Source organism: Microbacterium sp. KRD172 (assembly GCF_017168295.1).
GTDB classification, from domain to species: Bacteria; Actinomycetota; Actinomycetes; order Actinomycetales; family Microbacteriaceae; genus Microbacterium; species Microbacterium profundi.
Window position 1 is genome coordinate 2,751,390 of the sequence record NZ_JABFAS010000002.1, and the last position, 226,895, is coordinate 2,978,284.

Annotated in this window: 215 protein-coding genes, 6 tRNA genes and 8 pseudogenes; 116 read left to right on the plus strand and 113 right to left on the minus strand. The window is 66.9% G+C overall.

Features of this window, described 5'->3' with window-relative positions; translation table 11 throughout:
* Positions 1-70 precede the first annotated feature (70 nt).
* From J1M43_RS13580 to J1M43_RS13590, 3 genes are read right to left on the minus strand one after another with little or no spacing between them, the layout of a single operon-like run.
* Complete coding sequence (locus J1M43_RS13580) at positions 71-2,107, minus strand: bifunctional aldolase/short-chain dehydrogenase (RefSeq protein ID WP_206477010.1); 2,037 nt, start codon at positions 2,105-2,107, stop codon at positions 71-73.
* A 36-nt stretch (positions 2,108-2,143) separates the two neighbouring features.
* Entirely contained in the window at positions 2,144-3,310 is a 1,167-nt protein-coding gene (gene rhaI, locus J1M43_RS13585; protein ID WP_033105223.1) for an L-rhamnose isomerase, read from the minus strand.
* Positions 3,307-3,693 carry an L-rhamnose mutarotase gene (locus J1M43_RS13590; RefSeq protein WP_206477011.1) on the minus strand — a complete coding sequence of 129 codons (387 nt, stop codon included), beginning with the start codon at positions 3,691-3,693 and terminating at the stop codon, positions 3,307-3,309. The genes rhaI and J1M43_RS13590 overlap by 4 nt, the downstream gene beginning before the upstream one ends.
* Before the next feature lie 174 nt (positions 3,694-3,867).
* On the opposite strand from J1M43_RS13590, the gene J1M43_RS13595 reads away from it, so the two are divergent.
* On the plus strand, positions 3,868-4,869 hold the full coding sequence (locus tag J1M43_RS13595; protein ID WP_206477012.1) for a LacI family DNA-binding transcriptional regulator: 1,002 nt from the start codon (positions 3,868-3,870) through the stop codon (positions 4,867-4,869).
* Positions 4,870-4,919: 50 nt separating this feature from the next.
* Here J1M43_RS13595 and J1M43_RS13600 read toward each other — a convergent pair whose 3' ends face one another.
* The 5 genes from J1M43_RS13600 to J1M43_RS13620 are packed head-to-tail and all read right to left on the minus strand — an operon-like array spanning position 4,920 to position 10,352.
* On the minus strand, positions 4,920-6,659 hold the full coding sequence (locus J1M43_RS13600; RefSeq protein WP_206477013.1) for a hypothetical protein: 1,740 nt from the start codon (positions 6,657-6,659) through the stop codon (positions 4,920-4,922).
* A gap of 13 nt (positions 6,660-6,672) precedes the next feature.
* On the minus strand, positions 6,673-7,428 hold the full coding sequence (locus tag J1M43_RS13605) for an SDR family NAD(P)-dependent oxidoreductase (protein ID WP_206477014.1): 756 nt from the start codon (positions 7,426-7,428) through the stop codon (positions 6,673-6,675).
* Position 7,429: 1 nt separating this feature from the next.
* Positions 7,430-8,284: a phosphogluconate dehydrogenase C-terminal domain-containing protein gene (locus J1M43_RS13610; RefSeq protein ID WP_206477015.1), complete on the minus strand. Its 855-nt coding sequence runs from the start codon at positions 8,282-8,284 to the stop codon at positions 7,430-7,432.
* Complete coding sequence (locus tag J1M43_RS13615) at positions 8,281-9,075, minus strand: sugar phosphate isomerase/epimerase (RefSeq protein ID WP_206477016.1); 795 nt, start codon at positions 9,073-9,075, stop codon at positions 8,281-8,283. The genes J1M43_RS13610 and J1M43_RS13615 overlap by 4 nt, the downstream gene beginning before the upstream one ends.
* Positions 9,072-10,352, minus strand: a complete 1,281-nt coding sequence (locus tag J1M43_RS13620; protein ID WP_241245483.1) for an MFS transporter — start codon at positions 10,350-10,352, stop codon at positions 9,072-9,074. Before J1M43_RS13620 ends, J1M43_RS13615 begins: the two co-directional genes overlap by 4 nt.
* 193 nt (positions 10,353-10,545) lie before the next feature.
* Here J1M43_RS13620 and J1M43_RS13625 point away from each other — a divergent pair, with 193 nt between their 5' ends.
* From J1M43_RS13625 to J1M43_RS17115, 5 genes are all read left to right on the plus strand, one after another.
* Positions 10,546-11,310, plus strand: coding sequence for a FadR/GntR family transcriptional regulator (locus J1M43_RS13625; RefSeq protein ID WP_206477018.1), 765 nt, complete (start codon positions 10,546-10,548; stop codon positions 11,308-11,310).
* 37 nt (positions 11,311-11,347) lie between these two features.
* Positions 11,348-11,439 (plus strand) — tRNA-Ser (locus tag J1M43_RS13630).
* Between the two features lie 136 nt (positions 11,440-11,575).
* Positions 11,576-11,749 (plus strand): hypothetical protein, encoded by a 174-nt coding sequence (locus J1M43_RS13635; protein ID WP_206477019.1) that lies wholly within the window; start codon positions 11,576-11,578, stop codon positions 11,747-11,749.
* A gap of 23 nt (positions 11,750-11,772) precedes the next feature.
* On the plus strand, positions 11,773-14,130 hold the full coding sequence (locus J1M43_RS13640) for a phosphoketolase (protein ID WP_206477020.1): 2,358 nt from the start codon (positions 11,773-11,775) through the stop codon (positions 14,128-14,130).
* Positions 14,131-14,316: 186 nt separating this feature from the next.
* The gene (locus J1M43_RS17115) at positions 14,317-14,496 is read left to right on the plus strand and encodes a hypothetical protein (protein WP_307823468.1); all 180 of its coding nucleotides are present in this window, start codon (positions 14,317-14,319) and stop codon (positions 14,494-14,496) included.
* A gap of 24 nt (positions 14,497-14,520) precedes the next feature.
* Here the strand turns inward: J1M43_RS17115 and J1M43_RS13650 are convergent, their stop codons facing one another.
* From J1M43_RS13650 to J1M43_RS13660, 3 genes are read right to left on the minus strand one after another with little or no spacing between them, the layout of a single operon-like run.
* Positions 14,521-16,179 (minus strand): alpha-amylase family protein, encoded by a 1,659-nt coding sequence (locus J1M43_RS13650; RefSeq protein WP_206477021.1) that lies wholly within the window; start codon positions 16,177-16,179, stop codon positions 14,521-14,523.
* Entirely contained in the window at positions 16,176-17,135 is a 960-nt protein-coding gene (locus J1M43_RS13655; protein WP_206477022.1) for a TIGR03885 family FMN-dependent LLM class oxidoreductase, read from the minus strand. The genes J1M43_RS13650 and J1M43_RS13655 overlap by 4 nt, the downstream gene beginning before the upstream one ends.
* A 30-nt stretch (positions 17,136-17,165) precedes the next feature.
* Positions 17,166-18,341 (minus strand): alcohol dehydrogenase catalytic domain-containing protein, encoded by a 1,176-nt coding sequence (locus J1M43_RS13660; protein ID WP_206477023.1) that lies wholly within the window; start codon positions 18,339-18,341, stop codon positions 17,166-17,168.
* Between the two features lie 202 nt (positions 18,342-18,543).
* Here J1M43_RS13660 and J1M43_RS13665 point away from each other — a divergent pair, with 202 nt between their 5' ends.
* The gene (locus tag J1M43_RS13665; protein ID WP_206477024.1) at positions 18,544-18,846 is read left to right on the plus strand and encodes a DUF2188 domain-containing protein; all 303 of its coding nucleotides are present in this window, start codon (positions 18,544-18,546) and stop codon (positions 18,844-18,846) included.
* An 18-nt stretch (positions 18,847-18,864) separates the two neighbouring features.
* Here the strand turns inward: J1M43_RS13665 and J1M43_RS13670 are convergent, their stop codons facing one another.
* Together J1M43_RS13670 and J1M43_RS13675 are read right to left on the minus strand one after the other, a co-directional pair.
* Positions 18,865-19,176 carry a hypothetical protein gene (locus J1M43_RS13670; protein WP_206477025.1) on the minus strand — a complete coding sequence of 104 codons (312 nt, stop codon included), beginning with the start codon at positions 19,174-19,176 and terminating at the stop codon, positions 18,865-18,867.
* Positions 19,177-19,238: 62 nt separating this feature from the next.
* Entirely contained in the window at positions 19,239-19,661 is a 423-nt protein-coding gene (locus tag J1M43_RS13675; protein WP_206477026.1) for a DUF6098 family protein, read from the minus strand.
* A 150-nt stretch (positions 19,662-19,811) separates the two neighbouring features.
* On the opposite strand from J1M43_RS13675, the gene J1M43_RS13680 reads away from it, so the two are divergent.
* Genes J1M43_RS13680 through J1M43_RS13690 form a run of 3 tightly spaced genes read left to right on the plus strand, consistent with a single transcriptional unit; the run spans position 19,812 to position 22,021 of the window.
* Positions 19,812-20,090, plus strand: coding sequence for a hypothetical protein (locus J1M43_RS13680; protein ID WP_206477027.1), 279 nt, complete (start codon positions 19,812-19,814; stop codon positions 20,088-20,090).
* Complete coding sequence (locus J1M43_RS13685) at positions 20,083-21,228, plus strand: Vms1/Ankzf1 family peptidyl-tRNA hydrolase (RefSeq protein ID WP_206477028.1); 1,146 nt, start codon at positions 20,083-20,085, stop codon at positions 21,226-21,228. The genes J1M43_RS13680 and J1M43_RS13685 overlap by 8 nt, the downstream gene beginning before the upstream one ends.
* Positions 21,218-22,021: an SDR family oxidoreductase gene (locus J1M43_RS13690; protein ID WP_206477029.1), complete on the plus strand. Its 804-nt coding sequence runs from the start codon at positions 21,218-21,220 to the stop codon at positions 22,019-22,021. Before J1M43_RS13685 ends, J1M43_RS13690 begins: the two co-directional genes overlap by 11 nt.
* Here the strand turns inward: J1M43_RS13690 and J1M43_RS13695 are convergent.
* A complete protein-coding gene (locus tag J1M43_RS13695; RefSeq protein ID WP_206477030.1) occupies positions 21,998-22,675 on the minus strand; it encodes a ThuA domain-containing protein in 678 nt (225 codons plus the stop codon). The two genes, J1M43_RS13690 and J1M43_RS13695, sit on opposite strands and share 24 nt — an antisense overlap.
* A gap of 146 nt (positions 22,676-22,821) precedes the next feature.
* Between J1M43_RS13695 and J1M43_RS13700 the strand changes: the two genes are divergently transcribed.
* From J1M43_RS13700 to J1M43_RS13740, 9 genes are all read left to right on the plus strand, one after another.
* Complete coding sequence (locus tag J1M43_RS13700) at positions 22,822-23,001, plus strand: hypothetical protein (RefSeq protein ID WP_206477031.1); 180 nt, start codon at positions 22,822-22,824, stop codon at positions 22,999-23,001.
* A gap of 31 nt (positions 23,002-23,032) precedes the next feature.
* Positions 23,033-24,112, plus strand: a complete 1,080-nt coding sequence (locus tag J1M43_RS13705) for an aromatic acid exporter family protein (RefSeq protein WP_206477032.1) — start codon at positions 23,033-23,035, stop codon at positions 24,110-24,112.
* A 117-nt stretch (positions 24,113-24,229) separates the two neighbouring features.
* On the plus strand, positions 24,230-24,685 hold the full coding sequence (locus J1M43_RS13710; RefSeq protein ID WP_206477033.1) for an SRPBCC family protein: 456 nt from the start codon (positions 24,230-24,232) through the stop codon (positions 24,683-24,685).
* Positions 24,686-24,728: 43 nt separating this feature from the next.
* On the plus strand, positions 24,729-25,040 hold the full coding sequence (locus J1M43_RS13715) for a hypothetical protein (RefSeq protein ID WP_206477034.1): 312 nt from the start codon (positions 24,729-24,731) through the stop codon (positions 25,038-25,040).
* A 68-nt stretch (positions 25,041-25,108) separates the two neighbouring features.
* Positions 25,109-26,092 carry a YihY/virulence factor BrkB family protein gene (locus tag J1M43_RS13720; RefSeq protein ID WP_206477035.1) on the plus strand — a complete coding sequence of 328 codons (984 nt, stop codon included), beginning with the start codon at positions 25,109-25,111 and terminating at the stop codon, positions 26,090-26,092.
* Between the two features lie 57 nt (positions 26,093-26,149).
* Positions 26,150-27,475, plus strand: coding sequence for an APC family permease (locus J1M43_RS13725; protein ID WP_206477036.1), 1,326 nt, complete (start codon positions 26,150-26,152; stop codon positions 27,473-27,475).
* Positions 27,465-27,947, plus strand: a complete 483-nt coding sequence (locus tag J1M43_RS13730; RefSeq protein WP_206477037.1) for a GNAT family N-acetyltransferase — start codon at positions 27,465-27,467, stop codon at positions 27,945-27,947. The genes J1M43_RS13725 and J1M43_RS13730 overlap by 11 nt, the downstream gene beginning before the upstream one ends.
* 92 nt (positions 27,948-28,039) lie before the next feature.
* A complete protein-coding gene (locus J1M43_RS13735; RefSeq protein ID WP_206477038.1) occupies positions 28,040-28,402 on the plus strand; it encodes a hypothetical protein in 363 nt (120 codons plus the stop codon).
* Positions 28,399-29,001: a flavodoxin family protein gene (locus J1M43_RS13740; RefSeq protein WP_206477039.1), complete on the plus strand. Its 603-nt coding sequence runs from the start codon at positions 28,399-28,401 to the stop codon at positions 28,999-29,001. The genes J1M43_RS13735 and J1M43_RS13740 overlap by 4 nt, the downstream gene beginning before the upstream one ends.
* 1 nt (position 29,002) lies before the next feature.
* Here the strand turns inward: J1M43_RS13740 and J1M43_RS13745 are convergent, their stop codons facing one another.
* Positions 29,003-30,049, minus strand: a complete 1,047-nt coding sequence (locus J1M43_RS13745; protein WP_241245239.1) for an NAD(P)-dependent alcohol dehydrogenase — start codon at positions 30,047-30,049, stop codon at positions 29,003-29,005.
* A gap of 164 nt (positions 30,050-30,213) precedes the next feature.
* Here J1M43_RS13745 and J1M43_RS13750 point away from each other — a divergent pair, with 164 nt between their 5' ends.
* From J1M43_RS13750 to J1M43_RS13800, 11 genes are all read left to right on the plus strand, one after another.
* Positions 30,214-31,248: a zinc-dependent alcohol dehydrogenase family protein gene (locus J1M43_RS13750; protein ID WP_206477040.1), complete on the plus strand. Its 1,035-nt coding sequence runs from the start codon at positions 30,214-30,216 to the stop codon at positions 31,246-31,248.
* Positions 31,245-31,916, plus strand: coding sequence for a DUF2291 family protein (locus tag J1M43_RS13755; RefSeq protein WP_307823470.1), 672 nt, complete (start codon positions 31,245-31,247; stop codon positions 31,914-31,916). Before J1M43_RS13750 ends, J1M43_RS13755 begins: the two co-directional genes overlap by 4 nt.
* The gene (locus J1M43_RS13760; RefSeq protein WP_033105199.1) at positions 31,913-33,436 is read left to right on the plus strand and encodes a sugar ABC transporter ATP-binding protein; all 1,524 of its coding nucleotides are present in this window, start codon (positions 31,913-31,915) and stop codon (positions 33,434-33,436) included. The genes J1M43_RS13755 and J1M43_RS13760 overlap by 4 nt, the downstream gene beginning before the upstream one ends.
* Before the next feature lie 22 nt (positions 33,437-33,458).
* On the plus strand, positions 33,459-34,574 hold the full coding sequence (locus J1M43_RS13765; RefSeq protein ID WP_033105198.1) for an ABC transporter permease: 1,116 nt from the start codon (positions 33,459-33,461) through the stop codon (positions 34,572-34,574).
* Between the two features lie 49 nt (positions 34,575-34,623).
* Positions 34,624-35,613 carry a D-ribose ABC transporter substrate-binding protein gene (locus J1M43_RS13770; RefSeq protein WP_234001463.1) on the plus strand — a complete coding sequence of 330 codons (990 nt, stop codon included), beginning with the start codon at positions 34,624-34,626 and terminating at the stop codon, positions 35,611-35,613.
* Positions 35,614-35,741: 128 nt separating this feature from the next.
* The gene (locus tag J1M43_RS13775) at positions 35,742-37,490 is read left to right on the plus strand and encodes a dihydroxyacetone kinase family protein (protein WP_206477041.1); all 1,749 of its coding nucleotides are present in this window, start codon (positions 35,742-35,744) and stop codon (positions 37,488-37,490) included.
* Positions 37,491-37,492: 2 nt separating this feature from the next.
* Entirely contained in the window at positions 37,493-37,966 is a 474-nt protein-coding gene (locus J1M43_RS13780) for a ribose-5-phosphate isomerase (protein WP_033105196.1), read from the plus strand.
* Positions 37,959-38,726 carry a triose-phosphate isomerase family protein gene (locus J1M43_RS13785; protein WP_033105195.1) on the plus strand — a complete coding sequence of 256 codons (768 nt, stop codon included), beginning with the start codon at positions 37,959-37,961 and terminating at the stop codon, positions 38,724-38,726. Before J1M43_RS13780 ends, J1M43_RS13785 begins: the two co-directional genes overlap by 8 nt.
* A 10-nt stretch (positions 38,727-38,736) precedes the next feature.
* Positions 38,737-39,552: a DeoR/GlpR family DNA-binding transcription regulator gene (locus J1M43_RS13790; protein WP_033105194.1), complete on the plus strand. Its 816-nt coding sequence runs from the start codon at positions 38,737-38,739 to the stop codon at positions 39,550-39,552.
* A gap of 55 nt (positions 39,553-39,607) precedes the next feature.
* Complete coding sequence (locus tag J1M43_RS13795) at positions 39,608-41,230, plus strand: sodium-dependent transporter (RefSeq protein WP_206477042.1); 1,623 nt, start codon at positions 39,608-39,610, stop codon at positions 41,228-41,230.
* Positions 41,227-41,364, plus strand: a complete 138-nt coding sequence (locus J1M43_RS13800) for a methionine/alanine import family NSS transporter small subunit (RefSeq protein WP_206477043.1) — start codon at positions 41,227-41,229, stop codon at positions 41,362-41,364. The genes J1M43_RS13795 and J1M43_RS13800 overlap by 4 nt, the downstream gene beginning before the upstream one ends.
* Positions 41,365-41,373: 9 nt before the next feature.
* Here J1M43_RS13800 and J1M43_RS13805 read toward each other — a convergent pair whose 3' ends face one another.
* Positions 41,374-42,060 carry a DUF6766 family protein gene (locus tag J1M43_RS13805; RefSeq protein WP_307823472.1) on the minus strand — a complete coding sequence of 229 codons (687 nt, stop codon included), beginning with the start codon at positions 42,058-42,060 and terminating at the stop codon, positions 41,374-41,376.
* A gap of 284 nt (positions 42,061-42,344) precedes the next feature.
* On the opposite strand from J1M43_RS13805, the gene J1M43_RS13810 reads away from it, so the two are divergent.
* Positions 42,345-43,811, plus strand: coding sequence for a sodium:alanine symporter family protein (locus tag J1M43_RS13810; RefSeq protein ID WP_206477044.1), 1,467 nt, complete (start codon positions 42,345-42,347; stop codon positions 43,809-43,811).
* 51 nt (positions 43,812-43,862) lie between these two features.
* On the plus strand, positions 43,863-45,161 hold the full coding sequence (locus tag J1M43_RS13815) for an FAD-binding protein (RefSeq protein ID WP_206477045.1): 1,299 nt from the start codon (positions 43,863-43,865) through the stop codon (positions 45,159-45,161).
* Here J1M43_RS13815 and J1M43_RS13820 read toward each other — a convergent pair.
* The 4 genes from J1M43_RS13820 to J1M43_RS13835 all read right to left on the minus strand — a co-directional run bounded on the left by J1M43_RS13820 (position 45,136) and on the right by J1M43_RS13835 (position 46,932).
* Positions 45,136-45,408 (minus strand): Rho termination factor N-terminal domain-containing protein, encoded by a 273-nt coding sequence (locus tag J1M43_RS13820; RefSeq protein WP_206477046.1) that lies wholly within the window; start codon positions 45,406-45,408, stop codon positions 45,136-45,138. The genes J1M43_RS13815 and J1M43_RS13820 overlap by 26 nt on opposite strands.
* Positions 45,409-45,437: 29 nt before the next feature.
* Positions 45,438-45,932, minus strand: a complete 495-nt coding sequence (locus J1M43_RS13825) for a CinA family protein (protein ID WP_307823474.1) — start codon at positions 45,930-45,932, stop codon at positions 45,438-45,440.
* Positions 45,933-45,940: 8 nt separating this feature from the next.
* On the minus strand, positions 45,941-46,354 hold the full coding sequence (locus J1M43_RS13830; protein ID WP_033106301.1) for a CBS domain-containing protein: 414 nt from the start codon (positions 46,352-46,354) through the stop codon (positions 45,941-45,943).
* An 80-nt stretch (positions 46,355-46,434) separates the two neighbouring features.
* Positions 46,435-46,932, minus strand: a complete 498-nt coding sequence (locus J1M43_RS13835; protein WP_206477047.1) for a hypothetical protein — start codon at positions 46,930-46,932, stop codon at positions 46,435-46,437.
* A gap of 186 nt (positions 46,933-47,118) precedes the next feature.
* On the opposite strand from J1M43_RS13835, the gene J1M43_RS13840 reads away from it, so the two are divergent.
* On the plus strand, positions 47,119-47,469 hold the full coding sequence (locus tag J1M43_RS13840) for a hypothetical protein (protein ID WP_033105189.1): 351 nt from the start codon (positions 47,119-47,121) through the stop codon (positions 47,467-47,469).
* Here J1M43_RS13840 and surE read toward each other — a convergent pair.
* Positions 47,391-48,209: a 5'/3'-nucleotidase SurE gene (gene surE, locus J1M43_RS13845; RefSeq protein WP_084595563.1), complete on the minus strand. Its 819-nt coding sequence runs from the start codon at positions 48,207-48,209 to the stop codon at positions 47,391-47,393. The two genes, J1M43_RS13840 and surE, sit on opposite strands and share 79 nt — an antisense overlap.
* Positions 48,206-49,207 (minus strand): PfkB family carbohydrate kinase, encoded by a 1,002-nt coding sequence (locus J1M43_RS13850; RefSeq protein WP_206477048.1) that lies wholly within the window; start codon positions 49,205-49,207, stop codon positions 48,206-48,208. Before J1M43_RS13850 ends, surE begins: the two co-directional genes overlap by 4 nt.
* Positions 49,208-49,381: 174 nt before the next feature.
* Between J1M43_RS13850 and J1M43_RS13855 the strand changes: the two genes are divergently transcribed.
* Both J1M43_RS13855 and J1M43_RS13860 read left to right on the plus strand, forming a co-directional pair.
* Positions 49,382-50,260: an SDR family oxidoreductase gene (locus tag J1M43_RS13855; RefSeq protein WP_206477049.1), complete on the plus strand. Its 879-nt coding sequence runs from the start codon at positions 49,382-49,384 to the stop codon at positions 50,258-50,260.
* Positions 50,257-50,568 (plus strand): hypothetical protein, encoded by a 312-nt coding sequence (locus J1M43_RS13860; RefSeq protein ID WP_206477050.1) that lies wholly within the window; start codon positions 50,257-50,259, stop codon positions 50,566-50,568. Before J1M43_RS13855 ends, J1M43_RS13860 begins: the two co-directional genes overlap by 4 nt.
* Positions 50,569-50,630: 62 nt before the next feature.
* Here the strand turns inward: J1M43_RS13860 and J1M43_RS13865 are convergent, their stop codons facing one another.
* Positions 50,631-52,016: an FAD-binding oxidoreductase gene (locus J1M43_RS13865; protein ID WP_033105186.1), complete on the minus strand. Its 1,386-nt coding sequence runs from the start codon at positions 52,014-52,016 to the stop codon at positions 50,631-50,633.
* Positions 52,017-52,093: 77 nt separating this feature from the next.
* On the opposite strand from J1M43_RS13865, the gene J1M43_RS13870 reads away from it, so the two are divergent.
* From J1M43_RS13870 to J1M43_RS13890, 5 genes are all read left to right on the plus strand, one after another.
* Entirely contained in the window at positions 52,094-52,270 is a 177-nt protein-coding gene (locus J1M43_RS13870) for a hypothetical protein (protein WP_160175023.1), read from the plus strand.
* Positions 52,271-52,340: 70 nt separating this feature from the next.
* Positions 52,341-53,639, plus strand: coding sequence for a cysteine desulfurase (locus J1M43_RS13875; protein ID WP_206477051.1), 1,299 nt, complete (start codon positions 52,341-52,343; stop codon positions 53,637-53,639).
* On the plus strand, positions 53,636-54,079 hold the full coding sequence (gene sufU / locus J1M43_RS13880) for a Fe-S cluster assembly sulfur transfer protein SufU (RefSeq protein WP_033105185.1): 444 nt from the start codon (positions 53,636-53,638) through the stop codon (positions 54,077-54,079). Before J1M43_RS13875 ends, sufU begins: the two co-directional genes overlap by 4 nt.
* A gap of 97 nt (positions 54,080-54,176) precedes the next feature.
* Positions 54,177-55,046 carry a sulfurtransferase gene (locus J1M43_RS13885; RefSeq protein ID WP_206477052.1) on the plus strand — a complete coding sequence of 290 codons (870 nt, stop codon included), beginning with the start codon at positions 54,177-54,179 and terminating at the stop codon, positions 55,044-55,046.
* 168 nt (positions 55,047-55,214) lie between these two features.
* Complete coding sequence (locus J1M43_RS13890; protein WP_206477053.1) at positions 55,215-55,862, plus strand: GntR family transcriptional regulator; 648 nt, start codon at positions 55,215-55,217, stop codon at positions 55,860-55,862.
* Positions 55,863-55,871: 9 nt separating this feature from the next.
* Here J1M43_RS13890 and J1M43_RS13895 read toward each other — a convergent pair whose 3' ends face one another.
* Positions 55,872-56,708 (minus strand): SDR family oxidoreductase, encoded by an 837-nt coding sequence (locus J1M43_RS13895; protein ID WP_206477054.1) that lies wholly within the window; start codon positions 56,706-56,708, stop codon positions 55,872-55,874.
* A gap of 129 nt (positions 56,709-56,837) precedes the next feature.
* Here J1M43_RS13895 and J1M43_RS13900 point away from each other — a divergent pair, with 129 nt between their 5' ends.
* From J1M43_RS13900 to J1M43_RS13920, 7 genes and pseudogenes are all read left to right on the plus strand, one after another.
* Positions 56,838-57,398: a hypothetical protein gene (locus tag J1M43_RS13900; RefSeq protein WP_033105181.1), complete on the plus strand. Its 561-nt coding sequence runs from the start codon at positions 56,838-56,840 to the stop codon at positions 57,396-57,398.
* A 75-nt stretch (positions 57,399-57,473) separates the two neighbouring features.
* A tRNA-Arg gene (locus J1M43_RS13905) sits at positions 57,474-57,546 on the plus strand.
* 715 nt (positions 57,547-58,261) lie between these two features.
* Positions 58,262-59,811 (plus strand): annotated as a pseudogene (locus J1M43_RS17205) (DEAD/DEAH box helicase family protein); the annotation flags it as partial.
* 39 nt (positions 59,812-59,850) lie between these two features.
* The gene (locus J1M43_RS17210; RefSeq protein ID WP_374058531.1) at positions 59,851-60,477 is read left to right on the plus strand and encodes a DEAD/DEAH box helicase; all 627 of its coding nucleotides are present in this window, start codon (positions 59,851-59,853) and stop codon (positions 60,475-60,477) included.
* 97 nt (positions 60,478-60,574) lie between these two features.
* On the plus strand, positions 60,575-60,922 hold the full coding sequence (locus J1M43_RS16825) for an RNA-binding domain-containing protein (RefSeq protein WP_241245240.1): 348 nt from the start codon (positions 60,575-60,577) through the stop codon (positions 60,920-60,922).
* 552 nt (positions 60,923-61,474) lie between these two features.
* A complete protein-coding gene (locus J1M43_RS16830; RefSeq protein WP_307823475.1) occupies positions 61,475-62,371 on the plus strand; it encodes a DUF5635 domain-containing protein in 897 nt (298 codons plus the stop codon).
* A 575-nt stretch (positions 62,372-62,946) separates the two neighbouring features.
* Positions 62,947-64,437 (plus strand): L-serine ammonia-lyase, iron-sulfur-dependent, subunit alpha, encoded by a 1,491-nt coding sequence (locus tag J1M43_RS13920; RefSeq protein WP_206477056.1) that lies wholly within the window; start codon positions 62,947-62,949, stop codon positions 64,435-64,437.
* A gap of 1 nt (position 64,438) precedes the next feature.
* On the opposite strand, the gene hrpB is transcribed toward J1M43_RS13920, so the two are convergent.
* Positions 64,439-67,000 (minus strand): ATP-dependent helicase HrpB, encoded by a 2,562-nt coding sequence (hrpB, locus tag J1M43_RS13925; RefSeq protein ID WP_206477057.1) that lies wholly within the window; start codon positions 66,998-67,000, stop codon positions 64,439-64,441.
* 51 nt (positions 67,001-67,051) lie between these two features.
* Here hrpB and J1M43_RS13930 point away from each other — a divergent pair, with 51 nt between their 5' ends.
* The 3 genes from J1M43_RS13930 to J1M43_RS13940 all read left to right on the plus strand — a co-directional run bounded on the left by J1M43_RS13930 (position 67,052) and on the right by J1M43_RS13940 (position 69,193).
* Positions 67,052-67,639 carry a TetR family transcriptional regulator gene (locus J1M43_RS13930; protein ID WP_206477058.1) on the plus strand — a complete coding sequence of 196 codons (588 nt, stop codon included), beginning with the start codon at positions 67,052-67,054 and terminating at the stop codon, positions 67,637-67,639.
* A 61-nt stretch (positions 67,640-67,700) separates the two neighbouring features.
* A complete protein-coding gene (locus tag J1M43_RS13935; RefSeq protein WP_206477401.1) occupies positions 67,701-68,462 on the plus strand; it encodes an ABC transporter ATP-binding protein in 762 nt (253 codons plus the stop codon).
* The gene (locus tag J1M43_RS13940) at positions 68,459-69,193 is read left to right on the plus strand and encodes an ABC transporter permease (RefSeq protein WP_033105169.1); all 735 of its coding nucleotides are present in this window, start codon (positions 68,459-68,461) and stop codon (positions 69,191-69,193) included. The genes J1M43_RS13935 and J1M43_RS13940 overlap by 4 nt, the downstream gene beginning before the upstream one ends.
* A 67-nt stretch (positions 69,194-69,260) precedes the next feature.
* On the opposite strand, the gene J1M43_RS13945 is transcribed toward J1M43_RS13940, so the two are convergent.
* Complete coding sequence (locus J1M43_RS13945; RefSeq protein ID WP_206477059.1) at positions 69,261-70,868, minus strand: SPFH domain-containing protein; 1,608 nt, start codon at positions 70,866-70,868, stop codon at positions 69,261-69,263.
* Between the two features lie 93 nt (positions 70,869-70,961).
* Positions 70,962-71,390, minus strand: a complete 429-nt coding sequence (locus tag J1M43_RS13950) for a MarR family winged helix-turn-helix transcriptional regulator (RefSeq protein ID WP_206477060.1) — start codon at positions 71,388-71,390, stop codon at positions 70,962-70,964.
* Positions 71,391-71,953: 563 nt separating this feature from the next.
* On the opposite strand from J1M43_RS13950, the gene istA reads away from it, so the two are divergent.
* Both istA and J1M43_RS13960 read left to right on the plus strand, forming a co-directional pair.
* Positions 71,954-73,549: an IS21 family transposase gene (gene istA, locus J1M43_RS13955; RefSeq protein ID WP_241245241.1), complete on the plus strand. Its 1,596-nt coding sequence runs from the start codon at positions 71,954-71,956 to the stop codon at positions 73,547-73,549.
* Positions 73,550-74,317 carry an ATP-binding protein gene (locus tag J1M43_RS13960; RefSeq protein WP_206477062.1) on the plus strand — a complete coding sequence of 256 codons (768 nt, stop codon included), beginning with the start codon at positions 73,550-73,552 and terminating at the stop codon, positions 74,315-74,317.
* Positions 74,318-74,802: 485 nt separating this feature from the next.
* On the opposite strand, the gene J1M43_RS13965 is transcribed toward J1M43_RS13960, so the two are convergent.
* The 11 genes from J1M43_RS13965 to J1M43_RS14015 all read right to left on the minus strand — a co-directional run bounded on the left by J1M43_RS13965 (position 74,803) and on the right by J1M43_RS14015 (position 88,023).
* The gene (locus J1M43_RS13965) at positions 74,803-76,893 is read right to left on the minus strand and encodes a heavy metal translocating P-type ATPase (protein ID WP_374058532.1); all 2,091 of its coding nucleotides are present in this window, start codon (positions 76,891-76,893) and stop codon (positions 74,803-74,805) included.
* Entirely contained in the window at positions 76,890-77,225 is a 336-nt protein-coding gene (locus J1M43_RS13970) for a helix-turn-helix transcriptional regulator (protein ID WP_206477063.1), read from the minus strand. Before J1M43_RS13970 ends, J1M43_RS13965 begins: the two co-directional genes overlap by 4 nt.
* Before the next feature lie 191 nt (positions 77,226-77,416).
* On the minus strand, positions 77,417-78,067 hold the full coding sequence (locus tag J1M43_RS13975) for a hypothetical protein (protein ID WP_206477064.1): 651 nt from the start codon (positions 78,065-78,067) through the stop codon (positions 77,417-77,419).
* Between the two features lie 315 nt (positions 78,068-78,382).
* Positions 78,383-78,967 carry a hypothetical protein gene (locus J1M43_RS13980; RefSeq protein ID WP_206477065.1) on the minus strand — a complete coding sequence of 195 codons (585 nt, stop codon included), beginning with the start codon at positions 78,965-78,967 and terminating at the stop codon, positions 78,383-78,385.
* A complete protein-coding gene (locus J1M43_RS13985; protein ID WP_206477066.1) occupies positions 78,967-79,542 on the minus strand; it encodes a helix-turn-helix transcriptional regulator in 576 nt (191 codons plus the stop codon). The genes J1M43_RS13980 and J1M43_RS13985 overlap by 1 nt, the downstream gene beginning before the upstream one ends.
* 504 nt (positions 79,543-80,046) lie before the next feature.
* Positions 80,047-81,642: an isocitrate lyase gene (locus J1M43_RS13990; RefSeq protein ID WP_206477067.1), complete on the minus strand. Its 1,596-nt coding sequence runs from the start codon at positions 81,640-81,642 to the stop codon at positions 80,047-80,049.
* A gap of 219 nt (positions 81,643-81,861) precedes the next feature.
* The gene (locus J1M43_RS13995) at positions 81,862-83,394 is read right to left on the minus strand and encodes a class I adenylate-forming enzyme family protein (protein WP_206477068.1); all 1,533 of its coding nucleotides are present in this window, start codon (positions 83,392-83,394) and stop codon (positions 81,862-81,864) included.
* Positions 83,395-83,565: 171 nt separating this feature from the next.
* Complete coding sequence (locus J1M43_RS14000) at positions 83,566-84,870, minus strand: hemolysin family protein (protein WP_033105156.1); 1,305 nt, start codon at positions 84,868-84,870, stop codon at positions 83,566-83,568.
* A 97-nt stretch (positions 84,871-84,967) separates the two neighbouring features.
* Positions 84,968-85,981, minus strand: a complete 1,014-nt coding sequence (locus J1M43_RS14005; protein WP_206477069.1) for a TerC family protein — start codon at positions 85,979-85,981, stop codon at positions 84,968-84,970.
* Positions 85,982-86,181: 200 nt separating this feature from the next.
* Positions 86,182-86,994 (minus strand): hypothetical protein, encoded by an 813-nt coding sequence (locus J1M43_RS14010; protein WP_033105154.1) that lies wholly within the window; start codon positions 86,992-86,994, stop codon positions 86,182-86,184.
* 147 nt (positions 86,995-87,141) lie between these two features.
* Positions 87,142-88,023, minus strand: coding sequence for a TrmH family RNA methyltransferase (locus J1M43_RS14015; RefSeq protein ID WP_206477070.1), 882 nt, complete (start codon positions 88,021-88,023; stop codon positions 87,142-87,144).
* On the opposite strand from J1M43_RS14015, the pseudogene J1M43_RS17215 reads away from it, so the two are divergent.
* The 4 pseudogenes from J1M43_RS17215 to J1M43_RS14035 form a co-directional block, all read left to right on the plus strand.
* A pseudogene (locus tag J1M43_RS17215) lies at positions 87,943-88,230 on the plus strand (PadR family transcriptional regulator); the annotation flags it as partial. The gene J1M43_RS14015 and the pseudogene J1M43_RS17215 overlap by 81 nt on opposite strands.
* Positions 88,229-88,492 (plus strand): annotated as a pseudogene (locus J1M43_RS14025) (DUF1048 domain-containing protein); the annotation flags it as partial. The pseudogenes J1M43_RS17215 and J1M43_RS14025, both read left to right, overlap by 2 nt.
* Positions 88,489-89,174, plus strand: a pseudogene (locus J1M43_RS14030) (ABC transporter ATP-binding protein). The pseudogenes J1M43_RS14025 and J1M43_RS14030, both read left to right, overlap by 4 nt.
* Positions 89,174-89,407 (plus strand): annotated as a pseudogene (locus J1M43_RS14035) (ABC transporter permease); the annotation flags it as partial. The pseudogenes J1M43_RS14030 and J1M43_RS14035, both read left to right, overlap by 1 nt.
* 7 nt (positions 89,408-89,414) lie before the next feature.
* On the opposite strand, the gene J1M43_RS14040 reads toward J1M43_RS14035, so the two are convergent.
* Entirely contained in the window at positions 89,415-89,849 is a 435-nt protein-coding gene (locus J1M43_RS14040) for a VOC family protein (RefSeq protein WP_033105152.1), read from the minus strand.
* 80 nt (positions 89,850-89,929) lie between these two features.
* Entirely contained in the window at positions 89,930-91,660 is a 1,731-nt protein-coding gene (locus tag J1M43_RS14045) for an L-aspartate oxidase (RefSeq protein ID WP_033105151.1), read from the minus strand.
* A gap of 70 nt (positions 91,661-91,730) precedes the next feature.
* Here J1M43_RS14045 and J1M43_RS14050 point away from each other — a divergent pair, with 70 nt between their 5' ends.
* On the plus strand, positions 91,731-92,687 hold the full coding sequence (locus J1M43_RS14050; RefSeq protein WP_033105150.1) for a LysR family transcriptional regulator: 957 nt from the start codon (positions 91,731-91,733) through the stop codon (positions 92,685-92,687).
* On the opposite strand, the gene J1M43_RS14055 is transcribed toward J1M43_RS14050, so the two are convergent.
* Positions 92,599-93,573: a DMT family transporter gene (locus tag J1M43_RS14055; RefSeq protein ID WP_084595559.1), complete on the minus strand. Its 975-nt coding sequence runs from the start codon at positions 93,571-93,573 to the stop codon at positions 92,599-92,601. The genes J1M43_RS14050 and J1M43_RS14055 overlap by 89 nt on opposite strands.
* Before the next feature lie 40 nt (positions 93,574-93,613).
* Here J1M43_RS14055 and J1M43_RS14060 point away from each other — a divergent pair, with 40 nt between their 5' ends.
* Entirely contained in the window at positions 93,614-94,099 is a 486-nt protein-coding gene (locus J1M43_RS14060; protein ID WP_033106289.1) for a MarR family winged helix-turn-helix transcriptional regulator, read from the plus strand.
* 11 nt (positions 94,100-94,110) lie between these two features.
* On the opposite strand, the gene J1M43_RS17120 is transcribed toward J1M43_RS14060, so the two are convergent.
* The 6 genes and pseudogenes from J1M43_RS17120 to J1M43_RS14090 form a co-directional block, all read right to left on the minus strand.
* On the minus strand, positions 94,111-95,118 hold the full coding sequence (locus J1M43_RS17120) for an FUSC family protein (protein ID WP_033105149.1): 1,008 nt from the start codon (positions 95,116-95,118) through the stop codon (positions 94,111-94,113).
* 4 nt (positions 95,119-95,122) lie between these two features.
* Positions 95,123-95,864: pseudogene (locus J1M43_RS14070) on the minus strand (rRNA adenine dimethyltransferase family protein).
* Positions 95,865-96,383: 519 nt separating this feature from the next.
* Complete coding sequence (locus tag J1M43_RS14075) at positions 96,384-96,878, minus strand: methylated-DNA--[protein]-cysteine S-methyltransferase (protein WP_033105147.1); 495 nt, start codon at positions 96,876-96,878, stop codon at positions 96,384-96,386.
* Between the two features lie 42 nt (positions 96,879-96,920).
* Complete coding sequence (locus tag J1M43_RS14080; RefSeq protein ID WP_033105146.1) at positions 96,921-97,130, minus strand: hypothetical protein; 210 nt, start codon at positions 97,128-97,130, stop codon at positions 96,921-96,923.
* Positions 97,131-97,163: 33 nt separating this feature from the next.
* Positions 97,164-98,138 (minus strand): DNA-3-methyladenine glycosylase, encoded by a 975-nt coding sequence (locus J1M43_RS14085; RefSeq protein WP_033105145.1) that lies wholly within the window; start codon positions 98,136-98,138, stop codon positions 97,164-97,166.
* 146 nt (positions 98,139-98,284) lie between these two features.
* Complete coding sequence (locus J1M43_RS14090; protein ID WP_033106288.1) at positions 98,285-99,007, minus strand: winged helix-turn-helix domain-containing protein; 723 nt, start codon at positions 99,005-99,007, stop codon at positions 98,285-98,287.
* Between the two features lie 326 nt (positions 99,008-99,333).
* Between J1M43_RS14090 and J1M43_RS14095 the strand changes: the two genes are divergently transcribed.
* The 4 genes from J1M43_RS14095 (at position 99,334) to J1M43_RS17125 (ending at position 105,809) form a co-directional block, all read left to right on the plus strand.
* Positions 99,334-99,642, plus strand: coding sequence for a GNAT family N-acetyltransferase (locus J1M43_RS14095; RefSeq protein ID WP_052166740.1), 309 nt, complete (start codon positions 99,334-99,336; stop codon positions 99,640-99,642).
* Positions 99,643-99,995: 353 nt separating this feature from the next.
* A complete protein-coding gene (locus J1M43_RS14100; RefSeq protein WP_033105144.1) occupies positions 99,996-101,447 on the plus strand; it encodes an MFS transporter in 1,452 nt (483 codons plus the stop codon).
* Positions 101,448-101,583: 136 nt separating this feature from the next.
* Positions 101,584-102,738, plus strand: a complete 1,155-nt coding sequence (locus J1M43_RS14105) for an exonuclease SbcCD subunit D (protein WP_033106286.1) — start codon at positions 101,584-101,586, stop codon at positions 102,736-102,738.
* Positions 102,738-105,809, plus strand: a complete 3,072-nt coding sequence (locus tag J1M43_RS17125; protein ID WP_206477072.1) for an AAA family ATPase — start codon at positions 102,738-102,740, stop codon at positions 105,807-105,809. The genes J1M43_RS14105 and J1M43_RS17125 overlap by 1 nt, the downstream gene beginning before the upstream one ends.
* Positions 105,810-105,978: 169 nt before the next feature.
* On the opposite strand, the gene J1M43_RS14115 is transcribed toward J1M43_RS17125, so the two are convergent.
* On the minus strand, positions 105,979-106,932 hold the full coding sequence (locus tag J1M43_RS14115; RefSeq protein ID WP_206477073.1) for an aldo/keto reductase: 954 nt from the start codon (positions 106,930-106,932) through the stop codon (positions 105,979-105,981).
* A 101-nt stretch (positions 106,933-107,033) separates the two neighbouring features.
* Between J1M43_RS14115 and nadE the strand changes: the two genes are divergently transcribed.
* The 3 genes from nadE (at position 107,034) to J1M43_RS14130 (ending at position 111,779) form a co-directional block, all read left to right on the plus strand.
* Positions 107,034-107,852, plus strand: a complete 819-nt coding sequence (nadE, locus tag J1M43_RS14120; protein ID WP_206477074.1) for an ammonia-dependent NAD(+) synthetase — start codon at positions 107,034-107,036, stop codon at positions 107,850-107,852.
* 244 nt (positions 107,853-108,096) lie between these two features.
* Positions 108,097-111,591, plus strand: a complete 3,495-nt coding sequence (locus J1M43_RS14125) for a bifunctional RecB family nuclease/DEAD/DEAH box helicase (RefSeq protein ID WP_206477075.1) — start codon at positions 108,097-108,099, stop codon at positions 111,589-111,591.
* Positions 111,588-111,779, plus strand: coding sequence for a hypothetical protein (locus J1M43_RS14130; RefSeq protein WP_241245243.1), 192 nt, complete (start codon positions 111,588-111,590; stop codon positions 111,777-111,779). The genes J1M43_RS14125 and J1M43_RS14130 overlap by 4 nt, the downstream gene beginning before the upstream one ends.
* A gap of 6 nt (positions 111,780-111,785) precedes the next feature.
* Here J1M43_RS14130 and upp read toward each other — a convergent pair whose 3' ends face one another.
* Positions 111,786-112,418, minus strand: a complete 633-nt coding sequence (gene upp / locus J1M43_RS14135; protein ID WP_033105138.1) for a uracil phosphoribosyltransferase — start codon at positions 112,416-112,418, stop codon at positions 111,786-111,788.
* A 17-nt stretch (positions 112,419-112,435) separates the two neighbouring features.
* Positions 112,436-113,182, minus strand: a complete 747-nt coding sequence (gene phnF / locus J1M43_RS14140) for a phosphonate metabolism transcriptional regulator PhnF (protein WP_307823482.1) — start codon at positions 113,180-113,182, stop codon at positions 112,436-112,438.
* A gap of 134 nt (positions 113,183-113,316) precedes the next feature.
* On the opposite strand from phnF, the gene phnG reads away from it, so the two are divergent.
* From phnG to tadA, 11 genes are all read left to right on the plus strand, one after another.
* Complete coding sequence (gene phnG, locus J1M43_RS14145; RefSeq protein WP_206477077.1) at positions 113,317-113,871, plus strand: phosphonate C-P lyase system protein PhnG; 555 nt, start codon at positions 113,317-113,319, stop codon at positions 113,869-113,871.
* Positions 113,868-114,524, plus strand: coding sequence for a phosphonate C-P lyase system protein PhnH (phnH, locus tag J1M43_RS14150; RefSeq protein ID WP_241245244.1), 657 nt, complete (start codon positions 113,868-113,870; stop codon positions 114,522-114,524). The genes phnG and phnH overlap by 4 nt, the downstream gene beginning before the upstream one ends.
* The gene (locus J1M43_RS14155) at positions 114,524-115,648 is read left to right on the plus strand and encodes a carbon-phosphorus lyase complex subunit PhnI (protein ID WP_033105137.1); all 1,125 of its coding nucleotides are present in this window, start codon (positions 114,524-114,526) and stop codon (positions 115,646-115,648) included. Before phnH ends, J1M43_RS14155 begins: the two co-directional genes overlap by 1 nt.
* Positions 115,645-116,499 carry an alpha-D-ribose 1-methylphosphonate 5-phosphate C-P-lyase PhnJ gene (locus J1M43_RS14160; protein WP_033105136.1) on the plus strand — a complete coding sequence of 285 codons (855 nt, stop codon included), beginning with the start codon at positions 115,645-115,647 and terminating at the stop codon, positions 116,497-116,499. The genes J1M43_RS14155 and J1M43_RS14160 overlap by 4 nt, the downstream gene beginning before the upstream one ends.
* Positions 116,496-117,314, plus strand: coding sequence for a phosphonate C-P lyase system protein PhnK (gene phnK, locus J1M43_RS14165; RefSeq protein ID WP_206477078.1), 819 nt, complete (start codon positions 116,496-116,498; stop codon positions 117,312-117,314). Before J1M43_RS14160 ends, phnK begins: the two co-directional genes overlap by 4 nt.
* A 1-nt stretch (position 117,315) precedes the next feature.
* Complete coding sequence (gene phnL, locus J1M43_RS14170) at positions 117,316-118,095, plus strand: phosphonate C-P lyase system protein PhnL (RefSeq protein ID WP_206477079.1); 780 nt, start codon at positions 117,316-117,318, stop codon at positions 118,093-118,095.
* Entirely contained in the window at positions 118,092-118,787 is a 696-nt protein-coding gene (locus J1M43_RS14175; RefSeq protein ID WP_033105134.1) for a DUF1045 domain-containing protein, read from the plus strand. The genes phnL and J1M43_RS14175 overlap by 4 nt, the downstream gene beginning before the upstream one ends.
* Positions 118,787-119,962 (plus strand): alpha-D-ribose 1-methylphosphonate 5-triphosphate diphosphatase, encoded by a 1,176-nt coding sequence (locus J1M43_RS14180; protein ID WP_033105133.1) that lies wholly within the window; start codon positions 118,787-118,789, stop codon positions 119,960-119,962. The genes J1M43_RS14175 and J1M43_RS14180 overlap by 1 nt, the downstream gene beginning before the upstream one ends.
* Positions 119,959-120,270, plus strand: a complete 312-nt coding sequence (locus J1M43_RS14185) for a hypothetical protein (protein WP_200880941.1) — start codon at positions 119,959-119,961, stop codon at positions 120,268-120,270. The genes J1M43_RS14180 and J1M43_RS14185 overlap by 4 nt, the downstream gene beginning before the upstream one ends.
* A complete protein-coding gene (locus tag J1M43_RS14190; RefSeq protein WP_200880940.1) occupies positions 120,243-120,566 on the plus strand; it encodes a hypothetical protein in 324 nt (107 codons plus the stop codon). Before J1M43_RS14185 ends, J1M43_RS14190 begins: the two co-directional genes overlap by 28 nt.
* 159 nt (positions 120,567-120,725) lie before the next feature.
* Positions 120,726-121,181, plus strand: coding sequence for a tRNA adenosine(34) deaminase TadA (tadA, locus tag J1M43_RS14195; RefSeq protein WP_033105132.1), 456 nt, complete (start codon positions 120,726-120,728; stop codon positions 121,179-121,181).
* Positions 121,182-121,192: 11 nt separating this feature from the next.
* On the opposite strand, the pseudogene J1M43_RS17220 reads toward tadA, so the two are convergent.
* Positions 121,193-121,294: pseudogene (locus tag J1M43_RS17220) on the minus strand (SDR family NAD(P)-dependent oxidoreductase); the annotation flags it as partial.
* Between J1M43_RS17220 and J1M43_RS14200 the strand changes: the two are divergent.
* Positions 121,269-122,651, plus strand: a complete 1,383-nt coding sequence (locus tag J1M43_RS14200; protein WP_206477404.1) for a rhamnulokinase family protein — start codon at positions 121,269-121,271, stop codon at positions 122,649-122,651. The pseudogene J1M43_RS17220 and the gene J1M43_RS14200 sit on opposite strands and share 26 nt — an antisense overlap.
* Before the next feature lie 298 nt (positions 122,652-122,949).
* Here J1M43_RS14200 and rhaS read toward each other — a convergent pair whose 3' ends face one another.
* Genes rhaS through J1M43_RS14220 form a run of 4 tightly spaced genes read right to left on the minus strand, consistent with a single transcriptional unit; the run spans position 122,950 to position 127,696 of the window.
* Positions 122,950-123,993 carry a rhamnose ABC transporter substrate-binding protein gene (rhaS, locus tag J1M43_RS14205; RefSeq protein ID WP_206477080.1) on the minus strand — a complete coding sequence of 348 codons (1,044 nt, stop codon included), beginning with the start codon at positions 123,991-123,993 and terminating at the stop codon, positions 122,950-122,952.
* A gap of 54 nt (positions 123,994-124,047) precedes the next feature.
* A complete protein-coding gene (locus J1M43_RS14210) occupies positions 124,048-125,097 on the minus strand; it encodes an ABC transporter permease (protein WP_206477081.1) in 1,050 nt (349 codons plus the stop codon).
* On the minus strand, positions 125,094-126,074 hold the full coding sequence (locus tag J1M43_RS14215) for an ABC transporter permease (protein ID WP_052166917.1): 981 nt from the start codon (positions 126,072-126,074) through the stop codon (positions 125,094-125,096). The genes J1M43_RS14210 and J1M43_RS14215 overlap by 4 nt, the downstream gene beginning before the upstream one ends.
* A gap of 38 nt (positions 126,075-126,112) precedes the next feature.
* On the minus strand, positions 126,113-127,696 hold the full coding sequence (locus J1M43_RS14220) for a sugar ABC transporter ATP-binding protein (RefSeq protein ID WP_084595769.1): 1,584 nt from the start codon (positions 127,694-127,696) through the stop codon (positions 126,113-126,115).
* Positions 127,697-127,797: 101 nt separating this feature from the next.
* Here J1M43_RS14220 and J1M43_RS14225 point away from each other — a divergent pair, with 101 nt between their 5' ends.
* On the plus strand, positions 127,798-128,805 hold the full coding sequence (locus J1M43_RS14225; RefSeq protein WP_033105228.1) for a LacI family DNA-binding transcriptional regulator: 1,008 nt from the start codon (positions 127,798-127,800) through the stop codon (positions 128,803-128,805).
* Positions 128,806-128,817: 12 nt separating this feature from the next.
* Here the strand turns inward: J1M43_RS14225 and J1M43_RS14230 are convergent, their stop codons facing one another.
* Both J1M43_RS14230 and J1M43_RS14235 read right to left on the minus strand, forming a co-directional pair.
* The gene (locus J1M43_RS14230; protein WP_206477082.1) at positions 128,818-131,247 is read right to left on the minus strand and encodes a glycoside hydrolase family 2 TIM barrel-domain containing protein; all 2,430 of its coding nucleotides are present in this window, start codon (positions 131,245-131,247) and stop codon (positions 128,818-128,820) included.
* The gene (locus J1M43_RS14235) at positions 131,244-131,900 is read right to left on the minus strand and encodes a TetR/AcrR family transcriptional regulator (protein WP_206477083.1); all 657 of its coding nucleotides are present in this window, start codon (positions 131,898-131,900) and stop codon (positions 131,244-131,246) included. Before J1M43_RS14235 ends, J1M43_RS14230 begins: the two co-directional genes overlap by 4 nt.
* Before the next feature lie 191 nt (positions 131,901-132,091).
* Between J1M43_RS14235 and J1M43_RS14240 the strand changes: the two genes are divergently transcribed.
* From J1M43_RS14240 to J1M43_RS14275, 8 genes are all read left to right on the plus strand, one after another.
* A complete protein-coding gene (locus J1M43_RS14240) occupies positions 132,092-133,618 on the plus strand; it encodes an ABC transporter substrate-binding protein (protein WP_206477084.1) in 1,527 nt (508 codons plus the stop codon).
* Between the two features lie 70 nt (positions 133,619-133,688).
* A complete protein-coding gene (locus J1M43_RS14245) occupies positions 133,689-134,630 on the plus strand; it encodes an ABC transporter permease (protein ID WP_206477085.1) in 942 nt (313 codons plus the stop codon).
* Positions 134,627-136,501: a dipeptide/oligopeptide/nickel ABC transporter permease/ATP-binding protein gene (locus J1M43_RS14250; RefSeq protein WP_206477086.1), complete on the plus strand. Its 1,875-nt coding sequence runs from the start codon at positions 134,627-134,629 to the stop codon at positions 136,499-136,501. The genes J1M43_RS14245 and J1M43_RS14250 overlap by 4 nt, the downstream gene beginning before the upstream one ends.
* The gene (locus J1M43_RS14255) at positions 136,495-137,349 is read left to right on the plus strand and encodes an ABC transporter ATP-binding protein (RefSeq protein ID WP_206477405.1); all 855 of its coding nucleotides are present in this window, start codon (positions 136,495-136,497) and stop codon (positions 137,347-137,349) included. The genes J1M43_RS14250 and J1M43_RS14255 overlap by 7 nt, the downstream gene beginning before the upstream one ends.
* Positions 137,346-139,778, plus strand: coding sequence for a glycoside hydrolase family 3 protein (locus tag J1M43_RS14260; protein WP_206477087.1), 2,433 nt, complete (start codon positions 137,346-137,348; stop codon positions 139,776-139,778). Before J1M43_RS14255 ends, J1M43_RS14260 begins: the two co-directional genes overlap by 4 nt.
* Entirely contained in the window at positions 139,775-141,301 is a 1,527-nt protein-coding gene (locus J1M43_RS14265; RefSeq protein ID WP_206477088.1) for a glycoside hydrolase family 43 protein, read from the plus strand. Before J1M43_RS14260 ends, J1M43_RS14265 begins: the two co-directional genes overlap by 4 nt.
* Positions 141,298-144,090: an alpha-L-rhamnosidase gene (locus J1M43_RS14270; protein ID WP_206477089.1), complete on the plus strand. Its 2,793-nt coding sequence runs from the start codon at positions 141,298-141,300 to the stop codon at positions 144,088-144,090. Before J1M43_RS14265 ends, J1M43_RS14270 begins: the two co-directional genes overlap by 4 nt.
* Positions 144,091-144,103: 13 nt before the next feature.
* Entirely contained in the window at positions 144,104-145,867 is a 1,764-nt protein-coding gene (locus J1M43_RS14275; RefSeq protein WP_206477090.1) for a DUF5605 domain-containing protein, read from the plus strand.
* Between the two features lie 10 nt (positions 145,868-145,877).
* On the opposite strand, the gene J1M43_RS14280 is transcribed toward J1M43_RS14275, so the two are convergent.
* From J1M43_RS14280 to serS, 4 genes are all read right to left on the minus strand, one after another.
* A complete protein-coding gene (locus tag J1M43_RS14280; RefSeq protein ID WP_206477091.1) occupies positions 145,878-147,119 on the minus strand; it encodes an LCP family protein in 1,242 nt (413 codons plus the stop codon).
* 53 nt (positions 147,120-147,172) lie between these two features.
* Positions 147,173-147,257: transfer RNA gene (locus tag J1M43_RS14285), tRNA-Ser, on the minus strand.
* 44 nt (positions 147,258-147,301) lie between these two features.
* Positions 147,302-148,132, minus strand: a complete 831-nt coding sequence (locus tag J1M43_RS14290; RefSeq protein ID WP_033105230.1) for an HAD family hydrolase — start codon at positions 148,130-148,132, stop codon at positions 147,302-147,304.
* Complete coding sequence (serS, locus tag J1M43_RS14295) at positions 148,129-149,481, minus strand: serine--tRNA ligase (RefSeq protein WP_206477092.1); 1,353 nt, start codon at positions 149,479-149,481, stop codon at positions 148,129-148,131. The genes J1M43_RS14290 and serS overlap by 4 nt, the downstream gene beginning before the upstream one ends.
* A 58-nt stretch (positions 149,482-149,539) precedes the next feature.
* On the opposite strand from serS, the gene J1M43_RS14300 reads away from it, so the two are divergent.
* Positions 149,540-150,538 (plus strand): diacylglycerol kinase family protein, encoded by a 999-nt coding sequence (locus tag J1M43_RS14300; protein WP_206477093.1) that lies wholly within the window; start codon positions 149,540-149,542, stop codon positions 150,536-150,538.
* 17 nt (positions 150,539-150,555) lie between these two features.
* Here the strand turns inward: J1M43_RS14300 and J1M43_RS14305 are convergent, their stop codons facing one another.
* The 3 genes from J1M43_RS14305 to J1M43_RS14315 all read right to left on the minus strand — a co-directional run bounded on the left by J1M43_RS14305 (position 150,556) and on the right by J1M43_RS14315 (position 153,156).
* On the minus strand, positions 150,556-151,359 hold the full coding sequence (locus tag J1M43_RS14305; RefSeq protein ID WP_206477094.1) for a hypothetical protein: 804 nt from the start codon (positions 151,357-151,359) through the stop codon (positions 150,556-150,558).
* A 63-nt stretch (positions 151,360-151,422) separates the two neighbouring features.
* The gene (gene cls, locus J1M43_RS14310; RefSeq protein WP_206477406.1) at positions 151,423-152,877 is read right to left on the minus strand and encodes a cardiolipin synthase; all 1,455 of its coding nucleotides are present in this window, start codon (positions 152,875-152,877) and stop codon (positions 151,423-151,425) included.
* 102 nt (positions 152,878-152,979) lie between these two features.
* Positions 152,980-153,156: a hypothetical protein gene (locus tag J1M43_RS14315; protein WP_200880944.1), complete on the minus strand. Its 177-nt coding sequence runs from the start codon at positions 153,154-153,156 to the stop codon at positions 152,980-152,982.
* A gap of 114 nt (positions 153,157-153,270) precedes the next feature.
* Here J1M43_RS14315 and J1M43_RS14320 point away from each other — a divergent pair, with 114 nt between their 5' ends.
* Positions 153,271-154,398: a DUF4192 family protein gene (locus J1M43_RS14320; protein WP_033105235.1), complete on the plus strand. Its 1,128-nt coding sequence runs from the start codon at positions 153,271-153,273 to the stop codon at positions 154,396-154,398.
* A gap of 3 nt (positions 154,399-154,401) precedes the next feature.
* Here the strand turns inward: J1M43_RS14320 and lysS are convergent, their stop codons facing one another.
* The 10 genes from lysS to J1M43_RS14370 all read right to left on the minus strand — a co-directional run bounded on the left by lysS (position 154,402) and on the right by J1M43_RS14370 (position 166,618).
* A complete protein-coding gene (gene lysS / locus J1M43_RS14325) occupies positions 154,402-155,922 on the minus strand; it encodes a lysine--tRNA ligase (RefSeq protein ID WP_206477095.1) in 1,521 nt (506 codons plus the stop codon).
* A 112-nt stretch (positions 155,923-156,034) separates the two neighbouring features.
* Entirely contained in the window at positions 156,035-156,847 is an 813-nt protein-coding gene (locus J1M43_RS14330) for a serine hydrolase (protein WP_206477407.1), read from the minus strand.
* Complete coding sequence (locus J1M43_RS14335; RefSeq protein WP_206477096.1) at positions 156,847-157,899, minus strand: C45 family peptidase; 1,053 nt, start codon at positions 157,897-157,899, stop codon at positions 156,847-156,849. The genes J1M43_RS14330 and J1M43_RS14335 overlap by 1 nt, the downstream gene beginning before the upstream one ends.
* Positions 157,896-158,732 (minus strand): serine hydrolase, encoded by an 837-nt coding sequence (locus J1M43_RS14340; protein WP_206477097.1) that lies wholly within the window; start codon positions 158,730-158,732, stop codon positions 157,896-157,898. Before J1M43_RS14340 ends, J1M43_RS14335 begins: the two co-directional genes overlap by 4 nt.
* Positions 158,729-159,703, minus strand: coding sequence for an LD-carboxypeptidase (locus J1M43_RS14345; RefSeq protein WP_241245245.1), 975 nt, complete (start codon positions 159,701-159,703; stop codon positions 158,729-158,731). The genes J1M43_RS14340 and J1M43_RS14345 overlap by 4 nt, the downstream gene beginning before the upstream one ends.
* Positions 159,700-161,352, minus strand: coding sequence for an ABC transporter ATP-binding protein (locus J1M43_RS14350; protein WP_206477098.1), 1,653 nt, complete (start codon positions 161,350-161,352; stop codon positions 159,700-159,702). Before J1M43_RS14350 ends, J1M43_RS14345 begins: the two co-directional genes overlap by 4 nt.
* 3 nt (positions 161,353-161,355) lie before the next feature.
* Positions 161,356-162,267, minus strand: a complete 912-nt coding sequence (locus tag J1M43_RS14355; RefSeq protein ID WP_206477099.1) for an ABC transporter permease — start codon at positions 162,265-162,267, stop codon at positions 161,356-161,358.
* Positions 162,264-163,307: an ABC transporter permease gene (locus tag J1M43_RS14360; RefSeq protein ID WP_206477100.1), complete on the minus strand. Its 1,044-nt coding sequence runs from the start codon at positions 163,305-163,307 to the stop codon at positions 162,264-162,266. The genes J1M43_RS14355 and J1M43_RS14360 overlap by 4 nt, the downstream gene beginning before the upstream one ends.
* Positions 163,308-163,366: 59 nt before the next feature.
* Positions 163,367-165,208: an ABC transporter substrate-binding protein gene (locus J1M43_RS14365; protein ID WP_206477101.1), complete on the minus strand. Its 1,842-nt coding sequence runs from the start codon at positions 165,206-165,208 to the stop codon at positions 163,367-163,369.
* Between the two features lie 297 nt (positions 165,209-165,505).
* Positions 165,506-166,618 (minus strand): M20/M25/M40 family metallo-hydrolase, encoded by a 1,113-nt coding sequence (locus J1M43_RS14370; protein ID WP_206477102.1) that lies wholly within the window; start codon positions 166,616-166,618, stop codon positions 165,506-165,508.
* A 107-nt stretch (positions 166,619-166,725) separates the two neighbouring features.
* Here J1M43_RS14370 and J1M43_RS14375 point away from each other — a divergent pair, with 107 nt between their 5' ends.
* From J1M43_RS14375 to J1M43_RS14405, 7 genes are read left to right on the plus strand one after another with little or no spacing between them, the layout of a single operon-like run.
* Entirely contained in the window at positions 166,726-167,496 is a 771-nt protein-coding gene (locus J1M43_RS14375; RefSeq protein ID WP_206477103.1) for a GNAT family N-acetyltransferase, read from the plus strand.
* Positions 167,493-168,170, plus strand: a complete 678-nt coding sequence (locus J1M43_RS14380; protein ID WP_206477104.1) for a MurR/RpiR family transcriptional regulator — start codon at positions 167,493-167,495, stop codon at positions 168,168-168,170. Before J1M43_RS14375 ends, J1M43_RS14380 begins: the two co-directional genes overlap by 4 nt.
* A complete protein-coding gene (menC, locus tag J1M43_RS14385; protein WP_307823487.1) occupies positions 168,167-169,282 on the plus strand; it encodes an o-succinylbenzoate synthase in 1,116 nt (371 codons plus the stop codon). The genes J1M43_RS14380 and menC overlap by 4 nt, the downstream gene beginning before the upstream one ends.
* A gap of 17 nt (positions 169,283-169,299) precedes the next feature.
* Positions 169,300-170,169 (plus strand): aminodeoxychorismate lyase, encoded by an 870-nt coding sequence (locus tag J1M43_RS14390; protein ID WP_206477105.1) that lies wholly within the window; start codon positions 169,300-169,302, stop codon positions 170,167-170,169.
* 3 nt (positions 170,170-170,172) lie between these two features.
* Positions 170,173-171,918: a membrane dipeptidase gene (locus J1M43_RS16850; protein WP_241245246.1), complete on the plus strand. Its 1,746-nt coding sequence runs from the start codon at positions 170,173-170,175 to the stop codon at positions 171,916-171,918.
* The gene (locus J1M43_RS14400) at positions 171,915-173,444 is read left to right on the plus strand and encodes a serine hydrolase (RefSeq protein ID WP_206477106.1); all 1,530 of its coding nucleotides are present in this window, start codon (positions 171,915-171,917) and stop codon (positions 173,442-173,444) included. Before J1M43_RS16850 ends, J1M43_RS14400 begins: the two co-directional genes overlap by 4 nt.
* A gap of 37 nt (positions 173,445-173,481) precedes the next feature.
* Positions 173,482-175,296 (plus strand): DUF2207 domain-containing protein, encoded by a 1,815-nt coding sequence (locus J1M43_RS14405; protein WP_206477107.1) that lies wholly within the window; start codon positions 173,482-173,484, stop codon positions 175,294-175,296.
* Positions 175,297-175,433: 137 nt separating this feature from the next.
* On the opposite strand, the gene J1M43_RS14410 is transcribed toward J1M43_RS14405, so the two are convergent.
* From J1M43_RS14410 to hpt, 10 genes are all read right to left on the minus strand, one after another.
* Entirely contained in the window at positions 175,434-176,123 is a 690-nt protein-coding gene (locus J1M43_RS14410; RefSeq protein ID WP_206477108.1) for a DUF2520 domain-containing protein, read from the minus strand.
* Entirely contained in the window at positions 176,120-177,820 is a 1,701-nt protein-coding gene (locus J1M43_RS14415; RefSeq protein ID WP_206477109.1) for a PH domain-containing protein, read from the minus strand. Before J1M43_RS14415 ends, J1M43_RS14410 begins: the two co-directional genes overlap by 4 nt.
* The gene (locus J1M43_RS14420) at positions 177,817-178,398 is read right to left on the minus strand and encodes a PH domain-containing protein (protein WP_206477410.1); all 582 of its coding nucleotides are present in this window, start codon (positions 178,396-178,398) and stop codon (positions 177,817-177,819) included. Before J1M43_RS14420 ends, J1M43_RS14415 begins: the two co-directional genes overlap by 4 nt.
* Before the next feature lie 145 nt (positions 178,399-178,543).
* Positions 178,544-179,032, minus strand: a complete 489-nt coding sequence (locus J1M43_RS14425) for a DUF3180 family protein (RefSeq protein ID WP_206477110.1) — start codon at positions 179,030-179,032, stop codon at positions 178,544-178,546.
* Positions 179,029-179,592: a 2-amino-4-hydroxy-6-hydroxymethyldihydropteridine diphosphokinase gene (folK, locus tag J1M43_RS14430; RefSeq protein WP_206477111.1), complete on the minus strand. Its 564-nt coding sequence runs from the start codon at positions 179,590-179,592 to the stop codon at positions 179,029-179,031. The genes J1M43_RS14425 and folK overlap by 4 nt, the downstream gene beginning before the upstream one ends.
* Positions 179,589-179,969, minus strand: a complete 381-nt coding sequence (folB, locus tag J1M43_RS14435; protein WP_206477112.1) for a dihydroneopterin aldolase — start codon at positions 179,967-179,969, stop codon at positions 179,589-179,591. The genes folK and folB overlap by 4 nt, the downstream gene beginning before the upstream one ends.
* Before the next feature lie 2 nt (positions 179,970-179,971).
* Positions 179,972-180,769, minus strand: coding sequence for a dihydropteroate synthase (gene folP, locus J1M43_RS14440; RefSeq protein ID WP_206477113.1), 798 nt, complete (start codon positions 180,767-180,769; stop codon positions 179,972-179,974).
* Complete coding sequence (gene folE, locus J1M43_RS14445) at positions 180,766-181,386, minus strand: GTP cyclohydrolase I (protein ID WP_206477114.1); 621 nt, start codon at positions 181,384-181,386, stop codon at positions 180,766-180,768. Before folE ends, folP begins: the two co-directional genes overlap by 4 nt.
* 2 nt (positions 181,387-181,388) lie before the next feature.
* A complete protein-coding gene (ftsH, locus tag J1M43_RS14450; RefSeq protein ID WP_206477115.1) occupies positions 181,389-183,404 on the minus strand; it encodes an ATP-dependent zinc metalloprotease FtsH in 2,016 nt (671 codons plus the stop codon).
* 113 nt (positions 183,405-183,517) lie between these two features.
* Entirely contained in the window at positions 183,518-184,069 is a 552-nt protein-coding gene (hpt, locus tag J1M43_RS14455; protein WP_033105244.1) for a hypoxanthine phosphoribosyltransferase, read from the minus strand.
* An 84-nt stretch (positions 184,070-184,153) separates the two neighbouring features.
* Here hpt and J1M43_RS16855 point away from each other — a divergent pair.
* Positions 184,154-184,516 (plus strand): annotated as a pseudogene (locus tag J1M43_RS16855) (DUF937 domain-containing protein); the annotation flags it as partial.
* A 73-nt stretch (positions 184,517-184,589) separates the two neighbouring features.
* Here J1M43_RS16855 and tilS read toward each other — a convergent pair.
* Entirely contained in the window at positions 184,590-185,597 is a 1,008-nt protein-coding gene (gene tilS, locus J1M43_RS14465; protein ID WP_234000379.1) for a tRNA lysidine(34) synthetase TilS, read from the minus strand.
* Between the two features lie 65 nt (positions 185,598-185,662).
* Between tilS and J1M43_RS14470 the strand changes: the two genes are divergently transcribed.
* Positions 185,663-186,271 (plus strand): TMEM175 family protein, encoded by a 609-nt coding sequence (locus tag J1M43_RS14470; protein WP_033105246.1) that lies wholly within the window; start codon positions 185,663-185,665, stop codon positions 186,269-186,271.
* A 44-nt stretch (positions 186,272-186,315) separates the two neighbouring features.
* The gene (locus tag J1M43_RS14475; RefSeq protein ID WP_033105247.1) at positions 186,316-186,807 is read left to right on the plus strand and encodes an inorganic diphosphatase; all 492 of its coding nucleotides are present in this window, start codon (positions 186,316-186,318) and stop codon (positions 186,805-186,807) included.
* A gap of 66 nt (positions 186,808-186,873) precedes the next feature.
* Here the strand turns inward: J1M43_RS14475 and J1M43_RS14480 are convergent, their stop codons facing one another.
* Positions 186,874-188,244, minus strand: coding sequence for a peptidoglycan DD-metalloendopeptidase family protein (locus tag J1M43_RS14480; RefSeq protein WP_307823491.1), 1,371 nt, complete (start codon positions 188,242-188,244; stop codon positions 186,874-186,876).
* 207 nt (positions 188,245-188,451) lie between these two features.
* Here J1M43_RS14480 and J1M43_RS14485 point away from each other — a divergent pair.
* The 5 genes from J1M43_RS14485 to J1M43_RS14505 all read left to right on the plus strand — a co-directional run bounded on the left by J1M43_RS14485 (position 188,452) and on the right by J1M43_RS14505 (position 189,854).
* Positions 188,452-188,524, plus strand: a tRNA-Glu gene (locus tag J1M43_RS14485).
* Between the two features lie 26 nt (positions 188,525-188,550).
* Positions 188,551-188,624: transfer RNA gene (locus J1M43_RS14490), tRNA-Asp, on the plus strand.
* Between the two features lie 72 nt (positions 188,625-188,696).
* Positions 188,697-188,769, plus strand: a tRNA-Phe gene (locus J1M43_RS14495).
* A gap of 180 nt (positions 188,770-188,949) precedes the next feature.
* Positions 188,950-189,522, plus strand: a complete 573-nt coding sequence (locus J1M43_RS14500) for a hypothetical protein (protein WP_033105248.1) — start codon at positions 188,950-188,952, stop codon at positions 189,520-189,522.
* The gene (locus tag J1M43_RS14505) at positions 189,501-189,854 is read left to right on the plus strand and encodes a hypothetical protein (protein WP_206477116.1); all 354 of its coding nucleotides are present in this window, start codon (positions 189,501-189,503) and stop codon (positions 189,852-189,854) included. Before J1M43_RS14500 ends, J1M43_RS14505 begins: the two co-directional genes overlap by 22 nt.
* 214 nt (positions 189,855-190,068) lie before the next feature.
* On the opposite strand, the gene J1M43_RS14510 is transcribed toward J1M43_RS14505, so the two are convergent.
* Positions 190,069-190,269 (minus strand): hypothetical protein, encoded by a 201-nt coding sequence (locus J1M43_RS14510; protein WP_206477427.1) that lies wholly within the window; start codon positions 190,267-190,269, stop codon positions 190,069-190,071.
* A gap of 153 nt (positions 190,270-190,422) precedes the next feature.
* Here J1M43_RS14510 and J1M43_RS14515 point away from each other — a divergent pair, with 153 nt between their 5' ends.
* On the plus strand, positions 190,423-191,556 hold the full coding sequence (locus tag J1M43_RS14515) for a Fic family protein (RefSeq protein WP_241245502.1): 1,134 nt from the start codon (positions 190,423-190,425) through the stop codon (positions 191,554-191,556).
* Between the two features lie 1,107 nt (positions 191,557-192,663).
* On the opposite strand, the gene J1M43_RS14520 is transcribed toward J1M43_RS14515, so the two are convergent.
* Positions 192,664-193,809, minus strand: a complete 1,146-nt coding sequence (locus J1M43_RS14520; protein ID WP_206477118.1) for a glutamate--cysteine ligase — start codon at positions 193,807-193,809, stop codon at positions 192,664-192,666.
* Between the two features lie 67 nt (positions 193,810-193,876).
* Between J1M43_RS14520 and J1M43_RS14525 the strand changes: the two genes are divergently transcribed.
* The 5 genes from J1M43_RS14525 to J1M43_RS14545 are packed head-to-tail and all read left to right on the plus strand — an operon-like array spanning position 193,877 to position 198,051.
* Positions 193,877-194,683, plus strand: a complete 807-nt coding sequence (locus tag J1M43_RS14525) for a class II glutamine amidotransferase (RefSeq protein WP_206477119.1) — start codon at positions 193,877-193,879, stop codon at positions 194,681-194,683.
* Between the two features lie 46 nt (positions 194,684-194,729).
* On the plus strand, positions 194,730-195,515 hold the full coding sequence (locus J1M43_RS14530) for a DNA/RNA non-specific endonuclease (protein WP_206477120.1): 786 nt from the start codon (positions 194,730-194,732) through the stop codon (positions 195,513-195,515).
* Entirely contained in the window at positions 195,512-195,856 is a 345-nt protein-coding gene (locus tag J1M43_RS14535) for a hypothetical protein (protein WP_307823492.1), read from the plus strand. The genes J1M43_RS14530 and J1M43_RS14535 overlap by 4 nt, the downstream gene beginning before the upstream one ends.
* 31 nt (positions 195,857-195,887) lie before the next feature.
* Positions 195,888-197,288, plus strand: a complete 1,401-nt coding sequence (locus tag J1M43_RS14540; RefSeq protein ID WP_206477121.1) for a threonine/serine exporter ThrE family protein — start codon at positions 195,888-195,890, stop codon at positions 197,286-197,288.
* 55 nt (positions 197,289-197,343) lie between these two features.
* Positions 197,344-198,051 (plus strand): hypothetical protein, encoded by a 708-nt coding sequence (locus J1M43_RS14545; RefSeq protein WP_206477122.1) that lies wholly within the window; start codon positions 197,344-197,346, stop codon positions 198,049-198,051.
* 74 nt (positions 198,052-198,125) lie between these two features.
* On the opposite strand, the gene J1M43_RS14550 is transcribed toward J1M43_RS14545, so the two are convergent.
* The 3 genes from J1M43_RS14550 to J1M43_RS14560 form a co-directional block, all read right to left on the minus strand.
* The gene (locus tag J1M43_RS14550; RefSeq protein WP_206477123.1) at positions 198,126-199,148 is read right to left on the minus strand and encodes a tripartite tricarboxylate transporter substrate binding protein; all 1,023 of its coding nucleotides are present in this window, start codon (positions 199,146-199,148) and stop codon (positions 198,126-198,128) included.
* Between the two features lie 74 nt (positions 199,149-199,222).
* Positions 199,223-199,771, minus strand: coding sequence for a tripartite tricarboxylate transporter TctB family protein (locus J1M43_RS14555; protein ID WP_206477124.1), 549 nt, complete (start codon positions 199,769-199,771; stop codon positions 199,223-199,225).
* Positions 199,768-201,279, minus strand: coding sequence for a tripartite tricarboxylate transporter permease (locus tag J1M43_RS14560; RefSeq protein ID WP_206477125.1), 1,512 nt, complete (start codon positions 201,277-201,279; stop codon positions 199,768-199,770). Before J1M43_RS14560 ends, J1M43_RS14555 begins: the two co-directional genes overlap by 4 nt.
* A 214-nt stretch (positions 201,280-201,493) precedes the next feature.
* Here J1M43_RS14560 and J1M43_RS14565 point away from each other — a divergent pair, with 214 nt between their 5' ends.
* Both J1M43_RS14565 and J1M43_RS14570 read left to right on the plus strand, forming a co-directional pair.
* Positions 201,494-202,420, plus strand: a complete 927-nt coding sequence (locus tag J1M43_RS14565) for an NAD(P)-dependent oxidoreductase (RefSeq protein ID WP_274607452.1) — start codon at positions 201,494-201,496, stop codon at positions 202,418-202,420.
* Positions 202,420-203,139 (plus strand): class II aldolase/adducin family protein, encoded by a 720-nt coding sequence (locus J1M43_RS14570; protein WP_206477127.1) that lies wholly within the window; start codon positions 202,420-202,422, stop codon positions 203,137-203,139. Before J1M43_RS14565 ends, J1M43_RS14570 begins: the two co-directional genes overlap by 1 nt.
* Positions 203,140-203,235: 96 nt before the next feature.
* On the opposite strand, the gene J1M43_RS14575 is transcribed toward J1M43_RS14570, so the two are convergent.
* The 15 genes from J1M43_RS14575 to J1M43_RS14645 form a co-directional block, all read right to left on the minus strand.
* Entirely contained in the window at positions 203,236-203,997 is a 762-nt protein-coding gene (locus J1M43_RS14575) for an IclR family transcriptional regulator (protein WP_206477128.1), read from the minus strand.
* Positions 203,998-204,080: 83 nt separating this feature from the next.
* On the minus strand, positions 204,081-204,638 hold the full coding sequence (locus J1M43_RS14580; RefSeq protein ID WP_206477129.1) for a 3-phenylpropionate/cinnamic acid dioxygenase subunit beta: 558 nt from the start codon (positions 204,636-204,638) through the stop codon (positions 204,081-204,083).
* Positions 204,638-206,173 (minus strand): aromatic ring-hydroxylating dioxygenase subunit alpha, encoded by a 1,536-nt coding sequence (locus tag J1M43_RS14585; protein WP_241245247.1) that lies wholly within the window; start codon positions 206,171-206,173, stop codon positions 204,638-204,640. The genes J1M43_RS14580 and J1M43_RS14585 overlap by 1 nt, the downstream gene beginning before the upstream one ends.
* A 45-nt stretch (positions 206,174-206,218) precedes the next feature.
* Complete coding sequence (locus J1M43_RS14590; RefSeq protein ID WP_206477130.1) at positions 206,219-207,472, minus strand: NAD(P)/FAD-dependent oxidoreductase; 1,254 nt, start codon at positions 207,470-207,472, stop codon at positions 206,219-206,221.
* A complete protein-coding gene (locus J1M43_RS14595; RefSeq protein WP_206477131.1) occupies positions 207,465-207,665 on the minus strand; it encodes a ferredoxin in 201 nt (66 codons plus the stop codon). Before J1M43_RS14595 ends, J1M43_RS14590 begins: the two co-directional genes overlap by 8 nt.
* A 138-nt stretch (positions 207,666-207,803) precedes the next feature.
* Positions 207,804-208,541, minus strand: coding sequence for a FadR/GntR family transcriptional regulator (locus J1M43_RS14600; RefSeq protein WP_206477132.1), 738 nt, complete (start codon positions 208,539-208,541; stop codon positions 207,804-207,806).
* The gene (locus tag J1M43_RS14605; protein ID WP_206477133.1) at positions 208,522-209,769 is read right to left on the minus strand and encodes an MFS transporter; all 1,248 of its coding nucleotides are present in this window, start codon (positions 209,767-209,769) and stop codon (positions 208,522-208,524) included. The genes J1M43_RS14600 and J1M43_RS14605 overlap by 20 nt, the downstream gene beginning before the upstream one ends.
* A 101-nt stretch (positions 209,770-209,870) precedes the next feature.
* Positions 209,871-210,578 (minus strand): spermidine synthase, encoded by a 708-nt coding sequence (locus J1M43_RS14610; RefSeq protein ID WP_206477134.1) that lies wholly within the window; start codon positions 210,576-210,578, stop codon positions 209,871-209,873.
* A gap of 27 nt (positions 210,579-210,605) precedes the next feature.
* A complete protein-coding gene (locus J1M43_RS14615) occupies positions 210,606-211,295 on the minus strand; it encodes a DUF2071 domain-containing protein (protein WP_206477135.1) in 690 nt (229 codons plus the stop codon).
* Positions 211,292-211,669 carry a metalloregulator ArsR/SmtB family transcription factor gene (locus tag J1M43_RS14620; RefSeq protein ID WP_206477136.1) on the minus strand — a complete coding sequence of 126 codons (378 nt, stop codon included), beginning with the start codon at positions 211,667-211,669 and terminating at the stop codon, positions 211,292-211,294. Before J1M43_RS14620 ends, J1M43_RS14615 begins: the two co-directional genes overlap by 4 nt.
* Positions 211,670-211,754: 85 nt before the next feature.
* Entirely contained in the window at positions 211,755-213,164 is a 1,410-nt protein-coding gene (locus tag J1M43_RS14625; protein ID WP_206477137.1) for an amidase, read from the minus strand.
* Between the two features lie 74 nt (positions 213,165-213,238).
* On the minus strand, positions 213,239-213,475 hold the full coding sequence (locus J1M43_RS14630) for a hypothetical protein (protein WP_152594823.1): 237 nt from the start codon (positions 213,473-213,475) through the stop codon (positions 213,239-213,241).
* Positions 213,476-213,532: 57 nt separating this feature from the next.
* Positions 213,533-214,648 carry an acyl-CoA desaturase gene (locus J1M43_RS14635; protein WP_307823541.1) on the minus strand — a complete coding sequence of 372 codons (1,116 nt, stop codon included), beginning with the start codon at positions 214,646-214,648 and terminating at the stop codon, positions 213,533-213,535.
* Positions 214,649-214,803: 155 nt separating this feature from the next.
* On the minus strand, positions 214,804-215,070 hold the full coding sequence (locus tag J1M43_RS14640) for a hypothetical protein (protein ID WP_033105256.1): 267 nt from the start codon (positions 215,068-215,070) through the stop codon (positions 214,804-214,806).
* A 180-nt stretch (positions 215,071-215,250) separates the two neighbouring features.
* Positions 215,251-216,438 (minus strand): glycosyltransferase, encoded by a 1,188-nt coding sequence (locus J1M43_RS14645; protein ID WP_241245248.1) that lies wholly within the window; start codon positions 216,436-216,438, stop codon positions 215,251-215,253.
* A gap of 146 nt (positions 216,439-216,584) precedes the next feature.
* Here J1M43_RS14645 and J1M43_RS14650 point away from each other — a divergent pair, with 146 nt between their 5' ends.
* From J1M43_RS14650 to J1M43_RS14660, 3 genes are all read left to right on the plus strand, one after another.
* Positions 216,585-216,848, plus strand: a complete 264-nt coding sequence (locus J1M43_RS14650; RefSeq protein WP_033105258.1) for a glutaredoxin family protein — start codon at positions 216,585-216,587, stop codon at positions 216,846-216,848.
* A gap of 49 nt (positions 216,849-216,897) precedes the next feature.
* On the plus strand, positions 216,898-218,289 hold the full coding sequence (locus J1M43_RS14655) for an MFS transporter (RefSeq protein ID WP_052166756.1): 1,392 nt from the start codon (positions 216,898-216,900) through the stop codon (positions 218,287-218,289).
* Between the two features lie 69 nt (positions 218,290-218,358).
* On the plus strand, positions 218,359-220,125 hold the full coding sequence (locus tag J1M43_RS14660; RefSeq protein ID WP_241245249.1) for an aldehyde dehydrogenase family protein: 1,767 nt from the start codon (positions 218,359-218,361) through the stop codon (positions 220,123-220,125).
* Positions 220,126-220,220: 95 nt separating this feature from the next.
* On the opposite strand, the gene pip is transcribed toward J1M43_RS14660, so the two are convergent.
* Together pip and J1M43_RS14670 are read right to left on the minus strand one after the other, a co-directional pair.
* Entirely contained in the window at positions 220,221-221,186 is a 966-nt protein-coding gene (gene pip / locus J1M43_RS14665) for a prolyl aminopeptidase (RefSeq protein ID WP_200880947.1), read from the minus strand.
* A 99-nt stretch (positions 221,187-221,285) separates the two neighbouring features.
* The gene (locus J1M43_RS14670) at positions 221,286-222,164 is read right to left on the minus strand and encodes a neutral zinc metallopeptidase (RefSeq protein WP_033106323.1); all 879 of its coding nucleotides are present in this window, start codon (positions 222,162-222,164) and stop codon (positions 221,286-221,288) included.
* 58 nt (positions 222,165-222,222) lie between these two features.
* Here J1M43_RS14670 and J1M43_RS14675 point away from each other — a divergent pair, with 58 nt between their 5' ends.
* Entirely contained in the window at positions 222,223-223,212 is a 990-nt protein-coding gene (locus tag J1M43_RS14675) for a malate dehydrogenase (RefSeq protein WP_033105260.1), read from the plus strand.
* A gap of 68 nt (positions 223,213-223,280) precedes the next feature.
* Positions 223,281-223,751, plus strand: a complete 471-nt coding sequence (locus J1M43_RS14680; protein ID WP_033105261.1) for a recombinase family protein — start codon at positions 223,281-223,283, stop codon at positions 223,749-223,751.
* Between the two features lie 8 nt (positions 223,752-223,759).
* Here the strand turns inward: J1M43_RS14680 and J1M43_RS14685 are convergent, their stop codons facing one another.
* The 5 genes from J1M43_RS14685 to J1M43_RS14705 all read right to left on the minus strand — a co-directional run bounded on the left by J1M43_RS14685 (position 223,760) and on the right by J1M43_RS14705 (position 226,876).
* Entirely contained in the window at positions 223,760-224,185 is a 426-nt protein-coding gene (locus J1M43_RS14685) for a hypothetical protein (protein WP_206477141.1), read from the minus strand.
* Positions 224,178-224,912, minus strand: coding sequence for a hypothetical protein (locus tag J1M43_RS14690; protein ID WP_033106324.1), 735 nt, complete (start codon positions 224,910-224,912; stop codon positions 224,178-224,180). Before J1M43_RS14690 ends, J1M43_RS14685 begins: the two co-directional genes overlap by 8 nt.
* Positions 224,913-225,045: 133 nt before the next feature.
* Positions 225,046-225,603, minus strand: a complete 558-nt coding sequence (locus tag J1M43_RS14695) for an SMI1/KNR4 family protein (protein ID WP_206477142.1) — start codon at positions 225,601-225,603, stop codon at positions 225,046-225,048.
* Positions 225,600-226,097, minus strand: coding sequence for a hypothetical protein (locus J1M43_RS14700; protein WP_206477143.1), 498 nt, complete (start codon positions 226,095-226,097; stop codon positions 225,600-225,602). The genes J1M43_RS14695 and J1M43_RS14700 overlap by 4 nt, the downstream gene beginning before the upstream one ends.
* 77 nt (positions 226,098-226,174) lie before the next feature.
* Positions 226,175-226,876: a hypothetical protein gene (locus J1M43_RS14705; RefSeq protein ID WP_206477413.1), complete on the minus strand. Its 702-nt coding sequence runs from the start codon at positions 226,874-226,876 to the stop codon at positions 226,175-226,177.
* Positions 226,877-226,895: the final 19 nt, after the last annotated feature.

The following is a 226,895-nucleotide window of genomic DNA, read 5'->3' on the forward strand; positions in this document are numbered from 1 at the left end:
CTCAACGACCCGTGGGGGGTGGGCTCGCTCAACGAACCGTGGGGGGTGGGCTCGCTCAACGACCCGTGGCTCATCGCAGGAATGCAGCCGCGACACCGGAGTCGACCGGGATGTGAAGACCGGTCGTGCGGCTGAGCTCGGGGCCGGTCAGGACGTACACGGCATCCGCGACGTTCTCGGGCACGACCTCGCGCTTGAGGATCGTGCGGTTCGCGTAGAACTGGCCGAGATCCTTCTCGTCGACGCCGTAGGTCGCGGCGCGGTTCGCGCCCCAGCCGGAGGCGAAGATACCGGAGCCGCGCACGACGCCGTCGGGGTTGATGCCGTTGACCCGGATGCCGTGCTCACCGAGTTCCACGGCGAGCAGCCGCACCTGGTGGGCCTGGTCGGCCTTGGTCGCCGAGTACGCGATGTTGTTCGGGCCGGCGAAGACGGAGTTCTTCGACGAGATGTAGATGATGTCGCCGCCGAGCTTCTGATCGATGAGCACCTTCGCCGCAGCCTTGGAGACGAGGAAGGATCCCTTCGCCATGACTTCGTGCTGCAGGTCCCAGTCCTTCTCGGTGGTCTCGAGCAGCGGCTTCGACAGCGACAGGCCGGCGTTGTTGACGACGAGATCGACCCCGCCGAAGGCGAGCACGGCGTCGTTCAGCGCGGCCTGCACGGCGTCAGCATCCGCGACGTTGGCGGCGACGCCGATCGCGACATCCGTGTTCCCGAGTTCGGCGGCCGCGGCCTGTGCCTTCTCGAGATCGAGGTCGGCGACGACAACGCACGCGCCCTCGGCGGCGAGGCGGGTGGCGATGGCCTTGCCGATGCCGGATGCTGCGCCGGTCACGAACGCGATGCGCCCCTGGTGCGACTTCGGCTTCGGCATCCGCTGCAGCTTGGCCTCCTCCAGCGCCCAGTACTCGATGTTGAACTTCTCGGCGTCCGAGATGGGGGCGTACGTCGAGAGAGACTCCGCACCGCGCATGACGTTGATCGCGTTGACGTAGAAGTCGCCGGCGACGCGGGCGGTCTGCTTGTTCGCTCCGTAGGAGAACATGCCGACGCCTGGGATCAGAACGATGAGCGGATCGACGCCGCGAATCGCGGGCGACTCGTCGGTCGCGTGCGCGTCGTAGTACGCCTGGTAGTCGGCGCGGTACTCGGCGTGTAGCTCGTGCAGGCGTGCGATCTGCTCGTCGACGGATGCCGTCGTCGGCAGATCGAGGATGAGCGGCTTGACCTTGGTGCGCAGGAAGTGGTCGGGGCAGCTGGTGCCGAGAGCCGCGAGCTCGGGTGCACGCTCGGATGCCAGGAAGTCGAGCACCACGTCGGAATCGGTGAAGTGGCCGACCATCGGCTTGTCCGTCGATGCGATGCCGCGGACCGTGCCGGCGATGGCAGCGGCGCGCTCACGACGTTCGTCCGACGGCAGTGCCGTGAACCCGTCACGCGTGCTGCCGAAGGGGTCGGCCTTGCCGTTCGCCTCGATGTAGGCGGCGGCGGTGTCGATGATCCACAGCGAGTTGGCCTCTGCCTCCTCGGACGTGTCGCCCCAGGCGGTGATGCCGTGGCCGCCGAGGATCGTGCCGATCGCGGCCGGGTTCTGCTTCTTGATCTCTGCGATGTCGAGTCCGAGCTGGAACCCGGGGCGGCGCCACGGCACCCAGACGACCTTCTCGCCGAAGATCTTCGTGGTCAGCGCCTCGCCGTCGGCGGCCGTGGCGATCGCGATGCCGGAGTCGGGATGCAGGTGGTCGACGTGCGCAGCATCCACCAGGCCGTGCATGGCGGTGTCGATCGAGGGCGCAGCCCCGCCCTTGCCGTGCAGGCAGTAGTCGAACGCGGCGACCATCTCATCTTCACGCTCGACGCCGGGGTAGACGTCGACGAGGGCACGGAAGCGGTCGAGGCGCAGCACCGCGAGGCCCTGCTCCTTCAGCGTTCCGAGGTCTCCGCCGGAGCCCTTGACCCACAGCAGTTCGACGGGCTGGCCGGTGACGGGATCTGTTTCGGTGCCCTTGGCGGAGGTGTTGCCGCCGGCGTAATTCGTGTTCTTCGGATCCGCGCCGAGGCGGTTCGACCGCGCGATGAGGGCGGCGGCAGTGGGATTCGTCATGTCAAAGTCCTTGTATCGAAGTCTTGAGGGCGGCGCTTACGCGCCCCAGCCGGCCTGGACGCCGCCGACGCGGTCGGCCGCGATCTTCTGCTGGTAACCGGATGCCGCGTATGCCGCCATCGGGTCGCCGGCGAGGCCGCGCGTCTCGCGCCATTCGGCGAGGGCCGGGCGCACGTCGGTGTAGAACGCGTCCATGAACACGGCATTGGCCGCGAGAACGTCGCCCGACTTCTGCGCGGCGGTCAGGGCATCCTTGTCGACGAGCAGCGCGCGCGCCGTCATCTCCTGCACGTTCAGCACCGAGCGGATCTGGCCGGGGATCTTGTCCTCGACGTTGTGGCACTGGTCGAGCATGAACGCCACGTCGGGGTTGTTCAGGCCGCCGCCACGGATGACCTCGAACAGGATGCGGAACAGCTGGAACGGGTCGGCCGCGCCGACGATGAGGTCGTCGTCTGCGTAGAAGCGCGAGTTGAAGTCGAAGGAGCCCAGCTTGCCGAGACGCAGCAACTGCATGACGATGAACTCGATGTTCGTGCCCGGCGCATGGTGGCCCGTGTCGAGGCACACCATGGCCTTGTCGCCGAGCGAAGCCACCTGCGCGTATGAAGTCCCCCAGTCCGGAACGTCGGTGTGGTAGAAAGCGGGCTCGAAGAACTTGTACTCCAGCACGAGGCGCTGGTCGTCGCCGAGGCGCGCGTAGATCTTCTGCAGGGATTCGTTGAGGCGGTCCTGGCGGCCGCGCAGGTCGGCCTGGCCCGGGTAGTTCGAGCCCTCGGCGAGCCAGATTTTCAGGTCGCGCGATCCGGTCGCATCCATCACGTCGATGCAAGCGAGGTGGTGATCGATCGCCTTGTTGCGGACCGCCGCGTCCTCGTGAGTGAGAGCGCCGAACTTGTAGTCGTCGTCCTGGAACGTGTTGGAGTTGACGGTGCCGAGTGAGACGCCGAGGTCTTCCGCGTGCTTGCGCAGGTCATCGTAGGAGTCGACGAGGTCCCACGGGATGTGCAGCGCGACGCTCGGCGCGAGGGCGGTGTACTTGTTGACCTGCGCGGCATCAGCAATCTTCTCCCACGGGTCACGCGGCGTGCCGGGAGTGCCGAACACCTTGAAGCGGGTGCCGGAGTTTCCGAACGCCCACGACGGCAGTTCGATCGACTGCTTCTCGAGCTCGGTGAGGACGGCGGGGTTGAGAATGCTCATGACTGTTCGCTTTCTGCGGAGGTGTCGGATGCTGTGGCGGAGAGCTGCTCCGCGAGGTTGAAGACTTCGGTGAGCGGGGTCGCGGCCTGATCGGGTCGGCCGTCGAGGTCGACGAAGAACCGTGCCATCTCGGATTCCCAGCGGGTGGCGACCTCCGACTGGGCGAGGTACGCCTGCGCGGCCGCGTCATCATCGGTCTCGTAGTAGCCGATCAGGGTGCCGCCTTCGCCGAGGAACAGCGAGTAGTTGCGGCGGCCTGCGGCGGCGATCTCGGCGAGCATCTCCGGCCGCACAGGGGAGTGGCGGCGAAGATACTCATCCAGCAGTTCCGGGCGGATCTGCAGCTGGAAGCAGACGCGGGTGGCGGCTGTCATCGGTGACATGCTCCTCGGTGAGTATGCGGTCATGAATCGTTTCAATGATAGGTCGGCCGGCGACTGTGCGCAACATCGATCACGATTCGCGTCGTCCTGGGTGCGTTCGTCGTTCCGCGTCGGCCAGGCAGGTGGCTGGTGATGCCGTACACTCGCGGTCAGCGTGAAGGATGAGGAGCAGCAGTGGCAGTGAGTGTGCGAGATGTCGCGGTCGCGGCATCCGTCTCTGTCGGAACGGTCTCGAACGTCCTCAACCGGCCGGACAAGGTCGCAGCCGAGACGGTCGCGCGCGTGCTCGCCGCGATCGAGGAGCTCGGTTTCGTGCGCAACGACGCGGCTCGTCAGCTCCGCGCCGGGCGCAGTCGCAGCATCGGCCTCGTCGTGCTCGACGCGGGTAACCCGTTCTTCGCCGATGTCGCCCGCGGCGCTGAGACACGTGCGCAGGAAGACGGTCTCTCGGTGCTGCTCGGCAACAGCGACGACGACGCCTCTCGTGAAGCCGGCTACCTCGATCTGTTCCGGGAGCAGCGTGTCAACGGGGTGCTCATCACTCCGGCATCCGGAACGACCGACAGGCTGAGCAGGATGCAGGATGCCGGCATACCCGTGGTGCTGGTCGACCATGAGATCCCGGGCAGCACGTTCTGCTCGGTGTCGGTCGACGACGTCGAGGGCGGCTACCTCGCGGTGCGGCATCTGCTGGAAATCGGTCGTCGACGCATCGCGTTCATCGGTGGCCCGGCGTCGATCGCGCAGGTCGCGAATCGTCTGCAGGGTGCGCGACGCGCGGTGGATGAGAGAGCGGATGCCTCGCTCGAGGTGATCGAGATGCCGGCGCTCACCGTTCTGAACGGGCGCGCGGCAGGGGAGGCTCTCGTCGAACGTGCGGTCCGGCCTGACGCGATCTTCGCCGCGAACGATCTTCTCGCCGTGGGGCTGCTGCAGGCGTTCTCGATGTTCAACACTCTCAGGGTGCCCGAAGACATCGCCCTGATCGGGTACGACGACATCGACTTCGCCTCGGCCACGGTGGTGCCGCTCAGCTCGATCCGCCAGCCGGCGCAGCTGATCGGTCACACCGCCGTCGAACTACTGTTGCGGTCGATCAGCGATCCCGACGGAGACTACGAGCGCAACGTGCGGTTCCGGCCCGAGCTCGTGGTGCGGCAGTCGACGTCTGGGTGAATGGTCGGCGGTCGACGACGCAACGCATTCGGGCCTGCCGCGGATTGGCGTTAGTCGGATCTGCCGGAGGTCGTGAGCCGCATCCATGAGCCGGCGGGAAGCGAGCCCGACAGTGCCGGTCGGCCGGGCACTGCGACCCTGTACGCCCTCGACGCCCGGTCGAGATTCGACACGAGCACGATGTCCTCATCAGCCGCCCTTGCCCCGATCGCCCAGAGAAGTCCATCAGGACTCGAACCCGACAAGAGTGTTCGTCCGGCCAACGATGTGAGCACTGCGATCGCTTCGGCTGCAGGATGAGGTTCGCCGCCGAGATCACGCAGTCCGCGCGGCCCCCAGGTCTCGAACCACGAGATGCTGGCGACACCGGGAATGGCGAGTGCTGCTGCACTCGCCATGGTCCACGCCGCGAGTTCCGGTGAACTCTGCCGATCATCGTCCGCGCCGGTGAACTGCGCTCCGTATCCCTCACCGAGGTCGGTCCGGGTCGGAGCGGGCCCGGGAGAGGTGGCCACATTGTTGAACCGGGGGCGCAACGTCACGGGTCCGATGTGCACGGGTCGGTGATCGGCCATCCCGACTGCCTGGCTGGCGATGAGGCGCTGCATCGGCAGAGCTTCGACGAGCTGTTCGGTGTCGAGTGAGTGGAACAGGGGCGTCGTCGTGAATGCGATGCCGTCGACCTCGTTCGGGATGCGCGTCTTCTCGCGATTGAGCTCGGTGAAGTGCGATCGCGCACCTGCTCTGAGTTCGGTGCGGATGCCGGCTTCGTCGAGCGCTGTGCGGGTTCGGGCCACGATCGATCCATCACTCACGTGCAGCACGCTGTCGAACGGTGTGACCGCGATGATCGGTAGGCGCGCGAATGCGCTCGCCGCGTCCGCGAGGGGCTGCGGGTCTTCAGCAGCGACGAGGCGGACGTCCAGCGGCAACCCATCCGCGGCCGCTCTGTGCAGCGCCGCGGACCACGTGGGTGTGGTCAGGTCCAGTTCGACGACGCGGAAGCTTCCGTCCGCGCACGGCGGCACGGGGTCCGGCGCGGTCGAGGCTTCGACGCCGGTGGCAGGGAACACGCCGCCTTCGACGAGGACGATCTCGTCCGGCACGGGGCCATCGGTGGCCCGCGACAGAGCTGCGTTCACGGTGATCGCCTGGCGCACGCGCTCACCGGCCGCCACAGAGTACGGATAGGGGAGACTCAGCGGACGGCTGTATGTCTTGAACGAGGCGTCCGACCAGTTGCGCTGATCCTCCATCTCGAAGACATCGCCATCGAAACGCAGCGTGGTCACCCCATCCGCACCTGCTCTGGGGTGAAGCTCCAATGCGCGGATGTCGACTATCGGCTGGTGCGGGCTGATGCGTGTGGGAAAGGATGTCTGTTCCGAGGCTTCGTCAGAGTGCACGACGGTGACGCCGCGGCCGGAATCTGACGCCGGATGCAGCACCACGAGACCAGTGCGGCACGTCGAGAATTCGCGGAGGTTCTCGGCATCCCACCCGACCAGGAGATCGTCTCCGCTCGCTTGTACCGTGAGCGTCGACAGCACTTCGGCGCCGAGACCTTCGTGGCGCAGAGCGAGTCGGAGTGACGTGGCATCCGAGTCCATCGCGGTGACGATCGCTGGCACGGTGTTCCAGCTGCGGTCTCGGACGACTGCACGCACCGCGCGCAGGATCACATCGCCACCACGGCGGATGTCCGCCAGCTCATCGCCGCGCAACTCCAACGACCATCCGTCGGCCTGCCACGTGGCAGCCTCGCTCCGCCACCAGGATGTCGTCGTCACGCGTCGACCCTGCTCACAGCGTCGTCATGCCCCCGTCGACCGCGAACAGCGCACCGGTGGCGAACTCGCCGTCGCTGCTCGCGAGGAACACCATGATCCCTTCGACATCGGCGGGACTGCCGGCGCGGCCGAGCGGGATGCGGCCGACGATCGCCGCGCGCGATTCAGGATCGTCAGAGATCGTGGAGACGAGCCCGGTCTCGGTGTAAGCCGGCACGACGGTGTTCACCCGGATGCCGTCACTGGCGTACGCCGCGGCGACGGTGCGCGTCAGGCCATGGATGCCGGCCTTCGAAGCGGAGTAGGCGGTGAAGTCCTGGCCTTCGCCGTTCAGGCCGGTCGGGCTCCCAGTGAGGATGATCGACCCGCCGCCCGAGGCGAGCATCGCCCGCACGGAGTGCTTGACCGTGAGGAAGGTGCCGGTCAGGTTCACGTCGATCGTGCGGCGCCACACGTCGAGATCGAGATCAGCGGCCTTGGCATCCTGCCCGAACAGCTGTACACCGGCGTTCGCCACCACCACGTCTGGACTCCAGCCGGCGGCGACGAGGTCAGCGAAGGCAGCCTCGACGGATGCCTCGTCGGCAATGTCGACGACGGCCGCACGAGCAGCATCGCCGATGTCGGCGGCGACGGATGCCGCGGCATCCGCATCTCTGTCAGCGATGATCACTCGGGCGCCCTCGCGAGCGAACCGCTCCGCGACCGCGCGTCCGATGCCGGATCCGGCGCCCGTGACGAGCGCCGTCTTGCCAGTCAGCCGGGTCATCTCAGCGCTCGATCTCGTCGAGGTGCAGCATGCGGGCGAGGTTCTTGTCGAGCTCGTCGTCGCGGAAGATCTTCTTCCAGTCGTCCTTGATGATGCTCTCCCTGCCGTAGTCCATCGCGATCAGGCACGCGTCGCTGAACGGGTTGTCGCCGCGCAGCCCGTTGGCCAGTGCCACCTGCGTGTGACCGTACAGGATGCTGCGCGCAGCCGCCTCCGGGACGCCCATCGTGTTCACGGTCTCCTGCAGAGCCTCGTTCAGAAGAGAGCCGATCATGCACGCGACCGTCTCGACAAGCGTCGGCTCGAGCTGGGCGAGCTGCTTGATCGTGACCCAGTGCACGTCGATGACGGGCGCGTAGATCGCGCGGACAGTGGCCTCGACGATGGCCTTCTTGGCGTCGTCTTCGCTTTCGATCGCCGCGATGGCATCCTGCGGGGCGGCGATGCCGCCGAAGGTGTCCGCCCACTGCTCCGGTGTCTCACGCTGCAGGAAGATCGACGGGTGGCATGGGTGCGCGACGGCCTGGATGACGTCCTCGCGGGTGGTGAGGAGTCCGGCGTAGGCGGCAGCGGGGTCGAGAGTCAGCACGATCGCGCCCGAACGCAGCTGGGGGACGAGGTCTGCCGTGACCTGTCCGAGGGCGAGGTCGGGAACGGCGAGCACGACGATGTCTGCATCGGCGACCGCGGCGGAGGCGTCGGTAAGCTCGCGGCCCGCCTCGATCGTGCGCTGCTGGCCGGCGGGGGAGTTCTCGACGTACCAGACGGTGTGCCCCGTCTTCATCAGGTTGTCGGACACTCGCATGCCCATCTTTCCACCGGCGCCGATGACGGCGATCTTGTGGGTGCTGCTCATTGTGTGCTCCTCAGGTGTTCCAGGGTGGCGCGGGTCCATTCCCGCTCGGTTCGGATGGTGGTCGTGGCGTCGTCCTGCCAGGGCAGCCAGTGCTCGACGATCTCGTTGATGTCGCGTTCTCGGGGCTTCACCGTGGCCAGCAGGTGGTCGTAGTCGTGCAGACCGGTGCCCATCTGGGCGCCGCTGTAGGTGAACCCGACCCAGCCGGGTTGGCGGGCGAAGGCGAAGTCCTTCACGTGCACGTTCTTGGTGAGGGCGGCCGTCTGCTCGACGCAGGTGCGCGGCGATTCGAGGCGCGCGACGACGTTCGCGGGGTCCAAACAGATGCCGAGTTGCGCGCTGCCCACGCGCTCGATCACGGCGAGCAGGTCAGTGGTGGCGAGCTGCTCGTAGGTCTCCAGCGCAAGCGTGACGCCGGCGGCCTCGTAAGTGGGAAGTGTGTGCCGCAACCAGGTCTCGGCCTCGGCGAGTGAGGGGCGTGAGTCAGGGCCGTAGAGCATGCTGCGCACCAGGTGCGCATCGAAGATCTTGGCCAGCTCGAGGAAGCGGGTCAGGTGTTCGGGAACGATGCCTTTGGTGCCGAGTTCGATCGTGAGACCGAGGTCGCGAGCTGCTCCCGCCGCATCGCGCAGTTCGGAGTCACTCATCTGCTCCAACGGTGCGTAGTCGCAGATCTGGAAGAGGTCGACGCCCTGGGCGCGGGTGTCCTCGAAGGCGTCGATCAGGCTCAGCGGCTCCGGTACGCGGTCGGAGTGCTGCCAGAAGTAGGCGTAGGTGCCGAGACCGATCATCCTTCGCCTGCCACCGACTCGGCGCGCTCGACGGTTACGGCATCCGGCGTCTTGCGATTCTGCCGTGCGAGGACGACCATCAGCACCGCCGACAGCAGCATGAAGCCGCCGACGATGAACATCGGCACCTCGTAACCACCGGTCCAGTCGTGCACAGCTCCGGTGATGTACGGCGCGCTGAAGCCGGCGAGGTTGCCGATCGTGTTGATCAGGGCGACGCCCGCTGCTGCGGCGACACCGGTGAGGAACTGCGTCGGCAGGGTCCAGAAGTTCGGCAGCGCCGCGAAGATCGCGCACGCCGTGACTGTGATGACGATCATCGTCGCCACCGGTGATCCCATGAACAGCGCCAGCGGGATGGAGACCGCACCCGCGAGCGCGGGGACGGCGATGTGCCATGTCTTGAGCCCGCGCTTGCCGGCATCGCGTGACCAGAAGTACATCACGATGGCTGCGGGAAGATACGGGATCGCGGTGATGAGCCCCTTCTGGAACACGTCGTATGCTCCGCCGGCCTCCGTCTGGAACCCCTCGATGATCGTGGGGAGGAAGAACGCCAGCGCGTAGAGACCGTAGATGAAGCCGAAGTAGATGAACGACAGCATCCAGACGCGTCCGCTCGAGAAGGCGAATCGTGCGGAGACGTGCTTCTCGGAGGACTCGGTCGTCTTGCGTTCCGCTTCCAGGGCGCCGGTGAGCCAGGTCTGCTCCTCCGGGGTCAACCACTTCGCGTCAGCCGGCTTGTCCTTCAGATAGAACCACGCGATGACGCCCACGATGATCGCCGGGATCGCCACGCCCATGAACATGAAGCGCCAGCCTTCGAGGCCGAAGAAGACGCCGTGCTGCTGGATGAGAGCCCCGGCGAGCGGTGCGCCGATGACTGTGGTCAGGGGCTGCGCCAGGTAGAAGAGCATCAGGATGCGGCCGCGGTAGTGGGCCGGCACCCAGAGGCTGAGGAACAGGATGGCCCCAGGGAAGAAGCCTGCTTCGGCGACCCCGAGCAGGAAGCGCAGGACGACGAGCTGCTCGAAGTTCTGGACCCAGGTGAACAGCAGCGCGACGATGCCCCAGCTGACCATGATCCGGGCCAGCCAGCGGCGGGCACCGAACCTGTGCAGGGCGAGGTTCGACGGTACCTCGAGAAGGATGTAGCCGATGAAGAAGACGCCGGACGCGAAACCGAACTGTGCGGCGCTCAGGGCGAGGTCGTCGTTCATGCCATTGGGGGAGGCGAAGCCGATGGCGGTGCGATCGAGGTAGTTGATGAAGAACATCAGGGCGACGAACGGCACGAGGCGGATGGCGACCTTGCGGATCGCAGATTTCGCGACCGGGCTCTCGGTCTGAGGGTTGTCCACAGTGACTCCTGAATCGACGATGATCACGGGCGATGCTTCGAACATTTTGGCAAACCGGTTGACCAATTGCAAGTCTCGCCTTGTGAAGTGATCCGGGTATGTTGAACCCATGCCCGCATACCCCGGCGAACCGGTTGATGACATCACCGCCGCACTGAGCGCGCTGCCCTCTGGTACACCGGTGTCAGAAGTCGCGCGCCGTCTGCTCGACCTGTTCACGAGCGGTTCGGTGGCAGCCGGCGCTCGACTGCCACCGGAGCGGCAACTCTCCGCAGCGCTCGGCGTCGGTCGTTCGGCCGTGCGCGAAGCGCTCGCCGCTCTGGAGATCCTCGGAATCGTCGATGTGCGGCCGGGGTCCGGCACGTACCTTCGCGGGCTCGCGAGTGAGCTCCTGCCGCAGACGCTGCGATGGGGCCTACTGATCGGTGAGCGCAACACGGCTCAGTTGCTGGAGCTGCGCGAAGGCCTGGAGATCTATGTCGCCCGGCTTGCTGCCGCGCGTGCGGATGCCGGCGTCCTCTCCCGCCTCGACAAGAGCGTGAAGCGGATGCGTGAGACCGTCGGCGACCTCCCTGCTTTCGCCAAGGCCGACCTCGACTTCCACCACGCGCTCGCCGAAGCCGCAGGCAACGAGACGCTGACGGACCATGTGCACGTCATCCGTTCGCTCCTGCAGGTCTACGCGGATCGGGCGGTGCATGACCGTGCCGAGGCGGAGCGGGCGGTCGCCGAGCATGAGGCCGTGCTGGCAGGGGTGCGTGCAGGCGACGGCGATGCTGCGGCGTCCGCGATGGCTGTCCATATGGCGACCGCCACTGCACGCCTGCTGTCCGACTCGGCGCCGGTTCGTCAGCCCTCGCGCGACCGGTTATGATGGACGAGCGCATCCGTGCTCTTCGAGTCGAATGCCTGGAGACGTCGCATAGTCCGGCCTAGTGCACCACCCTGCTAAGGTGGAGACCTCGCAAGGGGTCCAGGGGTTCAAATCCCCTCGTCTCCGCCATTTCGACCGCTGGTAACGCGGTCACCGTGGTTCCACGGTTCCTCCTGGCGATAACTCCGAACGGCCCTTCCGGTCAAGCCCCTGTCGCATGCTGTCGTCGTTCGCGATGGTGAGACTCCGACGGAAGGAGTCCATGATGTCCGATGCGAGGGATCCGCTGGAAGAGCAGCAGATCGCCGATGTTCCGCTCGACGAGACCCGCGACGATGATTCAGGGTTCGAGCCGATAACGCCGGACGGTGTCGACGAGGGGAAACCGGCCGTGCCGGATCCCAAACAATCTCAGAATCCGCCTCCGCGCCGGTCGTGATGGCCGGCTGACGCCGCGATCTCATGACTGCGAACCCCGAGTCCCTCGACCGGATCGACCGCTGGTGGCGAGCGGCGAACTATCTGAGCGTGGGGCAGATCTATCTGCAGGATGACGCGACTCTCGCGCGCCCGCTGACGGTAGAGGACATCAAACCCAGGTTGCTGGGCCATTTCGGAACCGTACCGGGGCTCAACCTCGTCTACGCCCATCTGAATCGCGTGATCGTCGAGCGCGACGAACCGGTGCTCTTCATCGCCGGGCCCGGTCACGGCGGTCCGGCGATGAACGCCAACGCCTGGCTCGACGGCACGTACTCCGAGCTGTATGCGGACGTGACGAGGGATGCGGCCGGCATGCGCACGCTGTTCCAGCAGTTCTCGTACCCAGGCGGCGTGCCGAGCCACACGGCGCCCGAGACTCCTGGTTCCATCCAGGAGGGCGGCGAACTGGGCTACTCGCTCTCGCATGCGTTCGGTGCGGCGCTGGACGATCCAGACCTCACGGTCGTGTGCGTGGTCGGCGACGGCGAAGCGGAGACCGGACCGCTGGCCGCGGCGTGGCACGGCAGCAGGTTCCTCGACCCGCGCCGAGACGGCATGGTGCTGCCGATCCTGCACCTGAACGGCTGGAAGATCGCGAACCCGACGATGCTGGCGCGGATCCCGCAGCAGGAGCTGGCCGCGCTCATGACCGGATACGGCTACGACCCGATCTTCGTCACGATCTCGGCGACCGAGGATGCGGCCGCCGCGCACGCGCGCTTCGCCGAGGCGCTGGATCGAGCCTTCGACGGGATCGCGCAGGTGCGCGCGGCGGCTCTCGAAGGCGAGCGGCGAGCCTGGCCCATGATCGTACTGCGCTCGCCGAAGGGATGGACCGGCCCCGTGGAAGTCGATGGCGACCCTGTCGAAGGAACCTGGCGCTCCCACCAGGTGCCGCTCGACGACGTGCGCGACGATGACGGGCACCGACGGATGCTGGAGGACTGGCTGCGCTCGTATCGACCGGCCGACCTGTTCGACGACGCGGGCTCACCGCGCGAGTCGACGTCGGGCTGGGGGCCGAAGGGCGTGCGGCGGATGAGTGCCATCCCGCAGTCCAACGGCATCCGTCGTCCGCTCGAGATCCCGGGTCCTGATCAGCACGCCGTCGCCGTCGATGCTCCAGGCGGCTCCGACGCGAGTGCCACCCGGACCCTCGGAGCGTGGCTGGCGGACGTCATCGGCCGCAACCCGGAGACGTTCCGCATCTTCAGCCCGGACGAACTCGAATCCAACCGGCTGGCGCCCGCCGTGTTCGATGCGACCGAGAAGCAGTGGAACGCAGCCACGACCCCGGTGGATGAACACCTCGCTCCGCACGGCCGCGTGCTGGAGGTGCTCAGCGAACACCTGTGCCAGGGCATGCTCGAGGGCTACACCCTCACCGGACGCCATGGCGTCTTCACTTCGTACGAGGCATTCATCCACATCGTCGATTCGATGTTCAACCAGCACGCGAAGTGGCTGGAGGCATCGGCGGGCGTCGCATGGCGCGAGCCGCTGCCCGCATTCACCTACCTGCTGTCGAGCCACGTGTGGCAACAGGATCACAACGGCTTCACCCACCAGGACCCGGGGTTCATCGATCACGTGCTGAACAAGAGCGCCGACATCGTGCGCGTGTACCTGCCGTTCGATGCGAACACTCTGCTCGTCACGATGTCGCAGTGCCTCGACGCCGCGAACCGCATCAACGTCGTCGTCGCGGGTAAGAAGCCCGCACCGCAGTGGCTGACCCTCGATGACGCCCGCACGCATGTCCTGCGCGGGATCGGAGAGCTCGGATGGGCCGGGACGACTCGACCCGCGGAGACCCCCGATGCCGTTCTCGCCGCCGCAGGCGACGTGCCGACGCAGGAGGTCATCGCCGCTGCGGAGCTGCTGCGCGACAGCATCCCTGATCTGAAGGTGCGCGTGGTCAACGTTGTCGATCTCGCCACGTTGCAGTCGCCGGACCAGCATCCGGCAGGGATGGAGGACGAGGCCTTCGACGCACTCTTCACGACGAACCGGCCCGTCGTGTTCGCGTATCACGGTTACCCATCGCTGATACATCGCCTCACGTACAAGCGCACCGGGCACGACAACCTGCACGTGCACGGCTATCGCGAGCGCGGCACCACCACCACGCCGTTCGACATGCTGATGCTCAACGACATCGATCGCTACCGCCTCGCGATCGACGTGATCGACCGCGTGCCCGGCCTCGCCGAACGAGCGGCCGAGGTCCGCGCCGGGTTCGTGACAGCGCGCGAGGATGCGCGCCGTCACACGCGGGAGCACGGCGTCGACATCCCTGTCGTCGCCGACTGGACCGTCGCAGAGAGAGGAGCCTGAGATGGCCATGAAATTGAACGAATCCGCACTGACCCACGCCCGTGGGCTGCTCCGCAGGGGTCAGTACACCGCGGACGAACGCGATGACTGGAGCGAGCACGCACCCACGACCGACCAGGAGAACGACTTCACGAGGAGAACGGGCTCCGCGAGTTCGCGAAATGGCATCTCGGTGAGGACACCGACATGGGCGAGGACACCAAGGGGCGCTACCGCTTCCCGTACGGCGACTTCCGCACTCTGCACCGGTGCGCGGTGATCTCGGGGGAGAGCCGTGCCGGTCAGTACAAGCACGGGACGATCGAGAAGGCGCTCAAGGGGCTTCTGGAAGCGATCGATCGCAAGGCGGCACGCGACGACAGCTGAACGCACGTTGTGCAGTTCGACCGCTCAGGACAGTGCAGGCGCAGCCGGTGCGACCAACCGGAACCACCGGTACGCGTAGCCTTCGAGTTCGAGACGCACCTTCCCTCGCTCCGGCGTCGTGGTCGAGTCTTCGTGGAGAAGATCGATCAGTTCGCCGTCCTCCGACGTGCTCGGCAGCGCCAGCTCGATTCCGCAGGCGTCTTCGCCGAAGTTGTGCACTGCGATGAACGTGGCCTCATCGGTGACCGCCATATGTGCGAGCACCTTCGGATCGCCGGTGTCGATGAGGGAGAACTCTCCCCACGCGATCTCGGGATTGGCGCGGTAGCGCGAGATGAGGAGCCGTATCGTGGCGAGGAGCGAGTCAGGGTCGCGCAGCTGATCATGCGCGTTCGCGTGCGCCGGACCGTAGCCGTCTTCGGGGATGCTGCGTGGCAGCTTCGACGGCCGGGCGGTCGAGAAGCCGCCGTTCTTGGTGTTCTCCCACTGCATCGGGGTGCGCACCGCGGCGCGATCGCCGAGCGCGGGGAGCTCGCCCATGCCGATCTCCTCGCCGTAGAAGAGCATGGGTGCTCCTGGGAGGGAGAAGAGCAGGCTGTACGCCATCCGCAGGCTACGCGGATCTCCGTGCAGCATCGGCGCGAGCCGGCGCACAATGCCTCTCCCGTACACGCGTTGCCTCTCATCGGGAGCGAGGGCGGTGAAGACCTCCTGGCGTTCATCCTCCTCCAGCAGCTCCAGCGTGAGCTCGTCGTGGTTGCGCAGGAACATCGCCCATCCCTGGCTCGCGTCGACGATCGGACGCGCACGGAGCACGTCGGCGAGGGGACGCGCGTCGTGGCGGACGAACGAGAGGAACACCGCCTCCGCCGTGGCGAAGTCGAACTGCAGATCGAGCTCTGTTCCCTTCGTCCCGAAATAGTCCAGCTGCGCGTCATGCGCCAATCCGACCTCGCCCAGCAGTGCAGCCTCTCCTTGGCGGCGCATCACGAATCGATGGAGTTCCCGCAGGAACGAGTGCGGGTCGGCCTCGTTCGCCGCACCAGGGGGTGCGATCAGGAACGGTACGGCATCCAGGCGGAAGCCGTCCACGCCCATCGCCATCCAGAATCCGACGATGCGCGCGATCTCCTCACGCACCTGCGGATTGGCGAGGTTGAGATCGGGTTGGTGCCGGTAGAAGCTGTGCAGGTAGTACTGCCCGGTCTTCGGGTCGTGCTCCCAGGTGCTCGTCTCCTCACCGGGGAAGACGGTGTTGCGAGAGCCCCGCGGTCGTGTGTCTCTCCAGATGTAGTAGTCGCGGTACTTCGAGTCGCGTGAGCGGCGGGCGGATCGGAACCACGGATGCCGGTCGGAGGTGTGATTAACGACCAGGTCGACGATGACGCGGATGCCGCGATCGTGTGCGACGCGCAGCAGCTCGACGAGTTCGCCGAGATTGCCCAGCCGCGGATCGACGCTGTAGAAATCCGTGATGTCGTACCCGTCGTCGAGGTCCCTGGTCGGCTGGAAGGGCATGAGCCACAGGCACGAGACGCCGAGCTCGGCGAGATAGTCGATCCGCTGGGTGAGCCCGACGATGTCGCCGACGCCGTCCCCGTCCGAGTCGAAGAACGTCTCGATGTCGAGGCAGTAGATGACCGCCGTCCGCCACCACAGGTCGCTTCTGTCGGCGGCGTTCACAACAGCCTCCGCAGTGCGGGCAGCAGCTGCTCCTCGCAGCGGCGGAGGAACGGACCTTGATCCACCCCGACGTGATGGATGTACACCGCGTCGAACCCCTCTGCTGCGGCTGCGATGCGCTCCGCCATCGCATCGGCGGATGCCTCCACGACCACGGCTTCCCTGAGCTTGTCGTCCGTCGGATCCGCCAGCGCTGCGAACTCCTCCGGCTGCGCGATGTCCCACACGCGCTCTGCTGGCGCACTCGAGTGCGCCCACTGCGCGCGCGCGACCTGAAGCGCTTCCTCGTCCGTGTCGGCGAGGCTGACATGGATCTGGAGCGCTGCGTCACCGGTTCCGCCCGCGTCGCGGAACGCGCTCAGAGCCGCGCCCGTCGCGTCGGGGTCGGATCCCACGGTGATGAGCCCGTCCGCCCACTCGGCCACCCACCCCGCCGTCCTCGCACTGACGGCGGCGCCGAACAGGGGCGGCGGCGATTCCGGACGACTCCACACCCGCGCCTCGTCCACGACGATCAGGCTGTCGAGCGTCACCTTCTCGCCGACGAGCAGCCGTCGCATGGCGTCGACGCACTCTCGCAGCCGCTGCTCTCTCTCGGCCTTCTCCGGCCATCCCGTTCCGGTGACGTGCTCATTGATCGCCTCTCCGCTGCCGAGCGCCGCCCAGAACCGTCCGGGGAACATCTGCTCGACCGTCGCGATCGCCTGGGCCAGGATCACCGGATGATAGCGCTGACCAGGGGCGGTGACGACGCCGATGGGGAAGTGCGTGGAGGCGAGCGCTGCGCCGAGCCACGTCCATGCGAACCCGGATTCACCCTGGGCAGGCGTCCACGGCGCCAGGTGGTCCGAGCACATCGCGGCGTCGAATCCCACCGATTCCGCGAAGCGCACGGCCGAGAGGAGATCTCTCGGCGGCAGCTGCTCGTGCGAGGCGTGGTAGCCGATCGTGGTCATCTTCTCGCCTCCATCATCGCTTTCAGGCCGTCACGGATTCAGCACGACTTTGATGCAGCCGTCCTCTTTGCGCTGAAAGATCCCGTAGAGCTCCGGGGCGTCGTCGAGCGGAGCGTGATGGGTCGCAAGATCGAGGACGCCGAGCGGGTCGGCGGGATCCTCGACGAGCGGAAGGATGTCGTCCACCCAGTTCTTGACGTTGCACTGGCCCATGCGCAGGCTCAGCTGCTTGTCGAACATCGTCTTCATCGGCAGCACATCGGCATCGCCGGCGTAGACGCCGCTGAGCGAGACCGTGCCGCCCCTGCGCACGAGGTCGATCGATGCGTAGAGCGCCGCGAGCCGGTCGAGACCCGCCTTGTCGAGCATCGGCCTGGCGACGGCATCCGGCAGCAGCCCCACGGCCTGCTGCACGAGGCCGATCCCTGCCGAGCCATGGGCCTCCAGCCCGACGGCATCGACGACCGCGTCTGGTCCCCGGCCATCGGTCAGATCGCGGAGCTCGTCCACCACCGTGTCGGTGAGGTCGTACGTCAGCACGCCGTGCCGCTCGGCCATCTCACGACGCTCGGCGACAGGATCGATCGCCAGCACGCGGTGGCCGCGGTGGATGCCGATGCGGGAGACGAACTGCCCCACGGGGCCGAGCCCCATCACCGCCAGCGTGCCTCCCTCCGGCAGATGCGCGTACTCGACGCCCTGCCACGCGGTGGGCAGGATGTCGCTGAGGTACAGATACCGGTCGTCGGGAAGGTCCGCACCGACGCGGATGTGGTTGTAGTCGGCGAACGGGACGCGAAGGTACTCCGCCTGCCCGCCAGGGATCTGGCCGTACAACTTGGTGTACCCGAACAACGCGGCGCCGCTGCCGTACTCGCGCACCTGCGTGGTCTCGCACTGCGACTGGAGCCCGCTCCGACACATGAAGCAGTGACCGCATGCGATGTTGAACGGGATCACGACGCGGTCGCCGACAGCCAGCTCCGCCACCTCGGACCCGACCTCCACGACGGTGCCCATCGGCTCATGACCGAGGACGTCCCCGCGGTCGATGAACGGACCCAGCAGCTCGTACAGATGCAGGTCCGAGCCGCAGATGGCGGATGACGTCACCTTGATCACGGCATCCGTCGGCTGTTCGATCGCGGGGTCCTCCACGCGCTCGACCGTCACTTTGCGCTTTCCCTGCCAGGTGAGAGCCTTCATGTCTTCCTCCGTTCAGTCACGCTCCGTTCCGTCACGCGAGATTCGCAGATGGCCGGGCCGACGCCAAACGGGTTGACAAGCACGAGAAGTTGTCGGAGTCTTCCCGGTTCCGATGTCAAGGGGATCGATGAGCGGCGCGCACCGCCCTAACGTCGTGGTCGACCGGAATTCGAATACAGCCGTCGTAACGGGAGGTGCGGATTTGTCTCATCTGGATGTCGTCACCAGAGACAAGCAGGGCCAGTGGGTGAACGAGGTGGAAGGGGCCAACGAGTGGTCCCGCAGCTTCAGCAGTCGGGAGGAGGCTGTCGTCGCGGGCGCGGAGTTCGCGAGGGAGCACGGTTCTCGGCACACCGTCGAGGAGTCGGATCCGAGCGGCGTGATCACGGACGGTGGCGCCCCGGATGACACCGTGGCCATCGTCGGGGAACGGCCTGAGCGCTCGGACGGGTTGCCGGATACGACCGACGAGGACGGTATGCCTCTGGACAACCCGTCTGGTTGACGGGGTTCTCCGACGGCCTCAGTCGGCGGGTTCTATCAGTTCCTCGACGAGGAAGATCCCACCCGTCGAGCTCACGGAGTTCATGAGGTCCTCGATCCAGCGGCCGTTCAGCGCTGGCGGTTCAGGGTCATCGAACACGAAGCGCAGCGGTATCGAGGGATGCAGCCAGATGGTCGAACGTCCTCCGGGCTCGCCGTCCGGATGCTCCCACGACAGCGTGAAGCTCTCGTGCCGACGCAGCCGGGTGGCGATGACGACCTTCAGATGCGCGAGGGCTCGATCCTCGATGTGGATCGGGCTTCCGGAGCTGTCGTAGTAGAGAATGCCCATGACTGAACGGTAGACCCCCCTGGCAGCCGTGTCAGAGGCATCTCGGCGACGACGACCGAGACTCAATCCTCGGGGCCGCGCCCGGCGTCGAAATTGGCCCTGTATCGGCTCTCCGCCTCTTCGAGAAGACTCGCGCCGAGCACGGCGACCGGTTCGACGTCGCGCAGCAGCGGCTCGCAGTCCGGTCCGCGTCCGGCCGGTGCACCGCGCAGCACCCAGGCGATGCGCTCGGGATTCTTCTCCGCGAGGTGGCGGTACTGGCACAGTTGACGCGCGAGCCAGTCCTCCAGCGGCCTGGTCCACCAGTCCTCTGGGTCGAGCGGATTCACCGAGAGCCCTGGGAGCTCGAGGCCGCTCTCGGTGTCGAGGCTGCGCTGGTCGGCATCGTGGTCGGGGCCCTTCGAATAGCGGACATGCAAGCCCGACCGCTCTCTCACCAGGTGTGCGAGATCCGCCAACGCCCGCAACCGAACCAGCTCCGTCATGAGGAGATCATGTACCCGCGCCCGTGAGAAGCGAACGGCCTCGTGCTGCGTCGACCGTCACCGTATGATCCGCCGATGTCAACCCCGATGGCGAATCCGAAGGCGCGGGTGAGACTGCACGGACGAGAGACGAGCGAGGAGGAGACGACAATGTCCGATACTCAGCGAGGCAACACCAAGCACGGTCCGCAGCTCGACGAGCAGATGGAGCAGGAGACGCGCGGGATGGTGCAGGGGCACGGCAGCCCGCACGCGGAACCCTTCCGCGAGACCGAGCCATTGCCCGACGACACCGACGACGGGTCGACCGAGCGCGCCTTCCGCAACGACGAGAGCGGTGAGCACGCCACCGAGGCGGATGCGGATGCCGCCGACGCGCAGGCCGCGGACCCTCACCGCACCGCAGACGAGGGGAGCGACGATGAGTGACCGCGGACTCGCCGACCTGCTCAGCCGACCCGGCCCTTGGGCCAGCGCATACGTCGATGGTCCCGGTGTGCTCCCCCAGGTCGAGGAGGAGGCGCTTCGCCGTTCCGTGCGCGAACGACTGGAACAGGCGGGAGCACCCGAGGAGGACGCGGCAGCGATAGAAGCGGCCCTCGCGACGCGCAACGGACTGCCGAGCCCGTCCACCCGCGTCGTCCTGGCGTCCGGCGGCCGCGTCGAACTCGACCAGGGATTCGTCGGTGCACGGGTCGGCCCCGAGCGTCTCGACCACGCGCCGGTGCCGACACTGCTCCCGCTGCTGCGCCATCTCGGCGCGGCCATCCGCTATCTCGTCGTCGAGACGAGCCGTGACGGCGCTGACATCCATCTGGAGACCGCCGGCCGCGGGCACAGCGATGCGGATGCGGAGATCGAGGGCCAGACCGACGACATCACGAAGGTGCAGGCGGGAGGATGGTCGCACGCCGCGTACCAGCGATATGCCGAGAACACGTGGAAGAGCAACCAAGAGGAGGTCGCCGCTGAGGTCAGCGAACTCATCAGGAGGCACCATCCGCAGTTCGTCGCACTCTCCGGTGATGTGCGGGCTCGACAGCTGCTCACGGACGCACTGACCGACACCGAACGCGCACTCATCGTGGACGTCGACGCGCACACGCGTGCGGACGGCGCCGATTCCGCCGAACTCGACTCGGCGATCGCTCGATCGCTCGAAGAGAGGGAGCGCTCCACTGTCGACGAGGTGCGCGACCGGGCCGCTGCCGACAGCGGCAGCGGCGGAGCGACCGGACTGGAGGAGGTCATCGCGGCGCTGCAGCAGGCGCGCGTCGAGACGCTCCTGCTGGACGGGCGCATGCTCGACGACGAACGCACGCTGCTCGCGCTCGACGCACCGCCGTGGGTCGCCGGCGACGAATCGGAGAGCCTCGGCGCCGACGTCGTCGCGCGGGTGCACGCGGCCGAGGCGCTGGCGCGTGCAGCGATCCTCACGGACGCACGGGTGCTGGTGGAGGACGATGAGCCGACGGCAGAGGATGCGCCGCGCGAGAGCCGAGCCGTGCGGGACCCCGTGGCGGTGCTGCGCTGGGCGGACGACGCCGAGGCCAGCGATGCGAGCTGATCACGAACCGCCCCGGGCGATCGTGACGGGATCGGATTCCGGCATCGGCCGCGCGACGGCCGTCGCGCTCGCCGCGGCGGGCCACGACGTCGCCGTCACGTGGCACACGGACCGCGAAGGGGCGGAGCAGACGGCGGCGGAGGTGCGCGGTCACGGCGCGAGGGCGATCGTCGCTCAGCTCGACGTGACCGAAATCCCGGCCTGCGGTGACGCCATCGATGCGATGATCGGCGAACTCGGCGGTCTCGACGTCTTCGTCAACAACGCAGGCATCGGCACCCACACGCCGTTCCTCGACATCTCGCTCGACGAATGGAACCGCGTCTTCGATACCGATCTGACTGGTGCCTTCGTGTGCCTGCAGCGGGCCGCGCGTGCGATGGTCACGGCGGGCCGCGGCGGGAGGCTGATCGCGGTGACGAGCGTTCACGCGCACCAGCCCATGGTCGGCTACAGCGCCTACGACGCCGCCAAGCACGGTCTGAGCGGGCTCATGAAGAACCTCGCGCTCGAGCTCGGCTCCCACGGCATCACTGCTGTGAATGTCGCACCGGGAGCCATCGCGACGTCCGCGTCCGGTGACAGCGGCGCCGATCCGAAGCAGATCGATCGACCGGGCATCCCGCTGGGACGCCCGGGCGATGCGCGCGAGGTCGCGGCGCTCATCGCGTTCCTGGCGTCGCCGGAGGCCGCATACATCTCCGGCACGACGCTGGTCATCGACGGCGGCATGCTTCAGATGGGGCCGCAAGCCGGAGCGGCCATCACATCACACGACTGGCGGACGGTCTGAACGTCCTCGGGCCGCCCACTCGCTGAGCCGGCGGATGAGCAGTCGATGGCCCGCGGATTCGTACGACCGCTCGTCGTGACCGAGCACGTCCACGGCGACGCGTGACACCCCGAACTCGCGCACCCACGCGGCAGGCTCCGCCGATCCGTCGCCGGAGTGGGTCGCCACGATCCGGCGGGTGCCGATGCCCTGCAGGCGGCAGTAGCGTTCATCGTCGAGCGTGAAGTCGGGAACCTCCGTGCCGTCAGGCATGGGCCCGCCGGTGACGTCCGTGCGCCCGAACGGCGGGTGGTGTGAGAGGCCCGGCAGCCAGACGGCGCCGATCGCCGCGGCCCATTCGGGATAATCCCGCAGCGATGCGACAGCGCAATGCAGCGCCAGCACGCCGATGCCGCGGTGGAGTGCCGTCGCGAGACCGAGCAGTGAATCCTCCGGCGGCGCTGCGACCGGCTGCTCCGCGCGCCACGGGTCGCCGGCGTTCACGACGAGAAGATCGCTGGCCCCCAGCGAGCGCATGGCGCGATCGACGTCGTCGTCGATGCTCACATCGAAACCAGAATCGGACAGGATCTCGGCGATGAGCGGACTCGTGCGCGTGAACGGATGCCACGGGTCGGCGTACCGTCCTGTCCCGCTCGCGATCAGTGCATGCACGGGTTCTCCTTCGACGCCTCACGTTCTGCCGTGTCCGACACTACCGGCGCGCACCGCGAGCGACTCGTACGGCGATGTCAACCCCCGGGCCGTCATCGGCGCACGACGTCCAGAATGAGGTCCCACGACGATGCACAGGAGGCGCCATGTCCGATCCCCGCGCGATTCCCGATGAGGAGCGACCGTTCATCCCCGAAGAGCGGATCCCGCCGAAGGAGACCACCGACTTCGACGCCGACAGCACCGACGCCGACAGCACCGACGCCGGCAGCACCGACCCCGACGACGTCGAGAGCGGGCCGGAACCCGCCGACGCCGACGAATGACGATCGGCGGCACGACGACAGGCGGGCGCCGATGCCTTCCGGGGCGAACCGTGAACGGTTCGCAGCCCTGAGCAACGCGTTCCGAGCCCCGCGTCTGCTGTTCGCGGCGAAGGCCGCCCTCGCGGTGGGGATCGCGTGGGCGCTCGCGCCGCACATGCCAGGCGTGACGGACGAGTATCCGTACTACGCCCCGCTCGGTGCGCTGCTGAGCATGTACCCGACGTTGATGGAGTCGGCCAGGTCGGGTCTGCAGACCCTGCTGGGTCTCGCCGTCGGCATCGGGCTCGCGCTCGCCGTGGTCGTCACCGTCGGGCCCAACTGGTGGACGATACCCCTCGTCGCAGGCGTGGGCGTGCTGCTCTCCGGCACGGGCTGGTTCGGCGTCGGGCGCGAGTACGTGCCGATAGCGGCGCTGTTCGTGCTGATCATCGGCGGTCAGAACTCCGACGATTACTCGCTGGGATATCTCACACAGATGGCCGTCGGCGTGGCCGTAGGGCTCGCGGTCAACCTGCTGATCCTTCCTCGAGTGCTCACCGGCGTCGCGGTCGCGCGCGTCGACGACTTCCGCACCCAGCTCGCGAGGCACCTGCACGAGATCGGTGAAGCGGTGTCCGAGTCGTGGCCGCCGGAGCGTGACGGGTGGGTGCGCGATGCCGCGGCCCTCGCCGACACGTCGCGTGACGTACGGCAGGCGCTGGAGGAGGCCGACGCCAGCCGGAAGGGCAATCCCCGAGCGATGCGGGGGCGGCACGACACGTCCGAGGTGCACGACCGTCTCGAGGCGCTCGAGGTGATCGCCGTGCGCATACGCGACATCTCCGACGCCCTCGCCGACGCCATCTGGGAGCGACCGGGCGGACTGGGGCTGAATCCGACGCTGGCCGAGCCTCTGAGCGAGGCCTGCAGGCGGGTCGCCGACTGCATCGAACGGGATGAGGACGACAGTGCGGACGCGCACAGGGCGCGCGAGAACGCCGCGAGAGCGGTGCGGATGCTGCTGGACGAGGTGGATCAGGTCGCCGTCAGCTCCGGCCGCACCATCGGTCCAGGCGTCCTCATCTGCATGCACCTGCGGCGCATCCTCCTGCTCCTTCGCGCGCGTGAATGATCCCGGGCAGCGGGGAGCACGCACGATCGCGCATGACGCAGCCCCCGTCAAGCCCCCTGACACGAGCGCGGCGTCACGTGCTGAATGGAACGACAACCGACAAGTGAGGAGAATCTCATGGCGCAGATCATCGAGACCATCGACGTGGATGTTCCCGTCAACGTGGCGTACTACCAGTGGACCCAGTTCGAGAGCTTCCCGGAGTTCCTCGATGAGGTGGTGTCGCTGACGCAGGTCACCGACACTCTCACCCGTTGGAGGGTCAACGTCGGGGGTGTGGAGCGCGAGTTCGACGCGGAGATCACGGAGCAGCATCCCGACGAGCGTGTGGCGTGGACGAGCACGGGCGGCGATACCGCGCACGGGGGAGCGGTGACATTCCATAAACTCACCGACACCTCGACCCGCGTGAGCGTGCAGCTCGACTGGGAGCCGAGCGGGCTCGTGGAGAGCGTGGGCGCGGCCCTCGGCGCGGGATCTCACGCGGTCAAGAAGGACCTCAAGAACTTCAAGGAGTTCATCGAGAGCCGAGGCGCGGAGACCGGTGCGTGGAGGGGCGACGTCGAGAACTGAGGAGGCGTTCGAGACAGCATCCGCCATGCGCTACGGTCAGCGTATGGGTTCGATTCAGTACGGCGGGTCAGAGGATCCGATCCACATCGAGGACCGCGCTCTGGCGCATCTCAAGGTCGTCATCGCGACCAAGCTGCGTCGCCAGGAGTCCTTCACCCTGTCGTGGAAGCATCCTGAGGGCGACGCGGCCGGACGGTCGACGATCTGGGTCCACCCGTCGATCCCGTTGCGGTTCGTGTTCGATGAACCAGAGGCCGCGCCGCTGAACCCCCGGTGGATCGAAGAACTCATGCACACGGCGAACTCGACAGGTGGCATCACCCTCGTCGATGAGGTGCTCGAGGCACAGGACTGACCTCGCAGCCGCATCAGCGCGCTGTCAAGGGGCATCGCGCCGCGGCGGTGACGGCCCAGAGTGTGGGGATGGCCACACGCTCCTGGACCTTCGCGCTCCGGCGGATCCTCCGCGCGTTCGCCGCGGACGGATGCGCTGACGTCGCCGCGAGTCTCGCGTTCTACGCCCTCCTCGCGCTTCTGCCGGCCACGATGGTCGGATTCTCGCTGCTCAGCGTGCTCGGCCGCGACGACGAGACCGCACGGCTGCTGCTCGACGTCGTGCGCGCGGTCGCTCCTGAGGAAGCTGCAGACGGAGTCGGGGACTTCCTCCGCGAGCTCGCCGATCTGCGGATGTCGGGCCTGCTGCTCGTGTTCGGCGTGCTGCTGTCGATCTGGTCGATGGGACGCTATGTCGCCGCGCTCGGGCGCGGCATGAACCGGATCTACGGCGTGCAGGAGGGGCGGCCCATCTGGACGCTCAAGCCGATCCAGCTCGCCATCGCCGTGGTCGCCATCCTGTGCGCGGCGATCGCTGTCCTGCTCATCGTCGGCTCGGGGCCCGTCGCGCAGGCGCTGGGAGACGCGTTCGGGATCGGCGAAGCCGTTCTCCTCGTCTGGCGCATCGCGAGATGGCCGCTGCTGGTGCTGCTCGTGGTGTTCGTCGTCGCGTTCCTCTACTACTTCACACCGAACATCCGGCCGCCGCGCTTCCGTTGGATGAGCCTCGGCGCCGCGGTCGCGATCGTGGTGCTGGCTGTCGCATCCGCGGGTTTCGGCATCTACATCGCCGGCTTCTCGAACTACGACCGCATCTACGGATCATTCGCCGGAGTCATCGTCTTCGCCCTGTGGATGTGGATAGCGAACATGGCACTGCTCGTCGGAGTGGAGTTCGATGCGGAGGTGGAGCGCATCCGAGAGCTCCGCGCGGGTGTGCCCGCCGAGACCCAGGTGCAGCTTCCTCTGCGCGATGCTCGTCGGATCGCGCAGACGGTGCACAGGGACAGAACAGACGAGGCCAGGGCCCGTCGGATACGCGCCGACGAGGAGGAACCGGGACATACCCCATGAGCACGGGGCGGTGTCAAGGGCCGTGATCCCATCTCGAACCGACTCTAGGTTGGGGCGATGACGAAACCGACCGAAGCGCCCTCACGACTGCGGCGTGCCATCACCGGGCCGATGCTCTTCGCCTTCATCCTGGGCGACGTGCTCGGTGCAGGGATCTACGCCCTCATGGGCGTGCTCTCGGCCGAAGTGGGCGGGATGCTGTGGGCGCCGCTGCTGCTGGCCCTGCTGCTCGCGCTGCTGACGGCGGGCTCGTACGCCGAACTCGTCACGAAGTATCCGCGTGCCGGAGGCGCGGCGGTCTTCGCCGAGCGCGCGTTCCGCAGCCGCATCGTCTCGTTCCTCGTCGGCTTCAGCATGCTCGCCGCCGGGGTGGTGAGCGCAGCCGGACTCGCGATCGCGTTCGCGGGCGACTATCTCCAGACCTTCCTCCCCGTCCCCGCGATCCCCGCCGCGATGGTGTTCCTCGTCATCGTCGGTGCGATCAACGCGCGCGGCATCCGGGAGTCGATGGGGGCGAACCTCGTGATGACGGCGATCGAGCTGAGCGGACTCGTGATCGTCATCGCGGTCGTCGGATTCTTCGTCGCTGGCGGCGGCGGAGACGCATCGCGCGTGTTGCAGGCTCCGGAGGGCACCGGCGTCGGGGTGGCGGTGCTGGGCGGTGCGATCATCGCGTACTACTCGTTCGTCGGCTTCGAGACCTCGGCGAACGTGATCGAGGAGGTAAAAGAGCCGTCGAGGTCGTATCCGAAGGCGCTGTTCGCGGCTCTTCTCACCGCCGGCGCCGTGTACGTGCTCGTGGGACTGGCCAGCGCGGTGGCGCTTCCCCCGGAGGAGCTGCAGCAGTCCAGCGGACCTCTTCTCGCCGTCGTCGAGGCGACCGGAGTGGGTGTGCCGTCCTGGCTGTTCAGCCTGATCGCGCTGATCGCCGTCGCCAACGGTGCATTGCTCACCATGATCATGGCCAGCAGGCTCACGTACGGCATGGCGCAGCAGGGGCTGCTGCCCGAAGGCCTCGGACGGGTGCTGCCGGGCAGGAGGACCCCCTGGGTGGCGATCCTGGCGACGAGCGTGGTGGCCATGCTACTGACCCTGATCGGCGATCTCGCGACGCTCGCCGAGACCGTGGTCCTGCTGCTGCTGTTCGTCTTCCTCAGCGCCAACGTCTCCGTGCTCGTGCTGCGGCGGGACAGGGTCGAGCACGATCACTTCCGCGTCTGGACGTTCATTCCCGTGCTCGGCATCGGCTCGTGCATCCTGCTGCTGACCCAGCAGCGCGCCGTCGTATGGCTCTTCGGCGCCGGACTGCTGCTGGTCGGTCTGGGGCTGTTCGCACTCGCGCAGTGGGCGCGGCGCCGAAACGGGGCGGCACATGACGCATGAGCCGGACGTCGTGCTGTCGCGGATCTCTTCGGCGGACGCCGGTGAGGTGCTCACGGTGCAGCGAGCCGCGTTCGTCTCCGAGGCACTGATCTACGGCACGCCCGATATGCCACCGCTCACGCAGACGCTCGACGAGCTGCGCGCCGAGTTGGCGGATGCGAACGGCTGGGTGGCGAGGATCGGACCACGATTGGTCGGAGCGATCCGCGTGAGGGAGACCGACGATCTGCTGCTCATCGGACGGATCGCCATCGCGCCCGACATGCAGGGCGCGGGAATCGGGAGGGCGCTGCTCGAGGCGGCCGAACACGACTCGCGAGCACCGGAGGCGGAGCTGTTCACGGGCAGCCTGAGCGAGGCCAACGTGCGCCTGTACGAGAGCTGCGGCTACCGGGTCACTGAGCGCGTCGAGCAGGACGACGGCACGGCTCAGCTCTTCATGCGCAAGCGTCTCGACCCCGGACCGGCGTGAGCTCTATACCCGCCGGGAAGTCGACGGTCAACCCGCTCGGGTGCGACCACCGGCGGGCTTAGCGTTGGCCCACCAGAGGAAAGGATGCAACCATGTCGAACCCCAACTTCACGTCGGTTCCGCTTCCCGACGACGACCGCGACGAGCAGGCGATGATGGACGTCGACGGCGACGCCGTGCTCGATCCGGACGCCGATGAGAACCTCATCGACAGCGCCGAAGCCGACCGTCTCGCCAGCGAGGAAGAGTCGTCGCTGAGTGAGCCTGCCGTCGCGGACGAGCCGGATGTGCTCGCCGCCGACGTGCCAGCGGGCGGAGCGGGAGCGGACTCCGGGTCGGTGGATGCGGTCCAGGTCGATCCCGAAGACGAGGCCTCGGTCGCGAACCGTTCACCCATGAGCGACGCTCCGGGCGTCGGCTCCAAGGGGCCGGCCGAGCACGGTGGTGCCGTATGAGAGCTCTCGTCGTCAACTGCACCCTCAAGCCGTCGCCTGCGGAGTCGAGTTCAGAGGTGCTCGGCAGCCAGATGTCGACGTTCCTCACCGAGAACGGCGTGACCTGCGAGAGAGTCCGGGCCGTCGACCACATGATCCTTCCCGGCGTCGAGAAGGACATGGGGGAGGGCGACGAGTGGCCGGCATTGCGCGAGAAAGTTCTGGATGCCGACATCCTGGTGTTCGTGACGCCGACGTGGCTCGGTCAGCACTCGAGTGTCGCTCAGCGGGTGCTGGAGCGCCTGGACGCCGAACTGAGCGAGACGGATGCCGAGGGGCGGCCGATCCTGTTCGACAAGGTCGCCGTCGCCGGCGTCCTGGGGAACGAGGACGGTGCGCATCACATCACGGCCATACTCTTCCAGGCCCTGAACGACGTCGGCTTCACGGTTCCGGCACAGGGCTCGGTGTACTGGAACGGCGAGGCGATGCACACCACCGACTACAAGGACCTGGAGCAGACACCGGAGAAGGTGAGCGCATCGATCACGACCTCGCTGACCAATGCGATCCACCTGGCAGGGCTCCTGCGCGAGACCGGATACCCGGCGTCCAGCTGATCTAGCCGCGCCGGTGAGGTTCCACGACCGACTTGATCGTGCCGGCGTCGGTCGTGGATTCGAGGGCGTCCTTGACGCGGTCGAGCTGGAACGTACCGGTGACCATCCCATCCAGATCGACCTGCCCTGAGGCCACGAGAGCGATCGCCGCCGGCCACGTGTTCGCGTAGCGGAAGACTCCTGTCAGCACGAGCTCCTTGTTCTGGATCTGCGTGATCGGCAGTGCCAGTTCCGGCAGGCCCATCCCGACGAGAACAGCCCGCCCGCCGGGGCGGAGCGCCTCGATCCCGCTGCGCACAGCGGCTGCGGCGCCCGAGGCATCCACGAACGCGTCGGCGCCGGCGTCACGGAGCGAATCGGCGTCGGCGATCGGGTCGAGGGCGGTGGTCGCGCCGAATCGCAGCGCGGCATCTCGACGCGCCTCACTGATGTCCGACACGAGCACTTCGGCGGCGCCGGATGCCCTGGCCACCTGCGCGACGGCGAGGCCGACCGGTCCCGCTCCGGTGATCAGCACGCGATCGCCCACGGAGAATGCGGCCTTGCGGCCGGTTGCCACGGCCACCGACAACGGCTCGAGAAGCGCGGCGGCCCAATCGCTCACCGAGTCGGGGATCGCGAATGCGAAATGGCTCTGGATCGTGACGTATTCCTGGAACGCGCCGTCTGTTCCCGGCACGGCGTAGAAGCGCATGTGCGGGTCGAGGTTGTAGTCGCCCCGCAGCGTCTCGGCCGAGTTCGTGGACGGATGCTGCGGCTCGATCGAGACCCGGTCCCCGATGCGATCGGGTGAGACATCAGAGCCCACCGCGACGATCACGCCGCCCGACTCATGGCCGAGCACGAGCGGTTCCTCGACGATCCAGTCTCCGAGGCGCCCTTCGTGGAAGAAGTGCACGTCCGAGCCGCAGACGCCCACCGCGGTGACCTTGACGAGAACCTCGTCCGGTGCGGGTGTCGGCACGCGACGCTCCTGCATCTCGACGTGTCCCGCCCGGATCAGCACGTTCGCGGACATGTGCTCGGGAATGTGCGTCGTTGCAGTCATGATGCGGTCTCCTCGATGCGGTTCTTCGTTGTCGCGTCAGGCCTGGCGTGGCTCTCTTGACACCCGATGTTACCGCGAAGTATGGTGAATGTAACGTGGTCATGTTATCTGATCACAGGAACGTAACACGAGAGCGTCGCGGGAGACGCAGATCGGGAGCAAAGATGCGAGCAGTTGTATTCACGGCAGAGGGGCAGCTGTCCCTCGAAGAGCGGCCGAAGCCCACGCCCGGCTACAAAGAGATCCTGATCGAGACGGCGGCGGTCGGTATCTGCGGAACCGACACGCACGTCTTCGACGGCGAGTTCGAGGGCACCGTCTTCCCGCTCGTTCCCGGTCATGAGGCGACCGGCACGATCGTCGCGCTCGGCGAAGGCGTCAACAGCGGCGTGTTCGATTTCAAGGTCGGCGACCACGTCGCGATCAACCCCAGCACGACCTGCGGCGAATGCGAATTCTGCCTCAACGGGCACCAGAACCTCTGCCGATTCTGGAACGGTCTCGGCGTCGTCGCCTCCGACGGCGCATCGCAGGAGTTCTTCACGGCCCCAGCCGGCAACGTGTACAAGCTCAAGCCGGAGACCGACCTCTACCAGGCCGCCCTCATCGAGCCGCTGGCCTGCGCGATCCGCGGCTGGGACGTGCTGCCCCGCCGCATCGGAGACCACGTGCTCGTCTACGGAGCCGGCACCATGGGACTGCTGATGGCTCAGCTGGCCACCCGCGCCGGCGCAGCATCGGTGAGCATCGTCGACCTGAACGTCGACCGCCTCGCGGTCGCGGAGGAGTGCGGCATCGAGCTGCGCTACACATCGGCGGACGACGCCGACCGCGAGAAGTGGGACGTCGTCATCGACTGCACGGGCAACCTGCGCGCGATCGAAGACGCCCTGACCCGCGTCAAGCCGGCCGGATTCTTCCAGGACTTCGGCGTCGCTCCCGCCGACGGCACCGCGAAGTTCTCTCCATTCCGCGTGTACCGCGACGAGATCTCGATCGTCGGGACGATGGCCGTGCTCAACTCCTTCGGCCGCGCGGTCGAGATGTTCGAGGCCGGCGCGATCAACGCGAAGGCCATGATCAGCCATTCCTTCATCCTCGACGACTACGAAGAGGCGTTGGAGCTGTTCCGTCGTGGTTCGGGCCGCAAGCTCCAGATCCGCCCGAACGACACCGAGTCCAGGGTGCTGATCCCGTGAGCGCGTCGACCACCGCAAGCGCACCGGTGAAGAAGCCGCGGCGATCGCTGTCGACCGGCGCCAGGCGCGGCATGTGGATCGGCGTCGTCGTACTCGTGATCCTCGGTCTGGTGCTGGGGACGCGTGTCGTTCCGGCCGATGACCCGCTCGCGCAGGGCACGCAGAAATTCGACCCCGCCACATACGGCGCTGAGGAGTTCCCGACGGTGCAGTCCGAGATCGTCGATCGTGCCGTCGAGGCTGACGTCCTCGCCGCGGCCGTCGCAGCCGACCCGGCAGCGGCTGCTGAGGAGTATGCGGTGCAGAGCTCCGGCGGCCCCGTGTACAGCACGACGTTCACCGGTGTCGTCGGTGAAGGTCAGTCCGGCATCTATGAGGTGGCGGTCGAGGGCTTGCCCGCGGACCTGCTGATCCGAGTGCAGACCGGCCCGGCCATCAACGGAACCGAGCTGCGCGACGCGACGGGCGAGATCGAGTTCGGGCAGTTCGTCAACCAGATCGACTTCCAGAACGCCGCGGCGGCACTGAACGAGGAACTGAAGACTCAGGTGCTCGCCGACATCGATCCCGCCGCGCTCACAGGCAAGACGATCGAGGTCACCGGCGCATTCACTCTGATCAATCCGAGCTCCTGGCTCGTCACCCCGGTCGAACTGAGCGTGCAATGAGCGACGACTTCGACGACGTCGTCCTCGAGGCGCGCAACGTCGTCAAGACATACGGCGGCACCAGAGCGTTGAAGGGCGTGAACTTCGAGATCCGTCGTGGGACGGTGACGACCCTCTTCGGAGAGAACGGCGCCGGCAAGTCGACGCTGATGAAGATCCTCTCCGGTGTCGAACAGCCGACCTCCGGTGAGATCGTCCTCGACGGTGAGCCGGTCGTGTTCCATTCCACTAACGACGCGCGCGAGCGCGGCATCTCGATCATTCACCAGGAGTTGAGCCTCGCCCCGAACCTCTCGGTGCGCGACAACATCTTCATGGGACGCGAGATCACCGGTCCGTTCGGGATCGACTTCGCAGAAGAGGCGCGGCAGACGCGCGAGCTTCTCGCCGACCTGCTTCCCGGCGTCGAACCCGACACGCATGTCAACGACCTACGCGTCGGCCAGCAGCAGATCATCGAGATCGCTCGCGCGCTCTCGGTGAACTCGCGCATCCTCATCATGGACGAGCCGACGTCGGCTCTGGCGGCAGCGGAAGTGGAGATCCTCTTCGGGATCGTCCACGATCTCACCGCCCGCGGTGTCGCGATCGTCTACATCTCGCACCACCTCGAGGAGGCGCTCGAGATCACCGATCACGCTGTCGTCCTGCGAGACGGAACCATGACGGCGAAGGATGAGCGGGCGAACATCGATCTCGAGTGGATCGTGCGGAACATGGTCGGTGACAACTTCGACCTCGGTTCGCCGCCCACCGGATACGATTTCGGCGACACGATCCTCAGCATCCGTGATCTGCGCGTCCTCGATCCGGAGAACTCGGAGCGATCGATCGTGAACGGCCTGAGCCTCGATGTCAGGGCGGGCGAGATCGTCTGCCTGTACGGGCTGATGGGCGCCGGGCGCACCGAGCTGCTCGAGGCGGTCGCCGGGCGCGATCGGATCGACGGCGGCGAGATCCTGCTCGACGGCACTTCCCTCGGCGACGACACGATCGCGGAGCGCATCGCTCTCGGGATCGGACTCGTGCCGGAGGATCGCCAGCGCGACGGTCTCGTGCAGACCTTCGACGTCGGCACGAACCTCACCCTCGCGAGCCTGGGCGATTCCCTGCGGAACGGGGTGCTCTCGCGCCGCACCGAGAAGAAGATCGCACAGGACCTCATCCGTTCGGTGACGGTGAAGACACCGGGACCGGAACTGCCGATCGGCTCACTCTCGGGAGGCAACCAGCAGAAGGTCGTGATCGGGAAGGTCATCGCGACCGACCCGCGCGTGATGCTCCTCGACGAACCGAGCCGAGGCATCGACATCGGCGCAAAGGGCGAGGTCTTCCGACTTCTCGCCGAGCGTGCCCGCGAGGGACTCGCCGTCGTGTATTCGACATCTGAGGTCGGCGAATGCCTCAGCATCGCCCACCGCATCATCGTCCTGCGACGCGGCCAGATCTCCGCCGAGTTCGGTCCGGACGCCACGAAGGAAATGATCATGGCCGCCTCCGGCGAGGCCGTGGCCGCGTAGAGAACTTGAGAACGGACCGACAATGACGACGACAACGACCGCCATCCTCGAGAACAAGAAGAAGTTCTCGCTCACACGAGTGCTCATCGAAGGCAGGGCCTTCCTCGCCCTGATCCTGATCATCGTGGTGTTCTCACTGATGTCACCGAACTACCTCACCTTCGACAACGTCCTGATCATGGCGTCGCACGTCGCGATCTACGCCATCCTCGGACTCGGGATGCTGCTGGTCGTGCTCAACGGCGGCATCGATCTCTCGGTCGGCTCGACGCTGGGCTTCTCCGCGGTGATCGCCGGCTTCCTCATGCAGGGCGTGCCGATCAACATCTTCGGCGTGATCCTCTACCCGAGCATCCCCGTGGTCGTGGTCATCTCCTGTGCCGTCGGCGCCGCAGTGGGACTCGTCAACGGCATCCTGGTGTCCAAGTTCAAGGTCGCGCCGTTCGTCGCGACCTTGGGCATGCTCTACGTCGTGCGCGGTCTCGCGCTCCTCATGACCAACGGCCTCACGATCAACGACCTCTCGGGTGACGAGGCGCTGGGTAACACCGGCTTCAACTGGCTCGGCTTCAACCGGGTGCTGAACATCCCGATCGGCGTCATCATCATGATCCTGATCGCGATCGTGCTCGGCTTCGTCCTCGGGCGCACGCGCTTCGGTCGCTGGCTGTACGCATCCGGAGGCAACGAGCGTGCGGCCGAGCTCTCGGGTGTGCCGGTGCGCGGCGTGAAGATCTGGGTCTACGTCATCTCCGGCATCTGCGCGGCGGTCGCGGGTCTCATCCTCGCCTCGACGCTCACCAGCGCCAGCCCCACGGCCGGCAACACCTACGAGCTGACGGCGATCGCTGCGGTCGTGATCGGTGGCGCATCGCTGATGGGCGGCCGGGGCAATGTGCGCGGCACGCTGCTCGGCGCTTTCGTGATCGGATTCCTGTCCGACGGCCTCGTCATCGTGGGCGTCTCCGCGTACTGGCAGATGATCTTCATCGGCGCCGTGATCGTCGTCGCAGTGCTGCTGAACAGCCTGCAGTACGGCCGCCGTCGTCGCCCCGCTGCGGCGACGCCGCCCGCGAAGGCGACCCCGCCGGTCGCGGAGCCGACCCCGCCGGTCCCGGAGCCGGCCGCGAAGAACTGATTCGCATTCACACGACCTGCAACACCCACCAAGAGAAAGGACGCATCAAATGATGCGCAAGAAGGCAATCGCCTCGATCATCGCCACAGGCGCGCTGATCATCTCGCTCGCCGGATGCGCCGGAGGCAGCACGGACGCTCCTCCGACGGATGCCGAAGGCGGAGATGCCGGCGGTCTCATCACCATCATCGTGAACGACCCCGCGAACCCGTACTGGAAGACAGAGGGCGACGTCGCCGCCGCAACGGCGGAAGAACTCGGCTACAAGTCCAGCGTGGGCGCGCACAAGGGCGACACGAACACCGAGAACACCCTCATCGACACGGCGATCTCGAACAAGTCCGTCGCGATCATCCTCGACCCTGCGAACGCCGACGGTTCGGTCGCTGCGGTCAAGAAGGCCGAGGCTGCGGGGATCCCTGTGTTCCTCGTGAACGCCGAGATCAACGAGGTCGGAATCGCCAAGGCGCAGCTCGTCTCGAACAACGCTCAGGGAGCCGCTCTCGGCGCCCAGGAGTGGGTGTCTCAGATGGGTGAAGCCGGTGACTACGTCGAGCTGTTCGGCGCTCCTTCCGACAACAATGCTCAGACCCGCTCCAACGGCTTCCAGACCGTGATCAGTCAGTACCCCGGCCTGGTCGAGGTCGGCGAAGAGGTCGCCGATTGGGACCGCACCAAGGGGCACGACAAGATGCAGTCGCTGCTGCAGTCGAACCCGTCGCTTACCGGTGTGATGGCGGGCAACGATGAGATGGCTCTCGGTGCCATCGCAGCCCTCAAGAAGGCCGGCAAGCTCGAGGGCGTCGTCGTGGGCGGCTTCGACGGCGCGCCGGATGCTGTCTCCGCCGTCATCGCGGGGGAGATGGCGTACACCGTCCTCCAGCCCGTCGCGGTGTTCTCGAAGAAGGCCGTCGAGCTCGCCGACGAGTACATCCGCACCGGCACCGCACCGGAGACCGAGAAGCAGTCGTTCGACTGCATCCTCATCACGAAGGACAACGCCGACAAGATGACCGAGCCCTTCACCTACACCGAGTAAGCCGCACGGCGGTGAATGCGGGGCGGATGCTGAACGGCATCCGCCCCGCCCCGATACTTCGCCCGATCTCAAAGACGGCCCGATCTCAAAGAGGGCGCGATCTCAAGAAGAGACTGACGAGAGGCAACATGAGTTACGTTCTGAACGACCCCGCTGATTTCGCGGACGAGTCCGTGATCGGCTTCGTCGCCGCGCACGGCACCCTGGTGCGGCGGGTCTCCGGTGGTGTCGCGCGCGCACAGGCCACGCCGTCCGGACAGGTCGCGATCGTCATCGGAGGCGGGTCGGGGCACTATCCGGCGTTCGCGGGGCTCGTCGGTGCCGGTCTCGCCCACGGTGCAGCGATGGGCAACGTCTTCGCCTCGCCCAGTGCGCAGCAGATCTACTCCGTTGCCAAGTCCGTCGCGACGGATGCGGGCGTGCTCCTCAGCTACGGCAACTACGCCGGCGACGTGCTCAACTTCGATCAGGCCGAGAAGCGGCTGCGCGATGAGGGCATCCCGTGCCGCACAGTGCGGGTGACCGACGACATCTACAGCGCCGCATCCGCGGAGAAGTCAAAGCGGCGTGGCATCGCCGGCGACCTCGCCGTGTTCCGTGCCGCCTCATGGGCCGCAGAGCAGGGCATATCGCTCGACGATGTCGCCGAGATCGCAGCCCGTGCCAACGACCGGACCCGGTCGATCGGCGTCGCGTTCTCCGGGTGCACGCTCCCCGGTGCGTCGGAGCCGCTCTTCACCGTTCCCGCGGGACACATGGCCGTCGGAATGGGCATCCACGGCGAACCGGGCATCTCGGTCGTGCCGCTGCCAACGGCTCGAGAGCTCGCCGCCGTCCTCGTCGGAGGGCTCCTCGGCGAGGTGCCCGACGGTGTCGCCGTCGACGGTGCGCACGCCGCTGTCATCCTGAACGGGCTCGGCGCGGTCAAATCCGAAGAGCTGTTCGTGATCTACGCCACGGTGATCGAGCTCCTGGCGGAGGCCGGAGTCACGATCGTCGAGCCGGAGGTCGGCGAATACGCGACGAGTTTCGAGATGGCGGGGGTTTCACTGACACTGTTCTGGCTGGACGATGAGCTCGCCCGGGCCTGGGCTTCGCCTGCTTACACTCCGGCGTACCGCAAGGGCGCCGTCGAGACATCCGCCGCGGATGCCGTGGCAGATGCCGTCCAGGACACGGCCGTCGATGCCGAGGTCATCCCTGCTGCATCGCCGGACTCCGTCGAGATCGGCGCGGTCACCCTCGCGATCATCGACGCCATCCGCGACATGATCGATCGCGATGTCGACGAACTCGGCCGACTGGATGCGATCGCCGGCGACGGTGATCACGGCATCGGCATGCAGCGTGGCGCGCGCGCCGGAGCCGCCGCCGCACGCGCGGCGGTCGACGCCGGTGCGGGAGCGGGAACAGTGCTCTGCCGTGCAGGAGACGCGTGGGCAGACAAGGCCGGCGGCACCTCCGGCGCACTCTGGGGTGCGGCGCTGCGAGCCGCCGGAGAGCGCCTCGGGGACGAGATCCGGCCTGAGGCGGGCGACGTCGCCGAGGCGGTGGACGCCGCACGCGCGGCGATCCAGGGATACGGTAAGGCCTCTGTCGGCGACAAGACCATGGTCGATGCGCTCGTGCCCTTTGCGGAGGGGCTGACCGCGCGCGTCGCGGCCGGCACGCCGTTGGCGCAGGCCTGGGTGGCTGCAGCCGCCGACGCCACGAGCGCGGCAGAGGCGACATCCGCTCTTCTTCCCCGAATGGGGCGCGCACGACCTCACATGGAGAAGAGCCTCGGCACTCCCGACCCCGGCGCGATCTCGCTCGCGCGGGCGATGACCGTTGCGGGCCTGGTGCTCGCAGATGACAGCAGTACAGAGAAGGACTGAACATGACACGTGAATGGCGAATCGTCGTCGGATCCGACGACGCGGGGTTCGAGTACAAGGAAGCACTCAAGAAGGACCTGTTGAACGACCCGCGGGTCGCCGAGGTCATCGATGTCGGCGTCGACGCGAGCGGGGGCACGGCGTACCCGGTCGTCGCGATCGCGGCGGCGGAGAAGGTCCGCGCGGGAGAAGCAGACCGGGCCCTGCTCGTGTGCGGCACCGGTCTGGGCGTCGCGATCGCGGCGAACAAGGTGCCGGGGATCCGTGCTGTCACGGCGCATGACAGCTATAGCGTCGAGCGCAGTGTGCTCAGTAACAACGCTCAGGTGCTGACATTCGGACAGCGAGTCGTGGGCCTGGAACTGGCACGCCGATTGGCGCGCGAATGGCTCGGATACGAGTTCGACGAGTCCTCCGCATCGGCGCAGAAGGTCGCCGTCATCGAGGGCTACGAGGCCACGGGGACCTGTGGCTGACGACGACGGACGGCCTGTTCTGCTCGGCGCGAGCCTCAAGCTCTATCTCGACATCGATACCAGCGTCGCGTGGGCCGAATCTCTCGCTGTGATCGCTCGTGCGCACCCCGCTGTCATCGCGGGGGAGGTGCGCCTGTTCATCCTGCCCTCGCTTCCCGCCCTGGATCGCGTGATCGCGGCCGTCGCGGGCTCGCCGATCGCCGTGGGCGCCCAGGACCTGTTCTGGGCCGATCGCGGCGCCTATACGGGGGCGGTCAGCGGTGCCGACCTCGCGCGGCTGGGATGCCGGTATGTCGAGGTCGGGCACGCGGAACGGCGACACGTCTTCGGTGAGGACGACGCGATCATCCGGCGCAAGCTCACGGCCGCTGTGCGCAACGGGCTCACCCCGGTGCTGTGCGTCGGCGAGGAGACACGGCAGGACGCGGACCTCGCGGCCGAGACCTGCATCGCTCAGATCGAATCGGCGATCGCCGACAGCGGAGACCTCAGCGATCTCGTCGTCGCATACGAGCCGGAATGGGCGATCGGACAGGCCGAGCCGGCCTCGCCCGACCACGTGACAGAGGTCGTCGCACGGCTGCGCGCTCATCTCGCACAGCGGGGCCTCGGTGCCGCAGCGGTGATCTACGGCGGCAGCGCGAAGCCCGGACTGCTGAGTACGCTCTCCTCAGGTGTCGACGGATTGTTCCTCGGTCGATTCGCCCACGAGCCGCAGGCATTCGCGAGCATCATCGACGAGGCCGCCAGGGCACGTTGAGAGGGAGAAGATGAGCAGCAGTTCCCCAGCAGTGCCGTCGCGGACGGACCGGCAGCAATCTCGTCAGCTGGCGATCAGCGAGGCCGTGATGGCCGCGGGATCCCTGCGTATCGAGCAGATCGCAGAGCGGTTCGGCATCAGCGTCATGACCGTCCACCGCGATCTCGACGAGTTGGAGGACCGAGGGCTGCTGCGTAAGAGCAGGGGAGTGGCGACCGCCAGTTCCACGGCGCTGGTCGAATCCAGCGATGTGTACCGGGTGGGGCGACAACAGGCCGAGAAGGAGGCCATGGCGCTCGCCGCCATGGAGTTCGTCGAGCCGGGGCAGGCGATCATCCTCGACGACTCGACCTCGACGATGCACCTGCTTCCGCACCTGCACACGAAGACGCCTCTGACGGTCATCACCAACACGCTGACGATCATGAACGACCTGCGCGGTATGCGCGGCATCGAGATGATCGGCCTCGGCGGAGAGTTCTACAACTGGTGCAGCGCCTTCATGGGGCGCATCACCGTGCGGGAGATCGCCGAGCTGCGTGCCGATCTCTTCGTGATGTCGACCTCGGCCATCGTGGACGACATCTGCTTCCACCAGACGCTGGAGACCGTCGACGTGAAGCGGGCGATGTTCGAATCGGCGAGCAAGCGCGTGCTGCTGGCGGACAGGACGAAGTTCGACAAGCGAGCGCTGCACGCGATGCTGCCGCTGGCCGACTTCGACGTGGTCGTCGTCGACGCAGCCACCGATCGTCGGCACATCGACCGGATGCGGGACGCCGGCGTCAACGTGCACATCGCACGCCGCCCGGCCGCCGCCCGCTGAGCGGATCTGGCGCGCTTCGCGACGCGGTCATCCGGTCTGAGGTAACGTCTCGGGCATGGCCACCGCAACGACGCAGACCCGCAGACGTGAGGCGTTCGGCTCACGCAATGTGTTCATCCTCTCGGCGATCGGCTCAGCCGTCGGCCTGGGGAACATCTGGCGCTTCCCCTACGTCGCGTACGAGGGCGGCGGTGGCGCGTTCCTCATCCCATACCTGTGCGCGCTGCTGACCGCAGGCATCCCGCTGCTGTTCTTCGATTACGCGATCGGGCACCGGTTCCGCGGCTCCGCTCCGCTCGCCTTCCGCCGGATCCATCGCGCGGCCGAGCCGCTCGGCTGGTGGCAGGTTCTCATCTGCGTGGTGATCGCCGTGTACTACGCGGTCATCATCGCCTGGGCGGCAATGTACACCTGGTTCTCCGCCCAGCTCACGTGGGGGCCGGGGAACGAGAACGACTTCTTCTTCACCGACTTCCTGCAGTCCGCCGACGTCGCTGAAGGCGGCGTCTCGACGGACTTCGTGCCGCAGGTCGGCATTCCGCTGGTCATCGTCTGGCTCGTCGTGATCGTGATCATGGCTCTCGGAGTCAAGCGCGGCATCGGCCGGGCGAACATGATCCTCATGCCGCTGCTCACGGTCATGTTCGCGATCCTCGTCGTGCAGTCGCTGTTCCTGCCGGGTGCCATGGAGGGCCTCAACGCCTTCTTCACCCCGAACTGGGAGGCACTGGCCGACCCTGGTGTGTGGGCATCCGCATACGGCCACATCTTCTTCTCGCTCTCGGTCGCGTTCGGGATCATGGTGACCTACTCGTCGTATCTCAAGCGCAAGACCGACCTGACCGGCTCAGGACTCGTCGTCGCATTCGCCAATTCGGGTTTCGAGATCCTCGCCGGCATCGGCGTCTTCGCCGCGCTGGGCTTCATGGCGCAGGCGCAGGGAACAGACGTCTCCGGCGTGGCGTCGTCGGGGATCGGACTCGCGTTCGTGGCCTTCCCGACCATCGTCTCGCAGGCGACCGGCGGCTCGATCATCGGCGTCCTGTTCTTCGGAGCGCTCGTGTTCGCGGGCATCACCTCGCTCATCTCCATCCTCGAGGTGATCGTCGCAGCCCTCCAGGACAAGCTCGGCTGGAGCCGCGTGCGCACCACTCTCACGGTGTCGATCCCTCTCGCGGTGATCTCGATGGCGCTGTTCTCCACGACCACGGCACTGACGGTGCTCGACACGGCCGATGCCTTCGTCAATGCCTTCGGCATCATGGCGGTCGCCCTCGTCGCGGTGATCGTCGTCGCCTGGGTGTTCCACAAGCTGCCCGTGCTGAAGGACCACCTGAACCGGCGCTCGAGCTTCCCCGTGGGACGGATCTGGATGCTGCTGGTCGGCGTGCTCGCCCCCGTCGTGCTCGGCTACCTGCTGATCAGCGAGCTCATCACGAAGATCTCCGAGCCCTACGGCGGGTACCCCGCCTGGTTCCTCGGCGTCTTCGGATGGGGCATGGTGATCGCCCTCGTCGTGATCGGGGTGCTGCTTTCGCTCATGCCGTGGAGCGGACGCTCGCACGCCAAGGATGACCCGGACTACGACGAGTTCCTCGTCGACGAGCACTACGATCCCGACCCGGAGACGGATACGATCCGGATCGCGGAGACGCACGAGAAGGGAGCGGGTGCATGACCATCACAGCCATCATCATGATGATCATCGCGATGGTCACGGTCTGGGGCGGCCTGATCGCCGCGATTGTGAACCTCGCACGCCATCCCGAGGTCGCCGAGTCCGAACCGGAGGTCCTGCGCGTCGAACTCTGAGGACTTGTCTCACTCCGAAGCCACGCTGCTCGTGTGGTGCGGCATACCGACCGGCTTCGACTCGCTGGATCCTCGCTGGCGCAGATAGATCGAGAAGGCGACCATCGCCCCGACCGCGAGGAACTCCGATTGCCAGTTCTGCAGCGTGCGGTTCCAGAACTCCGGTGAAACCAGGTAGTCGCCCCACGTCTCAGGAGGCAGCCCGTGCTGCACGTTCTGCTCGTTCACCACGATGTGTCCCGCGAGTGACTGCGCAAGCCAGGAGAGCAGGAAGACCGAACCCATCATGAGCAGGAGTGAGTTCGAGTAGATCCACAGTCGCACGCCTTGCGCCTTCGCCCAGCGCGGCGAGTCCGCTCGCGCGTAGGTCCCGACGTGCTGTTCCTCATCGCTGCCGACGCCTTCGTCGCCGTACTTCTTCGACTCGGGCGATCCGCGCTGGATCAGCCAGATCGTCGCGAAGATGAAGAGGAAGAACTGGAGGAACTCGGACTGCCAGTTCTCCGCCACATCGACGAGGAAGTCCGACGAGGTGACGAACTCGATGTACGTCACCGGCGCCTGCCCATGCTGCATGAGTTCTTCGTTGTTGTACGCGTGACCGGCGAAGGACTGGCCGAGCAGCGCGAGCACGAAGATGATCAGAAACGCCACGCTGAGACTGCTGGTCCGGAGGAAATGACGCACGACGATCACCGGCCCGTCAGCGGCAGGATGATCATGATCGCGAGCCCCACCACGATGATCACGGTCCACGACCAGAATGCGGTGCGCATCGCGCTTCTTGTCTCACCGTCACCTGACATGTCGGCTCCTCTCGGTCTCGGAGACGATCCTGTCGCACTGGTGGGCGCAGGGATGCACCCTTGACAACAGCCCTCTGGGTCGGCATCTGCAGCGAGGAGGCTTCAACCGATCGAACGGCCCGCATTCGCTACGCGCTATAGACCCCGTGGCCGCTGTCCGACATACTGACGCGCATGGATGCCATCAATGAATTCGTGTTGTCCGGCGGCAATCTGCTCTGGACCTGGATCGTCCTTCCCGTCCTCGTCCTTCTGGGCCTCTACTTCACGATCCGATCCGGTGTGGTGCAGTTCCGGCTCATCCCCGAGATGTTCCGCACGCTCACCGACAGGACTCCACGTGACGAGAACGGTGAGCCGCAGTCGGTTTCGGCGTTCCAGGCCTTCACGATCTCCGCAGCATCCAGGGTCGGCGTCGGCAACATCGCAGGCGTCGGCACGGCGATAGCCATCGGCGGCCCCGGTGCGATCTTCTGGATGTGGGCGATGGCCTTCGTCGGCGGAGCATCGAGCTTCATCGAGTCGACCCTCGGACAGCTGTACAAGGTGCGCGACAAGGACGGCTTCCGCGGCGGCCCCGCCTACTACATGCAGCACGGCCTCAAGGCTCGCTGGATGGGCATCGTCTTCGCCGTGATCCTCATCATCTGCTTCCCGTTCGCGTTCAGCTCGCTGCAGGCCAACACGATCAGCGCGACGATCTCCTCGAGCTTCGGCGGCGAGGTGGGATGGATACCGTGGGTGGTCGGCGTCGCACTGGCGATTCTGACGGCCATGGTGGTGTTCGGCGGACTTCGCCGCATCGCGAGCGTGACGCAGGCCGTCGTTCCGGCGATGGCGCTCGGCTACCTCCTGCTCGGCCTTGTCATCGTGGGCATGAACATCGAGGCGCTCCCCGGTGTTTTCGCATCCATCTACACGGAGGCCTTCGGATTCAACGAGGTCGTCGGAGCGACGATCGGCGTCATCATCATGAACGGCGTGAAGCGCGGCATGTTCTCGAACGAAGCAGGCCTCGGTTCCGCCCCGAACGCCGGCGCCAGCGCCGCCGTCACGCACCCGGTCAAGCAGGGACTCGTCCAGACCCTGGGCGTCTACTTCGACACGTTCCTGGTCTGCTCCATCACCGCGTTCATCATCCTCGTCTCCACACCGGATCTCGCGAACGCGGCACAGGGGATCGGTTTGACGCAGAACGCGATCGTCTCGAACCTCGGTGAATGGTCGAACGTGCTTCTGAGCATCATCATCTTCCTGCTGGCGTTCAGTTCGATTCTCGGCAACTACTACTACGGCGAGTCGAACATCGAGTTCATCACGACGAACCGCACGGTGCTGCAGAGCTATCGCACGCTCGTCGTCCTGGTGATCCTGTTCGGTTCGGTCGCCTCCGCCGACCTCATCTGGAACACCGCCGACGGCATCATGGGCCTCATGGCGCTGGTCAACCTGATCGCCATCGGACTGCTCTCCGGTGTCGCATTCAAGCTGCTGCGCGACTACACCCAGCAACGGCGAGAGGGCAGGGATCCGGTGTTCACCCGAGACAGACTGCCCGAGGTCACCGGCATCCAGAGCTGGATCGACGAACTCAGCGTCACCGGTCCGCTGCAGGTCGTGAAACAGCGCTCGCGGAAGTGACGCCTGGACTCTGCGTTCCTCGGGTCCGTTCGACCACGGCATGATGGACGGATGACATTCACAGGCCGGAACGCGATCAGCAACTGGGCGGGCAACGTCGTCTTCACCCCGGCGGCTGTCCTGCGACCGAGGGACGTCGCCGAGGCGCAGCAGTTCGTCGCGGATGCTCCTCGGATCAGAGCGCTCGGCACAGGCCACTCCTTCAACGACATCGCCGATGCTCCGCAACTCATCTCGCTCCGCGATGTCGCATCGCCGTTCGAACTGGATGAGCGCACACAGACGGTCACCGTGCCCGGCGCGGCGCCGTACGGGGCCGTCGCCGCCTTCCTGCACGAGCACGGCTGGGGGCTGCACAACCTCGGCTCGCTGCCCCACATCTCCGTGGCGGGCGCGACAGCGACGGCCACTCACGGTTCCGGTGACGGCAACGGCGTGCTGTCGACGGCCGTGCGCGGCATCGAGCGCATCGGCGCAGACGGCGAGCTGAACTGGATCCACGCCGGAGAGCCGGATTTCGAGGGCAGCGTGGTCGCACTCGGCGCCTTGGGCGTCATCACCAGGCTGCGGCTGGCGATAGAACCGACGTACGACGTGACGCAGCAGGTGTACACCGGTTTGGGGTGGGACACCCTCCTTGCGGAGTTCGACGAGATCATGGCGTCGGCGTACAGCGTCAGCGTGCTCGGCAAATGGGCGGAGCCGACACTCTCGACGCTGTGGCTCAAACACCGCGCTCTCACGGATCAGGGCGGATCAGCGGATGCTGCGCCGCGGGCGTTCGGCGGAGAACGAGTCGCCGCCGAAGTGCACGCCATCATCACCGGCGACGCGCCCGATGACAACATGACGCCGCTGGGTACTCGCGGTGCATGGTCGACACGGCTCGCGCATTTCCGTTTCGACCGCGACCCCAGCGCCGGTGGAGACGAGATCCAGTCCGAGTTCTTCGTGCCGCGAGCGGTGGCCGTCGATGCGCTGCGCGCCATCCGGCCGCTCGGCGATCGGATCGACCCGCTGCTGCACGTGAGCGAGTTCCGCACGTTCGCGGGGGACGACCTCTGGCTCAGCGGAGGCGAGGGAGGCGCACGGGTCGCCATCCACTTCACCTGGCGCCGGCGTCCCGCAGAGGTCGCAGCCGTCCTGCCGGACATCGAGGCGGCGCTTGGGCCCTTCACCCCGCGCGCGCACTGGGGAAAGGTGTACACGACCGGATTCGATCAGGCGGCGGGCTTCCGTCGCCTCGGCGACTTCGCTGCGCTCGCCGCGCGCGTCGACCCCGCGGGGAAGTTCCGCAACGCACACCTGGATCGCGTACTGGCGATCAGTGGTTGCGAAGCGCCTCGATGAGCTCGGACTTCCGCTTCTTCGAGTAGCCGGTGAGGCCCAATTCCTTGGCGCGCCCGCGCAGATCGTCGACCGTCCAATCGTCGTAGTCGCCAGCCTTGCCTCCGCGTCGGCCGACCTCCGAGCGTCCGCGCTTGGTCCCACCGGTGGCGTTCGATATGCGGGCCGCCTTCTCCTTGGAGGCGCCGTCGTCGCGGAGTTCCTCGTAGAGCTCCGGGTCCTTCAATCGTGAATTCGCGCCGCGTGGCATGTTCTGCTCCTTCGGGTCGAGATCGTGCGTCAGGTGGGGTGGTGGTCGCTGAAGTCCTCTGCGCGCTCACGCAGCAGGCGGACGCCGGCCTCGACGGTCGCCGACAGCACGGCATCCTGATCGCCGTCGAGCTGGAGGTGCTCGTGGCCGAGCTGATCATGCATCGCCCAGCCCAGATACACCGTGCCCGGTGGGTGACCGTCTTCAGGATCGGGTCCGCCGACGCCTGTCGTCGCAACGCAGACGTCGCCGCCGAACAGCTCGAGGCCGCCGACTGCGAGCTGTTCGGCGCACTCGGCTGAGCACGGATCGACTCCGGCCGCCACGTTGAGAAGGTGCTGTTTGACGTCGGTCATGTACGCGACGATGCCGCCGGCGAACCAGCTGCTGGCGTCGTCGCCGGCGCCGATCGCGTGTGCGAGGCCACCGGCCGTCAGTGACTCGACCACCGCGATGCGAAGCGCGTCAGCGATCGCGACCCGACTGAGCCGGTCGATGTCGTCGCTGAGCTGCACGGCAGGCACTCCAGGTCCTAGCGTGAGATGCTCTCGACGGTCTTGCCGGTCGTCTCGGGCGCCAGCGCCCGTGCCACATCGGCTTGGCTGATGATTCCCACCAGGAGGCGATCCTCGATCACGGGAAGCCGGCGGATCTGATGCTCCCGCATCTTCTCCAGCGCGATGTGGATGTCGTCCGCGGCATCGACTGTCACCGGCTTGCCCAGTGCGAGTGCGCGTGCCGGCGTGCTCTCTGGATCGAGCCCCTCGGCGACGGCCCTGACCACGATGTCGCGGTCGGTGAGCATGCCCTTCAGTTTCCTGTCCTCGCCGCAGATCGGCAGCGCTCCCACGTCGAGTTCGGACATCAGGGATGCGGCGATGCTCAGTGAGTCGTTCTCGCCGATGCACCGCGGTGCGGGGGTCATGATGTCCCGCGTCATCGTCATCGTCATTCCTCTCTCCTCCTTCGTCTTCTTCGCGTCACGATAGGGGCGCGGCACGGCGGGCGCAGAGGGGGTTGACAGCGTCAGCCGTCCTTCACCTCGAGTCCGCCCTCGGGGCCGTCGCCGTCGGACAGCGAGTAATCCGGTCGTGCGGGTTGCGGCGGCTGATCGTCCAACTCGCCGCCCTCGCGCCCTCCGAACGGACGGCCGTGATCGGCGAACTCCTCCCTGCTGAACACCAGGGTCCACGGCCCGGCGGTGAAGCGTGCACCGGTGCGCAGGATCTCCGAGCGGTCGCCGCCGTCGGTCTCGGCGGACAGCGGATTCGCGTTCATCTCGCCGGCACCGTGCAGTGTGAGCACGTACTCGTCCCGCTCGTCATGGGCGATCGTCGCGTGCACTGGATCCGTGTCGGCGAGACGGAGCTCATTGCCCTCTGCGCTGCCGACGCGCACAGTGTCGGTCGTGATGTGATGCACCGAGCGATCGTCCTCGCGCGAGATGAGCAGCCGCGGGTCGCCCGCGCCCCATCCCGCGTGGGTCGTGGTGGGCTTGTACCCCGGCGCGGTCTGATCGGTCATGTCCGGCTCCCTTCGAACTCACTGGAACCGCAAGGCTATGCGGCACCGGAACCGCAGGGGAGGGGCTTGACCCCTGGCGTGCGCGGGGCTATCGCGCAACGTCACGGCGATGACGGCTTAGGCTACTGACAGGTGCGAGAGCATGTACGCGCGCACGAACACGGAGCGGCACGGAAGCGGGGGACCATGGGCAAGTTCATCTACGAGGGCGGCGTCAAGGTCGAGATCGAAGACCGCGCCCTGCTGCACATGCAGCTCGTGATCAGCGCGAAGCTGCGGCGAGGTGAGCCGTTCGCATTCAGCTGGCGCGAAGATGCCAGCGTCGGAGGCGGCCGCACGACGGTGTGGGTGCATCCGGGCAGCGCGATCGTCTACAAGTACTACGGCGGGCGGCAGCCCTCCGTGAATCGTGCATGGGTCGATGCGCTGGCGTTCACGGCGAACTCGCCGGCCGGCCTCTACCTCGTTCCCGAGCCTGCAGACGCGGGCGCCGCAGCGGGAACAGCGGAGATGTCGACGGTCCCGCCGATCAGCTGATCCTCGTCGATGGGGCGTTCGGTGACCGAATCGACGCTCGTCATCGTGATCCACCCCTGGGCGAGGCACGCGGCGTCGCTGTCATCGGTGGGGATGTTCGGCAGCTCCTCGACGGCGAGGCGCACGTAACTCTCGTCGCTCTCCGCCACGGTCGTCTGCACGATGCCGAACGGCGCCAGCGTGCACTGGCGGATGCCGCGGGGGTCGGTGCGGTTGGGCGCGTTCACATTGAGTGCTGTGCCTCGCGGCTGCGCTGTCAGCGTGGGAAGCAACGTCATGGCCGCGCGGGCGGCGGTGTTCCAGTGGAACGCCTGCGGATTCATTCCGACGTCGAGTGACACGGCCATCGCCCAGGCCCCGTTCAGCGCTCCGGTGAGGGCGGCGCCCACGGTACCGGAATGCAGGATCGCCCGTCCGACGTTGGCTCCGTGATTCACACCGGAGAGCACGAGGTCAGGGGCGGGTCCGAACGCACCGCGTGCCGCGATCATCGCAATCAGCCCAGGGCCGCCATGCACGGCGAAAGCATGCACATCCGGCAGTGCATCCAGCGTGCGGCGGTCCACGGCTATGCGCCCATCGGACTCGCTCGCCATGATCGACGCGCTCGACCCGCTCGACTGCGCAGCGGGCGCGGCGATCGTGACCTCGATCCCGGCCTGGATCGCAGCATCCGCCAGTGCCACCAGGCCCGGTGCGTCGATACCGTCATCGTTGGTGATCAGCGCCCGGTGCGTCATGATTCCTCCGTCTCGGTCTCCGCCAGCGCGGCCAGCCCGTCGGGGCTGACTCGTCCGTGCGGCGCTTCATCCGCATCACCCTGCGGACGCTCTCGTACCTGCACGCGCTCGCGCAGCTGTGCGATCGCATCGGCGTCGCCGGTGCCGAGCCCGTGGCGCGTGACGTTCAGCGCACCGGCGGCCGCGCCGAGCGTGACGGCATCTCGCAGTCGCTCGCCGCGGGTGAGTGCGGCCACGACGCCTGCGGTGAGGGAATCGCCGGCCCCGCGCGTCTCGTTCTCCTCGAACGGCGGAAGGGACACCTCGATCAGGCCGTGATCGTCCAGGACCAGCAACGGCTCTGATGACCGCGTCACGACCACCGCGCCGGCGCCCTGCCTGCGAAGCTCATGCATCGCGTGGGTGATCTCGGGTACCGTCGTCTCGCGCACGAGACCGTCGCGGCGCAGTTCCTCATGGCTGACCTTGAGCACATCGACGCCCCCTTCCACGACGGCCTCCAGACGCTCACCGGCGAGATCCGCGATGACCAGGCGCCCGTCGCTGCGCAGATCGATCGTCAGCCGACGGTAGAGGTCGGACGGCACTGTGGCGTCGCCGGCCGGCCCGCTGAGGAGGACCGCCTTCGAGTCGGCGCTGCTGTGCAGCATCGCGCCGTAGAGATCGTCTCGCGCATGGCGGTCGATCGCATCGCCTTCCTCCTCGGCGATCACGAGTCGCTGGCCCTGACGGCGATCATGCAGATACGCGGATCCGCGGCCCTCGCGCTCGACGGCGACGACAGTGATCCCCTCATCCTCCAGCAGGTGCTTCAGGGTTCGGCCGACCTCTCCGATGAGGACGCAGCACATCGTCACCGAGACGTCGAGTCTGCGCAGCATCCGGGCCTGCCACACGCCCTGCCCGCCCGCGTGCACGTGGATCTCGGAGCCCTGGGGGTGGTCTTCGACGGTCACCGTCAGGGTCGGAGACGGGGCGAGGATCGTCACGTCGCTCACGCTGGCTCCCTTCGTTCACAGTTCACGCATCATCCCAGCAGGATCGGCACGATGCTTCCCCGTTGACATCCGCACGTGATCTCACTAGCCCGTCGAAGTGTCAACCCCCTAGGCGGGATCTCGTGAGCGAAGGAAGCTCGGATCACGCTCACCTTCCCCCAGAGAGGAGTGCCGATGCACACCGAGGATCCCCGCCACGCTCACCCCGACGATGGCTTCCCCGCACAGCAGCAGGACCAACCCGGACAGACCGAACAGATGCGACCGACGCCCGATCACGGCGAGGACAGCTACGAAGGCCACGGACGCCTGGACGGGCGGCGCGCGCTGATCACCGGAGGAGACTCCGGGATCGGACGTGCGGTCGCCATCGCGTTCGCACGCGAAGGCGCCGACGTCGCCATCGTCCACATGCCGGAGGAGCAGAAGGAGGCTGACGAGACCCTGCGCCTGGTGCGTGAGGCCGGACGAACCGGGCTCGGCCTCGCCGGCGACGTGCGCGACGAGGAGTTCGCCACCGAGTGCGTGCTGGAGGCCAGGCGGGCGCTCGGCGATCTCGACATCCTCGTCCTGAATGCGGGCTATCAGCACGATGTGCCCGGTTTCGCGCACCTGGACACCGAGGCGATGCGCCGTGTGTTCGACACGAACCTGGCCGGGATGCTGTTCTCGGCACGTGCGGCATTCCCCAACCTGCAGCCGGGCTCCAGCATCATCGTCACCGCATCCATCCAGTCGTTCGAACCCTCCTCCGGACTCATCGACTACGCCATGACCAAGGCCGCTCAGGTCGCGTTCGTCAGAGCGCTCGCCGAAGAGGCCGGCCCCCGCGGCGTTCGGGTCAACGCGGTCGCGCCCGGTCCGATCTGGACGCCGCTGATACCGGGGACCGGATGGGATGAGGACAAGATCCGCAACTTCGGCGCTGACACACCGCTGGGCAGGGCCGGACAGCCGGCGGAGCTCGCCGGTGCCTATGTGTACCTCGCTTCGGGCGAGGCATCGTACGTATCCGGCGCAGTTCTGCCGGTGACTGGAGGGAAACCATTATGACGATGACAGCCCCGGAGCCTCCGAGGCCCGAGACGACGAACTGGGAGATCATCCCGCTCGGACATGGCGCCTGGCGCATCAGCGATGGCTCCAGAAAGCAGACGGATGCGGGACGCCTCGTCGCGTACGTCGACCGCAACGACACCGGCACGCTCGAGGTCCTCTGGCTGCGGAGTCCCTGCCCGACTCGGTCGAGGTACAGGGACATCGACGAGCTGCTGGCCGACCTCGATGCCGCCGTCGCACAGGGGACGACTCCGGCCCGATCGACGCGTCCGAACGAGATCCCGCATTTTCCGCCCGCGTGACCGAGGCAGCCCGGCGTGATCCCGAGGTCGGGCGTGATCCCGATCAGTGAAGTGCGTTCCCGTCAACGACGCGCGAACACGGCCCCGGGGTTCAGGATGCCCTGCGGGTCGAGGGCGTGCTTGATCCGCTCGTTGAGTTCGAGCACGTCCGGGCCGAGGTAATCCTCCAGCCACGGCTGCTTGAGCCGGCCGACGCCGTGCTCTCCGGTGATCGTCCCGCCGAGCGCGATCGCAAGATCCATGACCTCGCCGTACGCGACGTGCGCACGCTGACGCTGTGCGTCATCGGCCGGATCGAACACCAGTAGCGGATGCGTGTTGCCGTCGCCCGCGTGGGCCAGCACCGCGATCGTGATGTCGTGCTCCGCGGAGATCGCCGCGATGCCGAGCACGAGATCGCCGAGGCGGGGGATGGGCACGCCTACGTCCTCCAGCAGGATGCTTCCCTGCTTCTCGACGGCGGGGATCGCCATGCGCCGCGCCTGCACGAACGCCTCGCCCTCGTCGGCGTCCGCGGTGAGGTAGCACTCGCTTGTGCCGTTGTCGATGCAGATCTGTTCGATGATCGCGATCTCGGCCGCGGCCACTGCCGGATCGTCGTCCGACTGGATCACCAGCATCGCGGCGGCGTCGGTGTCCAGGCCCATCCGCGTCGCGGCCTCGACGGCCCGGATCGTCGGCCGATCCATGAACTCCAGCATCGACGGACGAGTGGCGCGGGTGATGGCGAGCACCGCATCCGTCGCCCCGGTGAGCGTCGGGAAGGAGGCGACCAGTGTCGTCGGGGGCTTCTGCGGCGGCACCAGGCGCAGGATGACCTCGGTGATGACGCCGAGGGTGCCCTCGCTGCCCACGAAGAGCTTCGTGAGCGAAAGCCCTGCGACATCCTTGACGCGAGGCCCGCCCAGGTTCACGGCGCGCCCGTCGGCGAGCACGACGGTCATCCCGAGCACGTAGTCGGTCGTCACTCCGTACTTCACGCAGCACAATCCGCCCGCGTTCGTGGCGACGTTGCCGCCGATGGAGCAGAACTCGAAGGACGACGGATCCGGCGGATACCAGAGCCCCTGTGCGGCTGCCGCGGCCTTGACCTCGGCGTTGAACGCCCCCGGCTGCACGACGGCCATGCGGGTGGCGGGCTCGATGCGGATCTCTCTCATGCGATCCAGTGAGAGCACGATCGCTCCATCCATCGCCGTGCTCCCGCCCGAGAGCCCTGAGCCCGCTCCGCGTGGGATGACGGCGGTGCCGGTCGCGGCGGCGAGCCGCACCGTGGCCTGCACGTCCTCGGTGCACGTCGCCCGCACCACGGCCAGTGGAGTGCCGGCATTCGGATCGTTCGCCCGATCCCATCGGTAGGCGTCCATGGAAGCCGGATCGGTGATCACCGTGTCGGTCGGCAGCTCGGCGATGAGCCGATCGATGAGCAGAGCGCCAGTGCTGTGCATGGGTTCCTTCCCTCTCGACACACACTAACAACAGCCGCGGATGGCGCACCCGCCCCGACGCGCGTAGCGTTCCGGGTATGGACGATCACCGACCCGACCCCGCCGAAGAACGACACCCGGAGCACCCCGCCGCGCACGAAGAAGGGGGCGCACCTCTGGGTGGCGACGAGACCACCGAGCAGGAGCTCGACGCCGACAATGCGGTCGAAGAAGACGCGCTGAAGGCGCTGAACCCGGACGACTCTCCCGCCTGACCCTGCCCCACCCGCCTGACCTGGACGTCTTGGGCGCCCTCGGCGCGCGTGCGGGTGAGAAACTTGAAGCATGAGCGCTTCCCTCGATGTCACCTCGCTGGCGGATGCTGAGATCCACCGCCTCCGCGAGGACTTTCCGATCCTGCAGACGCAGGTGAACGGGCATCCGCTCGTCTACCTCGATTCCGGTGCGACCTCGCAGCGTCCTGTGGCGGTGCTGGATGCCGAACGCGAGTTCCTCACGACCCTCAACTCTGCAGTCCACCGCGGCGCGCACACCCTCGCAGCCGAGGCGACCGAGGTGTTCGAAGACGCCCGCGCCTCCGTCGCACGCTTCGTCGGCGCCGACGACGACGAGATCGTCTGGACGTCGAACGCCACCGAGGCGATCAACCTCGTCGCGTACGCGTTCTCGAACGCATCAGTGGGCCGCGGCGGATCGGCTGCCGAGAGGTTCCGGCTCGGCGAGGGCGACGAGATCGTCACGACCGAGATGGAGCACCACGCGAACCTCATCCCGTGGCAGGAACTCGCCGCCCGCACCGGCGCGACGCTGCGGGTGATCCCGCTCGACGACGACGGCGCACTGCGTCTCGACGAAACCGCAGCGCTGATCGGGCCCCGCACCAGGATCGTCGCCGTCACGCACGTCTCCAACGTGCTCGGCGTCATCAACCCCGTCGAGCAGCTGATCGCCGCAGCACACGAGGTCGGGGCGCTCGTGCTGCTCGATGCCTGCCAGTCCGCACCGCACCTGCCGCTCGATGTGAAGGCGCTCGACGTCGACTTCGCGGTGTTCTCGGGTCACAAGATGCTCGGCCCGACGGGCGTGGGTGCGCTGTACGGGCGTCGTGAACTGCTCGAGGTCATGCCGCCCTTCCTCACCGGCGGATCGATGATCACGACCGTCACCACCACCGAGGCCGAGTACCTGCCTCCGCCGCAGCGCTTCGAGGCCGGCACCCAGCGGGTGTCGCAGGCCGTCGCGCTCGCCGCCGCGGTCGATTACCTCTCCGCGGTCGGCATGACCAGGATCGCCGAGCACGAGGCCGCGCTCGGCCGCCGCCTCGTCGAGGGCCTCTCCGCGATCGAGGGCGTGCGCGTGCTCGGTGCGGGCATCGATCTGCCGCGCGTGGGACTTGCGAGCTTCGACATCCCCGGCATCCACTCGCATGACGTCGGGCAGTTCCTCGACGACCAGGGCATCGCGGTGCGGGTCGGACACCACTGCGCGCAGCCGCTGCATCGACGACTCGGAGTCACCTCGTCGACGCGGGCCAGCACCTATCTCTACTCGACAGAGGATGAGGTCGATGCGTTCCTCGAGGGCGTCGCAGCGACGATCGAGTTCTTCGGGGTGCGCTCATGACCTCCAGCGATCTGCAGAATCTGTACCAGGAGCTGATCCTCGATCACTCGCGCACCCCGCACGGTTTCGGGCTGCGCGACGAGGTGGAGGCCCAGTCGCATCAGCTGAACCCGACCTGCGGCGATGAGATCACGCTGCAGGTGCATGCGGCTCCCGACGGCACGATCGAGGCGATCGCGTGGGAAGGGCACGGCTGCGCCATCTCGCAGGCGTCGGCGTCGCTGTTCGCCGAACTGGTCGAGGGCATGACCGTGCCGGAGGTCATGACCCGCATCGATGCGTTCCGCGAGGCCATGCGCTCGCGGGGCAGGATCGAGCCCGATGAGGAGCTGCTCGGCGATGCGGCGGCCCTCGGCAGCGTCTCACGCTACGTCGCCCGAGTGAAGTGCGCCATGCTCGGCTGGGTCGCCGCAGAGGACGCCATCCGCAAACTGCGCTGATCCCCGGCGACGCGCACATGTGACGTCGTGTGTCGCTTCATGAACGAGCGTGTCGTCATCGCGTGACCTGCGGCGCCCCGGTGCGGATGCTGGGGACATGAGCCACCTCGTCAGCGTGGCGCAGCTGATCCATCTGCAGCGCGCCGAAGAGCACGGCACCGGCCCGGCCGTGCGGCTGCTCGACGTGCGCTGGAGACTCGATCGCCCTGAGGGGAGGCCGGAGTATCTGGCGGCGCATCTGCCTGGAGCCGTCTACGTCGACCTGGAGCATGAACTCGCTCGCCGCGGCGAGCCGGCGGAGGGGCGGCATCCGCTCCCGGAAACCGACGATCTGCAGCGCGCCGCACGCGGGTGGGGCCTCGATGACGGCGACACCGTCGTCGCGTATGACGACAACCGGAGCGTGCCCGCGGCACGACTGTGGTGGCTGCTGCGCCGGTTCGGCGTGGACGTGAGAGTGCTCGACGGTGGCATCCGCGCCTGGGCGGGCGAGGGAATGCCGCTCGAGCGCGGCGATGTGCTCCCCGACCCCGGCGGGATCACTTTCGCAGGCGACGCTGCCGGAGTGATCCTGCTCGACCAGGTCGAAGCGTTCCGCGATCGCGGTGTGCTTCTCGACGCGCGCACGCCAGAGCAGTACAGCGGAGCGCAGACTGCGACCGATCCGGTCGGCGGGCACATCCCCGGCGCCGTGAACCTGCCGGCGATGGCGACGGTCACCGGCGACGGCCGACTCCAGCATCCTGATGCTCTGCGCCGCATCTTCGCAACCGCAGGTGTGGATGCCGGCACCGAGGTCGCCGTGTACTGCGGTTCAGGAGTGGCGTCGATGCACACGGTGCTCGCACTCGAGCAGTCGGGCATCCGCGCGCTCGTGTACCCGGGATCGTGGAGTCAGTGGTCGAACACCCGGGGGCAGCCGGTCGCCGTCGGGATCCTTCCCGATGGCAGGCTCACGAAGGTGTGATGTGCGAACGACATCTGCCGTCATGCGGGAATAGCGCCCGGAGAGGACATGTTCCCACTGACTGACGAGACCCACCTCGAAGGTCGTCAAGGCGTTCAACCCCATCCGAGCTCGCAGATTGGGATACCAAATCTCACGCCGTTCTCAGAAGAGTGAGAGAATGCGCGAATGGGGGCGGAAAACGGAGAACTCGAATCTGCGCGCGTGGCACGGGTGCTGCGCGACGACATCATGTTGGGGCGCCGATTGCCGGGCTCGCGGTTGGTGGAGCGGGATATCGCGGCGGAGCTGAACGTCTCGCGTCTACCGGTGCGCGAGGCGATCCGCGCTCTCGTCGGCGAGGGCGTCGTCACTCCCCGGCCGCGCAGTTGGGCGGTCGTGCGCAGCTTCACCCGAAAGGACATCGAGGATCTCGCCGAGGTGCGGGCCACGGTCGAGACGCTGCTGTTCGTGTATGCGGCGCAGCGTCACGACGCCGAGGGTCTGCAGACGCTGCACGAACTGCTTGAGCGCGAAGAGCGTGCCGCGATCGCCGGCGAGGTCGATGAAGCCATGGCGCTGGCGGGCAGATTCCACGAGTACATGACGGTGCTGGCAGGCAACGAGATGTTCATGGAACTCGCTGCGGTCTTCCTCACCCGGTTGAGGTGGTTGTTCGGACGGCATGAGGATCTGATGGCCGAGGCCGTGGAGCACCGCGCGCTGTATGAGGCGATCCGGGCTCGTGACGTCGAGCTCGTGCGTGAACTCGTGACCCGCCACCTCGAGCTCGGTGCGCTCACCGCACTCGAGCGGTTCGGAGTCGGCGAGGCCTGAGGCCGGGGGTCAGCCCACCGGCGTGGTCGTATCGGTCGCCTCGCGCAGCGGACCGCGCATCACGCGCCAGTAGTTGGCCGGCATCAGCCGCGTCAGCACATCGATCAGTCGCGCCTCTCGCCCGACCATCGTACGGATGCTGCGCTGCTCGACTGCACGGATGATGCGCGCCGCGGCATCCGTCGGCTCCGTGTGATACATCGCTGCCTGCGCCGATGCGGCACGCGCGGCGACCGCCGGATCGATCGCAGCGGCGTACCGGCCGTGCAGGATGATGCCGGTGCGCACGCCGGCCGGATAGACAGCCCCCACGGTCACGGTGCTGCCCTCGAGCTCGTGGCGGAGTGCTTCGGAGAACCCTCTGACGGCGAACTTGCTCATCGAGTACGGGATGCGTCCGGCGGGTGCGGCGAGGGCGTAGACGCTGGCGAGGTGCATGATGTGCGCAGCCGGACGGGATCGCAGTGCCGGCAGCAGCGCCTTCGTGATCGAGACGGTTCCCCAGAGGTTGACGTCGACCAGCCAGCGCATCTCCTCCATCGTGAGCTGCTCGAGGCTGCCGAGCATCGACGATCCGGCGCATGTGATCAGCGCGTTGATCCTCGGGTGTGCGGCGGTCACCCCGGCGGCGGTCGCGGCGACGGCGTCGTCGTCGCGCAGGTCGACGACGTGCGTCGTCACCGTGCCTGGCAGATCCGATGCGACGGACGCCAGCGCCTGCGCGTTGTGATCGAGCAGCGCGAGGTGCACTCCGGCCGCCGCGAGCTGAACGGCGAGCTGTGCACCCATGCCGCTGGCGGCGCCGGTGATCACGGTGGTGTTCCCGGCAAGGGTCAGCCGGCTCATGCATCCTCCTCCTGACACGTTTCGGGTTCGTGCCGTTCGCTTCATCGCAGGTGGGGAGAACCTGTCGCGTTCTATTCTGGCCCCCTCTGGCGTCAGTCGGTGACGGTACGATCTCCAGAGGAGGTTGTGGTGGGACGAACTGCGGATGCTGTGGCCGAAGGCGTCGCCATCGGGACGGCTGCTGCGCGCCTGACGGTGAAGAACCGCATCCTTGTCGGCACGATCGCCCAGGGCGGCGTGTTCGACGCCGAGCGCTACCTCGCAGCCGCACGCGAGGCGCTGCTGGCGATGGCCGATGAGTCCGAGCAGGCGGCCGAACGGGTGACCACGTGGCGCAAGCGCGCTCGGGGACGTCACTCCGATCCGTCGAGCACGCACGACTACCGTGACCGCGATGTGCGCAACCTCCGCCGCCGGGCCAAGCAGTCGGCCGGCGTCGCCGAGAAGCTGCGGGCCATCGCCGAAGACCCCGAACAGCTCGGCGCTCTCGTCGAGGGCGCACGCGAGGCGGCGTGGGCGGATGTGCGCGGCAACCTCGACCGCAGGCTCCATGTCGAGGGCATGCGCCCGGATCAGGATCCCGACTACGAGGTCATGCGTGAGGCGCGGATGCAGGCGCTGCGCCTCGTCGATCTGCAGGCTCTATCGTCCGAGCAGCGTGCGCGGCGCAAGCGCGAGCAGCAGGCCTGACGCTCGGTTTCGCGTTGGGGTGCTTCGTCATGTATTCTTGCTGAGGCCCACTTCGAGAGATGTGGGCCGAGATATGCGCCCGTAGCTCAATGGATAGAGCATCTGACTACGGATCAGAAGGTTAGGGGTTCGAGTCCCTTCGGGCGCACACTGTGTTGAGACAGTAATCTACGAAAACCCGCGGATTTCCGCGGGTTTTCGTGTTTCCGGGAGGTACCGGGTTCGTTCTGATTCCGCTGACGCGCCGTCTGATCGAGAGTCAGAAAGATTCGATGGAGTGGCGCGATATTCCGCGGAATCACGCGAGTCATTGGTGGTGAGATCGCGCTCGGCGTCGACCACATGTGTGCACGCATGTGTGCACCGGGTCCGGCGCGATTCTGTGTCCTACGATCGTCTCCACGACCTGACGGCAGACGAGCCGGCTGGCGACCGCAAGGGCGGTCGAGCTCATCCGAAGCGCCCCTGTAAGGGCGCGAACTCGAAATCGCCCGACCGGGGTTGATCCAAGCGGTCGCGAGGTGTGAACAAACGGGGTTGGCCCCATTGACACCCACGGGCGGCTCGCGAAGGCGAGTTCGAGTTCGGGGCACCAGCCTGCCTTAAGCCGTCCACACGCTGCGGCGGTCTGCGTCGGCACGCCTGCCGAGGCATCGCGCAACTCGTGTGGTGGCGTACCGAGATACGGTCGAGGAGTGGATGGTAGCGGCCGGCTGGCAGAGGCGCGGGAGCGTGTTCGTCAGCTCGAACAGGAACTCGCGGTCGCGCGTCGCGCCCTCGAGGAGATCGAGCAGGAGGCCGTGCCGCGAACTGAGTCTGCAGCGCTCGGACTCCGCGACGCGGTTAACGAGCGGGTGACTGCGGTGACGGCTGCATCCTCGCCCGAGCAGAAGCTTGCCTTGTTTCGCGCCCGATTCGCCGGTCGCACCGACGCCTACGCGCTGCCGTGGGTGAGTCGTCGCACTGGTAAGAAGGGTTGGAGCCCGGCCGTGCGGGGCGGGTTCTTCACCGACGCGACGGCTGATGGTGACTTGCTCCCGTTGACGGATGCGGTTCTTGAGCAGCATCTTCGCGGCGGGCGGACAGGTGATCGTGAGTTTCACGTCGGTCTATACCGCTCCTGCCGGACGACCATTGTCGACTTCTCGTGTGCGACTTCGATGATGGCGGCTGGCGACAGGATGCCCGGGCGTATGCCGCCGCGTGCAAAAAGGCTCGGATCGGTGCCCTTGCCGAGATCTCGCGCTCGGGGGAGGGCGCGCATGTCTGGGTCTTCTTCGAAGCAGCGGTGCCCGCCGCGACCGCGCGGGCGATGGGAGCGGCGATGCTGCGCGCGGCGATGGCAGAGCAAACGTCGATGCCGATGTCGAGCTACGACCGGTTCTTTCCTTCCCAGGACACCCTTCCGGCGCGCTCTCCTGGACGCCTGCGTCTCGGAAACCTCATCGCACTTCCGCTCCAGGGCGACTCTCGCCGCCGAGGGACGACGGTGTTTGCCGACCCTGAGACCTGGGAGCCATTCGCGGATCAGTTCGCTGCGCTCGCTGCTGTCAGCCCTGTGCCGGCCGAGCGGGTGGGTGAGTTCGCGACCAACTCGAGTCGATTGTCTGCCGGGCCGCGGGAGTCGCTTGCGACGAGGCCTCGCCGGGCGGCGGTCAAGGCTGAGGCTGCCCGCATCGCGGGACGACGGATCGTGGTGCGTCGCGATGCGGTCGTGCATATTCCTGTGGAGGGTCTTCCCGGCTTGGTGATCACCGAGCTCAAGCACGCAGCATCCGTCTCGAATCCGGAGTTCTATCGTCGGCAGGCGCAGCGATTCAGCACGTTCGGCATCCCACGACTCGTCACATGCTTCGAGCATGATGAAGGCGAACTGCGCCTACCCCGCGGCCTGCTCGACGAGGTAACCAACGTGCTCGCGGATGCTGGTTTCCAGGTCGAGGTGTCGGTCGACGTGGCGGCGCGCACATCTATCGATGTGGTGTTCACGGGCGAACTGCATGATCACCAGCGGGACGCGGTTACGGCCCTGCGGCGTCACAACACAGGAGTGCTGGTCGCCCCGCCAGGTTCGGGCAAGACCGTGATCGCATGTGCGCTGATAGCCGAACGCGCGACACCGACCGCGATTCTCGTCAACCGTGCCGAGCTGCTCCAGCAATGGCGAACGCGACTGACTCAGTTTCTCTCCATCACCGACAAGGAGATCGGGCAATTGGGTAACGGGCGCCGTAAGCGTCGGGGGATCGTCGACGTCATCATGATGCAGTCGATCGCCCACCGTAGCGGGGACCCGACGGTGCTCGAAGAGTATGGGCAGGTCATCGTCGACGAGTGCCATGCGGTCGCCGCGCCTGCCGTCGAGGCTGCCATCCGTGCGGTGAGTGTGCGGCAGTGGGTTGGTCTCACGGCGACTCCCTATCGTGCCGACCAGATGGACGGGCTCATCACGATGCAGTGCGGACCGATCCGGCACACCATAACGGCAGCACCCGCTGAGGCGCGCAGTTTCATCGTGCACGAGACCGCGTTCACCACCGAAGAAGTTGGAGCAGATGGACCCTCGATTCAGGCGATCTATTCCGAACTTGCGCTCGACGAGGTCCGCAATGCGCTTATCGTCGAGCACGTCGTCCGTGCAGCGGAGGAAGGCCGTCGGTCGTTGGTGCTGACGAACCGGCTCGACCACCTCGATGTGCTTGCTGAAGGGATCGCTTCGCGCACCGAGGTCCCGGTGCTGTCCGGTCGGCTGAGTGCCGCGGAGCGGCGGACACTGCGTGACCGGCTCGCATCCTTGGACGCGGCGCGTGAGCCGTTCGTACTCGTCGCGATCGACAAGATCGCCGGCGAGGGGATCGACCTGCCATCTCTGAATGCCTTGTTCCTCGCGGTGCCGGTCTCATTCAAGGGTCGCATCATCCAGCAGGTCGGTCGGGTTACGCGCGGCGTCGACGCGGATGTAGCCGCCGTTGTTCACGACTTCCGCGACGCTGCCGTACCGATACTGGAGCGGATGCACAATCGTCGTCGGCGCGTGGTGGCGAAGGAAGGATTCTCGGTCGTGAACGACTCAGGCTGAGAGGAAAAGTCCCCCGACGCGCGCTCGGTTCGAATGGATAGCGAATCGCCATGCCGCGAGGCACTTTCTCTTTAGGGGTATGCGTAAACTGAAAGCCATGTCTGAGTCGAGCGATCTGGTTCCCTTTCAGCCGGGCACGGAACTGCTCGCCGATCGCGCCCGCGCGGAAGACGCGGTCGAGCGATGCCTCGCGCAGATCCGCACGGGGGCGCTGCCCGACGACGTAGAACGCCAGCGCGTCGATATCAAAGAAGAGGCAGGGCGCCGCGGGTCCGGCGGTCGGCTGTTGCCGGGGAACCGCGAGAATACGAAGGCGGCCGACCATCTCGCCGACGAGATTGCCGCGATGGCAAACACTCCAGGCGGCGGGGCGCTTATCGTCGGGATCGAAGACAAAGCGGGCGATCTGCTCGGTACGGAATTGGATGCGGAGTGGCTGCGATAGCAGATCTACCGTCGGATCGACATCGCCCCTGATGTCATCGAACGCGTCGAACAGGGCATCCGACTGCTGGTTCTCTATGTACCCGAGGCGCGGGAACCGGTCGAGGACACCAGCGACAGGCTCCGATGGCGCGTCGGGCCAGCATCAGTGCCGATCGACCGTGGTCAATGGTGGTTGCATCGTCAGGGGCGAGCGGGGTGGGACCCGATGTCGCGACCCAGCTCGCTGACCACCCATCACGTAACTCCGGGCGCGATCGCGGTCGCGCGAGGCTACCTGGGGCGGCGGGACCTCAAGGATGCCAGCGCGACAGACATCGCGGATGCTTCGACCGAAGACATGCTCCGCCAGCTCGGCCTCTTGACCGTCGAGGGTTTCCTCACGGAAGCTGGCGCATTGTTGTTCTGCGCTGCACCGCGTCCCTGGCTGAGCTGGACTCGACTTGATGTCGAAGGTGGGGATGTGCTCGCGCGCGAGGAGAGCTTTCAGGGAGTGAGTCTGCTCGAACAGGTCGCGCGGGTCGAGGCACTGATGGATGCTGCCAACGATCGGGTGACGATCGCGGGAGAGTTCGCTGAGCGGGTTGTCAGGCTCATTCCGACCCGCGCAGCACGTGAGGCAATTCTCAATGGGATCGTGCATCGGGACTGGAACCAGCACGCACCGACAACAGTCACATGGGTTGAGGAGGATTACTCCCTCACCGTGGTCTCGCCGGGCGGGTTCCTCGGCGGGGTCACAGCTGACAACCTCCTTACACAACGGTTCAGCCGGTCGCCGGCGCTTGCGGACGCTGCACTTGCCCTCGGGCTTGTTGACAAGCAGGGAATCGGTGTCGACCGCATGTATCGCGAGATGGTGGCGCTCGGCCACCAGCCGCCGAGGATCATTGAGGACTCTGGCCCTCGGGTGCGTGCCAGGCTCGTCGGCGGCGCGCCGGTGGTGCCCATCATGCGGCTGACAACACGCCTCCAACCCGCAGCGCGACAACGTGACGTTCAGGTCGCTCTCGTCATCCACGCACTCCTCCACAACCCCTTTACAACAGCGACGGAGATGGCCACGCTCCTTCAGCGGTCGGCGAGCGAAGCCGCCGAAGCGCTCGAAACAACGGCCATGTGTGTGCTCGATGCACAGCCGATCATTGAATCCCACAAGGACGTGTGGGTTCTGTCGGCGATGTCACGCAAGGCCGTGCTCAGCGGAGTCGCCGATGCAGCCGGACTAAAACGGCGCGGAGTGCTCTGGTACGTGGGACCGAGCGCCGACGATGCTCGAACTATCGTGCGTCGCTGGCTCGACCACCACGATCGCATCACGTCGGGGGACTTCGCAGTGCTGACAGGAATGACACCCCAAGGCGCGCGCGGGGCGCTGGAGAGGCTGGAGGGCGATCTGCTGGCCCGGGGCGACGCCGCGGGCCGCAACGCGCACTTCGTGTTGAGGTAGTAGCACTCTGCGAGGAGAGAGTGCGCTGCTGAACGAACGCGATCTTCTGCCCACTTCGATCCGGCGTCGGTCCGTCGTCATGGCAACACCGTGGCAACAACTGAATCAAATCGAGGCCGATCCGGCTGATCGAATCGGAACCCTGACCTGATCGAATCCGCGTGGAACCGGGGTGCCTGATCGAGGTAGCTGGCGGCCTTTGTGGGTTCAAATCCCACCGACAGCGAGCATCGCGGAAGAGGGGGCGTGGAGTTGAGCGCTGGCAACCGATGTGGAAAGGCGCTGATCGGCAAGGCCATGGTTTACGACCTCGAGCAGTTGATCGAGGCTGACGTGACAGAAGTCCTCGTTACGGATGTCGTGGAGGAGCTGAACTTCGCGGGTCGCTGGAACCGATCCATTACCGGTGGACCCACACGCCGCCAGGCAGCAGCGTGCCGATCGGGAACTCACCATCGACGATCCGGTGTGCGAGCCGGTCGGCGACGCGGCGGTAGAGCGGCACGTCGGAGGTCATGTCATCAGTCTGGCGCAGAGCGCGGCGAGGGGCGGCTTGCGGGGCGTAGCCTGGACATGTGACTGCGTACGTCTCGGCTTTCGACTTCTTCTCCATCGGGGTGGGGCCGTCGAGCTCGCACACCGTCGGACCGATGCGCGCGGCGCTGGACTTCGCCCGACGCCTGAGCTCTGGTGGTTCGCTCGGCGAGGTGAGACGGGTGACGTGCACCCTGTACGGCTCTCTCGGAGCGACCGGCATCGGGCACGGCACACCGGATGCTGTCGTCGCAGGCCTGCGCGGACTCGCCCCCGAGACCTGCACCCCCGCCGAGGTGCGCTCGGCTTGGACGGACCTTCCCGCCGGCGCGGCGCTGCTCATCGATGGGACCCACGCGGTCGCGTTCGAGAAGGACGACATCCAGTTCGCTCCGCGCACGCGGCTGCCGGGGCATCCGAATGCCATGACGCTCACTGCGCTCGGGATCGACGGGAACGCTCTCGCTGAACAGACGTACTACTCGGTCGGCGGCGGCTTCATCCGGCGTGAGGGAGAAGACGCGCAGGTCGCCGCCGGATCCCTGCCGTTCGGCTACACCGACGCGGCCTCGCTGCTCGCACTCTGCGATGAGCACGGCTTCTCGATCGCCGATGTCGCGCGGGAGAACGAACTCGCGATGCGCTCGGAAGAAGAGCTCGCCGCAGGCCTCGACGCCATCTGGGACGCGATGGCCGGATGCGTGGACGCCGGCCTGCACGCGGACGGTGTGCTCCCAGGCATCCTCAAGGTCAAGCGTCGCGCGGGAATGATCCGCGAGCAGCTCGAGAGCGTTGAAACCGAAGGCGGACGCGAGATCCCCGGCGAATGGCTCGGCGCGTTCGCGCTCGCGGTCAACGAGGAGAACGCCGCGGGCGGCAGGGTCGTCACCGCGCCGACGAACGGTGCCGCCGGCATCCTCCCCGCCGTCGCGATGTACTGGTGGCGGTTCCTCGCCGACTCCGGGCTCGGCTCCGGCAACGCGGTCACGCCCTACGGCGAACTGGTCGGCAGTGCGCTTCTCGGGTTCGGCGGTGAACCGGCGAGAGTCGCGGATGATGACGACCCAGAGCTCGTCGCCGAGGCGAACCGTCGCCGCGGCATCCGTCGGTTCCTCCTCACCGCCACGGCCCTCGGCTCGCTCTTCAAAGCCAATGCGTCGATCTCGGGCGCGGAGGGCGGCTGCCAGGCCGAGGTCGGCTCCGCCTGTGCAATGGCAGCGGGCGGGCTGACCGCGGTGATGGGCGGCACCAACCGGCAGATCGAGAACGCCGCCGAGATCGCCATGGAGCACCACCTCGGCCTCACCTGCGACCCGATCGGCGGGCTCGTGCAGATCCCGTGCATCGAGCGCAACGCGATCGCCGCATCCACGGCCGTCACAGCGGCGCGACTCGCGCTGCGCGGTGACGGACAGCACTACGTGTCGCTGGATGCCGTCGTCGAGACGATGCGTCAGACCGGCGCCGACATGTCGACGAAGTACAAGGAGACCAGCGAGGGCGGTCTCGCGGTCAACGTCATCGAGTGCTGAGTCACCGGTTCTCCGCGGCGCGGCGCTTCGTGTGCCGGGTCGGGACGGCCGACCATGGGTCCTCGGGCCATGGATGCTTCGGGTACCGGCCGCGCATCTCAGCACGCACCTGCGAGTAGGGACCGGCCCAGAACGACGCGAGGTCGTCGGTCACAGCGAGCGGGCGTCCGCCGGGGGAGAGCAGGTGGAACAGAACAGGCACCCGCCCTCCGACGAGGCGCGGGGTCTCCGCCCACCCGAAGCACTCCTGCAGCTTCACCGCCACGACGGGACGCGCCGACGGGTCGTCCATGGGTGCGTAGGTGATGCGGATCCGCGATCCGCTTGGTACCTCGAGCCGTTCGGGAACCAGCGCATCGAGGTCGACGGCCGCGGGCCACGGCAGCAGTCGCCGCAGCGCCGAGGTCAAGCCGATGCGAGAGGCCGGAGTGCCGGTCGCGAGCGTCGCCAGCTCCGGACCGAGCCAGGAATCGAGCGCACCGAGGAGCGCAGCATCCGACACGTCCGGCCATGGAACGCCGATCTCGCGGTGCAGCAGCGCGAGACGTCGCCGAAGCGCATCGGCCGAATCCGACCAGCTGAACACCCCGAGTCCCTGGTTCTCCAGCGCACGACGGACAGCATCCCGGCCACCCTCGCCGGCCTGAACCCGAACGGGGACGGACGACCGGACGATCGCGCCGATGCGACGCTCGCGCCGGGCGACGACGCGCCCGTCCGTGAACTGCGCTTCGACGCGGTCGGTGACCAGATGGGTCGCCGCCTGTTCCGCTTCGTGCTCCGAGATGGCCGCTGCCGAGCGGATGACCGCTCCAGTGCCGGCAGCCGCTCGGCCCTGTGCGCGAGCGACGTCGGCCACCGCCAGCCATTCGGCGCCGGCGAGCGGGCCGGTCAATCCCGCGCGGGTGCCGGATGCGAGCAGGAAGGTCGCCCCGTTCGCCGAATGATCGACGCGGCGGGCGATCCGCTCGGGGAAGGCGAGCGCGATGACGAGTCCGGTCAGGTCCGCGTCTGCGCGTCTCGCGCGCCCGTCGTCGGTGAACTGCATGAGGCGGCGCACCTCCTGCTCCCAGCGACGCGCGTCGGTGCTTCTTCTGTTCCGCAGCGCGGTGAGAGCAGTCGCGACATCTCCGTCGGCGACACGGAGTTCGCCTCCGATCAGCGCGACGACCTCGGCCGCCGCGCGTGCACCGACCCGTGTGCTGCCGTCACGGAGCGCGCGAGCGAGGCGGGGGTCGACCGGGATGCGGGCGAGGCGTCGCCCCTCATCGGTCGCGCGTCCGTCCGAATCGATCGCGCCCAGACCGCGCAGCACGGTCGTCGCGTCGTTCAGGCTGTCGCTCGGGAGCGGATCGACCAATCGGAGCCCCGCTCCGCCTGGGGCGCCCCAGCAGGCGAGGAGCAGCGCGGCGTCGGTGAGATCCGTCGTGGCGATCTCGGGAGCCGGCCGCGCGGGTGCCGCGGCGAATGTCCGCTCGTCGACGCAGCGCACCACGACGCCCGGTCCTTCGCGCGTCGCGCGACCAGCGCGCTGAGTCGCAGAGGCGCGGGATGCCGGACCGGTGACGAGGCCGCTCATGCCACGGGCCGCATCCCGCTGCGGGGCCCGGGACAGGCAGGTGTCGACGACGAGACGCACGCCGGGAACCGTGAGCGACGATTCTGCGAGGGAGGTGGTGACGATGATCCGCGCCGCGTCACCTGCGCGGCGGCCGCCGATCACGGCATCCTGCTCGGCGGCGGGGATCTGGCCGTGCAGCTCTCGGACATCGAACTCGGGCGCGAGGTCTCGGATGCGGCGTGCGATCTCTGCGACCTCGCGCGCACCGGGCGCGAATACGAGCGCGTCCGCGGTCGGGATGCTGCGCGCCATGCCCCGATGCGCGTCGACCGCGGTGCGTGCGACGTGATCGAAGAAGGCCCAGGTGACGCCGCGCTCGTCCAATCGAGGCGAAGGGCTCGGCGCCCAGCGCACGTCGAGCGCGTGCGCCGGCACCGTCTGGGTCACGATCGGAGTGGGGGCGGCATCCGTGCCGAGAACAGTCGCGAACCGATCGGCGTCTAGCGTCGCCGACATCGCGATCAGCACGAGATCATCGCGCAGCTCGCGCACCTCGCCCAGCAGACCGATCAGCAGATCCGTCTCCAGCGCGCGTTCGTGCACCTCGTCGATCACGACCGCGCCGATGCCTTCGAGGCCCGGGTCATCGAGCAGTCGGCGCAGCAGCACGCCGGCGGTGACGAACTCGATCATCGCCGACGACTGCACCTGGCGCTCGCCGCGGACGGTGAACCCGACACGGGAGCCGAGGGGCGATCCGTCCAGGTGCGCGAGGCGTCGGGCGGCAGCGCGGGCGGCCACACGGCGAGGCTGTGTCACGATCACGCGACCCCGAACGCGACCGGCGATGATCGGTGGGACGAGCGTCGTCTTGCCTGTGCCCGGCGGCGAGCTGACCACGACGGAGGCGCTGCGGTCGAGCGCCGCGCTCAGGTCATCCACTGCAGAGGCGAACGCGAGTCCGCGACCGATCTTCGACAGGTCGAACGGAGCAATGGTCACCCCTCCAGTCTCTCGCGTCCGGCGCACGACTCGGCGCGTAGGCTGAGCGGCATGGCCACGGTGAGGCGGCGCGGGCGTCCGCGCGGAGAGACGGATTCGCGCGAACGGATCATCTCGGCCGCCGTTGACGAGTTCGGTGAGCACGGCTACGACGGATCGACGATCCGCGCGATCGCGACCAGGGCCGGGGTCGACAGTGCTCTGGTGCACCACTACTTCGGGACCAAGGCCGATCTGTTCGCCGCGGCCATGGGCATGCCGATCCGGCTCGACGTCGCGATCCCGGAGATCCTCGCAGGCCCGCGTGACGAGGTCGGCGAGCGCGTCGTGCGGTTCGTGCTGCAGGCGTTCGAGCAGCCGGATGTGCGCCGCCGCGGCGTCGCACTCATGCGCGCCGCGATCGGCAGCAAGCTCACGACTCCGGTGCTGGCCGGATTCCTCTCGCGCGAACTGCTCGGCCGCATCGCACGCGCGCTCGACACCGACGATGCGGCGCTGCGTTCGACGCTCGCGGCGTCGCAGATCGCCGGTCTTCTCATGGCGCGCTACGTCCTCAGACTGCCGCCGATCGCCGATGCCGGGGTCGACGAACTCGTGACGCGCATCGGCCCCACGGTACAGAGATACCTGTTCGACTGAACGCTGTTCGCATCGCGGGGCCTTGACGCCACTGCATCCGGAGCGCACAATTCATCACATGATGAATAACTCGAGTGTGGAGGTCGCGCAGCTGCGCGTGCGACGCGGGAAGGTACGCGTATTCGACGGCGTCGACGTGGTTATCCCGCGCGGGCAGATCACCGGTCTGCTCGGTCCTTCCGGTTGCGGCAAGACCACACTGATGCGCTCGCTCGTCGGTGTGCAGCGCGTCGAGTCTGGCACCGTGACCGTGCTCGGCGAGCCGGCCGGATCGCGCGTGCTGCGGCATCGCGTCGCCTACGGCACGCAGGACGCGTCGGCGTACGACGACCTGACCATCCGGCAGAACCTGCGCTACGTCGCGACTCTGCTCGGCGCTCCGCGTGACGCCGTCGACCGGGTGATCGCCGACGTCGGGCTGGCGGCGCAGGCCGACCAGCTCGTGTCGTCGCTGAGCGGCGGAGAGGGCAGTCGTGTCTCGCTCGCGATGGCACTGGTCGGATCTCCGGAGCTCGTCGTGCTCGACGAGCCGACCGTGGGTCTCGATCCGGTGCTGCGTGCCGAGCTGTGGAGCCGATTCCGCGGCCTCGCGGAGCAGGGCGTGACGCTACTGGTGTCGAGCCACGTCATGGATGAGGCGCTGCGCTGCGACCGGCTGCTCCTCATGCGGGCGGGCAGGATCATCGCCGACACGACGCCGAAGGGGCTGCTCGCCGACACTGGGGCGGAAGACCCGGATGCCGCGTTCCTCGCCCTCATCGAACGGGATCAGCAGCAGCATCTGGACACACGCAGGTCGCGCCGAGAGGAGACGGGAGAATGAACGTCATCAGGCTCTTCGCGACCGCGGGTCGCGTGCTCTCCCAGCTGCGGCACGACCCCCGCTCGATCGCGCTGATGCTGATCGCCCCGAGCCTGCTGGTCGGCCTGTTCGCGTGGCTGTTCAGCGATCAGGAGGGCGTGTTCGACCAGTTCGGCGGCCCGATACTCGCGCTGTTCCCGTTCATCGTGATGTTCCTGATCACATCGATCACGACGTTGCGCGAGCGCCGTTCGGGAACGTTGGAGCGGCTGATGACGACGCCCTTGGCGAAGAGCGACTTCATCCTCGGCTACGCGCTGGCGTTCGGGCTGATGGCGCTGCTGCAGGCTGTGATCACCGTCTCGTTCGCGGTGTTCGTCTGCGGACTCGAGACCGACGGACCGCTGTGGCAACTCGGGCTCGTCGCCGTCGTCGACGCGCTGTTGGGCACCGCGCTCGGACTGCTCGCGAGTGCCTTCGCCCAGACCGAGTTCCAGGCGGTGCAGTTCATGCCGTTGCTCGTGTTCCCGCAGATCATCCTCGGCGGGCTGTTCATGCCGCGCGATCAGATGCCCGACGTGCTGCACGCGATCTCGGACTGGCTGCCGCTGAGCTACGCGATCGACACGATCAACGCCGTCTCCGCGGGGGAAGAAGGGTGGGATGTGTTCGGCCCGCTGCTGATCGTGGTCGCATTCATGCTGGGAGCGCTGGTGCTGGCATCGCTCACTCTGCGACGGCGCACCCCATAGGAGCGAAAGATGAAGAGCGGATGCCGCGGCCGATGTGGCGCGCGGCATCCGCTCTTGGCACTTCTGGTTATTCGGCCGACGCCGGCGGGGGCGGGGGAGCGGCAACCGACTCGGCCGCCTTCGCCTTCGGCTTCTTCGTGGCAGCAGGCGCCTGAGCGCTCGCCATGCTCTCCCCGATGCCGCGGCCGACGGCCTGGCCCTGGATGATGGCGGCGAGGTCGAGGCCGGTAGCTGAGCTGACGCTGTCGAACACCGACTTGAGCGCCTTCGCGCTGTCGGCGCCGACGACGCCCGAGGCGCCGTCCTCGCCGGAGCTGCCGATGATCGACACGCTTCCGATCGTGGCGTAGCCCTTCGAGAACTCGGCCATGATCGTCGGCAGCACGTCGAGCACGCGCTGGGAGAGGAACGCCTCCTGGTTCGAGGCGATGGCCTTCGCCTCAGCCTCTAGGGCCGCGGCACGGGCGTCACCTTCGGCGCGGATGGCGTCTGCCTCGGCATTGGCGCGCAGGCGACGGGCTTCGGCTTCTGCTTCGGCCTGAGCGCGCAGGGCGTCGGCGTCACCGGTCGCCTTCGCGACGGCAGCAGCTGCCTCACCGTCGGCGCGAGCGCGGTCGGCCTGCGCCTGCTGCTCGGCGATGCGGGTGCGGGCCTCTGCCTGCTTGACCTGCTCGATCGCGCCGGCCTCTGCGGCCCGTTCACGCGTGTAGAGCTCGGCCTGGGCGCGGGTCTCTGCCTCGTAGCGCTGAGCGTCGGCGACGCGCTTGACGTCGGCATCCAGCTGCGCCTGACGGTTCTCGGCCTGCTGCTGCAGCACGGCCTGCTGCGCCTGCTCGCGGGCGAGGTTCTCTGCCTGCTCCGCCTCGGCGCGAGCTCGACCGATACCGGCGTTGGAGTTGGCCGTGTTCGTGTCGAGAGCGGTCTGCTCGATCAGGTTGGCTTCCTGGTTGGCGATGTTCTTCTGGTTGATCGCTCGGTCGGCGTTGGTCTGCGAGATCTCGGCGGACTGGCGCTTCGCCTGGATCTCGGGGGCGCCGAGTGACTGGATGTAGCCGACCTTGTCGGTGATGCCCTTGATCTGGAAGGAATCGAGGATCAGCCCCTGCTCGGCCAAGTCCTGTGAGACATCGGCGGCGATCTGGTCGGAGAATTTCTTGCGGTCGCGCATCAGCTCGACGACCGAGAGCGTGGCGACGATGCCTCGGAGCGCACCTTCGAGCTGCTCGGTGGTGAACTGCTCGATCGCGGCATCCTGCGAGGCGAATCGTTCGGCGGCACGGCGGACGTACAGAGGATCGGAGCCGATCTTCACGATCGCGACGCCGTCGACGTTCAGGGTGACGCTGTCCAGGGACTGCGCTTCGGCGTTCAGGGAGACCTGTCGCGAGCGCAGCGAGATGATCTCGTGGCGCTGCGTGATCGGGTTGACGAGCGACTTGCCGTTCACGATGACCGTGACGGGCGAGTCGACGCTCTCTGAGCTGCTCGTGCCGTCCGCGTTCACGATGGCGCGCTGCACCTTCTGCTTACGGCCCGAGATGACGAGCGCCTCGTCAGCGCGGGCGACCTTGATCCAGCTGCGCGCGAACAGCAGCACGATCAGACCGACCACGATCAGTACGACGACGGCGATGCCGACGAGAATCAGAATGCCGACAGCTCCGGCGATCTCCATAAAAATTCCCTCCCTGCCCCCCGCTTCTGCGAAGACTGCTTCTGCTTCGACTATGTCAGAGATCTCCGCGTCGCCGATGGGGAGGAATGCCCGTCAGCCGCCGCGGAGTTTCTCCGTGAGCGCGTGCAGGGTGCGCAGTTCGTCGTCGTCGAGCTTCGACATGCGCTGAGCGATCGAGCGTCCGTGGACCGTCGCGACAGCCCGGAACGCACGGGCGCCGTCCTCGGTCGCGCTGATCAGTGCACCACGCCCGTCTTCAGGATCGGGGCACTTCTGGATCAGTTCGCGCGAGACCATGCGGTCGACGAGCCTGGAGACGCTCGGCTGGCTGATCAGCATGTTCGAGGTGACGTCGCGAAGCCTGGCGGTCATCTCGGGCGAGCGGACGACGGTGAGCAGCACGTCGTACTCGGCCTGCGTGATCGCGGTGCCGTCGAAGTCGGTGGCCATGGCCATGAAGAGCTCGTGCTGGGCACGGAAAAGACTCTCCCAGGTCTCGAGCGCGAGCTTGCGATCCGTCATGAATATAGATTAGTAGGAACGGTGAAGGGCCGGTCGGAGAGGCTCCCGACCGGCCCTTGTCCCTTGCACCAAGAGTGTCCTGCAATCACATGCGGTGTATGCCACAGCAAACATTCACCGTGTGATCACTGTATAACGGGGCGGTAACGAATGCAACGGTTTGGTCACGGAAAGTTCTGAGAGTCGCAGTTTGTGCTTTCTCACGAAACCTGTTGGATTCTCACGAAAGTGGGGGAGCGTCTCACGGAACCTGCCGGATTCTCACGAAAGCTGTCGCGCACTGGTCGACGGCGAAGCCGGCACGATCGTTTGCCGCTATCTGGTTCGCACAGCCCGGAAACAGTTTCGAGACACGTGCGCCGCAACGAGCTTTCGGCAGGCGTGTTCTGGCGCGTAGCTCTTTCGGGAAGCGGTAGTCCGCGTATCGGGAAGCGTGGTTCCGGCGACCGGAAAGCGCTGCGGTCTCGTGCTGTGATCTGCTGATGGTCGCCGTAGCGACTGCTGCGGCGACCGATTCAGTTACGAGAGGGGTGGTCGTGTTGGCCACGGACTACCGGAAGATCATGAGCCTGCTGTTAGAGCGGCGCAGCTATCGAGAGATCGAGGCGATGGCCGGCTGCTCGCAGAAGAGCGTTGCGGCGGCGAAGAAGCAACTCGTCGGCAGGAGCATCACCGTCGACGGCTTGGCTCAGTTGACCGATGCGGACCTCGCCGAGATGTTCCCTGATGGGCGCTCACGGGTGCGTTCGGAGTACCTCGAGCCCGATCTTGGGAAGGTCGTGGCGTCGTTCAAGAAGAACCGGCATTACACGCTGCTGCAGGGGTGGCGCACCTACACGGGGAGATCGTCGGAGCTTCGCAAGTATGGGTACTCGCAGTACTGCGCCCTGTTCAGCGAGTACGTGCAGAAGCATGATCTGACTGCGGTGCTGAAACACGAGCCGGGCAAGACGATGTTCATCGATTGGGCGGGCGACACGATCGACCTTGTCGACGCCGTCACCGGCGAGGTGACGAAGGCGTACTTGTTTGTGACGGTGCTGCCGTACTCGGGGTGCTTGTGGTGTCGGGCATTCACCGACATGCGGATGCCGTCCTGGATCGCCGGCCACGTGGGGGCGTTCGAGTTCTATGGTGGGGTGCCGCAGCTGTTAATCCCGGATAACGCTTTGACCGCGACCAGGCGACGCGAGCGAGGGGATGCGTCGCGGTGGGTGACCGACCGGTATCAGCAGCTTGCTGACCATTACCGCGCTTCGGTGCTGCCGACCAAGGTTCGGTCCCCGAAGCAGAAGGCTGCGGTGGAATCCGGGGTGAACGTGGTCAACAAGCGCGTGATCGGGTATCTCTCCGAGGACGTGTGGACCACGCTCGATGATCTGAACGAGGCCATCGCAGAGCGGGTGCACGAGGTCAACCACGGCATCCGCCGCGTGGACGGGACGACCCGGTGGGAGAGGTTCACCGAGGAAGAAGCGATGCTGTTGGGCCCGTTGCCTGCCGATGGGTTCACCGAGGTCGAGTGGAAGGAGGCGAAGGTCGCCCGCAACTCGCATGTCACCTGCGACTACCAGCACTACTCGGTTCCTCACGAGCACGCGGGCAGGCTCCTGCGAGTCCGACTCACTGGCAGCCGGGTCACGGTGTTCGACGGGCAGGAGATCGTGTGCGAACACGGCCGCCTCACCGGCAGGAAGGGCCAGTATTCGACCGAGGCCGCGCACCTGCCGGTCCAATACCGGAATGTCGACGGGCTCTGGTCGCGGCAATGGTTCCTCCAGCGGGCGCAGGCGTTCGGCCCGGCGACAGTCCAAGTGATCGAACAGCTCATCGACCGCCGTCAGGTGGAGGCGCAGGGTTTCCTGGACTGCCAGAACATTCTCGAGACCCTCGGCAAACGGAATAAGCAGCGCCTCGAGGCGGCCTGCCAACAGCTCGTGAATGCTGGGTCGGCCCCCTCATACACCGGGTTGAAGCGGCTGATGGCGGGGATCGACTCCGATCAGAAGAAGCCCACCACGATCAGGCCTGCCGCGTCGAGCCGGAAACCGAGGTTCGAAGCCACCGAGGACGGCGAGACGCCTGCCGAGCCGCCGTCGGGCGCGTATGTCCGCGGCGCTGACTACTACCGCCGCCTCGAGCAAGAGCGGGGGCGATGAGTGTTCACCACAGACGACTACGACAAGTTCCGCGAGCTGCGCGTCACCCATCTCGCAGCCCGGTTCGAAGACCTCATCGCTGATGAGGCCAACGATGGTTTCACCCCGGAGCAGCTGTTCCTCACCGCCACGGCTGACGCGCTCGAACTCAGACGCGAGCACCGGATCAGTGGGCTGATCAAGAAGGCCGGGTTCCCCCTGCCCGCAGCATCGGTCGCGGAGATCGACTACCGAGAAGGGCGCGGCATCACGAAAGTCAGAATGCAACGCTACGCCGCCCACGACTGGGGCACCGAAACGCTCAACGTGATCGTCACCTCCCCCTCCGGCGGCGGGAAGACCTACCTCATCTGCGCGCTCGGCATCGCCGCCTGCCAGAACGGGCACACGGTCGCCTACACGCGAATGGACGACCTCGCCAGGGCGCTCGTCATCGCCCGCGGGGACAGCATCAAACACCAAGCCATGCTGAACGAGTACTCAGCGGTCAGCCTGCTCCTTATCGATGACTTCATGACCGTCGGCATCGACCCCGACGCGGCCGCTGACCTGTTCACGATTCTCGCGAACCGGGAGCACCGGGCAGCGACTGTGATCGCGTCCCAATCGGGGCCGGACTACTGGGTGGACGTGCTGCCCGACAAAGTCGCCGCGGACTCGATCGTGAACCGGCTCGTCAACCACGCCAAGAAGATCACCCTCGGCGATGTCGACATGCGGCGCGAGCTCAGCGAGCAAGCCCGCCAAGCGAAGGACTACTGGGAGTAGTGCATCGGCGGCCGGTGAGCCTGCCCCTCCGCAGCGCTTTCCGGTCGCCGGAACCCTGCCTCCCGATACGTGGACTCCCGCTTTCCAAAACCACTATGCGCCATGTTCGGCGAGAGCCGAGAGGATCGGCCTTCTTCTTTAGCGGCCTGTCGCCCGAACAGGAGCGTCGGTCAGATCGCTGAGCTGGGTGAGCTCGAGCTTTTCGCCGTTGAGGAAGAAGGTCGGTGTGCCGCTGATGCCGAGGTACTGTCCGTCGTTGAAGTCGGCCTCGGCTGCCAGGGCGGCGTCGAGGATATGCGAGTCCGCGCGGGTGCCGGGCAGTGCTCCCTCAGCGCTCGGGAGAATCGGGGCGGGTCATCATGACGACGATGAGCGCCACGATCGGGAGGACGATGAGGACGCCACCGGTGATGAGAGTGACTTTGACAGGAGCCTTCATGGAAGGCTCCTGATCGGTGGCGTGCGTGTCGCCGAGGTGGGATGGTTCAGACGCGGGCGGGTTCGGGCGTCGCGGCAAGGGCGCGCAGAGGGGCTGGGCGCCGCGCGGCACGCACACCGTTGAGGATCACGAACACTTCTGCGATCTCGTGTACGAGGACGACTCCGGCGAGTCCGAGTACGCCGAAGAGGGCGAGCGGGAAGAGTACGACGATGATCGCGAGGGCGAGCAAGATGTTCGCGGTCATGATTCGGCGTCCGCGACGGGCGTGGGCGAGGGCACCAGGGATCAGTCGCAGATCGTTTCCGGTGAAGGCGACGTCGGCGGACTCGATGGCGGCGGCTGATCCCTTCAGTCCCATAGCGATTCCCACGGTCGCGGTTGCCAGGGCCGGGGCGTCGTTGATGCCGTCACCGACCATGGCTGTGGGACGGGTCGCGGCAAGTGCCTCGATGACGGAGGCCTTGTCTGCGGGGAGCTGTTCCGCGCGCACATCCGTGATGCCGGCTTGGGTTGCGATGGCGCGGGCGGTGCGTTCGTTGTCGCCGGTGAGCATGGTGACATCGATACCGGCATCCTGGAGCAGCCGCACGGTTTCGGCGGATTCGGGGCGCAGCTCGTCGCGGATGCCGATCAGTCCCGCGATCATTCCATCGGTTTCGACGACGACAACGGTCATGCCCGCTTCGGCCATCTCGTCGGCTGCGGCGCTGAGTGCGCCCGGGGTAAGCCAGCGCACGTTCCCGACCCTCACCACCCTCCCCTCGACACGGCCGGTGATTCCATGACCGGCCGCTTCGATCACATCCGTGGCCGGAAGGCTTCGTGGCGCAGCCGCCGTGAGCGCGGCGGCCAGGGGGTGACTGCTCGTCTTCTCGACCGCGCCCGCCCATGACAACAGGTCTTCGCGGGAGATACCGACCGCAGGAAGCACGTCGACCACGGCGGGTTCGTTGCGGGTGAGGGTGCCGGTCTTGTCCAGCGCGACGGCCCGGATGGTGCCGAGCTGCTCGAACGCCTCACCGGATTTGATCACGACACCGAACTTCGATGCCGAGCCGATGGCACTGATCACCGTGACCGGCACCGCGATCGCCAGTGCGCAGGGAGACGCGGCGACCAGCACGACGAGCGCGCGCTCGATCCATGTCGACGGATCCCCAACGACGAAACCGAACACGACGACGAGAGCCGCAGCGATCAGGACCACGGGCACGAGAGGACGGGCGATCCGGTCGGCGAGGCGCGCCCGGTCGCCCTTGCGGGCGTGGGCCTGCTCCACGAGCGAGACGATCTGCGTCAGCGAGTTGTCGCGTCCATCCGCGGTCGCCTCGATCCGCAGCGTCGACGATCCGTTCACCGAACCTGCCGCGACCACGTCGCCGGGTTGCACGTCCACGGGAATCGACTCGCCCGTGATCGCTGACGTATCGAGGCTCGAGCGTCCGTCCACGATGACACCGTCGGTGGCGACGCGCTCCCCCGCACCGACGATCAGGATGTCGAGTTCCCGGACGTCCGCTGCGGGGATCGTCGTGTCGCCAGCGAGGCGTGAAACACGAACGGCGTCGGGGATCAGCGACAACAGGGAGCGCAGTCCTTCCTTCGCCCGATCCATCGCCCGGTCCTCCAGCGCCTCGGCCAAGGAGAACAAGAACGCCAATGTTGCGGCTTCTCCGACATGCCCGAGCAGGACCGCGCCGATCGCTGCGATGGTCATCAGCAGTCCGACGCCGAGCCCGCCGCGGATGACGCGGCGGATGGCACCCGGAACGAATGTGTAGGCGCCGGCAAGAAGCGCAGCCCACTGCAACACCAGCGCGGGGATCCCCACGCCCGCCCACTCGAACGCGTACCCGGCGACGAGGAACAGTCCAGACAAGGTTGACGGCAGCAGAGCGACGTCACGCCACCAAGCGGGCCGCAGCTCGCTCTCTTCTCCGCCCACACTGTTTCGAGATGGCAACGCCGGGCCGCAGCACGCGTCCCCGTCGTCATGAGGTGCAAGTGCTTCACACTCTCTGGCGGTGTCGGGTGCACAGCACGAGTCTCCCGCCGCGTGAGGGCGCTTCAGCTCGACCCGCTGAATGGTGCGTGCCTTGCGGGGCTCGTCGGGGCCGCAGCACTCTTCACTCATGCGCAGCACTCGCACTTCTCGTCCACGCATGGCGCGCCCTCATCAATGGCGACAACGGCATCCAGCATGTGCCGCAAACCCGCCGCCAGGTGCGGATCAGCGATCTCATAGCGCGTACGACGCCCCTCCGGCGTTGCGACGACCAGACCACAGCCGCGAAGACACGTCAGGTGGTTGGAGACGTTCGAGCGTGTGAGGTCGAGATCGCGGGAGAGCTCCGCGGGATACCCTGGCTCATCCAAAAGCGCGAGCAGAATTCTGGACCGCGACGGATCAGCCATCGCCCGCCCCAAACGGTTCATCACATCAAGACGAGAAGCAATAGTCAGCACAAACCGACTATACAGGGAGCACTGACCTATTGGTTACCGTGACGGATCGGATGGTCGCGGCGCAGACGCAGCGCAACCCACCACCCGCACCGGCGGCAGATGAAGACTCCGCCCTCGCCAAGAGCATGCAGCCTTCTTCGGGGCAAGGACCGCCCGCAGCCCATCGCTATGCAGCGGTAGCGATACGGCCGCTAGTCTTCCTCGGCGAACGTTGCCAGGTACTCGGTGCGTTCCAGCATTTCCGCGTGGAGTGTGTCGGTGGCTGTCTCGTATCCTTGGCAGCTTGCGGTCGTGTCGGGGGAGAGCTGGAGTTGGTACCTGATCTCCTGGGCCGAGGTCGTTGCTTCTGGTGTCTCGGGAGCCGTCATATAGTAGGCGGCTTCATAGCTGGACGCGTTCGCGATCGAGTCGAACATGCTTGACTGCGTCATGCTCGCGTCGCGGATGTTCTTCAGATGGACGATGAGACCTTCTGGCCAGGTGTAGTACGGGTCATCGAACAGCGCGATCTGCATGGAGTTCACCCGCAAGACTTCGATGGCGGCCACTTTCACGGCGGAGGCATCTGCTTCGCCGCTATTGAGATAGGTCTCCTCCTGCACGCTGAACGCCTCATTCATCTGCGCGATTACACCGTTGCGCTGGCAGACGATCCCGAGATACCTGTCGCTGGCCTCATCGGTGGTGAGGGTAACTGGGCCCGGATCGATTGTTGGCGTCGGCAACGGAGACGAAGTGGTGGCCGGTTCAGCTTTCACGGGTTGGCTAGGCGTGGTCGCGGCGCATCCGGCAAGCATGGCTACGGAGATGATGCCTAAAGCGGCGATCGAGGTAAGTCTCATTGGCTCAGCGTATCGGCGGTCATAGACACCACAGGCACGAGCGACACTCTCGGCGGCAGATGCACGGGCACGCGGACTCGAGTCCGCGTCGCGGGTCAGCAGACGGCGATGGCGGCGAGATTCACCGCCACCCGCGAATCTCTGTAAGCGGGAGCGGCTCAAACTCGAGCGTCGCCATGTCCGAGACGGTGAATTCGCCGACGATCAGATCAAGCATGGTGGTCTGCTCGAGCACTGGCGGGCGATCGGGTTCGTGACGATCCCTGGAACTGATTCGACGCCCGTACGAACGTCCGGGGCCAGTTCGCCGTGGCGTTAGAGATCAATGGGCCCGGGTGAGGGAACTTTCGCTGGAAGCCCGCCGTCGAGGATTCGCTGGACCATGCCAATCGCACGATCGGTGAGGCCGTCGCCCGGATAGAAGTCCTCGTAGTGCGACTCAGCGTCCTCCAGCGTGGTGACGCCGCAGAGAGCGAGCAACTGGCGAATGTCGTTCACGTCGCGTCCTGGCCGATTGGCGCGGAGCTTCATGGCGAGAAGCGCGTCCTTCGAGGCAACCTGGACGACTACGCCGTCGTGGTCATACATCGTCTCCCACTCGACGGCTCGCCGCCCGAGCGTTGGGACAGAATCAGCATGCTCCACTGCGAAGTTGAACCAGCCCGCGCTCCACCCTCGTCGATCTCCCACGCGCGAGGCCGCGGCGAGGACAGCCTCATCACTTCCGGGCTGGACGTGCAGTGAGTCGAGGTCCCCGGTGGTACGCCGGTCGAAGTATCTGATCGCAAGTGCAGCGCCGCCGACGAGGCGTATGCCCGCGACTTCGCCAGCCGCATGAAGTTCACCCACCAGTTCGCGAAGGCCGGTGATGATGTCGTCGCGATCGAGCGCATCTGCCATCAGACACTCGCCAGCGTGTCTCGCCAGACTAAGACGCCACGCTTGAGGAACTCTCCCGGTACATCTGCTGGCTCCGGGATCGGATCGGCAGGATCTACGTCGAGAGTGCGAGGCGCCCGGAGTCGCCTGTTCGGGGCGTCGACCCATGCGGGAGAAGGCAGTCCTTCTTCGCTGAGGCGAAGATCCACGAGTGCAGCAAGGGCAGCATCCCAGACGCGGTCACCCGTCGGCGCCGGCTCCGCGAGGCCGAGGACTCCTCGTACAAGGCCATGCTCGGAGGCGAGGTTGTCGCTCAGTTGGATGAGCTCACGAAGAGCGCTGTACTTGTCGCCTGCACGCAGGTATCTGCGGATCGCCGCCGCGATGGTCGCCGCGTCATCCCGCCTCGTGGGCGCGGAGTAGAGGCGATGGCCGGCGCCGCTGAGGAATCGTTCGATGGTGCTGAACTCAGCCTCGCGACCACCTTCAAACCGAGAGACCCGCCCCTGATCGACGTTGGTTCGTTGGGCTAGATCGCGCTGAGTGAGGCCACGGCTCTTTCGTGCAGCGTGCACGAGCACCGATGCATTGGTCATCTCGCCGCCTTCCAAAAAATGTTCTCAGAGCCATATTCTAATCGAATCTGTGGGCAGGGGAAAGAGCACTGCCGATGGCTGCTCATCAGCGCTTCAAGCTCGGCTGGTACCGTCGAGGCCATGTTCGTCGCCGGTATCGTCGCTGCTGCCATCGGAATCGTGCTTTTCCACACTGCTCTCGGAAGCACACTCCGAGCGAACCTGAATGCGACGATCCCCTTCGGCCGTAACCCAAAGGTGGTTCCCCGCGGATCGGTGGCGATGCGCGCCGCAGGTGCAGGTCTGATCGTTTTGGGAGCGGTGCTGGTCAGCACAGGTGGATGGCCGTGGACGATGATCGTCCTGCTTGTGGGCCCGGTTGTATCGGTGGTCGTCCTGGCGCTGCACAACTGGCGCGTCATGCGCCAGAAGCGTAGCCGCGCGTGGGCGACAGCGCCATCCTCTGATGGACCGTCACCCACGCGCGGCTCGTCTCTCAGGTCATGAGAGTTCGTGACCGAACGGTCAGCTGAACTGGTTCATGGTGTTGTCCTTGCCGCCGGCCTTCAGAGCGGCATCGCCGGCGAAGTACTCCTTGTGGTTGTCTCCGATGTCGCTTCCGGCCATGTTCTGGTGCTTGACGGTGGCGATGCCCTCACGGATCTCACGGCGCTGCACGCCCTGCACGTAGGCGAGCATGCCCTCGTCGCCGAAGTAGCCCTTGGCCAGGTCATCCGTCGACAGCGCAGCCGTGTGGTACGTCGGGAGCGTGATGAGGTGGTGGAAGATCCCAGCCTGCGCGGAACCATCGCGCTGGAAGTCGCGGATCATCTCATCGGCCAGTCGCCCGAGCTCGGTGCCGTCGTACTCGACACTCATGAGTGCGGCGCGATCGTATGTCGAGACGTCCTTGCCCTCGGCGGCGAACCGGTCGTACGCCTGCTGGCGGAAGTTGAGCGTCCAGTTGAAGGAAGGGCTGTTGTTGTAGACGAGCTTCGCGTTCGGGATGACCTTGCGCACCTCGTTCATCATGCCCGCGATCTGGGCGACGTGCGGCTTCTCGGTCTCGATCCACAGCAGGTCGGCCCCGTTCTGCAGCGACGTGATGCTGTCGAGCACGCAGCGCTCCTCTCCGGTTCCAGCCCGGAACTGGTACAGGTTGCTCGCGAGGCGCTTCGGGCGCAGCAGCTTGCCGTCGCGCTTGATGACGACATCACCGTCGCCCAGCTCGGCCGCGGAGATCTCTTCGACGTCGAGGAACGAGTTGTACTGGTCGCCGAGGTCTCCGGGGGCCTGCGAAACCGCGAGCTTCTGCGTGAGACCCGCGCCGAGCGAGTCGGTGCGCGCCACGATCACGCCGTTGTCGATCCCGAGCTCGAGGAAGGCGTAGCGCACGGCGGTGAGCTTCGCGATGAAGTCCTCGTGCGGCACCGTGACCTTGCCGTCCTGGTGACCGCACTGCTTCTCGTCGGAGACCTGGTTCTCGATCTGGATGGCGCAGGCACCCGCCTCGATCATCTTCTTGGCGAGAAGGTAGGTCGCCTCCGGATTGCCGAAGCCGGCGTCGATGTCGGCGATGATCGGCACGACGTGGGTCTCGTAGTTGTCGATCTGCGACTGGATGAACTCCTCCGTCGTCTCGTCGCCTGCCGCGCGGGCGTCGTCGAGCTCGGTGAACAGCAGGTCGAGCTCGCGGGCGTCGGCCTGGCGGAGGAAGGTGTACAGCTCCTCGATGAGCGCGGGCACGGAGGTCTTCTCGTGCATCGACTGATCGGGAAGGGGCCCGAACTCGGAACGGAGGGCCGCGACCATCCACCCGGACAGGTAGAGGTAGCGCTTGTTCGTGGTCTTCAGGTGCTTCTTGATCGAGATGAGCTTCTGCTGGCCGATGAAGCCGTGCCAGACGCCGAGCGACTGCGTGTAGAGCGAAGAGTCGGCGTCGTACTCGCCCATGTCGCGGCGCATGATGTCGGCCGTGTACTGGGCGATCTCGAGCCCGGTCCTGAACCTGTTCTGCGCCCGCATGCGGGCGACGGACTCGGGGTTGATGGCGTTCCAGCTGGAGCCGTTCTCGTCGGTGAGAGTGCGGATGGCGTCGATGTCGTCTTGGTACGCAGTCATTTCGATTCCTTTGCGGTGTGGGCTGTCAGGAACCACTCTGCGCCAAGAAATGTGCCTCTTCCCGCCATTGAGCTTGTGAAGACTCGCGAAAATTCTGTTATTTGAAAGACTCTGTGTGGGGCGTCGCGATAATCACGATCGTCGTATTGACCTACCGACGATTCATGCCATTGCGCTCTGGCTCCGCTGAACCGGTCGTCAGCGCAGGCTCTGCGCGAGTCAGCTTGATGCGGGCGCGTCCAGTTCGGCTGCGCGAGCATGCAGGGCCTTCCGGTCGATCTTGCCTACGTCGTTGCGCGGCAGATCGCTGACGAAGGTCCACCGATCGGGAACCTTGTAGGCCGCGAGTCGTTCGGATGCGTAGGCGACGAGCTCATGCTCTGAGGGAGCAGGCGCCGCCGGAGTCGGCTGCACGAAAGCGTGCACGAGCGCGCCGAGCCGCGGGTCGGGCGTTCCCACCACACCGCTCAGCTCGACATCCGGGTGCGCGTTCAGCACGTCCTCGACTTCACCGGGTGAGATGTTCGAACCGCCCTTGATGATGACTTCCTTGATGCGTCCCTCGAAGTAGTAATAGCCGTCCTCGTCGCGCCGCCCGAGGTCGCCGGTGCGGAGCCAACCGTCGACGAACACAGCCTGAGTGTTCTCGGGATCGTCCCAGTACCCGGCCATGACGGACGTGCTGCGGATCAGGAACTCGCCGACTTCGCCGTCTGGGACCTCTCGCCCATCGTGCACCAACCGGATCTCGATGCCCTGACGGGCCTGGCCGATGGAACCACGCTTGATGATTCCGAACGGCGGATTCATGCAGCATCCCTCGCACTCGGTCATGCCGTACGCCTGATTCAACTCGAGGTCCTCGATCTTGGCGAACTGCGCGTACAAGTCGGGCGAGATCTGATCGCCGCCGCACTGCACCTCGCGCAGGCTTGCGAAGTCGACGCCCTCTGCCCGAGGAGAAGCGACCGCGTCGAGCAGCTGCGCAGGCAGGAGCAGAGTGCGCGTCGGCCTATGCCGCGTCACGGCTTCGAGGAAGAGATCGGGTTCGCTCTCTTCCAGGATGACCACGCTGCCCCCGGCGTACAACGTCGGGAAGGTCACGCCGATCGATCCGCCGCCGTGGCAGATCGCGGTCGCGGCGAGCGAGACGTCGTCTGCAGTGAGCTGCTGCGTCGCTGCGCGTCCGGCGGCCGTGTCGAGGATCGAGCGATGGGTGTGCACGACGCCCTTGGGCTTGCCAGTGCTTCCGGACGTGTAGAGGATCATGGCCGGATCGTCATCATCGATCGGCGGCCACTCCGATCCGCTCGAGGCGTCACCGTCCACCTGATCCCAGGTGTTCCCCGCATCCGCCGGCACGTCGCCGTAGAGGTAGATCGACTCGAGCGTCGGGATCTCCGCCTTCACATCCTGGACGCGCGAGTAGAGCGGTCCATCCGTGAGCAGCAGCTTCGCTCCGCAGTGATTGCATGCGAACGCGACCTCGTCGGCCTGAAAGCGATGGTTGAGAGGCACGGCGACCGCGCCGATGCGGAAGCACGCGAGATAAAGTTCGATGAATTCCGAACGATTGCGCATGAAGATCGCGACGCGATCGCCGTGCGTGACGCCGACCGCCAGGAGCCGACGCGCTGAGCGGTCGACACCGTCGGCGAGCGTTCGATACGACGTCACCGCGTCCCTGAAGATCAGTGCGGTCTTGTCTGGCGTGTCTTCGAGGGATTTCGTATAGAGCGCACTGAGCGACATGCTCCAGGTATATACCAACGGCGCCGGCTGCGACAGGGGTGACTTCCGGACGGCGGGTGACGTCCCGCGCCCCGCGCGCCAGACTCGTGTCATGGCTGCATGGGTGCTGCACGTCGACATCGATCAGTTCATCGCCGCGGTGGAGGTGCTGCGGCGACCCGAACTCGCCGGTCATGCGTTCGACGACTGCGCGGCTGACGGGTCCGGATCGTCGGTGGCGCGCAGCGTGACGCGCACCCTGGCGATGCGCCGACGATCGAGCTCGGCTACCTGGATCGTCGCTCCAGGCACGTCGACGGCATCTCCCACGAGGGCAAGGCGGCCCAGACGTTCGGTCACGAACCCGGCGATAGTGTCCGACGAACCTCGCGGCAATTCGAGGCCCGTCGCCTCTTCGAAGTCCTGCAGGTTCAGGCGTCCGTCGATACCACCGCCCGGAGCATCCAGCACTGCCGTGTCGTACTCGTCGAATATCTCGCCGACGACTTCTTCGACCAGATCCTCCAGCGTGACAAGCCCGTCCGTCCCGCCGTACTCGTCGACGACGACGGCGATCTGGTGTCCATCTGCACGCATTCGCGACAGTGTAGGCAGGACCCGCGCTGTCGATGGGATGTAGGGGATCTCGCGGATGAGAGCAGCGAGCGGACGCCCTGGATCGTCGGCAACCGCTTCGAACAGATCGCGGACATGGACGAACCCGGTGATGTCGTCAATGGACCGGTCCGAGATGGGGTAGCGGGAGAACGGGAGCTCTCGTATCTGGGTCATCACCTCGGCGATGCTCGCCGTCTTGTCGAGCGCGATCACCTCCGGGCGAGGGCGCATGACCTCGCTGATCTGGCGCCCGCGGAGGGAGAGCACGTCATCGAGGATGCGCCGCTCGTCATCAGGGAGGCCCTGATGCGTGGCGACGATGTCGCGGACCTCCTCGTCGGTCAGCTCATCAGACGTCTTGTGCGGATCTCCGCCCAGGAGACGCACGATCGCGTTGGTCGAGACCGACAGAAGCCAGATCACCGGCCGCATCACGGTCGCGAAGCCATCCAGCGCCGGGGCGACCGCGTACGCGAACTGGGCGTTTCGCTGGATGGCGAGCCGCTTCGGTACCAGTTCACCCAGCACGAGGGAGAGGTACGCGATGATCAAAGTGAGAACAAGCGTCGCGATCGTGAGGGCGAGAGGCGGAGCCAGCCCCCACGATTCGAGCAGGGGCACCAGGGACGGCGCGATCGACGTCGCTCCATACGCGGCCGAGGCGAAGCCGGCCACGGTGACGCCGATCTGCACTGCAGAGAGGAAGGTGTTCGGGTTGCGAGCCAGCGCCGCCACCTTCGCGCCACGGCGACCACGCTGTCCGATCGCGTTGATCTGACTCTCGCGCAGAGTGACGAGCGCCATCTCGGTGGCAGCGAATGCCCCACCGATCAGGACGAACGTGAAGACTAGAGCGATGTTCCAGAGCAGGTCTGCCATCAGTGAGCATTCTTCTCTGCCATGGGGTGCGCGCCCGGAGTGAACCGGGCGCTCGTACTGTCAGGATCCGAAGACTCAGAACAGCGTTGCGGCGCGCTCAATAGTGCTCCTTTTGGGTGATGGTTTCGGACGACCGAGAAACTGATGCGGGTGAACGACGTGTCTTCAAGAGACTCGCGATGGTCGCCACGGCGACGGTCGCAGCGATGAAGAGCAATGAGAACCAGATCGGGATCTCTGGGGCCCACAACACCGCCTCGCCTCCGTTGATGAACGGAAGCTCATTGACGTACAGGGCGTGGAACACGAGCTTGACCCCGATGAAGGCGAGGATGACCGCGAGCCCCTGCGCGAGGTAGACCAGGCGTTCGAGAAGCCCGCCGATGAGGAAGTACAACTGGCGCAGTCCCATGAGCGCGAAGGCGTTCGCGGTGAAGACGATGTATGCCTGATCGGTCAGACCGTAGATCGCGGGGATCGAGTCGACCGCGAACACCAGGTCGATGAAGCCGATCGCGATGATGGTGAGGAGCATCGGGGTGACGAAGCGCTTGCCGTTCTTGACGACGGTGAGCTTGTCGTTGTTGTACTCGTCGCTGACAGGAAGGTGGCGACGCACGAAGCGCATGAAGCGACCGTTCGCCGGGTCGCTGTCGTGGTTGCCGAATGCCTGCCGGTAAGCGAGCACAAGGAGCAGCGCGCCGAACAGGTAGAAGATCCATGAGAAATTCTCGATCAGCGTGGCGCCCACGGCGATGAAGATGCCACGGAGGATCAGCGCGATCACGATGCCGATCATCAACACCTTCTGCTGATAGATCTTCGGCACGGCGAAGCCGGCCATCACGATGAGGAAGACGAAGAGGTTGTCGATCGACAGCGCCTTCTCAGTCAGGTACCCCGCGAAGTACTCTCCGCCGAAGGTCCAGCCGGAGACGACGCCGATGCCGACGCCGAACAGCAGCGCAAGGCTGATGTAGAACACCGACCAGCGGGCGGACTCGCCGATCGTCGGCTCGTGCGGTGTGCGCACATGCGCGAAGAACTCATAGACGAAGAAGGCGATCGTGATCGCGATCGTGATGACCCAGATGAGCGGGGTGATTTCCAAGAGAATCTCCAGACGTGGCGTGGCGATGCAGCGCCAAAGTCTTCTCCATTCCTGAGATCAGGAACCGGTGATCCGGGATGCGACGTGCATCCGTAATGACGAACCGTCCGTATCGGAGTACTCCCCTTGGAGGTACCAGTGTACGAGAGGCGGATGACGTTTCCTGATGATGCGCCGAGAGCCGTCGTCGGGAGGGAGGGTCAGTACCAGTTCACCGACTGCGACTGGCCCCACGCCGAGCACGGGCTGCCGTAGGCGCGCTGGATGTAGTCCAGGCCCCAGCGGATCTGCGTGGTCGCGTTGGTCGCCCAGTCCGCACCGAAACTGGCCATCTTGTCGCCGGGCAGCGACTGCGGGATGCCGGTGGCGCCGCCGTCCTGGTTGTAGGCCTCGTAGTTCCAGCCCGATTCCTTCTCCCACAGCAGATTCAGGCATTCGAACTCGCCGCTGCCCCAGCCGTACTGGTCGGCGGCGATGGCTGCCGCCGTCGCCTTGGCAGCGTCGGGCGTGTTCGCATTGGCGAGAGCGGCAGCGGCGGCTTCGGCGGCCGCCGCCTGCTTGGCGGCTTCGACTGCAGCGAGGGCGGCAGTCTGACGCTCGCGCAGCGCGGCCGTCTGGGTCGTGACGGAAGTGATCTCTGCGCTGGCCTTCACGCGCACGATGGGCAGCTCCAGCGCGGAGAGCGCATCGACGTCGTCCAGGTCGTCCATGGCCTCGAGCAGGCCGGAGGTGTCGACAGCGGTGCTCGCCTCGCCGAGGTCGAGGCCGCTGTTCTGTGCTGCGGAGACCGCCGCAGCGGCGTCGGTCAGCGCTGAGCGGCCGGCGACGACAGCCTCAGCCGCTGCGGCGGTCTCGACGCCGGATGGCTTGGCATCGGCGACGGAGGTCTGCGCGGTCATGGCCGCGACGGCGGGGGCAGCGACGGCGATTCCGGTGGCGACGAGGACGCCGATCGCGAGGCTGATGCCGGCTTTGCGCCGACGGGCAGGGGACTGCAACTGGTTCTTGAGCATGACGAACGTGTGATCCTTAGGGTAACCACGCCGCACGGAGCGGCAGGCGCGCCCTTTCGGGTCGGACGCGCAAAGTAACGATTCTGCATCAGTGCTTCTGTGCAGAACCTCCGTGTCCCCTGGATGCGCGGTGTGAACGCGATCGCGTCAGTGCGTCGTGCGGCCCGCCGTTCGGCGCTGCCTGGTCGCCTCATAGAGGATCGCCGCGGTCGCATTCGCGGCGTTCAGCGAAGAAGCGTGACCTGTCATCGGGATGCGGGTCAGCACATCGCACGTTTCCTTCCAGGCCGCCGACATGCCGGAGTGCTCGTTGCCTGTCACGAGAAGCGTCGGCTTCGTGAGGTCGACATCCCACACGTCGTGCATACCGTCTTCAGCCGTTCCCACGATCTGGATCTCGACGCCGTCGGCGCGCAGCTTCTCGATCCATTCGAGAGCAGGATGGATGCCGGGGAGCCGGACGGTCGGCGTCATGATGGCTGATCCGGTGGAGGCGCGCAGCGCGCGTGGGTCATAAGGGTCGGCGGCATGCCCGGTCACGATCACGCCGTGGCCGCCGAGTGCATCCACCGAGCGCACGATCGAGCCGATGTTGCCGGGGGAGGCCGGGCGGTCCAGGGCGACGAAGAGGGCATCGGCCGAGATTGGAAGCCGGGACAGGTCGTCGGCGGGAATCGCGACGATCAGCAGAAGCTCCGGTGGCTCCTCCTCCTTCTCGCCGAGTTCAGTCATGAGTTCAGGCGCGACCAGCCACGACGCGGCGCCCGTCGCCTGTACGGCGGCGATCGTCTCGGACGCCCAGGGTGAGCGCCTGTTCGTGTGCGTGATCAGCACCGCCCGCACCTCGAGGTCGGATTCGAGCACGAGGTTGATGGGGCGCACGCACTGCACGATCATCTCGCCAGCGCGATTTCGCTTCGTGCGGTTGCCGAGCAGCGTCTCCCAGTACTGGAATGTCGCGTTGCGAGTGGAGACCGCCTTGGTGTTCGAGACCGGCTTCGCGCGCTGCTGGCGGTGTTCGTGTGGCATGGATTCGAGCGTACCGGGAGACCTGAGAAGAACCTCGGTACTCACTGTTGCCAAGTACCGGTACTTGGTTTCGAGCAGCGCGGTCTCGTGGACGTGGAGAAGGTCCCTTCCGAGAAGGGCCCGCCGCGCAAGGTCTACTCCATCAACCCGCAGGGGCGAGAGCAGCTCGTCGAGTTCTGGGGGACGTGGCGTTTCCTCGCCGAACGCCACGGCTATGCACCGGTACTTCTTGTATTACGGCGGCATCACCAGCGGCGACACCATCACTCAGATGTTCACGGATCTCGTCGACCTCTGGGAGCGGGCGTCCGTCGACGGCACCCCTGTGCGCGACATCGTCGGCGACGACCCGGTCGACTTCACCGAGACGTTCGCCAAGTCCTACCAGGGCAAGGAATGGATCGACAAGGAGCGCGCCCGCCTCAACAAGGCGTTCGACCAGGCGATCGGAAAGGAGACCCGCTCATGACCACCGCGGCCATCCAGGTGCGCGGCATCCGCAAGTCCTTCAAGGACCTCGAGGTGCTGCGCGGCGTCGACTTCGACGTCCGAATGACGCACGCCAGTCGATCAGCCTGACCGGTCAGTTCGCCGCGGTGGACGAAGTGCTCACCGGCCGTGAGAATCTCATCCTCGTGGCAAGACTGCGTCACCTGGAGAACCCGGGTGCGATCGCCGACGGCATGCTCGCTCGGTTCTCGCTGACGGATGCCGGTGGGCGAAAGGCCGCCACGTATTCCGGCGGCGTGCGACGCCGACTCGACATCGCGATGAGCCTGATCGGCAATCCGCCGATCATCTTCCTCGACGAGCCGACCACGGGCCTTGACCCGCAGGCGCGGATCGAGGTGTGGCAGAGCGTGAAGGATCTCGCCAAGGCCGGCACCACTGTGCTCCTCACCACGCAATACCTCGATGAGGCGGAGCATCTTGCCGACCGCATCGCGATCCTGCACAAGGGCACCATCATCCAGAACGGCACGCTCGCCGAACTCAAGCAACTTCTCCCCTCGGCGAAGGTCGAGTACATCGAGAAGCAGCCGTCCCTCGAGGACGTCTTCCTCGCGCTCGTCGGCGACCCTTCGACAGGCTCAGGGAGCGCAAACTCGATCGCTGAGTCTGTCGAAGCGCACCAAGGAGAGGACCTCTGATGGCCTCCCACGTTCTCAGCGACATGCGCGTCCTCACGTGTCGGTCGCTGACCCACATCCTCCGCAGCCCCGACACGATCATCACCACCGCGGTCACCCCGATCGCGCTGATGCTCCTGTTCGTGTACGTGCTCGGCGGGGCGATCGACACCGGTTCGGATGAGTCGTACATCAACTACATGCTCCCCGGCATCCTGCTGATCACCATCGCATCCGGCATCGCGTACACGGCGTAGCGACTCAGTCGGACGACGTCGCGAACGAATCCTCGATCGCGACCATCCACGAGATGCCGAAGCGGTCGACGAGCATGCCGAACTCGCCGCCCCAGGGGGCTTCGCCCAGCGGAATGGTGGCGGTTCCGCCATCGACGAGGCCTTCCCATGCGCGGTGCAGGTAGTCGGTGTCGACTGAGCCGCCACTGAGCGAAACCGAGATCCCCTGCGGCGTCTCGTACTCCATGCCGGTGGGGGTGTCCGACGCCATGAGCACGAGCCCGCCCGGAGCGTTCAGTTGCGCGTGCATCACGAGGTTCTCCTCGCCTTCGGCGGTCCCGCTGTCGGGCATGTCGCCGAACGTGCTGACGGCGAGATCTCCGCCGAGGACGCCTTGGTAGAACTGCATCGCCTCACGGGCGGTGTCGCGGAAGGACAGGTAGGGGTTGAGATTCGGCATGATCGCTCCTTCGGATGGGTGCGCGGATGCAACCAGTCTGCGCCGCGCACCGGCGATCCTCAATGGCGTTCGGCGACAGGTCACTCCACGAGCTTGCCCTCGGACGACACCTCGCGCATCAGATCCTGGATCTCGGCGGGCACCGGCGGGATCTCCTCGCGCGTCACGCCGGTGCTCGGTGACCAGACCAGGTTCACCTGCAACGTCGGATCCTCGTCCGGGAAGTCGCTGCGGTTGTGGGCTCCTCGGGTCTCGCGGCGCTCCAGTGCTGCTTCGAGAGTCGCGCGCGCGGCGACAGCCGAGCCCTTGAGATCGAAGGCGTGCGCGAGGTCCTGGAACCCTGCGATGTCGGGGTGGATGCCGATGTCATCCATCCGTCCTTCGATCATGTCGAGCTCGGCGAGGCCGGCGCGCAACCCTTCCGCGGAGCGCACCACACCGGCGTGCTCGGTCATGGTGTTGCGGATCGCGCGCTGCAGCGCGCGCACGTTCTCCCGACCGTCCGAAGCCAGCAGGTCGTCGATCTCGGCCCGCGCCTGCGCGATGGCCTCAGGAGATCTCCGCTGTGCATCCAGAGATGAGGCGTGCGCGATCGCCGCCTGACCGACGATGCGCCCGTACACGAGCAGCTCGATCAGGGAGTTGCCGCCGAGGCGGTTCGCGCCGTGCAATCCGCTCGACGCCTCGCCGATCGCGTAGAGCCCGTCGACGTCGGTGCCGTGATCTTCAGGGCGCACCCACACGCCGCCCATCGAATAGTGCGCGGTCGGGGCGATCTCGATCGGGTCGGTCGTGATGTCGAGCATCTGCAGCTCCATCATCGTCTGGTACACGCGGGGGAGCCGGGTCATGATCGTCTCGCGGGGCAGGTGCGAGACGTCGAGCCACACGCCGCCGTTCTCGGTGCCGCGACCCTCCTTGATCTCGGTGTACGCGGCCAGTGCGACGCGGTCGCGGGTGGAGAGCTCCATCCGTTCGGGGTCGTACTTCGCCATGAAGCGCTCGCCGAGGGCGTTGCGCAGGAGGCCGCCCTCACCGCGGGCGGCCTCCGAGATGAGGGTGCCCGCCGCGCTCTCGGGCTCGATGATCCCGGACGGATGGAACTGCACGAGTTCCGGATCGCGCAGGCGCGCGCCGGCGTCGACGGCCAGCCGGAACGCGTCGCCGGTGTTCTCGTCGCGTCGTGACGAAGTGCGGCGCCAGATGCGCGTGTGCCCTCCCGCGGCGAGGATCACGGCATCCGCGTGGATGAGGTAGCGCGTGCCGTCGCTCTGATCGAAGCCGTATGCACCGAACACGACGTTGTCCTTCACGAGGATGCGCGTGATGTAGATGCCGTCGAGGATGGGCACGTCGAGCTGCTCGGCCCGCCGCACGAGGGTCCGCTGGATCTCGAGCCCGGTGTAGTCACCGGCGAATGCCGTGCGACGGAAGGTGTGCGCGCCGAAGAAGCGCTGAGAGATGCGCCCGTCGTCCTCACGCGCGAAGTCCATGCCCCAGCGCTCGAGATCGCGGATGCCGCGCTCGGCGCCTTGCGCCACGACCTCGACTGTGTGCGGGTTCGCGAGCAGGTAGCTCTCCTTGATCGTGTCGGCGGCGTGCTGCTGCCAGGTGTCGCCTGGATCCATCGTGGCGAGCGCGGCGTTGATGCCGCCTGCCGCGAGCGCGGTGTGCGCGTCGGCGCGAGGCCGTTTGCCGACGGCCAGCACGTCCACGCCGCGCTCTGCGACTTCGATCGCGGCGCGCAGGCCGGAACCGCCCGTGCCGATGACGAGGACGGTGGTGGAGATCTGTCGTTCGCGAGTGCTCATGCATCCACGCTAAGAACTTCTCATCGATAACTCCAATGCATAGATTGACTTGTCCTGATAGCGTGAAAGTATGAACCTGGAGCAGTTGCGCGGCTTCGTCGAAGTCGCCGATCTCGGACATTTCACGCAGGCCGCGGCGAAGCTGCACCTTGCGCAGCCGACGCTGAGCCGCCAGATCTCGTCGCTCGAGATCGAGCTGGGCGCCGAGCTGTTCCATCGTGCTCGTGGCAACATCACGCTCACCGACGCGGGTGAGACGTTGCTTCCCCGTGCACGGCGGATGCTGGCGGATGCGGACACCATCCGCGCCGAGATGGGTGAGCTCGCCGGGCTTCAGCGCGGCCGGGTGCGCCTCGGAGCCACCCCCACGCTCTGCATCAGCCTCGTCGCCGAGGCGATGGCGGCCTTTCATGCGACGCATCCGGGCGTCGAGTTGCTGCTCACGGAGGCGGGGTCGAATGTCCTGATCGAGCAGCTCGCCGCCGGCACAGTCGACATGGCGCTCATCACACTGTCGGATGCCCTCCCGGTGTCAGTCTCGGCGCTGGTACGCACTCCGCTGCTCACTGAGGAGCTCGTGGTCGTCTCTTCTGCCGAGCACGCACCGGTCGCAGACGAAGGCATCGACCTCGAGGCGCTATCGCGTCTGCCGCTCGTCTTCTTCGCCGAGAGCTACGACCTGCGAGGGGTGACGGATGCTGCGTTCCGTGCGGCCGGGCTCGCGCCGACGCCGGTGGTGGAGGGCGCGGAGATGGATGCTGTGCTGCGGTTCGTGGAGCGAGGCCTCGGGGTGGCGGTGGTGCCGGCGATGGTCCTGCTCGATCGGCCGACGCTGCGCTCGACACGGCTCATCGATCTGCGGTTAATCCGCACGATCGGTCTCGCCCACCGCTCCGACGTCAATCCCACTCGCGCCGCAGCGGCCATGCGCCGGGTCATCACCGCGACTGCCGGCGAGCTCGTCGATCGCGATCCGGCGACGATGGAGCTGGTGACGGGGCCCTCGGGTGGTGCGTCCGCGCGCTGACCCCGGTGGGTCGTCGCCTCGCATTCGCCAGCACGATGCTGCCGAGCACGAGTGCGATGCCCATCAGCTGCAGTGCGCTGAGTGTCTCGCCGCTGATCAGCACCCCGAGCGCGACACCGGTGACGGGGTTGAGCAGCCCGATCACACCGACGACACCGGCAGGCAGATGACGGAACCCGCTGAACCAGCAGAAGAAGCCGAGAGCGGTGGCGATCAGGCTGATGTAGGCGAACGCCGCGAACTCGGTCGGGGTCACGGCGGACGGAGCGCCTTCGATGAGTGCGGCGACGATGCTCAGCTCGATGCCGCCGACGAGCAGCTGCCACGCGGTGACCGTGAGCACGGGGGTGCCGTCGTTCCACCGCTTCATGAGGATCGCGCCGAGAGCCGACATCGCCATGGACGTGATGGATGCCGCGATGCCCCAGGCGTCCAATCGTCCTGTGGCGGTGCCGACGATGAGCAGGACACCAGCGGCGCCGATGCCTGCGCCGATGAGCACACGTGCCGTCGGTGGTTCGCGGAGGATCAGCCAGGCGAACGCCGCGATCATCAGCGGCGCCACTGAGGTCACGGATGCGGCCACGCTGGATGGAAGCAGCTGTGCTGCGACGTAGACCAGGCAGAAGAACAGGCCCATGTTCAGCGTGCCGAGGACGATCGAACGCCACCACCATGCGCCGTGCGGGAGCCGCCGCACGACCAGTAGTAGAACGAGTCCGGCCGGCAACGCGCGGATGGCCGACCCCCACAGCGGTGAGTCGGCGGGCAGGAACTCCCGGGTGACCCAGTACGTCGATCCGAACACGATGGGTCCGATCGCTGCGATGAGCGGCCAGCGGGCACGGTTCCAGAGCCGCATCCGGCGCGACGTAACAGTTTCCATGGAAACGAGTATATGTTCCACGGAAAGTAAGATGGGTCGCATGTCTGAGATCGATCGTGTGGCGCGTTTCGTCGAGCAGTGGCGTGAGCAGCGACCGGAGCTGGATCCCAGCCCGATGGCCGTCATCGGCAGGATGCGTCGGATCTCGGACGACTTCACCGCTGCGCTCATCGAGAACTATCGCCGCTTCGGGATCGGCGAGGGCGAGTTCGACGTGCTGTGCGCGCTTCGTCGCGCAGGGGATCCGTTCGCCCTGCCGCAGGGCGAGATCGCCGAACATACGATGGTGACTGCCGGGGCGACCTCGAAACGTGTGGATCGCCTGATGGCCGGCGGCCTCGTCGCCCGGCATCCGCTCGCCGAGGACGGAAGAGGCCGGGTCGTGACGCTGACGCAGAGCGGCCGCACGCTGATCGACGAGATGTATCCCGTTCATCTGGCGACAGAGGAGGCGCTGCTGCGCCCTCTCGACAAGGCCGAGCGGGCGCAACTCGAAGCTCTGCTGATCAAGCTCGCGATCGGCTGAACAGGTCCGAATCAGGCCGGCTTCGCCGCTTTCGGGTGCAGGACGCCGGATGCTGCGCCCAGCGCCGCGCCGACGAGTGTGTCGATGATCCGTTCCAGCGCGACGTCCATCGATCCGATCTGCCCGGTCGCCGCCCCGGTGAGCAGCAGCACGAGGGGTGTGATGATCATCAGGGCGAGTGCATAGTGGCGTACGACCACGAGTTCGACCGAGAACTGCATGATGCCGAGCATGAGCGCGATCCACAGGCCTGACGGATGCAGCAGGGCAAGCAGTGCGTACACGCCGACGCCCAGTACGGTCCCCAGCATCCGGTGCAGCCCTCGCTGGAACGCGGCTCGACGATCTGCGGCGACACCGATCACGGCGATGGCCGCTCCGACGATCCAGTAACTGCGGTCAGGGTCGACGAACATCCCGATCAGCACGCCGAGTACGGCGACGATGGCGACACGCAGCAGCAGTAGGCGGGAGGCATCGTCGAAGGATGGGCCCGGCAGAAGCTCGCGCAGCGGGCGCGCCGGATGCGAGCGCACGCGATGGATGACGAGCGGCGACAGCGCCACCAGGTACGAGAAGAGGCAGCCGGCCGCGATCGTCGCGGTGTAGGTGAGCGGTGCGATCGCGGCGTGCGCGGTCACCTGGGCGGAGAGACCGAAGACGAGTACGAAGAAGATCGGTCCCGGCGGGCCGAGGCGGAATCCGAATGCGAGCCCGGCCGCGGCCAGGGCGATCACGACGATGCCGATGGCGACCAACCAGGTGTTCGCACCGGCGAGTGCCCCGAGCGCTGCGCTCACGATCAGCCCTGCCGCGATGATGGGCAGTACTCTGGCCCGCTCGACCACGGGAGCAGCGCCGGCGAAGAGCACCGTGAAGGCGCCGGAACCGGCGATGTAGCCGAGAGTCGGATGGCCCAGCAGGGTCATCACGGCGATCGGCACCGCCATCCCGATCGCGGCCTGCAGCCCCAACTGCCACCGAGGGCCACGCGACGGACCGAAGGCGAAGAGACTCACACCTCTATTGTCCTCTTGTCCCTCGGCCGTTCTCGCCGAGGAGCTGCCACAGTCGTGCCCATTGTCCGGGAGTGAGGTCCCTCGGCAGTGCCGCGCGCGCGATGCCGGCGCCGTTGAGCGCGCGGTCGATGCCCACCGTCGGATGTCCTTCAGCCCGAAGAATCCGGCGGATGCCGTTGCCGATCGCGAAACGGGAGGAGCGGCGTCGTGCGGCGCTCGATCGTGAGGATGCCGCCGTCCACGGCCGGCATCGGCCGGAAGTGGCGAGCGGGCACGCGCTCGTGCAGGCGGAACTCGTACCAGGGTCCGGCCTGCGCGGTCATCATGGTGGCCCCGCCCACACCGGCGCGCTTGCGCGCGACCTCCCACTGCGTGAGCAGGATCGCGTGCTGCCATTCGTGAGTGGACAGCAGTCGGCGCAGCAACGGCGTCGTCAGATGGAAGGGGAGATTGCCGACGATCACCGGACGATCCAACGGCTCGAGCATGGCATCGGCAAGCTGGATGCTCGCGCCGCGGATACGTGTGCGCAGGTGATCGACACGCTGCGCATCGATGTCGATCGCGCGCAGGTCTCGTCCCAATCGAGCGAGGTGGTGGGTGAGGGCGCCATCGCCGGCGCCGATCTCGAGGATCGCTCCGTCGGTGGCAGCGGTGAGCGTCGTGAGCCGTCGGAGGGTCGGGCGATGGGTGAGGAAGTTCTGGCCGAGTTCGTGTCGGCCACCGGTATGGGATCGAGGTCGCAAGGTGCGCTCCAGTCGTGAGGAAGGAGCACCCGGGAGCGGGCGTGCGAGGGCAGGGCGAACGCGCCTCCGGGTGCAGGACATCCGGAACGACGACGCGCAGTGGCGTTATTCGACCATCAACGCGCCGTCAGGCGCGGCGGTCGCGGAACGTGAAGCAGCGCGTGTCGAACAGCGCACTCTTGACTATCAAACCCATGGCCGACAGTCTACGGGTCGTGTCAGCGCGCCGCGAGCCACTGTCGTGCGCGACCCGGACAAGCCGACGCTCTGGCGCTGCGTGCAGTCGATACGATGACGGCGTGACCACCGTCACCGTGCGCCCGGCATCGCCGACCGGCTCTCCCGGATGATCCGGCTGCCGACCGTATCGGCCGAGCTCGACGAGCGCGGCGCTGGGCCGTTCGAGGACTTCGTGGCGCTGATCGCCGAGCTGTACCCGCTCACGTATTCGATGCGGCCGAGGTGACGCCCGTCTTCTCGTGAGTCAGCCGGCGCGCGACGGGGTGCTGCTGATCCGGTTCAGAACAGTGCCGTCGGAAGTGCGCCCTCGAATTCCAGCAGCCACCGCTTGGTCAGAAGGCCCTGTCCGCTGTCGCCTCCCGAGTACCCGCCGAGCCCGTCGCTGGCGACGACGCGGTGGCAGGGCACGATGATCGGCACGGGGTTGGCGCCCATGACCGCGCCGACGCCGCGCGCGGGGATGCTGGTGCCGCTTCTCGCAGCGAGCTCGCCGTACGTGACAGACTCGCCGTGATCGACGGTCTCGGCCAGTGCGGTCAGGACGGCGTGGGTGGTCTCGGTCTGGTGCCCGAGATCGAAGGGCACGTCGAAGCGCGTGAGCCGGCCGTCGAAGTAGGCGCGCAGTTGCCGCATCGCCTCGAGCAGTACCGGGTCCGGTTCTGCGGCGTCGCTCTCGGGCGGCGGTGCGCCGCGCCACGACACACGGGTGACCGACTCGCCGTCGCTGAACACGGTGAGCCTCCCGACAGGGGTCTCGAGGATGCCGGTCGACATGCGCTCGACTGTAGTCGCAGTCTCAGACATCGCTCGGGGGCGTCAGAGCTCGATGCCGTTGGATTCGTCGTTCACCCCGGCGTTGCCGCCCTTTCGCGATTCGACCGCGATGAGCCACACGAGTGAGACGACGGCGGCGAGCAGCAGCCCAAGCCAGACGTTCTGCAGGATGAGCCCGATCACCACGCCCAGCACGACGAGGACGACCGTGCCGCCGAGCCAACTCCACCGCTGCTTCTTCGTCGCCGCCATGCCCTCAGCATAGGGTCGCGACCTGAACACGAGTCAGCGTCGCCGGTGATCCTCGGGCGCCAGTCGAGGGCCGCGGCGCGCTTCGAGCAGACCGCTGGCGAGGATGAGCCGGATGACGCGGTGCCGGTGACCCGTCCAAGGTGCCAGGAGCTCCAGCATCCCGTCGTCGTCGACACGTGCACCGGTGAGCGCGTAGCCGACCTGGTGAGCGAGGTGGTAGTCACCGACGCTCACGGCATCTGGATCGCCCAGGGCGCGGCTTCGTGTCTCGGATGACGTCCACGCCCCGATGCCGGGAAGGCTGGTGAGGATGCGGTCGCGCTCCGCGCCGGTCTGCGCAGCGAGCACGACGGCGCTGATCCGCTCACCGCGTTCGGCGGCACGCACGATCGCACGCGACTGCGGAGGTTCGACTCCAGCACGGTGCCAGGCCCAGGACGGGATGAGGCGCCAGCCGTCGATCGTCGGCGGCGCGAACATCGGCCTCGGGCTCGGACCGGGTGCGTGTTCGCCGAACCGGGTGACGAGGGTGCGCCATGCACCGAACGCCTGGAACGATGTGACCTTCTGCTCGATCACCGAGCTCGCGAGTGCGTCGAAGACGAGATCGGTGCGGGTCAGGCGGGTGCCGGCCGTACGGCGAGCGACGTCGGCGAGGTGCGGATGCCCCGCCGCGATCAGGCTCGAGACATCGAAGCCGCTCGCGTCGTCGTCCGCGCCGCAGAGCGCGGGCAGCTGCATGAGTGCCCAGTCCGACCCAGGGCCCCACGCGGTCGCGTGAATCCCTTCGCTGCTCTGCCGCAGCGCGAGGGTCGCGACGCCGGCGGGCGTGCGGCTCGCGCGCCACAGCGCCATGCCGTCGACGAGCATGGTCGGATCCTTGGGCCCGCGCATGAGCACGCCGACCGTGCGGAACAGATTCAACGGGTGCGCAGGACGGTACACGGTGGTGCGCGGCGACTCGATCGGAGCGTGTGCTGCGGGTGCGGCATCCGCTGTCGTCGTCATGCGAACACCCTACGTCGCGCCGCTGACACCGCGGTGTTCACAACTCCTCACAGATCGCCGATCCTGCCGCGGAACCGCGTCATTCGTGCTGATCCCGGCTGTTTCTTGAGGAGTTATGAACGAGCGCGAGCTGGAAAATCAACCCCTCAGAAGCGGTCGGGCGAAGGCGTGCCGTGCCCGTAGCGGATCACGACGTCCGCGTGACGGTCGAAGCGGTAGCCGACGCCGCGGACCGTGCGCACGATGTCCTCGTAGCGGCCGAGCTTGGCGCGAAGGCGACGCACGTGCACGTCGATCGTGCGCTCGCCGGGGGTCTCGTCATCCGGCGACTGCCAGAGGGCACCGACCAGTTCAGTGCGCTCGATCGTGCGCCCCTCGCGGAGCACGAGGTACTGCAGCAGTTCGAACTCCTTGTATGTGAACGCTGCCGAGTCTCCGTCGATCAGCACGCGCTTGCGGGAGATGTCGACGGTGACGCCGTAGTCCTCGTCCTTCTCCTCTTCGTCCGCGGCCTTGGTGCGGGCGATCGCACCGGGCTCCTGAAGGGCGAGGCGCACGACGTCGAGGTCGCGTCCGCCCGAGCCGTGCGGCGCGAGGGCGACGGTGGCGTGGGTCTCGGCGCCGGGGGCGAGTTCGGCGAGTGTGCGGCGGAGGGCGTCGACGAGCAGCGGCAGGCTGACGCCGGCTTCGGCGGCCTTGATCTCATCGAGTCCGACGTAGAGGGCGAAGCCGCGCGGTGAGCGGGTCGCGGGAAGGTCTGCTGGTACGGCCGGTGCGACCGCGGCCGGTGCCTGCTCGATGAGCGGCGGAACAGCACGGAGATGAGGGGCGCGGGTGGCAGAACGCTCGAGGGTTGCGATGTTCGACATGATGATGGGTTCCTTGCGAAGGGTGAGCCGATACGGCTCGGATGTGTTGCGTGAATGACCGAGAAGGCCGGGAACGAGCACGCAGGTGGGTGCTCGGGCTCCTTCTTCGCAGATCGCGAATACGGGGAGCGTGGCGGGGCGGCTGGGGTCAGCTACACATTCGGCAACACATGCCAACGCAGCCGGGCATCATCATCCCGGCAGTCCTGTTCGCCTCCTGGGCGGACGAGGGGCGCGCGTTGGTGGTCATGGGTGGATTATTACTGAGAAAGTCGTGTCGTGTCAAAACGTAACCTTGTGTCCGCGGGTGGGCTTACCGTGGAATGATGACTGGTTCGCACATCGTCGACGGCTTCATCCTCACCGATGAGAAGGATGCTTCGCGATACACCCTCACCCGTGACGGAGTGCTCGTGAGCGCTCTCGACTACCGCGACGACGGCAGCACGATCGCCTTGACCAGGGCCTTCACGATCCCGACTTTCCGCGGAAACGGGCATGCGGCGCGAGTCGTCGAGGGTGCGGTCGACGACATCCAGAGCCGCGGCGATCGCAAGGTTGATCCGGTCTGCTGGTACGTCGCCGAGTGGTTCGCGCAGAACCCCGAGCACGCAGGGCTGCTGCGCCGTCGATGACCGCTGCGGCGTGTGACGCTCTGTTACGGATCGTGTCGCACCTGCAAGGATGAGGACACAAGCCCCGCCGGAGGGTCAAATCCGGCCCTGCAGGGCGGAGGGCAGCCCAGATCTCGCATCGCGCAGCCCCGCACGCCGCACAGGTGAAGGTGCATCTCGCACACTGCATGACCGCGTGTCGATCGTCATGGTGAGGGTGGGTCAGGGGACCTTCCGGCTCGAATCCACAGGTTCATATTCGATACAATGGAATTCTGCTCAGCACCGTTCGCTGAGGCGGTCAGCGCCCAGAACGGTGGCTGGTCCGAGGCTTGAAACCTCCGGCATCCTCATACGACACCGGAGGTTTTTCCATGTCTGCGACCCTGCGCGCTCACCCCAAGGCCAAATGGTGGGCGCTGTTCATCATCTCGCTCACCCAGCTCGTCGTCGTCCTCGACGGCACCATCGTCAACATCGCCCTTCCTCAGGCACAGGTCGCCCTGAACATGGACGACCACCTGCGACAGTGGGTCGTCACCGCCTACGCTCTGGCGTTCGGGGCGCTGCTGCTGCTCGGCGGCCGCATCTCGGATTACTGGGGGCGCAAGCGCACCTTCATGGTCGGCATGATCGGCTTCGGCCTCGCCTCGCTCTACGCCGGTCTGGCGATGGCCGGCTGGGAGCTCATCCTCGGTCGCGCTCTGCAGGGCGTGTTCGCGGCGATGCTCGCGCCCGCCGCCCTCGCGCTGCTCACGACGCTGTTCCCGTCCGGCAAGGAGCGCAACACCGCGTTCGCGGTATTCGGAACCGTCGCCGGTGCCGGCGCGGCCGTCGGCCTCGTGCTCGGCGGATTCCTCACGGAGTTCCTCGACTGGCGGTGGTGCCTGCTGGTCAACCTCTTCTTCGTCGCGATCGGCCTCATCGGCGGTGCGCTGTTCCTCAGCGAGAGCAAAGCCGACGGTGACAACCGCTACGACATGTGGGGTGCGCTGTTCGTCACCGCAGGTCTCGGGGCACTCGTCTACGGCTTCAGCCTCGCCGAGACCGGTTGGGCCAACCCGATGACCATCACCTTCATCGCGCTCGGCGTGGTTCTGCTGGCCGTGTTCGTGTGGGTCGAGACCCGGGTGAGCAACCCGTTGCTTCCGCTGCGCGTCGTCACGCACAAGGTGCGCGGCGGTGCCTTCCTCATCCAGGCCGTCGCCGGCAGCGTGATGATCGGTGCGACTCTGTACCTGACGTTCCACCTGCAGATCGTGCTCGGGCAGGGAGCGTTCGAGTCTGGGCTCGCGAGCCTTCCGCTGCCGTTGGGCACCATGCTTCTCGCTCCGCTCGCCACGAAGATGCTCGGCACGGTCGGTCCGCGTCCGCTGCTCATCGGCGGCCCGCTCATCGTCGCCGCCGGTCTCGTCTACCTGTCGTTCATCACGCCCGGTGGCAACTACTTCGTCCAGGTCGCTCCGGCACTGCTCGTCATGGGCTTCGGCATGGCGTCGGTGTTCATCCCGCTGCAGAACGTGGCCCTCACCGGCGTGAAGCCGCATGACGCGGGTGTCGCATCCGCTGTGACCAACTCGGCCATGCAGATCGGCGGATCGATCGGACTCTCGGTCTTCACGGCCGTCTACGCGGCCGTCGTCGGCGGGCAGAGTGCAGTCAGCCTCGACGTCCTGGCGGACGGTTACAGCGCGACCTTCATCGCCGCCGCGATCGGAATGGTGCTGGCGTCGATCATCGCCGCCACGATGGTGCGCGGTCGCAAGGAGGATCTGCTGCCGCAGGGCGCAGCGGACGCGGAGAGCACGCCGGTCCTCGTGCACTGATGTTCGCAGAAGGCACCGCTGCGCGTCGGCAGCGGTGCCTTCGGTGCCGCTGCGTCCTTCGCGGTTTCCGAGCCTGTCGAAGGGTGCTGCGGCACGCCTCGACGTGAATGTCGGTGGCCGTCCGTACCGTGTGAGTATGCGAATCCTGCACACCTCCGACTGGCACATCGGCCGCACGTTCCACGGCACCTCGACCATGGATGCGCTGGCCGAGGTACTGAGCGCGCTGGTCGAGCAAGTGCGTGACAATGCCGTGGATGCTGTGATCGTCGCGGGTGACGTGTTCGACTCCTCGACGCCCGCCGGCCCCGCATACACACTGCTCGGCGACACGCTGGTCGCCCTCCACGACACCGGCGCCAAGGTCATCGTCACGAGTGGCAACCACGACTCCGCAGCGCGCCTTGGATTCCAGGCGCGGCTGCTGCGCGACGGCATCCATGTGGTCACCGATCCGCGTGCGATCGGCACGCCGGTCACGATCTCCGACTCCGACGGTCCGGTGCACTTCTACGGCATCCCGTACCTCGAACCGGCGATCGTGCGCCAGTACTGGCCAGACGCCACTCTCCGCACGCAGGCGCAGACGATGGCGCATGCGATGGGGCTCGTCCGTGCGGGAATGGCTGCGCATGACGGACGCTCGGTCGCGATCGCGCACTGCTTCGCCGCCGGGGTCGATGCCACGGCAGGGCTCGAGCGCGAGGTGCGCCAAGGGGGCCTCGATGTCGTGCCGCTCGATGTCTTCGACGGTCCCGACTACATCGCGCTCGGGCACATCCACGGACGGCAGCAGCTGAGCGACCGTGTCAGGTATGCGGGGGCGCCGCTGCACTACAGCTTCGGCGAGCAGCACAAGGAACGCGGTTCCTGGCTGGTCGATCTCGATGCCGCCGGCCTCGCTTCCGTAGAGTGGCTGCCGCTGCCGGTGCCGCGCCGGCTCGTGACGCTCACGGGAACGCTCGAAGAGATCCTCTCGACTGAGAACATCGCGGCGCACGCCGGCGATTGGGTGTGCGCGGTGTACACCGACGCGCTGCCGCAGTCCGAACCGATGCGCCGCCTGAAGGCGCACTTCACGCACTGCGCGATGGTGCAGCACGCTCCGGTGGGTGGGGCCGAGCGCGCGGAGCGTTCGTACGCCGAGCGTCTGAAGTCCGCCGTCACCGATACAGAGCGCATCGAGGCGTTCCTCGAGCACGTGCGTGCGGGGCAGGGCCCGAGTGAGCGCGAGCGCGAGCTCATCCGCGAGATCCTCGACGAGCGCGTGGCCGCCGAGGCCCTCGTCTAGTGCGCCTCCACCGTCTCGAGATCGAGGGATTCGGTCCATTCCTCGATCGACAGGTCGTCGACTTCGACGGCTTCGCCGACGACGGCATCTTCCTGATCGCCGGTCGTACGGGAGCAGGCAAGTCGAGCATTCTGGATGCCGTCTGCTTCGGCCTGTACGGCGGCGTGCCACGGTACGAGAGCGGAGACAAACGGCTGCGCAGCGACTACTGCGCTCCCGAAGACGTCAGTGAGGTGGTCGTCGAGTTCAGCACGACCGCCGGTCGGTTCCGTGTCACGCGTTCGCCGGAGTACCAGCGCCCGGCAAAACGAGGTGGGGGGCTCACGAAGCAGGCCTCTGGCGTGCAACTGGACTCTCTGGGTGACGACGGCTGGGTGACTCTCGCTGCCAAGGAGAAACGGGTCGCGGACGAACTCGACGAGATCCTGCAGCTGAGCCGAGAGCAGTTCCTGCAGGTGATCCTGCTCGCCCAGAACCGGTTCGCCCGCTTCCTGCTCGCCGACAGCAAAGAGCGGCAGGCGCTGCTGCGCCGGCTCTTCGGCACGGAGCGATTCGATGACGTGCAGTCGCGGTTCGACGAGCGGCGCCGCTCCGCCGAGCACGCGCTCGCCGGTCTGATGGCCTCCGTGACGGCACGGATGGAAGAAGCGGAGCGCGTCGTCACTGTCGCGGCCCTTGGGGGAGATCGTCCGATCGACGACGAAGCCGTTCCTGCCGCGTCCGGTTCCGGCGGCACGGAAACGCGGCTGGAGGCGCTGCGCCTGGCGCTCACCCGCGCCGAGTATCAGGCCGAGCGCCGCATCGCCGAGCAGGACGATGCCGAGAAGACGCTTACGGCGGCGGATGCCGCACTCGTCGCCGCGCGCGAGGAGAAGAAGGCGCAGCAGGAGCGCGACCGCGCACGCGCTGCACTCGCTGCACTCGACGCCGAGGAACCGCAGATCGTCGAGGCGCGCCAGGTGCTCGAGCGCGCGCGGGCCGCCGAGGCGCTGCGCGCCACGATCACGGCGACGACACGTGCGGAAGATGCGCGCGCTGCAGCTGCTACCGCAGAGGAGGCGGCGCGGTCGGCGTGGGAGGCGACCGGCACAGAATTCCCCGAACCAGCGGCCGAGTCCGGTCAGGGTGAGCACGGTGCTGAGGTATCGCGCGATGGCGGATCAGACACCCGGCCCGATGCGATCGCAGCACTGGAGACGTGGGCTGCTGACCGCACAAGAGAGAGCGGCGCATGGGCGCGGGCCGCCGAGCTGGAAGCCACGGCTCCGGTACTGGCCGCGGAGCTCGCATCCGCCGTGAAGCAGGTGTCGACGGCATCCGAGTGCGTCGATGCAGGGGAGGGGGAGCGCGCTGCGCTTCCTGGCCGTCGTGTCGAGCTGGCAGCACAGCGAGATGAGATCCGGCGCCTCGCCGACCGTGTCGAAGATCTCGCACGTTCCCACGACGCGGCGAAGACGAGGCGCGACGCTGCTGTCGAGAGCGCGCGGCTCAGCGGTGAGCTGGAGACCGCAGAGCGTCGACTTTCCGAAGCCAGCACTGCGCTGGCCGCCGCCCAGACCGAGCTCGCTGAACTGCGTCGTCGCCGCCTCGACGGCTTCGCCGGGGAGCTCGCGACCGCTCTCGTCGAAGGCGAGCCCTGTGCGGTGTGCGGATCGACCTCGCATCCCGCTCCCGCCGCGCACACCGACCCCGTCTCGGCAGACGACATCGAGTCGGCCGAGGCGGTTCGGGATGCCGCGACCGAGGCAGAACGCGGCGCCGCAGAACGGTTCGCCGCAGTGCGTGCCGAGCTCGCGGCGGCAGAGGCTCGAGCAGAGAAGCGCACGATTGAAACGGCGGAAGCCGAGGTCGAGACTGCCGCGGCGGCTCATGCCGGTGCTGTTGCGGCGGCCGACTCGCTGCCCGCACTCGAGGCCCGGCTATCGGAGGCGGACGCACGCGCCGTGCAGCTCGAGAACGAGCGCACGGAATCTGCTGCCGCGCTCGCCACCGCTCGCGAATCGCTCGCACTGATCGAGCAGCGCAGCCGCGAGGCGCAGGAGTCGATCGCCGACGCCCGTGGTGCGTTCGGCTCGGTGCGGGAGCGTCTGACCTCTGCGGAAGCGCAGATCGAAGCCGCACAGGCACTCGCTGCCGCCCTCGCCGAGCATTCCCGGCGTACGACCGCGCTGATCGAGACTCAGGCAGAACAGCAGGCTGCTCTCGCCGCCTCAGATTTCGACGATACCACTGCGGTTCAGCAGTCCCTGCGTTCATCCGCCGAGCAGGCAGAGCTCGATTCGCAGATCACCGCGCACCGCGTGCAGCGTGCGAAAGAGCGTGCGACACTGCTCGAACTCGAACTGCGCACACTCCCCGAAGACCCCATCGACCTGGCTCCGGTCGAGCAGTCGGCAGCAGACGCGCGTGCGGCGTGGAAGACAGCCGTCGACACCGCCAACCGTGCGCAGAGCACGGCGGAGCAGCTTGCGGGACTCATCGACTCCGCAGCATCCGAGCATGCGCGCAGCGCTGATCAGCAGGCCGAGTATGAGACGATCCGCGGCCTCGCCGACACGATCGCCGGTCGTGCAGGCAATACCCACAAGATGACGCTCGAGACCTTCGTGCTCGCCGCAGAGCTCGAAGAGATCGTCCAGGCGGCGAACCGGCGCCTCAGCGACATGTCGACCGGGCGATATCAGCTGCAGCACTCAGACGCGCTCGCGGCGCGAGGCGCGGCATCCGGTCTCGGCATCGTCGTCTTCGACGCCTTCACAGGGCAGACCAGACCCGCGCAGTCGCTCTCGGGAGGGGAGACGTTCCTCAGCTCCCTCGCCCTCGCTCTCGGCCTCGCCGAGGTCGTCACGGCGCGCGCAGGCGGCATCCAGCTCGACACCCTCTTCATCGACGAAGGATTCGGATCTCTCGACGCCGACACCCTCGACGTCGCGATGCGCACGCTCGACGAACTGCGCTCCGGTGGGCGCACGGTCGGGATCATCAGCCACGTCGAGTCGATGCAGGAGCAGATCCCCGCTCAGCTCGTGGTCGAGCAGACCGAGAACGGCCCGAGCCGCATCCGCACCTGAACCCCGGTTTCGACTCTTCGCTGCGCTCTTCGCTCAACCCGTTTCGTCTCCGGCGCTTCGCGCGTCCGCTCAACGACCCGCGGCGCCTGTGGGGCGTTGAGCGAGCGGAGCGAGACGAAACGGGTTGAGCGAGCGTCAGCGAGTCGAAACCTTCGCCGAGCGACCCGCCTCAAGCGTTCGCGGGGCTCCAGGCCGAGACATCGTCGAGCGCGCGCAGCTCCTCCGTCGACAGCTCCAACCGCGCACCGGCCAGCAGATCCGCCACCTGCTCGACCCGCGACGCGCTCGCGATCGGCGCGGCGACGGTCGGCTGCGACCGCAGCCACGCCAGCGACACCGAGGTGATCGACGCGTCGTGGGCCGCGGCGACGCGCTCCAGCTCGTCGATGACGCGCAGCCCGTGCCCAGTCGCGTACTTCGCGGCTCCGCCGGCGCGTGCCGAGTCCACCGCGGAAGCGTCCGTCGAACGGTACTTCCCGGTGAGGAAGCCGCTCGCCAGCGCGTAGTACGGCACGAGGCTCAGACCGAACTCCTGAGCGACCGGCACGATGCTCTCCTCGACATCGTTACGGTGCACGAGGTTGTAATGCGGCTGTACGGCAACGGGAACGGCGGTCCCGGCATCCTGCGCGAGTGAGATCCAGGAGCGGATGCGGTCCGCGGAGTAGTTCGAGACAGCGGTGTGGCGCACCAGGCCGTCCGTGACGAGCTGACCGAACGCCGCGACAGTCTCCTCGAGCGGGGTCTCGACGTCGTCGAAGTGCGCGAAGTACAGATCGATCGTCTCGACGCCGAGCCGCTTGAGCGATGCCTCGGCGGCGGCGCGGACGTTCTCGGCCGACAGCCCCTTGAACTGCGGGTGGGAGCTGACCTTCGTCGCGATCGTGATGTCAGACGGCTTCCGAGCAGCGAGCCATTCGCCGATGATCGTCTCACTCTCGCCACCGCCGTTGCCGGGCGCCCAGGCGCTGTATCCGTCGGCTGTGTCGATGAAGTCGCCACCGCCTCCGACGAACGCATCGAGAATCTCGAACGAGGCGGCGCGGTCGGCTGTCCAGCCGAATACATTGCCGCCGAGGGCGAGGGGGAGCACGTCGATATCGCTGCTGCCGAGAAGAGTCATGAAGGCTCGCTTTCTGTCGTCTGTCCCAGTCAAGCCGATGTGCGCCGGACATATTCCATCCGTGTCACGAGCGCGTAACAGTCAAGGGGGATACTGGACGCATGACGCTTCAGCAGGAGATCGCTCAGACACTTGGAGTGCGCGCCGAGATCGACCCGGCCGTCGAAGTCGAACGCCGCGTGCAGTTCCTCGTCGACTACCTGACCAGGGCCGGTGCGAAGGGATTCGTGCTCGGCATCTCGGGAGGGCAGGATTCGACGCTCGCCGGCCGGCTCGCGCAACTCGCCGTCGAGCGCGTGAGATCAGGCGGCCACGAGGCGGACTTCATCGCTGTGCGCCTGCCCTACAAGGTGCAGCACGACGCGGATGACGCGACCGCCGCGCTCGGCTTCATCGCAGCGGATCGCACGGTCGAGGTGAACATCCGCAATGGCGTCGACGGCGTCGAGAAGGACATCGAGCAGGCGGCAGGCGCCGACATCACCGACTTCAACCGTGGCAACATCAAGGCCCGTATCCGCATGGTCACGCAGTATGCGCTGGCCGGACACGACGGTCACCTCGTCATCGGCACCGATCACGCGGCCGAGGCCGTGACCGGCTTCTACACGAAGTTCGGCGACGGCGCTGCGGATGTCCTGCCTCTCGCAGGCCTCACGAAGCGGCAGGGCAAGGCGCTGCTGCGTTCACTGCAAGCTCCGGAGCGGCTGTGGATGAAGATTCCCACCGCCGACCTGCTCGATGACCAGCCCGGACGCGCAGACGAGGACGAACTCGGTCTCACCTACGAGCAGATCGATGACTATCTGGAGGGGAAGCCGGTGGATGCTGCGGCAGCAGCCCGGCTCGAGGGAAAGTACCTCGCCACTCAGCACAAGCGCCACCTGCCGGTCACACCCGACGACGACTGGTGGCGCTGAGCGCACTGCCCGCGGCTGCTACGCGGGGCGTTGAGCTCGCGACTGCTACGCGGGGCGTTGAGCTCGCGACTGCTACGCGGGGCGTTGAGCTCGCGACTGCTACGCGGGGCGTTGAGCTCGCGACTGCTACGCGGGGCGTTGAGCGAGCCGTAGGCGAGACGAAACGGGTTGAGCGAGCGCAGCGAGTCGAAGCCTCGAAGCACCCGCAGCATCCGCTGTCTGAGCCCCCGGCTACGCTCGAAACATGCGGATCGACACTCAGGCGCAGCGCGTCATCTTCAGCGCCAGCGACCTGAAGGCGGCCGCCGAGTGCGAGTTCGCGTGGTCCCGTGCGATCGACGCGAAGCTGGGTCGCGTCCCTGTGGTCATCGAGCCTGAAGACGCCACGCTGGCGCGTGCGGCGAAGCTCGGTGATCTGCACGAGGTGAAGGTCCTCGAGGCCTATCGCGAGCGCTTCGGCGCGGATGCTGTGCACGAGGTCGCCAAGGTGTCGTCCGCCGCGGCATCGTCCCTCGCCGCGGTCGTCGCAGAGACCGGGGCCGCGCTGCGCTCCGACGCGAAGGTACTCTTCCAAGCAGCGTTCTCCACCGACGAGTTCGTCGGTTTCGCCGACTTCCTGCTGCGAGAAGACGACGGAACCTGGCGCGTTCAGGACTCCAAGCTCGCCAGGACGGCGCGCGTCACCGCTCTCATGCAGCTCGCGGCATATGTCGATCAGCTCGACGGGCTCGGCATCCCTCGCTCCGACTGGGTGGATCTCATCCTCGGTGATGGAACCATCAGCACCCACGCCGTCGATGACCTGCTGCCGTTGTTCCATGTGCGCCGTGCGCGGCTGCGCGCGCTGATCGCCGACCGGCGGGTCGAGACAGGTGCCGACGGCGAGGCGCTCGCTTGGGGCGATGACCGCGGCGACCTCGAGATCGTCGCCTGCGGGCGCTGCGCCACGTGCACCGAGCAGGTGGATGCGCATCGTGATCTGCTCATGGTCGCCCGGATGCGTCCCGTGCAGCGCGCCCGTCTGCGGGCCGCCGGCATCGAGACGATCGAGGACCTCGCCGCAGCTGTCGCCGCCCCGGCAGGCATGAACGTCGACACCTTCGAGTCGCTTCGCGCACAGGCGCGCTTGCAGTTGCGTGCCGATGCCGATGACGCGCCGACGTTCGACGTCTATCACCCCGGCGCCATTCACACGCTGCCCCGGCCGAGTCGTGGAGACATCTTCTTCGACTTCGAAGGCGACCCGCTCTACACCGAGCCGGCGGCCGATGGCCACGCGCAGTGGGGCATCGACTACCTGTTCGGCTGGGTCGACAACGAAGACCAGTACACGCCACTGTGGGCTCACACGTTCGCCGACGAGAAGATCGCGCTCGGGCAGTTCCTCGACTTCGTCGATGCGCGCCGCGCCGCTCATCCCGACATGCACATCTACCACTACGCACCGTACGAGACCTCGCATCTCGTCGCGATGGCCGCCCGCTACGGCATCCGTGAGTCTGACGTCGACAGGCTGCTCCGCGAGGGCGTGTTCGTCGACCTCTATCCGCTCGTGCTGCGCACCGTGCGCGTCGGCTCGCGCTCCTATTCGATCAAGAAGCTCGAACCGCTGTACATGGGCGAAGAGGTTCGCACCAGTGACGTGCAGAAGGGCGACGACTCGATCGTGCAGTACGTGGCCGCCCGTGCCCTCGCCGAGGCGGGGGAGAGCGCCGAGGCGGAATCCGTGCTCGCCGACCTCGCCGACTACAACCGCTACGACTGTGTCTCCACCCGGCGGCTGCGTAACTGGCTCATCGAGATCGCGAAGCAGAAGGGCGTGAGCCCTGCGCCACCCGACGAGACCGAAGAACTCGTCTACGAACCGTCGCACCGATCCGTCTCGCTGCTCGCAGATGCTGAACAAGACGTCGAAGCGGGAGGCGACGGCGAGGTGCATCGCGTCGCGGCGGCCGCGATCGATTACTACCCGCGCGAGGCGAAGAGCTTCTGGGTGGGGCATTTCCAGCGTCTGCGCGAGCCGGTGTCGATGTGGGATCAGACCCGCGACGTGGTCCGGGTGGATACCGGACAGAGCGCTCTTCGCCGCGATTGGAGCGTCGAAGAGGGCCGCCGCGTCGCCTCACGCGAGATCGAGATCCGTGGTGAGATCTCACCCGGCACCACGCTCGGCGAGGGCGCCAACCCCTTCGCGCTGTACCCGTTCCCGGCGCCGTTCGATGTCGAGGCGCCGTCACGCGCCGTGCATGTCGCACGCGCGGTCACGGTCGGCGAGGTGCTCGACGACGGCTACGTCATCGTCGAGACGGCGGCGGGCGGACAGACCTGGGACGAGTTCCCCGTCGCGCTCACTCCCGCGGCTCCGCCACGTGTGGTGTCGCTGCAGGGTGCGATCGACGAGTGGGCGGATGCCGTGCACGACGCAGCACCGTCGTTCCCTGCGGATGCGGCGACCGACATCCTGCGCCGCATTCCGCCGCGCACGCGGTCGGGGAGCGGGCTGCCTGTGGTGACCGGTGGTGCAGCGGGCGCTGATGGTGGCGTCGACAGGATCGACGCGATCGTGCGGGGTGTGCTCGATCTCGACCGCAGCTATCTCGCGGTGCAGGGCCCTCCCGGCACCGGCAAGACCTATACCGGATCCCGCGTCATCGCCCGGCTCGTCAACGAGTACGGCTACCGGGTCGGCGTCGTGGCGCAGTCGCACGCGATCATCGAGACGCTGCTCGATCGCGTGGTCGCAGACGGAGTACCGCCAGGGCAGGTCGCGAAGGCGCCGAAAGACAAAGACAGCGATCCGAAGTACACCGCGATCCCGAAGACCGGCATGGCGTCGTTCCTCGCCGAGCATGCGGGGCAGGGCGTCGTCGTCGGCGGCACGGCATGGGACTTCAGCAACACCGCTCGCGTCGAACGGGACGGCCTCGATCTGCTCGTGATCGACGAGGCAGGGCAGTTCTCGCTCGCCTCGACGATCGCCGTCGCGGCGGGAGCGAAGAGCCTGCTGCTGCTCGGCGATCCGCAGCAGCTGCCGCAGGTGAGCCAGGGTGCGCATCCGGAGCCGGTCGACACCTCGGCTCTCGGCTGGGTGATGGACGGCGATGCGGTCATCCGCCCCGAATACGGGTACTTCCTTGATCGCAGCTGGCGGATGCATCCGGCGGTCGCCGCGCCGGTGTCGCGGCTGTCGTACGCCGGACAGCTCGCGTCAGCGCCCGGCACCGATCAGCGCGCAGTTGCGGGCATCGAGCCGGGACTGCACGTCATCTCGCTGCGTCATCGCCGCAACGCGACCCAATCGCCGGAGGAGGCCGCCGAAGTCGTGCGGACCGTGCGCGATCTGCTCGGGCGGGAGTTCGCGGAGCCGGATGCCGCGCCGCGCCCTCTGACGGAGGGGGACATCATCGTCGTCGCGCCGTACAACGCGCAGAAGCAGCTGGTGATCGATGCTCTCGCTGCTGCGGGGATGGCCGGTGTCCCCGTCGGCACGGTCGACAACTTCCAGGGCAAGGAAGCAGTGGTCTCGATCACGACGCTCGCGGCGTCCAGTGGCCGGGACGCCCCGCGCGGGCCGGAGTTCCTGCTGCTGCAGAACCGTCTGAACGTCGCGATCTCACGCGCACAGGTGGCGGCGTACCTGATCCACTCGCCGGCACTGCTCGACGACCTGCCCCGCACACCTGAAGGCGTCGCGCGGATGAGTGCCTTCGCCCGACTGGTCGGCGCCGATCAGGCGTGAGTGCGGGGAGCGCTCGTGGCCGTGGCGCGTACCGTGCCGTGCTGGCTGAGAGGCTGCGTGCGAGCGCCGAACTCGGCGCGACGACGGCCATCGTGAAGGGCCGCATCGCCACATCGGCGCCGATTCTCACCAGAGTCGGATTCGAGCGGTTCGGTGACGAACGCGCCTACCGCCTGACGGTGACTTAGACGATCTCAGACCGTGCCGTACAAGCGATCACCCGCGTCGCCGAGGCCGGGCACGATGTAGCCCTTCTCGTTGAGCCGCTCGTCCAGCGCGCCGAGCACGAGAGTCACATCCCGATCGCCGACCATCTTCTCGATGGCCTCGACGCCCTCCGGGGTGCCGAGCAGGCAGATCGCCGTGACATCCTGCGCGCCGCGCTTGAACAGGAACTCGATCGCGGCACCGAGTGATCCGCCGGTCGCGAGCATCGGATCGATCGCGAAGCACTGGCGATCGCTGAGGTCGTCTGGCAGGCGCTCGGCGTAGGTCGTCGGCTCGAACGTCGTCTCGTCGCGCACCATGCCGAGGAACCCGACCTCTGCGGTGGGGAGGAGTTTGACCATGCCCTCCAGCATCCCGAGTCCGGCACGCAGGATCGGGACGACGATCGGGCGCGGCTCGGAGATCTTCACGCCCATGGTGGTGGTCACAGGGGTGGTGATCTCGACCGGTGACACCTTGACGTTGCGCGTCGCCTCATAGGCGAGCAGCGTCACCAGCTCTTCGGTCAGCTGCCGGAAGACCGGCGAGGGGGTGCGCACATCGCGCAGCACCGTGAGCTTGTGGGTGATGAGGGGGTGGTCCGCCACGTGAACACGCATAGGTCAAGGGTAATGCGTCACGCGGTCGGATCCGGATGCTCGATATCGAGCCGCACGCGCTGAGCGGCGAATCGTGTGACGAGGTGCTGCAGAGGCGTGCCGTCCGGCAGGGCGTCGAGCGCTTCTGTGACCAGCACGATCGCCCCGGAGCCGAGTCCGAGCAGCCCCGACTCTGTGGCGGTGGCGTGCCGCGCGGAGACCACTGTCGACACGCGCACATAGTCGTCCACCCCGCTCGCGCGCAGCGCCACCGTGATCGACGAGGTGCGTCGCAGCGACGCGGCGATGTCGGGAAGGCGAGCGGCGTCGAACCAGCGTGATCCGAGAGCGAACGGTTCGCCGTCGACGGTCCTGAGCGATTCGACCCGAACGGCCAGGCCGTCATCGGCGATGCCGAGCCTGCGGGCGATGTGTGCCGGCGCGGTCTCCAGCGCACTCTCGATCACTCGTCCGGAGGGCTGATGACCGTTGCCGAGGCTCGTCGAGAGGCGTGTGCGCATGCCGATGCGGTGCACGTGCACGGCGCTGCTCGTGACGAACGTGCCACTGCCCCTGCGCGATTCGATCAGGCCTTCGGCCGCGAGAGAAGCGAGAGCCTGCCGCGCGGTGTGCCGATTGACGCCGAAACGCGTGGCCAATGCGCTCTCCGGCGGAAGCCGATCGCCGGTCTGCAGCCGGCCCTCCGTGATGTCGGCACGCAGTTCCTCGGCGATGAGTCGCCACGCCGAGTACCCGGTCGGCCGGGTCGGTGTCGCATCACTCACGGCAGCCTCCTCGTGCTCGTTCATGGGAAGTTCACGCGATCGTCGCCGTAGCGACCCGTCTGCCGCTTCCCTTTCTCACATCCTGCCATTAGCGTGATAGTTGTCTAGACCAATAGACAACTTTAGGAGGCGCGATGGATCGGCATGACGAGACGGGGCCGGACGAGGCGGGGCCGGACGAGGCGGGGCCGGACGAGACGGGGCCCGATGAGACGGCACGACGGCGCACCGCACGCGTGCTCGCCAATGCTGCGGAAGCCGACCTGGCCGCGCTCTGGCAGGCATGGCCGAACCAGCCCGAGATCGAGTTCGTGCGCGGCCCGGAGTCGGGGCTCGTCATGGCGCAAGGACGCATCGGCGGCACCGGCGACCGATTCAATGTCGGCGAGGCCACCGTCAGCCGCGCGACCGTCGTCGCACGCGGGCTCGGGGCGGAGACGGTCGGGACCGCGTACGTGCTGGGAAGTCACCCAGAGCACGCGGGTCTCGCCGCGATCTTCGATGCACTGCTCGCGGGGGATGCACGCCAACGCGTTCTCGACGAGGTCATCGTGCCGCTTGAGCACGCCCAGGCCCAGCGTGACGCCCGCTCGCGCGCCGATGCCCGCAGCACGGTGGTGGACTTCTTCACCGTCGCCCGTGAGAATTCCGGACCGGACTTCGGTGTCGACGGAGAGGATGACGAATGACCATGCGAGTTCAGGAACGCCCGACCGGCCCTATGCCGACGGCCCGGCGTCAGCGCCCCGGCTTCGCTGACCCGGTGCAGGATGCGCAGCGCGTCTTCCGTGCGGTGCTCGGCGCATTCGCGCGTCCGACGCTTCCGCAGCCCCTCGAAGCGGGGACCACGGGCCGCGTCGCACCGCTGAGTCCCGGCGTGGCGGCGGTGCTTCTCGCACTGTGCGACGAGCAGACACCGATCTGGCTCGACCCGGCGCTTCGCGCCTCGGATGATGTGTGCGCCTGGCTGCGCTTCCACACCGGCGCGCGTCTGGTGGATGCTCCAGGCGAAGCGTTGTTCGTCGTCGCATCCTCTCCGACGATGGTCCCACGCCTCGACGCTCTCGCATCCGGCACTGATGAAGAACCGCACCGGTCTGCGACCGTCGTGATCGACGCGACCGGCGCTCGGGGTACCGGTGACTTCGTGGCCACCGGCCCTGGAGTGAACGGAGCAGTCGCCTGGGACGGTGCAGGCCTGCCGGTCGGCTTCCTGGCGCAGTGGCAGCAGAACCACTCGCACTTCCCACGCGGCATCGACCTCATCCTCGTCGCCGACGATTCCGTACGAGCCCTGCCCCGCAGCATCCGCCTGCAGGGCGCCGAGAACCGGAGCGCCTGATGTACGTCGCAGTCAAGGGCGGAGAGAAGGCGATCGCCAACGCGCACGCCCTGCTCGCCCGACGGGGACGCGGCGAGGAGTCGTCAGCGCGCGTCGACTACACGCAGGTACGCGATCAGCTGGGCGTGCTCGTCTCACGCGTGATGGCAGAGGGCTCGCTCTACGATCCCGACCTCGCGGCGAAGGCTCTGCTGCAGGCGCAGGGCGATGTGCTCGAGGCCGTCACCCTGCTGCGTTCGTACCGCACGACGCTGCCGCGCTTCGGGGTCACCGTCGCGATCGACACCGCCGGGCTGCCGCCCGAGCGGCGGGTTTCCGCGACGTTCAAGGACATTCCGGGCGGCCAACAGCTCGGCGCCACGTTCGACTACACGCACCGTCTGCTCGCCGACGAACTCGCCGACGGCATCCCCGACGATCCCACGACGTCCGAGACGTCGGCATCCGGTGGCGACGAACAGGACGCCGACACCGAGCGGATGCCGCGCGTCACCGACCTGCTCGGTGTCGACGCGCTCATCGAACCGGATCGTGCGGACGGCGAGGACTGGACCGATCCGGATCCGGCCGACCTCACCCGCGAACCCACCGTCTATCCGATGAGCCGCGCCGAACGCCTGCAGGCGCTCAGCCGAGGGGATGAGGGCTTCCTGCTCTCGCTCGGCTATTCGACTCAGCGCGGCTTCGGGCGCACGCATCCCTTCGTGGGCGAGGTGCGCGTGGGCGAGGTCGAGATCGATTTCGACGCACCGGAGATCGGGCACCCGGTGCCCATCGGGCGCATCGAGGTCACGGAATGCCAGATGGTCAGCCAGTTCGTCGGCGGGGCCGATCGTCCCGCGCAGTTCACCCGCGGATACGGTCTCGTGTTCGGCCGCGCCGAGCGAAAGGCCATGTCGATGTCGCTCATCGACCGTGCCCTGCGGCACGAGGAGTTCGGGGAGCGGGCCGACGCACCAGCCCAGGACGAGGAGTTCGTCATCAGCCACGCCGACAACGTGCAGGCTGCGGGGTTCGTGGAGCACCTCAAGCTCCCGCACTACGTCGACTTCCAGGGCGAGCTGGTGCTCATCCGCCGGCTGCATGAAGAATTCAACGAACGTGCACGGGGGCAGCAGCCATGAGCGAGCCGCGAATCGTCTACAACGAGGGCTACCTCGACGAGCAGACCAAGCGCGTCGTGCGCAGGGCGCTGCTGAAGGGTGCAGCCATCCCCGGCTTCCAGGTGCCGTTCGCCTCACGCGAGGTGCCGATGCCGCGCGGCTGGGGCACCGGCGGCGTGCAGGTCACCGCCTCGATCATCGGTCAGCCCGACACGCTCAAGGTGATCGACCAGGGCGCGGATGACACGACCAACGCCGTCTCGATCCGGCAGTTCTTCGAGAAGGTCGCCGGCGCCGGTGTCACGACGCGCACCGATCACGCGACGATCATCCAGACGCGCCACCGCATCCCGGAGACGCCGCTGGCCGAGGGTCAGATCATCGTCTACCAGGTGCCGATCCCCGAGCCGCTGCGCTTCCTCGAACCGCGCGAGACCGAGACCAGACGCTTGCACGCGCTCGAGGAGTACGGTCTCATGTACGTCAAGCTCTATGAGGACATCGCCCGATACGGGCACTTCGCGACGACCTACGACTACCCGGTGCTCGTCGGCGGACGCTACGTCATGGCCCCATCGCCGATCCCGAGTTTCGACAACGCGAAGATGCACCAGAGCCCGGCCCTGCAGCTGTTCGGCGCCGGACGGGAGAAGCGCATCTACGTGATCCCGCCGTACACCGACGTCGAGAGCCTCGGCTTCGAGGACTTCCCGTTCGAGCCGCAGAGCTTCGACACGCCGTGCGAGATCTGCGCGTCGGAGGGCGTGTACCTCGACGAGGTCATCATGGACGATCGCGGCACTGTGATGTACGTGTGCTCCGACACCGATCACTGTGAGCGGACCGCCGCCACGAAAGGGGCCCTGCTGTGAAAGACGACACCGGCACGGACGACGAACAGCCGCTGCTGAGCGTGACCGACGCCGGGCACGCCTACGGCGATGTCTTCGGATGCCGCAGCGTCGACTTCGACCTGTGGCCGGGTGAGGTGCTCGCGATCGTCGGCGAGTCCGGCTCCGGCAAGTCGACTCTGCTCGGAATGCTGACGCAGCGACTCAGCATCGACGAGGGGAGCGTGCAGTACCGCACCGCTCCCGACGGCGGTCCGGGCCACGCGGCGCAGCTCGTCGACCTCTCGACGCTCAGCGAGCGCGAAGTGCGCCGTCTCTGGCGCACGGAGTGGGGCTTCGTGCACCAGAACGCCACCGATGGCCTGCGGATGCACGTGAGCGCCGGCGGGAACATCGGCGAGCCGCTCATGGCCAACGGGTGGCGTCACTACGGCCGCATCCGTGAGCAGGCCGAGCAGTGGCTCGCCCGCGTCGAGATCCCGGTGCACCGCATCGACGACGCACCGACGACGTTCTCCGGCGGCATGCGCCAGCGGCTGCAGATCGCGCGCAATCTCGTCTTCGGCCCACGGCTGGTGTTCATGGACGAGCCCACGAGCGGGCTCGACGTCTCAGTGCAGGCGCGTCTGCTCGATCTCATCCGCTCGCTCGTGGCCGACCTCGGCCTTGCCGTCGTGATCGTCACGCACGATCTCGCAGTGGCCCGCCTCATCTCGCATCGCACGCTCGTCATGAAGGATGGCGTGGTGATCGAATCCGGGCTGACCGATCGCGTGCTGGATGATCCCCAGGCCGCGTACACCCAGCTCCTCGTCTCATCGATCCTCCAGGACTGACATGAACCCGAACAGCGATATGAACCCGGATGCCGTGTTGAGCGTGCAGGACGTCTCGAAGAGCTTCACACTCCACCTGCAGGACGCACAGCGGCTGCCTGTGGTGAACGGGCTGACCTTCGACGTGCGACGGGGTACCTGCGTGGTGCTGGGCGGCGAGTCGGGATCGGGCAAGAGCTCGGTGATGAAGATGGTCTACGGCAGCTACGGCGTCGATGCCGGAAGCATCCTGCTCGCTCACGACGGCGATGTGCTCGACCTGGCGACCGCGCAGCCACGACAGGTGCTCGCCGCGAGGCGCTCCACGATGGGCTACGTGAGTCAGTTCCTCCGCGCCGTTCCGCGCGTACCGGCGATCGATGTCGTGGCCGAGCCGCTGGTCGAGCGAGGTGCGGGTCGTGATGAGGCACGCGAGCACGCCGGCGAGCTGCTCGAGCGTCTCAGCATCCCCGAGCGCCTTTGGGCGCTGCCACCCGCCACGTTCTCCGGAGGTGAACGGCAGCGCGTGAACATCGCGCGCGGTTTCGTCGTCGAGCGATCCCTGCTGCTGCTCGACGAGCCGACGGCATCCCTCGACGCCCGCAACCGCCAGGTCGTGATCGAGCTGGTGCGCGAGAGCGTCGCACGCGGCGTCGGCATCCTGGCGATCTTCCACGACGCGGACGTGCGCGAAGCGGTCGCGGACGTGACTGTCGATGTGCAGGCTTTCGCGGCTCCGCAGGAGCCGGACTCCGACGCGCGCCGCGAAGCCGACCCGAGTCGAGAGGGGATCGCCGCATGACACGGTATGCCGTGTACGCCGTGCCCGGACTGCTCGGCGAGAGCGATGATCCGATCGCCGCGGGCCTGCGGAGCACTGTCGAGGCCTGGTACGCGAGGCCGGAGTTCCACGACCTCACCGTCGACGCGCGCCGCTACGGCTTCCATGCGACCCTCAAGGCGCCGTTCCGCCTCGCGGGCGGACGCACCGAAGCCGATCTGCGGGCGGCCGCCGATGCGTTCGCCGCCTCTCACCACTGCGTGCTCCTCCCCGCGTTGCGACCCGCGAACCTCGGTCGCTTCCGCGCGTTGCTCCCGCACGGCGATGACTCGGCGATCCGGATGCTGGCCGACGAGGCCGTGCGCTCATTCGATGTCTTCCGGGCGGAGCTCGACGATGCCGACATCCGGCGCCGACGACCGGAGACGCTCTCAGCGCGCGAGCGCGTGCTCTTCGAGCAGTGGGGCTACCCGTACGTGTTCGAGGAGTTCCGCTTCCACCTGACGCTGACCGACCCCATCCCGCCGGCGCGCGAGAGCGAGATCGACAGTGCCATCGCTGCGCATTTCGCGAAGGACGGCCACGGTTGCGACGTCCTGCTCCGCTCGATCGCGCTGTTCATCGAGCGCGAGCCTGGTGCGCCGTTCGAAGTGCTCTCCGCCCATCCCCTCGCCACCCCATCCGCTGACGCCGACCTGCAGGAGACCGCCTGATGCCCCTCGCGTCCTCATCCCTCACCAACGCCCGCGTCGTCGTGGGCGACGAAGTGATCCACGGTTCGCTGCGCATCGAGGACGGGGTCATCGCCGAGATCTCCGACGACCCGACGCGTGCCGGCACCGACCTGAACGGCGACTTCCTCATGCCCGGCATCGTCGAACTGCACACGGATCAGGTCGAGACCCACTTCCAGCCACGGCCGAAGCGCTACTGGGACCCGATCACCGCAGTGATCGCGCATGACGCGCAGATGGCTGCCTCCGGCATGACCACGGTCCTCGACGCACTGCGCATCGGCACCGGCCCGACCGACGGCAATCGCATGGCGGCGAACGCGAAGATGCTGATGGATGCTGTCATCCATGCGGCCGAGTCGGGTCTGCTGCGCGCCGACCACTTCGTGCACCTGCGCTGCGAGGTCTCCACTGCCGATGTCGTCGAGGTCTTCGATGAGGTCGGAGGCCATGACCGGGTGCGGATGATCTCGCTCATGGATCACACGCCTGGGCAGCGTCAGTATGCGGATGTCGAGGCGTTCCGCACGTACATGGTCGGCAAGGGGCGGCTGCTCGAGACCGAGTTCGACGCGCACGTCGAAGAGCTGCATCGGCTGTCCGGGCTCTACGCAGGCCGGCATCGCAAACAGATGGCAGAGCGCGCCGGGGTGCGGAGCATCACCATGGCCGCGCACGACGATGCGACGCAGGCGCACGTGGACGAGGCCTCGGCACTTGGTGTGCGGATCTCGGAGTTCCCGACGACGGTGGACGCGGCGCGCGCCGCTCGCGCAGCGGGGCAGCTGGTCGTGTCCGGCGCGCCGAACATCGTCCGCGACGGGTCGCACTCGGGCAACGTCGCCGCCGTCGAGCTGCTCCGCGCGGGACTTCTCGACATCCTCTCGAGCGACTATGTGCCGGCGAGCACGCTCCAGGCCGCGTTCCTGCTGGTCGCGCGAGGAGAGACGACGCTGCCGCAGGCGTCGCGCCTGCTCAGCGCGAACCCCGCACGCGCGATCGGCCTCGACGACCGCGGCGTCATAGAGACCGGCCTGCGGGCAGACCTGATCCGCGTGCACGCGTACGAGGGGGCGTCGAGCGAGCAGCATCCGCTCGGGTCTCCGGTGCCGATCGTGCGCAGCGTCTGGCGCGAGGGCGAGCGGGTCGCGTGAGCGGCGCCTTCGTCGCGGTGGTCGGGGCGAGCGGATCGGGCAAGGACTCCGTCATCGGCGCCGCCCGTGATCTGCTCGCCGATCAGGACGAGGGCTTCGTCTTCCCTCGCCGGCTCATCACCCGACCCGTCGGTGCGGGCGAGGACCATCTGCCCGTCAGTGAAGCCGATTTCACTCGGATCGAGAGCGAGGGCGGGTTCGCGCTGAGCTGGCGAGGCACGGCCTCGCCTACGGGCTGCCCGCCGCAGTCGTCGACGCCGTCCGGGCTGGTGATGTGGTGGTGGCGAACATCTCCAGGGGAGTGCTGAACCGGCTCACCGAGCGCTTCGAGCGTTCCGCCGTGATCAGAGTCTGCGTGCCGGAGGAACAGCGTCGCGCGCGCCTCGCCCGCCGCGGTCGAGAGGCGGATGCCGAGATCCAGGCCCGGATGGACAGACCGGATCCCGCGCCTGACACCCGGATCGACCTCGAGATCGTCAATGACGGCGCGCTCGAGGATGCCGGCCGCACGCTCGCCGACTTCCTGCGTGGCATCTCGCCGGCGCGTCAGTCCGCGCACATCGGACGTGCTGCTGCTACGCCCGACGGAGGCTGCGACGCCTGACGGAGGCTGGGAGGCTGCGACGCCCGACGGAGGCTGCGACGCCTGACGGAGGCTGCGACGCTTGACGGAGGTTGTTACGCCTGACGGAGGTTTTCGGCGAATGGCTCCGCCAGGCGTGACATGCTCCGCCAGATGCAACGCGACCAATAGGCTCGACACATGCGAGAGACCGACGGCGACGGGATGCGGCGCGCACTCGCGCTCGCCGCACAGGCCGCTGCCGCCGGTGAGGTTCCCGTCGGCGCGGTCGTGCTCGATGAGTCCGGCCGCATCATCGCCGAGGGGCGCAACACGCGCGAGCAGACCCACGATCCCACCGGACATGCCGAGATCGTCGCGCTGCGGCAGGCCGCAGCATCCGTCGGCTCGTGGAATCTCGAAGGGCGCACGCTCGTCGTCACCCTCGAGCCGTGCGTGATGTGCGCCGGGGCGATCCTGCAGTCGCGGATCGGGCGCGTCGTGTTCGGCGCATGGGACGACAAGGCGGGAGCCGCCGGATCGATGTACGACGTTCTGCGCGATCGCCGGTTGCCGTACCGCGCCGAGGTCGTCGGCGGGGTGGCGGAGGACGCTGCGACCGCACTGCTGCGCGACTTCTTCGAACAGCGCCGCTGACCCCGCCACCCCACGCACGCGCCCTCGGCGGCGAGGCGGGTGGCGATGGCCTTGCCGATGCCGGATGCTGCGCCGGTCACGAACGCGATGCGCCCCTGGTGCGACTTCGGCCGCGTGATGATCGGCCGCATCGGCGACGACACACTCGACCTCGAACTCGTCACCCGCTTCCCCAACGGCCCCGTCGAGCGCGACGACGGTCTGCATTGGGACTTCGACGCGCTCTACCGGCACATCGTCGAGGGTCTCACCGAGGCGGTGCGCCGCGAACCGGCCATCGAGAGCATCGGCATCGATTCCTGGGCCGTGGACTACGGGCTGCTGCGTGACGGCGAGTTGCTCACGCAGCCGTTCCACTACCGTGATCCGCGCTGCGAGCGCGGCGTCGTGGAGGTGCACGAGGTCGTTCCGTTCGCCGAGTTGTATCAGCGCAACGGGCTGCAGTTCCTGCCGTTCAACACGCTGTACCAGTACCGCGTCGACGAGCGGCTGGCGGATGCTGACGCCGCGCTGCTCATCCCGGATCTGATCGCTTTCCTGCTGACGGGCACCCGCGTCGCGGAGCGGACGAACGCCTCGACGACAGGACTCCTGGGTGTGCGTTCGGGCGAGTGGGACGTCGAGCTGGCGGATCGCCTCGGCATCCCCTCAGCCGCGCTCCCCGCTCTGGTCAATCCCGGCACGCGGATCGGGATGCTGCGCCCCGAGCTCGCGGCACGCATCGGAAAAGACCTCCCCGTCATCGCGGTCGGCTCGCATGACACGGCATCCGCCGTCGTCGCCGTGCCGCTTTCGTCGCCGAACGCGGCATACATCTCGTGCGGCACCTGGGGTCTTGTCGGCGTCGAACTCTCCGAGCCGGTGCTGACGGATGCTGCACGCGAAGCCAACTTCACGCACGAACTCGGTGTCGACGGACGCTACCGCTTCCTCCACAACGTCACGGGGCTCTGGCTGCTGAGCGAGACGGTGCGCGCGTGGGAGGCGGAGGACGGCGCGGCGATCGACCTGCCCGATCTGCTGGATGCCGCGTCCGCCGTGCCCGCTGACATCGCGCTGTTCGACGCGAACGACGTGTCGTTGAGCGCTCCTGGCGATATGCCCGCGCGAATCGCCGCTGTGCTGCACGCCGGCGGCTCGGTCGTTCCCGACAGTCGCCCGGCCTTCGCCCGCGCGATCGTCGAGTCGATCGCCGCGGCCTTCGCTTCGGCCGTGCGCACCGCGGGCGATCTGTCGGGGCGTCAACTCGACAGCATCCATCTCGTCGGCGGCGGATCGCTCAACCGGCTGCTGTGCCAGGCGACCGCCGACCGCTCGGGTCTTCCGGTGCTCGCGGGGCCCGTCGAGGCGACCGCACTCGGCAACGTGCTCGTGCAGGCCCGTACGCTGGGCGCCGCGCCCGCGACGCTCGAGGAGCTGCGAGCACTGGTCGCCCGCACGCACGAGCCCATGCGCTTCGACACCAGCTGAGGACCGTCGCGACTGCGTGCAGCCCTCCGCTAGCGTCACACGCCCGGGGAGGTCCCGGGAGGTGTCCCGTGGTGTCGCCGAACGCGGACTAGAGCGGCCACAAGCGCCACCTCCCGTCACAGACACGCGGGGGAGGTGTCGCGAAGTGCCGCTGAAGCCGCCCCGATGCGACCAGTAGCGCCACCTCCCGCGCCGTGCCTCCCGCGCCCCACCTCCCGCGCCCTGCCTCCCGCGCAGCCTCCCGCGCGCAGCAGGGCGCCCCGACCGCGCGAGCAGCCGGGGCGTCGTGGCCCGCGACTCAGAAGTCGAAGTCGCCGATGTTGTCCGCGTTGAATTCGAACGGGTCGCCGAGCAGAACGGTGCCGTCGGCGCCGACCGTGTACTCGCCGAGGTCTCCGGCTTCGAAGGTGTCGCCCTCGGCGCCGGTGATGTCGCCCTGGATGAGTGCGGCTGCCGCGTAGGCGGACAGGTAACCGAGCTCCTCCGGGTTCCACAGCGCGAACGCGGTGACCGTGCCGTCCTCGACGTATTCGCGCATCTGGTTCGGCGTGCCTAGACCTGTCAGCGCGACGGCGCCCTTGTAGTCGGACGTCGAGAGGTAGCGGGCCGCTGCGGCGATACCGACCGTCGTGGGCGAGATGATGCCCTTCAGGTTCGGGTACGTCTGCAGCAGTGCCGCGGTCTTGTCGAACGAGGTCTGGTCGTCGTCGTCGCCGTACACCGTCTCGACGAGCGTGATGTCGGGGTAGTCACTCGCGAGGTACTCCGCCATCAGGTCGATCCAGGCGTTCTGGTTGGTCGCGTTCGCCGAGGCCGACAGCACCGCGATCTCGCCCGCGCCACCGATCTGCTCGGCGATCAGGTCGACCTGCACCTTCGCGATGCCCTCGGCATCGGCCTGGTTGATGAACAGGTCGCGGCAGTCCGGGTTGGTGTCGGAGTCGAACGTGACGACCTTGACGCCCGCGTCGCGCGCCTCGTTCAGCGCATCGCAGATGGCCTTCGGATCATTCGCCGAGACGACCAGAGCACCGACGCCCTGCTGCGTGGCCGTGTTGATGTAGCTCACCTGGGCATCGGGAGTCGCCTCAGCCGGTCCCACCTCGGCGAACGTGCCGCCGAGCTCGTCGACCGCGGTTTTGCCGCCCTTGCTGGACGTGTCGAAGTACGGGTTGCCGAGGTTCTTCGGCAGGAACGTGATGGTGAGGTTGTCGGAGCCGCCTTCGGCCCCGCCGCCGTCACCACCCGTCCCGCTGCCGGGGTCGGCGCAGCCGGTCAGGACCAGCGCCGCGGCCACGGCGACAGCCGCGAAAGCCGTGACACGCTTGCGTGAAAACTTCATTGTTCTTCCTTTCGTGGATGCTGCCACAGACGGATGCCGGTGGCACGAGGCGCCTCAGGATGCAGAGGAGGCTGTGAGACGTGAGGGAGGAATCCTGGCGCGAAGTCGCTGCGCCCACGCGAGCAGGCTCGCCGCGACCACGGATGCGACGAGAAGACCGCCGGTGATGATGTTGATCACATCCGAGGTGACGTTCGCCAGTCGCAACCCACTGGAGAGCACACCGATCAGGAGCACAGCGGCGACGACCCCGTGCAACTGGCCGCGGCCGCCGAACACCGACACCCCGCCGAGGACCACGGCGGCGATCACCTGCAGCTCGAGGCCGGTGGCGTTGTCGCCACGGGCGCTGCCGAAGCGCAGTGTGAAGAAGATCCCGGCGAATGCCGCGACGACGCCGGCGAGCACGAACAGGATGAACTTCGTGCGTTCGACGTGCACACCGGAGAATCGCGCGGCATCCTTCGACAGGCCGATCGCGTAGATACCGCGGCCGAACGGCGTGAAGTGCAGCAGCACCACGAAGATCACGAGCAGCACGAGGAACGGCACGGTGATGTACGGGATCGTGGTGCCGGCGATCTTCGCCTTGGCCAATGCCGTCCACATCTCGGGGAAGTCGGTGACCGCCGTGGTGCCGAGCAGCCCGACCGCGAGGCCGCGGAACAGCGCGAGCGTGCCGATCGTGACAGCGAGCGACGGGAGCCCGACCACCGTCACAAGGAACCCGTTGACCGCGCCGCCGACCACTCCGACGGCAAGAGCCGCGAGGGCGGCGACCTCGAACGGGGCGCCCGCCTGGGTGAGTACGCCCGTCACGACGCTGGCGAGTCCGACCATGCTGCCCACCGACAGGTCGATCTCGCCCGTGGCCATGATCAACGCCATGGGCAGCGCGATGAGCAGGATCGGAGCGACGTCGAGCAGCAGGTAGTTCAGCGTGATCGGCTGCGCGAATCCTCGCACCGTCGACATCGCGACGATCACCACGAGGATGAGGAGCGCGATGATCGCCATCTCCCTGGTGAACAGCACTCGGTGCCAGAGCGGGCGGTCGTGCTCCCGGATGACTCGGGTCGTGGCCGTGGCCGTGGTGGCGGTCATGATTCGTCCCTCGCCTCGATGAGACGCCGTTTCTGTCTGACCGCGAGCACGCGGTCGAGCACGATGGCGCCGATGATGAGCGCGCCGACGACGGCCCGCTGCCAGAAGTCCTGGATGCCGAGGATCGGGAGCGCGCGGTTGATGGTCATCAGCAGCATCGCGCCGATCGCGGCGCCCCACACCGAGCCGACGCCTCCAGTGATCGCGATGCCGCCGATCACGGCAGCGCCGACAGCATCCAGTTCCCAACCAGCGCCCGCCTGGGAGCTGACGGACCCGTAACGCGCGGCATAGAAGACTCCGGCGAGTCCGGCGAGCGCGCCGGAAAGCACGAAGGCGGTGAGCAGGCGTCGCGTGACCTTGAGACCGTAAAGCTCCGCGGCAGCAGGGTCAGAGCCGATCGCGTAGTACTCACGTCCTCCGCGGGTGTTGCGCATGTACCAGGCGGCCGCCGCGAGCACGATCACCGCGACGATCGCGAGCACGGGGATGCCGATGAGCTGGGCCGTTCCGAGCCCGAGGAAGTCCTTGGGCATGTCGGAGGCGTTGACCCGGTCGCTGCCCGCCCAGAGCACGTTGATGCCGCGGTAGGCGTACAGCGTGCCGAGCGTGATCACCATGGCGGGGACCTTCGCGAAGGCGACCAGCGCGCCGTTGACGAGACCCAGCAGCCCGCCGAAGGCGACGGCTGCGATGACGACGAAGACGATCGGGATGCCGGGGATGTCGATGAACAGTCGTCCGGTGAGATAGGCGGTCAGTCCCATCACCGACCCGACTGAGAGGTCGACGTTGCGGGTGATGATGACGATGGCCTGTCCGACCGCGACGAGCACGAGGATCGACGGCGTGAGCAGCAGGTCGCGCCATCCGTCTGCGCTGAACAGGAAGTTCGGGTTCTTCGCCGTCGCGGCGATGACGACCAGCGCCAGGGCGATCAGGATGCCGAACTCCCGCGCCCGGCCGACGCCGCCCATGGCCTTGCCCAGTCCTGAGCGCTGGATCGCGGTGGTGGTCACGAGTGGATCTCCATTGCATGTGTGGCGGCGAACATGACGTTCTCGCTGGTCGCGTCTGCGCGGTCGATCTCGGCCGTGATTCGCCCCTCGCGCATGACCAGCACGCGGTCGGCCATCCCCAGCACCTCCGGGAGCTCCGACGAGATCATGAGGATGCCCATGCCTTCACCGGCGAGCTGGGAGAGCAGTCGGTGCACCTCTGCCTTGGTGCCGACGTCGATACCGCGCGTCGGTTCATCGATGATGAGCACTCGCGGGTTCGTCGCCAGCCATTTCGCGAGCACGACCTTCTGCTGGTTGCCGCCGGAGAGCGTGGAGGAGACCGTGTCGAGGGCGTGCGCCTTGACCTCGAGTCGGCTGGCCCATTCCTTCGCGGCGCGATTCTCCATGCCGGTGGTCAGGAGACCGAACTTCGCGAGCCGACTGCGGATCGCCATCGTGATGTTGCTTCCGACTCCGGACTCGATCACGAGGCCCTGCTTGCGCCGATCCTCAGGAACCAGCGCGAGACCTGCGCGCATGGCGTGGGTCGGGCTGTGGCGCGGTACGGTCTCGCCCAGCATGCGCACCTCGCCTTCGCGGTACGCGTCGACGCCGAAAACCGCACGGGCGACCTCACTCCGACCGGCGCCGACGAGTCCGGCGAGTGCGACGATCTCGCCGGCTCGCACGGTGAACGAGATGTCATGGAAGATGCCGGGGCTCGTGAGGTCCTTGATCTCGAGCAACGGGTCACCGATCGGCACGGTCTGCTTGGGGAAGAGTTCCGTGACGTCTCGACCGACCATCTGCCGGACGAGTTCGTCGACGGTCGTCTCGGCGATCGCCGTGGTGCTGATGTACGCGCCGTCGCGCATGACGGTGACGGTGTCGCACAGGGCGAAGACCTCGTCGAAGCGGTGCGAGATGAACAGCACCGCCCGTCCCTCATCGCGAAGACTGCGAGCGACCGCGAAGAGACGTTCGACCTCTACCCCGCTGAGCGCCGCGGTCGGCTCGTCCATGATGAGCACGCTGGCATCGAGAGATATCGCCTTGGCGATCTCGATGATCTGCTGATCTGCGATCGAGAGGCCCTCGGTGATGCGATCAGGGTCGAGGGAGACGCCCAGCCTCCGGAAGATCTGCTCGACCTCCTGACGCATCGACTTGCGGTCGATGCGTCCGATCCTGCTCGTCGGCTGCCGCCCCATGAAGATGTTCTCGGTGACCGAGAGATCGGGGAACAGGGTCGGCTCCTGATAGATCACGGCGATGCCGGCAGCCTTGGACTGCGCCGTGCTGGTGAAGTCGACGTCGTCGCCGTGCAGTCGGAACTCTCCGGAGTCGCGGCGGTACAGCCCGGCCATGATCTTCACGAGCGTGGACTTTCCCGCGCCGTTCTCTCCGATCAGCGCATGGATCGACTGCGAGCGCAACGTCAGGCTGCCGGAGCGCAGCGCCACGACCGGCCCGAAGGACTTCACGACGCGATGCAGTTCCAGCGCGGCATCCGCTGGGCTGCTGTTCTCGACTTCGACGGCCACTGGCGCGTCCTCTCCGTTGAGGGGATCGATCTGATCTGCGACTGAATCTAACATGAATCGATTCATGTACGTTTCAAGCTAGTGTATGAAACAACGCCACGAGGTCAACACCACGGTGACCGAATCGTGATCGATCAACGAGGAGAGGTGAGGTCGTGTCGGTGAGCATCCGCGATGTCGCGCAGCGTGCCGGCGTCTCCGTCGGCACCGTCTCGAACGTGCTCAACCGTCCCGAAGAGGTCTCGGCGGATTCCGTGCAGCGCGTCAGTTCGGCGATCGAGGAACTCGGATATGTGCGCAACGACGCTGCCCGGAAGCTCCGCGCCGGTGTCAGCACGACCGTGGGGTTCGTCGTGCTCGACGGCCAGAATCCGTTCTACAATGACGTCGTCCGCGGCGCAGAGGACGAGGCGACTCGTCACGGCATCGCGATCCTCTACGGCAACACCGATGAAGACCCGTCACGCGAGAAGGTCTACCTCGATCTGTTCCGGGAGCAGCAGGTGCGCGGGCTTCTCATCGCCCCGTACGGCGATGTGATGACGCAGCTGCGCCGGTTCCGCTCCTCCGGCATCGCCACCGTGCTCGTCGACCGGTTCAGCGCAGACAGCGGCTTCTCGTCCGTGTCGGTGGACAGCGTCGCCGGTGGGCGGCTCGCCGTGGAGCACCTGATCGAGAGCGGCCGACGACGGGTCGCCTTCGTCGGCGGTCCGTTCGAGATGCGTCAGGTCACCGACCGGCTAGCCGGTGCACGGGCAGCGGCCGAGAACGCGTCCGCCCGCGTCGATCTCGAAGTCATCCCCACGGCCGCGATGACGGTCGAGGAGGGCGCGGCGGCAGGCGCTCGAATCCTCGCGAGGCCGCGTCGAGAATGGCCGGACGCGTTGTTCGCCTCGAACGATCTGCTCGCGCTCGGGCTCCTTCAGTCGCTCGTCTCGGGAGGTCGGATGCTGGTGCCCGACGAGATCGCGATCATCGGATTCGACGACATCCCGTTCGCTGCCGCAGCCGCGGTGCCGCTGTCGTCGATCCGTCAGCCCAGTCGGATGATCGGGCGAACGGCGCTGCGGATCGTGCTCGAGGAAGCTGCCGATCCGGACAGCATCCCGCGTCAGACCGTCTTCCCGCCCGAGCTCATCATCCGTCGGTCGACGACGGGCTGAGCATCCGGCCCGCTACTCGACAGCGATTGCGACCACTGCGGGCGCATATCCCTCAGCTGTAGCCGTCATCGTGATCTCGCCGACGCCATTCGGCCGCACGATCGCGAGCACCCGGCCGTCGTGAGTCGTGCATGCGGGGCCGGCGAACGATTCCTCAGTGCGTGCTCTGCCCGATCCGAGCCCCGCAAGCTCGCCGCCGGAGACAGCGAAGGTCACCAACACGTCCGCGTCGCAGACAAGTACGCCATCAGCATCCTCGATCGTTATCGCCACGTACGCGAGATCCTCATCGAGACCGATCTGCGCACGTTCTGCGCGCGCGACGAGAAGCGGCGCGCCGGCGGTGCGGAGCGTCGTACGCGCGACTTCGACGCCGCCGGTGAACGCCACAGCCATCAGCACGCCAGCGCGGTACTCGGTCTCGAACCGCGCGATGAGCGGCAGCGGGTCGCCGACAGCCACGCGGGCGAGCATCGCCCCGTCGAGATGCAACTCGACCTCGTCGGCGTCCGCATAGACGTCGACGGTGACGGGTGAGCCTTCTGCGACACCCCACGTCCAACTCGACACCACGTCGTCCCACGACCACGGCGTCTTCGCCGTCGGGCGACCGTGGTGCTGCGGGCGATGCACGGCGATCGCCGGCTCGACCCGCAGGCCGTACGCGATCTCGCGGTAGTACGACGCAGGCAGGCGATGCCCGGTGATGTCGATGTCGCCGCAGTCGGCGAGCAGATAGGGAAACGGACCGGCCGTCCCTGTGGGCTCGTAACCTTCGACATCGGTGTAGTCGACGCGTCCGATTCCTGCTTCGCCGATGTAGTCCCAGCCCGTCCAGGTGAAGTCGCCGATCAGATTCGGAAGCCGACGCACGTCCGCCCACAACGATGCGATGCGATCCGGGAACGTCTCCGACCCGACGATGATGCGATTCGGGAAGAGTTCAGTATCGAGTTCGTAGCGCGAATCGGCGTAGTTGAAGCCGACGACATCCAGCACCGCCGCCGATTCCTCGGTCGATTCCGTCACCAACGACGAGGCGTTCATGAGCGCCATCATCTCGCCCATGCCGGCCATCATCGTGTTGGGATCGGATGCCTCGGCCTCTGCCATCGCATCGCCCATCCGGCCCAGGTTCGCGATGATGCCGTTGATGCCGTTCGTCACGAAGCGCGTCGGATCGAGCCTGCGGAACTCCTCGGCGAGTCGCCGGCTCCACGTCGCACCGTGCGGGGTGGCCAGCTCGAGGATCTCGTTCCCGATCGAGTACAGCACCACACTGGGATGGTTGATGTTCTTCCGGACGAGCGCGCTGACGTCGCGCTGCCACCGTTCATCGAAGCCGATGGAGGCGTCGAAAGCGGTCTTGGACTTCGTCCACACGTCGGTGAGTTCGTCCATCACGATCATGCCGTGCACGTCACAGGCATCGAGCAACGCGCGGCTGGCAGGGTTGTGGGAGCTGCGGATCGCGTTGAACCCCGCCGCCTTGAGCAAGCGGATGCGGCGATCCTCCGCGGCCGCGATCGACACCGCCCCGAGAGGGCCGTTGTCATGATGGATGCACGCACCGCGCAGGTCGACGGAGGCACCGTTGATCCGCAGTCCGTGGGTCGTGTCGAGTTGCAGACGACGGATGCCGAAACGCGTCTCCTCCTCGTCCGAGGCGCCAGTCTCCCCGGAGTCCTCCGCGTCGGTGAGCACGGTGTGAACGCGGTAGAGGTGCGGCTCATCCGTACTCCACAGGCGCGGGTTCACCACGGGCAGTCGCACCCGTGCGACGCTGCTCGCGCCCGGCAGCACCGTCACAGGCGACGTTCCGGATGCTGAGGCGACGCCGTCGCCGTCGCGCACGGTCCAGGTGATCCTGCGCCGGGCTGTGTGCCTGGTCTGATTCTCGACGCGTGTCGCGATCTCGACGATCGCTCGCTCCTCATCGATGTCCGGACTCGTGGCGACTGTGCCGTCGAGAGCGATGTGCACCGGGTCACTGACGCAGAGGTGCACCGGCCGGTAGATGCCGCCGCCGGTGTACCAGCGGCTGTCCCTGTGCACACGCGCTTCCACGGTGATCGTGTTCCTCTCGCCGAAGCGGAGGAACGGGTCGGCCTCGACGACGAATGCCGCGTAGCCGTTCGCCTCATGTGCGACGAAGTCGCCGTTGAGGTAGACGGTCGCGTCGCGATACACGCCCTCGAACTCGAGCCGAACGGTCTTGTCCCGCCACTGGGCGGGAACGTCGAACGACTTGGTGTATTCGAAGACGCCGCCAGGAATGTATCCGCTGTGCACGCCCTGCACGCTGTCCGCCGATCGCGGCAGATCGCGCAGCGCGTCATGCGGAATGACCACCGGCACCGACGCGGTCGAGGCGTCGCGCGCTTCGAACGCACCGAGTTTGGGGCCGACGCTCCAACCGTCGACGAACGGGACGCGGATCATGCGTGAGGCTCCTCAACGGAGTCGACGACGCTCCAGTCGATGTCGACGAACACGGAGAACAGGCGCCGAAGCTCTTCGGCCATGTCCACCACCCTCCGGTCGAGCAGCCACTGGACCTGCAACCCGTCCATCATCGCGATGAGGGTCACGGCACCGCGATTCGGCGTCATGCCTGCCTTCAGACGCCCCTCAGCGTCAAGCGCAGCGAACGCTTCCTCGACATGACTCCGGGTGTACTCGTACCGGCGTACGAAGTAGGCGTGCGCCGGGTGGTCGGGAGAGGTCGCCTCGGCGGACAGCGTGCAGAAGAGCTCGACCACCCCGGGTATCGACGCGTTGTGAGCAGCGAGCCGGACGAGGCCGCGCAGCACCGCCGCTCCGTCCTTCGACTCGATCGGAACCATCTCGCGCGCCTTGTCATCGCGATGCTCCAGCACCGCCTCGAGGAGCGCGACCTTGTTGCGGAAGTGATGCAGCAGCCCTGCCTCGCTCATCCCGACTCGCTGAGCGACCTCACGCAGGGAGCCGGACCGGTAGCCGGCTTCGGCGAAGACTTCGAGCGCGGCGTCGAGGATCGCCTGTCGTCTCTCACGCGTCTTGGCGTATTCACCGCGCACCCGGCGTGGTTGCGTACTGGGTTCCGTGTTGGCCATCGCTGTCACCGTATCTCAGCTCGCCCACCGTCTTCGGTGACGAGCGCAGGACCTTTCGATCTAGTTCTATAACGAATACCGAGCAGAAGCTAGCTTTTTGGAGCAAAAACCTAGTACTCGCTCGTTTTTACTGCTAGCTTCTCTCCGCAGAGGTGATCCGCAGGGGCATCACCGCAACGAAGGGACCAAGGATGTTCCGTTGGAAGGCCACAGCAGCCACCATCGCCATCGCCGCTCTCGCTCTCACCGGCTGCGCCGGAGGATCAGAGGACACGGGCGCGGGCGGCACGAGCGGAGGCACGCTCACACTCGGCGCGATCACACCACCGACCACCTTCGATCCGGCCGGATCCGAGTGGGGCAACCGCTCCCCGTTCTACCAGTCGGTCTTCGACACACTTCTGCTGGCGACTCCAGAGGGCACGATCGAGCCCTGGCTGGCGACCGAGTGGTCTTACAACGACGACAACACTGCGCTCACCCTCACGCTGCGAGACGATGTCACCTTCAGCGACGGGTCCGCTCTCACCGGGCAGGTCGTCGTCGACAATCTGCAGCGATTCAAAGACGGCACCTCACCGGACGCGAGCTACTTCGCCGGTGTGACAAGCTTCACGGCTCCTGACGACACCACGGTCGTCATCACGCTCGGCGCTCCCGACCCTGCGCTGGTGAGCTATCTCACACGTGACCCCGGCCTCATCGCGAGCGGGGAGTCGCTCACGAACGACGACCTCGCCACGAACCCGATCGGATCCGGCCCTTACGTCCTCGATACGGCAGCGACCGTCACCGGTACCAGCTACTCGTACACGAAGAACCCCGACTACTGGAACCCCGACGTTCAGCACTACGACAAACTCGTCATCAACGTGCTGCAGGACGCCACGGCATCCCTCAACGCGATCAAGGCCGGCGAGGCCAACGGGGTGAAGCTCGCGAACAACGACAACCTCACCGAGGTCGAGGGCGCAGGGTGGACCATCAATGCGAACGAACTCGACTTCCAGGGCCTGCTCCTGCTCGACCGCGCAGGAACCATGAACCCCGCCCTCGCCGATGTGCGCGTGCGCCAGGCGCTGAACTACGCGTTCGATCGCGAGGGACTCCTGCAGGCGTTGCAGCTCGGCAACGGCACCGTGACGACCCAGGTCTTCCCTGCGGGCTCCGCGGCGTACGATCCCGAACTCGACGACTACTACAGCTACGATCCCGAGAAGGCGAAGGAGCTGCTCGCCGAAGCCGGTTACGCCGACGGCTTCACGCTGTCGATGCCGTCGTCGACGGTGCTCGGCGCCACGACCTACACGCTCATCGAGCAGCAGCTGGCCGACATCGGCGTGACAGCCGAGTACACCGATCCTGGCAACAACTTCATCGCGGACATGCTCGCGCCGAAGTTCCCCGCCGCCTTCATGGCGCTGGAGCAGAACCCCGATTGGCAGCTGATCCAGTTCATGCTCGCGCCGACGGCGATCTTCAACCCGTTCCACTCCGAGGATCCGAAGGTGGACGAGTACATCGAGCAGATCCAGCTCGGCGACGAGGCCACCCAGGCCTCGGTGGCGAAGGAACTGAACACGTACCTCGTGGAGCAGGCGTGGTTCGCGCCGTTCTACCGCGTCCAGGGCAGCTTCGCCACCGATGCGGACACCACCGTCGAGATGCTTCCGACGAACGCGTATCCCGCGATCTACGACTTCCAGCCGAAGCCGTAGTCCCGACATCCGGCCCGCACGCGTCAGCGGGCGGGCCGGATCCCGATTCCTCCCACCACAGGAGCGCAGCATGCTCATGTTCATCGCGCGCCGGATCCTCGCCGGCGTCGTCCTGCTCTTCGTCATCTCCGTGGTGACGTTCGGGCTCCTCTTCCTCGACAGCGCGAACATCGCGCGCCGCATCCTCGGCCAGAACGCGACGGAGGAACTCGTCGCGCAGAAGTCTGCCGAACTGGGACTCGACCGGCCGCTCGCGGTGCAGTACTGGGACTGGCTGACCTCTGCGCTGACCGGCGACCTCGGCCGTTCCTGGTTCAACGGACAACTCGTGTCGGTGAGCCTCGGGGGCAGACTCAGCGTCAGCCTTTCTCTGGTCATCGGTGCGACGGTGATCTCCGCCATCCTCGCGATCGTGCTCGGCGTCCTCGCCGCTCGCCGCGGAGGCTGGGTCGACGCGCTCGTGCAGCTGCTCTCCGTGCTCGGCTTCGCGATTCCCGGCTTCCTCATCGCGTTGTACCTGGTGCTGCTCTTCGCGATCAACCTGCACTGGTTCAAGGCGACCGGATACATCCCGATCACGGACTCGTTCGGCGGTTGGTTGAGCTCGGTCACCCTCCCGATCGCCGCGCTCTCCCTCGGCGCGATCGCCGCGGTCGCGCAGCAGGTACGCGGATCCGTCGTCGACGCCATGTCGCGCGACTACGTTCGCACGCTTCGCTCGCGTGGACTCTCCAGCAACAGCGTCGTCTACAAGCACGTCCTCCGAAACGCAGGCGGTCCGGCACTGGCCGTACTCGCCGTGCAGTTCATCGGACTGCTCGGCGGAGCGGTCATCGTCGAGCAGGTCTTCGCCCTGCCGGGGATGGGCCAGCTCACGGTCTCGGCCACCACGCAGGGCGACATCCCTGTCGTCATGGGGGTCGTGATCGCCTTCGCCGTGATCGTCATCATCGTGAACCTCGTCATCGACCTCGCGCAAGCCGCGCTCAACCCGAAGGTGCGACTCTCATGACCGCTATCGAGGCTCCCCCCGCCGTTGCGACACCTGTGGCGAAGACTTCATTGCTCCGCCGCCTGATCAGGAGGCCGGTGTCACTCGCCTCCTTGGTGTTCCTGGTGCTCATCGCGATCATCGCGATCATCGGCCAGTGGATCGCACCGTTCGATCCGAGCGCGGCATCATTGCAACTCGTCCTCGCTCCGCCGAGTGCAGACCATCCGCTGGGGGCGGACAGCGCGGGTCGAGACGTGCTGTCACGCCTTCTCGCCGCGACGCAGATCACCCTCGCCGCCGCGCTCGTCGCCGTCGTGACCGCACTGCTGCTCGGTGTCGTCTCCGGCCTCATCGCCGGCTACTATCGCGGGTGGTTCGACTCCGTCGCCTCCTGGATCACCTCGCTGGTCATGGCGTTGCCCGGGATCGTCGTGCTGCTCGCGGCGCGCGCCGTGCTCGGCCCGAGCGTCTGGCTGGCGATGCTCATCTTCGGCATACTGCTCGCCCCTGCCTACTACCGGCTCGTATACGCGGCCGTGTCCGGCGTGCGCGGCGAGCTCTACGTCGACGCGGCCCGCGTCTCCGGCCTTTCGGACATGCGCATCATCGGCCGCCACATCCTGTCGGTCGTCCGCGCACCGATCATCATCCAGTCGGCGATCATCGCCGGGATAGCGATCGCCATCCAGTCCGGACTGGAGTTCCTCGGACTCGGCGACATGAGCGTCCCGACTTGGGGCGGGATGCTCAACGACGGCTTCGCGAACATCTACAAGCAGCCCCTTCTGATGCTGTGGCCGTCTCTCGCGATCGCTCTCACCTCGGTGGCGCTGACTCTGCTGGCGAACGGGATGAGGGACGTGCTGGAGCGCACCGTGGCACCTCGCCGTCGCCGTCGCCGCGCGGTGACGACGGCGACGGGATCCATCGCCGCGGTGACCACGTCCATGAGCCTCTCCGGAGGCGACGTCGATGCCCTCGAGGATTCGGCACCGCTTCCCGTGATCGGCGAGACGATCGTGCACCCGGATGATGAGAGCACTGCGCAGCTTCCGTCTGCACCCGTGCTGTCCGTCTCCGACCTGCGCGTGGGCTACGAGCAGACGGACGGCGCGGACGTCGAGGTCGTGCACGGCGTGTCCCTGCAGATCCGCAAGGGCGAGGTCCACGGTCTGATCGGCGAGTCGGGATCGGGCAAGACGCAGACCGCGTTCGCCGTGCTGGGTCTGCTGCCACGGGGCGGACGCGTCACAGCAGGATCGATCGAGTACGAGGGAACGCAGCTGGCCGATGCCTCGGAGCGCGTCTACTCCGCCATCCGGGGCAAGCGCATCGGCTACATCCCGCAGGAGCCGATGAGTAACCTCGACCCGTCGTTCACGATCGGGTACCAGCTGGTCGAACCGCTGCGCAAGCACTTGGGGTTGTCGAAGAAGGACGCCGCCGACCGCGCACTCGGGCTGCTCGATCGCGTCGGCATCCCGAACCCGAAGCGCACCTTCGACGCCTACCCGTTCGAGGTGTCGGGCGGGATGGCGCAGCGTGTCCTCATCGCCGGCGCCGTCTCGACGGATCCCGATCTCATCATCGCCGACGAGCCGACGACGGCGCTCGATGTGACTGTGCAGGCCGAGGTCCTCGACCTGCTGCGCGACCTGCAGCGCGAGCGTCAGATGGCGATGCTGCTCGTCACGCACAACTTCGGTGTCGTCGCCGATCTGTGCGACCGGGTGACCGTCATGCAGCAGGGCCTGTTCGTGGAACAGGGACCCGTTCGCACCATTCTGGGCGCCCCGGCGCACGCATACACACAGACTCTGCTCGACGCGATCCTCGACGAGGGTCCGGCCCGCGGCCCGCTCACCAGCACAGCAGGAGGACGATCGTGACCACGCTCCTCGAGGTCGAAGACCTCCACGTCACCTATCCGGGAAAGGGCTTCCGCGCCCAGCCCTTCCATGCCCTCAAGGGCGTCTCTCTCGACATCCGCCCTGGCGAGACCGTCGGCCTGGTCGGCGAATCCGGCTCTGGCAAGACCACGCTCGGCCGGGCCGTGCTGGGTCTCGCTCCGATCACGCAGGGTTCCGTGCGCTACGACGGACAGGAGATCGGGCAGCTGGGCCGCCGAGAACGTCGCGCGCTCGCCAGCGAGATCCAGGTCGTGTTCCAGGATCCGTACTCGTCGCTGAACCCCTCCATGACGATCGCTCAGATCCTCGCGGAGCCGCTCACCGCGCGCGGCGTCCCCGCCAAACAGGCGAACATGCGCGTCGCAGACCTGCTCGATCGTGTCGGCCTTCCGAAGGATGCTGCCCGTCGGCTGCCTCGCGAGTTCTCGGGCGGGCAGCGCCAGCGCGTGGCGATCGCCCGCGCGCTGGCGCTGGACCCCAAGCTCATCGTCTGCGACGAGCCGGTATCAGCGTTGGATCTTTCCACACAGGCGCGCGTTCTCGACCTGTTCATCGAGATCCAGGAGCGCACCGGTGTCGCATACCTCTTCATCTCGCACGACCTCGCGGTCGTCCGTCACATAAGTCACCGAGTGGCAGTGATGTACCAGGGCGAACTCGTCGAGACCGGCGACGGCGATCAGGTCACCGCGCGCCCACAGCACCCCTACACGCAGCGACTGTTCCTCGCCGCCCCCGTCCCCAACCCAGATGCCCAGCAGAAGCGTCGCGTCGACCGCCGCGCGCTCATCGACGCGCAGAAGAACTCAGAAGGAGCAGCCGCATGACTGCCGCACGCCCGGAAACAGCCTCACACCCAGAGACGACGGCGCACCTCGTGCCGCTGCTCGAGCGTCTCACTCTCGAGCAGAAGGCCGCCCTCGTGCAGGGGGCCGACTTCTGGACGACTGTCCCCATGCCGGAGATCGGGCTCCGTTCGCTCACTCTCTCCGACGGCCCCGCCGGTGTACGCGGGCCACGATGGGACGAGCGCGAGCCCTCTCTCAACATGCCTTCAGGATCGGCTTTGGCCGCCTCCTGGGATGTCGATCTGGCGTACCGCTACGGCGCGGCCGCCGCATCTGAAGCTCGCCGCAAGGGAGTCGATGTCGTGCTGGGGCCGACGATCAACCTCCACCGCTCCCCACTCGGCGGCAGGCATTTCGAGTGCTTCAGTGAAGACCCGGAGCTGACCGCTGAACTCGCAGCCGCCTACGTTCGCGGACTCCAGGACAATGGCGTCGCCGCGACTCCCAAGCACTACATCGCGAACGACTCCGAGACCGACCGGTTCACGGTCGACGTGGAAGTCGACGAACGCGCACTGCGTGAGCTCTACCTCGCCCCCTTCGAGCGCGCCGTCGAGGCCGGGGCGTGGTCGATCATGAGCTCGTACAACGCGGTCGACGGGGTGACGATGACCGAGAACGATCTGTTGGAGTCGCCACTGAACAGTGAATGGGGCTTCGACGGGGTCGTCGTGAGCGACTGGACAGCCGTGCGGTCGCTCGATGCCGTGGCCGCCGCTCAGGATCTCGCGATGCCCGGCCCCGCGCCGGCGTGGGGCGACCTCGTCGCAGCCGTTCGCGACGGTCGCGTCCAGGAGGCGGACATCGACCGCAAGGTGCTGCGCATCCTCCTTCTCGCCGAGCGCGTCGGTGCACTCGAGGGCAGCCGACCTGTCCACCCTGCAGCCATTGATGGTCCCGCATTCGTGCGCGCGGCGTCGGCTGAAGGATCAGTGCTCCTGCAGAATGACGGCATTCTTCCCCTGCAGTCCGGTGCTCGTTCCATCGCCGTCATCGGTCACAATGCCCGCGAGGCGCGAACGCAGGGTGGCGGGTCGGCGACGGTCGTACCAGAAGAAGTCATCTCGCCGCTCGATGCGATCCGTGGTGCCTTCGCCAGTGCCGACGTGCACTACGAACTCGGCGCCGTCGTGCAGGAGGGCGTCTCCGAGATCCCGCTGACCGCGATCGTCAATCCCGTCACGGCTGAGCCCGGTCTGCGCGTGACTTTCCGCGACGCGAACGGCGATGCGCTGTTCGCGGAGGATCGTCGCGCGACGGCGCTGGTCTGGTTCGGCGGTGATGCTCCGATCGGAGCGAGCCGCACTGTCGTGCTGGAGACCAGGTACACGCCGGCGGAGTCCGGAGAGATACAGCTCGGGTTCGCCGGCGCCAACCCGGGGCGACTGTTCGTCGACGGCACTTTGGTCCTCGATGACTCACCGGTCCTCGAAGGCACCGATCTCGGGGCTGCATTCCTCAACCCTCCGTCGCTGACCACACCGGTTCAGGTGCAGGCGGATCACGCGATCGACATCCGCGCGGAGTTCACCCGAGAGTCGCACGGCGCGCTCGCAGGTGCGCTGAGCGTGACTCTCGGCATCGCCCCGGAGCGCACGGACCCGGATGCCCTCATCGCACGCGCAGTCAGCGCGGCGGAGGCCGCCGAGGTCGCGATCGTCGTCGTGGGAACGAACTCGAAGGTCGAGTCCGAGGGCTATGACCGCGTCGATCTCGATCTTCCCGGCCGCCAGGACGATCTGGTGCGCGCCGTCGCAGCGACCGGAACTCCGACGATCGTCGTCGTCAACGCCGGCTCTCCCGTCGTCCTGCCCTGGGCGAGCGAGGTCGCGGCGATCCTGCAGGGATACTTCGGCGGGCAGGAGTTCGGTCATGCGATCGCCGACGTCCTGAGCGGTGCCGCTGAGCCCGGTGGCCGTCTTCCCACCACATGGCCGGCTTCGCTCGACGACGTCCCGGTCTCAGAGGTCACCCCGACCGACGGTCGGCTGGTGTACCGCGAAGGACTACATATCGGTTACCGGGCGTGGCTCAAGGATGCGGTCGAACCCGCATTCCCGTTCGGCCACGGACTCGGTTACACCTCGTGGGCGTGGGCAGTGGCGCAACGTCAGGACGACACCGTCGAGGTGACGCTGTCCAACACCGGTCAGCGGTCGGGCAAGCAGGTCGTCCAGATCTACGCCGAAGCACCCGACTCCGCTGTCGAACGCCCCGCGCGATGGCTCGTCGGCTTCGCGGTCGTTCACGCCTCACCTGGACAGACGGTGACGGCCACGGTGCCCGTGCCGGCTCGTCGACTTGCCCACTGGGCGGGCGAATGGGTGGTCGAGCCGGGGCGTTACACGCTGCGAGCCGGCTCCTCGGTCGCCGAGCTCCCGCTCAGCGTCGATTGGAACGTCGCGTGACCACTCTCTACAACCCGCTCCTGAACGGGTTCCATCCCGACCCCTCCGTCGTGCGGGTCTCCACTGACGAGGGCGACGAGTGGTATCTCGCCACCTCGACGTTCGAATACCTGCCCGGCATCCCGATCCATCGATCCCGCGACTTCGAGACCTGGGAGCTCATCGGCCATGTCGCCACTGCGCCCGGTCAATTGGCTGTCGAGGACGTGCCGACGGCCGGAGGCGCGTGGGCGCCGACCATCAGGCACCGAGACGGAACCTTCCATCTCGTCATCACGGACGCCATGGGCCGAGGAATGCTGCACTTCACGGCTGCCGACGCCGCCGGCCCGTGGAGTGACGGCGACCTCATCCTGAAGCAGGACGGGTCGGGATCGCTCGACGGCATCGACCCTGACATCGCGTGGGATGCTGACGGCACCGTCTACATCACCTACTCCGGGCTGATCCTCGGTGGCGAGAACTCCGGACAGCACCTCGGCATCCAGCAGGTGACGGTCGATCTCGATCGACACGTCGCACTGGAGGAGCCTCGATCCGTGTGGTCCGGCACCGGCGGGCAGTTCCCCGAAGCGCCGCACCTGTACGAGGTCGACGGACGCTGGTACCTCATGATCGCCGAAGGCGGCACGGAACGCGGCCACGGCATCTCGATCGCGCGTGGCCCCTCCCCCGTCGGCCCCTTCGAGACCGCACCGCAGAACCCCCTTGTCTCCGCACGTTCGACGATCCGCCCTGTGCAGAACACCGGGCACGGCGACCTCGTCGTCGGGCCGGACGGTGACTGGTTGTGCGTGCTGTTGGGTGTGCGACCGCGGAGTATGACGCGTGCTTTCTCAGCGCTGGGTCGGGAGACCTTCGTGACGACAGTGCGCTGGGAGGACGACGGCTGGCCGGCGATCGATCCTGTTCATCTGAACACTCGTCCCGGCACACGCGTGGACGTGGACTTCGCGTCGGATCAGCCCCTCGACCGCGAATGGATCGCTGTACGCGCGACACCGGCATCCATCGCCGATCTCGATTCCCGCCCCGGCGACCTCGTCCTCCACGGCACCGGCCGGACCCTCGATGACCCTCACCCGACCTTCCTCGGCCGCCGCCAGGAGCACCTCACGAACGCCGCCACCGTGCGCGTTGATGTGAGTGCGGGCGTCGGCGGCGTGGCTGTGCGCTACGACGAGCATTTCCATGTCGAGGTCGAGGCGGGCGATGGGACACTGACAGCCCGCGCCGTCGTCGCCGGCCTCGTCCAGGAGTGGACAGTGCCGCTGACGACGACAGCACTCGACCTGCACATCGATTCACGAAAGCCGGAGGCCGCAGCGGGATTCCCGCGCACCAGTGACGTGTTCCACCTCGGTGCGACGATCGACGGTGAGCGCATCGAACTCGCGCAGATCGACGGACGCTTCCTCTCCTCCGAGACCTGCGAGTCCTTCACCGGACGAGTCATCGGCGTCTACGCCGTCTCCGGAGACGTCGCGGTGCAGCGCTGGACCGCAGAAGGAGACGACGAATGACCGCTGCCGCACACATCTCGGGGCTGCGCGCGGAACTCCGCGACGACACCGCCTTCGTCGCGACCCGCACGCCTCGGCTCACCTGGACGGTGGCCGACGGGTCCGGCGGTTGGCTGCAGGCGGGGGCAGAACTGAGCGACGGTCGAGAGACCGTCGCTCTCGATGGACGCGACAGCGCACTGATCGCGTGGCCGTTCACGCCGTTGACTGCCGGCGAGGTCCGTACGGTACGGGTGCGCGCACGCGCCGCATCCGGCGCAGAGACCGACTGGAGCGACCCGCTGCGCGTCGAGGCCGGATTCCTCGACGACGGAGAGTGGGTGGCGCGCCCCATCGGACTGGCAGCGCCGGAACGAGAAGCACAGCCCGCAGTGGTGCGCACGTCATTCCGGATCGACCGACCGATCGAACGCGCCCTGCTGTTCTGGACGGCACTCGGCGTCGCCGAACCCGAGGTCAACGGCACAGCGGTCTCCGAAGACGTCCTCTCCCCGGGTTGGACGTCGTATCGCGACCGTCTCGTGCACGAGACGGTCGATGTCACATCCCTCCTCCGCGAGGGTGAGAACAACCTCACCGCCACGATCGCGGGCGCCTGGTACACCGAGAAGTACGGCTTCTACGTCTTCACCGACCGGTTGTACGGCACACAGCCGTCGTTCCTGGCCCAGCTCCGACTGACCTATGCCGACGGCACCACCGCGACGATCGCAGCCACCGGCGAAGAGTGGCAGGCGGCCGGTGACGGCCCCGTCGTCGACAGCGGAGTCTATGCCGGCGAGCACCAGGACGTGCGTCGGATCGCCTCGCACTGGACACCCGTCAGGGTCGGCGCCGCGGCGCTGCCCGGCTATGAGAATGTGCCGATCCCGGAGGCGAGGATCGCCCCTCCGGTGCGACGCATCGAGACCGTCGCTGTGGCCGACGTCATCACCACCCCATCAGGCAGCCGCATCCTCGACTTCGGTCAGAACCTCGTCGGCCGTCTGCGCATCCGCGTGCGCGGCGAAATCGGCGATCGCCTGATCGTCCACCATGCCGAGGTGCTCGAGGACGGCGAGCTTTCGCTGCGTCCGCTGCGCAACGCCGCAGCGACCGCTACGTTCGATCTCTCCGGCTCTGATGACGTGCTCGAGTCACGGTTCTCCTTCTACGGCTTCCGGTACGCGCAGCTGACCGGTGTCGACGTGGATCCGGCCGACATCGAAGCAGTCGTGCTGCACACGGACATGACGCGGACGGGATGGTTCGAGGCCTCCGATCCGCTGTTGGACCGCCTGCACGAGAACGTCGTGTGGGGCATGCGCGGCAACTTCCTGTCGATCCCCACCGACTGCCCCCAGCGCGACGAGCGGCTCGGTTGGACAGGCGACATCCAGGTCTTCTCGCCGACGGCGAGCTTCCTGTACGACTGCAACGGGTTCCTCACCTCTTGGCTGCGAGACCTCGCGCACGAGCAGAAGCACCACCATGGATCGGTGCCCCTCGTGGTGCCGGCTGCACTGCCGGGTTTCGGAAGCGCCGACAGCGCCACTCCCGCTGCCTGGGGCGATGCCGCCACCGTCGTGCCGACGGTGCTGTTCGAGCGGTTCGGCGACCGCGACGTCGTCGCAGGCCAGTACACGAGCATGCGCGACTGGGTCGATGCCGTCCTTCGGGATGCCGGAGACAGCGGACTCTGGGCAGGGAGGATGCAGCTGGGCGACTGGCTCGACCCTGCAGCGCCTCCTGACAAGCCGGGCCAGGCGAAGACCGATTCCGACATCGTCGCGACCGCGTATCTCGCGCGATCGCTTCGCCAGGTCGCCGACGCGGCGGCGCTGCTCGGATTCGACAAGGATGCGACGACGTACGGCACCCTCGCAGAGCGCAGCCGTTCGGCATTCGTGTCCGAGTACGTCACCCCGGGCGGTCGCATGATGAGCGATGCCGTCACCGCCTACGCACTCGCGCTGGAGTTCGATCTGGTGACGGATCCCGATCTGCGCCGCGCGCTCGGCGACCGTCTCGCGGCACGCGTCCGCGAGGGCGGCTACCGGATCGGCACAGGTTTCGTCGGCACTCCGCTCGTCGCCGACGCGCTCACCGGGAGCGGGCACCTCGCCGCCGCAGAACGACTGCTGCTGCAGACCGAATGCCCGTCGTGGCTGTATCCGGTCACGCAGGGCGCGACGACCGTGTGGGAGCGGTGGGACTCGCTGTTGCCGGACGGCACCGTCAACCCGGGCGAGATGACATCGTTCAACCACTACGCGCTGGGTGCTGTGGCCGACTGGCTGCATCGCACGGTGGCAGGGCTTGCACCCGCCGAGCCGGGCTACCGCCGCCTGCGGATCGCCCCGCGCCCACTCACCGCGCTGACGCATGCAACCGCACGTCACGAGACACCGTATGGAACGGCATCCGTCTCCTGGCGTCGCGTCGGCGGCGACTCGGCCGAGATCATCGTGACCGCTGTCGTCCCCGCCAATACGACGGCCGAGGTGTCCGTGCCCGGCGCGCCAGATGAGGTCGGCGCCGGGACGCACGAGTGGCGCTATCGAGCCGAGTCCGCACCCGACCGCCCGGCGCTGTCCGGACTCGATGCCCCCCTGTCGGACGTCATCGACGATGAGCGGGCGTACCGTGCGCTGCTCGACACGCTCGCTGAGATCGATCCGGCACGGGCCGAAGCCGTGCGCGTCGACACCGTCTGGGGCACCGGTCGCACTTTGGCCGGCGCCCTCATGTTCACCCCACCGGACGCGCTCGCTCGCGTCGACGCCGCTGTACGAACCGCCACCGCCTGACCAGAGGAATCACATGTTCGATCGCGCATCCACCTTCGGCGACACACTCGACAGTCCGCTCGGACGCGCCGTCCTCGAGCGCCATCTTCCCGGCATCGCCGCGTCGCCGATGGTGCAGCAATACAGCGGCGTGCGTCTGGGACAGCTCGTCGCATTCGTCCCCGAGCTGGAGGATCCAGCCGCGCGCGAGCGACTGTGGGCAGCGCTGGCAGAGGTCGGCGACGGCGAGAAGCGAGCGCCGTACGCTCCGGCGATCGCTGCGGATGCCGCGTACGAGGGCGACGCAGTCGTCCGGGGTTCCGCGACGATCACGCTGCCCGCTTTCGTCGCGCTGTGGGATCCGCTGGAAATCCGCATCGCCGGCCCGTCGCACGGAAACCCATTCGTCGATGTGGAGCTCGAAGCGGTCTTCACCCGTGCTGACACGGAGGTGCGGGTCGGCGGCTTCTATGACGGCGACGGGGCATACGTCGTCCGTGCGCTTGCCGACGTCGAGGGCCTGTGGACTTTCGAGACCCGGTCGACGGCGCGTTCGATGGATGGCCTCACCGGCTCGGTGAAAGTCAGAGAGGCGCGCGATGGCGCGCACGGACCAGTGCGCGTTGACGGCTTCCATTTCACCCACGCTGACGGCACCCGCCACCGGCCGCTCGGCACCACCGCGTATGCCTGGACGCATCAGCCTGATGCCCTCCAGGAGCAGACCCTCGCGACATTGACCGAAGCACCGTTCACGAAGATACGCATGTGCGTGTTCCCGAAGTCGTATCTGTACAACGCGAACGAGCCCGACGATTTCCCATTCGTCGGCTCGCTCGCCGACGGCTTCGATCTCGAACGGTTCGATCCACAGCATTTCCGCCGGCTCGAGAAGCGGATCGCCCAGTTGGGGGCGCTCGGCATCGAGGCCGACCTGGTCCTGTTCCACGCGTACGACCGCTGGGGTTTCGCCGACCTCGGCCCGGCGGTCGATGAACGCTATCTGCGCTACCTCGTGCGGCGGCTGTCCGGCTTCGCGAACGTGTGGTGGTCGATGGCGAACGAGTACGACCTGCTGTGGTCGAAGGACACCCCCGACTGGGAGCGCCTGGCCGCCATCGTGGGGGAAGAGGATGCTTTCGGGCATCTGAACTCGATCCACAACTGCCGCCCGTTCTACGACTACAGCGCCCCTTGGATCACGCATGTCAGCGTGCAGCGCGTGGACGTGTACCGCACGGCCGAGAACACGGATGAGTGGCGCGAACGCTGGGGAAAGCCCGTCGTCATCGATGAATGCGCCTATGAGGGCGACATCGATCAGGGCTGGGGCAACATCACCGGCGAGGAGATGGTGCGCCGATTCTGGGAGGGCGCGGTCCGCGGCGGATATGTCGGGCACGGCGAGACCTACCTGCCTGACGCACTCGGGCTCGACGACGACGTCCTGTGGTGGTCCAAGGGTGGCGAGCTGCATGGGAGCTCGCCTGAGCGCATCGGCTTCCTCGAAGGGCTCATCGCCGAGGCGCCAGCCGGAGTATGGGACCCGCTTCCCAGCGACTGGGACGTGCCGTGGGGCGGTTCCGACCGCGTTCGCGTGGGCTACTTCGGCTTCAACCGTCCCCGGTTCCGCAATCTAGTGCTGCCTGAGGGCGCGTGGAGGGTCGAAGTGATCGACACGTGGAACATGACGATCGAGCAGGTGCCCGGCACTCATCCCGCCGGGTCCGTGCGCGTGGAGCTGCCCGGTCGGCAGTTCATGGCCGTTCGGGCGACCCGCGTCGACGACGCACGCTAGGGGCAGCGCCCTACTCGCGGACGTTGCCGTTCGAGCAGGTCTGTTGTGCGGCCGAGTTGCCCTTGATCGAGTCCGGCAGGGCGACGGCGGTATCCGTCGGCGCCGGAGTCTCTGTGCCGGTCCCGCTCTCAACGGGAGCGGTGGGCTCCTGGACCACGACACCGTCGTTCTCGGTGTTCTGGTATGTGACCTGCAGCTGCTGGTTAGCGTTGATCGCGTCCCACATCGCCTGCGCGGCCTCCGTGTTCGCGGCGACCTTGTTGGGGTCGTCGGAGTCCGTGAACGTCGGGTACTGAAGGAACACGATGTCCTCGAACGGCACGTCCTTGACCGCGAGGGCGATCTGGACGATCGTCATCGGGTTGGTCAGGGAGGTACTGGCCTCGAGGTTGCTGAGTGCGGTGTTGGCCAGGCGCAGCATGACCGGGACGTTGCCGAGAACTTCGCCACTGATGAGCTTGCGGGACAGGCTCGACATGTACTGCTGCTGGTTGCCGATGCGTCCCAGGTCGCTGCCGTCGCCGACGCCGTGGCGGGTGCGCAGGAACTGCAGTGCTTGGAGCCCCTCGACCGTGTGCGTTCCGGCAGCCATGTCGAGACCGGTGAAACGGTCCTTGATGGGAGTGGCCAGGCAGACGTCGACGCCGCCGATGGAGTTCGTGATCTCGATCACACCACCGAAGGTGACGGATGCCGCGAACTCGATGTCCTGGCCGGTGATCTCGGTGATCGTCTTGGCGACGCAGTTGAGGCCGCCGTCCGTGTACGCGCCGTTCAGCGGCTGCTTGCTCATCGCCGACGCGACGCTGCCGTCCTCACGCGTGCACTCCGGAATCGGGAGCATCAGGTCGCGCGGGAAGCTCACCGCGGTGATGCGACGCGGCTCTTCGGAGACATGCACGAGGATGTTGACGTCGTTGAGGTTGCCCGCAGCATCGTCGCCGGTGCACCTGTCGCCGAACAGCTGTGCGTAAGCCTCTTCACACGTGTCGGTTCCGACGAGCAGCATGTCGAACCCGCCCTCGTACTCGCTGATGTCCGGCGGAACAGGCTTCTGCCCTTCGAGTTCGACAGCGTCCGCCGTGGCCGTACCGTACAGATCGCTCACGACGAAGGCACTGACACTCACCCCGCTCACCAGCACGACGGCGAGCGCGATGCCGATGATCTTGAGAAGCTGATTGATCGGGCCCGGGGACCGCAGCTGGCCGTGGCGGGCCACAGTCCTGCGGCGACGGATCTTCTCGCTCACTCAATGCCTTTCGAGTCTGTTGCAGTCGGGGGTGCCGCAGTCAGCTCATGATGCGGAGGGTGTGGGATTCGAACCCACGAGACATCTCTGCCCACTGGTTTTCAAGACCAGCTCCATCGGCCACTCGGACAACCCTCCATCGACGGACGAATCCGCCGATCAGTGGTCGAGTCTAGCCGGTTTCATTGTCTCGTCCCCACCTGGGGGACCGCTGGATGATCCACCAGCGTGTCCAATGCGAGCGCGAGTCCGCCGACTTCGACGTCTGCGGTGACTTCACCCGCAGCATCCTTGACCTCGTCGACCGCCTGCCCCATCGCCACGGCACGACCGCCGATGCCGAGCGCCCAACTGAACATGCCGAGGTCGTTGCGGCCATCCCCGGCGACGAACACATTGGGGCCGCGCATGCCGAGTTCGGCATACACACGCTCCAACGCCGTGCCTTTGTCGACTCCCTGCGGGGCGATGTCGAGCCACGCGGTCCAGCCGATCGCGTACGAGACCTCGTTGAGTCCGGCATCCGCTACCAGACGATGGAAGTCGTCCTCGCTGTGCCCCGGCGAGACCACGACCACACGCGACACCGGCTCGGCGCCGAGCTCATCCAGCTCGACCATGCGGCCGCCGTTGAGCGTCCAATCGTCGAGCTCACCCGTGAACAGGCGCTGCCCGGTCGCGAGTTCGACCATGTAGTGCGCCTCCGGCAGTCGCTCGGTGAGCAGCGCGAGAACCGCAGTCGGGTCGAACGTCTCGACGTGCCAGCGTTCCCATGCTTCGCCGACGCGGCGCATCGTCACGGCGCCATTCGAGCACACGACGAACTCCGGGGTGATCTCGAGCGCGTCGAGCCAGCGCTCCGTGGCCATCCAGCTTCGCCCTGTCGCGATCGTCACGAAGTGACCGGCATCGCGCACGCGCGCGACTGCCTCCGGCACGCCGGGGCTCATCGTCTCGTCCTGCAGGATGATCGTTCCGTCGACGTCGAGGCCGACGAGCCAGGCAGCCGTCACTTCGCCGCCTGCCGAAGTGTCCCCTGCGCATCCCGAAGCGTCGGCTCCAGAACTTCCACCCCGCCGAGGTACGGCCGCAGGGCCTCTGGCACGATCACCGAGCCGTCCGGCTGCTGATGCGTCTCGAGCAGCGCGACGATCCAGCGGGTCGTCGCGAGTGTTCCATTGAGAGTCGCAACGTGCTGTGTCTTCGCCGTGGCCCCGTCCTCCGCCGCGCTCCCTGAGCCTGTCGAAGGGCGGTGCCGCACGTCGAGGCGACGCGCCTGGAACGTCGTGCAGTTGGACGTCGAGGTGAGCTCCCGGAACGCGTCCTGCGTCGGAACCCACGCCTCGATGTCGTACTTGCGCGCGGCGCTGGAGCCGAGGTCGCCGGCAGCGACGTCGATCACCCGGTACGAGAGTCCGAGAGCGGTGAGCATCTGCTCCTGAAGCGCGACGAGGCGCAGGTGCTCCGCCTCAGCGTCGTCCTGGGTGGTGTAGACGAACATCTCGAGCTTGTTGAACTGGTGCACCCGGATGATGCCGCGGGTGTCCTTGCCGTAGGAGCCGGCCTCGCGGCGGTAGCAGGTCGACCACCCTGCGTAGCGCAGTGCGCCACCGGAGAGGTCGACGATCTCGTCCTTGTGGTACCCGGCGAGCGCGACCTCGCTGGTGCCGACCAGGTACAGGTCGTCGTCCTTGTCGAGGTGGTAGACCTCGTCAGCGTGCTCGCCGAGGAACCCGGTGCCCTGCATGATCTCCGGACGCACCAGCGTCGGGGTGATCATCGGCACGAAGTCGTTCTGCAGCGCCTTGTCGAGCGCCATGTTCATCAGCGCGATCTCGAGCCGCGCTCCGATGCCGCGGAGGAAGTAGAAGCGCGAACCGGACACCTTGACGCCGCGCTCCATGTCGATCGCGCCGAGCAGTTCGCCGATCTCGAGGTGGTCGCGCGGGCCGTTCGGGAACGATGCCGGATCGAAGGTCGGCGCCTCTCCGACGCGGCGCAGCTCGACGAAGTCCGCTTCCCCGCCTGCCGGCACGCCGTCGATCACGACGTTCTCGATGGGGGCGAGAGCGGATGCCGCGGCATCCGCCGCCTCGTTCGCCGTCTGCTGCGCCCGCTTCACGCGCTCGGCGAGTTCCTTCACCTGCGCGACGAGGGCGGCCTTCTCATCCTTGGGAGCCTTCGCGACCTGCTTGCCGAAGGCGTTCTGCTCTGCACGCAGATCTTCGAACGCGCTCAGCGCTGCCCGACGCGATCGGTCGGCCTCGATCGCCGCATCGACGGTGGCGGCGTCGTGGCCGCGCGCGATCTGCGAGCGGCGGACGAGGTCGGGCTGGTCGCGGAGAAGGGCGAGGTCGATCATTCATCAAGTCTACCGGGGGTGCATGCCGGCGCTGAGGCGGGGACGTAGAGTGAACGGCATGCCGAAGAGCGCCTCCCCACAGAGCCGGGCCGCCCTCGTCTACAACCCCATCAAGGTCGACGAGAAGCGCCTGCGCTCCGCTGTGCGCGAGCTGTCGAAGGACGCGGGGTGGGCCGCGCCGTCCTTCCACCAGACGACGATCGAGGATGCCGGGCAGGAGGCCGCACGCGCCGCCATCACCGATGGCGCTGATGTCGTGCTCGTCGCCGGCGGTGACGGCACCGTGCGGGCGGTCGCCGAGGCGATGGCCAGCACCGGGATCCCCCTGGCGATCATCCCCAGCGGCACGGGCAACCTGCTCGCACGCAACCTCGGACTCCCCCTCGCCGTCCCTGAGGCGATGATCCGTGCCGCTCTCGGTGAGTACCGGTATCCGATCGACATCGGCTGGGCCGCTCTCACACGCGAGAGCGGCGAGACGACCGAGCACGCTTTCGTCGTGCTCGCCGGCATCGGCCTGGACGCCGACATGATCGCCAACACGCGTCCCGACCTGAAGAAGTCCGTCGGCTGGGTGGCGTACGTCGACGGGGCCGCGCGATCACTCCCGAACGCGAAGCCGTTCCGGATCGTCTATCAGATGGACGAGTCGCGACTGCATTCGACCAAGGTGCACAGCGTGCTCTTCGCGAACTGCGGCACGCTGCCCGCCAGGATCGCCCTTATCCCGTCGGCGTCGATCACCGACGGCGAGATGGATGTCGCGATCATCCAGCCGACCGGCCCCTTCGGATGGCTCGGGGTGTGGCGAAAGATCTGGTGGGACAACTCGGTGCTGCGCAGGTTCCGCGCCGGGCGCCTGGTGCTGCAACGCCGTGGCAGGGACGCGTCGGTGCGCTACCTGCGCGGCAAGGTCGCCGAAGCCGCCGCCACGCAGCCGACACCGATCGAACTCGACGGCGACGAGTTCGGTGAGGCCGTGCGGATCCGCTGCCGCATCGCCCCCGGCGCTCTGCTGCTGGCGCTGCCCGAGGGGCATCCCGTCGATTCTCTCTGAGCGCGCGGCGAGCTGCCTCAGCCTTTGATCACCGAGACGGTGCCGTCGAGGTTGCCGCCGACGAGCGTCAGGACGAACTCGCCATCGTCCTGGTCGTCGTCATCGCTGCCGTCATCGTTGCCCTCATCGCTACCGTCATCGCTGCCGTCATCACTGCCGAACGCGAGCACGGTGGCTCGCGGCACCATGTCCATCGTGCACACCCCGTCTTCCGTCATGAACGTGACGGTGGCACCACCCTGCTGCTCTTCGACGCTCTCGACGATCGGTGGGCAGGTGGATGAGCCCCAGGTGAGCAGCACCGCACCGTCGTCGTCGTCGAACCAGCCGGCGCTCGGTGCGTATTCGGTGGAGCTGCCGGGCGTCCCGGTGAGCGCGGAGTTGCCGTCGAGATCGACGTCGTCGGTGACGTCGCCGACCGTGACGACGAACTCGACGTCCTTGGTCGGATCGACGCCCTCAGGCATGCCGCCGACGCTCGCACGCGGTGCGAGATCGGCCGTGCACGCCTGCTCCGCACCGTCCGAGCTGGGCGGGTCGACCAGCGAGACGGTGACCTTCTGCCCGTCGGCGGTGACCTCATCCACGATCGGAACGCACGTCGACGACCCCCACGTGACGATGGCGAACATCCGGCCGTCGTCGAGCCAGGCCGCCTCGATGTCGTCCTCGGCCGGCGGCGCGGTCGCACTGCCCGAGTCATCCGGCGTCGCGCTGCTGGTCGGCGTCGATGAGCCGGGCGATGTCGCACAGCCAGCGACGAGCAACGCCGCGGCGAACAGGGTCGATGCAGCAAGGACGAGACGCGATGGCGTGGTCATGCCATCAGAGTAGCCGTCGCTCGCCGCTGTGTCAGCGTCGAGACGTCGGGGAATGCGACAGGCTCACTGCAGCGCGGAGGTGAGCCTGGCGAGGTTGTCGAGCACGGTGGAGCGCAGAGGCTGCTGCAGCCACTCCTCCAGGGTGAGTTCGCGGCTCAGCGCACGGTACTGGTCTTCGACAGCCCGCATCTCGGCGACGAACTCCTCGCCTCGCACCAGCATCGAGATCTCGAGATTCAGGCCGAAAGAGCGCATGTCCATGTTGCTCGAGCCGATGACGGCCACCTCATCGTCGATCGTGAGGCTCTTCGTGTGCAGGATGTACGGCCTGCGGTACATCCAGATGCGCACGCCCGCGCGCAGCAGCGCCTCGTAGTAGCTGCGCTGCGCGTGGTAGACCACCGCCTGGTCGCCCTCCTCGGACACGAACAGCTCGACCGCGACGCCGCGGTCGCATGCGGCGTTCACTGCGAGCAGCAGTGCCTCATCCGGAACGAAGTACGGACTCACGATCATGATCTTCTCGCGCGCCGCGTAGAGCAGCGCGAGGAAGAGTCGCAGGTTGTTCTCGACCTCGTAACCGGGTCCGGAGGGGACGATCTGGCAGTCCAGGTCTCCACTGCCGATCTCGGCCCGCGTGATGTCGATCTCGGCGAGCACCTCGTCGGTCTCGCTGTACCAGTCGCTGAGGAATATCGCGTTGATGCTGAGCACGATCGGTCCGTCCACACGCACCATCAGGTCGACCCAGTGCAGTCCGCGCTTGATGTTCTTGGGCAGGTTGTACGTGGAGTCCGTGACGTTCTGCGATCCGACGAAGGCGAGCGTGCCGTCGACGACGAGTAGCTTGCGGTGGTTGCGCAGATCGGGGCGCTGCATCCGGCCCTTGAGCGGCTGCATCGGCAGCATCAGCTGCCAGTCGGCGCCCATCGCGTCGAGTCGCTTGATGGTGTCGCGATAGCGGGGCTTCCAGCGGTTCGCCCAGTGGTCGAGCAGCACCCGCACGGTGACACCGCGCGCCGCGACCTCTTCGAGAGCGCGGAAGAAGTTGTCGGTCGCGTCATCCGACTGCAGGATGTAGAACTCCACGTGCACGTAGTCGTCCGCGGTGCGGATCGCCTCCGCCATCTCATCCAGTGAGCTCTGGTAGTCGCTGATCAGATGAGCGCCGTTGTCTCCGGAGATCGGCAGTGCGCCGAGCTTCTGGTTCATCGCCACGATGGGCGGGAACCACTCCGGGGCATTCGGGCGGAGCGTGCCGAAATGCAACTGGTGGCTCGTCTCATCGATGTAGGCATTGATCTGATCCTGTTTGCGTCGTCGCGCTCGAGGCAGACGCGGATTGCCGATGACGAGGAAGAGGATCACCCCGATGTAGGGGATGAAGAACACGGCGAGCAGCCACGCCATCGCAGCGGTCGGACGGCGGTTGCGCGGAATGATGATGACCGCCGTGATGCGGATCACGGTGTCGATCACGATCGCGATGCCGAGAACCCACCACGGCCATTGCTCCATGCGACTCACCCCCGACATCCACCGCGCGTGCTCGCCGAATGCGGCGCCAGCCTCAGCGTAGCCGGTGCGGACGACAGCGCTCGGCAGGTGCGATCGCAGGGATCAGGAGGCGCGAGGCGGGAGGCCGCGCGCTGCGCGCTCCTGCGCCTCGATCCGCGCGTGCGTTTTGCGCTCGGTCCGGTCGGAGCGGACGATCCCGCGTATCACGATGTAGAAGACCACGCTGACTCCGATCGTCGGCAGAAGCGACCACGCTGCGGCGACCCAGAAGCTGTCCATGCCTCCATCGTACGCCGTCGCCACGCTCCCTCGACTCGTCCTCCACATCGGGGAACCGTTGATCCACCCTGTGCACAGCCGTTCGCACGCCTCCTGATCGGCCACACTCACGGCATGAACACAGTCCTCCGCGCCACAGATTCCGCCGAGTTCCTCGGCCTCGTCCCGTCCCTCGCCGGGTTCACACCACGGCGGAGCATCGTGCTGCTGCCTTTCCAGCGCTCCCGCGCACACGGCGCGATGCGCATCGACCTGCCGCGAGACGGCGTCGACCTCGACGAGTACGTCGACACCGCGATCGGTCTGGTCTCGCAGGTCAGAGGGACGGATGCCGTCGCCGTCGTCGTGTACACCGACGAGGCGCCACAGCACACCCCTGATGGGATCGTGCTGCCGTCGAGCATCGTCGTCGACGAACTCCTCGGCCTCAGCGAAGACCTCGGCATGCACATCGTCGACGCCCTCTGCGTCACCCCTGAAGGGTGGGCGAGCTACCTGCACGATGAGCCGACCCTGCATCCGATCGCCGATATTCCGGCACCCGTGTCGATTCCGGGGCTGGCCGATGTGGCGGGCGACCAGGATTCCGGCACGGCGCTGCCGGTCGTCGATCTCGCGGAGAAGGAGCGGGTCGGCCGTGCACTGCTCGAGATCTCCGATCTGCTCGCTCATGAACATCTGGGGCTCTCCGACCGTGCACGCACGAACCCGCAGGCGATCGCCGCATCCGTGGTGCTCGAAGATCTGCCGCGCTTCTTCGAAGACCTGCTCGACTCGCCGGAGAATCTGCCGCCGTTCGCCACGGCCGCACTGCTGTGGTGCATGCAGCGGCCACGGTATCGCGATGTGGCACTGCTGCAATGGGCGACCGACCTGCGCACCGGGAAACGGGCACTGACCGCACAGCTCGCCTACGCCGCGGGCGGAACGACAGTACCCGACCATCTGGGCGAGATCTTTCTCGGGCGCGGTCCTCGCCCCGACGTCGATCGGCTCAGGGTCGCGTTGACGATCGCACGAGGCGCCGCCGCCCGCGCGCCCCGCGCATCGCGGCCGGCGCCGCTCACGGCCGCAGCCTGGCTGTCCTGGGCGCTCGGCCGTTCCTCGCACGCCGCCCACTATCTGCGGCTCGTGAGCGAGATCGATCCCGAATACTCGCTCGCCTGCCTCATCGGCAGCATGATCAATGCGGCACTGCTTCCGCAGTGGTCATTCCACCGCGGCGAGGCGGTCGAGAGGTGAGTGCTACTTGACCAGCGGGAAGAGGATCGTCTCGCGGATGCCGAGCCCGGTGATCGCCATCAGCAGACGGTCGATGCCCATGCCCATGCCGCCCGACGGCGGCATGCCGTGCTCGAGCGCTCGCAGGAACTCCTCATCGACGCGCATCGCCTCGACGTCGCCGGATGCTGCGAGCTTCGCCTGTTCGACGAAACGCTCGCGCTGGATGACGGGATCCACGAGCTCGGAGTATCCGGTCGCCAGCTCGAACCCGCGGATGTACAGGTCCCACTTCTCCACGACACCCGCGATCGAGCGGTGCTCGCGCACCAGCGGCGAGGTGTCGACGGGGAAGTCCATCACGAACGTCGGACGCACGAGGTCGCCCTTGACGAAGTGCTCCCACAGCTCCTCGATGAGTTTGCCGTGGATGGCGTGCGACGGAACGTCCACGCCGTTCGCCTCGGCGAAGGCGATGAGATCCTCGACCACATCGTCCGGGGTGAACGTGCGTCCTGCCGCCTCGGAAAGCGACTCGTACATCGAGACGCGATCCCATTCGCCGCCGAGGTCGTACTCGGTGCCGTCGGCCCAGGTGACAGTGGTGGAGCCCGAGACGGCGATCGCCGCCTGCTGCACGAGCTCCTGTGTCAGCTCGGCCATCTGGTTGTAGTCGCCGTATGCCTGGTAGGCCTCCAGCATCGCGAACTCGGGGCTGTGCGTCGAGTCGGCCCCCTCGTTGCGGAAGTTGCGGTTGATCTCGTAGACGCGTTCGATACCGCCGACCACGGCGCGCTTGAGGTAGAGCTCCGGCGCGATGCGCAGGTACAGCTCGGTGTCGAAGGCGTTGGAGTGCGTGATGAACGGACGGGCGGATGCGCCGCCGTGCTGCACCTGAAGCATGGGCGTCTCGACCTCGAGATAGTCATGTATGCCGAAGGTCGCACGCAGGCTCGCGTTGACGGCTGCGCGGGCTCGCACCGTGGTGCGTGCCTGCTCGCGCACGATGAGGTCGAGGTAGCGGCTGCGCACTCGCCCCTCTTCGCTGAGTTCGGAGTATGCGTTCGGCAGCGGGAGGATCGCCTTCGATGCGATCGCCCAGTCATCAGCCATGATCGACAGCTCGCCGCGGCGGCTGGAGATCACCTGGCCGTGCACGAAGACGTGGTCGCCGAGGTCGACGAACTCCTTCCAGCGTGCAAGGGAGTCCTCGCCGACCTCGGCGAGCGAGATCATGGCCTGGATGCGCGAGCCGTCGCCGGCCTGCAGTGTGGCGAAGCAGAGCTTGCCGGTGTTGCGGCTGAAGACCACGCGTCCGGCCACACCCACCGTCACTCCGGTCTCCGCACCGGCCTCGAGATCGCCGTACTCGGCGCGCAGCGCAGGGATCGTGTGAGTCACCGGCACCGCTACAGGGAACGCTCCACCCGCGGCATCCGTCCGCTGCGCGATGAGTCGTTCGCGCTTGGCGAGACGAACGGCCTTCTGCTCGTGGATGTCCTCGGCTGATGTGTCGTCTGGCTGATCTGCGGGCGCGGCGGTCATTAAGGCTCCTTGAAAGTCGCTGCCCAGTTTACCGGCGGTCGCTCCGCCGGTTTTCACGCGGCGACAGACCCGCGCCGGAGACGGACCCGCGCTGGGACCGGACGCGACCGGCTCACGACTCCAGCTCGGCGCGGAGCGCGACCCCGGCCTGCCGCATCACGTCGAGTGCGCGGTCGCGCGCAGTTGCACCGCGCTCCCAGTTGATCAGCACAGCGTATGCCAGCCTTCTCGTCGGCGACATCACCAGCCCGACATCGGCGCGGACGGTGCTGATCGTGCCGGTCTTGTTCCAGAGCCACACGTCGCGGTCGAAATAGTAATGCGCGAGGGGATCGAGCCCGAAAGCGGAGGCGACCATCGAGAGGTCCATACCGGCACCGAGCCAGCGCTGCAGCGTGTCGCCGGCGGCGGCACTGAGATCGTCGCCGTCGGCGGTGCGCCGCACAAACCGCACCAACTCCTCCGCGTTGGCGTGCGACAGCGTCCGCGGAGCGCCAGGCGGCAGCGGCCACCGCACGATGTCGTCGAGGCCCGACTGGGTGTAGCCGAGCGCGCGGGTGTGCGCGTGCACCTCGTCCAGTCCTATGACCCGGCACAGCGTGTTGGTCGCCGCGTTGTCACTCGTCGCGCCGATGAGCGCCGCCACGTCGTACAGCGTCAACGAGTCCTGCTGCAGCAGGTACCAGATGCCGGAGTTGTCGATCTGTTCGACCGGGCGACGCGTCACCCTGTCCTCGAGGCTGCGCTCGCCACGGTCTGTCTCGGTGAGCAGACGATGCAGCAGAAAGATCTTGCCCACGCTCGCCGTGTCGAGCACCCGTTCCGGATGGTGTCGGAACACCTCGACGCCTGAGTCGACGTCCGCGGCGAGCGCCGAGATCGAAAGCCCAGGAAAGTCCCGCTCCAGGTCCTCGAAGCCGATCATCACAGTTGCACTCGCTCCCCGCGCGCGAACGCGCTCCATCGACCACGCCACGGCGAACCACTCCCCTGCAGGAGAATCTCATCGGCCGCCGTGTCGACGACCGTGGTCACGTAGGTCCACAGATCCTCCGAGCGCCCGAGTACGCCGGGGATGCGCAGCGCGTCGAACACATCGACGGCGCTCGTCGGCGTTCCGCGTCCACGAAGCACGCCCAGCCGGGTCATGCTCTCGCCGAGCCACTCGTCGTCGTCGGACACCGCGAGGCCCTCGCTCGTGCCGTCGAGCAGCCGCAGATGGTTCGTATGGCGGTAGCGACCCGTCACCGAGGCGACGTGGCCGGCCGCGTTCTCGATCAGATCGGCCCGCCCCGCGGCGTCGGCGACATCGAACGCGAACCCACCGGCGCAGGGCACGTGCGTCAGCGCGGCACGCGCCGCTTCCCCTGTCGGCTGACGCTGCGCATGCCGAGCGACGAAGTGCCGACCCGCGCCGTCGGTCTGCGGAGCGACGACCGGTACGTGGTCCATGCCGAACGCCAGGCCCGCCGTCGTCGTGACGAACGCGTTGGACGGCAGCATCCCCGGGTACCAGACCGATGTCACGGCGGGGTCGCCGTCGATGTCAAGCGTGACCAGGCGGATATGTTCGCGCAGTTCGCCGTCGCCGTCTTCGTTGTGCCCCATCACCACGCCGGCATCCGTGGTGAATGCGATGTCGCTGCACCCCGTGCCGTCACGCCCCAGGTCGCCGCGGAGGTTGCGCGCCCACATATCCCGTTCCGCGATGCCCGCGCCCTCCGCGATCCAGGCGAGCTCCTGAGATTCGACGGGCAGCAGTCCTCGTGTCGACGCGATGACGGCGTCGAGACGCTCGGCCGCGACGGTGTCGGCCCGGCGCACCTGCGCTTCCCACGATCCGCCGAGCAGGGAGCGGAAGGCGTGGATCGCATCGGCATGCTCTCGGCCGAGAGCATGCATCACTTCCATCCGCCCGCCGCGGAACACGCTCCAGGCGAGCCCGGAGATCGGTTCTAGATGCGTGATCTGCGTCACTCATCCCCCACGTCACGGGCGCGTCCTGTCACGTGCGCACGGATGCCTTCGCCGAGGGTTCGCATCGCATCGACGACCGGTGCACGTAGATCCTCTCGTGCGTCCTTCCAGTTCGCCGCTACCGCGTATGCGACGGTGGCCGCCGGCCCCTGCACCCACCCGATGTCGATCCTGGCGAAGCTCGTGCTGCCCGTCTTGTGCCGCAGCAGCATGCCCTGGTATTCCGCGTCGGGGTGGGCGAGCGGGTCGAGCAGGAACGCGTCGGCGAGCATCGACGTGTCGGTGTCGGCGGCGAGCCATCCGAGGACCTGTTCGCTGACTGCCGGTGAGATAACCTCGCGCGCGCCGAGCCTGCGCATCACGTCGGCGAGTTCCCGACCAGTGCCGTACGACGGCGTCCAGGGCATATCGGAGGTGCGTTCGTTGCGGATGTAATCGTGCAGGGAGGTGTCGCGGTATCCGAGCTCGACGGCGACCGAGCGCACGTCATCGAGGCCGCACAGCGAGATGAGCGCGTTGGTCGCGAGATTGTCACTGACCGCGCCGACGAGGAGTGCGGCGTCGTGCACTGTGAGCCGCTGGTCGAGCATCCGGTACAGCAGGCCCGAATCGGCGACGACATGCTCCGCCGGGATCTCCACGCGCTGATCGGCACGAAGGCGGCCGTCCTCCAGCCGTCTGGCGACCTCGATCAGCAGGAAGACCTTGCCGATGCTCGCCGTCTCGCACACGGCATCCGGCTCGTGCTCGGCCAACGCCTCGCCGGTGACCGCATCTACGATACGGATCGACCAACCCGCCCGCGTGTCGAGGGCCGGGACAGGGATGCTCATGAGGATTCCTCATCGACCATGAGCGTGACCCCGTGATCGCCTCCACCGAACGAGGCGCGCATCGACCCCTTCACGTTCAGCGGCACGCTCAGCGCGTGGGGATCGTGTCCGAAGCCCTGTTCCCACAGCACGGGGACGCCGAGGTCGGCGAGGTACTCGTGCATCAGCGCCCGCACACCGACGAGGTCGGCGCACCCGTGCCACGAGCCGAGGACGATGCCGGATGCCGCGCTCAGCCGACCAGCTCGCCGCAGTTGCAGCAGGAATCCGTCCAGGCGGTAGATGTCCTCGTTGATGTCTTCGAGGAACAGAATGCCGTCTGGTGGCTCCGCAGCCTCCTTCGACCCTTGGCTTCCCGCGAGCAGGGCGAGGTTGCCGCCGGTGAACAGCCCGGCTGCCGCGCCCTCAGCAAGCGCTTCCGTGGCCGGACCGACGATGCGGCGCCCTCCCCACGGTTCGAACAGCCAGCGATGAACGTCATCGCGGACCGGCTCCGAATCGCGGAACACATCGTTGCCCGCCATCGGGCAGAACAGCGTGGGCACATCGAGGTGCACGCGGAACGCCTCGTGGAGAGCCGTGATGTCCGAGGACCCGGTGAGCAGCTTCGGGCGACCGTCGCGCCGTGTGGCAGTCTCACGCATCGCCGCCCAGTCGATCCCGTCCAGCAGCCTCATCGCACCGTAGCCCCCGCGTATGCACACGACTGCGTCGGTGTCGGGGTCCGACCACGCCTCGACGAGATCCTGTCGACGTACGTCATCCGGACCAGCCAGGTACGTCGCTCGCGGGTGAGGCTGCAGCACATGATCGCCGACGACGACGTTGAGCCCCCACGCCTCGTAGAACGCCACCGCACGAGCGAGGCTGTCGGGCTTGCCCGGACCGGACGGCGAGACGAAGCGCACGGTGTCGCCCGGCTGCAGCGGTGCGGAGCCGAGGTAGGCATCGCGCATCGCCGTCGCCCTCATGCCTTGATCCTCTCGATGCTCGGGGCGGCGGCCAAGAGCTTTCGCGTGTAGGGATGCTGCGGATCCAGCAGTACCTGCTCGGTGGGTCCGTGCTCGATGATCTCGCCGTCGACCATCACGGCGACGGTGTCGGCGATGTTCCACGCGAGGCCGAGGTCGTGGGTGATGACCAGGGCGCTGAGGCCGAGCCGCTCGCGCAGCGACAGCAGCAGCGCGAGGATCTCGCCGCGCACCGAGGCATCCAGTGACGCGACGGGTTCGTCGGCGATCAGGACCTCCGGGCCGACGGCGAGCGCACCGGCGATGACCGCCCGCTGGCGTTGACCTCCGGAGAGCTCCTGCGGGATCGCTCCGAAGTACTTCTCCGGCGGCGTGAGTTCGGCATCGGTGAGGCTCTGCGCCACGCGCTCGCGCTCGTCGCCGCGGTAACGCTGTACACGCAGCCCCTCTGCGACCGACTCGTACACGCTGAGCTTCGGGTTGAGCGCCGCAGTCGGATCCTGCAGCACCATCTGCACTTCGCTGCGGAAAGCGCGCAGCGCCTTGCCAGAGCGCGGAAGGTCGGAGCCGCGGAATTGCAGAACCGATCCCTCGTCCGGGGCCTGCAGCCCGATCAATGTGCGTGCCAAGGTGCTCTTGCCCGATCCGGACTGGCCGACCAGAGCGACGATCTCACCGCGGTGGATGTCGAGGTCGACCGATCTGACAGCCCGCATGGTGCTGCCTCCGGAGCGGTAGGTGACGCTGAGCCCGCGTGCGCGCAGAAGCACTTCGTCGCTCTTGCCCTTGGCTGGCTCGTCGGTCACCTGCGAACGGTCCTTCCGCGTCACGGGCTTGAGCCGCGACGCCTGATCGCCGATGGTCGGAAAAGCCTCGGCGAGCTGCCGGGTGTACGGATGCGTCGGATCGGTGCATACCTGCTGCGCCTCTCCGAGTTCCACGAGCTCGCCGTCGCGCATGATCGCGATGCGCTCGCAGGCTGTGGCGAGCACGGAGAGGTCGTGGCTGATCATCAGAAGAGATATCCCCCGCTCTGTCACGAGTCGGCTGATCATGTCGAGGATCTGCTTCTGCACGATCACGTCAAGAGCGGTCGTCGGCTCGTCGGCGATGATGATGTCGGGCTCGCAGGCGAGTGCCATGGCGATCATGACCCGCTGCTTCTGGCCGCCGGAGAGCTCGTGCGGAAACGACTCCGCTTTGAGCAGGGGCAGGTCGACTGCCGTGAGCAGTTCGCTGACGCGAGCCGCTCGCGCCTTGTCGCTCTTCCATCGATCGGTGACGTGCAGCTGCAGCGCCTCGAGGATCTGTGCGCCGACCTTCTGCACGGGGTTCAACGAGTGCATGGCGCCCTGGAAGACGATGGAGGCGTCGGCCCAGCGCAGCGCCCGCAGCTGCCCGAAACTCAGTGCCTGCACGTCGGTCTCGCCGATGAGGATCCGGCCCGTCACCTTCGCTGAACGCGGCAGAAGGCGCAGCACGCTCATGGCCAGGCTGGATTTGCCGGACCCTGATTCTCCGGCGATGCCCAGAGTCCCACCGGACGGGAGGCTGAGCGACACCTTGGTGACGGCGGGCACCTCTCCTCGATCGTTGCGTCCAGAGGTGCGGTAGGTGATCGAGACGTCCTCGAATGTCAGATCCGGCATAGGTCAACGGTTCCTCAGGGTCGGGTTGACGATGTTCTCCACGGCGCGGCCGATGAGAGTGAAGGCGAGCACGACGAGCACGATCGCGAGTCCGGGGATGAGGACATACCACCAGTAGCCGCTCGTCGCAGCGGACACATCCATGGAATTCCTCAGGATCGCGCCCCACGACTGCACGGTCGTATCGCCGAGCCCGAGAAAGGAGAGCGTGGATTCGGCGATGATCGCTGAGCCGACCGTCAGCGTCGTGTTCGCCAGCACCAGCGGCATCACGGCAGGCAGCAGATGCTTGACGATGATGTGCCAGTGCCCGGCGCCGAGCACGCGTGCTCGTTCGACGTAGTCCCGGCTCTCCACCGACAGCGTCTGCGAGCGGACGACTCTGGCGGTCCCTGCCCACGAGGTCAACCCGATGGCGATCACGATCGTCCACACGCCTCGCGAGAGCACCGAGGTCAGCACGATGGCGAGGATGAGAGACGGCAGCACGAGGAAGAAGTCGATGGTGCGCATCAGCAGACCTCCCCACCACCCGGTGAAGTGACCGGCGGCGATACCGACGATCGTGCCGATGACCATCGACATCGCCGTCGCCGCGAACCCGACCAGGAGCGACACCTGGGCGCCCCACAGCATCCGGACCCAGAGTTCGCGCCCCTGGTGGTCGGTGCCGAGCGGATGCTCCCACGATGGCGGAGCGAACCGGGGAGCGTCGATGAGCGTGGTGACATCCAGCATCGACGCCGGTGCGAGCACGGGCGCGAGCACGGCGAGCAGGACGATGACAACGAGGAAGACGAGGCCGATCAGGCCTGCGCGATTCTGCGCGAACTCGCGGCAGAACTCTGCGAAGGAGCTGCGCCGCCGCTCCCACGCCATCGCGCGTGGCGAGCGCAGTCGGGTCTGAGTGCTCATGCCTGCCTCACTCTCGGGTCAAGGAATCGGTAGACGAGGTCGGCGATCAGATTCATCGCGATGATGATCGCGGAGAACACGACGAACGTTCCCTGCAGCAGCGGGAGGTCCGGGCCGGTGATGGCCTCGTAGGTGAGCTTGCCGAGTCCGGGCCAGCTGAACACGGTCTCGACCGTGACCGCACCGGCGATCAGCCCTCCGATGTGCATGAACACCAGGGTGACGGCGGGCAACAAGGCGTTGGGAACGGCGTGTCGTCGGCGAACGAGGTCTTCCCTCAGCCCCTTTGCTCGCGCAGTCGTGAGGTAATCGGCGCTCTTCTCCTCCATGACGGATGCGCGCATCACCATGACGTACTGGGCGTAGACCACGGCGACCATCGTGATGACGGGCAGCACCATGTGCGCCAGCACGTCACCGATCAGGCCGAGTGGGTCTGTCGGGGGATCGGGTGAGAGCATCCCGCCGGTGGGGAACCAGTGGAGGGTTCCGCCGAAGACCATCAGCAGGAGCAGCCCGAGCCAGAAGGTCGGCACCGACCACAGCACCAGCGATGTGCCGGAGGTGATCTTGTCGAACAGCGAGCCGTGATTCCAGCCCGCATGCTGCCCGAGCCAGAGGCCGAGCGCGATGGCGAGGATGGCGGAGGTGCCGGTGAGCAGAATCGTGTTCCAGAAGTAGTCGCCGATCAGCGAGGACACCGACGTCTTGTACACATAGCTCTCACCGAAGTTCAGAGTTGCGACGTTGACGAGATAGTCGCCGAACTGCTGCCACAGCGGTTTGTCGAGTCCCATCTGCTGCCGCAGCTGCTCGACCTGTTCGGCATTGAGCTGGCGTTCCCGGGTGATCGATGCGACAGGATCTCCCGGGAGGATGCGGAAGGCGAAGAACCCGAGCAGGATCACCATCACCATGCTCACCGCGGCGCCGCCGAGCTTGCTGAAGAGGTAACGAGCACCGGACACCCGCCGCGGCGGCTCGTCCAGTCCTTCCTCTTCGAGGATCACAGCTCCCGTGGATGGCATGATCTCGGTCATCCGTACCTCCTTGCACGTAGATGGGGCCGCCGCGGCGTGCACCGCGGCGGCCCGTCAGGTCACTCTATGTCCGCGCTGCGTCGACGACGCAGCAGCAGGAACACCACGATGCCGATGACCGCGACGCCGACGATGACACCGACGACGATCAGGCCGGTGGGGGGACCGTCGCCTCCGTCTGCGGAGGCCGCATCCACCGGCTCCATCGTCAGGAAGCCCCAATAGCCCGCCTGACTCGCGATGATGCCGCCATCCTTCGGCTGCAGCGTGAAGCCGGTGAACCGATCAGAGCGATACGCCTCCAAGGAGTTCGCATACCAGGTGGCGATCTGGGCGGTGTCGGTGTAGTTCAGCGCGAGCATGTCGTGCACGATCTCCTGGCGCTTGGGCTCGTCGAGCTCCGCGCGCTGCTGGTCGTACAGAGCGTCGAACTCGGGGTTGCAGTAGCCGTCCTGAGATGTACCGCCCGAACCGTCGGTGCCGGTCGGAAGCGTCGAGCACAGGTTGATGCCCAGCTGGTAGTCCGGGTCCGGATTGACGCTCCAACCGCTGAAGTAGATGTCGTAATCGCCCGAGACGGCCTTCGCGCTGATCGTGTCGGAGTCGGTGGACTCGACGTTGATCTTGACGCCGATCTCCTCCATCCAGGGAACGAAGTACTCGGAGATGGACACCTCCTGGAGGTCCTCAGCATCCGCGAGCAGACGCAACTCGAGCTTGGCGCCGTCCTTCTCTCGAACACCGTCGGCGCCGACGGTCCAGCCGGCGTCCTCGAGCTTCTGCTTGGCCGCTTCGGGGTCGTACTCCACGATCACGGAGTCATCGGCAGGCAGAGTCCACTTGCTGAACGATGTGGGAATGAAGCTGGTCGCCTGCACACCCTGACCGTCGAGCACCTTGTCGAGCAGCGTCTTCGTGTCTGTCCCGAGCCGAAGAGCCTGACGCACCTCCACGTCCTTGAGCGCCTCATTGCCAGTGCCGTACGGCACGCCATCGCGTGTGATCAGGCCGACATTGAGGCTGAACGAGTGGTAGCGACGCCCCTCTCCGGAATGGACGGTGATCCCGTCGGTGCCCTCGAGTGCTTCGTACTGCGTCGGGCTCAGGCCACTGACGAAATCGACCTCGCCTGAGCGAAGCGCCTGCACCTGGGCATCGGAGTTGGTGTAGTACACGTACTGAATGCGCTCCACTGCAGGCTCACCCCGCCAGAAGTTCGGGTTCGCCTTCAGGGTGATCTGCTGGTTCGCCTCGTACGACTCCAGGAGGTACGGACCGGATCCGACGACATCCGCATCGTTCACGAACTCGGCCGGGCTGTCGATCGCTTCCCAGATGTGCTTGGGCACCACGGGGATCTCGATGCCGGGGTTGGTCGCCTGCGGCCCCTTGAGCGTGATGACGACGGTCTTGTCGTCCGGAGCTTCCACGCTCTCGAAGTTGGTCACCAGGTTCCCGTTCGCCACTGCCAGCTCGGGGACCTCCATCATCTGCGTGTACGTGTACACGACGTCGTCGGCGGTGATGGGTTCGTCGTCAGACCACTTCAGATCGTCCTGCAGCGTGTACGTCCACGTCGTCCCGTCGTCCGTCTCCCACGAGTCCGCCAATCCCTTCGTCGGAGAACCGTCTTCCGCGTCGTTCTGCACGAGGTACTCGTACACGTATCGGATGATGTTCGTCGGTGTGAGGTAGATCGACACGAACGGATTGAACGAGTCGACGAAGCCCGACGTCGCGATGCGGAACGTCGTTGGCGAGCTCGTGGACTCGTCGGGTGCCTCTTGCGCAACGACCGGCGAGTCTGACGCATGTGCCGCGCCGGCCGGAGCGGCGATCAGCAACGCTGCGATCGCCAGCGACGCGGCGCGGAACGGGCGTCTGCGATGGGATACGGACATGAACGGGGTTCCTTTCATCGAGGGAGCGTGAACCCTGGGATGGAGCAATAGAACCGCAAGACTGCCCCGAGGTCAACACATTCGTGTCGGATGTTCGCGAACACCACACGATTGCAACATGTCAGAAACATAACGTATTCGCATCCGACGCGCAGAAGACCTCGGCTGGAACGCAGACTTTGCCTGCGAACTCGCGCATTTCGCGCAACTCCGGCGCCAACGCATACGCATCCCGCACGAACCCTGCCGTAGCTCACGCGTTGCGACCGATGCCAGGATACGTTTCGTATCATGAACCTAGCTCGACAGCAAGAATGCCTCGAGCAGCGCGACTCGTTCGAGAAGCGAGGAAGTCAGGATGTGCTCATCCACCGCGTGCGCACCGCCACCTCGAGGGCCGAAACCGTCGACGGTCGGCACGCCGAGCGATCCGAGCAGGTTCGTGTCGCCTGCTCCGGCAGCGGGCCGCCCAGCGACGTGCTGCCCGATCCCGCTCGCGGCAGCCGCGATCGCTTCGAGGAGTTCCGCGTCGGCGCCGGATGCCCGCCACGCGGGCCGGTGGCTGAGCACCTCGACCTGGATCTGCGCCCCCTCCCGGATGGGGCGCAGTGCGCCGAGCGCGGACAGCACCCGATCCTCGGTGTCAGGGTCGATGAAGCGGAGGCCGATCTCCGCGGTCGCCTCGGCGGGAACGACGTTCGCTCTTCCGCCGCCGCGAACCGTGCCGACATTGCACAGCACCTCGGACGTCAGGCCGGGGTCGCTGACGATGGTGCGCAGCACCTGCAGCTGATCGACGAGCTCATCGATCGCCGATACGCCGCCTTCCGGGTCCAGTGCGGCGTGGGACGCACGGCCGGTGACGGCGAGGCGCACACGACTGCTCCCCCGTCGGCCGATCTTCAGCGCGCCGTCGGGGTGGGGCGACTCGAATCCGATCGCTGCGCGCACGCCTTCGGCGCACCCGCTGAGCAGGTCGGCGGTCGTCGGGGAGCCGATCTCCTCATCGCAGACGACGATCACGCGAAACGCACGGTGAGGCCGCGCTCGCAGACGCTCAGCCGCGGCAAGCATGACCAGGAGCCCGCTCTTCATGTCGTAGACGCCCGGGCCCGTCACGACCTCACCGTCATCGCTCCACGGGACATCGCCATCCAGCGTCCCGACAGGCCAGACCGTGTCGGAATGCCCGACGAGCAGCACAGGATCACCTTCCCCCGCGACGTCGGCGATGAGGTTCGCACCTGCAGAGGTCGTGATGATCCGCACATGTGCGCCGACGTCTCGCCACCACTGCGCGAGCAGGTCGACGACCAGCTCGCTGGCGGCGACATCGAGCGACGGCGACTCGATGAGCGTCAGCTGCGCGAGGCGGTCTACGAGCGCGCGTACCTGCTCGGTATCGTTCATATCTCCTCCGGAGTCATCATACGAGACATATCAGTCCGCACCGGCGTCAATTAATCACACAAAATCAACCATTGGCGTCAGATCATCTCGCACATAGGATACGTATCATGCCGAACTTGTCCGCCATCCCGCTGCACGGTGAGTCGCTCATCGGCGACGCTGCATTCCGGGAAGCGGCGGCGCTGTACACCCGTGTCTTCCGATACGAACCCACTGAGTACTCGTTGAACCCCAACCTGCTCAGCGCCCTCGCCAAGAACGGCGGCTCCGCCGTCGGAGTGCACGACGGCGACAGACTGGTCGGTTTCGCATACGGCTTCGCCGGCCGCGACCGCAGCGGACACGAGTTCCACTACTCGCAGGCCGCAGTCGTGGATCCGGACTATCAGGGGCGCGGGGTCGGTCGTCTGCTCAAGACATGCCAGCGCAAGGTGGCACTCGGCTGGAACCAGCATCGGATGCGCTGGACCTTCGACCCGCTCCTGGCCCGCAACGCGCATTTCAACTTCGCGGCTCTGCAGGCCGAGGGCACCGGATACGCCGTCGACTACTACGACCGGCCCGGCACCGACCGCATCGTGGTCGATTGGGCCCTCGACCGCGAACGCGATCCTTTCGCCGACATCCGAGGGCTGCCGTCCCCCGCATTCGGCCCCGACGATCGCGGGCGTCTGTTCGAGGCCGTCGAGGACGGTCGACGGATCGCGCGGATCCCGCTGCCCTCATCCGTGAACGACGCCGATGCGTCGACCGGCGCGCTGCGCGCACGCATCCGGGACAGCATGCAGCGCGTCTTCGACGCCGGGCTCGTCCTTGTCAACTGCACCAGAATCGACGACGACACAGCGGTCTACCTTGCCGGGGAGGATATGCGATGACACGGGATGATGACGACGAAGACCGCGCGCTCGTTTCGCCCGGTGCGCGCTTCGGCGAGCGGTTCCGCACGAGCCTGTCCGCCGAGGTGCTGCAGGCGAAGGTGATGGAGACCGAGACCCGTTCGTTGGCACGCACGTTCGATGAGCTCACCCGGACCGGCGCCGTCTCGCACGCGGCGACGCTGATCCTGGGTGCTCGCCGGCGATACATCGCGGGGCGGGGCAAGACTGTGGCATACGCCGACCTGCTCGCCGCAGATCTGTCGGCGACCCTGTCCAATGTGTTCCTGGTCGATGACAGGTCGCTCTCTCCGCTCACCGTGCTGACCGACGTGCGCGCCACCGACCTGCTCGTGCTCTTCACCATGCGGCGCTACCGCGAGGAGTCGATCCGCTTCGGCGAGAGGTTCCGTCGAGCCGGTGGCGAGCTGATCGTCATCACCGACAGCGACGATGCGCCGCTGACAGATGTGGCATCGGCAGTGATCAAGGTGCACACTCATTCCGCCTCCTACGCGGATTCGCCCACGGCGGTCGCCGCGGTCTGTCATCTGCTGAGCACCCTCACCACTGCGAGCGCGAAGGGCGCACGTCGCCGGCTCGCCGCGCGTGATGAGCTGGCGGCGGATCTGGGTCTGCACCATCCCGATCATGGCAAGGAGACCCGGCGGTGAGAATCGCGCGCGTCGCACTCTTCGAAGTGTCACTGCCGCTGGTGCACAGCTTCGAGACGAGCTCGCACCGCAAGAGCGGCCTGCAGCACATACTGGTTCAGGTCACCGATGTCGACGGAAGATCCGGGTGGGGCGAGATCGCCTCCCCATCCGACCCGTACTACACATCGGAGACGACGGACACGGCATGGCTGATCGCCAACCGCTACCTCGCACCCCTGGTGCTGGGCGCCAGGTGGGACGAGCCCGCCGAGTTGGAGAGCACGTGGTCGAGGATCCGCGGGCACGAGTTCACGAAAGCGGGCTTCTCGGCCGCCGCGTGGGACCTCCACGCCCGCGCGCGTGGAATCTCGCTGGCAGCCGCCCTCGGCGGCACCAGAACGGAAGTGGTGGCGGGCGTCTCGCTCGGCATCGAGCCCGGTCTCGACGAGTTGCTGGCACAGGTCGAGACACAGGTGCGCGCAGGATACCCACGGGTCAAGCTGAAGATCGCGCCGGGGTGGGACGTCGAGCCCGTCAAGGCCGTGCGGAGCCACTACCCCGAGCTGGATCTGCACGTCGACGCGAACGGTGCATATCCGGACACGGAGGAGGCGGTTGACATCTTCCGACACCTGGACGAGCAGGGTCTCACGATGATCGAGCAGCCGTACACGCCGCGCGATCTCCCTGCCCACGCCCGACTGCAGCGACGGATCAGCACGCCCGTCTGTCTCGACGAGTCCGTCGTCGAACTGGCGGATCTGCGAACGATGATCGAGCTGGATGCCGGTCGCGTGCTGAACATCAAGGTCTCCCGAATGGGAGGACTCCTCACCGCCCGCAGCGCCCACGATCTCGCCCGGGATGCCGGTATCCCGGTATGGTGCGGCGGCATGCACGAGTTCGGCGTCGGGCGAGCCGCGAACGTCGCGATCTCATCGCTGTCGAACTTCACGCTGCCGTCGGACGTGTCCGGTTCGGACAAGTACTACGAGCGGGATGTGATCGTGCCGCCGGTGGTCGCGGAGAACGGCGTCGTCCAGGTGCCCGAAGGGCCAGGCATCGGGTACGAGATCGACCTCGACTGGGTTGAGCACAACGCCGTTCGTACCGCCGAAGTCACCGTCTGAGATCATCGAGGAGGACCATGAAACCGCTCGTTCTGTACCGCGTCGATCTCCGTACGGCTGATCCGGCCTCCGCACTGAGGAGGATCGACCCGGCGAGTCCTCTCCTGACCGGCACCGACCTCGCGGCCACCCGGGGAGACGGGGTCTTCGAGACGGTCGTCGTGGTCGACGGCGTCCCTCAGGCCGTCGAGGCCCATCTGGATCGCTTCGAACGATCCGCGAGCCTGCTCGAGCTTCCTTCGCCGGATCGCTCGCTGTGGCGCACGGCCGTCGAGACGGTCGCCGCTGAGATGGATGTACCGCGCGGAGCGGTCAAGTACATCCTGTCCCGCGGCGACGAGGTGACGGGAGAGCCGACGGGATGGGCGCTCGGATTCGCACCGACGCATCACCGCTCAGCGACTCCGCCCGAGCTGGACGTCGTGCTGCTCGATCGCGGCTACCGCTCGGATGTCGCCACGACGGCGCCGTGGTTGCTGCAGGGCGCGAAGACCCTCTCCTATGCGGTGAACATGGCTGCGCTCCGCGAAGCACACCGTCGCGGGGCGAACGACGTGATCTTCGTGTCCAGCGACGGATACATCCTCGAGGGGCCGAACTCCACGGTGATCGCCAGGATCGACGGTGAATACGTCACGCCGCCGGTGGAGTTCGGCATCCTGCCAGGGACAACGCAGTCCGACGCGTTCGATGCGTTGACAGACGGCGGCGATCGCGTTGCGGTGCGCGGCCTCACGGTCTCCGATCTCTCGGGTGCCGACGCGCTCTGGCTGTGCTCGAGCACTCGCGGCGCAGCGCCGGTGCGATCACTCGACGGGGTCGCCCAGCAGGTCGATCGGGCGATCACACAGCGCATCTCCGACTTCCTGAACGCACGAAAGGCCTGACAGATGATTCCGGTGATCGACGGACACAACGACCTGGCCTGGGCGCGCAGACGGCGCCACGCTCTGTCCACGCAGCAGCTGCATGAACTCGTCGCGGAGGCGCACACCGACATCCCCCGACTCCAAGCAGGGGGCGTCGGCGGTCAGTTCTGGTCGGTATGGGTCGACTCCTCACTCGAGGGCGCGGCGCAGGTGACCGCGACCCTCGAGCAGATCGACTTCGTGCACCGACTGGTGCAGGACTATCCGGAGGTCTTCGCCTTCACCCGCACCTCGCACGAGGCGCGTACCGCCATCAGGCAGGGGCGCATAGCGTCACTGATCGGAGTCGAAGGCGGCGCACAGATCGACAACTCCCTCGGCGTTCTGAGGCAGTATGCGCGGCTCGGCGCCCGCTACATGACACTCACCTGGAACCACACGACCGACTGGGCTGACGCCGCCACGGATGCTCCGCGCCACGGCGGCCTCAGCGAGTTCGGTCGCGACGTCGTGAGGGAGATGAATCGGATCGGGATGCTCGTCGACCTCGCGCACGTCGCGCCGTCGACGATGCGGGATGCGATCGCCACCAGCATCCGTCCGGTGATGGTGAGCCACTCGGGTGCCGCGGCGCTCTGCGACCACCCGCGCAACGTCCCTGACGATGTGCTCGCCGCGATCGGAGCAGGCGGCGGGATAGTGATGGTCGCGTTCGTCCCGACGTTCCTCAGCCAACAACGCCGCGACTGGCACGTCGCCGGCGAGGTCGGCACACCGCCCGAGGTGACGATCGCCCATGTCGCCGACCACATCGAACACGTGCGAGCCGTCGCTGGAGTGCACGCGGTCGGTATCGGAGCGGACTATGACGGCACGGATGCCATGCCCACCGGCCTTGAGGACGTATCGGGGTATCAGCGGCTGCTCGACGAGCTGCGACGCAGGGGATGGAGCGAAGACGAACTGCAGGCGCTGGCGTTTCGCAATGCGCTACGAGTGCTGGAGGCCTCGGATGCCGACCACCTCGCCTTCCTTTCCGGACGCCAGGATCGTCCCCGGGTGCTCATCGTCGTGAACGCCGACGGTTCGGGACCCCGGCGTCTGCTGAGCTGGCTCAATGCCGCAGGCGTCCGAGCGGATGTACGCCATGGCGCACATGGTCTTCCGGAGAACCTGGAGTCCTACGACGGCCTGGTGATGCTCGGCGGCGGCATGATGCCCGATGACATCGAGAAGGGACCCTGGCTTCCGGACGAGCGACGACTCGCGTCCGAAGCGATCGAACGGGACCTGCCCACGCTCGGCATCTGCCTCGGTGGACAGCTGCTCGCCCAGATCGCGGGCGGCGAAGTGCGTGAGTCGTACGGGGTGAAGGAGCGCGGTTCCACGGTGATCACGACGACCTCTGATGGGCGGGATGACGCGGTGATGTCGGGGCTCGGCAGCGCAGCCCCGCTGATCGAGAACCACCAGGACCAGATCACGGTGCTGCCGCCCGACGCCGTTCTGCTCGCATCGAGTGAAGGGGTCGCCATCCAGGCGTTCCGCATCGGCGCTCACGTCCGCGGAGTGCAGTTCCATCCCGAGGTCTCAGCCGATGACCTGCTGTGGTGGAGCGAACCGACCGATCCCGCACCTGGCGATCGCCCTGTCGCAGACCTCGTCGCCGAGGCCCTTCGCGTCGACGAGCAGAACACTGCCGCGTGCCAGGCGTTGGTGCGTGGCTTCGCGCAGGAGGTGCGTGAGGCCGCGGGGATCCGGGCGTGAGCGTCACGCCGACTCCGTCGATCACGGCTGCGCTCGACCAGGCCACGGCAGCCGCGATACTGCAGGGGGCGATCGCCGAGACGAGACATCTCGCCCCCGCCACCGCCGCCGCCATCACACGCGACGGCGAGTTCGTCGCCGTCGATGCGCAGGGGATGCCGCGAGGAGACGGGACCAGCACGTCACGGGGGACGGTGTTCCGTATCGCGTCGATGACGAAGAGCTTCCTCGCCGCCACCGCTCTCGCGCTTCGCGACGACGGACTGCTCGATCTGCACGCCCCGGCCGCGCAGTACGTTCCCGGTCTCGCCGCCGCGACCTTTCGCGGGCGGCCGGCATCGATGACCCTCTCGTCGCTGCTGTCCAACCGGGCGGGGCTCACCGAGGACAATGCGTGGGGGGATGAGATGCTCGGCGAACCGCGAGAGTCGATCGCAGAGATGGTCGACTCCGGCCTGCGACTCGCTGCGCTCCCCGACACCGAATACCACTACTCGAACCTCGGAATATCGATGATCGGCCGAGCCATCGAAGCCGTCACCGGCCTGCCCGTCGAGGTCGTGATGCAGCAGCGCATCATCGACCCGCTCGGCCTGTCGAACACGAGACCAGCGGCATCGCTGTATCCGCGCGGTACCGAACTCGCCCTGGGCTTTCGCACCTTCGACGACGGGACGACGTTCGTCGAAGAGCCGTACGTGGGTTCGGGTGCGCTCGCCTGCATCGGCAGCCTCTTCTCGACGCTCGACGACATCGCGCGATGGATGCACTTCCTCGGCACGGCGTTCGATGACGCTCCGATCGCCGAGGATGTCCTCTGCGCAGCTTCCCGAAGAGAGCTGCAGTCGGCGAGATCCATGATCCCGATCACCGGTGGACGCTTCGACCCTGACCTCGTCGACGGCGCAGGCTACGGCTACGGAGTCGCCATCGAGCACGACAGGCGGTTCGGCAGGATCGTCCAGCATGCGGGCGGCCTTCCCGGCTTCTCCTCGCACATGCGGTGGCATCCCACCACCGGGATCGGCGCCGTCGTGTTCGGCAACTCCGACGCATTCGACGCCGCTCCGGTCGCGGCTCAGGCGCTTCGGAACGCACTCGCTGCGATCGACGCGCCCGCGGCGATCGTCCGACCGTGGCCGGAAACGCTCGCCGCCGCGTCTGCCCTGGATGACCTCGTGCGCGCTCAGCGTCCGCTGTCGGATGCGGTCGAACTGCTCGCCCGCAACGTGCTCCGCGATATTCCGGAGCCTGTGCGCGCCGCGAGGCTTCGCACCGCGATCGACGAGGTCGGCGATCCGCTCCCGCAAGCAGGGTCGGCCCTTCAGCGCATCCTCACCGCGAAGGATGCGGCGTCACTGCGCTGGAGGATCCCCTGTGAACGCGGCGCACTGATCTGCGATGTGCATCTGATGGGGCTGCACCGGCCGCTCGTGCAGTCGTTCTCGGTGCGCGTCGGCGACGGGGACATCCCCCGCGGCGCGGCCGCTGACATCACCGCGCACCACCTCGTCGAACTCCCCTGAACTCGGAGACGAACCCACCCCTCGATACGCTCGAAGCATGTTCCGGAGATCACTTCCCCGATACCTCGCTCTGCTCGTGACCGCCGTCGCGCTGATGCTCACCGCATCCGGTGCCGTGGCATCCGCGATCGAACCGCAGGCGGGCGTCGATGATTTCGACTTCTCCTCATGGGACGCGACGTACGAGGTCGGCATGGATGCGGACGGGCGCGCGACCATGCATGTGGTGGAGACCCGCGTCGCCGAGTTCCCCGAGTACGACCAGAACCGGGGCATCGTCGCGGGCTATCCGGACAGTTATCAAGGAGCAGGACTCGACACCTCGATCATCTCGGTGCGTGACGAGAACGGAGACGACGTCCCCTACGAGATCGAGAAGGACGACGGCATCATCTACGTCCTCACGGGTGACGACGACTACGTGCACGGCTCGACGACGTACGTCATCGAATACGAGATGCGCGACGTCATCCTCGCCGCCGAGGGCACGAACGTCGATGAGTTCTATTGGGATCTGCTGCCGCTGGACAGCACCCAGGACATCCGCCGATTCCGCGCAGACGTCGTCTTCGATGACGCGCTGGCCGCGCAGCTCACCGGCGACTCCGCCTGCTACCAGGGCCCGCAGGGCTCGACGGACACCTGTGACCTCAGCGAGGACGCCGGCACGTTCTCCGTCAGCGCGAACGACTTGACCGCGGGCGAGGGTGTGTCTGTGGCGATCGCACTGGAGCCCGGCACGGTCACCCAGCCATCGGCGCGCAGGCCCAATGCCGCCACCGACGTGCTGCCCTACGCAGTCGGCGGCGGCGCCGTACTGCTCTCACTCGGCGGCTGGTTCGCCACCAGCGCCATGATCCGTTCCCGCCGCCGAGGCACTGGCATCGTGGTGGCGCAGTACGACGTGCCGGATTCGATGCCACCTCTCCTCGCGAGCGCCGTCGTGCCCAAGACGAAGAACTCGCTCACCGCGCAGATCGTGCACCTCGCCGTCCGCGGACTCATACGACTCGAAGACGTGCCCGAGGACGGCGAGAAGAAGAAGCGACGCCCGCGTCTGCGCCGACTCGACGGCCCGATCCCCGATCCACTCGACGAGCGGGCCCTCAAAGCGCTGTTCAACAGCACCGAGACGGGCATCGTCATGAAGATGCCGAAGAACAGCGCGGCGTTCTCGAAGCGCATGGTGGCGCTCCTCAAGGCCGGCCCGAAGGCCGCGGAAGAACGAGGACTGACCACGAAGGCCCGCAGCCGAACGGCGCAGATCGTCCAGATCGTCTCGCTGGTCGTCCTCGCGGTGATGATCGGCCTGTTGTGCTGGGGGCTCTTCACCGGCAGGTCATCCGCCGGCCCGGTGTTTCTTGCAACGCTGGCCTGCGCCATCGTCGTGGTCATCTCGAGCGTGATGGCGTTCAAGCAGCACACCGTGCTCACCCCGGAGGGCGCGCTCCAGCTCGAGTATCTGGAGGGCGTGCGCGAGTTCATCCGCGTCGCGGAGGCCGACCGGCTGCGAATGCTGCAGTCGTATTCGGGCGCAGAGCGTCGCAGCGATGGCACGGTCGACGTCATCCACGTGTACGAGAGGCTGTTGCCGTACGCGATCCTGTTCGGGCAGGAACGCGAATGGGGTGAAGTGCTCGAGGTCAGCTATGCGAGTGAGCAGCGGTCACCCGGCTGGATCGACGGCTCCGCGGTCGGCCTGACGATGCGGATGACCGCGTTCTCCGCCGCGACGCGTGCTTCTTCGACCTACACCGCGCCGAGCACAGGCAGCTCGTCGAGCTTCGGCGGATCGTCAGGCGGCGGATTCTCCGGTGGCGGCGGAGGCGGCGGATTCTCTGGAGGCCGCTGACGCGTGAGGCCGAATCTGCCTCTGGAAAACCCAGACCATCTGGCGTGTCGTCGGCGCGGCGCACCGTGACACACTGAAGACACGCCAGGTCGTCCCTGTTTCCCCAGGCGGGTGCCCGTCCGGGTCGGCCGAGCTCGTCAGATGATGGGCGGATCGGATGCGTCGCGCAGAGCCCGCTCGACGGTCGACTGCACGAGCGCCGAGAGGTAGCCGCCCGGATTGTCCACGCCGATGCCACGGAGCAGCGACGTCGACTGTCCGATGATCGCCCGGGAGAACTCGGATGCCGTCGCGATCGCCTCCGCGTACGAGGCTCGGTCGTCCTCGCCGATGACGACCGGCTCGCATCCGAGCTCGACAGCCAGCGCCTGCGCGATCGGCAGCACCGGCGCGGGAGCGGTGACGGCGGCGAAGCTCGCCCGCAGCTGGCGCAGATCGATCGAGGTTCCGGTGAATGAGATCGCCGGGTGCACGGCCAGCGGGATGGCGCCCGCACGCTGCGCGGGCTCCAGCACACCGATGCCGTAGGCGGGATCCGTGTGCAGCACGAGCTGACCCGGCTGCCAGGCGCCCAGTTCCGACAGTCCGCTGATGAGTCCGGGAAGCTCGTCGTGCGGCACTGCGACGATCACGAGCTCGCTGCGACGCAGCACCTCCGCGGCATCGAGCACCGGCACGTCTGGTAGCACACCGGCGACACGGTCATCGTCGGAGCCGCTCGTGATGCCCGTGATCGCGTGTCCCGCACCCGCGAGCGCAGCACCGATCACCGGTCCGACGTGTCCGGCGCCGATGATCCCCACGCCGAGTCGTCCGTCACGGTTCATACGGACCGCTCGTGCTCAGCATCCTGAGCCCAACGATGACTGTGATCACGACCCGCTGCCGCCGCTGCGCGGCGCGAGATGTCATCCATGGCCGCAGTCAACGCCGCGCTCTCGATGCCGACGACATCGCCGAGGACGGGGCCCGTGACGCTGTGCACCTTGAGCGCCGCGACGCGCTGGGCCCGATCGATCGGTCCCTGCGCGGCCGAGACGCCCTGCATGCGGGCGAGCGGGAACACCGCGAGCTTGCGCCAGAAGTTGCCGCGCCGCATGATCACGCCGAAATCCGTGACCGCGAAGCCGTGGCGCTTCCACGAGAAGGGTCGGCGCCACCAACCGCGCCGCTGCAGCACCTGATAGGGATCGCCAGCCTGGGGTCCGAAGATGCCCTGCTCCCAGATGAGCGGTCGATCCGCTTCGGGCATGTCGGGAAGCACCAGCGCGAGCACGCGCTCGACGTCGCCGCGAGTGCCCACCGGCAGCACGATGTTGAACTGCTGAGCCGTGCTGGACTGCTGCTGGGATACGCTCTTGCCGCTCATCCGGTTGATCTTGATGGTCCACCAGCCGAACGGCCGCCACAGGATGGACTGCGTCACTTCGACCGCGAAGATCCGCCCGGGCGGAATCGTCTCGGTGACAGTCGTGAACAGGCCGAACGTGATGCGCACACCGTCGGACGTCGGCGCGATCGAGTAGCGCAGCGACCTGGATATCTGCGCCCAGACGATGGCCACCGCGGCGATGACGAACGGCACCCCCACGCCGAGAAGGATCCCGACGACGCCGATCCACGCGTCAGGATCGCCATCCGAGAGGATGGCAGGGATGGCGAAGGCCATCGCGATGCCGAAGATCAGGATGAAGAACCCGAGCCACAGCACGCCTGCGAGCAGCTGCGACCCGACGAGTCGTCCGGTCGGGATCTTGACGACGCTCTCCGGTGCGACATCGTTGAGGTCGACGCCGCCGATGAGGTCGTTCACTCCCCCGTTCAGCGAGCCGACGAACTGGGAGCGGATCGTCGCGGCGCCCGCCGGAGTAGCGTTCTGCGGCGACCGACCGTGCTGCCTCGCCTCGCGCGCCGCGCGCGCACCGGATGCGAGCCGGAGGATGTCCGATCGCACCGTCTCCGCCTTGGTCGTCGAGAGGTACTCCAGCGGCACGTTCGCGTCGGTGCCGGCGCCGACGACCTCCAACTTGGCCATACCGATCAACCGTGCGGGGAAGGGCCTCGTGAGATTGACGCCCTGCACGCGGTCGAGCGGTGCCCGGCGCTGCGAACGGAAGATGATGCCCTTTCGCACTTCGACGTGCTCGTCGGAGATGCGGAATTCCTGGAAGCGCCAGACCAGCCAGAACAGCGCGATCAGCACGATCAGCACGCCCAGCACGACGAGGAGGACGACCAGGATGAGGTTGTTCTCGAACACCCAGTCCACCGGATCGCCACCGGCGTAGTCGCCGACATGAGCCTCTTCCGGGGCAAACAGTCCGATGCCCCAATAGATGATGCGGTCGCGGAAGTTGTTCAGCATGATTCCGGCGACGATGATGAGCACGAGGCCGCCCTTGAAGAGCGGCGTCAACGGATGCAGTCGGTGCCATTCGCCGTCGGCGAGCGACTCGCTGCCCGCGGGCGCGGACGGCACGGGTGGCTGCGCCGCGTGCGGATCAGGGGGCTGAGGAGTGCTCACAGGCCGGTCCGTCGAGTCTCGGCGACGTCGATGAGGGTGTCGCGCAGCGCTTCGGCGGCCGCCTGCGTGAGTCCGGGGATCTGCACCCCCGTCGTGGCGGCGGCGGTGACCATCTTGAGCTGCGAGACGCCGAAGGCGCGATCCAACGGTCCGTGCGTGATGTCGACGAGTTGCATGCGGCCGTATGGCACGGCGATGATCCGCTGCCACAGAATGCCCTTGCGGAACACGATGTCATCAGCGCGCAGCATGAAGCCGATCGCCTTCGCCTGCCGCGGAAGGATCACCAGGGTGATGAGGATCATGACCGTGATGATGCCGGCAGGGATCCAGATCCAGTGCTGATCGAGAACCAGTCCGACGATCAGGGCGGCGATGACCACCAGTGCCAAGAAGATGCCGTTCTGCAGGAACTGCGAGACGACGTAGCGCGGCGAGATCTGATGCCATCTGCCGTCGAGGTCGATGCGTCCTGCGCCACGTGGTTCGCGGAGCTTGTCGTAGGTGCCCTCATCGAGCACAGGCGGTGCGGTGATGGGAGAGGCCGGCGGGGCCTCCGACGCCACGGCGGGGGCCATCGGCTCGGCAGGTGCTGCCGGAGCGGGCGGAGCAGGAGGCGTCACTTGCGGCGCAGCGTTCGCGGGCATCTGCGGTTCCGACGCAGGCACCGGAGGCGCTGGCGGGGCCGGGGGGATGTTCGGCAGCTGGGAGGGCGGTGTCGGCTCAGTGCCCGGCGTCGGCTCCGGTGGAGGGGTCGTCTGGCTGTCGGTCATCAGGATCCTTCGGCAGGGTGCAGAACTGTTCGGCCACGAGAGCGGCGACCACGAGGACGAGTGAACTCGCCATGAGAGCGGCCATCGCCACAATCGACCCTACCTGTGGATCAACGGGACGCGACAGGAGGAAGACCAGCAGGCCGCCTCCGAACCCCGTCATGATCGCACCGAGCAGGCTCGAGGCCCGGGCGAGGGTCGCGGCGCGCAGCGCACGGAACGGATCGATGCGACCGGCAGACTTGCCTCGAACGCTCCGCCGGACCGGCCAGGCGACGGCGAGAACGGCGACGGCGAGCAGCAGCAGGAGCACCGGCAGGAACCCCGACGGAGCGAACGTCGCCCGACCGGACACCGTCAGCAGATGATCGATCAGATAGCTCACTCCCCCGCCGATCAAGGCGAGGAGGATGAGAATCGGGGCCGAAGTGCGCTTCATCCGCGCCCCGAGCCGTCGCTCGAGCTGTCATCCGCGGCATCCGCGCGGAGAACCACTGCGAGATCGGCGATCCGGCCACGCCCCGGGATCTCGCCGTCTGGGTCGAGGCTGAGCCATGGATCGAGCACGAACAGCCGCTCTGCAGCGCGCGGATGCGGCAGAAGCAGACGCGGGTCATCCGAGACGACGTCGCCGTAGGTGATCAGATCGAGATCGAGAGTTCGATCGCCCCAGCGCTCGCGGCGCTCACGACCGTGCTCCTCCTCGATCGCATGCAGCATGCCCAGCAGCACCTGCGGAGCGAGACGTGTCGAGACGATCGCGACCGCGTTGACATACCCCGGCGCGTCAGGATCGGGACCGTCGAGGCGCACCGCGACCGTCTCGTACAGTTCGGAGAGCCGCACGTCATCCACGAGTGGGAGCCGTTCGATCCGCTCCACGGCGCGTCGGATCGTCTCACGACGGTCTCCGAGATTCGCTCCGAGCGCGATGACGGCGTTCGCCGTGTCACGGCCAGGACGAGGGTCCGGCTGTGCGGGCGGCGGCTTGCGGATCATCGGGGTGCATCCTTCCGTGAACGACGGATCGTGACCGACACATCGGAGAACGTCAGCGGGATGGGCGCGTGGGGCTTGTGCACTGTGACATCGACCTCGTTCACTCGCGCGTCCACGAGAACGACATCGGCGATGCGCTGAGCGAGAGTCTCGATGAGGTCGACCGGCTCGCCTGCGACGACGGCGGCCACTTTCTCAGCGAGCTCGCCGTAGTCGACCGTATCGGCCACGTCGTCGGATGCCGCGGCATCCGCCAGATCGAGACGCAGGCGCAGGTCGATCACGAACTCCTGGCCGTTCTCGCGTTCGTGCTCGAACACCCCGTGGCGGCCGAACACAGTGAGCCCGGTGAGCGTGATCTCGTCCGTGGTCTGCATGCTCACCCCTCCCAGGCGTGCGCGATCGCGAGGGCGTCGCGCGTCGCGGCGACGTCGTGCACGCGCACCGCCCACACACCGTAGCGAACCGCGAGCGCACTCGTCACAGCCGTGGCGAGATCTCGCCGATGCTCGTCGACTTCTCCGGCTCCGTCGAGTGACTCTGTCAGGAATCTCTTGCGCGAGGTGCCGATCAGCACGCGATGGCCGAGAGCGGTGATGTCGTCGAGGCCGCGCAGGACTTCCCAGTTCTGCCCGCCGGACTTGGCGAAGCCGATTCCGGGATCGACGATCAGTCGGGCGGGAGCGATGCCGGCGGCGGCCGCTTCACCGACGCGATCCCGCAACTCGCCGGCCACCTCTCGCGAGACCCGGCGATACTGCGCGCGCGCGTACATGTCGTCCGACGGTCCTCGCCAGTGCCCGATCGCGAAGTCGGCAGAGGATTCGGCGACGGCGCTGAGCATGTCGGGGTCGGCGAGGCCACCGGACACGTCGTTCACGATGCGTGCGCCGGCGTGCACGGCAGCGGCAGCGGTCGATGCGTTGAGCGTGTCGACGCTCACCGGGATGCCGCGGGCAGAAAGCTCCTTGATGACCGGGAGCACGCGCTGCTGCTCCACCTCCGGGTCAACTCGTTCGGCACCGGGCCGGGTGGATTCTCCACCGACGTCGAGCACGCTCGCACCGGCGTCGCGCAACGCCAGACCCTGAGCGATCGCATGCTCGGGATCGATGTAGCGGCCGCCGTCACTGAACGAGTCCGGCGTGACGTTGACGATGCCCCAGATGCCGGTCATCGCTCTTCCCGGCCGGCACCCGTATCGGACGTCGATCCCGCACCGATCAGCGCGATGATCTCCTGCCGTGCGACGGGCTCGGTGTATTCGCCGCGTGCGGCGATCGTCAGAGTGGATGACTCGCTCTGGCGGCCACCGCGCATCGTGACGCAGCCGTGGGTCGCGTCGAGCACGACGAGCACGCCTCGCGTGTCGAGATGCTCCGCGATGGTGTCGGCGATCTGCTCGCCGAGGCGCTCCTGCACCTGGGGGCGGGCCGCGAGGATGTCGACCACGCGCACCAGCGCTCCGAGCCCGACGACCTGCTCGCCCGGCAGGTACGCGATGTGCGCGTGCCCGGCGAACGGCAGTAGATGATGCTCGCAGACGGAGCGGAAACGGATGTCGCGCAGCAGCACCGCACCGGACGGCAAGGTCTCCGGCGCGGGTCCCCGCGTCACGCTGATCGTCCGGGCGAGAGGTGCCGCGGCATCCTCACCCACACCGGCGAAGAACTCGGCGTACAGCTCGGCCATCCGCGCCGGTGTCTGCCGGAGTCCAGGGCGCTCGGGGTCTTCGCCGATCGCCTCGAGGAGCTCACGGGTCAGCCGCTCGACACGCGCCCCGTCGACGGCCACGATCAGGCCGTCGCCGGCCGGGCCTGCCCGGATGCGGGCGCGCTGCCGGTCGCGCCACGGGATGCCGTGGCATCCGCCGACCCGTCCACCGAAGCCGCGGCATCGACCGGGATGACGCGCGTCGGCACATCGATCGGCGGACGATCCGACACCGGGCGCTCGTTGCTCGAGAGCCAGAGGGGCCGTTCGGGAAGCTTGCGGATCTCGGTGAAGATCTCGGCGATCTGGTTGTGATCGAGCGTCTCCTGCTCGAGCAGCGCGAGCGCGAGACGATCGAGGATGTCGCGGTTGTCGCTGATCACCTTGTACGCCTCATCGTGCGCCTGCTCGATGAGCGCACGCACCTCTGTGTCGACGCGCTCGGCGATCGACTCGGAGTACTCACGACCGCGCCCCATGTCGCGTCCTGCGAACGGCTCGCCGCCCTCGGTGCCGAGCTTGACGGGACCGAGGTCGGTCGTCATGCCGTACTCGATGACCATCTTGCGGGCGATGCTGGTCGCCTTCTCGATGTCGTTCGAGGCGCCGGTGGTCGGGTCGTGGAAGACGAGCTCTTCCGCCACGCGGCCGCCCATGGCGTAGGTCAGCTGATCCTGCAGCTCGTTGCGGGTGACGGAGTACTTGTCATCCAGCGGCATCACCATCGTGTAGCCGAGGGCCTTGCCTCGGGGCAGGATCGTGATCTTGGTCACGGGATCGGTGTAGTTCATCGCCGCCGCCGCGAGGGCGTGGCCGCCCTCGTGATAGGCCGTGATGAGCTTCTCGCGGTCCTTCATCACGCGGGTGCGCCGCTGAGGCCCCGCGATGACGCGGTCGATCGCCTCATCGAGGGCACGGTTGTCGACCAGCTGCGCGTTCGAGCGTGCCGTGAGCAGAGCCGCCTCGTTGAGGACGTTCGCGAGGTCGGCACCGGTGAAGCCGGGAGTCTTGCGGGCGACGACTTCGAGGTCGACACTCTTGGCGAGCGGCTTGCCCTTGGCGTGCACCTGCAGGATGTGCAGGCGGCCCTTGAGGTCGGGGGCGTCCACGCCGATCTGACGGTCGAAGCGACCGGGGCGCAGCAGCGCGGGATCGAGGATGTCGGGGCGGTTGGTCGCCGCGATAACGATGACGTTCGCGTTCGGGTCGAAGCCGTCCATCTCGACGAGCATCTGGTTCAGCGTCTGCTCGCGCTCATCGTTGCCGCCGCCCATGCCGGCACCGCGGTGGCGGCCGACGGCGTCGATCTCATCGATGAAGATGATGGCAGGGGCGTTCTCCTTGGCCTGATTGAACAGGTCGCGCACACGAGAGGCACCGACACCGACGAACATCTCGACGAAGTCAGACCCGGAGATCGAGTAGAACGGGGCGCCTGCCTCACCGGCGACCGCGCGGGCGAGGAGGGTCTTGCCGGTTCCTGGAGGGCCGTACAGAAGCACGCCCTTCGGGATACGGGCGCCGATCGCCTGGAACTTCGCGGGGTTCTGGAGGAAGTCCTTGATCTCCTCGAGCTCCTCGATGGCTTCATCCGCACCGGCGACATCGGCGAACGTGACCGTCGGCGTCTCCTTGTTGGCGAGCTTGGCCTTCGACTTCCCGAACTGCATGACCTTGCCGCCGCCACCCTGCATCGAAGAGAGCAGCCACCAGAACAGCAGGCCGAGCAGCACGAGCGGAAGAAGAAGGGAGAGGAAGCCGTCGAACCACGTGGCGCGGGGGACGACGTCGTTGAAGCCGTCCTTCGGGTCGGCCGAGGTGACGGCCTCGACGACCTCGTCTGCACGTGCGTCCACATAGTAGAACTGCACGGTCTTGGAGTCTTCGAACGCCTTCGACAGAGTCATGTCGACACGCTGGTCACCGTCGGTGTTGGTCACCTCCGTGACCGTCTCGCCGGCCAGCAGGTCGAGGCCCTGCTGGGTGGTGATCGTCTTGGGGGCGCCGAGGTTCGAGATCAGCAGGAACCCGCCGAACAGCAAAACACCGATCAGCGCCACATAAACCAGTGGATTCCGGGTGATCTTCTTCACGTCCATGATCCGTTCAGCGTATCGCGCCGTACTTTACGTTCCGCTGGGATTCGCCCACGGCGTACGCCGCGGTGCCCGCGGGTCGTTGAGCGAGCGCCAGCGAGTCGAAACGTCGCAAGTCAGCTGTAGACGTGCGGCGCGAGCACAGCCACATCGCGCAGGTTGCGATAACGCTCGTCGAAGTCGAGGCCGTAGCCGACGACGAACTCGGTCGGGATGTCGAAGCCGACGTACTTGCAGTCGATCTCGACCTTGGCGGCGTCCGGCTTGCGCAGGAGCGCCAGCACCTCGATCGACTCGGGGCCGCGGGACTCGAAGTTCTCCAGCAACCAGCTCAGCGTGAGGCCGGAGTCGATGATGTCCTCGACGATCAGCACGTGCTTGCCGTGCAGGTCGGTGTCGAGGTCCTTGCGGATCTGCACCACACCGCTGGACTTCGTGCTGGAACCGTAACTCGAGACCGCCATCCAGTCCATCGGGGCGTGGAACGGCAGCGCTCGCGCGAAATCGGCCATCACCATGATCGCGCCTTTCAGCACGCCGACGAGCAGCAGATCCTTGCCCTCGTAGTCCTTCGCGACCTGCGCGGCGAGCTCAGCGAGCTTCGCTTTGATCTCCTCCTCCGTGACGAGGATTTCGGAAAGGTCGTCCTGGATCTCAGCCGCGCGCATGCATCGATTTTAGTGACACGATCCTGTGCGTGCGCACTACTGTGAGCGGTGAGGCGAGCGGACGCCGCCGAAGGAAGGAATCTCATGGCTCTTGACGACATCCTCAAGCAGGTGCCGATCGATGACATCGCGGCGAAGCTCAACGTCTCGCCCGACGTCGCGAAGGCCGCGGTCGAGCAGGGCGGCGCAGTGCTGCTCGGTGGGCTGGCGAAGAACGCCGCCAGCGAGGAAGGCTCCGCGGCGATCCAGAACGCACTGCGCAAGCACGAGGGCAGGGCCGGCGTCTCCACCGTGGACGAGGTCGATCAGGCCGACGGCGACAAGATCGTCACGCACGTTCTGGGCGACCAGAAGCAGGAAGTGACGTCGAAGCTGAACTCGTCGGACAAGACCGCCGGCATCGACTTCGGCAAGCTCCTCCCGATCCTCGCGCCGATCATCATGGGTCTGATCGCGAACAAGAACAAGGAGAAGTCGACGACCGCGGACGGCGCGGAATCCGGAGGCGGCATCGGCGACCTCATCGGAGGACTGATCGGCGGCGGCGAAAAGGACGGCTCCGGCGGTGGGATCGGCGATCTGCTCGGCGGGATCCTCGGTGGCGGTTCGTCCTCCGGCGGTGGTGGGATCGGAGATCTGCTGGGCGGGCTGTTCGGCGGGAAGAAGTAGGTTTCGACTCGCTGCGCGCGACGAGGCGGATGATGCGATTGCGCAGCGCCGCGGGGTTGGCGGCGAGCGCGGCGACGCTGACGGAGATGCCTGCTTCTGCGTGCTCGACGATGTCTTCGATGGTCTCTTGGATCATCTCGTCGAACGCCTCGGCATCCTCGCGGAGCTGTTCAGCAGTGCGAGCGAGTGCCTTGGCGATACCGGGACCGAGTTCGCTCTCGAGCACGGGAAGCACACGTTCGCGCACGCGGACCCGCGCGAACCGGTCGTCGAGATTGTGCGGGTCTTCCCACGGCACGAGATCGGATGCTGCGCAGAACGCGCGCGTCGTCTCACGCCGCACGCCGAGCATCGGACGAACCCACATCAGCCCTTCGTCGTCGACGCGGTTCGGCGACATCCCCTGCAGGCTCGCCGCGCCGGCGCCGCGCGCCAGCCCCAGCAGAACGGTCTCGGCCTGATCGTCGAGGGTGTGGCCCAGAAGCACGGCGGCAGCACGTTCTCCGTCCGCGATACGACGCAGCGCCGCGTAGCGCGCGTCGCGCGCCGCGGACTCGGGGCCGTCTGCATCGTGGCGCACATCGACGCGTTCGATCGCAGAGCGGATGCCGAGGGCCCCGGCCTTCGCTGCGGCCGCGGCCGCGGCATCCGCTGACCCTTCCTGCAGCCCGTGATCGATCGTCGCGCTGACCACCTGCATCCCGCGTGCGCGCGCTTCGAACGCCGTCGCGGCGACGAGTGCCAGGGAGTCCGCACCGCCGGAGAGCGCGACCACGATGGTCGACCGCTCCGGCAACTCGGCCAGGGCAGTGCGCACGGCGAGGCGGATTTCGGCGATGGCGGGCGACAGTGAAGGCACACGCCAACGGTACGGCACCGCGAATCTCCTACCCGCGACATCCTGCGCGGCTCTAGTCTGAGCCTGTGACTGCCCAGACCTTCGCTCCCGAGCGGCTGAAGGCTTTCGTCGATGCCGTCGTGGCGATCGCGATGACGCTGCTGATCCTGCCGTTGCTGGAATCGGTGGCCGAAGCGGCGAACGACGGCACCAGCACCGGGGCGTTCCTCGCCGGGCACCGCGGACAGATCGTCAGCTTCCTCCTCAGCTTCGTGCTGATCGCGCTGTTCTGGATGGAGCATCATCGGCAGTACGAACGCGTTCTTCATGTCACCTCACCACTGCTGTTCATCAATGCCGCGTGGATGCTGACGATCGTGTGGCTGCCGGTGCCGACGGCGATGCTCGGCCAGATGGACACGGACCCGCTGCAGGCGCTGCTGTACATCGGGACGCTGATCCTCACCCAGGCGGCGACCCTCGCGGGAAAGCTGTACCTGCTGCGGCATCCCGATCTCGCCGATTTCACTGCGGAGCGGCTTCGACGCGGCGCGATCGCGGATGTGGCGGCGATCATCCTGTTCTGCATCGCATTGCCGATCGCCGCGTGGGTGCACATCGTCGGCTACTACGCGCTGCTTCTTCTCGCGTTCTCGAGTCCCCTGGAGAAACTGCTCGAGCGACTGCGCAGGTAGGCTGGTCTCCGGCATCCACCCGTCTTTTCCTGAGGAGCACACGCATGGGCGCACACGACGCCGTCATCGAGATCCCGCGCGGCAGCCGCGTGAAGTACGAGGTCGACCACGAGACCGGGCGAGTGCACCTCGACCGCGTGCTCTACACGACCTTCGGCTACCCCGCCGACTACGGCTATTTCGACAACACCCTGGGCGAAGACGGCGATCCGCTGGACGTGCTCGTGCTGCTCGACCAGGCGCTGTTCCCCGGTGTCGTCGTCGAGGTCCGTCCCGTTGCAGTGCTGAAGATGAGCGATGAGGCCGGCGGAGACGACAAGCTCGTCGCCGTGCTGTCGAAGGACCCGCGCTGGGCGCACATCCAGGACATCGGCGACCTCGCCGAGTACACGAAGAAGGAGATCGAGCACTTCTTCGAGCACTACAAGGACCTCGAGCCCGACAAGTGGGTCAAGGTCGACGCCTGGGGAGACGCAGCCGAGGCGCAGCGCATCCTCGATGAGGCGATCGTTCGTGCCGGCGAAACCGCTCACTGAGCCGAGTCGACGTCAGAAGCCCTCGGCCGGCCTTCACGGCGGCCGAGGGCTTCTTCGTGCTCGACCTCAGACCGAAACGCCGCGTGCCGCCATGAAGTCGATGGGGTTGGTGTATCCGCCCCGGATGTAGACCTCGAAGTGCAGGTGGCAGCCGAAGGAGTTCCCGGTGTTGCCCGCATAGGCGATGACCTGACCGGACTCGACCCACTGACCGTTGCGCACCGCGAGCGAGTTGATGTGGGCATAGCCGGTGCCGACGCCGCCGCCGTGCTGGATACGCACGTAGTTGCCGTATCCGCCGTTCCAGCCGGCATAGTCGACGGTTCCGGCGTTGGCCGCGAAGATCGGCGCCCCGCAACCGTTGGCGAGGTCGACGCCGTAGTGGAATCCGCTGGAGCAGTAGCTGTTGCCGCACTGGACCAGGCGCGCGCCGTAGCCCGAGCTGCGCCGTCCGTCGTGCGGGCGCGTCCAACCTCCGGTGCCGCCACCGTTGTTGTTGTTGGCGGCCGCAGCTGCGGCGGCCGCTGCAGCGGCAGCGGCAGCCTCTTCAGCGGCCTTTTTTTCTCGAGCCTTGCGCTCTTCCTCGGCGACGCGCACGCCCTCCTGGTAGTCCGCGACGGTCTTCGCGGTCGTGTCCTGGAGCGCTGCGAGTTGTGCTTCGAGCGTCGAGAGGTAGGCCGTCTGCTCATCGAGCGCGGCCTGAGCCGCTTCGGCCGCCGCTTGAGCGGCGATCATCTTCTCTTCGGCCACCTTCTGCAGTCGGTCGCGCTCTGTGCGTGCGACCTGCGCCTGGTCGCTGATCGACTGCGCGGAGTTGCGGGCCGCGACAGCATCGTCGTAGACGGACTGGTTGTAGTCGAGAAGCTTGTCCATCGTGCCGAGTTTGGAGAGCAACTGATCGGCGTTGGCTGCGGATCCGGCGAAGAAGAGCTCGAGGGCGGTGTCGTCGCCGCCGTTGCGGTAGAGCTGTGCGGCTACCTGTCCTGCCTTGGTGGCGGACTCGTCTGCGATCTTCGCCTGCGTGTCGGCCTGCGCCTGGAGCTCATCGGCCTTCGTGATCGCGTCGAAGAACGCCTGCTGTGCGGCGTAATACTCGTCGCCGGCCGTCTTTGCCGCTGCCTGGGTCTCGGCGACCTTCTGGGTCAGCGCATTGATGAGGTTCTGGATGCGCGTGATCTCGGCGGCCTTCGCTGCCTCGTTGTTCTTCGCCTGCTGGACATCGTCCCAGCTGGGGTACGAGGCGGCGTAGGCGGCGTTGACGCCGGAGCCGATGCCGAAGGCGCTGATCGCTGCGACGCTGAGGACGCCGAGGCCGAGGGCGTTGCGCCGGGTGAGAGTGCTCTTCTGCCAGAAGGTGCGCCGCTCGGTGAGGCTCGGTGCGCAGCCGCACGAGTCTCCCGCTTCGCGCGCAGCATCCATCGCGGACTGCTCGTTCACGTGGCCCCTTCCACAGGTTTCACTCATGCCACAGTAGCAACATCTTCAACATCCGCAACAGCAAATTGGGATGCCGTGAAGGGCAGGTGCCGTCGATCATCCTGCCGAAACGCCCGGGCGGAAAGGCTGCGTGCCCTCGATTAGCGTTTTGGTCAGATCATCCTTTATGCTTGAGCGTCGGCAAGGAAGTCCCCCGGGACACCCTTCGGCCCCATCGTTTAGCGGCCTAGGACGCCGCCCTTTCACGGCGGTAGCACGGGTTCGAATCCCGTTGGGGTCACTCCGTCCGATACAATTTAAAAGCATGGCCCTGTAGCGCAGTTGGTTAGCGTGCCGCCCTGTCACGGCGGAGGTCGCGGGTTCAAGTCCCGTCAGGGTCGCTCTAAGCGACGGGCCCTTTTTTCGAAGAGGGCCTTTCGTCTAGGTTGCGGCAGTTCTACGATTTGCCGCATGGCTCTGTAGCTCAGTTGGTAGAGCGCACGACTGAAAATCGTGAGGTCACGGGATCGACGCCCGTCGGAGCCACAAGGTGACCGTTACAGTCATCCTAGAAACCCTCGCCTAGCTTCTAACATGGCGGGGGTTTTGCTTTGCCCTGATGGGTGCCGGTTTCCGCACCTTTCTCTGGGACTGTTCCGGCTGGTCGTTGAGCGAGCGCAGCGAGTACTTTCCCTGCTCCACGACGAACAACTCGAAGGCAGACGCGTGGGGCGCACCTGGCTCGTCGACGAGACGTCGGTTGCCGCGCGAGCATCACTCGGCGTTTCAGCAGGACGACCATGGACCGCGGCAACCATCCGTCGCATCATGGGTGCGCTCTCGGACGGCGGCCGGCTCGGCACGCGTGACACCGGTCTAATCATGCGTACCAGCACCGACGAGCTCGCGGCGAAGATAGGCCAGGCGATCACGGTTCGCCGATACTCCACAAAGTGGATGGAGCGCGTGGCCGAGCACCTCACGCTTACCGGGGAGAGCGCGATCGATCGGATCACTACCGAGCCGGGGCGGCAGTTGCACGCCGGTGCCCGCGGTCTCCATGGATATGTTCGCAGCGGCGGCTCACTTCGTGCGCTTACGAGCGCTGCGCGCCTCGTCGAGGATTCGACTGGTGACGTTTTCGTCTACCGGATTCGCGACGATGCGTTCCCCTGGCAGGAGACGCCCGTCGCGCTCGTCGCAGCAGACTGCTTCCGATCGACGTCTACGCGCGTCCGATCAGTCGGAATCGACGCACTGGGGCAGATGAGGGCGCAATGGTTGACGAACATCGCCTGACGGACGTCGACATACTCCTGAACCTCGAAGCAATCGCCGCCGACGTCAGCGCTGTGGCCGGACCGCTCCAGCGCCTGGGCATGCGTCCCGTGGAGCCCCGTGGCCCCTTCCACAGATTCGCTCGAGGCGAAGATATCGTCGACGTCATGGTCACCAACCTGGCAGGCCCCGCGAGATGGATGTCGCGCCCCATCATGCGCGCCCCTGGTGCCACGCTCGCGCTGCAGGATCCCGACATCTACATCGTGAAACCGACGGCCACGACGTTCAGATCGCCGTTCCTCGCACACCGGCAGCACTCGTGCTCAAGGCCGCCACCTTCAAGAACGTGAGAACTTTCTATACTCATTCAAGGCTGGCCTCCGGCCTGCTGTGCGGGCACCACCGGACACAGGCTTACAGTTGTGGATCCGAACTATCGGCGAACCTGCGTCCGCTTTCAATGTCCTCGCTAGATCCCCCGTCCACTTTCAATCTCATGCCCATAATGTAGGTAGATCCAAATACACTTACATTGTGGACGTCGAACGCTTCGGAACCAGCCCTCTAGTTTTTCTTGGTGTCCAGAACTTCGGCGTTTGTCTTTAGTTTTTGAGCTGAGTTCGTCGAGTCGATGCGTGGTTCAGGCGGCTTTGCCGAGTCGGGCGTTGTCGATGTAGCCGGTGACGTGTCGCCGATCGCGGGCAGGATCCGGTCATCGAGATGGACGTAAAGTGTGATCAGGAGGGTGTTGAGGTCGGTATTCACACATTGGGCTTAACACCCTCTGCCAACGATTAACAGCCTCCACGCCGTTCACAGCCAATCGGACTCACTCATCTAGGCTCCCTCACTCCCATCTCTGGCGTCGATGGACGCTTCAACCGTCCGTTCGAGCACTTTGCCTATGTCGCAGATCCGCTGACTGACGAACCACAACTCGAAGGTGCTACCTGGCACGCGGTCACTCGAGCCAGTCGAGCGCTCGCACGACTCGACCAAGCCTCACGCCAAGTCCCCAACCCACGACTGTTCCTCCGCCCTACGCTCCGCCGCGAAGCGCAAAGCACGTCCGCGCTCGAGGGCACGTTTGCCCCTCTTGAGCAGGTCTTGGCTTCCGACGCAACCGAGATCAGCGGGCGCAGCAAAGAGCTTCAAGAGGTCCTCAACTACATCGAAGCCGCCACCCTGGCATACGACGCGGTCGAGCAAGGACGCACCATGAACGTCGGTCTTCTAGAGACAGTGCACGCCATCCTCGTTCGCGGCACCGATGCCGACACCGAGCAGGCCGGGCGAGTGCGCACATCGCAGGTCGCGATTGGGAGCCCGACCGGTGCCATTGAGGACGCTCGTTTTGTCCCGATGCCTCCAGGAGTCGCTCTAGGAGTAGCGGTTCAAGACTTCACACAGTGGATCAACCGAAGCGGTGCAGCACGCGATCCCATCGTTGCTGCCGCAATGGCCCACTACCAGTTCGAGACGCTCCACCCGTTCAACGACGGCAACGGGCGCATCGGTCGCCTGACGGTCGTGTTGCAGTTCATGACTGACGGCCTTGTCGGTGAGCCCCTGCTCAGCGTCTCACCCTGGCTTGAGGCGAGACGCGCGACCTACCAGGAGCACCTCGCGCAAGTCTCAGCCACTGGTGATTGGAACCCATGGATCGCATTCTTCGCAGAGGGGATCGCCGCGTCTGCCGAGGACGTAGCCCATCGCGTAAATCGGATACTCGCTGTTCAGGCACGCTACGTGCAGATTCTTCAAGGAGCGGGGGCACGTGGCGTTATTCGCGACATCGTTGACGCGCTGATCGGGGACCAAGTCATAACGGTGTCGCTCATGAGCGACCGATTCGGCCGAACGCCTCAGGCTGTATCACCAGCGATCCAGAAGCTAGTCGATCTTGGGATACTGTCAGGCCCGTACGGCACCTATGGGCGCCAATTCATCGCCGATGATATCTTTCTTGCCGTCACCGCGCCCCCCGGACGCGTACCGCTCCCTGATGATCCGCTTCGTCATGAGACTAACGATGAACCTTCTCGCCTCTGACGCATGATGAGCCAGGCACAAACAATTCCAGCGCCGGGGGCGCCGCTGCGACAGAGCAGAGCAACAGCACGGCGACGATGAGCGTGCCTACATCGATCGACAGTTCGTCAAGAGGCGAGTCCATCAAGGAGCCTCATTGCAAGGCTAGCGACGATCGACCCTAGGGCCCCGGAAGCTGTATCTCCGGAGAAGGAACCCAGCCATCGCAACGCAGCAGGGAGTCTCGGATCGGAGACATCACGTCGTTCGATCACGTCGTCCACAACACCCACTGCACGAGAGAGCTTGGCCCGCGTCCCGGGTTCTGTGACTATCCCAATGAGACGTTCCGCCTCGAACGACAAGGCCGTCAGGTCACGCTCAGCGGCCTCCAAGTGATAGGAGAACGTACCGCTATTGCGCTGGTCGCCAGCACCAAAGTGAGCTGGCCCATTCACGATGATCCGTTCGGCGTGCGGCCCATACGCCTCCCCAGGAGTTTTGAGTTAGCCGCCCCGCAGTCGGCGGTTCCCCCATCAACAACTGGATCAGACCATACTCAGGGAGAACGATCTGCCCTCGCCGCACAAGGTCACGCGCAAGCTGGATCGCCTCTTGCGGCGTGACGCCATAGGACGCCCATGCCTCCCGAGTCATCGGGACATCTGTATGGGTGTCTCTCGCGATCGCACGCCAACTCATCAGAACGTCATGTCCGAGTTCCTCAAGCTGTTCGTCCGTCAATGTGGTCGCTGTCACCTGTCGGACTCGATAGGCGGCGCCGGCCCCAACTACTACAAGCAATAGGATCGGCAGGCCGATCGAAATCAATCAGGCACGGACCCTCCAAGATGACGAACTTCCGGACAGCCTACGCAGGCGCAGCTATCTGTGCCGGTTCCGTGCCGGTAGCTCCACTGAAACCACTCCAAACCAGCCGTCACCAACGATGATATCTTCCGCGGAATCACGCGGCGAACGGCGACCAACGGGTACCCGCTACCCCACGGAATCCAACTGAAACTCGCGAGGTCACGGATCGACGCCCGTCGGAGCCGCTGTCCCTCAAGAGGCTTTTACTCTTGGGGGCCCTTTCAGTTAAGTCCTAGTCCGAGTAAAAGGTTGCCGTCAGGCGTCGAGCCCGGCTGTCGCCGTCGCGAGGTCGGCGACGACATCGCTCAGTTGGCCGGTCTTCTCGAGCACCGCACGCTGACGCATCGCGCCGTTGCCGCGAGTGAAGATCCGATCGACCTGCTCCTCGACACGCGCCTCGTCGCCGTTGTCGCGCAGCGCCGCACGAACGTGCTCGATGAGGTCGGCGACGACCTCGCGTGCGGCACGGGGTTTGAACGTTCGGGGATCGATCAGGTCACCTTCGATGCCGAACCGTCCGGCCTGCCAGCTCATGAGCCTCAACATCGAGACTGAGATAGGCAGCGGGTCCTCCCCCGCGCTCCATTCGGCCGCGGCCGTGTCGACGAGGGCGCGGCACAGTGCGGCGATCAGCACGGTGTCCGCAGCATCCGGACACACATCGGCGACACGGATCTCGACCGTCGGGTAATGATGCGACAGCCTCGCATCGAAGTAGACCATGCCCTCATCGAGGATCGCGCCGGAGGCGATCATCGAGGAGACGAGCTCGTGATACCTCTCGGCAGTTCCGAACGCCTCGGTCGGACCAGCGGTAGGCCAGCGCACCATGGCCTGAGAGCGGAAACTCGCGTACTTCGTGTCTTCACCCTGCCAGAACGGAGAGTTGGCGCTGAGCGCGAGCAAAACAGGAAGCCAGCCTCGGATGCGGTCGAGCACACCGACGCCTTCATCGTCCGATTCGATGGAGACGTGCACGTGGCATGCGCCCGTGAGCTGCTCGGTCGTCGTCATTCCGAAGTGCTCGACCATCTTCAGGTATCGAGGCTTGCCGACGATCGCGGCTCCGACCGGCAGCGGCGATGTCCCCGAGGCAATCACCCGAGCGCCCGCACGACGCGCCGCGGTGATCGCATACTCCCGCCACGCCCGCACACCGTCGCCGAGCGCGACCATGTCGGTGTGCGGAATCGTGTCGGTCTCGATCTGCTGCTGCTGGAGTTCGTGCTCGAGCGAACCACCTGGCGCGTCGTCGGGCGCGGCAGGCTCGGCGCCGTTCGCCGGCTCAGCAGGCTTCGCAGTCTCTTCCGCATACTGCAGGGTGCGAGCGGCAACCGATCGCGGTCGCCCGCTCTCGGCATCGACCAGCAGCAGTTCCTCTTCAACACCGACGGTACGCATGCGCCCAGTTTGCCTGTACGGGGCGAAGAGAGAAAGCTCGAGGTGAGAACGAGAGGAGAATCGCATCGTGTGCAGATTGCTCGGCTATGTCACCACGCGCCCGACTTCGGTCGTCGACGTCCTCGGCCGTGAAGACTTCGAGACCTTCACCGCCCTCACCGAAGTGCACAGCGATGGCTGGGGCATGGCATGGCACCGCTCGCTCGACGCGCCGACCGAAGCGGTCTCCTCGGCGCAGAACGCCTCGGTCGATCCCCAGTACAGCTCGCTCGCAGAGCAGGCACTCGGATGCTGCGGCCTCGTGCACCTGCGCTGGGCGACGGGAGGTCTACCGGTGTCGCCCGCGAACACCCACCCGTTCACCGATGCCGGATACGCATTCGCCCACAACGGCCACATCGCACCGATCGCACACCTCGAAGAACAGCTCAGCACGGCGTCGCGAGCGAAGCTCATGGGCGACACCGACAGCGAGCGCTACTTCCGCCTCCTCATGCAGTGCATCGATGAGGCTTCGGGTGACGAGGCACGGGGCGTCACCCGCGCGCTCGAGATCCTGGTGCGCGAGTTCCCGAACTCGAGCCTCAACGCGCTCCTTCTCACGCCGACGCGGCTGTTCGCGATCCACATCAACAGCCGCGTCGATTCGCCCGTCGAGTCCCTCCGAGAGCTCTTCGAGTCGGATGAGGCGATGCCGGCGAGTCACGCGACCGAGTACTACGCGATGGACTACCGCATCACCGACGACGCCGTCCACGTCATCTCCAGCGGCCTGGACGCCGAGGGATGGACGCGGATCCCCGAAGACACCGCCGTCGTGATCGACCTCGCCACCCGGGAGATCACGCGACTTCACCCGGTACCGCTCGCGTGAGCGGTGACGGTACACACCGCACCGCCGCATCGGGCACGATGGACACATGACTGACGGGTACGACGCCGGGTTCCTGGCCACACCGCTTCCGATCCCCCGCCCCGTTCTCGACGTTCGCGAACTCACCTATCCGCGGTTCTCCGTTCTGGTCGAACCGCAGCGCCGACTCGCCGCAGTCACCGGCGTCAACATCGACGGCGCCCGGCTCGTCGATGTGCCGCGCACCGGCGATTGGCGCCTCGATCCACGGCTCCCGGCAGACGAGCAGACCGGTCCGGATGTGTACGCGCGAAACGACCTCGATCGTGGCCACCTCGTGCGCCGCCGCGACCCCGGCTGGGGCGCGCCCGCTGAGGCTCGAGACGCCACGGAGGCGACGTTCTTCTACCCGAACGCAGCGCCGCAGGCGGCCGGCTTCAACCAGTCCAAAGAACTCTGGCTCGGTCTCGAGGATCACGTCCTCGAATACGCCGAGACCACCGACCAGCGCGTGTCCGTCTTCACTGCGCCGGTGCTCGCCGATGACGATCCGCCGTATCGCGGCATCCGAATCCCCCTCCGCTTCTGGAAGATCGCCGCATGGCAGGGCCCGACCGGGCTCGCGGCGACGGGCTTCATCCTCGACCAGTCCGACCTCGTCGACATCTCCGAGGGGCTTCTCGCCACACCACCGCTGGGGGCGTTCCGCACCTTTCAGGTGCCGATCGCAGACATCGCCGACATGAGCGGCGTCGACTTCGGTGCCTTGCCGGAAGCCGACGTGCTGGCGGCGCAGGCCGTGCGCCCGGAAGGCTGGCGCACATTGGTCGCCGCAGAAGACGTGATCCTGTGAGCGCGAACCCGCCCGTGCCCGCCGGCGCAACCCGGCGCATCGAACTGACCATGCACAAGCCGTGGTTCGCCCTCTACGCAGGCGTCAGGCCGACGCTCGTCATCGCAGGACGCGGTCAGCCGACGCAGTGGGGCCTCGGCACCTGGCAGGTTCCATCCGATGAGACTGTGACGCTGGGCGTCTTCCTCTTCAACAGGCTCTGGCGCTTCGGCGAGGCCGAGATCGTCCTTCAGCCCGACCATGAAGCAGCGCTCGAGTACCGCGCACCCGCATTGCCGTTCATTCGCGGCCGCTTCCGCCTTCGTACACGCTCCGGCGCGCCGCAGAGCCCGCAGGGGTGACGCCCAGGCACCTCCTCGACACAATGGAGGTATGTCCCCCGAACGCCAGTGGAGGTTGTTGACTTCCGTCCGTCGCGCCATCCGCACCGATCCCTCGAAGGTCGCACTCACCGAGATGCACGCCGTGGTGGGCGAGACGGTCGTCGTCAAGATCCTCGACCTCGCACTGCGGATCGGGGAATCGATGTTCGCCGTGGGGGCCTCGGCGCACGACGTCACCTTCGCCATCACCCGCGTCGCCCGCGTGTACGGCCTGACCGGGGTGCACGTGGAAGTCACCTTCAGCGCGATCAGCGTGTCGTACCACCGGGGCGAAGAAGACTGGCCGACCACCCTGATGCGCGTGGTGCGCGCGGCATCGCCCGATCACGCGAAGCTGCAGCGACTGCAGGCGCTGGTCGTCGACATCACCGAGGGCTTGGACCTGGATGCCGCGCGGATGGCGTTCCGGATCATCCGGCGCACGCCGTTCCTCTACCGTCCCCTCGTCGTGATCATCGCGCGTGCGCTGCTCACCGTCGGCGTCGCCATCCTGCTCGCCGCATCGCCGATCATCATCCTGCTGACCTTCATCGCCGCCCTGTGCGCGGCGTTCACGCAGGCCGGGCTCGCGCGCCTGCAGGTTCCGTCGTTCTTCAGCCAGATCGCCGGCGCGTTCGTCATCACCGTCATCGCGACCGCGACCTCGGCCCTCGGCGCCGCCGGCATCGCTCCGTTCGATCAGGTGCAGCCGTCGATCATCGTCGCCTCTGGCATCGTGCTGATGCTCTCCGGGCTCACCGTCGTCGGTGCGGCTCAGGATGCCATCGACGGATTCGCACTCACCGCCGGCGGCCGCATCCTCGATCTCACGATGCAGACGGTCGGAGTCGTCCTCGGCATCCTCATCGGCCTCGAACTCGCGCGGCTGGTGGGCTTCAGCATGGCGCTGCCAGATGACATCCTGCCGTTCGGCTCACTCGCCCATCAGATCGCAGGCTCCGTGATCATCGCCGTCGCCGTCGCGCTGTTCAACGGCGCGGGGATGCGGATCATCCTCGTCAGCGCAGGACTGAGCGTGATCGCGATCGTCGGTTACAACCTCGCGGTCCTCCTCGACATCCACGAGGCCGCCGCGAGCGGCGTCGGCGCGCTCATGGCGAGCTTCATCGGCATCCTGATCGCCCGGAACTTCCACGTCCCGTCCGTCGCCGTCACGACGGCGGCGATCGTCCCGCTCGTTCCCGGTTCGGCGGTCTTCCGCGGATTGCTCGGGATGGTGGATTCGAACGGCACTGCCGAGGGGATGCTGGTGAGCATCAGTCCGCTCGTGCTCGCAGGTTCGATCGGCATCGGCCTCGCCGCGGGCGCATCGCTGGGACTCTACCTCGGCACCCCGTTGCGCGAGACTCTGGCCAGCGTCGCGAAGTCGCGCGCCCGCGTTCGGCGCTGACCGGCGCCGGGTAGGGCGCATTTCCTCAGGTCGCAGCCCGACCTAAAGTTGATGCATGCCCACACCATCATCGTTGCGCCCGCGCACCAAGCGCCCTCGGTGGAACGTGATCATCGAGAACGACCCGCGGGATCCGGCCTCGGGATGCTCTCTCGATGACGTGCTCGCGAACGATATCCTCCACGGGCGGCGAGACCCGTTGCTGCGGCTGTGGCAGACCGATGAACGAGCACTCCTGATCGCCGCCGACGCTTCAGCGTCGGGCTCGCCCGTCATCGAGGCGAGTGGGGTGCACCGCGTCACCGGCGGTGGACAGTGGCTGGCACCAGGGCCGGCCGCGATCCTCTGGTCTGTGATCGCGAACGAGGAGGCACTACTGTCGGCCGGGGCCGCGAACGTTGCGGAGGCCGCCACGGAATGGGCGCTCGCATCGCTGCGCCAGCTCGGACTGCAGGCGAGCGTGCGTGAGGACGGGGCCATCATGACGCCTATGGGACCCGTCGGCGTCTCTTCGATCACCCGTCGCACGTTCGGCGACGCCGAGGTGCTGATCGCGCAGGGCATGATCGACTACGCCATCGAACCCGCTGATCGCGCGGCGACCGAACTCCTCGGCGGCGATACCGAGAACGTGCGCAGCCAGTCCGGGCTGCCACTGCCCCTCGTGCGCGACCGCTTCATGCGCATGGCGCGCACCCTCTACCTCGCGCGCCCTTTGGCCATACCGCCCGACGAAGAGAAATCACTCACGACCGAGGAATGACATCGCGCCTGGACGACGAGAAGGGGGTCGTGAACCGGATGTCTCCGATTCACGACCCCTGTGTCCTCGACAGATCAGCCGCCGTATGCCTCGGTGATCAGGTCGACGTACTCCTTGGGCGAGTTCATCACGTTGGTGACGAGCGTCTGCACGTCCTCGCCGCTCAGGAAGTGGACCGGGCGACCGGCTTCGGCCGCCTGCTTCTCGAAGGCAGGGTCGGTGAGCACTGCTTCGAACGCGTCGCGGAGCACCTTCAGCGTCGCCTCGTCGACCCCAGGAGGGGCGCCAATGATGCGGCCGCTCGACACGAGGTCGGAGTGCAGCTCAGCGAGCTCCTTCTTATCGGCAGGAACGACATCGACTAGGTTCGCCACGTCGGCGATCTCTGCCTCGCCGGTGTTTACACCGATCACGAGCAGCGGCGTGAGGTCGCCGGCGAGGATGCCCGGCAGCTGACTGCCGAACGAGCGCGAGTGCAGATCGACGTTGCCCTGCACGACGTTCAGGCTCGCCTCGTTGCTCGATGCGAAGCCGGTGACGACTTCGGCCTTGAGGCCGAGCAGCTCGTTCAGCACGACCGGGTCGATGTACTCGTTCGATCCGGGGCCGGTGGCCGCGAAGCGCGTGCCGGCCATGTCCTCGACCGTCTCGATGTCGGTCGAGCCGCTGCCGACGACGACGTCGGGCTCGGAGCTGATCTGACCGATGTAGCTGATCGCCTCGGCGTCGTACTGCACGCCGTCGGTCTTCGCCAGCGCCGCACCGAGGTGGCCAGGGCCGTTGAACATCGCGATGGTGAGGCCGTCCGCGTCGGCGCGGACGAGCTCGTTGGTGGCAAGGATGCCACCGGCGCCGGGCCTGTTCTCGACGATGACCGTGGCATCGAGCTGCTTGGCGAGCTCCGGTGCGAGCATGCGGGCGTAGACGTCATACCCTCCGCCCGGATCGAACGGCACCACGAGCGTGATGGTCTGGTCCTTGAATGCGGCGGCCGCATCCTCAGCGCTGGCCGGTGCGGCTGCGGTGCCGCTGGATGAGCATCCGGCCAGTGCGCCGACGATGGCGACTGCCAGGATGCCTGCTGCGATCTTGCGCATGGTAGATCCTTTCGAGTTCGGGTGCCCGTGACAGGACCCGGTGAGGTTGAAGTGGTGCGGGTGGGAGGAGATGATCAGGCGAGTCCGAGCAGGCCGCCGGGCAGGGGCAGCTTGAGCGCGATCTCGAAGGCCACGAAGACGAGGCCGGTCAGGCATGCGGCGTAGATCGCCGCGAACCACCACGACTTCTCGGCCTGGAACTTCAGGTACCCGACGGTGAACACGACGAGCGCGACATAGATTCCGAACACGGCGAGGCCGATGAAGAATCCTCCGAGCCAGCCGAGGGAGCTGAGCCAATCGCGACCCGTGAGGCTCTTGAAGAACTCGTACTCCTGCTCCGACATCGACTTCGCGACCTCGGGGATGTTCGTCTTGGGAGCGTCGGGCGTGCGCGGGAAGAACAGCACCCGGATGAGGAAGCAGAGGCTGGCGATCGCGCCGGCAGCGCTCACCCCGAGCGGGAAGTACCCGGCGAGGGCGGGGAAGCCTAGCGCCATCGAGAACGCCATGACGAACAATCCCAGCAGCACCGCGGTGATGATCATATCGGACTTGTTCACCCGCTTCCACCACGAGACGTGCTCGGCGGCGGTCGGGGAGAAAAAGGCTTCAGTGCTCATACGAGACCTCCCGTGAGAGTGCGTGCCTTCTTGGCAGCGCGCTTCTTGAGTCCGACACGGACCGCGGTGAACACGATCATCGCGCCGATGATGACCTCGATGACGACGACACCGGGGCGGTTGAGCCAGGTGAACTCGAACAGCGAGTAGCTCACCGTGAAGTACCTCTCCAGGATCTCACCAAGCACGAGGCCGAGCAGCAGCGGGATCCGCGGCCACTTGAAGCGGCTGCCGAGCACACCGATCGCGAGGAAGACGAGCATGATCCAGACGTCGTCGAGCGAGTTCGTGTTCGAGTACGCGCCGATCGTGAGCATCACGATCAGGAAGGGCACGAGCACGCGGCCGGTGACCGAGGTCAGTTTCGCGAGGGGGCGGATCAGTGCGAAGCCGATGATCACCGCGACGATCGTGCTGAGCACGATGATCCACACGAGCGACAGGGTGACGTCGAGATGCTCGTCGAGCATCTCCGGGCCGGGGTTGAGGCCGAGGATAAGGAAGGCACCGAGCAGAACAGCCATACTGGCGCCGGACGGCACGCCGAAGGCGATCGTCGGGACCAGGTGACCGCCGTCCTTCGCTGTGGTGGTGGCGCCGGCTGCCACGACGCCCTCGATGGAGCCGTTGCCGAACTCCTCTGGGTGCTTCGAGGTCTGCTTGGCGTGACCGTAGGCGATGAACTGCGAGACCGAGCCGCCGAGGCCGGGAAGGATGCCGAGCACGGCACCGATCGCGCTGGCGCGCAGCATCAGCCACCAGTGCTTGAAGCTGTCCTTCACGCCTCGCATCACGCCGCCGAGGTTGGGGGGTGATGCCTGCTTGTTGCCGCCCGTCTTGTCGAGCATGGTCTGCAGCACCTCGGCGCCGCCGAGCAGGCCGACGACCACAGGGACGATGCCGATGCCCTCCCACAGGTGCAGGCTACCGAATGTGAAGCGCTCGACGCCGACGTTCGGATCGATGCCGACGAGCGACAGCAGCACGCCGAGGGTCGCCATGACGAGGCCCTTGTTGATGCTGCCGGTGGACAGCGAAGCGATGAAGGTGAGACCGAGGACGGCCGCGGCGAACAGCTCAGGGGCGCTGATGCTCATCATCAACGGCCGCATGACGGGTATCAGCGCCATCAGGAGCAGAGCGCCGAAAATGGCGCCGATCGCCGAGCTCGACAGCGAAGCGCCGAGCGCACGGCCCGCCTGCCCCTTCTTGTTCAGCGGATATCCATCGAGGACCATCGCCGCGGCGGTTGGCTCTCCAGGGATGCCGAACAGGATTGAGGTGAAATCTCCCGCGATCGCGGAGACGACATACATGCCGAGCAGCAGCGAGAACGCCGGGATCGGATCCATGCCGAAGGTCACCGGGATCAGCAACGCCAGTGTCACGGCACCGCCGAGACCCGGGAGGATGCCGACGAAGAAGCCGATGACCACGCCGATGAGAAGCATCAGCAGAGACATCGGGCTCAACGCTTGGCCGAGCGCACTCATGATCGCGTCGAGCATGCGCAACTCCTCTCTGGCACCTTCGCCAGGACGGGTGACTGTGTGCCGCCGAGTACGGGTGTTCCCGGTTCGTCGCGACCCTGAAGCCGCTTCACAGTACAGAAAATGTTTCTAGAGGGTGAGTGTACGGGGGAACTTTTGAGGCTGTCAAGCGAAGTCGACCACCCATCGATTGCGGTACGACCTATTGTTGTGCGGAAATGTTTTCTGTAGGATGACGGAAGCAGCACCGTTGCAACGAAGGGTGAAACCTATGAACACGAACCATGTCGGAGTCGTCGGTCTCGGCGGGATGGGCAAGTCGCTCAGCGACAGCCTGATCGCGGCCGAGCACCCGCTCGCCGTATGGGACCGTCACACGGCCCGGGTGGCGACGACGGCCATGATCGGCGCGACCCCCACGACGAGTCCGCGTCAGCTGGCCGAGGACAGCGACGTGGTCTTCCTCACGCTGCCGAACCCGACCGCCGTGCGCGAAGTGCTCTTCAAGGAAGAGGACGGTCTGGTCTCCGGGCTCAAGGACGGCGCGATCATCGTCGACATGACCACCGGTGACGCTGAACTTGCCCTCGAGATCTCAGAGCGTGTCGAGGCACTGGGTCGCGGCATCCGCTACATCGACGCCCCCGTCTCCGGCACGTCTCCGAACCTCACGGTCATGGTGGGCGGCGCAGTCGGCTCGCTGGGCGCTGCCGAGGAGATCGTGAACGACGTCTCAGGGAAAATCATCTACACCGGCGCCCTCGGCAAGGGCTTCTCGACCAAGCTCGTGCACCAACACGTGAAGTACGCAACGCACTTGGCCGTGGCTGAGGCGATCGTCATCGCCGAGAAGGCTGGTCTCGACGTGCCCACGGTGATCGACGCCATCCAGCACTCGAGCGGTGTCGCCGGTGGTCTCAGGGGCGTCGTCGAGTACTACTCCGACAACAAGCGCGCCGTCGCCAAGCACGCACCAGCCACCACGATCGCCAAGGACCTGCGCCTCGCCTCGGCCCTGGCCGAGTCCGCCGGCGTCACGAGCGCGACGCTCGCCGCGGCGACTGAGTTCTTCGCGGCCGCGGCAGAGGGCGACTACGCGACGCGCCCCTACCCCGAGAGCACGGAGCTGCTGACACAGCTGCGCACGCAGGGCGCCTGATGACGTTCGACGCCGGCACCCGCAACCTCCTCGCCGAGGCGTGCCGCATCATCGCTAATGCGGGTCTGGCGGAAGACATCCTCGGTCATGTCAGCCTGCGGACGGACGCCGGTATCGCCATCCGCTGCCGCGGCCCGCAGGAGAACGGGCTGCTCTTCACCAGCCCTGACGACATCCACGAGGTCATCCCCGGCGTGACGCTCGACGGCGGCTACAAGGTGCCGAACGAGCTGCCCATTCACGCCGAGGTGCTGCGCGCCCGGCCGGATGTGAACGCGGTCGTGCACGCGCACGCGCCGTTCGTCATCGCCGCCGACCTCGCCGGCATCGAGCTGCGTCCCGTCGTCGGCGCGTACAACATGCCGGCGATGCGCATGGCGGCCGGAGGCGTACCGACCTACCCTCGCAGCCTGCTCATCAACACGGATGAGCTCGGGCGCGAGGTGGCAGAGGCCATCGGCGATGTGCCGGTGCTGGTCATGCGCGGACACGGTGTGGTTACCGTCGGCGAGACCGTCGAGCAGGCGGTGGTGCGCGCCCTGAACATCGAGATCCTGGCTAGGATGCTGGTGCGCGCCAGCGCCCGCGGCCCGGTCGACTTCGAGGTCTCCCCCGAGGACATGGCCGCGATGCCGGATCTCGGTTCGGCCTTCAACGACGGATTCGTGTGGCGCTACCAGCGCTCGCGCCTCCAGCACGCGGGGCTCGCTGTCGCCTGATACCACCCTGGACATGACGATGCCCGTCCCGTAGCGGAGGGGCATCGTCATGTGTGCGTCGCGTGCGCGGTGGTCGTCGTCGCATATCGCGCGGGATTAAGATGCTGCGCGCAAGGCTTCCTCGATCTGCGCGGCGGCTGCGTGCAGCTGCCGGGCGATCTGCTTCTGCCCCTGCTTCGACATGCGCGAAGAGGGGCCGGCTGCGTTGATGGCGGCGAGCGAGCGCCCCTGCGCATCCTGGAGGGTCATGGCCAGAGAGGTTACGTCGTCGGGGCGGTAGTTCAGGGCGTAGCCCACCTCGCGGATCTGCTCGAGCTGTGCTTCGAGCGCGACGACATCGACGCCCTCGGCTTCGAGGTTCTTCATGATCTTGTCGAGCTGGTCGCGGGGCATGTCGGCGAGGAACGCGCGACCGATGGCGCTGGTGTGTGCCGGCACCACCTGACCGGTGCGGTCGGCGATCCGCAGCTGGTGCTTGCCTTCGATGCTGAAGATGTAGCGGACGTGGGTGTCCTCCAGCACCGCGAGGTGGACAGTCTCATCCAGGCGCGATGCGAGTTCGGCGAGGATCGGGCGGGCGATCACCCGAACGTCCATATTGCGCACCGCGGAGAGCCCCAGATCGAGCAGCACAGGGCCGAGCACGTACGTGCGCGCCTCCGGGTCCTGGCGCACGAAGTCATGGGCCTGCAGCATCATCAGCAGGCGGTGCGCCGTGGACGTCGAGACGCCGAGGGCCTTGGCGGCATCGGACAGCCGGATTCGCGGCTGCTCCTTGAACATGAGTAGCAACCGCAGCGCGTTACCGACCGATGAGATCGGATAGTTCGGCTGCTTGGGTGCGACGTCGGTTGCCATTTCGCCAGCATACAGCAGCACTTCCCGCGGTGCAGAAACGTGTTTTTTCTGCACCGCGGGAAATGGTATTCAGCCACTCTGGCTCAGAGGAACACCGACAGATTCTTCGCGAGCAGCACCGTCTGGTCGAGCAGCAAGAACCGGCGCACGACCTTCCAGCCGCCGTCGGTCTTGCGCAGAGTGTCCTTTCGGCGCCCGACGAAGAAGTCGGTCTCGTCCGCGACGCGGTTCCGGTAGACGAGGAACCGACTCGAAAGCTGCACCTCGAGGGGACCGTCCGCGGGGGCGTCGACCTCCACTATGCGCACGTTGGTGACCAGGTGCGACACCCGGGACACGGGCTCCTCGGCCCAGTGCACGCCGGTTTCGAGCTGCTGCACGCGCATCTCGACCGTCGACTTCGGCTCGTCGAACCAGCACAGCTCTTCACCGACCTTGGTCTCGCTCCGAGTGTCGGCATCGGCGAATTCGACGTTCAGGCGTAGCGGGACGCTGTACTGGTAGTCGTCCGCGAGCACATCGAGCCACTCCCCGTAGCGCCGCTCGTCGAGCAGGTCGGCCTCGGCGTAGAGGAACTCCGATACCTCCTGCAGCAGCACCCAGCGGTCAGGGCCCTGGGAGTAGTCCGGCGTCTCGGCCATCAGCGCGTCTCCTCTTCTGCGGCGAGCTCGGCCGCGGCCAGTTCCTCTTGACGACGGATGATCGCCTGGATGCGGTCATCCGACTGCGAAACCTCGATCAGCTCTTCCCAACTGAGGTTGTCGACGAACTCCGACCAGCGGCGGTAGAACGCGCGGGCGTTCACCTCGCCGGAGATCGCGTGGTTCGAATGGATCGCACGATCCAGCTCGGAGAGCTGCTCGGTGCCAAGACCCTGCTGATAGTTGTACGGGTAGCGCTGAGCGATGACACCCTGCGAGGCCTGGGTCGCGTAGTCCCAGTTCTCCATGTCGTCCTGCTCGGTCATGCCGCCCGGCCCGCCGTAGCGCATGTAGTACTGACGCAACCATTCGCGCACGTGCTGAGGCGCACCCTTGTCCGCGAGGAACCAGCGCCAGACCTCTGTCTCGGTGGGGCTGATCGGGTGCGCGACGAGTATGCTGCGCGGGAAGCCGGCCGCGAACGACATGTTCGGGAACATGGTCGCAGGGCCGCGTCCGCCGAGGAGGCGGCCTTCGGCGTCGAGGCGCTCCTTGCGGACGGCCCAGGCGTTGTCGAAGTACTCGTTCATCTCCGGCTCGGCAAACTCGGGGTAGGAGATCTCGTATGCCAGGTTGTCGCTCGCGCCGTGACCCTTGCGGAACGACGTCTTCATGCGGCCGGTGGAGTGCCCGCCCTCGTTCTGACGCTCGCCGTGGCGGCGCTTGCCGCGGCCGCCGGGACCGATGCCGACGGCTTCGACCGAGGCGTGCGTGGACGCGCCGTGGTAGGTGTCGCCGAGGAAGTTCTCGGAGACGAACTTCCAGTTGGACTTGATGCGCCACTTCAGCACACCGGGGATCACCTCGGTGTCACCTGGGGTGCCGTCGAACGCGTCGGCGAGGTTGTCGAGCCAGTAGTGGAAGTCGCCGACATAGTCGAGAAAGTCCTCGGCGTTCTCATCCCAGTTGGCGAAGATGAGGCCCTTGTAGTTGTAGACCTTCGGACAGCGCACGAGGCCCCAGTTCTGCTTGGGCAGCTTCCCGTCGTATGCGGCCTTCATGTGGGGCACGCCGAACAGGTCACCCGGCACGTTCACGAGGCTGCCGTCCATCGAGTACGACCAAGCGTGGTACGGGCAGGTGAACTGCGTCGTGTTGCCCTCGTCATAGCGGCACACGCGCATGCCGCGGTGGCGGCACGAGTTCAGCAGCACATAGATCTCGCCGTCGACATCGCGCGTGAGCAGCACCGGATCGCTTCCCATCTTCGACGAGAAGTAATCGCCGGGCTCGCTGACCTGCGTCGCGTGGCCGACGAATAGCCATGCACGAGGAAAGAGGTTCTGCATCTCGAGATCGAAGATCTTCGGGTCGGTGAACACCTTCCGACTGATCACGCCGGATTCGAGGTCGACAAGGTCACGCGCGCGCGTGGTCGCGCCCTGCGGGGCTGCCTCGTGGCCGGAGGCCTCGTGGTCGTGATCCTCGCAGGAGCGGGGCTCGGGTGTTGTTGACCCAATGTTGGTGGCAGCCATCAGCGGTGCTCGCTTTCGTGGGTGAAGAGGTGGGAGTGGAGGGGATCAGGCGGGGACGGGAGTGCGAGCGCCGGCGGCGAGCTTCTCGAGCTCTTCGATCATTTCGGCCGACTTCGGCTCGAGGTGCATGAGCCGGCGTGCTGCGGCCATGCCGCGGGGCCATCCGAAGGTGACGACCGCGCCGCAGTCCTGGTCGTCACCGTGCGTGTACACGGCAACGAGGCGCGGAACCGGGCCATCCAGGGTGAGGACGTCGACATGCGCGTCCTCCTCCGGGTGACCGGCGACCTGGATCTTCTGGCCGAACTGGTCCGACCAGAAGTACGGCGCCTCGCGGTACCCGTTCGGGTCGTCGGGGTTCAGTAGGTTGTGGGCGACGACGTTGGACTGATCCGTGGCATTCGTCCAGTGCCCGACGCGTCGCGACTTTGCCGAGTTCACGTCATAGAAGCGTGCGATGTCGCCCACGGCGTAAACGCCTGGTCCGCCCAGCGCACGGAAGCGCGCGTCGGTCACCACGCCGTCATCGACCTTGATGGTCGAGCCCTCGAGCCACGCCGTGTTCGGCTCGGAGCCGATGCCGACGATCAGGGTCTCTGCCTGCAGCCGGGTGCCGTCCGACAGGGCGAGGAGTGCGCCTTCGCCGTCGCGCTCGATTGACTCGACCGTTACGTTGTTGCGGATGTCGACGCCATTAGCGCGGTGCATCTCTGAGATGTGAGCGCCGACGACGGTGCCGAGGCTGCGCTGGAGCAGATGCTCACGGCGCTCGAGGATCGTCACGGACAGGCCGAGTTCGCGAGCGACCGAGGCTGCCTCAGCGGCGACGAAGCCACCACCGATGGCGACGACGGAGCCGCCGCTCTTCAGCCGATCACGGAGCGCATCCGCGTCCGCCGCAGTGCCGATCACATGTCCGATCGGCGCGCCGTCGGTTGTGAGCAGCCGGCGCGGAGCGAGACCGGTCGCGATGACGAGGCGATCATAGTCGAGCGTCTCACCGTTGGAGAGGGTGAGGCGGCGCGCCTGCGCGTCCAGCGAATCCGCCCATGCCTGCACGACAGTCACATCGATCGACGCCCACCCGCCGGGGATGAGTTCGATCTGCTCGCGCGTCCACGCGCCGGTCAGGTATGCCTTCGACAGCGGCGGACGGTCGTACGCCTCTCCCGTGTCCGGCTCGACGACGATCAACTCGCCCGCAAAGCCTTCTGCGCGAAGCGCCTGCGCCGTGCGCGCACCGGCGACGGATCCGCCGACAATGACGATGCGCCCTGGGTGCTCGGCCTTCTCAGGCATCGGCTTCGACCAGCTCGAGAGCGTTCACGGGGCAGCTGCGGATGCCGGCCTGCACCTTGGCGAGCTCGCCCTCCTCCACGGTGTCGCGGAGGAGAAAGACGAGTCCCTCATCGTCGAGGTCGACATGCTCAGGATCGACCGCGAGGCAGTTGCCATAGCTCTGGCATAGGTGACGGTGGGCTACGAGCTTCATGGTTGCTCCTGGTCTGTCGCGGGTGGGTGCATCGTCGTGGCTCTTCCTCGAGCACATCGGTCACATATGTGCGAATGGTAAGTCCATTTGCATAAGTTGATCATCCATTAGTTCAGGACGGCTGTCAAGCGCGCGGTGTCAGGACCGGGCGACGCGGACAGCCGTGCGCTGCAGGTGCTCGCGCATGATCGTCGTAGCGGTGTCCGCGTCGCGCGCAGCGATCGCGTCGACGATGCGCCTGTGCTCCTCGACGCCACTGGTCCCGCTGTGCCATGCCTCGGTGAGCGCGCGCAGGATTGGACGCTGGAACGAGGTCAGGAGCAGGTCGATCGCCGGGTTACCGGCTGACGCCGCCAGTCGCAGGTGGAAGTCGAGCGAAGCCCTGGCGTCATAATTCCCCTGCTCGCGTGCAGCGAAGGCTGCATCGTTGAGCGCGCGCAGCGCCGCGATGTCCTCGTCGGTGGCGCGCTCGCAGACGAGGGGGATGATGCCGATCTCGATCAGCGCCCGCGCTTCGGTGATGTCCGCCGCGCGCAGTGAAGACAGCGCCAGCAGGTCGCTGATCCCCGCTCTGACCACTTCGGCCGACGGCACGGTCACCGTCGCGCCGCCGCGCACGCCGAGCTTGACCTCGATGAGACCGTTCGTCTCGAGGATCCGGAGCGCTTCGCGCAGGGTCACGCGGCTGACGCCGAAACGCTCGCAAAGTTCTCGTTCAGGAGGCAGGCGATCGCCGACCGCGATGGTCCCATCCTGGATGAGCGCGCGGATGCGGTCGGAGACCCGCTGCGAGGAGCGCTGCGTCTCGACCGGAGCGAAGAGATCGGCGCGAACCGTCTCTCCTGGAGGCTTGCTGCTATTGGACATCGCGCTCATCGGCTTCGCCTTCCTGAGTGGGGTCCGCCGGCGGCGGGGGATCGACCGCGACTGTGCGTCGCCGGATGGCGCCGAGAGCGGGGCTGGAGATCATGATACCGGCGACAGCCGCGGCGATTGCGGCACTGGGTAGCAGCAGCACCAACGCCGAGGTCGCGAGTGGCGAGAGCAGCAGCGAGACAGATCGGAACGTGCCGATCGACGCGATCGCGCGTCCGCGCTCGTCGTCGATCACGGAGTCCGCGGCGAGCGCAGGGCCGATGGTCTGCAGGATTCCCGCGCCGCCGCCCGAGACCGCGAGCGCAATCATCACGATCGGCAGCGGCACGGCGAACAGTGACGCGACAGCGAGCCCGAGACCGGCCGCGCTGGTGCCCAGCGCATTCGCCGCACGTGCTCCCAGCCTGTTCACGCGGCCGGCAATAGCACTGCCACCCAGCGAGGCCAGGTTCGTCAGCGTGATGAGCGCGCCCGCCATCGGGACCGAGTAGCCCGCTGCTGTGAGGATCACGGGGAGGTAGGAGTTGAGTATGCCGCGCCAGGCGCCGCCGACGGCGGTCATGCTCGCTGCGGTCGCGACCCCGGGCCGCCGCCAGATCTGACGAGAACCCGCGGCGGCGTCGCGCTTCCTGGAGGCGAACGGCCGAAAGCGCACGAGCGCGAAGGAGGGGGCGATCGCGATCAAGGCAGCAGCGGCGGCGGCCAGCAGCGAGACTTGCAGCGACCACGCGCCGATCATCCCGGCAAGAGCCGGGCCGATGAGCTGCCCAACACCCTGCATGACGTTCAATCGCGCGAGCGCCTTGACTGCGGAATCGGAGGAGCGGATCACGTGGGTCTGTGCGCCGGTCCAGAAGTACGCGCGCGCCGCACCCTGCAGCAGCTGCGCCACGACGAACGCCCAGAGGGCGACGCTGACGCCCAGCACGACGCACGATGCCGCGAGCAGCACGGTCGCGGCAATCAGAAAATGCTTCGTGGGGATGCGGCTCATCATCGAGCCCATGCCCAGGCGTGCAGCAGTCTGGGTCACAGCCGACAGTGCGACGAGAAGGCCGACGGCCTCGATCGGGTGGCCGGCGTGGATCGCGAGCAACGGCACCACCACCGCAGCCATCGACTGGCTGGTCGAGAACGCCAAGTTCATCGTCTGTGTGAGCCAGTGATCGATCCGCAGTGCGCGGGGATCGTGCGGGGTGTCGTGGCCATCCGCGTCACGTCGAGCCATGGAACCCCGTTCGCCTAATGGTAAGGCCATTTAATCATAACCCTGTCGTTTGTCCGCGATCAACTCCGCCGATCACGGAAATCGGCGCCCGCCGACGCCGTTCAGCCGCGGCTGCGCCCGACGTAGACCGTGTTCGATGACATCCCGCCTGTGACCGGATTGTCGAAGTCGACGACGTGCGCCGCGGTGGCGTCGAACACGGCGTTCATCTCGACCATGAAGTCGTCATCGGGCGGATCATCGGACCAGAGAGCGAAGACACCGCGCGGAGCGAGATGGCGGTCGAGTGCCCGCAGCCCGGCAGCGTCGTACAGGTCGGCGTGGGTCGGATCCAGTTGATGCCGTGGGGAGTGGTCCACGTCGAGCAGGATGGCGGAGTATCCGCCGTGGCCTTCGGCGGGCTCCGCCCGCATCACGGCGAAGAAGTCGTCCTCCACCAGGGTGGTCCGCGCATCGCTCACGAGTTCGCTCGACGCCGGCAGCAGCTTCCGCTCGTGCCAGCCGATCACCGCACCGAGCCGGTCGATCACCGTGAGCTCGCGTACGCGTTGGTCCCGCAGCGCGGCGACGGCGGTGTACCCGAGGCCGAGTCCTCCGACCAGGACCGTGAGTTCGTCGCCCTCGACAGCGGCGAGCCCCAGGTTGGCGAGCTCTTCCTCTGCCACGGTGAACAGGCTCGACATGAGGTACTCGTCGCCGAGTTTCACCTCGTAGATCTCCCGGCCCACCGCCGGCTCGGTGCGGCGGCGCAGCATGAGGTCGCCGATCGGTGTGGGCTGCCAGTCAAGTTCTTCGAACCGAGTGATCACTGCGGCGTCCCTCCGTCGCTCTTCACCCTACGCCGTCATGACAATCGGCAGATCACGCATCACGACCACGCTGTCGAACACGGCGGCGCCTTCCGGCAGCGCGTCGAAGAAGGATGATCGCAGGCTCAGCAGTTGTGCTCCTTCCACCGTCCACGCTGTCGAGGTGAGCGTCACGGGCTCCAGGCTCACGCCGTCGTGCCGCCGCGACCATCCCACCAGGCCCGAACGGTAGAACTCCGATGCATCCTCGACCGTCGGGAACAACTCGCTCTTCCACTCACCGCCGACTTCGACATCCGCCGCGAGGCTCTCGCCATCCGCATCCATCGTCACCGCGTAGCGATCCTTCGACTCGTCGACCCTGAATCGTGCCTTGCGGTGCACGCCGGGGAAGGCGCGTCCGCCGAACAGCACCGGGAACCACGCCGAGCTGTGCCGTTCGAAGATGTACACGCCGCGCCGGCGCTCACCATCGTCGTCCCACTCGACGGCGATGCGGTGCGCGGCGTTCTCGGAGCGGAGTCCCCAGCGCCCGTGCACCCATCGCGGCCGGATGCTCTCGAGGCCGAGCACGCAGACGCCGGCGACAGCATGACCGTCGACGAGCAATGGCCGCAGGCCGTCGGGGAGCAGGCCACGGGCGACATCCGCATCGAGACGGTAGCTGAGGAGTAGACGCCGGCGCAGCCGCGCCTGCACACCGCGGACGATCGTCATGCGCGCGCCGGTTCGTCGGCTGCGTCGGACAGGGATGCCCGCGCCGTCTCTGCGTCGGGCACGGACGCCGGGCGCCGCTTGCGCACCTCGCGCAGCACGATCTGCTCCGGGCAGACCGTGGAGAGGAAGTCGCCGACGGAGAGTGCGAGACGTCCGGACACGAGGGAGTAGAGGATCCGGTTCCCGTCTCGCCGCTCGCTCACGAGTCCTGCGCCTCGCAGCACGCGCAGATGTCGCGAGATGGTCGGTCCAGTCGCCGCGAATCGTGCGGCGATCTCCCCCGCCGCGCGCTCGCCGTCCTTCAGATCCTGGAGGATCTGCCGCCGCGTCGGATGCGCCAGTGCCTCGAACACGCTCGTGTCATCATCTTGCATGTCTGCAATATAGCACTGGTGCTAATTAGCGCACCAGCTTATTTTCCTGCCAATGCCGAACCCGCGTACGCGACGACGAGGGTGCTCACGCACGCCAGACATCCGGCTTCGGCAACGAGCCGACGCCCCGCTCCAGCTCGGCGGCGAGCGCGATGATGCGCGCTTCCCCACCCGGCCGACCGATCAGTTGCACGCTCACGGGATGCCCCGATGCACTCAGCGTCACGGGCACCACGATCGCGGGCAGGCCGGCGACATTGACGAAGCTCGAGTACGGTGCGTACCGCACCTGCTGGGAGAAGTTCTCGGGGGCATCGGTCGGGTGGAACCATCCGACCGGCTGCGGCGGCAGCGCCAGCGCCGGTGTGAGCACGGCCTCGAACGGGGCGAACGCGGTGATGGTCTCGCGCTCGAAGACCGTCGCCGCGGCGAGCGCGTCGAGCACCTGAGTGCCCGTCAACGCCCGACCCTCGCGCACCAGCCATGCGGTGATCGGCTCCACGAGCTCGAGTTGGGCATCGGTCAGATGCATCCGCGCGGCGCTCGTGCGCCAGATGGTCGTGAACATCTCCCCGTAGCCGCGCGGACGCCACTCGAACCGGTTGACGCCGTGGCCGGCATCCGCCAGCAGTGCCGTCGCGACGTCGACTGCACGCGACGCCTCGGGATCGAGCCGGATGTCTTCGGCGTCATCCCACGGAGAGACGGTCGTGACGCCGATGCGAGCGGATGCCGCAGCCGCAGTCGCGGCTTCGAGGAACGCGCGTCGGCCGGGCGCCGACGTCGCGTACGGATACGGCCGCCCACCCGCCTGAACATCGAGCAGCAGCGCCGCATCCGATACAGTGCGGGCGATCGGACCCGCTACCGGCAGCCCGCCGGGGCTGTCGAGACCGGAGGCGAACGGCACCCTCCCCCGTGACGGTTTGATCCCCACCACCCCGACAGTCGCGGCGGGGATGCGGATCGAACCGCCGCCGTCCGATGCCGGGGCGAACGGAAGCAGACCAGCGGCAACTGCGACTGCGGCGCCGCCGCTCGATCCTCCTGCACCGTTCACGAGGTTCCACGGGTCGCGCGCGGGCGGTGCGATCTGCGTCTCGGTGTAGCCGGTGAGACCGAACTCCGGAGTGTTCGTCTTGCCGAGGCTGATGCCGCCGGCTTCGTCGAGCACCGCAGCCTGATCCGCCGTGGCATCCGGAACGAAGTCCTGATGCAAACGGGAGCCGAATCTTGTCGGCACGCCGGCGCGGGTCACGAGGTCCTTGTCGGCGAACGGCAGGCCCCACAGCGCCGCCCCCGCCGTGTCCCCGTCGTCGAGCGATGCGGCGCGCGCGAGCGCAGCATCCGCCGTCACCTGCACGAACGCGCCGAGTCCGTCGTCCAAGCGGGATATGCGATCGAGATAGTGGCGCGTGAGTTCGACCGGGCTGATCTCGCGGGCGCGGAGCGCCGCCAGTTGTTCTATCGCCGTCAGGTCGTGGAGCTCAGCCATACTTCGAGCCTACGGGCGGGTGCGGCGCTCCGTACGCTCTCGGTGCGAATGATCAGCCTGTCGGGCTCAACGCCTCACTGCCTGGGCGGCACGCCGTGCTGTTGAGGGCTCGGCGGCCCCGCGTACGGCCCGCCCGGACGCTGACCCGCACGCTCCGCATCTGCGCGCAGGATGCCGTTCTTCACCGCCGTACGCATGAGCAGGTACCCGATCCACAGCATCAGCGCGATGGTGCCGAGGTAGATCACCAACCCGAAGATGATGGCGCCGATGCCGAGGCCGGCGGCCATTCCTGAATAGTCGTTGTCCATGCCCCACAAGCTAGCGAACGACGTCCGCCGCCGAAAGGGCTTGCAGACTGGTGCGAGCTACGCCCGACCGAACTGCGCCACAGCGGGGCAGTCGAACGGATCGGCGCCCGCAGAGAGTCCCACGCGGTTCAGGTACTCGATGACGATCGCGTACGACTTGAGCAGGCTGGTCTCGGTGTACGGCACGTCGTTGGAGAGGCAGTAGTCGCGCACGATCTCTCTGGCCTTCGCGAGGTGCGGGCGGGGCATGTTCGGGAACAGGTGATGCTCTACCTGGTAGTTCAGGCCACCCATGAAGATGGTCACCCACCAGCCGCCCGAGATGTTGCGCGAGGTGCGAACCTGCTTGGTGAAGAAGTCCAGTCGTGCACCCGGCTCGATGATCGGCATGCCCTTGTGGTTCGGCGCGAACGCCGCACCCATGTAGACGCCGAAGACGGCGAGCTGCACACCCATGAACGCGAACGCCATTCCGAGCGGGAGCAGCAGGAAGACCGGCACCAGCACAGTGGCCAGGCGTGCCGTGATGAGACCCAGCTCGATCCAGCGGCCCTTGACGTCTTTCTTGGTGAGCAGGTACTTCAGGCCGAGGTAGTGAAGGTTCAGGCCCTCAAGCGTGAGCAGCGGGAAGAACAGCCACCCCTGCCTGCGGGTGATCAGTCGGATCAGGCCACGAGACTTGGCTGCGTCCTCTTCGAGGAACGAGACCGTGTCGACTTCGATGTCGGGGTCCTTGCCGACCTGGTTGGGGTTGCCGTGGTGCTTGGTGTGCTTGTTGTCCCACCACGAGTAGCTCATGCCGACGAGTCCGACGAGGATGCGCGCAAGCCGGAAGTTCGCCGGCCCGGACGTGAGCACCTGTCGATGCGCAGCCTCGTGCGCGACGAAGGCGATCTGCGTGAAGATGAGGCCGAGCGCGCCGGCGATGAGCAGCTGGAACCAGCTGTCGCCGAGCAGGATGAACCCCGTGACCGCACCGCCGAGGGCGAGCACGATGCCCAGCGCATTGAGCAGGTAGAACCACTTGGTGCGCTGCAGCAGCCCCATCTCGCGGACGACCTGCGACACCTCTTTGAACGCGCGCGCCATGGGTGGGAAATCCGCGTTGCCGGAGTACGTCTGACGTACCGGTCCGAGGATGCTGGTCGTTTCGACGACCGTTGAGGTGGAGATGTTGCTCTCCTGTCGATCGGAGCCCTTGAGCTATGAAAGCCAAGGGCGGATGCCGTTCGCTTACCTCAGGCTAACGCGACCCGCATACGCGGGTAGGCATACGTTTCTCAGCTTTCCGGGTCCGAATCGAAGATCAGCGGCGGCACGGCCGGCGATCACGAACGCGCACGGCTGAGGTGGCGGCGCAGTGTCTGCGTGATCGAACGGGTCTTCCGACGAGCCGAGCCGTCGAGGGCGCGCCGCGCATCGGCGAGCGTGGCGAATGCGCCGAGTTCGGTGCCGTGGCTGTCGCGGGTGACGTGACGTGCACCGTCGAGCTCGACGAAACCGGCGAATTCGCCGTCTCGGGTCGCGACGTGCACATCGTCATCTGCCTGTTTCCAGGTCAGTGGTGCGGATGGATGGGTGGAGGTACTGCTCATTGTGATGCTCATTGCTTGGTGGGGGCGCGCACGCGCGCCTCATGTTCTCGAGATCAAGAGCGGATGCCGCGCGCGTCGGTGCTACGCGGTCCTTTACGGCCCTGATCAGTGGCGACGTGATGCGCCGAAATCACGGCGAATCCTTCACGTTGCAGGATGAGTCTAGCAGACCAGTGCGACTCAGAGCTCGCCCGGCCGCATCGCCTCGGCATCGATCGCACGGATGATGCGCTGTGCGGCGGTGTCCGGTTCCGGCTCGCGAGCAGCCGACGCGGCATCCGCTCCGGAACGCCCGCGACGGGGCGCATAGACGAACAGGGAGTGGAAGAGGAAGCGCGCGAAGAACGCGACGATCAATGAGAGGCCGGTGGCCAACACGCTGGAGATGTGCCACGTCTCGACCATCAGTGCCATGATCGGGATGCGCAGGGCGGCCTCGACGTTGTTGAACGTGAAGGATGCCGCGAAGCGGGCACCGACTCCGCGGGCGTCCGGGCGCATGTCGCCGAAGACGAAACGCTCCTGCAGGAAGAAGTTGCCGACGATGGTGACTTCGGCGCCGATGATCGCAGCCCAGATATAGGGCATCCCCATCGTCGTGAGAACCCACATGATGGCGAGGTTCGCGACCGCACCGATGCCGCCGATCAGGGCGAAAAGCGACATCTTGCCGAAGCGCAGCCGCGTGAGGTGGGCGATGAACGTCGCGCCTTGGCGCAGCGATGCCTTCGACGTGCCGTTGCGGCGCTCGGAGAACTCCATCGGCACCTCCGCGATGCGCACATCCGATCGGGCGAGGATCTCGAGCAGGATCTTGAAACCCTGCGGGCGGAGCCCCGGCAGGTCGAGGCTCTGCCGATCGACGAGGAAGAAACCGGTCATGGGATCGGTGCTGGTGGCCAGTCGGCGGGGGAACATCGCCTTGGTGAGCCAGGTCGCCGCCCGCGAGACACCGAACCGCATCGCAGTGCCGAGTCCACGGGAGTCGCCGCCACCCATGTAGCGCGATGCCGCGACGATGTCGACGTCGCCCTGCTCGAATCGCGACAGCAGCTGAGGGATCACCTCAGGCGGATGCTGGAGATCGCCGTCCATGACGATGCAGACGTCGCCCGCGGCCTCCGAAAGACCCAGCGCGACGGCCCCGCCGAGGCCCCCGGTGTTCTCCGTCCGACGGATCACCCGCACGGGCAGCCCTGCACCGGCGGAGACGCGTTCGACCTCCCCCGCCGTGTCATCCGTGCTGTCGTCGACCACGAGGATCTCCGCTTCACGGCCTGCGAGGGCCGCCGCCACACGGGCGATGAGCTCGGCGATGTTCTCGCGTTCGTTGAACGTGGGGACGATGATCGTGACAGCAGTGCGCATGTTTCGTCCCCTCTGATCGCGCTGGTCAGCCGGAACCATCGTTTCATGTTCCGCCATGAAGTTTCGCTTCCAGGACGCAGCTGTGCACTGCGCCTCGCCCGACTGGTTTCAGCGCCTACTCATCCGCACGCCGATATCCTGGATTCATGACTTCTCCCGCTTCTGACTCCATCACCCTCTTCGGCGCCGATTGGTGCCGCGACTGCATCCGCACGAAGAAGCAGCTCGATGACCTCGGCGTCGAGTACACCTACGTCGACCTCGTGGCGGAGCCGGCGGCAGCCGACGTCGCCAAGGAGATCTCGGGCCGCACGAACATCCCCGTCGTCGTCTACCCGGACGCGTCGCACCACGTCGAACCTCGCAACGAAGACGTCGAGTCGAAGCTCCGCGAGCTCTCGCTGATCTGACGCTTCGACAGGCTCAGCGACCGAGGAGTCGCGCCGCTACACTGGCGCCATGAGCACAGACGCTCGACCCGAACGAGCATCCGTCCGCCTGTCCGCGCGCACGATCGTGAACTATGCGATCGGCTCCCTCGGCACCGGCGGCTACTCGACGCTGCCCGGGCTCGTACTCACCTACTTCCTCACCGACAACCTCGGCGTCGCAGCCCTCGCCGCCGGCATCATCGTCACGACGGCGAAGGTGTGGGACGTGGTGATCGACCCGCTGATCGGCGCAGCATCCGATCGCCAGCTCGCCCGCACCGGCTCCCGGCGCGGATTCATGGTCATCGGCGCAGTGACACTGCCGGTCTTCTTCGCGCTCACGTTCGCCGTGCCGCCGTCGTGGGGGCCGGTGGCGAGCGCGATCTGCGTGCTGCTCGCCTTCCTCGGCACCGCGACCGCCTTCAGCCTGTTCCAGGTTCCGTACGTCGCGCTGCCCGCCGAACTCACCCGCAGCTACGACGAACGCACCCGCCTACTGGGCTGGCGCGTGGTCGTGCTGACCGCCGCGATCCTACTGTTCGGCGCCGGCGGCCCGATGCTGCGTCGCGCGACCGGCGATCCGGTCACCGGCTACCTGCTGATGGGTATCGTCGCCGGAGTCGCCATCGGCGTCGGCATGCTGATCGCGGCTCGCACAGCGGATGCTGCGGCGCAGGCCGTCTCGACGCAGCTCGCACCCTCGCCCGACCTGCGCACGCAGTACCTCTCCGGCTTCCGGGCACTGCGGCGCAGCCTGCCGTTTCGTGCGCTGCTGGGCACCTTCCTGCTGCAGGCACTCGCGACCGGCACGATGCTGGCCGGTGCTCAGTACGTCGCGACCTGGGTGCTGCGTGACGAGGCCGCGGTCGAAGTGCTCTTCGTCGCCCTGGTCGGGCCCGCCCTCATCGCGACGCCGGCTTGGACAGTGATCGCGAACCGCATCGGCAAGGAGCGGTCCTTCCTCGCCGCCAGCATCCTGTTCCTCGTCGCGTCCGCGACCATCACGTTCGCGGTGTGGGCGCCTGGGCCGTGGATCTACGCATCCGTCGCCGTCGCGGGCATCGCGTATGCCGGGCTGCAGTCGCTGCCCATGGCGATGCTCCCCGACGTGATCTCGCACGATGAGCGCACGACCGGCCCCGGGCAGGCCGGAACGTTCACCGGCATCTGGACTGCCGGCGAGACGATCGGCTTCGCGCTCGGCGCGACAGCCGTCGCGCTCATGCTCGCCGCGACCGGGTACGTCTCCAGCGTCGCCGGGGCGAGCACCGTCCAGCCGGATGCCGCGGTTGCCGGCATCGTGCTCAGCTTCAGCATCCTCCCCGCCGTTCTGATGGCGCTCAGCCTGATTCCGCTCGCCCGGTACAGCCTGCGCAGGCACGACATCGACGAGCTCGCATCGCGCTCGTTTGAGGAATAGCACAACAGCTTCACTGCGGTCCGCTGATCGATCCTAGGCTGAGCGCGTACCCGCACGAAGGAGATGCCGATGACGTCAGCGACCACCGTGACCCCTACCGCAGGACTCGACGAGACCGACCGCGATCGACTCGACACCGCGATCGACGACCTCGGCGCAGGAGCACGCACCTGGTCGGCGCTCACCGTCGGCCAGCGGGCGACGCTGCTGCGTGGCGTCCGCTCCGCCGTCGCAGCATCCGCTGAGGAATGGGCGCTCACAGCCGCGGTGTCCAAGGGCCTGAACGGCGCTCACCCGCTGCGTGGTGAGGAATGGCTCTCCGGCCCGTACAGCGCGCTCGGCGCCATCGATGCGTACGTCGAGACGCTCACGAGGCTGGCCGAGGGACGCAACCCTCTCGAAGGAATCCGCATCGACCGTGCACCCGGCGGACGGACCCGCGTGCACGCGTTCCCTCTCACAGGCATCGACAAGGTGCTGCTGTCCGGGTTCACCGGCGAGGTCTGGCTCGAGCCGGGTGTCACGCCGCGGGCTGCACGTGCCGGTGCCGGCCTCGCTCAGCGCACCCCGGACGCGTCCGGCGGCGTCGGGCTCGTGCTCGGCGCCGGCAACGTCACGTCGATCCCTGTACTCGACGTTCTCTACGAGCTGCTCGCCCACAATCGCACAGCGCTGTTGAAGGTGAATCCCACACAGGACGCGCTCGTGTCCGTCTTCGAGCATGCGTTCGCTCCTCTGATCGAGCCGGGGTTCCTGCGCATCGTCCGCGGTGGCGGCGACGTCGGCGCATATCTCACCGCTCACCCGAAGCTCGCCCACGTGCACATCACCGGTTCGGCGGCGACGTTCGACGCGATCACGTGGGGCACAGGGGCTTCGGGAAGACGGCGACGTCGCGAGGACCGTCCTCTGCTGAAGAAGCCGATCACCGCAGAGCTCGGCGGCGTCTCGCCGATCATCGTCGTGCCCGGCGAGTGGACAGACGCAGACCTCACCTTCCAGGCCGAGCACGTCGCGACCATGCGGCTGCAGAACGGCGGCCACAACTGCATCGCGGGCCAGGTCGTGATCATGTCATCCGATTGGGACCAGGCAGACGCCTTCCGCGCCGCGCTGCGCCGCGCCTACGCCAAGGCACCCGAGAGGGCGATCTGGTATCCGGGATCGGATGATCGGATGCAGCGCGCCGGCGACGACTACCCCGACGCTCTCGTGCTCGGTGACCGGCTCCTCGTGGAGATCGGCGAGGGCGACGATGCGACGGCGCTGCAGAACACCGAATACTTCGCCCCGGTGCTGGGCGTGGTCGAGGTCGGCGGTACGGGGCAGGAGTTCCTGGACGCCGCGGTGGCGCACGCGAACCACGACCTGCAGGGCACACTCGGTGCGAACCTGCTGATCGATCCAGCAACGCAGAAGGCGCTGGGCACCGGGTTCGAACGGGCCATCACCGAACTGCGCTACGGCTCGATCGCGATCAACGCCTGGACAGCGGTCGGTTTCATCACGCCGACGCTGACCTGGGGTGCCTTCCCCGGCAACACGCTCGCGGATGTCGGCAGCGGAATCGGCGTGGTGCACAACGCGCTGCTGCTCGACCGCGTCGAGCGCTCCATCATGCGCGGACCGTTCCGGCCCTTCCCGCGGTCGGCATCATCCCTGTGGCTCCTGAGCCTGTCGAAGGGCGGCGGAGGCCGTTTCACGATCCTGCCGAAGCCGCCGTGGTTCGTGACGGCACGCACCGGAGCGCAGGTGTCGGAGGGGCTCACGCGCTTCCGCGCCGACGGCGGAGTGCTCGGTCTGCTGAAGACGCTGCTCCGGGCGCTCCGCGCCTGAGCCGGGGCGGCACGGCGCCCCGGCGGGTCGTTGAGCGACGAGCGGAGCGAGGAGACGAAACGGGTTGAGCGAGCGCCAGCGAGTCGAAACCTCAGTCAGTCGTCGGCGAACAGATCGGCCGCGTCGCGCAGCGCCTGCTGGATGCCGGGTTCGGATGCCGCGTGCCCTGCGTCGTCGATGACCACGAACTCCGCCTCGGGCCAGGCCCTGTGCAGATCCCACGCCGTCATCATCGGCGTGCCGGCGTCGTAGCGGCCCTGCACGATGACGGCGGGAATGTGCCGGATACGGTCGACGCCCGCGATCAGCTGGCCCTCGCTCAGCCAGCCCCGGTGCAGGAAGAAGTGGTTCTCGATCCGTGCGAGCGCGACCGCCGCTGAAGGCTCGGTCATCGCGGCGACCACATCGGCGTCGGGGCGGAGCGTGACGATCGAGGCCTCCCATTTCGCCCAGGCGACTCCCGCCGGCACGTGCACCGCCGGATCAGGGTCGCTCAGCCGGCGGTGGTAGGCCTCTGTCATCCGGCTTCTCTCGAGCACAGGGATGGGAGCGATGAACTCCTCCCAAAGCTCAGGGAAGAGCACCGCCGCCCCTCCGTCGCAGAACCATTCCAGCTCGACGCGCCGGAGCGTGAATATGCCGCGCAGGATCAGTTCGCTCACGGCATCCGGATGCGCCTGCGCGTAAGCGAGCGCCAGGGCGCTCCCCCACGAACCACCGAAGACCAGCCATTTCGCGATGCCGAGATTCCTGCGCAGCAGTTCGATGTCGGCGATCAGATGCGCGGTGGTGTTGAATCGCAGATCGGCCGCCGGCTCGCCGGCGTGCGGGGTGCTCTTGCCGCAGCCGCGCTGGTCGAACAGCACGATGCGGTACTTCTCCGGGTCGAAGAACTGACGCTGCCATGCCGAGACGCCGCTGCCCGGCCCGCCGTGCAGGAAGACGACCGGCTTGCCCTCGGGGTTGCCGCTGACCTCCCATGCGATGCGCTGACCGTCACCCACGATCAGCATGCCGCTGTCGTACGGTTCGATCGGCGGATACAGTGCATCCAGCTTCATCGTCTTCTGGCCCCCGGATCAGTCACTCTCAACCGTCGGCCGACGGTGTTCTTCACCGTATCGTGCGGTGCGCGCAGGTTCCGGCAGGCTCTTCGCGGTTCAGGAGACCAGATCGATCCCGACCGAGGCATCGAACGTGTCGCACGTGCCGAGCCCGTCCTGATAGCCGCTGGCGAACCAGTACTGCCGGTTCGCGCTCGATCCGTGCGTGAACGACTCAGGGTTCGAGAACCCGGACATCTCCTGGATTTGGTCGTCGCCGACCACGAGCGCGGCGTTCAGCGCGTCCTTCAGCTGCGCCTCGGTCGGCGTCTGCAGATACTCGACCCCGTTCTCGTCCTCGAGTTCGGCGGCATCTGCCAGCCACGCGCCCGCATAGCAGTCGGCCTGCAGCTCGGTGCGAACGCCGTTGCTGCCGGGGCCGGTGCCGTTGTTCGGGTACTGCGTCATCACACCGGTGATGTTCTGGATGTGGTGGCCCCACTCGTGGCCGACGATGTACAGCTGCGCGAGTTCTCCGGCAGAGGCGCCGAACTGCTGCCGCATGATCTGGAAGAAGTCGGGGTCGATGTACACGCCCTGCTCCGGCGGGCAGTAGAAGGGCCCCACCGAGTTAGAAGCGGTGCCGCACTGCGTGGACGTCTGCCCTTCGAACACGTACAGCTGCGGAGGCGTGTACCCCTCGACGCGCTGCGCCCAGTAGTCATCCAGCAGCACCTGGGCGCCGGCCATGCGGCAGTCGTCCTGGGTGTTCGCGTCTTGACCCGTCTGACACTCGAGCACGGTGCCGCTGGACTCCGGGGCTCCGCCGCCCTGAGTTCCCCCGCCGACCAGACCCGACAGGTCGATCCCGAACAGCGGTCCCGCGAGCAGCGCGAGGATGCCGAGGATTCCGACGCCGCCACCGGCGATCGCCGCGGTGCGGCCGGGGCGACGCGTCCGATGGCCCGAGATGTCGGAGTCTGGGTTGAACGTCATGGGATGAGAGTACCGCGCGCACTGCGCCGTGTGCGGGGTGGCGGCGTAGTCTCGTCTCATGGCGACGACGATCACGATCACTGGTGCGGGCGGACAGATCGGATACGCGCTGCTGTTCCGCATCGCGGCCGGAGACCTGCTGGGTCCCGACGAGAAGGTGCGACTGCGGTTGCTGGAGATCCCGCAGGGTCTCCGGGCCGCCGAGGGTGCAGCACTGGAACTGCACGATGGCGCCTTCGACCTGCTCGAGCATGTCGAGGTGACCGATGATGCGGCTATCGGCTTCCACGGGGCGAACCTCGCGCTCCTGGTCGGCGCACGGCCTCGCGGCCCCGGCATGGAGCGCGCCGATCTGCTGGCGGCCAACGCCGGGATCTTCGGACCGCAGGGCAGGGCGATCGCCGAGCACGCCGCCGCTGATGTGCGCGTCACCGTGGTCGGAAACCCGGCGAACACGAATGCGCTGATCGCCGCGGCATCCGCCGAAGGCCTGCCAGCCGAGCGCTTCACCGCGCTCACCAGGCTCGACGAGAACCGCGCCCGCGCACAGGTCGCCGCCGCTCTGGATGCACCGGTGTCGAGCATCCGCCGCGTGCCGATCTGGGGCAATCACTCGGCGACGCAGTACCCCGATGTCTCGCACGCCACCGTCGACGGCCGCCCGGTGCTCGACGCGCTGGCCGAGCGGGTCGGAGACGTGCGCGTCTGGCTCGAGCAGACCTTCATCCCCCGTGTCGCGAAGCGCGGCGCAGAGATCATCGAGGTGCGTGGATCGTCGTCCGTGGCATCAGCCGCGAACGCCGCGATCGAGCACGCCCGCGACTGGGTGCGCGGCACGGATGACTGGACCAGCGCCGGCGTCGTCTCGCACGGCGAGTACGGGGTTCCCGAGGGCCTCATGTCGTCGTTCCCGGTGCGATCGGTCGACGGCGAGTGGCAGATCGTCGAAGGCCTGGAGCTGGACGAATGGGCTCGCGCGCGCGTGGACGCCTCGGTCGCCGAACTCGTCGAGGAGCGAGAAGCAGTGCGGGCGCTCGGGGTTCTGTAGCCCGATCTGCTGGAGCGGGTACCTGGTTGTCCGAGGCGCAGGGCACAATGGATGCTGGAGGTGCGCCGATGAGCGATACGACTGATCTGACGACCGGGAAACATCCCATCGGCGAGCCGATGACGAGTCCGCTGCACCTGCCGCATGCGGCGACGCAGTGCGAGAAGTGCTTCACCGAGCTGAAGCACGATCACGACTGGTGGCACGCACGTCCTACGAGTTCACGTCTGGTCGGACTGGTCGTCTCCCGTGAGGGGATGCCCTCGGTCGTGCAGCAGCGCGATGATCTGACCCGCTTCGGCGTTCCGATCGAGGGGTTCCGGCATCCGGCTCCTGAGATCCTCGAGAGCTGGCGCGATCGTCTGGCCCGCTTCATCGCGACCCTGCACAAGGGCGATGTGCTGGTCGTGGCCAACGTGCACGCCCTGGGGCGCGACCGTGACGAAGAGACGCGCACGATCACCGATCTGCGCCAGCGAGGCATCATCGTGAAGGTGCTCAGCACCGACTCCCGGCACCTCGCCGACGCGATGCGCTGACGCGAAGCTCAGTGCGTACGGGCGACGTGCCCGAGCCGGCCCGCGAGAGCGACGATCTCCTCTGTATCGTCCGCTGACACCGCCACCAGCGGATAGGCGTCGGGTTCCTCCTCGAGGTACACCAGCGCGAGGCCGTGCTCGTCGAGCATCTCGTTCGCGACGGCCACGGCTGTCGCCAGGTCGGAGTCGACATCCCCGACCGCGTCGAGGTCGACTGCGGTGGCGAAGACGCGCGGCAGACCGGCGAGAGCATCGGCGAGCTGCGCTCCGGTGTCCCCCGGCTCCAGATAGGCGAGCGCGCCGGCGTCGTCAAGGCCTTCGATCATGACGAGCCAGGGCTCGTCGACAGCCTGGCTCACCGCCGCGACGATCTGCGGATCATCGTCGAGCAGCCTGCACAGCCGTGCCCAGTCCTCGTTCATGCAGTCAGTCACCGTCCGGATCGTGCTGATCGCGCAGCGCGCCATCGTCGAGAAGCGGCAGATCGGCCCGGGTGACGACCTGGGAGGTCACGGCGTACTCGACCAGTCTGGCCCGGCGGTTGGTGGCGAGCTTTCCCGGACCACCGCGAAGGCCCTGCACACCCATGCGGTCGAGCTTGTCGCAGACGTTGTCGAGCTTGCGGTTGAACTTGCTCATCGTCCATCCGAGGCGCTTGGCGGCATCGCTCGACGAGGGCAGCTCGTTCATGCTGACTCCCTCTCGGCGCAGCATCGGCTCAGCAAGCGCGACCATGAGCTGCTTCTGCAGCGCAGTGAAGCTGGCCGGCATGACCGTCGTCTCACCGCTCATCGACCATTCCACCTGGCGGGAGACCTCGTACGGAGCCTGCTCGGTGTGAAGGCTCAGCTCGTAAGTCACCGGCCCGGCAGTGAACACGATCACGCTGCGCTCGAAGACGAGCGGCATGCGCGCACCGGGCGACAGCCACGACTGCACCGCGCCACCGGCGCTGGAGATGGTGGCTGCCAGACGCACCCCGACGTTCGCCAGCCACCACAGTCCGTCGTGATGCTGCAGCTCGAGGAAGTACCGATGCAGGTACGGGTTGTCGTCGACCTCGAGGTCACCCTCACGTCCGATGATGAACGGCCTGTCCACAGGCAGGTCGTGCCATTCTCCGGCGAACTCAAGCCGGAGCGGCGCTGCTTCGCGCGTCACACTCGGCTCAGCATCCTCATCCAGCGCCGTAGCACCATCGATTTCAGTCACGTATCGACCCCCTGGCGAATATCCTGCCACGGGAACAGCCCGGATGCCGGTGCATGACACCTGACGCAAGTGGATCAGATGATCACAGGTCGGTGATCCCGGCGGCCCGGGCCTCTTCCTGCATCTTGTCGATCCGACGTTTCGTGTACTCGATCATGCTGACGAAGAACTGACCGAAGCTGTCGAACGTATCGATGAGCTCTCCCTCGGCGAGCCAGAGCACTCTTGGTCCGACCGCGCCCTCTTCGATGAGCATCACGAACACGTCGGCCTGCTCGAGGCTCGCAGCGATCGGCAGCAGTTCCTCGGCCGATCGCCCGAGCTCCTCGAGCATCTCCGGTGCGTACTCGAACGACTCGAGCGCCGCTTCTCGAAGTTCCCCGGCGACCAGCTCACGCGAACCGAGCAGCGTGACCTCTTGATGGAAGCACTTCCAACCGTCGGCGAATCCGAGGAAACCGCGGTGCTCCTTGTCGAACGTGACGCCCAGCGCCAGCTCCGCTTCACGAATCGATTCTTCGGTCGCGGCGACTTCGGGAAGGTGGTTGGGGAACAGGCCCTTCGGATCCCACGCAGCCAGATTCTGCTTCGTCATCACCATCTCAACGATCGGCGGACGCCAGTCCTCGATGACGATCATGTTGGGTACTCGCCTCCATAGATGAAGTTTTTCGGCCGGTAGCCAACAGGATAACGCAGCGCTTGCGAGCCCAGGCTCGTATTGACCGACGGGTCAAGATCCAACCACGAGTGCGGATCCGGTATCCCCGTCCAGGTCGTATCCGGCACGTGACCGGGGTGACCGGTGTACGTTCCGCCCGCTTTCTCCGCAGCCGCAGCCGCCGATGCGTCGGTGCGCAACTCACCCTTCGTGCTCACACGACCGGTGGGAGAGAGATATCCATCCTTGCCGGCAGCATTGCACCCGTCGATGTACTCCTGGATCTGGGCCTTCTGATCCGGCGTCGCACCCTTCTTCGGATCGTAGAAGACCACCGGCCCCGAGGACTCGCCACTTCCGGGCTTGTGCGCTTTCGTCGAGTAATCGACGCCCTTGTCATTGCCGTCGAACGTGTCGTTCTTCTTGACCTTCTTGCCGAAGCCACCGATGTGCAGGCCCAGGTTGTCCGTCAACCCCTGCAACCTCTTCGAGTGCGTCGCAGCGTTCAGCACGGACTCGAACGCCTCCTTGAAGATCCGTCCGACACCCATCAGGCGTCTCCTCCGAAATCAAGAGCGGAGAACTCCGTGAAGAAGTTCGTCGTCAACGTCGAGATGTCCGCACCACGAAGACTCATCTCCGCCTGCGCATCCTCCAACGCCGTCAGATCCGCATAGAACTCATCCGAATCGCCCGCCGCCGCCTCAACCATCGGCGCATCCAGAATCGCATCGATCACCGCAGGCAGCTTCTGCGCCATCGGCTCGATCACCATCGGCGCCAACTGCTCCATCAACTGCTCCACCACGACATCCACCGCCGCGTTCAACAACCGCTTCTTGATCAACAGCATCGGACCAGCACCCGCCGCGCTGATCGGATTCGTCAACATCAACAACAACGTCCCCAACGTCGTGGTCACATCGAAGATCACCTTCATCTTCAAACCGAAGATCACATCCGCACCGACATCCATCGCCGTCGCCGCCGGCGGCATGATATCGAGCAACTGCTGCAGATTCTGCGAACGATTCGTATTCCACGCGCTCACCGTCGCCGGGCCCGTCTGCCCCCGCAAAGCGACAGCCATGTCACCATTCATCTTCCGGTCAACAGCCTGAATCACCGTCTCCAGATCCGACCCGAAATTCCGCACCAGAACAGCGCCCTTACGGACCTCATCCTCATCGATATCCGGCCACTCAAAACCCAGTTTCTCCATCACCCAGACAAGCTCATTCGGCAACATCATTCCCACGATCGCACCTCCT

Bases quoted from the DNA above. Each gene is read 5' to 3' on its own strand.
- J1M43_RS14305 (WP_206477094.1), bottom strand. From the start codon at position 151,359: ATGACCACGCCATCGCGTCTCGTCCTTGCTGCATCGACCCTGTTCGCC.
- J1M43_RS13670 (WP_206477025.1), bottom strand. From the start codon at position 19,176: ATGGGCATTCTCTACTACGACAGCTCCGGAAGCCCGATCCACATCGAG.
- pip (WP_200880947.1), bottom strand. From the start codon at position 221,186: ATGAAGCTGGATGCACTGTATCCGCCGATCGAACCGTACGACAGCGGC.
- J1M43_RS13680 (WP_206477027.1), top strand. From the start codon at position 19,812: ATGTCCGATACTCAGCGAGGCAACACCAAGCACGGTCCGCAGCTCGAC.
- J1M43_RS14320 (WP_033105235.1), top strand. From the start codon at position 153,271: ATGAACACAGTCCTCCGCGCCACAGATTCCGCCGAGTTCCTCGGCCTC.
- J1M43_RS14300 (WP_206477093.1), top strand. From the start codon at position 149,540: ATGCCGAAGAGCGCCTCCCCACAGAGCCGGGCCGCCCTCGTCTACAAC.
- J1M43_RS13935 (WP_206477401.1), top strand. From the start codon at position 67,701: ATGAATAACTCGAGTGTGGAGGTCGCGCAGCTGCGCGTGCGACGCGGG.
- J1M43_RS14600 (WP_206477132.1), bottom strand. From the start codon at position 208,541: ATGAGCGCGATGTCCAATAGCAGCAAGCCTCCAGGAGAGACGGTTCGC.
- J1M43_RS14475 (WP_033105247.1), top strand. From the start codon at position 186,316: ATGGGCGCACACGACGCCGTCATCGAGATCCCGCGCGGCAGCCGCGTG.
- J1M43_RS13990 (WP_206477067.1), bottom strand. From the start codon at position 81,642: ATGACTGCGTACCAAGACGACATCGACGCCATCCGCACTCTCACCGAC.
- ftsH (WP_206477115.1), bottom strand. From the start codon at position 183,404: ATGGACGTGAAGAAGATCACCCGGAATCCACTGGTTTATGTGGCGCTG.
- J1M43_RS14000 (WP_033105156.1), bottom strand. From the start codon at position 84,870: ATGGCAGACCTGCTCTGGAACATCGCTCTAGTCTTCACGTTCGTCCTG.
- J1M43_RS14640 (WP_033105256.1), bottom strand. From the start codon at position 215,070: ATGAGCAGTACCTCCACCCATCCATCCGCACCACTGACCTGGAAACAG.
- J1M43_RS14085 (WP_033105145.1), bottom strand. From the start codon at position 98,138: ATGACGACGACAGCGGATGCCGCACCCGCAGCACACGCTCCGATCGAG.
- J1M43_RS14155 (WP_033105137.1), top strand. From the start codon at position 114,524: ATGTACGTCGCAGTCAAGGGCGGAGAGAAGGCGATCGCCAACGCGCAC.
- J1M43_RS14240 (WP_206477084.1), top strand. From the start codon at position 132,092: ATGTTCCGTTGGAAGGCCACAGCAGCCACCATCGCCATCGCCGCTCTC.
- J1M43_RS13995 (WP_206477068.1), bottom strand. From the start codon at position 83,394: ATGTCGCTCAGTGCGCTCTATACGAAATCCCTCGAAGACACGCCAGAC.
- J1M43_RS14670 (WP_033106323.1), bottom strand. From the start codon at position 222,164: ATGACGTTCAACCCAGACTCCGACATCTCGGGCCATCGGACGCGTCGC.
- J1M43_RS14590 (WP_206477130.1), bottom strand. From the start codon at position 207,472: ATGCCTGAGAAGGCCGAGCACCCAGGGCGCATCGTCATTGTCGGCGGA.
- J1M43_RS13945 (WP_206477059.1), bottom strand. From the start codon at position 70,868: ATGGAGATCGCCGGAGCTGTCGGCATTCTGATTCTCGTCGGCATCGCC.
- J1M43_RS13720 (WP_206477035.1), top strand. From the start codon at position 25,109: ATGGCCACACGCTCCTGGACCTTCGCGCTCCGGCGGATCCTCCGCGCG.
- J1M43_RS13735 (WP_206477038.1), top strand. From the start codon at position 28,040: ATGTCGAACCCCAACTTCACGTCGGTTCCGCTTCCCGACGACGACCGC.
- serS (WP_206477092.1), bottom strand. From the start codon at position 149,481: ATGATCGACCTCGCCCTTCTCCGCGACCAGCCCGACCTCGTCCGCCGC.
- J1M43_RS14040 (WP_033105152.1), bottom strand. From the start codon at position 89,849: ATGCCGAATCTCAACCCCTACCTGTCCTTCCGCGACACCGCCCGTGAG.
- J1M43_RS14675 (WP_033105260.1), top strand. From the start codon at position 222,223: ATGGCGACGACGATCACGATCACTGGTGCGGGCGGACAGATCGGATAC.
- phnG (WP_206477077.1), top strand. From the start codon at position 113,317: ATGGATCGGCATGACGAGACGGGGCCGGACGAGGCGGGGCCGGACGAG.
- J1M43_RS14550 (WP_206477123.1), bottom strand. From the start codon at position 199,148: ATGCGCAAGATCGCAGCAGGCATCCTGGCAGTCGCCATCGTCGGCGCA.
- J1M43_RS13885 (WP_206477052.1), top strand. From the start codon at position 54,177: ATGAGCCACCTCGTCAGCGTGGCGCAGCTGATCCATCTGCAGCGCGCC.
- J1M43_RS13775 (WP_206477041.1), top strand. From the start codon at position 35,742: ATGAGTTACGTTCTGAACGACCCCGCTGATTTCGCGGACGAGTCCGTG.
- phnL (WP_206477079.1), top strand. From the start codon at position 117,316: ATGAACCCGAACAGCGATATGAACCCGGATGCCGTGTTGAGCGTGCAG.
- J1M43_RS14095 (WP_052166740.1), top strand. From the start codon at position 99,334: ATGACTGGTTCGCACATCGTCGACGGCTTCATCCTCACCGATGAGAAG.
- J1M43_RS14215 (WP_052166917.1), bottom strand. From the start codon at position 126,074: ATGGGCGGCGTCGGCCGGGCGCGGGAGTTCGGCATCCTGATCGCCCTG.
- J1M43_RS14585 (WP_241245247.1), bottom strand. From the start codon at position 206,173: ATGGCTGCCACCAACATTGGGTCAACAACACCCGAGCCCCGCTCCTGC.
- J1M43_RS13740 (WP_206477039.1), top strand. From the start codon at position 28,399: ATGAGAGCTCTCGTCGTCAACTGCACCCTCAAGCCGTCGCCTGCGGAG.
- J1M43_RS13605 (WP_206477014.1), bottom strand. From the start codon at position 7,428: ATGACCCGGCTGACTGGCAAGACGGCGCTCGTCACGGGCGCCGGATCC.
- nadE (WP_206477074.1), top strand. From the start codon at position 107,034: ATGACGCTTCAGCAGGAGATCGCTCAGACACTTGGAGTGCGCGCCGAG.
- J1M43_RS14050 (WP_033105150.1), top strand. From the start codon at position 91,731: ATGAACCTGGAGCAGTTGCGCGGCTTCGTCGAAGTCGCCGATCTCGGA.
- J1M43_RS13895 (WP_206477054.1), bottom strand. From the start codon at position 56,708: ATGAGCCGGCTGACCCTTGCCGGGAACACCACCGTGATCACCGGCGCC.
- J1M43_RS13745 (WP_241245239.1), bottom strand. From the start codon at position 30,049: ATGACTGCAACGACGCACATTCCCGAGCACATGTCCGCGAACGTGCTG.
- J1M43_RS14055 (WP_084595559.1), bottom strand. From the start codon at position 93,573: ATGGAAACTGTTACGTCGCGCCGGATGCGGCTCTGGAACCGTGCCCGC.
- J1M43_RS14180 (WP_033105133.1), top strand. From the start codon at position 118,787: ATGCCCCTCGCGTCCTCATCCCTCACCAACGCCCGCGTCGTCGTGGGC.
- J1M43_RS14105 (WP_033106286.1), top strand. From the start codon at position 101,584: ATGCGAATCCTGCACACCTCCGACTGGCACATCGGCCGCACGTTCCAC.
- J1M43_RS13705 (WP_206477032.1), top strand. From the start codon at position 23,033: ATGCCTTCCGGGGCGAACCGTGAACGGTTCGCAGCCCTGAGCAACGCG.
- J1M43_RS14075 (WP_033105147.1), bottom strand. From the start codon at position 96,878: ATGTCGACCGGCATCCTCGAGACCCCTGTCGGGAGGCTCACCGTGTTC.
- J1M43_RS14560 (WP_206477125.1), bottom strand. From the start codon at position 201,279: ATGCTCGACGCGATCATGAGTGCGCTCGGCCAAGCGTTGAGCCCGATG.
- J1M43_RS14175 (WP_033105134.1), top strand. From the start codon at position 118,092: ATGACACGGTATGCCGTGTACGCCGTGCCCGGACTGCTCGGCGAGAGC.
- J1M43_RS14315 (WP_200880944.1), bottom strand. From the start codon at position 153,156: ATGGACAGCTTCTGGGTCGCCGCAGCGTGGTCGCTTCTGCCGACGATC.
- J1M43_RS13800 (WP_206477043.1), top strand. From the start codon at position 41,227: ATGACCATCACAGCCATCATCATGATGATCATCGCGATGGTCACGGTC.
- J1M43_RS13870 (WP_160175023.1), top strand. From the start codon at position 52,094: ATGGACGATCACCGACCCGACCCCGCCGAAGAACGACACCCGGAGCAC.
- J1M43_RS14330 (WP_206477407.1), bottom strand. From the start codon at position 156,847: ATGATCGGCTTCGAGGACCTGGAGCGGGACTTTCCTGGGCTTTCGATC.
- J1M43_RS13815 (WP_206477045.1), top strand. From the start codon at position 43,863: ATGACATTCACAGGCCGGAACGCGATCAGCAACTGGGCGGGCAACGTC.
- J1M43_RS14230 (WP_206477082.1), bottom strand. From the start codon at position 131,247: ATGATCCGCGTCCCGTTCGTCGACGGTTGGAGCGTCGGCCCCAAACTC.
- J1M43_RS14680 (WP_033105261.1), top strand. From the start codon at position 223,281: ATGAGCGATACGACTGATCTGACGACCGGGAAACATCCCATCGGCGAG.
- sufU (WP_033105185.1), top strand. From the start codon at position 53,636: ATGACCTCCAGCGATCTGCAGAATCTGTACCAGGAGCTGATCCTCGAT.
- J1M43_RS14355 (WP_206477099.1), bottom strand. From the start codon at position 162,267: ATGAGCACTCAGACCCGACTGCGCTCGCCACGCGCGATGGCGTGGGAG.
- J1M43_RS14100 (WP_033105144.1), top strand. From the start codon at position 99,996: ATGTCTGCGACCCTGCGCGCTCACCCCAAGGCCAAATGGTGGGCGCTG.
- cls (WP_206477406.1), bottom strand. From the start codon at position 152,877: ATGGAGCAATGGCCGTGGTGGGTTCTCGGCATCGCGATCGTGATCGAC.
- J1M43_RS14015 (WP_206477070.1), bottom strand. From the start codon at position 88,023: ATGCCACACGAACACCGCCAGCAGCGCGCGAAGCCGGTCTCGAACACC.
- J1M43_RS13965 (WP_374058532.1), bottom strand. From the start codon at position 76,893: ATGAGTGAAGAGTGCTGCGGCCCCGACGAGCCCCGCAAGGCACGCACC.
- J1M43_RS13840 (WP_033105189.1), top strand. From the start codon at position 47,119: ATGGGCAAGTTCATCTACGAGGGCGGCGTCAAGGTCGAGATCGAAGAC.
- J1M43_RS13985 (WP_206477066.1), bottom strand. From the start codon at position 79,542: ATGACCAATGCATCGGTGCTCGTGCACGCTGCACGAAAGAGCCGTGGC.
- J1M43_RS14375 (WP_206477103.1), top strand. From the start codon at position 166,726: ATGCCGAACTTGTCCGCCATCCCGCTGCACGGTGAGTCGCTCATCGGC.
- J1M43_RS13710 (WP_206477033.1), top strand. From the start codon at position 24,230: ATGGCGCAGATCATCGAGACCATCGACGTGGATGTTCCCGTCAACGTG.
- J1M43_RS17210 (WP_374058531.1), top strand. From the start codon at position 59,851: ATGCAGTGCGGACCGATCCGGCACACCATAACGGCAGCACCCGCTGAG.
- J1M43_RS14555 (WP_206477124.1), bottom strand. From the start codon at position 199,771: ATGAGCACTGAAGCCTTTTTCTCCCCGACCGCCGCCGAGCACGTCTCG.
- J1M43_RS13860 (WP_206477050.1), top strand. From the start codon at position 50,257: ATGACGATGACAGCCCCGGAGCCTCCGAGGCCCGAGACGACGAACTGG.
- J1M43_RS13980 (WP_206477065.1), bottom strand. From the start codon at position 78,967: ATGGCAGATGCGCTCGATCGCGACGACATCATCACCGGCCTTCGCGAA.
- J1M43_RS13715 (WP_206477034.1), top strand. From the start codon at position 24,729: ATGGGTTCGATTCAGTACGGCGGGTCAGAGGATCCGATCCACATCGAG.
- J1M43_RS14695 (WP_206477142.1), bottom strand. From the start codon at position 225,603: ATGATCGTCATCGAGGACTGGCGTCCGCCGATCGTTGAGATGGTGATG.
- J1M43_RS13625 (WP_206477018.1), top strand. From the start codon at position 10,546: ATGCCCGCATACCCCGGCGAACCGGTTGATGACATCACCGCCGCACTG.
- lysS (WP_206477095.1), bottom strand. From the start codon at position 155,922: ATGACCGCCGCGCCCGCAGATCAGCCAGACGACACATCAGCCGAGGAC.
- J1M43_RS13620 (WP_241245483.1), bottom strand. From the start codon at position 10,352: ATGTTCTTCATCAACTACCTCGATCGCACCGCCATCGGCTTCGCCTCC.
- J1M43_RS13950 (WP_206477060.1), bottom strand. From the start codon at position 71,390: ATGACGGATCGCAAGCTCGCGCTCGAGACCTGGGAGAGTCTTTTCCGT.
- J1M43_RS13655 (WP_206477022.1), bottom strand. From the start codon at position 17,135: ATGACCACGATCGGCTACCACGCCTCGCACGAGCAGCTGCCGCCGAGA.
- surE (WP_084595563.1), bottom strand. From the start codon at position 48,209: ATGACGCACCGGGCGCTGATCACCAACGATGACGGTATCGACGCACCG.
- J1M43_RS14360 (WP_206477100.1), bottom strand. From the start codon at position 163,307: ATGACCGAGATCATGCCATCCACGGGAGCTGTGATCCTCGAAGAGGAA.
- J1M43_RS14630 (WP_152594823.1), bottom strand. From the start codon at position 213,475: ATGGACAACGACTATTCAGGAATGGCCGCCGGCCTCGGCATCGGCGCC.
- J1M43_RS14245 (WP_206477085.1), top strand. From the start codon at position 133,689: ATGCTCATGTTCATCGCGCGCCGGATCCTCGCCGGCGTCGTCCTGCTC.
- J1M43_RS14530 (WP_206477120.1), top strand. From the start codon at position 194,730: ATGACTGACGGGTACGACGCCGGGTTCCTGGCCACACCGCTTCCGATC.
- J1M43_RS14380 (WP_206477104.1), top strand. From the start codon at position 167,493: ATGACACGGGATGATGACGACGAAGACCGCGCGCTCGTTTCGCCCGGT.
- J1M43_RS14340 (WP_206477097.1), bottom strand. From the start codon at position 158,732: ATGAGCATCCCTGTCCCGGCCCTCGACACGCGGGCGGGTTGGTCGATC.
- J1M43_RS13975 (WP_206477064.1), bottom strand. From the start codon at position 78,067: ATGAGACTTACCTCGATCGCCGCTTTAGGCATCATCTCCGTAGCCATG.
- J1M43_RS14090 (WP_033106288.1), bottom strand. From the start codon at position 99,007: ATGTCGAACATCGCAACCCTCGAGCGTTCTGCCACCCGCGCCCCTCAT.
- J1M43_RS14060 (WP_033106289.1), top strand. From the start codon at position 93,614: ATGTCTGAGATCGATCGTGTGGCGCGTTTCGTCGAGCAGTGGCGTGAG.
- J1M43_RS14010 (WP_033105154.1), bottom strand. From the start codon at position 86,994: ATGCTCAAGAACCAGTTGCAGTCCCCTGCCCGTCGGCGCAAAGCCGGC.
- J1M43_RS13725 (WP_206477036.1), top strand. From the start codon at position 26,150: ATGACGAAACCGACCGAAGCGCCCTCACGACTGCGGCGTGCCATCACC.
- J1M43_RS14540 (WP_206477121.1), top strand. From the start codon at position 195,888: ATGTCCCCCGAACGCCAGTGGAGGTTGTTGACTTCCGTCCGTCGCGCC.
- J1M43_RS14645 (WP_241245248.1), bottom strand. From the start codon at position 216,438: ATGCGCACTGCTGTCACGATCATCGTCCCCACGTTCAACGAACGCGAG.
- J1M43_RS13615 (WP_206477016.1), bottom strand. From the start codon at position 9,075: ATGATCGGTCTCGGCACCTACGCCTACTTCTGGCAGCACTCCGACCGC.
- J1M43_RS14520 (WP_206477118.1), bottom strand. From the start codon at position 193,809: ATGCGTACCGTCGGTGTTGAAGAGGAACTGCTGCTGGTCGATGCCGAG.
- J1M43_RS13795 (WP_206477042.1), top strand. From the start codon at position 39,608: ATGGCCACCGCAACGACGCAGACCCGCAGACGTGAGGCGTTCGGCTCA.
- J1M43_RS13685 (WP_206477028.1), top strand. From the start codon at position 20,083: ATGAGTGACCGCGGACTCGCCGACCTGCTCAGCCGACCCGGCCCTTGG.
- J1M43_RS13675 (WP_206477026.1), bottom strand. From the start codon at position 19,661: ATGACGGAGCTGGTTCGGTTGCGGGCGTTGGCGGATCTCGCACACCTG.
- J1M43_RS13835 (WP_206477047.1), bottom strand. From the start codon at position 46,932: ATGACCGATCAGACCGCGCCGGGGTACAAGCCCACCACGACCCACGCG.
- J1M43_RS14365 (WP_206477101.1), bottom strand. From the start codon at position 165,208: ATGTCCGTATCCCATCGCAGACGCCCGTTCCGCGCCGCGTCGCTGGCG.
- istA (WP_241245241.1), top strand. From the start codon at position 71,954: ATGAGCCTGCTGTTAGAGCGGCGCAGCTATCGAGAGATCGAGGCGATG.
- J1M43_RS13810 (WP_206477044.1), top strand. From the start codon at position 42,345: ATGGATGCCATCAATGAATTCGTGTTGTCCGGCGGCAATCTGCTCTGG.
- J1M43_RS14575 (WP_206477128.1), bottom strand. From the start codon at position 203,997: ATGGCAACCGACGTCGCACCCAAGCAGCCGAACTATCCGATCTCATCG.
- J1M43_RS14125 (WP_206477075.1), top strand. From the start codon at position 108,097: ATGCGGATCGACACTCAGGCGCAGCGCGTCATCTTCAGCGCCAGCGAC.
- J1M43_RS14425 (WP_206477110.1), bottom strand. From the start codon at position 179,032: ATGAAGCGCACTTCGGCCCCGATTCTCATCCTCCTCGCCTTGATCGGC.
- J1M43_RS13610 (WP_206477015.1), bottom strand. From the start codon at position 8,284: ATGAGCAGCACCCACAAGATCGCCGTCATCGGCGCCGGTGGAAAGATG.
- J1M43_RS13940 (WP_033105169.1), top strand. From the start codon at position 68,459: ATGAACGTCATCAGGCTCTTCGCGACCGCGGGTCGCGTGCTCTCCCAG.
- folB (WP_206477112.1), bottom strand. From the start codon at position 179,969: ATGCAGACCACGGACGAGATCACGCTCACCGGGCTCACTGTGTTCGGC.
- J1M43_RS14615 (WP_206477135.1), bottom strand. From the start codon at position 211,295: ATGACGATCGTCCGCGGTGTGCAGGCGCGGCTGCGCCGGCGTCTACTC.
- folP (WP_206477113.1), bottom strand. From the start codon at position 180,769: ATGACCGGCATCTGGGGCATCGTCAACGTCACGCCGGACTCGTTCAGT.
- J1M43_RS14200 (WP_206477404.1), top strand. From the start codon at position 121,269: ATGCGCCCCTGGTGCGACTTCGGCCGCGTGATGATCGGCCGCATCGGC.
- J1M43_RS13865 (WP_033105186.1), bottom strand. From the start codon at position 52,016: ATGCACAGCACTGGCGCTCTGCTCATCGATCGGCTCATCGCCGAGCTG.
- J1M43_RS14595 (WP_206477131.1), bottom strand. From the start codon at position 207,665: ATGAAGCTCGTAGCCCACCGTCACCTATGCCAGAGCTATGGCAACTGC.
- J1M43_RS16850 (WP_241245246.1), top strand. From the start codon at position 170,173: ATGATTCCGGTGATCGACGGACACAACGACCTGGCCTGGGCGCGCAGA.
- J1M43_RS14260 (WP_206477087.1), top strand. From the start codon at position 137,346: ATGACTGCCGCACGCCCGGAAACAGCCTCACACCCAGAGACGACGGCG.
- J1M43_RS14655 (WP_052166756.1), top strand. From the start codon at position 216,898: ATGAGCACAGACGCTCGACCCGAACGAGCATCCGTCCGCCTGTCCGCG.
- J1M43_RS14270 (WP_206477089.1), top strand. From the start codon at position 141,298: ATGACCGCTGCCGCACACATCTCGGGGCTGCGCGCGGAACTCCGCGAC.
- folK (WP_206477111.1), bottom strand. From the start codon at position 179,592: ATGATCCGCAAGCCGCCGCCCGCACAGCCGGACCCTCGTCCTGGCCGT.
- J1M43_RS13765 (WP_033105198.1), top strand. From the start codon at position 33,459: ATGACGACGACAACGACCGCCATCCTCGAGAACAAGAAGAAGTTCTCG.
- J1M43_RS13855 (WP_206477049.1), top strand. From the start codon at position 49,382: ATGCACACCGAGGATCCCCGCCACGCTCACCCCGACGATGGCTTCCCC.
- J1M43_RS13640 (WP_206477020.1), top strand. From the start codon at position 11,773: ATGACTGCGAACCCCGAGTCCCTCGACCGGATCGACCGCTGGTGGCGA.
- J1M43_RS13780 (WP_033105196.1), top strand. From the start codon at position 37,493: ATGACACGTGAATGGCGAATCGTCGTCGGATCCGACGACGCGGGGTTC.
- J1M43_RS14405 (WP_206477107.1), top strand. From the start codon at position 173,482: ATGTTCCGGAGATCACTTCCCCGATACCTCGCTCTGCTCGTGACCGCC.
- J1M43_RS13760 (WP_033105199.1), top strand. From the start codon at position 31,913: ATGAGCGACGACTTCGACGACGTCGTCCTCGAGGCGCGCAACGTCGTC.
- J1M43_RS13770 (WP_234001463.1), top strand. From the start codon at position 34,624: ATGATGCGCAAGAAGGCAATCGCCTCGATCATCGCCACAGGCGCGCTG.
- J1M43_RS14115 (WP_206477073.1), bottom strand. From the start codon at position 106,932: ATGACTCTTCTCGGCAGCAGCGATATCGACGTGCTCCCCCTCGCCCTC.
- J1M43_RS16825 (WP_241245240.1), top strand. From the start codon at position 60,575: ATGTCTGAGTCGAGCGATCTGGTTCCCTTTCAGCCGGGCACGGAACTG.
- J1M43_RS13590 (WP_206477011.1), bottom strand. From the start codon at position 3,693: ATGTCACCGATGACAGCCGCCACCCGCGTCTGCTTCCAGCTGCAGATC.
- J1M43_RS14570 (WP_206477127.1), top strand. From the start codon at position 202,420: ATGACGTTCGACGCCGGCACCCGCAACCTCCTCGCCGAGGCGTGCCGC.
- J1M43_RS14580 (WP_206477129.1), bottom strand. From the start codon at position 204,638: ATGGCCGAGACGCCGGACTACTCCCAGGGCCCTGACCGCTGGGTGCTG.
- J1M43_RS14220 (WP_084595769.1), bottom strand. From the start codon at position 127,696: ATGTTAGATTCAGTCGCAGATCAGATCGATCCCCTCAACGGAGAGGAC.
- J1M43_RS14370 (WP_206477102.1), bottom strand. From the start codon at position 166,618: ATGAACGATACCGAGCAGGTACGCGCGCTCGTAGACCGCCTCGCGCAG.
- J1M43_RS14565 (WP_274607452.1), top strand. From the start codon at position 201,494: ATGACGGAAGCAGCACCGTTGCAACGAAGGGTGAAACCTATGAACACG.
- J1M43_RS13700 (WP_206477031.1), top strand. From the start codon at position 22,822: ATGTCCGATCCCCGCGCGATTCCCGATGAGGAGCGACCGTTCATCCCC.
- J1M43_RS14410 (WP_206477108.1), bottom strand. From the start codon at position 176,123: ATGAACCGTGACGGACGACTCGGCGTGGGGATCATCGGCGCCGGACAC.
- rhaS (WP_206477080.1), bottom strand. From the start codon at position 123,993: ATGAAGTTTTCACGCAAGCGTGTCACGGCTTTCGCGGCTGTCGCCGTG.
- J1M43_RS13690 (WP_206477029.1), top strand. From the start codon at position 21,218: ATGCGAGCTGATCACGAACCGCCCCGGGCGATCGTGACGGGATCGGAT.
- upp (WP_033105138.1), bottom strand. From the start codon at position 112,418: ATGCGTGTTCACGTGGCGGACCACCCCCTCATCACCCACAAGCTCACG.
- J1M43_RS13830 (WP_033106301.1), bottom strand. From the start codon at position 46,354: ATGACGATGACGCGGGACATCATGACCCCCGCACCGCGGTGCATCGGC.
- J1M43_RS14275 (WP_206477090.1), top strand. From the start codon at position 144,104: ATGTTCGATCGCGCATCCACCTTCGGCGACACACTCGACAGTCCGCTC.
- J1M43_RS14250 (WP_206477086.1), top strand. From the start codon at position 134,627: ATGACCGCTATCGAGGCTCCCCCCGCCGTTGCGACACCTGTGGCGAAG.
- J1M43_RS13660 (WP_206477023.1), bottom strand. From the start codon at position 18,341: ATGAAGGCTCTCACCTGGCAGGGAAAGCGCAAAGTGACGGTCGAGCGC.
- J1M43_RS14080 (WP_033105146.1), bottom strand. From the start codon at position 97,130: ATGGCGGCGACGAAGAAGCAGCGGTGGAGTTGGCTCGGCGGCACGGTC.
- J1M43_RS13635 (WP_206477019.1), top strand. From the start codon at position 11,576: ATGTCCGATGCGAGGGATCCGCTGGAAGAGCAGCAGATCGCCGATGTT.
- tadA (WP_033105132.1), top strand. From the start codon at position 120,726: ATGCGAGAGACCGACGGCGACGGGATGCGGCGCGCACTCGCGCTCGCC.
- J1M43_RS13875 (WP_206477051.1), top strand. From the start codon at position 52,341: ATGAGCGCTTCCCTCGATGTCACCTCGCTGGCGGATGCTGAGATCCAC.
- J1M43_RS14160 (WP_033105136.1), top strand. From the start codon at position 115,645: ATGAGCGAGCCGCGAATCGTCTACAACGAGGGCTACCTCGACGAGCAG.
- J1M43_RS14345 (WP_241245245.1), bottom strand. From the start codon at position 159,703: ATGAGGGCGACGGCGATGCGCGATGCCTACCTCGGCTCCGCACCGCTG.
- J1M43_RS14650 (WP_033105258.1), top strand. From the start codon at position 216,585: ATGACTTCTCCCGCTTCTGACTCCATCACCCTCTTCGGCGCCGATTGG.
- J1M43_RS14545 (WP_206477122.1), top strand. From the start codon at position 197,344: ATGCCCACACCATCATCGTTGCGCCCGCGCACCAAGCGCCCTCGGTGG.
- J1M43_RS14390 (WP_206477105.1), top strand. From the start codon at position 169,300: ATGAAACCGCTCGTTCTGTACCGCGTCGATCTCCGTACGGCTGATCCG.
- J1M43_RS14620 (WP_206477136.1), bottom strand. From the start codon at position 211,669: ATGCAAGATGATGACACGAGCGTGTTCGAGGCACTGGCGCATCCGACG.
- J1M43_RS13750 (WP_206477040.1), top strand. From the start codon at position 30,214: ATGCGAGCAGTTGTATTCACGGCAGAGGGGCAGCTGTCCCTCGAAGAG.
- J1M43_RS13890 (WP_206477053.1), top strand. From the start codon at position 55,215: ATGGGGGCGGAAAACGGAGAACTCGAATCTGCGCGCGTGGCACGGGTG.
- J1M43_RS14235 (WP_206477083.1), bottom strand. From the start codon at position 131,900: ATGGCCAACACGGAACCCAGTACGCAACCACGCCGGGTGCGCGGTGAA.
- J1M43_RS13930 (WP_206477058.1), top strand. From the start codon at position 67,052: ATGGCCACGGTGAGGCGGCGCGGGCGTCCGCGCGGAGAGACGGATTCG.
- J1M43_RS13790 (WP_033105194.1), top strand. From the start codon at position 38,737: ATGAGCAGCAGTTCCCCAGCAGTGCCGTCGCGGACGGACCGGCAGCAA.
- J1M43_RS14625 (WP_206477137.1), bottom strand. From the start codon at position 213,164: ATGGCTGAGCTCCACGACCTGACGGCGATAGAACAACTGGCGGCGCTC.
- J1M43_RS14660 (WP_241245249.1), top strand. From the start codon at position 218,359: ATGACGTCAGCGACCACCGTGACCCCTACCGCAGGACTCGACGAGACC.
- hpt (WP_033105244.1), bottom strand. From the start codon at position 184,069: ATGCGCGCGGCTGAGATCCAGGACGACCTTTCCGAAATCCTCGTCACG.
- J1M43_RS14045 (WP_033105151.1), bottom strand. From the start codon at position 91,660: ATGAGCACTCGCGAACGACAGATCTCCACCACCGTCCTCGTCATCGGC.
- J1M43_RS17115 (WP_307823468.1), top strand. From the start codon at position 14,317: ATGGGCGAGGACACCAAGGGGCGCTACCGCTTCCCGTACGGCGACTTC.
- J1M43_RS14705 (WP_206477413.1), bottom strand. From the start codon at position 226,876: ATGATGTTGCCGAATGAGCTTGTCTGGGTGATGGAGAAACTGGGTTTT.
- J1M43_RS13820 (WP_206477046.1), bottom strand. From the start codon at position 45,408: ATGCCACGCGGCGCGAATTCACGATTGAAGGACCCGGAGCTCTACGAG.
- J1M43_RS13730 (WP_206477037.1), top strand. From the start codon at position 27,465: ATGACGCATGAGCCGGACGTCGTGCTGTCGCGGATCTCTTCGGCGGAC.
- J1M43_RS14210 (WP_206477081.1), bottom strand. From the start codon at position 125,097: ATGACCGCCACCACGGCCACGGCCACGACCCGAGTCATCCGGGAGCAC.
- J1M43_RS14420 (WP_206477410.1), bottom strand. From the start codon at position 178,398: ATGGCCCCCGCCGTGGCGTCGGAGGCCCCGCCGGCCTCTCCCATCACC.
- rhaI (WP_033105223.1), bottom strand. From the start codon at position 3,310: ATGAGCATTCTCAACCCCGCCGTCCTCACCGAGCTCGAGAAGCAGTCG.
- J1M43_RS13580 (WP_206477010.1), bottom strand. From the start codon at position 2,107: ATGACGAATCCCACTGCCGCCGCCCTCATCGCGCGGTCGAACCGCCTC.
- J1M43_RS14605 (WP_206477133.1), bottom strand. From the start codon at position 209,769: ATGGCTCGACGTGACGCGGATGGCCACGACACCCCGCACGATCCCCGC.
- J1M43_RS14505 (WP_206477116.1), top strand. From the start codon at position 189,501: ATGGTTGACGAACATCGCCTGACGGACGTCGACATACTCCTGAACCTC.
- J1M43_RS14350 (WP_206477098.1), bottom strand. From the start codon at position 161,352: ATGCCGGATCTGACATTCGAGGACGTCTCGATCACCTACCGCACCTCT.
- phnH (WP_241245244.1), top strand. From the start codon at position 113,868: ATGACCATGCGAGTTCAGGAACGCCCGACCGGCCCTATGCCGACGGCC.